Origin of the sequence: Pseudomonas syringae CC1557 (assembly GCF_000452705.1) — a bacterium.
In the GTDB taxonomy this organism is placed as follows: Bacteria; Pseudomonadota; Gammaproteobacteria; order Pseudomonadales; family Pseudomonadaceae; genus Aquipseudomonas; species Aquipseudomonas syringae_F.
Map to the genome: position 1 here is coordinate 1 of NZ_CP007014.1, position 227,651 is coordinate 227,651.

The following is a 227,651-nucleotide window of genomic DNA, read 5'->3' on the forward strand; positions in this document are numbered from 1 at the left end:
GTGTCAGTGGAACTTTGGCAGCAGTGCGTGGAGCTTTTGCGCGAAGAGCTGCCTGCCCAGCAATTCAACACCTGGATCCGTCCGCTACAGGTCGAAGCCGAAGGCGACGAGTTGCGTGTGTACGCACCCAACCGTTTTGTTCTCGATTGGGTCAATGAAAAGTACCTCGGCCGTTTGCTTGAGCTTCTTGGCGAACACGGCCAGGGCATGGCGCCTGCTCTCTCCTTATTAATAGGAAGCAAGCGCAGCTCTGCACCACGTGCCGCTCCTAACGCTCCGTTGGCAGCTGCAGCGTCTCAGGCGCTGTCTGCCAATTCTGTCAGCAGTGTGTCGTCTGCTGCTCCGGTAATGGCTGCAACTTCAGCTCCCGCAGCTGCGACTCAGGCACCTGTGCATAACGTTGTTACGCACAATGAACCTTCACGTGACAGCTTCGACCCGATGGCAGGTGCCAGCTCACAGCAAGCGCCTGCTCGTGCCGAGCAACGCACCGTCCAGGTAGAAGGTGCGCTAAAGCACACCAGCTATCTGAACCGCACGTTTACGTTCGAGAATTTTGTTGAAGGTAAATCCAACCAGCTGGCTCGCGCTGCGGCTTGGCAGGTTGCCGATAACCCGAAGCACGGTTACAACCCGCTCTTCCTTTATGGCGGTGTAGGTCTTGGTAAAACTCACTTGATGCACGCTGTGGGCAACCACCTGCTGAAAAAGAATCCGAACGCCAAGGTTGTGTACCTGCATTCGGAGCGCTTTGTCGCGGACATGGTCAAGGCTTTGCAGCTCAATGCAATCAACGAGTTCAAGCGCTTCTACCGTTCGGTCGACGCTTTGCTGATCGATGACATTCAGTTTTTCGCCCGTAAAGAACGTTCGCAGGAAGAGTTTTTCCATACGTTCAACGCGCTGCTGGAGGGCGGGCAACAGGTCATCCTGACCAGCGACCGCTATCCAAAAGAAATCGAGGGGCTTGAAGAGCGACTCAAATCCCGCTTTGGCTGGGGGCTGACAGTGGCTGTCGAGCCACCGGAGCTGGAAACCCGGGTCGCGATTCTCATGAAAAAAGCGGATCAGGCCAAGGTCGATCTGCCTCATGACGCAGCGTTTTTCATTGCCCAGCGCATTCGCTCCAACGTTCGTGAGCTGGAAGGTGCGCTCAAGCGCGTCATTGCCCACTCGCACTTCATGGGCCGCGATATCACCATCGAGCTGATTCGGGAGTCGCTGAAGGACTTACTGGCGTTGCAGGACAAGCTGGTCAGTGTGGATAACATTCAGCGTACGGTCGCCGAGTACTACAAGATCAAGATATCCGATCTGTTGTCCAAGCGTCGCTCGCGCTCGGTAGCCCGACCTCGTCAGGTGGCCATGGCGCTTTCCAAGGAACTCACCAACCATAGCCTACCGGAAATCGGCGATGTCTTTGGTGGTAGAGACCATACGACCGTTTTGCACGCGTGCCGAAAGATCAACGAACTCAAGGAATCCGATGCGGATATCCGCGAGGACTACAAGAACCTGCTGCGAACGCTGACTACGTGATGACGCCAGCGCAGCTTATTAAGGCAAGGGACTAGACCATGCATTTCACCATTCAACGCGAAGCCCTGTTGAAACCCCTGCAATTGGTCGCCGGCGTGGTTGAACGCCGCCAGACCTTGCCGGTTCTTTCCAATGTGCTCCTGGTCGTCCAGGGTCAGCAACTGTCGCTGACCGGTACGGATCTGGAAGTAGAACTCGTTGGTCGTGTCCAGCTTGAAGAACCAGCCGAACCCGGAGAAATTACAGTTCCGGCGCGCAAGCTGATGGACATCTGTAAAAGCCTGTCCAATGACGCGCTGATCGATATCAAGCTCGATGACTCCAAGCTAATCGTCAAAGCCGGCCGCAGCCGTTTCACACTGTCCACCTTGCCTGCCAATGACTTCCCTACGGTGGAAGAAGGTCCAGGTTCTCTGACCTTCAACCTGGTGCAGAGCAAGTTGCGTCGGTTGATCGAGCGCACTAGCTTTGCGATGGCGCAACAGGACGTCCGTTATTACCTCAACGGAATGCTGCTGGAAGTCAGCGCAGGCATTCTGCGTGCCGTCGCTACCGACGGTCACCGCTTGGCAATGTGCTCCATGTCTGCCGATATCGAACACGCTGATCGCCACCAGGTCATCGTGCCGCGCAAGGGTATCCTTGAGATGGCACGGCTGCTGACCGAACAGGACGGCATGGTCAGCATCGTACTGGGTCAGCATCACATTCGTGCCACCACTGGTGAGTTCACCTTCACCTCGAAACTCGTAGACGGCAAGTTCCCGGACTACGAGCGAGTTCTGCCAAAGGGTGGCGACAAGCTGGTGTTGGGTGATCGTCAGGCATTGCGTGAAGCCTTCAGCCGTACTGCGATTCTTTCCAACGAGAAGTACCGCGGTATCCGCCTGCAACTTGCCAGCGGCCAACTGAAGATTCAGGCCAACAACCCTGAGCAAGAAGAAGCAGAGGAAGAGATCAGCGTCGAGTACAACGGTGACTCGCTGGAAATCGGTTTCAACGTGAGCTATCTGCTCGACGTGCTGGGTGTCATGACTACTGAACAGGTACGCCTGATACTGTCTGACTCAAACAGCAGCGCACTGGTGCAAGAATCGGACAACGATGATTCTGCCTATGTCGTCATGCCGATGCGCCTGTAACTTCATGTCCAGCGCAACCTAGATGTCTCTTAGTCGCGTCTCGGTCACCGGGGTGCGCAATCTGCACCCGGTGACCCTCTCCCCCTCCCCGCGTATCAATATCCTGTACGGCGCCAACGGCAGCGGAAAAACCAGCGTTCTGGAGGCGATCCACTTGCTGGGCATTGCCCGCTCGTTTCGCAGCAGCCGCCTGCTCCCCGTCATTCAGTACGAACAGCCTGCCTGTACGGTCTTTGGACAAGTCGATCTTGCGCAAGGCGGTCACAGCAATCTGGGTGTTTCACGTGATCGACAAGGCGAATTCCAGATTCGCATTGATGGTCAAAACGCCCGAAGTGCAGCGCAGCTCGCCGAAATTCTGCCGATGCAACTGATTAACCCGGACAGCTTCAGGCTGCTGGAAGGCGCGCCGAAGATCCGCAGACAGTTTCTGGATTGGGGAGTGTTCCACGTGGAACCTCGTTTCATGGCCACTTGGCAGCGCCTTCAGAAGGCCCTCAAGCAGCGAAACTCGTGGCTCCGGCATGGTACACTTGACGCCGCTTCGCAGGCGGCATGGGACCGTGAGCTGTGTCTGGCAAGTGACGAAATCGATGAATTCCGTCGCGCCTATATCAAGGCACTAAAGCCAGTCTTTGAGCAGACCTTGAGCGAGCTTGTTGAGCTTGAAGGTTTGACCCTGAGCTACTACCGAGGATGGGACAAAGAAAAAGAGTTGAGCACTGTGCTCGCCTCTTCCCTGAATCGAGATCAGCAGATAGGCCATACCCAAGCGGGACCCCAACGCGCTGACTTGCGCCTTAGACTAGGCGCTCACAATGCGGCAGACATATTGTCGCGTGGTCAGCAGAAGCTGGTGGTCTGTGCATTGCGTATTGCTCAGGGACATCTGGTCAGCCAGGTCCGTCGAGGCCAATGCATTTATCTGGTCGATGACCTGCCGTCCGAACTGGACGAGCATCATCGCCAGGCGCTTTGCCGCTTGCTGGAAGAATTACGCTGCCAGGTTTTTATAACCTGTGTAGATCAAGAATTTTTGAGGGAAGGCTGGCAGACGGATACGCCAGTTGCTTTGTTCCACGTGGAACATGGCCGTATCACCCAGACCCACGACCATCGGGAGTGATTGCATGAGCGAAAACCAAACGTACGACTCGACCAGCATTAAAGTGCTGAAAGGGCTCGATGCCGTACGCAAGCGTCCCGGAATGTACATCGGTGATACAGACGATGGCAGCGGTCTGCACCACATGGTGTTCGAGGTGGTTGATAACTCGATCGACGAAGCATTGGCAGGCCATTGCGACGACATCAGCATCATCATCCACCCAGACGAATCTATTACCGTGCGCGACAACGGCCGCGGTATTCCGGTAGATGTGCATAAAGAAGAAGGCGTGTCGGCAGCCGAGGTCATCATGACCGTGCTCCACGCTGGCGGTAAGTTCGATGACAACTCCTACAAAGTATCCGGCGGTCTGCACGGTGTGGGTGTGTCAGTTGTAAACGCCCTTTCAGAGCTTCTGCTGTTGACGGTTCGCCGTAGCGGCAAGATCTGGGAGCAGACCTACGTTCATGGTGTTCCACAGGAACCGATGAAAATCGTAGGTGATAGCGACAGCACTGGCACCCAGATTCACTTCAAGCCGTCTGCTGATACTTTCAAAAACATCCACTTCAGCTGGGATATTCTCGCCAAGCGTATTCGTGAACTTTCCTTCCTGAACTCTGGCGTTGGTATCGTCCTCAAGGACGAGCGCAGCGGCAAGGAAGAGCTATTCAAATACGAGGGCGGTCTGCGTGCCTTCGTTGAATACCTGAATACCAATAAGACGCCGGTCAACGAAGTGTTCCACTTCAACGTCCAGCGTGAAGACGGTATCGGTGTAGAGATTGCCCTGCAGTGGAACGACAGCTTCAACGAGAATCTGTTGTGCTTCACCAACAACATTCCTCAGCGCGACGGCGGCACTCACCTGGTGGGTTTCCGCTCTGCCCTGACGCGTAACCTGAACAACTACATTGAGCAGGAAGGTCTGGCCAAGAAGCACAAGGTCGCGACCACCGGTGACGATGCGCGTGAAGGCCTGACCGCTATCATCTCGGTCAAAGTACCTGATCCAAAATTCAGTTCGCAGACCAAGGACAAGCTGGTTTCGTCCGAAGTCAAAACCGCAGTCGAGCAGGAGATGGGTAAATACTTCTCCGACTTCCTGCTGGAAAACCCGAACGAAGCCAAAGCAGTCGTCGGCAAGATGATCGACGCAGCGCGTGCTCGTGAAGCCGCGCGCAAGGCGCGTGAGATGACTCGTCGTAAAGGCGCGTTGGACATCGCAGGCTTGCCGGGCAAACTGGCCGACTGCCAGGAGAAGGACCCTGCCCTCTCCGAACTGTACCTGGTGGAAGGGGACTCTGCTGGCGGATCAGCCAAGCAGGGACGTAACCGCAGGACCCAGGCCATCCTGCCTCTCAAGGGCAAGATCCTGAACGTTGAAAAAGCGCGTTTCGACAAGATGATCTCTTCTCAGGAAGTGGGCACCTTGATCACCGCGCTGGGCTGTGGCATCGGCCGCGACGAGTACAACATCGACAAGCTGCGTTATCACAACATCATCATCATGACCGATGCTGACGTCGACGGCTCGCACATCCGTACCCTGCTGTTGACGTTCTTCTTCCGTCAACTGCCCGAGCTGATCGAGCGTGGCTACATCTACATCGCTCAGCCGCCGCTGTACAAGGTCAAGAAAGGCAAGCAAGAGCAGTACATCAAGGACGACGAGGCCATGGAAGAGTACATGACCCAATCGGCCCTTGAAGACGCCAGCCTGCACCTCAGCGAATCGGCACCGGGTATCTCCGGTACTGCGCTGGAGAAACTGGTCAACGACTTCCGTATGGTGATGAAGACCCTAAAGCGTCTGTCGCGTCTGTACCCACAGGAACTGACCGAGCACTTCGTCTACCTGCCGCCCATCACGCTTGAGCAGCTGTCTGACCACGAAGGCATGCAAGCCTGGCTGGCTCTGTTCGACGCGCGCCTGCGCACGGGTGAGAAGTCGGGTCTGGTCTACAAGGCCAGCCTGCGCGAAGACCGCGAGCGTAACGTCTGGCTGCCAGAGGTCGAACTGATCTCCCACGGTCTGTCTAACTACGTCACCTTCAACCGTGACTTCTTTGGCAGCAATGACTACAAGACCGTTACCGCTCTGGGCGCGCAGATCAGCACGCTTCTGGAAGAAGGTGCCTATGTACAACGTGGCGAGCGCAAAAAGCCTGTCACCGAGTTCAAGGAAGCCCTCGCCTGGTTGATGGCCGAAAGCACCAAGCGCCACACCATCCAGCGCTACAAAGGACTGGGTGAAATGAACCCGGACCAACTGTGGGAAACCACTATGGACCCAAGCGTGCGCCGCATGCTGAAAGTCACCATCGAAGACGCCATCGGCGCTGACCAGATCTTCAACACTCTGATGGGTGATGCGGTCGAGCCACGCCGTGACTTCATTGAAAGTAATGCGTTGGCTGTGTCCAACCTCGACTTCTGATGAAAGCGTGATCGAACACCAACCCCGGCGAAAGCCGGGGTTTTTGTTTGTGGGGTTTGGCCTGCTCGTCAGTCGACGGCCCCTCTCCTGCCCTGTTCCGGTAAAACTCAACCAGCTCAACCTGAGGCTGTTGAGGGCCTTTTAATCGCTATCGTCCAGAAGGTTGTTCAGGGCGATGGCGCGCAACTCACGAACTTTAGCGATGCTTTTCTCTGGCGAAGAGCGGATCACATCTCTTGGATCATTGATTCGCACCCGACCATATCCATCGATCAGGAACTGTAAGTCTTCAATGTGCAGGCTATGGGTTCTCAGTCTGGCTATGATCTCGTCACAGTCCTTCAAAACATTGTTATTGAAGGCCACATCAGTGGGAATGTGTTTGCGGTTATGGATAACGTCTTCGGAGTCCAGGGCATGATGGATGTAGTCTTTTGCTATCCCGACCTTGTTATCGTATTTGACTAAAGAATGCGCAGCAACGACCGGAAACCCGAGGTCTTTCAGGTGTTTGGTCATCTTTAGCTCTTTTGCCGCGTATTCATTTCCAGAAATAATCCCGGTTGTGCCTGGCCGGATCAGACATATGCATTGCCGTGGATCCTGCCGAGAATGATAAACATCCTTCTGACTTCCGCTTCCAAGCTTTTCGCCCACGGAAGGTATTGAGGTAAATTCAGTAGGCGCGGCGACATCCTGGATACCCGGATGTCGCTGGATGGAGGCAGCATTGGAAACAATTGGCATGATGGTCACCGCTGTGTATTCGACTTTACTGACGTTTGATTCGCGAGCCGAGTCGTCGCTATCCTGTTCAATGAGTGAAGCCTGGGGTGAGTTGGGTTCCATGCTTAACGGCTTTTTTGCACAGATTAGATACGTTGTATTGGTCTAGTAGGGTCGGCCACTCCTGGGCAAGACTACTGGCCGTCGATCGTGGTTGATGACGAGCTTTGCTTCTGTGATGCAGGCCAGCTTGCTGTCCTGATCCAGACCCATATTCCACTGCTGTTCACCGGTACTGTGCTGGCCGTGGTTAATCGCGCACCAATAAAAAACCGACCTCTAAAAGGTCGGTTTTTATACATCACTAAAACTTATGCACGTTTTTGCCGTATTAATCACGTTGGGAAATAAGCATTATAATTAGAGGCTTATCATCGTTTTCGCCCGTTTTTCCAAAATCCGTACACAGGTTATCCACAAAATCACGCGGGGACTTTTTCTGCAGTTGTTGCAGGCGTGACCGGCGTTCCCATGGCGCGTTGTGTGTCCTCGTTCCAGGTCTGTACGCGTTCATTCAAGGCCGCGATAGCGCGCGGGCCGGTGCCTTCTGCGTACATGGGTTCGCCGATGACCACGTGAATAGTGCCGGGTTTTTTCGCCCAACCATCCCGAGGCCAATATTTGCCAGCGTTGTGAGCGATAGGCAGGACCGGCAGGTCAGCGTTGACCGCCAGGGCGGTGCCGCCACGCGAGAATTTTCCGACCTGACCGTAAGGCACGCGCGTGCCCTCGGGGAAGATCAGTACCCAGACACCGTCCTTGAGCAGTTCGTCGCCCTTTTTGGCGATTTCCCTCAAGGCTGCTTTCGGGTTTTCGCGATCGATGGCAATAGGACGCAGCATGGCCATGGCCCAGCCAAAGAACGGGACGTACAGCAACTCACGTTTGAGGACCTGGCTCAACGGCTCGAAGTACGCCGAGAGAAAGAACGTCTCCCAGGTGCTCTGGTGGTTGGAGATGATCACGCAGGGCGTTTTCGGCACGTTTTCTGCGCCGGTGACTTCAACCTTGATGTTCAGGAACACTCGGGTCAGCCACAGTGCGCAGCGGCACCAGTAGACATTGATGAAGCGATAGCGGGCCTTGAACGGCAGGAACGGCGCGATGAAAAAGCTCAATGTGCACCACAGCAGCGAGCTGGTGCCCAGCAACAGGTAAAAGAAGAAAGTCCTGATTGCCTGCATGATCGACATAGTTACGTTTACCGTACGGGCAGGTGCCCGCTCCTTGAGCGTCCTGAACCTGGAGGGTCAGTTGTTCAGTGAGACGCTATTGTGGATAAGCTCTGCGGCAACCGCCGCCAGATCGTCAAAAATAAGTGTGCCTTCAGGCACGTCACCTTCAATTGTCCTGCGGCCTTTGCCGGTCATCACCAGCACAGGCTGGGAATCGACGGCCAAAGCGGCCTGCAGGTCACCTTTGCTGTCGCCTACGAACCATAGTCCCTTAAGGTCGGCCGCATAGTGGCGAGCAATGGTGTGCAGCATGCCGGGTTTGGGTTTGCGGCATTCACAACCTTCGTCTGGCCCGTGCGGGCAGTAGACGATCAAGCCAACCTCGCCGCCCTGCTCGGCCACCAGTTCGCGCAAGCGCGCATGCATGGCGTCGAGAGTAGCCCGGTCGTAATAACCGCGCGCAATGCCGGACTGGTTGGTGGCAACCGCCACCGTCCAGCCGGCCTTGCTCAGCTCTGCGATAGCCTTGATCGAGCCGGGAATGGGCAGCCATTCCTCCACCGACTTTATATAAGCGTCGGAGTCATGGTTGATCACTCCGTCCCGATCCAGTATCAGCAGTTTCACCATCGATCCCTTGTCAGCCCAGCAGCGAGATATCGGCAACGCCGAGGAACAGGCCGCGCAGGCGCGACAACAAGGCATAACGGTTGGCACGCACATTGGCATCTTCTGCGTTGACCATGACCGCTTCGAAGAACGCATCGACCGGTTCACGCAGCATGGCCAGGCGCGCCAGCGATTCGCTGTACTGACGCTCGGCAGCCATCGGCTGGATCGCGTTGTCAGCCTGCTGAATCGCAGAGTACAGCGAGAACTCGTTGGCGTTGTCGAAGTACTTGGGCTCGACGGTCTGGGCAATATTGCCCTCGGCCTTGCTCAGCAGGTTCGATACGCGCTTGTTCACGGCAGCCAGTGCAGCGGCTTGCGGCAGTTTGCGGAAGGCCTGGACCGCCTGAACGCGCTGATCGAAATCCAGCGCCGAGGCGGGTTGCAGGGCACGCACCGAGAGGTACACCGCCACGTCGACACCTTCGTCTTCGTAACGCGCACGCAGGCGGTCGAAGATGAAATCGAGTACCTGCTCCGCCAGACCGGCTGGCTTGATTTTGCTACCGAACTGCGTGACCGCGAACTTCACGGTGTCGACCAGGTTCAGGTCGAGCTTCTTCTCGATCAGGATACGCAGAATGCCCAGCGCTGCACGGCGCAAGGCATACGGGTCTTTGCTGCCGGTGGGCAGCATGCCGATACCAAAGATACCGACCAGTGTGTCCAGCTTGTCAGCGATGGCGACGGCTGCGCCGGTCAGCGTGGTCGGCAGTTCGGCGCCTGCGCCGCGCGGCATGTACTGTTCGTTGAGCGCCAGCGCGACATCTTCGGGCTCGCCGTCGGCCTTGGCATAGTAGTAACCGGCAATGCCCTGCATTTCCGGGAACTCGCCGACCATCTCGCTCGACAGGTCGCACTTGGACAACAGGCCAGCCCGCGCTGCTCGCTGCGCATCGCCGCCGATGCGTGGCGCGATGTAGGCGGCCAGTTTCGACACACGCTCGGCCTTGTCGAAGACGCTGCCCAACTGAGCCTGAAACACGACGTTCTTCAGGCGATCATTGAAGGTTTCGAGCTTCTGCTTCTTGTCCTGCTTGAAGAAGAACTCGGCATCGGTCAGGCGTGGACGAACCACTTTCTCGTTACCGGCGACGATCTGCGCGGGGTCTTTGCTTTCGATGTTGGCGACCGTGATGAAACGCGGCAGCAGCTTGCCATCGACATCCAGCAGGCAGAAATACTTCTGGTTGTCCTGCATGGTGGTAATCAGGGCTTCCTGCGGCACTTCAAGGAAACGCTCCTCGAACGAGCACACCAGCGGCACCGGCCACTCGACCAGACCGGCCACTTCATCCAGCAGGCCTGGCGGCACGATAGCGGTGCCTTCCTGTTGGGTGGCCAGCTCTTCGACGCGCTTGCTGATGAGCTGGCGACGTTCGTTGAAGTCGGCCAGTACATGAGCGGCGCGCAGGTCGCCGAGGTAACCGGCAGGCGAGGAAATACGCACGTCCTCCGGGTGGTGGAAGCGGTGGCCACGGGAATGACGACCTGCGCTCTGGGCAAGAATTGTGCAATCAACCACCTGATCGCCGAACAGCATCACCAACCACTGGGTCGGACGCACGAACTCTTCCTTGCGAGCACCCCAGCGCATGCGCTTGGCAATCGGCAGGTCGTTCAGCGAGTCTTCGACAATGGTCGGCAGCAGCGACATCGTCGGTTTGCCGAGGATGGTCTGGCTGTAACGCAGTTTCGGGCCGCTTTGATCGATTTCGCTCAGATCGACGCCGCACTTCTTGGCGAAGCCCAGTGCCGCTTGAGTCGGGTTGCCGTCGGCGTCGAACGCTGCCTGGCGCGGCGGGCCGTCCAGGTTGACGCTGCGATCCGGTTGTTGCGTGGACAGCGCGGTGATCAACACGGCCAGACGACGCGGTGCGGCGTAGACCTGTTTGGCGCTGTACGTCAGACCTGCGCCCTGCAGGCCCTTTTCAATACCGGCCAGAAACGCATCGGCCAGAGAAACGAGGGTCTTGGGTGGCAGTTCTTCGGTGCCCAGTTCGACCAGAAAATCTTGAGCACTCATTGCGCTGCCTCCAGCTTGGCCAACACTTCATCGCGTAGATCGGGCGGCGCCATCGGGAAGCCGAGACGCGCCCGGGCTTGCAGGTAGGCCTGAGCCACCGAGCGGGCAAGCGTGCGCACGCGCAGGATGTATTGCTGACGCGCAGTCACGGAAATCGCACGACGGGCATCCAGCAGGTTGAACGTGTGCGAAGCCTTGAGGACCATTTCGTAGCCCGGCAATGGCAGTTCCAGCTCGATCAGACGCGCTGCTTCGCTTTCGTAGAAATCGAACAGTTCGAACAGTTTGTCGACGTTGGCGTGTTCAAAGTTGTAGGTCGACTGCTCCACCTCGTTCTGGTGGAACACGTCGCCGTAGGTCACTTTACCGAACGGGCCGTCAGCCCAGACCAGATCGTAGACCGAGTCCACGCCCTGCTGGTACATCGCCAGACGTTCGAGGCCGTAGGTGATTTCGCCGGTCACCGGGTAGCACTCCAGGCCGCCTACTTGCTGGAAGTAGGTGAACTGCGAGACTTCCATGCCGTTGAGCCAGATTTCCCAGCCCAGACCCCAGGCGCCCAGCGTCGGCGATTCCCAGTTGTCTTCGACGAAACGCACGTCGTGCACCAGCGGATCGAGGCCGATGTGCTTGAGCGAGCCCAGGTACAGTTCCTGGAAGTTATCCGGGTTCGGCTTGAGAATGACCTGGAACTGATAATAGTGCTGCAGGCGGTTCGGGTTTTCGCCGTAGCGGCCGTCAGTCGGGCGACGGCTTGGCTGTACGTAAGCGGCATTCCAGGTTTCCGGGCCTACGGCGCGCAGAAACGTGGCAGTGTGGAACGTGCCGGCGCCTACTTCCATATCGTAGGGCTGAAGTACCACACAACCTTGTTCTGCCCAGTATTGCTGGAGGGCGAGGATCAAGTCTTGGAAGGTACGCACGGCTGGCGTAGGCTGGCTCACAAATTTCACCTGTGCTGGGCTGCGATTCAAAGAGCGGGAGTATACCCGATTCGGCTGCACGTCCACTCCTGGGAGCCCTATGACACGCTGCTTTTGGTGCAACGAAGACCCCCTTTACATCGCTTATCACGATCAGGAGTGGGGAGTGCCGCTGCGCGATGCGCAGAAGCTCTTCGAGTTGCTTTTGCTCGAAGGGTTCCAGGCGGGGCTGTCGTGGATCACGATTCTCAAGCGTCGGGCACGTTATCGCGAGGTGCTGCACGGCTTTGATGTCGAGCGCCTGGCGCAATTGAGTGATGCGGAAATCGAGGCGCTGATGCTTGATCCGAGCATCATTCGCAACCGTCTCAAGCTCAAGGCCGTGCGCACCAATGCGCGGGCCTGGCTGGCGCTGGAAGATCCGGTCGGCCTGCTCTGGTCGTTTGTCGGCGGGCAGCCGAAGGTCAATCATTTCAGGAATCGCAGCGAAGTACCGGCTATTACCGCCGAGGCCGAAGCGATGAGCAAGACGCTGAAAAAGGCCGGGTTCACCTTTGTCGGTCCGACCATCTGTTATGCCTATATGCAGGCCAGCGGCATGGTCATGGATCACACCGTCGATTGTGATCGGTACGCGGTGTTGAGCCGCTGACGTTACACTACCCGCCTCGATAATCTGGGAGTCATCTGTGGATAAGTTCAAAGGCGCCGTAATGGTCGGGGCGTTGCGATTGTTTGCCCTGCTGCCCTGGCGAGCCGTGCAGTGGGCCGGTACCGCCATAGGCTGGTTGATGTGGAAGCTGCCCAATCGCTCCCGTGAAGTGGCGCGGATCAATCTGTCCAAGTGTTTCCCTGAATTGAGCGAGCCCGAGCTGGAAAAGCTGGTCGGCCGCAGCCTGATGGATATCGGCAAGACGCTCACCGAGAGCGCCTGCGCGTGGATCTGGCCGGCACAGAAATCAATCAATCTGGTGCGTGAGGTTGAAGGGCTCGAGGTACTCAAGGACGCGCTGGCGTCTGGCAAGGGCGTGGTCGGTATCACCAGCCACCTGGGCAACTGGGAAGTGCTCAATCACTTTTATTGCAGCCAGTGCAAGCCGATCATTTTCTATCGTCCGCCCAAGTTGAAGGCCGTGGATGATCTGTTGCGCAAGCAGCGCGTGCAGTTGGGCAACCGTGTGGCGGCTTCGACCAGGGAAGGCATTCTCAGCGTCATCAAGGAAGTGCGCAAAGGCGGTTCGGTGGGTATCCCGGCCGATCCGGAGCCGGCTGAATCAGCGGGTATCTTCGTACCGTTCTGCGGCACCATGGCACTGACCAGCAAGTTTGTGCCGAACATGCTGGCCGGAGGCAAGGCAGTCGGCGTATTCCTGCACGCTATGCGCCTGCCGGATGGTTCGGGTTACAAGGTGGTACTCGAAGCCGCCCCCGAAGCGATGTACAGCACTGACACCGAAACCTCGGCAGCGGCGATGAGCAAAGTGGTCGAGAAATACGTGCGGGCTTATCCGAGCCAGTACATGTGGACCATGAAGCGCTTCAAGAAGCGCCCGCCAGGCGAAGCGCGCTGGTATTAGGAAAGACCGGACGCGCCTCAGACACCTATCCTGCGCCACGCCACAGTGCTCGGAAGTGGACGCAGAGCGTCCAGAACGGCATGCCCACGCTGGAGCATGGGCACGATAGTGTTTCTTCAGACACTGATCGTTCCTCACGCTCCAGCCCTGACACCTATCGTTTCGCAGCGCGTGAACGAGAGGTAGAGCGCTAGCTGGCCGCCGCGATCAACCCGCGCCGCTCCAGCGCCACTTGCACTCCTTCTGAGCTCATCCGTACCAGGTTCACCGGGATCGATTTGGACGCAGGTGTGTTGCTGCGTTTATCCCGATTGGCCAGTGGTACCAGGCCGTTGGTTTCCGGGTAGTAAGCCGCGCAGCAGCCCTGTGGCACGTCGTAGGGGATGACCTTGAAACCCGGTGCACGACGCGGCATGATCGGGTCGAGAGCAGTCTGGAATTCGATGTAATCGCCGGCCTTCAGCCCCAGACGTTCAATGTCCAGCGGGTTGAGCATCACCACCATGCGGTCGCCATAGATGTCCCGGTAACGATCATCGTTGGAGTACACCGTTGTGTTGAACTGATCGTGGCTGCGGATCGTCATCAACTGCAGATGCTCTGCGCCCGGAGGCGTGTCGTCCTCGTCGTAGATCCCCTCGGGAAACAGGAAGTTGGCCTTGCCGGATTCAGTGTTCCACTTACGCTCGCGGGCCTCGTTGGGCAGGTGGAAACCGCCGGGCTCGCGGATGCGCTGATTGAAGTTATGGAACTGCTCAGGCAGTACTTCTTCGATCTTGTCGCGAATCAGGGCGTAATTGTTCACGTAGCTGTCCCAGTCCACCTTGGGATTGGGCTCGAGCGTCGCTTTGGCAATACCGGCGATGATCGCCACTTCGGAAATCAGATGTTTCGACGCAGGCTCCAGCATGCCGGTCGAGCCGTGCACCATCGACATCGAGTCTTCGACCGTAATGGTTTGTGCCACGCCGTTCTGCATGTCCAGTTCAGAACGCGCCACGCACGGCAGCAAGAAGGCTTTCTGGCCATGCACCGTTGCGCTGCGGTTGAGTTTGGTGTTGACCAGCACGGTCATTCTCAAGCGGCTGACGGTCGGGCAGATCACATCGGTATCCGGAATCGCGCGGAAGAAATTGCCGCCCATTGAAATGAGCGCTTCCACTTCGCCACGCAACAAGGCTTCGCAGGTCTCGGCCACGGCGTGTCCTTTTTTTCTGGACGCCTCGAAACCGAACACCTTGCTCATGCTGGCCAGAAACGGCTCGCCGGCTTTTTCATAGATGCCCATCGTCCTGTCGCCCTGAACGTTGGAATGCCCACGTACCGGGCAGGCTCCGGCACCAAGCTTGCCGATGTTGCCGCGTAACAGCAGCAGGTTGATGATCTGCTGCATCGCGTCGCCGCCACGCATGTGCTGTGTGACGCCCATGCCCCAGCAGCAGATGACCCCCTCTGAGCGCTTATAGACCGCTGCCACCTCTTCCATGGCCTGACGCGTCAGGCCCGAATGACGCTCGATGGTTTCCCAGGGCAACTGTCGGCAATAATCGGCGTAGTGCTCAAAACCGTGGGTGTGCTCTTCAATGAACGGCACATCCAGCACGCGTGGCAGGCCTTCCCGCTGCGCCGTGTCGTCTGCTTCGATGACGGCCTTGCAGACACCCTGCAGCGCAATCATGTCGCCGCCGATCCGGACTTGATGATATTGAGAGCTGATCTCCACGCCGCCGCGACTGAGCATGTCGCGCGGGTCCTGTGGCGCCGCGAAACGTACCAGCGCCTTTTCGCGCAACGGGTTGAACGAGATGATGCTGGCGCCCCGGCGTGCCGCAGCATGCAGCTCGGACATCATGCGCGGGCTGTTGGTCCCGGGGTTCTGACCGATGATGAAAATCGCGTCGGCGTTCTCGAAGTCTTCCAGCGTCGTGGTGCCCTTGCCGACCCCGATCGACTCGGGCAGCGCCACGCTGGTGGTCTCATGGCACATGTTCGAACAATCTGGAAAATTGGCCATGCCGTACAGGCGGCCAAACAGCTGGTACAGAAACGCCGCTTCGTTTGAGGTGCGTCCGGAGGTGTACAGCTCCAGTTTCCACGGATCGCTCAGATTACGCAGCTCTTCACCGATCTCGGCGAACGCCTGATCCCAGGTGACGGGCAGGTATTTGTCGCTGGCCGCGTCATAGCGCATCGGTTCGCTGATACGGCCTTCTGCTTCCAGGTCGTGATCGCTCCAGGTGGCCAGCTCGCTGACCGTATGCCGGGCGAAAAACTCGGGGGTGACGCGCTTTTTGGTCGACTCCCAGGCGAGGGCCTTGGCACCGTTCTCACAGTATTCAAAGGTGTGCGGCTTCTTCGGGTCTGGCCAGGAGCAACTGGGGCAATCGAAGCCTCCGGGCTTGTTCATGGACAGCAGGGTGCGATTGCCTTTGATCAGTACATGCTGATGCAGCAAGTGTTTGTTGACGGCACTGAGTGCCGGCCAGCCGCCCGCAGCTGAGCCGTCGGTCTGTGAGCCTTGAAGCGGGGCCTGGGTATTTTTTGACTCGGACACTGGGTGTGTTCTCCCTCATAAAGCCCGTGAGGGCATGATGCACGTGTGTCTGAGATACACGCGCCCAGAGGGAATTCGTCCGAGTCGACGAGCGTTGCCGACCGGGCAGATCGGCAAGAGGTTCAGTCAGGATGGCGCCTGTTCAGGACCTGTTCAGAAAAAGCTCAGCCCTACCTGAAACAGCCGCTCTACTTCGCGGATGCATTTTTTATCCACAAGAAACATGATCACGTGATCACCGGATTCGATCACGGTGATGTCGTGGGCAATCAACACCTGTTCGTCGCGGATGATCGCGCCGATTGCCGTACCGGTCGGCAGGTTGATGTCCTTGATGGCGCGGCCGACCACTTTGCTGGATTTCGCATCGCCGTGGGCAACGATTTCGATGGCTTCCGCCGCGCCACGGCGTAGCGAGTGAACGCTGACAATATCGCCACGTCGCACGTGGGCCAGCAGCGTGCCAATGGTTGCCAGTTGCGGACTGACCGCAACGTCGATCTCGCCACCCTGCACCAGATCGACATAGGCCGGGTTGTTGATCAGCGTCATCACTTTGCGAGCGCCCAGCCGCTTGGCCAGCAGCGACGACATGATGTTGGCTTCGTCATCGTTGGTCAGGGCCAGGAACAGGTCAGTGTTGCCGATGTTTTCTTCCAGCAGCAGGTCTCGATCCGATGAGCTGCCTTGCAGCACCACCGTGCTGTCGAGGTTCTCCGACAGGTAACGACACCGCGCCGGATTCATTTCGATGATCTTGACCTGATAACGGCTTTCGATGGCCTCGGCCAGGCGCTCACCGATGTTGCCGCCGCCAGCAATGACAATACGTTTGTAGTTCTCGTCCAGGCGCCGCAGCTCGCCCATGACAGCGCGAATGTCAGCCTTGGCAGCGATGAAAAACACCTCGTCGTCGGCCTCGATGACCGTGTCGCCATGCGGCAGTATCGCCCGGTCGCGCCGATAGATCGCCGCGATGCGGGTATCGACATTGGGCATGTGCGCTCGTAGCTGGCGCAGCGGCTGACCCACCAACGCCCCGCCGTAATAGGCTTTGACCGCGACCAGTTGCGCCTTGCCGTCGGCAAAGTCGATCACCTGCAACGCACCGGGGTATTCGATCAGCCGCTTGATGTAGTTGGTCACCACTTGTTCCGGGCTGATCAGCACATCGACCGGGATCGCGGTCTTGTCGAACAGGCCTGCGCGCGTCAGGTACGCCGCCTCCCGTATCCGTGCGATCTTGGTGGGCGTGTGGAACAGTGTGTAGGCCACCTGGCAGGCGATCATGTTGGCTTCGTCGCTGCTGGTGACCGCCACCAGCATGTCGGCGTCGTCGGCACCTGCCTGGCGCAGCACCGCCGGATACGAACCTTTGCCCTGCACGGTACGGATGTCCAGGCGGTCGCCCAGATCGCGCAACCGGTCGCCATCGGTGTCGACCACCGTGATGTCGTTGGCTTCGCCCGCCAGATGCTCGGCCAGCGTCCCGCCCACCTGACCTGCACCCAGAATGATGATTTTCAACTGCTTACTCCCGCGCCGCCGCTATCTTGATCAGTTTGGCGTAGTAGAAACCGTCGTGGCCACCCTGCCGGGCCAGCAACTGGCGACCATGCGCCTGCTTGATGCCAGCTGCTGGCTGCCCGCCCTGCCCGGCGATGTCCAGTTCTCTGGCCCCCGAAGTACGGGCCAGGAACGCCTCGATGACGTCGGTGTTTTCGGTCGGCAGTGTCGAACAGGTTGCGTACACCAGCATGCCGCCTACCTGCAGCGTAGGCCATAAGGCGTCGAGCAGTTCACCCTGCAAGGTCGCGAGCGCAACAATGTCGTCGGCCTGGCGGGTGAGTTTGATGTCCGGGTGGCGACGAATCACGCCGGTAGCCGAACATGGCGCGTCGAGCAGGATGCGCTGGAACGGCTGGCCGTCCCACCAGGTTGCAGTATCACGGGCGTCGGCGGCGATCAGTTCAGCGTCGAGGCCCAGACGGTCGAGGTTTTCCCGCACACGCACCAGACGCTTGGCTTCCAGATCCACTGCTACCACGCCGTTCAGTTGTGGCTGTACTTCCAGCAGATGGCAGGTCTTGCCTCCCGGCGCGCAGCAAGCGTCGAGTACACGTTGGCCGGGCGCCAGTTCCAGCAGGTCGGCGGCCAGCTGTGCGGCTTCGTCCTGAACGCTGATCCAGCCTTCGGCAAAACCGGGCAACGAGCGCACGTCACACGGCTCGGCCAGCACGATGCCGTCCTGGCTGAACGTGCAGGCGCTGGCGTCCTGCCCGGCAGTCTTCAGCAGCTCAAGGTACTGATCGCGGCTGTTGTGGCGACGGTTGACGCGCAAAATCATCGGCGGATGCGCGTTGTTGGCCGCGCAAATGGCTTCCCAGTGTTCCGGCCATGCGGCTTTCAGGGCTTTTTGCAGCCAGCGCGGGTGGGCGGTGCGTACGACAGGGTCGTGTTCGAGCTCGATCAGCAGCGCTTCGCCATCGCGTTGAGCATTGCGCAGCACGGCATTGAGCAGGCCTTTGGCCCATGGTTTTTTCAGCTTGTCGGCGCAGCCAACGGTTTCACCGATGGCCGCATGCGCAGGGATGCGGCTGTAAAACAGCTGATAGAGGCCGACCAGCAGCAAGGCTTCGACGTCGGCATCGGCGGCCTTGAAGGGTTTTTGCAACAATTTGGCGGCCAGTGCCGACAGACGTGGCTGCCAGCGCGCCGTGCCGAACGCCAGATCCTGGGTCAGGCCACGATCACGCAGCTCGACCTTGTCCAGTTGGGTCGGCAGCGAGCTGTTCAGCGACGCCTTGCCGCTGAGCACGGCAGCCAGTGCCTTGGCGGCGGCCAGACGCGGGTTCATTGGCCGAGCACCGTACCGATGGCGAATTTCTCGCGGCGGCTGTTGAACAGGTCAGCGAAGTTCAACGGTTTGCCGCCCGGCAGTTGCAGGCGGGTCAAACGCAGCGCGTTCTCGCCGCACGCGACGATCAGGCCGTCCTTGCTGGCGCTGAGGATAGTCCCCGGTGCGCCCTGCCCTTCGGCGAGATCGGCCGCCAGCACTTTCAAGGTTTCTTCGTTCAGCGTGCTGTGGCAGATCGGCCACGGGTTGAAAGCACGGACCAGACGCTCCAGCTCATCCGCCGGACGGCTCCAGTCGAGGCGCGCTTCATCCTTGTTCAATTTGTGAGCGTAATTGGCAAGACTGTCGTCCTGAACCTCGCCGACCAGCGAACCGTCCGCCAGACCGGCAATAGCCTGCAACACAGCGGGTGGGCCGAGTTCGGCCAAGCGGTCATGCAGCGTGCCGCCGGTATCCTGCGCGGTGATCGGTGTTATGGCCTTGAGCAGCATCGGCCCGGTGTCCAGACCCGCTTCCATGCGCATCACGGTCACGCCACTTTCAGCATCACCGGCCTGCACGGCACGCTGAATCGGCGCTGCTCCTCGCCAGCGCGGCAGCAGCGACGCGTGGCTGTTGATGCAGCCCAGACGCGGAATATCCAGCACCACCTGCGGCAGGATCAGGCCGTAGGCGACCACCACCATCAAGTCTGGTTTGAGCGCTGCCAGTTCGGCCTGCGCAGCAGGATCACGCAGCGTTGGCGGCTGCATCACAGGTACATCATGTTGCAGCGCCAGTTGTTTGACCGGGCTGGGCATCAGCTTTTGTCCACGACCGGCCGGGCGATCAGGCTGGGTGTACACAGCCACGATCTGGTGAGGGCTGTCGAGCAGGGCCTTGAGGTGTTCGGCGGCAAATTCCGGGGTGCCGGCGAAGACGATGCGCAGTGGCTCAGTCATGGAGTTCTCGTTATGAAAAAACAAAAAGGCCTTATGCAGGCCTTTTGGGGTAACCACGGATCAGGCGTTGAGCTTGTGCTGCTTTTCGAGCTTTTTCTTGATCCGGTCACGCTTGAGGTTGGACAGGTAATCGACGAACAGCTTGCCGTTCAGGTGATCGCACTCGTGCTGAATGCAGATCGCGAGCAGGCCTTCGGCAACCAGCTCGTAAGGCTTGCCGTCGCGGTCGAGGGCTTTGACGCGAATTTTTTGCGGGCGGTCGACGTTTTCGTAGAAACCCGGCACCGACAGGCAGCCTTCCTGATACTGATCCATTTCATCGGTCAGTTTTTCGATCTCAGGATTGATGAGGACCATGGGTTCGCTGCGGTCTTCACTGAGGTCCATGACGACCACGCGCTTGTGGACGTTGACCTGCGTCGCGGCCAAGCCGATGCCTGGCGCTTCGTACATGGTTTCAAACATGTCGTCGACCAACTGGCGAATGCCGTCGTCTACCATCGCCACAGGTTTGGCGATGGTGCGCAGGCGCGAATCGGGAAATTCGAGGATGTTTAGAATGGCCATATACGTAAGAGCTGCACTGTTAAGGTAAAGTCAGGGTCGGGTGCCGGGCTCGGGATTCAAGGCAGGCAGCCCATGATGGGACTCTAGGGTTCACGCAAGGCAACATGATAAAGGGATTCACCGCATGAGGAAATCACTACTCGCCCTGCTGTTCCTGACCGCCAGCGGTCTTGCCCAGGCGCAAGTGCAACTCAGGGAAGGCTATCCGCAGAGCTACACGGTCGTCGCCGGAGACACGCTTTGGGATATTTCCGGCAAGTTTTTGCGCGAACCGTGGAAATGGCGCGAGATCTGGCGAGCCAATCCGCAAGTTCGCGATCCCGACCTGATCTACCCCGGCGACACCCTTGCGCTGACTTGGGTCGATGGTCAGCCGCGTGTGACGCTCAATCGTGGCGAGTCGCGTGGCACCATTAAATTGTCACCGCGTGTGCGTAGCACGCCGACGGTCGAGGCCATCCCGAGCATCCCGCTGGGTGCGATCAACGCATTCCTGATCAGCAACCGTATCGTCGACAGTGCAGAGCAGTTCGACCGAGCGCCGTACATCGTCGCCGGCAATGCCGAGCGCGTGCTCAGCGGTGCGGGTGATCGCGCCTATGCGCGCGGCAGGCTGGACCCGGCCCACTCCGTCTACGGTATTTTTCGTCAGGGCAAGGTTTACGTTGATCCGCAGACCAATGAGGTGCTGGGAATCAACGCCGATGATGTCGGCAGCGCTGAGGTGATTGCCGCTGAGGGCGACATTTCGACCCTGACGTTGCAGCGTACCACCCAGGAAGTGCGGCCCGGCGATCGCCTGTTCGCCAGCGAAGAGCGGGCCATCAACTCGACCTTCCTGCCCAGCGCTCCGCAGGCTCCGATAGACGGTTTGATTCTGGATGTGCCACGTGGAGTGACTCAGGTTGGTGTGATGGACGTGGTCACCTTGAACAAAGGCAAGCGTGACGGCCTGACCGAAGGCAACGTGCTGGCGATCTACAAGACCAGCGAAACAGTGCGCGACCGGGTCACGGGCGACTACGTGAAAATCCCCGACGAACCGGCTGGCCTGCTGATGGTTTTCCGCACCTACGACAAGCTTAGTTACGCCTTGGTCCTGCAAGCCAACCGATCTTTGGCCATCATGGACAAGGTTCGTAACCCGTAGACGTATGTTTCAGTTCTGGCACGGATCTGTATGCCGCGCGAGCCAGTTATCAAATTGTTGTCAACAGAGTTATCCACAGGTTTGCGCATCATTTGAGATGCGTAATGGATCAGGGACGATCTCATGCCATTGTTCGAAAAAGCCCTCTCTTCGCCAGCAGAGCTGGAAGCGCGTTTGCGCATACATCGCTTGCCTGAAGTTGGACCGAAACGCTTTTCCAGGCTTATCGATGCGTTTGGTTCTGCCTCCTCGGCACTGAACGCACCTGCCAGTGCATGGCGTGCGCTGGGCATTCCGAGTGCCTGTGCCGAGGCCCGTCGTGAGGCCTCAGTACGCGATGGCGCGAGCGCTGCCCTGGCCTGGCTTGAGCGTCCGGGCCAGTATTTGCTGATGTGGGACGACCCTTGCTACCCCGCGCTGCTGGCCGAGATTGCCGATCCGCCGCCGCTGATTTTTATCGCTGGCGACCCTTCCATTCTCGAACGTCCGCAGCTGGGTATGGTAGGCAGTCGTCGCGCCTCCCGGCCCGGACTGGATACCGCCAGGGCGTTTGCGCGCAGCCTGGCAGGTGCCGGTTTTGTGATCACCAGCGGTCTGGCCCGCGGTATTGACGGCGCCGCGCATCAGGGCGCACTGGATGTCGGTGGGCATACAATCGGCGTGCTGGGCACCGGGCTTGAAAAACTTTATCCACAGCAGCATCGCGCACTCGCAGCACAGATGGCGGCACAGGGCGGCGCAGTGATTTCCGAGTTCCCGCTGGACGCCGGACCACAGCCCAGCAACTTCCCGCGTCGCAACCGGATCATCAGCGGCCTGTCACTTGGCGTGCTGGTGGTCGAGGCCAGCGTCGCCAGCGGATCATTGATAACAGCCCGGCTGGCAGCCGAACAGGGTCGCGAGGTTTATGCGATACCAGGCTCGATTCATCACCCTGGCGCCAAGGGTTGCCACCAACTGATACGTGACGGCGCAACGCTGGTCGAGACCGTCGATCACATTCTTGAAGGCCTGCAGCACTGGAAGAGCGTAGCGCCCGGTTCTGCGCCTGAGCCTGCACAACCCAAGCCTTGTGATCATCCGCTGCTGGCGCTGTTGCACGCCGCGCCACATACCAGCGAAGGGCTGTCGGTATCCAGCGGTTGGCCGTTGCCCAAGGTATTGGCAGGCCTGACCGAGCTGGAACTGGACGGAAGAATAAGCTGTGAAGCGGGACGATGGTTCGCCAGCGCGCCCTGAGGTTAAACTGCGGCCAGGATCCAGTGGAGAGACAGAAAATGGTCAGCAGTTGGCGTGTGCAGCAAGCCGCTCAGAATATTCGAGCCGGTGCGGTGATTGCCTACCCGACCGAAGCAGTCTGGGGGCTGGGGTGCGATCCGTGGGATGAAGAAGCGGTTTATCGGCTGCTGGCGATCAAATCCCGGCCGGTGGAAAAAGGCCTGATCCTGATCGCTGACAACATTCGCCAGTTCGACTTTCTGTTCGAAGACTTCCCCGAGTTATGGCTCGACCGCATGGCCAGCACCTGGCCGGGGCCTAATACCTGGCTGGTGCCGCATCAGAACCTGTTGCCCGAGTGGATCACCGGTATTCACGAAACCGTGGCGTTGCGTGTCACCGATCACCCGACCGTACGTGAGTTGTGCGCGCTGGTCGGCCCGTTGATCTCGACATCAGCCAATCCTGCGGGACGTCCGGCGGCGCGTTCGCGGTTGCGCGTCGAGCAGTACTTTCGCGGTCAGATCGACGGCGTGCTCGGCGGCAGCCTGGGCGGCCGCCGAAACCCCAGCGTGATCCGTGACATCGCAACCGGTCAGGTCATGCGCGCTGGCTAAAGCAGATGGCTCACGGAATCAGAATGGTCGAGCCCGTCGTGCGTCGGGCTGACAGCTCGATGTGCGCTTGTGCGGCATCCTTGAGGGCGTATTGCTGAATGCCGTCGACCTTGAGTTTGCCGCTGGCGAGCATGTCAAACAGCTCGTCGGCCATGGTTTGAAGGTTCTGTGCGTTATTGGCGTAGCTGCCCAGTGTCGGACGCGTGACGTACACCGAGCCCTTCTGCGCCAGAATGCCCAGGTTCACGCCTGCAACCGGCCCTGACGCATTGCCGAAACTTACCACCAGCCCGCGCTGCGCCACGCTGTCGAGCGACGTCAGCCAGGTGTCCTGCCCCACGCCGTCGTAGACCACCGGGCATTTCTTGCCGTCGGTCAGTTCCATTACACGTTTGGCGACATCTTCATGGCTGTAATCAATCGTCTCCCAGGCACCGAGCGCCTTGGCGTGGGCCGCCTTCTCCGGCGAACTGACCGTGCCGATCAGCTTCGCACCCAGCGCCTTGGCCCATTGGCAGGCCAGCGAGCCGACACCGCCAGCCGCCGCATGAAACAGAATGATCTCGCCCGGTTTCACCTGATAGGTTTGACGCAGCAGATACTGCACGGTCAGGCCCTTGAGCATCAGCGCAGCGGCCTGCTCGAAACTCACCGAGTCGGTCAGCTTGACCAGATTCGCCTCGGGCAGCACGTGTACTTCGCTATACGCCCCCAGCGGCCCGGTGCCGTAAGCGACACGGTCACCGACTTTGAAGCGCGTCACCTCAGCGCCCACCGCCTCGATCACACCGGCACCTTCAGCGCCCAGACCGGATGGCAAAGAAGGCGCCGGATACAACCCGCTGCGGTAATAGGTATCGATGAAGTTCAGGCCGATGGCCTTGTTACGCACACCCACCGCCTGCGGCCCCGGAGCCTCTGGCTCGAAATCGACATAGTCAAGAACCTCGGGTCCTCCGACAGTGCTGAACTGGATACGCTTTGCCATGTGCTCTCTCCTTGATGGTTAAAGGGCTGCGAAAAGACCCTATCGGACTCCTTCGCCCGACCTTCGTCAACTGCCAGCCCGCTCTGCCGATGGTATGCTACGCGCCAATTTGCCTGCGCCCCCTTTGTACCGGGGACCAGCCGTTTGACGTCAGCCGTAAGGGATCGCCATGAGTACCCGCACCGAGGCCGTAAAAGCCTATTTGCTCGACCTGCAGGATCGCATCTGCACTGCGCTTGAGCAGGAAGATGGCAGCGCACATTTCGTTGAAGATGCCTGGACACGTCCAGCGGGCGGCGGTGGTCGGACGCGGGTTATCGAGAACGGCGCGGTTATCGAGAAAGGCGGCGTCAACTTTTCCCATGTGTTCGGCAACAACCTGCCTCCGTCAGCCAGTGCGCATCGTCCTGAACTGGCCGGGCGTGGTTTCGAGGCGCTGGGTGTGTCGCTGGTGATCCACCCGCATAACCCGCATGTGCCGACGTCCCACGCCAACGTGCGCTTCTTCATCGCCGAGAAAGAAGGCGAGGAGCCGGTCTGGTGGTTCGGTGGTGGTTTCGACCTGACGCCCTACTATGGCGTCGAGGAAGATTGCGTGCACTGGCACCGGGTTGCCGAGCGCGCCTGTGCGCCATTCGGTGAAGACGTCTATCCGCGTTACAAGGCGTGGTGCGATACGTACTTCCACCTCAAGCATCGCGATGAGCCGCGCGGCATCGGCGGTCTGTTCTTTGACGACGTGAACCAGTGGGATTTCGAGACCAGCTTCGCGTTCATCCGCGCCATCGGTGATGCCTTCATCAATGCCTACCTGCCGATCGTGCGACGTCGCAAGGCTGCGGCTTACACCGTGCAGCAGCGCGAGTTTCAGGAGTTCCGTCGCGGGCGTTATGTCGAGTTCAACCTGGTGTATGACCGCGGTACGCTGTTTGGCTTGCAGTCCGGTGGCCGCACCGAATCAATCCTGATGTCGCTGCCGCCGCAAGTCCGTTGGGGCTATGACTGGAAAGCCGCGCCGGGCAGCGAAGAAGCGCGCCTGACCGAGTACTTCCTGACTGATCGCGACTGGTTGGCGGAAAACTGATGGACCAGTACGTCGTCTTCGGTAACCCCATTGCTCACAGCAAGTCGCCGTTGATTCATCGTCTGTTTGCCGAGCAGACCGGGCAGCAGCTGGACTATCGGACTTCGTTGGCGCCGCTGGATGATTTCACCGCGTTCGCCCAGGCGTTTTTTCTGACCGGGCGTGGTGCCAACGTCACTGTGCCGTTCAAGGAAGAGGCGTATCGCCTGGCTGACAGCCTGACCGGGCGTGGGCAGCGTGCCGGAGCGGTCAACACCTTGAGCAAACTCGACGACGGTACGCTGCTGGGCGACAACACCGACGGTGCGGGACTGGTGCGCGACCTGACGGTTAATTGCGGGATTGCTCTGCGAGGCCGGCGGATTCTGTTGCTGGGCGCAGGCGGTGCTGTTCGCGGGGCGCTGGAGCCGTTGCTTGCGCAGCAGCCTGCGGCGTTGGTCATCGCCAATCGTACTGTCGAAAAAGCCGAACGACTGGCGCAGGAGTTTGCTGATCTGGGTCCGGTGTTCGCCAGCAGTTTCGACTGGCTTGAGGAGTCGGTGGACGTGATCATCAACGCGACCTCCGCCAGTCTGGCTGGAGAACTGCCACCGATTTCCCCGAGCCTGATCCAGCCCGGTGCGACCTTCTGCTACGACATGATGTACAGCAAAGAGCCCACCGCTTTTTGCTGCTGGGCCACGGAACACGGCGCGGCGCAATCGGTTGACGGCCTGGGCATGCTGGTGGAACAGGCGGCAGAAGCCTTCCTGCTGTGGCGCGGCGTGCGCCCGGATTCAGCGCCGGTACTGGCTGAGTTGCGCAGGTTGCTGGCGACGGGCTGAAGCCTGTCTCTCGCTCCAAAGCTCCAGCGTGGGAACGCATTTCGTGACGCTCTGCGTCACAAGCCTGCGCCGCGCTGTGCGCTGAAGATCGGACGCATAGCGTCCAGAAATGCGTTGCCCCGCAGAGCGTCGGGACGATGAGTTATGGCTCAATCCTCAAACAGAATCGGGCATTTCTCCGCACCTTCCAGTTTGTGCAACTCCTCGATCACAGGTGGTCGGGCATTGCGCAGAACCAGCACTCGCCCTTGCCGAGCCAGGCGTCTGGCTTCCTGGTGAAGCATCTCGACACCCGAGTAATCGATGAAGTTGATCTGCTGCGCGTCGATCACCACGCGTTGCGCCTGGGTGCGTTGCAGGCGGGTTTGCAGGTAGTGGCTGGCGCCGAAGAAAATCGAGCCGCCCACGCGCAGGACATCTTCATCACCTTCACGCCACTGCTGCACACGGGGTTGCGAGGTACGTTTCAGGTAGAAGAACAGCGAAGCCAGAACGCCTGCGTAGATCGCGGTTTGCAGCTCCAGCAACAGCGTCGCCAGGCAGGTCAGCGCCATCACGAAAAACTCGGCGCGGCTGACCCGGAACAGCGCGCGAATGCCACGTCTATCCACCAGCCCCCAACAAATCAGCAGGATCGAGGCGGCCATGGCCGGGATCGGAATGTGCGAGATCAGCGAGGCTCCGGCGACAGCGAACAGCGCGACCCATAGCGCCGAAAATACCCCCGCCAACGGCGAGCTGGCACCCGCTTCATAGTTCAGCGCCGCACGGGTGAACGAGCCCGCAGACAGGTAGCCGGAAAACAGCGAGCCGACCATATTCGACAGCCCCTGAGCACGGACTTCCTGATTGGCGTTGAGCATCTGTTGCGAGCGTGCCGACAGCGAGCGGGCAATCGACAGGCTGTTGACCAGCCCGAGCATGCCCACCGCTACGGCCGTCGGCAGCAGCCTGAGAATCACCTCAAGGTCCAGCGACAGCGGGCTGAATGGCGGCAGATGCCCGACGAAGGCGCTGACCACGCGCACCTGACCAAACATGGCCGGCCACAGCCAGACCAGCAGACCGCTCGATACCAGCGTGATCAGCAGCGTAGGCCAGCGTGGCACCAGCGCCTTGAGGCCGATGCCCAGCGCCAGGGTCAGCAGCCCGAGTATCAGCGAAGACGTATCGACTTCGCCGCGATGTTCAAGCACGGCGTTCAGGCTGTTGAGGGCAGTGGTCTGGCTCGGCAGGTCGAGCCCCAGCAGATTGGGCATCTGTCCGAGGGCAATCACGACGGCAGCGCCCAGGGTGAAACCGATGACAACTGAGTGGGAAACGAAATTCACCAGAGCGCCGAAACGCATCATCCCCAGTAATAACTGGAAGACTCCGGCGATGAAGGTCAGCAGCAGGATCAGCATGATGTAGTCCTGACTGGCCGGAACGGCAAGCGGACTGACACTGGCATACAGCACGATGGAAATAGCGGCGGTCGGCCCGCAGATCAGGTGCCAGGAAGAGCCCCACAGGCAGGCGATGATGACCGGAACAATCGCGGCGTACAGACCGTACTCCGGCGGCAGCCCGGCGATCAGTGCATAAGCGATTGATTGCGGCAGCGCCAGAATCGCTCCACTCAAACCCACCAGCGCGTCCCGCCCCACGCTGGCGCGAGTCTGACGCGGCAGCCAGGCGAGAAACGGCAGGAATTTATGGTGATTGAGCCAGCGCATCGGTCCCTCGGGTGAGTAAATGTAGAGGACGCAGAGCGTCCGGAACTGCATGCACGCGGAGCATGGGCTCGATCAGCGTACGTCCTGAGACGCCTATCGTTGCTCACGCTCCAGCGTGGTAATGCCCTTCGTGACGCGCCGCGTCACCAACGACAGCATTACACCTACAACTTCGCCTTCACCGCCGCCAGCCCATCCTTGCCATCAACGGTTTGTACGCCATCCAGCCACTTGTCCAGCACCGTCGGGTTGGCCTTGATCCAGGCTTTGGCCGCGTCGCTGTTGCTGACTTTCTTGTTGGTCACGTCGGCCATGATGCTGTTTTCCATGTCCAGGGTGAAGCTCAGGTTGGTCAGCAGCTTGCCGACGTTCGGGCAGGCTTGTGCATAACCTTTGCGGGTCAGGGTGAAGACCGAGCCGGTGTCGCCGAAATATTTCTCGCCACCCTTCAGGTAGTGCATGCCCTTGATCTGCACATTCATCGGGTGCGGCGTCCAGCCGAGGAAAACCACAAACGCTTTCTTCTTCACGTTGCGATTGACCTCGGCGAGCATCGCCTGCTCGCTGGACTCAACCAGCTTCCACTTGCCCAGATCGAACTCGTTCTTCTTGATGATCTCCTGCAGCGACAGGTTGGCGGGTGCGCCCGAGCCGATGCCATAGATCTTCTTGTCGAACTTGTCGGCAAATTTGCTCAGGTCGGCAAAATCGTGCACCCCTGCGTCCCAGACGTAATCCGGCACAGCCAGCGTGAACTCGGTGCCCTCAAGGTTTTTCGCCAGTTGCGTCACATCGCCAGTGGCCACGAACTTGTCGTAGAAGCCCTGCTGCGCCGGCATCCAGTTACCCAGAAACACGTCCAGCTTGCCGTCTTTCAAACCGCCGTAGGCAATCGGCACCGCCAGCGTGTCGACCTTGGCCTTGTAGCCCAGGCCTTCAAGCACCAAGCTGGTGATGGCGTTGGTGGCAGCGATGTCGCTCCAGCCAGGATCGGCCATCTTTACGGTGCTGCAACTGGCGTCCTCTGCTTGTGCCGCAAGGCTGCCGAGCGTCATGACTGCGGCTGCAACGGCTGTGGATAACTTCTTCATTGATGTACCCCTTTTTTGATTTTTTTGGTGTGGGCAGGGTCAAGGTTGCGGAAAACGTGCCTTGCGCTCCAGATCGTCGAGATCAATGTGGTTGCGCATGTACTGCTGACTGGCGTCGACCAGTGGCTGGTGATCCCAACTCTTCAGCTTGCCGGTTGCCAGCGATTTGGCGACAAAGCGCCTTCTGCGCTGGCTGGCGAGCACCTGTTGGTGTATCGCCGGGATGTCCCATTTGGCCCGAGCTTCGACCAGGAAGTCATTGAAGATCTTTTCATGAGCTGCCGATTGGCTCAGATCCTTTTGCTCTTTCGGGTCCTTCTTCACATCGAACAGCAGGCACGGGTCCTGTTCCGAGTAAATGAATTTGTAGGCGCCACGACGGATCATCATCAGCGGGCTGTTCGTGCCTTCGGCCATGTATTCACCAAAGACCTCATCGTGCCCGCCTTTGCGTTTCAGGTGCGGCATCAGCGAGCGTCCGTCCAGCGGCAAGCCGGCGTCCAGCTTGCCGTTGGCCATTTCGACAAAGGTCGGCAACAGGTCGGCCGTCGACACTGAAGCACTGACCCGGCCCGGTTTGAACTGCCCCGGTGCATACACCACCAGCGGCACGCGAGCGGCCATTTCAAACCAGTGCATTTTGTACCAGAGGCCCTTCTCGCCGAGCATGTCGCCATGATCGCCGGAGAACACCACGATGGTGTCTTCCCCCAGCCCGACTTCATCCAGCGTCTGCATCAGTTTGCCGACGTTAAGGTCAATGTAGCTGCAGGCGCCAAAGTAGGCGCGGCGCGCATCACGAATCTTGTGGGTCGGCAGTGGTTTGTCCCACAGGTCGTAGACCTTGAGCAGCCGTTGCGAATGCGGGTCCAGCGCGGCCTGATTGGCGTGCGGCGTAGGCATCGGGATTTCGTCGTTGCTGTACAGGTCCCAGAACGGCAGCGGAATGGTGTACGGGTCGTGCGGGTGAGTCATGGAAACAGTCAGGCAGAACGGCGCGTCACCGTCCTGCCGCACATGGTCGTAGAGGTACTGCTGAGCCTTGAACAGCACCTCTTCATCGAAATCCAGCTGGTTGGTGCGAATGCACGGGCCCGCCTGCAAAACCGATGACATGTTGTGGTACCAGCTCGGCCGCACATCCGGTTCGTCCCAGTTCACCGACCAGCCGTAGTCGGCGGGGTAAATATCACTGGTCAGGCGTTCTTCGTAACCGTGCAACTGATCCGGTCCGCAAAAATGCATCTTGCCCGCGAGCGCGGTCTTGTAGCCCAGTGCGCGCAGGTAATGCGCATAAGTCGGGATATCCGCCGGAAAGTCGGCCGCGTTGTCATACGCGCCGATCTTGGTGGGCAGCTGACCGCTGACCAGAGTGAAGCGCGATGGCGCACACAGCGGGCTGTTGCAATATGCCGAGTCGAACACCACGCCCCCAGCGGCGAGGCGGCTCAGATTTGGCATCAGAATTGGTGAGCGGGCGTATAACGGCAACATCGGCGCGGCCATTTGATCGGCCATGATGAACAGAATATTTTTGCGCTTCATGTAATCGCTGCATCCCATTGTGAAAAGTTATGCGAAAGTGCCGGGTACGAGGATGAAGCCCTCGTGTTTGATGGTAAAGCCCATGTGCAGCAATGCCTAGGATAAGCACCGCTTATGTTTAAAGCTTTTGGCGATATGTCCCTCGATCTGCTGCGTGCCTTTGAAGTTGCAGCCCGCCTGCGCAGCTTTACCGCTGCGGCAATCGAGCTAGGCACTACCCAGCCTGCCGTCAGCCAACAGATCAAGCGCCTCGAAGAACAGCTAAACACCCGGCTGTTTGACCGGATTTATCGTGGCATCGAGCTTACCGAAGCCGGTGAAATATTGTTCAGCCATGTGCAAGCTGGCTTGCAGTCCATCGACAGCGGGCTGATAGCTATCACCGAGCAGCACCAGCACGAGGTGCTCCAGGTCGCCACTGACTTTGCCTTCGCCGCCTACTGGCTGATGCCGCGCCTGCACCGCTTCCACAAGGTCAACCCGGACGTGGACGTCAGTCTGGTGACCAGCGAGCGTACCCACAGCATGTTACGCGCTGATATCGATGTCGCCGTACTGTTCGGCGACGGGCGTTTCAAACAAGGCGAAAGCCACTGGCTGTTCAGCGAAGAAGTCTTCCCGGTGTGCAGTCCGTTGCTGATTGCCGGCCGCCAGACGCCTTTGTCCAATGACGCCTTGCGCGACTTTCCGTTGCTGCACCTGCGCGGCGAGAGCATCAACAACTGGTTCGACTGGGCGGGTGTGTTCCGCGCACTCGATATTCCCCAGGCCCCCGCGCCCGGTCAGCTGCGCTTCGACAATTACACCTTGCTGATCCAGGCTGCGATAGGTGGACAAGGCATCGCTATCGGCTGGAAGCATCTGGTCGATGGTCTGCTCGATCAGGGCCTGCTCTGCCGCCCCATCGCCGGCGCTGCGATTTCCGGCCACGGTTACTACGTGGTTTTGCCTCAACGTAAACGACGGGTGCAGATCGTTCAGCAATTCATGGACTGGCTGGCGAGTGAACAGGCGTTGAGCGGGGTTTCATTGGCGGGTAGGCCGTTGCCGTCGATTGCGGTGTAATATTGCCCTGCTGAAAAGTGACCGTTCGGTCTGTTACAGCGCAAACTTCAAAAAAAAATGGTCATGCATACGCTTTAAGATCATCAGCCGCCTGCCATAGGCCGCTTGAAATAAATGCTGAAAAGACCAAGACAGAGGGTCATCAGAAATGCCGGATCTACTCATCGACGGTAAGACACTTCACTATTCTGACCAAGGCACTGGCCCGGTTGTCTTGCTGGGGCACAGTTACCTCTGGGACAAGGCGATGTGGAGTGCGCAGATCGACACGCTGGCCAGCCAGTATCGGGTGATTGTGCCGGACCTTTGGGGGCACGGGGACTCCAGCGGGTTTCCAGAGGGCACGCGCAATCTCGATGATCTGGCCCGCCACGCGCTGGCGCTGCTGGATCATTTGAATATCGAGCGTTGCAGCATCGTCGGGCTGTCGGTGGGTGGTATGTGGGGCGCCATTGCGGCGCTGCTGGCGCCTGAGCGCATCATCGGGCTGGTGTTGATGGACACTTATCTGGGCAAGGAGTCGGAGGCCAAGAAGGCCTACTACTTCTCGCTACTCGACAAGCTGGAAGAAACGGGTGCTTTCCCTGCGCCGCTGCTGGACATCGTGGTGCCGATCTTTTTTCGTCCTGGCATTGATCCGCAGTCGCCTGTGTATCAGGCCTTTCGAGCGGCGTTGGCGGGCATGAATGCAGAGCAGTTGCGCGAGTCCGTTGTACCGTTGGGGCGGATGATCTTTGGCCGTGATGACCGGCTCGGGTTGCTTGAGCAACTGAATGCAGATACCACACTAGTAATGTGCGGCGATGCGGACATCCCGCGCCCGCCTGAGGAAACTCGTGAGATGGCCAGTCTTATTGGCTGCTCTTATGTGCTGGTGCCTGAGGCGGGGCATATCGCCAATCTGGAAAATCCGGCGTTTGTGTCGGGGGCTTTGATGGCGTTTTTGGCGCGGGTGAATCAGAAGCAGGGTTGAGCACATCAGACGCTCAAGATCGGACGCAGAGCGTCCAGAACGGCATGCCGACGCGGAGCGTCGCACGATAGTCGAGATTATCGTTCCTCACGCTCCAGCGTGGGAACGCCCTGCGTGACGCTCCGCGTCACAAGTCTGCACGTGGTCGCGCATTCAAGGGCGTCAGCAGGCTATCAATTCAACACCCCATCCAGAATCGCGTACACAATTCCCGAACCCACGGCGATCAGCACCACGTCGGTGCCCAGGCGGCGCCATTCGTAGCCGTCATAACGTGGCAGGTATTGCAGCGAGCGGCTGTCCAGGCGTTTGCCGTAACCCGGTGGCAACGGACGGCCCTTGGCGATGTGTACGCCAGGTGGCAACGGCTGGCCTCGGCCGATGACGTCGCGGTGTTGCTGGAAAGTCTGGCGCACGTCGCCGAAATCCTGCGGTGGACGGTTGCCGCCACGGTTGTCCTGATGAGCCTGTTTACCAGGCTGATTGCCCGGGCCTTTATCCGGACCCCTGCCGTTATCATTGCCCGGACCACGGTCATTGCCAAGCTCGTTATGCCCGCCATTGTCCTGCGGCCCCGGTTGTTGGAGACCACGGTTATCGCCCGGGCCCTCGCCGCGCTGGTCTGGCGGCGCAGCTTGCAGCAGCGGGCTGGCGCTGATCATCAAGATGCCCAGGCCAGTGATAAAACGGTTTGGCAGTTTCATGGGTGCTTCCTCGGCGTCACTCAATGCAGCAAAAAAGGGGTTCATGACGATGGTCATGAACCCCTTATGTCTTGCTACATAGAACCGTTGATAGCGCTTTGATTCCTCTGTATCAGAAACTTTACCCTCAGCTGGCGCGCGCGTTACGTACACCCTCGGCCAATGCGGCGCACAGCGTCAGTACGCCATCAATCGCTTGCTCCGGCGACTCGGCGGTGGCGATCTTGTCGACGAACGCCGAGCCCACCACAACACCGTCAGCCAGACGAGCAATGGCGGCGGCCTGCTCGGGTGTGCGAATACCGAAACCAACGCTGATCGGCAGATCAGTGTGACGACGCAGACGCGCGATGGCTTCAGTGACATGCTCGGTGGTCGCCGAACCGGCACCGGTCACACCGGCAACCGACACGTAGTAGACAAACCCGGAGCTGCGCTGCAACACACGCGGCAGGCGCGCATCGTCGGTGGTCGGCGTGGTCAGGCGGATGAAGTCGATGCCGGACGTCTGCGCAGGGGTTGCCAGCTCGGCATCGTGCTCGGGCGGCAGGTCAACGATGATCAGGCCATCGACGCCCGCTTCCTTCGCCTGCGCCACGAACGCTTCAACGCCAAAACGATGAATCGGGTTGTAGTAACCCATCAGCACGATCGGCGTGGTTTGATCGTCGACACGAAACTCGCTGACCATCTGCAAGGTTTTTTGCAGGGTCTGGCCCGCGTCCAGGGCGCGCAGTGTCGCCAGCTGAATGGCTACTCCGTCTGCCATCGGATCGGTGAACGGCATGCCCAGCTCGATCACGTCAGCGCCCGCAGCCGGCAAGCCCTTGAGGACTTTAAGCGAAGTGTCGTAGCCAGGATCACCGGCAGTGATGAAGGTCACCAGCGCCGCACGGCCTTCGGTTTTCAGCTGGGCGAAACGTTGTTCCAGACGGCTCATACCAGCGTCTCCTGAGTTTTTTCAGCGGCTGCCATGTGATTCATGACGGTTTGCATGTCTTTGTCGCCGCGCCCGGACAGGCACACGACCATCAAGTGATCGTCACGCAGGTTGGTCGCCCGCTTCATGGCCTCGGCCAGAGCGTGAGCGGTTTCCAGCGCCGGGATGATGCCTTCAAGCAGGCAGCATTGATGGAACGCGTCCAGCGCTTCATCGTCGGTGATGCTGACGTATTCGACGCGCTTCACTTCGTGCAGGAAGGCGTGTTCCGGACCGATGCCTGGATAGTCCAGACCGGCAGAAATCGAGTGCGCATCGGTGATCTGCCCGTCGCCATCCTGCAGCAGGTAGGTACGGTTGCCGTGCAGCACACCCGGTACGCCGCCATTCAGGCTGGCTGCGTGCTTGTCTGTGTTGACGCCATGACCGCCTGCTTCGACGCCGATGATTTCTACGCTGGCGTCGTCAAGGAACGGGTGGAACAGGCCCATGGCGTTGGAGCCACCACCGACGCAGGCAATCAGGCTGTCCGGCAGACGGCCCTCTTTCTCCTGCATCTGCTCTTTGGTTTCCTTGCCGATGATGGACTGGAAGTCACGCACCATCGCCGGATACGGGTGGGGGCCTGCCACGGTGCCGATCAGGTAGAAGGTGTCGTCTACATTGGTCACCCAGTCGCGCAGGGCTTCGTTCATCGCATCTTTCAGGGTGCCGGTACCGGAGGTGACCGGGACGATTTCAGCGCCCAGCAGCCTCATGCGGAACACGTTCGCCTGTTGACGCTCGATGTCGGTTGCGCCCATGTAGATCACGCAAGGCAGGCCGAAACGTGCAGCAACGGTTGCAGTCGCAACGCCGTGCATACCGGCACCGGTTTCCGCGATCAGGCGTTTTTTGCCCATGCGTTTGGCCAGCAGCACCTGGCCGATGCAGTTGTTGATCTTGTGCGCGCCGGTGTGATTGAGCTCTTCACGCTTGAAGTAGATCTTCGCTCCGCCGCAGAACTCGGTCAGGCGCTCGGCGAAGTACAGCGGGTTTGGGCGACCCACGTAATCGCGCTGAAAATAGGCCATCTCTTTGATGAATTCCGGGTCAGCCTTGGCGGCTTCGTACTCGCGGTTGAGGTCTAGCACCAGCGGCATCAGGGTTTCAGCCACGTAGCGGCCGCCAAATGAGCCGAATAGGCCGTTGGCGTCAGGGCCGCTGCGGAGATTGGTCTGGGTCATGAGGTGCTCCAGTTGCAGTAATGGGCGAATTGGGTGAGCCGGATCGGCAATGGGTCCACTTTAACCAGCGCGCGCCCGGATGAAAACCGATAAGATCGCCACAACCTGTCAGGAAAACTCACATATCATGAGCCGCGACCTCCCTCCCCTGAATGCTTTGCGTGCCTTCGAAAGTACCGCCCGACTGGGTAGCGTCAGCCTCGCCGCCGGGCAATTGAGCGTTACGCACGGCGCTGTCAGTCGTCAATTGAAGGTGCTTGAAGAGCATTTGGGCGTCAGCCTGTTCAGCAAGGACGGGCGTGGCCTGAAACTCACAGATGCGGGCATTCGGTTACGCGATGCCAGCGGCGAAGCGTTCGACCGGCTGCGAGGTGTGTGCGCCGAGCTGAGCAAGGGCAGCGCCGACGCGCCGTTCGTCCTGGGTTGTTCCGGCAGCCTGCTGGCGCGCTGGTTTATCCCGCGTCTGAGCCGCTTGAACGCTGACCTGCCGGACCTGCGCCTGCACTTGTCGGCTGGTGAAGGCGATCTTGATCCACGTCGCCCCGGGCTTGATGCACTGCTGGTATTCGCCGAGCCGCCCTGGCCTGCTGACATGCAGGTCTTCGAACTGGTCAGCGAACGCATCGGGCCGGTTTTAAGTCCGCGATTCGAGCGATTTGAAAGCCTGTGTAATGCGCCCGCCGAGGCTTTGCTCGACGAATCTCTGCTGCAAACCACCTCGCGCCCGCAAGCCTGGCCAAGCTGGGCACAGCAGAACGGCATTGATGAGCAAGCGTTACGCTACGGTCAGGGTTTCGAACATTTGTATTATTTGCTGGAGGCGGCCGTGGCTGGCCTGGGTATTGCGATTGCGCCGGAGCCGTTGGTCATTGATGACCTGAAAGCCGGACGCCTGGCTGCGCCATGGGGTTTCAGTGAAACCCCGGCGCAGCTGGCGTTGTGGGTACCCAGACGTGCGGCCGATGGTCGGGCGCAACAGTTGGCTCAGTGGTTAAAAAATGAGCTTAAGCAGTCTGGGGACCCGATCAGAATCTGATCAGTTGCCGCGCTTGAACAGCATGTAGGCTGCGATCAGGCCGATGGCACCTACAGCAACGCCAGCGGTAGTCCATGGGTGTTCCTGAGCGTAGTCACGAGTAGCCAAAGCGTTTTCGCGAGTTTTTTCTTTGACGTCTTCATAGACATCGCTCAGCAGGCTGCGCGAATGGCTCAGCGCGCTTTCAGCGTTGGCTTTCAGGGTTTTCAGGGTCTTGCGCGACTCGTCGGTAGCATCGGCTTTCAGGCCTTCGAGCGACTTCAGGAGGCTCTCGATTTCAGCTTCCATGCTCTGCAACGAGGCCTTGCGTAGTGAAGTAGTAGCCATGGTGTTTCTCCTGCAATGATGAGTGAGCGTGTGTTGTTTCGGACTGCGGGCTTTTTGGAAAGTGCGATGCGATTTGTACAAAGAGCTGAACTTTTGCGCGCGTTCCCCTGACAGAAGCAGGGAGCGCGCTCTATATCGCGTCTTTTTCAGACCCTCAGGAGAACTGCCATGACCGATCACCACACGTACAAAAAAGTCGAAATCGTCGGCTCTTCCACCACCACCATCGAAGATGCCATCAATAACGCTCTGGCCGAGGCCAGCAAAAGCCTCAGCCACATGGAATGGTTTGAAGTGACTGAAACCCGTGGTCACATCGAAGACGGCAAAGTGGCGCATTTTCAGGTCACCCTGAAAGTCGGCTTCCGTATCGCCAACAGCTAGGCAGCGCTGAACCTTTCGGCTGGCCGATTGCCATAACCTGCGCTATATACCACGTGACCCGTCAACGGGCGGGTATGAGCGCGGGGATGTTCAATGGGCGCCTGTTCCGATGGCGTCTTTATCTGGCCGGACGAGAGGGATTACCCATGAAGAAGTTTATATTGGCTGTAGGCTTGTTGAGCATCGCAGGCACTGCCTTCGCGGCAGGCAAGCCATGTGAAGAGTTGAAAAGTGAACTCGACGCAAAGCTCCAGGCGAAGGGCGTAACGTCCTACACGCTGGAAGTGGTCGAGAAAGGCAGCGCGGCAGGCAAGCAAGTCGTCGGCACCTGCGAAGGCGGCAGCAAAGAAATCGTTTACCAGCGCGGTTGATTACCGGTAGAGCCTGGCCCTCGAAGCTGATTCAGGTCAGGCCGCCGGTTAATCCCGTTGCAGGTTTCACGAACAGAATCGCCCCGGACTGTCACCAGTCCGGGGCGATTCTGTTTAGGGTCGAACACTTGCTGATTTACAAGATCGCTTAGCCGTGTGCGACCTGCGCGAGGATCTCGTAGGAGCGCAGCCTGTCTTGGTGCTCGTACATGTCGCAGGTGAAGATCAGCTCATCGGCATCGGTCTGCTCCAGCAACACGTCCAGTTTGGCGCGGATCTTTTCCGGACCGCCGACCATCGCCAGCCCGAGGAAGCTTGCCACTGCTTCACGTTCGTGCGGCAGCCACAGGCCGTCCATCGAGTCCACGGGTGGCCGCTGCATCAGGCTGTGCCCGCGCATCAAGGCGAGAATGCGCTGGTAGACCGAGGTCGCCAGGTATTCGGCCTGCTCATCGGTGTCTGCCGCCGACAGCGGAACGCCAAGCATCACGTAAGGCTTGTCGAGCTCTGCCGAGGGCTGGAAGTGATTGCGATAGACGCGAATCGCTTCGTGCATGTAGCGCGGTGCGAAGTGCGACGCGAAGGCATACGGCAGTCCGCGCATGCCTGCCAGTTGAGCGCTGAACAGACTTGAGCCCAGCAGCCAGACCGGCACGTTGGTGCCCGAGCCCGGTACGGCGATCACTTTTTGATCAGGTGTGCGTGGCCCGAGGTATGCCATCAGTTCGGTCACATCATCCGGGAAATCCTCAGCGCTGCCGGAGCGTTCACGGCGCAGGGCACGAGCAGTCATCTGATCGGAGCCAGGCGCGCGACCCAGACCCAGATCAATTCGATCAGGATACAGGCTCGCCAGGGTGCCGAACTGCTCGGCCACCACCAGCGGCGCGTGGTTGGGCAGCATGATCCCGCCCGACCCGACCCGAATGGTCGACGTGCCACCAGCCAGGTACGCAAGCAGCACGGCAGTCGCCGAACTGGCGATGCCGTCCATGTTGTGGTGTTCAGCCACCCAAAAGCGGTTATAGCCCAGTTTTTCAACGTGCTGAGCCAGGTTCAGGGAATTGCGCAGGGACTCGGCGGGACCTCTGTCATGGCGCACGGGCACCAGATCAAGGGTAGAAATCTTTACATCTGCCAGACGTTTCATAGGCCGGGGTAGCTCCTCGAATTGAGATGGGCTGGCTGCTGGAGCTGCCCACGATGAAACAGCAGTGCGGGCGCAAGTCTTGCTTTTCAATGGCAGTCGGGTAAAAACCTACTTAAACAGTAGGTCTTTCCGACGGTTGAACTTTCCAGGACGGTCTATCCTCAGAACCTTGTAACAGCAATGAACCAAATTCATTCCAAAAGGAGCCACCATGAGCATCGTCAAGAAAGCATCCGCCCACTGGGAAGGTGATCTGAAAAGCGGTATCGGCAGCATCTCCACGGAAACCGGCGTGTTGCGTGAAGCACCTTACGGCTTCAAGGCACGTTTTGAAGGCGGCAAGGGCACCAACCCTGAAGAACTGATCGGCGCAGCCCACGCAGGCTGTTTCTCGATGGCATTGTCCATGATTCTGGGCGGCGCAGGCCTGACCGCTGAAAGCATCGATACGCAAGCCGATGTGACGCTGGACCAGGTCGAAGGCGGCTTTGCGATCAGTGCCGTGCATTTGACCCTCAAGGCCAAAGTGCCGGGTGCAACACAAGAGAAGTTCGACGAACTGACCAAGCAAGCCAAAGAAGGCTGCCCGGTTTCGAAAGTGTTGAACGCCAAGATCACTCTGGACGCCACATTGGTGAGCTGATCCTCGGTGGGCTTTGCGGGAGCGCCTTGTGCGCTCCTGTATCTACTGTATAAAGCTGGCTTGCTTCATCGGTCATGCGTTAATGCGCATGGTTTGATTTTGATCAGGAGTCGAGCATGAAACGTTTTATTCTGGCAGTGACCTGTACTGTGCTGGCGACCGGTGCGCTTGCAGCGCCGAAATCCTGTGAAGAACTCAAGGATGAAATCGAAGCCAAGATCCAGGCCAACAACGTAACGTCTTACACGCTGGAAATCGTCGCCAACGAAGAAGCCACCGATCCCAACATGGTCGTCGGCACCTGCGCTAACGGCACGAAAAAAATCATCTACCAGCGTAATGACCGCTGATCAGATGCAGTGCACGCCGCCCTCTTCTTCCTCTTCGGCCACCACCTTGCGCTCTGCATCGTAAAGCCAGGCGTCGACACTGTTGGCCATTGAGCGCACCTCCAGCATGTAGTGCTGCCCTGCGGCGAAGTGGTCATAACGAACACTGACGTAACAGGTGATCTCGGTGTACTCATCGCCGATCATGCCCATCCCGCCCGACCGGTATTCGTAATCATAACGCACCTGTAACTCGTGACTGCCCGGCGTCACCTGAAAATAGCGCCCGTCATAAGTGTTCTCGCCATCGAGCTTGTCGGCCATGATCAACTGGCCGGTGATGGTGCGCATGTCGACCCACGCCATGTTCGGGTCGACGGCTGGCAAAGGGCCTGCGCATCCGGCGAGCGTTACGAGGGTGAATGCGGTTATCAGAGGGACGAGGCGCATTTGGTGGTTCCGTGCCAAGTGGATTGAGGTGTTGCTTGGGGCATACCCTGCCATAAGTAATCGACGGTTTTGCCTTCAGGGTCAGCCGTTACCAAACATTTGCCACAACGAAGCCCCCACTCCCGTCATGCTCTCCCCGGCGATCAAGCCCGCCGCAACGGTAATGGCGAAGCGTTCGGTGAGGCTCGCCCAGCGACAGCTCACTGCCCACGTGAGCAGCGCACCCAGGGCCATCATCAAAGACACCGAAGCGGGCAGCACAAACGCCAGGCCCAAGGCAGCGGCGCTCGGTAAATAGCGGACGCGATGAGCGGGCAATGTGCTGTCGAGGATGCCCAGTAACGTCCCCGCCATACCGGCAATGAAAATAGCCCAGCGGATGCTCTCCGACAACGAGTCCAGCCCGTGCGTCAGGGTTTGCGCCACGGCTTTCCAGGTGGCCACTGCCGGCGCTGGCCACTCCTCGGTAAGCAGCATGGTTTGCGGGTCTGGGATCAGTGCCATGTAGGCCAGCACGCCCACGATACTGCCTACAAAAATCCCCAGCGTCTGAGCGACCAATTGCTTGCGTGGCGTGGCGCCAATCGCCTTGCCCACCTTGAAGTCGTTCATCAAGTCCGTGCATTGCCCGGCCGAACCGCCAGCGGTATTCGCGCTCATCAGATTGATCGTCACCTGGCCGGGCGCGACGATACCAAAGCTCAACTGCGACAACTGCCCGATGGCCCCAATCGGCGGAATGCCCGTCGCGCCGACCACCCGCGCAGCCACTGCCGCCAGGCAAATCGCCAGAGGGATGGTCAACAACGCCATCCACAGATTGATGCCGAACAACAACGCCTGAAGGCTTACCACGAGGATGATCGACAGCAGCAAACCAAGTGCGGGCCCCGGCTTTGGCATCGCCCAGACAGTCCCGCTGCTCGCTTTAGTGGACGCGTGCAATCCCCACAACCGAATCGCCAGCGACGCCAACGTCGAGCAGACCATCAAGCTCACTCCCGGCCACAACAACCACGCCACCAATGCCGCGAACTGCGGGCCATTGCTGCCAGCTGGCAAGGTCACCAGCCCTTGCGCCAATAACCATGGCGCCAGACCGCCCCACGCCAGCAGTGCACCGAACAACAGCGTCACACCCACACGAATCCCGATGATTGCGCCGAACCCCACCAACAACAGCGAAGGGTCAGCAGTAAACGTCAGCCGCTCCAGCTGCGCACTTGGCGACCAACGCGGAAACGCCCACACAAAGGTATCTACCCACTTCGCCAGCCCGGACAGCAACGCAGCACTGAGCAACACTTTCAACCGCGTGGCGGCCTCACGACCCTGATTGTAAATGTGCAACAGCGTCTCCAGCGTCGCCATGCCCTCCGGAAACTTCAGCGACTTGTCATTGAGCAACGAAGGCCGCAAATACCACGCAATCCAGATTCCCAGAAAACTCACCGAAAACACCCACGCCATCATCGGAACAGCGTCCAGCTGCTGCCCGGTCAACAACGTATACGCCGGAATCGGCGCCACCAACCCGCCGGAAATGATGGACGCAGCGGCCGACGCTACCGTTTGATTGATGTTGCTCTCATGCAGCGTCCACGGTGGCTGATTGGGCGAACGCCTGGCCAGGCCTTGCCAGATGGCGTAACCGATCAACAGCGCGATGATCGACATGTTGAACGACCAGCCAATCTTCAGGCCTGCGTAGACGTTGGAGGGGGTGAGCAGAATGCCCAGGATGATGCCAGTGATGACGGCACGCAGGCTGAGTTCGCGTTGGACGGGGGGGATGTCGGGAAGTGGGGTTGTAGGCATGCGGAATCCTTTCGGCTGTGGGCGTTGAGGAAGGTATAGCTACTGCATTAGAAAAGAGTGTTGGGGTGGGTGAAGGTTCAAGGGGGCTGCGTGCTGAATATTGACCAGTTACTTTACCGGATTTCTTGATTTAACACTTTGATCAAAAGGTGTTGTCATGCCAAGAGGTATAGCGGGATCAAATTATTAGTCACTTCACCTTAAATTGATTCTGTGGTATTCGTGGTTACTCATAGCTTAGCGTACACTTCGTCAAAGTTTTTAAATGATTGTTTGACGTTGTATCGCAGCATCAGTGATGCGGAAATCTTGACCATGGCCTCGAAAAGCGCGTGCCCTGACAGAATTTCACATTGTCCTACGCATTTTCCGCCGGGCTCATAAGCATAGACAGTGTAGAAAACGCCATGAGATCCTCGGTTTAAGCCTGCTGTAACTTGCGTTACAGGGCTGGTTCCTGTCGCAAAATCGTGAAGCGAAAATTCCAAGACATCATCAAAAGGGATGAACATAGCAGAAACGGACATCACGAACAGACTTGCGATATCCAAAGCTTCCTCAACTGCTTTGAGCTCAGGGGGATCGTATTCGTGCTCAAGTATATTTCGCATAGCAACTGCTTTGCGCAAAAGACTTGGTGCCAATAACCCAAGAGCTCTCAACTGCTCTATTTTTTTTGGTACGTTCCATCGAAGTGAGGGATAGCCAAGCGAAATTAGCAGTTGATCTAGCTGGCAGACAATCGCACGCTTAATATTAGTCGTCGCATTTACAAGTGCCGAGAGCCCGCCCCGTTCAAAGTCTTCCTCCGCCAAGCTCAAGAAGTCGACAGGCGAGGTCTTCAGCTCAATCATAGTGAAGCTGCCACCACCTAACGCTACTCCGCATTTGCTCATATCGAATCCATGAGCAGTGCAAAAATCTTTGATGTTCATCTCAGAGTCCGATCTTGGGCTGCCCAAATGGCTGCTATATGTGCAGTGTATCAGCACTCAGCCAAAGCACCGGTGTCGGAATCAAGGGGCATATGCGAACTTTTCGCAACCGGTTGTAGATTAGCCCGATTCACAAGCCTAAAATCTCCCACCACGATAAGGCCGGATACGCTATGCAAATCCTAAAAAACAATGTGAAGGCCGTAAGAGCTGTAGTGATTTTTTGCGCATTTATTACGATATGTATTGTCGGAATACATTTATCTTTTTTTAGTCTGTTTGATAATGCTGAGTGTCAGAAATATAGCTACACAAAAAAATTAAATGGAGGTACGAAAAAAATCGATGATAAAGTGTTTGTGATAAATATTTGCGGGGCAGGCGTAAATAATAGTCTTTTTAATGGAGATGGTATGGAAAGGGTTCGTTTGACTGTCTTCGATGATCAAGGTGAACTATTGGTCAGGAGATATTATAAGGTTTTTTGGGACGGTCAGCCCGGACATGAGCCGCTTAAAATTTCCGAAAATAGTATTATCTATCAAGATGACAAGGAGCAGAAAGATCACGCAATCACTATGCCTCCCACTCGCCTGGAATGGATTAGGGCAAGGCTTCCCCTCTAACTATGGTGATCTTTGAAGGAATGAATCTCAAGCAGGGCCGGTTCAGTGGAGCAGCTTCTTGACCTTGCCCCCGAGAAACGTATCCCTTAACCCGGCATCCGGGTTGGGTATCTAAGGTTGCAGCATTTTCCAGTTCTTCTCGTATTGCATCGGACTTACGTAAAGCAGTGTTGAGTGAAGGCGATCCTGGTTGTACCACAGCAGCCAGTTCATGACCTCGTCCTTGGCGGCGCGTCGGGTCTTGAATTTCAGGCCATGCAGGCGCTCCACTTTAAGCGAACCAAACACGGTCTCGCTGCACGCGTTATCCCAGCAGTTGCCGCGTCGACTCATGGAACTGGCGATCCCGTAGGCCAAGAGGGTATTTCGGAAGTCGAAGCTGGCGTACTGACTTCCCCGATCACTATGAAACAGTAACCCTGACTCCTTTGGTGGGTGGCGCTTGAACCAGGCCATGCGCAACGCATCGATCACCAAACTGCTTTTCATCCGCTCATCCATCGACCAACCCACGATTTGACGGCTGAACAGGTCGATAACGACGGCCAAAAATAACCAGCCCTCATCGGTCGGGATATAGGTGATGTCACCCACCCAAGCCTTGTCTGGCTCCGTCACAGTGAACTGACGATCCAGAAGATTGGGTGAAATCGGCAAGTCATGGGCGCTATCGGTCGTGACCCTGAAACGTCTTTTGCCCTTGCCGTAAATGCCGTGGAGCTGCATCAGCTTTTGCACACGCTCCTTGCCGACACGAACACCGTCAGCCAGCAACCCCCGCCAGATCCGAGGCCAACCGTAACTGCCACGGCTACGGGCATGAGCAACGCGGATGTGCACGAGCAATGCCGTGTCGCTGACACCTCGTTGAGGGCCATTGGCTGCACAGCGGACTTGGTGACCGTGAAAGCCGGTAGCACTGACGCCCAGCACCCGGCATTGCACGCCAATAGGCCAGAGACGCCGATTATCAAAGATGAACGCGTACTTCAGCTGGATGCTTTTGCGAAGTACGCCGTCGCCTTTTCCAGAATGTCGCGCTCCATCTTGACGCGCGTCAGCTCGGCTCGCAGACGGCTTATCTCCATCTGCTCGGGAGTGACAGGCTTGATGTCAGCGCCGGTCAGCCTGCCTTGTCGATGAGCCTTTACCCAGTTGAACAGGGTTTGGTCAGACATACCCAGAGAACGGGCAGCGGCAGCAAGTGTCAGGCCGGTATCAACCAGTCGCACGGCCTCAAGCTTGAACTCGAGGGTGTATTTAACGCGGTCTGTCTTGGACTTAGTCATGTCGTATCCTTGCGGCTATTGAGATGCATGGCAAGGGATACGTTTTTCAGGGGCAACGTCATCTATCTGCACACCAGATATACCACCACTGACCGCCCGCAACCTTCACAACAGTTGCACACCCTCACACCCGTCCGGCATAACATCACCACATCCAAACCACCAAAGCCCTCCCGTCCATGCCCACACTCTCCGCTTTACGCCTGCTTTCACTGATAGCCATTACGCTGCTAACCGGCTGCTCCAGCCTCTCCTATTACGGCCAGTTGGCGCAGGGGCAGTGGCAGTTGTTGCAGGCGCGTGAGCCTGTGGAAAAGATCATTGCTGATCCGACTCGGGATGCCGGTTTGCGCGAGCATCTGGCCCGGTCGCAGCTGGCGCGCAGCTTTGCCAGTGAGCATCTGCATCTTCCGGATAACCAGAGCTATCGCCTGTATGCGGATCTGGGGCGGCCTTATGTGGTGTGGAATGTGTTCGCGACGGATGAGTTTTCGCTGGAGCCGGTCACGCATTGTTTTCCGATTGCTGGCTGTGTCGCGTATCGCGGTTATTACAGCCCTGGCGGGGCGCGTGGTGAGGCGGCGTTGCAGCGTCAGGCGGGCAAGGATGTGTATTTGAGTGGTGTGGAGGCGTATTCGACGCTGGGCTGGTTCGATGATCCGATTCTCAGTTCGATGCTGGGCTGGGGTGATGAGCGTCTGGCGACGCTGATTTTCCATGAGTTGGCGCATCAGCGCTTTTATGTGAAGGACGACACTGAGTTCAACGAGTCGTACGCCAGTTTTGTCGAGCAGGAAGGTACGCGGCAATGGCGTGCGGCGCGGGGTTTGCCGCCGGAGAGTGTTTCGCAGTCGGCGCGGCGTGATCAGTTTATTCAGTTGGTGCTGGCTACTCGGGAGCGGCTCAAGGACCTTTATCGTCAGCCGCTGTCGGCTGAGGCGATGCGCGTGCGCAAGGCTGCGGAGTTTGAACGGCTGCGCCGTGATTATCGGACGTTGCGGGATGGGCAGTGGGCCGGTGACAAACGTTTTGATGGCTGGATCAACAGCCCGATGAACAACGCGAAGCTGCTGCCGTTTGGTCTTTATGATCAGTGGGTGCCAGCGTTTGCGGCCTTGTTCAGGCAGGAGAATGGGGATTGGCAGGCGTTTTATCGGGCGGTGGAGAAGTTGGGCGGGATGCCTGCTGAGTCGCGCAAGGCTGCGCTGCGAGCATTGATGCCTTGATGGATTCTCGTTACTACGCTCTGCGTGGTAATGCCTTTCGTCCCCCTCAAGGATGGGCTGTGCGGCCTATGACTTGTGACGCGGAGCATCACGGGATGCATTCCTACACTGGAGCGTAGGAATGATAGCGAGCGCGCAGGAACGATAGCCAGCCTCAACCCTTATCAAACCCCTCCGCCAGGTGCTGATCCTTGAGCTTCACGTAATTGGTGGCGCTGTACGGAAAGAAGGCGATTTCCTTTTCGGTTAATGCGCGGACCTGTTTGACCGGACGGCCGACGTACAAAAAGCCGCTTTCCAGCACTTTGCCCGGCGGCACCAGACTGCCTGCGCCGATGATGACTTCGTCTTCGACAACTGCGCCGTCCATGATAGTGGTGCCCATGCCGACCAGAATCCGGTTGCCGATTGTGCATCCGTGCAACATCGATTTGTGGCCGATGGTCACTTCGTCGCCGATCAGTAGCGGGAAACCGTCCGGGTTGAAGGGGCCTGCGTGGGTGATGTGCAGCACGCTGCCGTCCTGGACGCTGGTGCGTGCGCCGATGCGGATACGGTGCATGTCGCCGCGTACGACCGTTAACGGCCAGACAGAGCTGTCGGCGCCGATGGCAACGTCGCCGATGACTATCGCTGAATGATCGACAAAGGCCCGTTCGCCAAGGGCTGGGGTGTGGTCCTGAAACTTGCGAATGGCCACGATAGGCTCCTTCTTTGGCAGTGATAGGCGTGTGGATCGGGTTTGGTTGCTGCGGTCGGCGTCGATTGTAATTAAGATGGCTGAGTGTTTCTTCCAGGCAAGGTGCAAAACTGTGAGCGCGAACAACCCTCTTCTGCAATCGTACGACCTGCCACCCTTTTCGGCGATTCGTGCCGAACATGTCAAACCTGCTATCGAACAAATCCTGGCCGACAACCGTGCCGCGATTGCTGACATCCTCGCAAAACAGGGCTCGACGCCGACGTGGGCCGGTCTGGTGCTGACCATGGACGAATTGAATGACCGCCTCGGTGCGGCATGGAGTCCGGTCAGCCACCTGAATGCTGTGTGCAACAGCGCAGAACTGCGTGAAGCCTATGAGTCCTGCCTGCCGGCATTGAGCGCCTACTCAACCGAGATGGGTCAGAATCGCGAGCTGTTCCAGGCCTATGAAGCGTTGGCCAATGGCCCTGAAGCGGCCACCTTCGATGTGGCGCAGAAGACCATTCTGGAACAGGCGCTGCGTGACTTCCGTTTGTCCGGCATCGATCTGCCTCCCGAGCAGCAGAAGCGTTACGCCGAAGTGCAGAGCAAGCTGTCGGAGCTGGGCAGCCAGTTTTCAAACCAGTTGCTCGATGCCACTCAGGCCTGGACCAAGCTGGTCACTGACGAGTCCGCCCTCGCCGGCCTGACCGATTCTGCCAAACAGCAGATGGCCGCCGCCGCCAAGGCCAAGGACCTCGAAGGCTTTCTGATTACCCTGGAATTCCCGAGCTACTACGCGGTGATGACCTACGCCGAAGACCGCGCCCTGCGCGAAGAGCTGTATACGGCGTACTGCACTCGCGCCTCGGATCAAGGCCCGAATGCGGGCAAGAACGACAACACGCCGGTCATGGAGCAGATTCTCGATCTGCGTCAGGAGCTGGCACAACTGCTGGGCTACGCAAACTTCGCTGAATTGAGTCTCGCCACCAAGATGGCCGAGTCCAGTGATCAAGTGCTGAGCTTCCTGCGTGATCTGGCCAAGCGCAGCAAGCCGTTCGCCGCTCAGGACCTTGAGCAGCTCAAGGCGTACGCTGCTGAACAGGGCTGCCCGGATCTGCAAAGCTGGGACAGCGGTTTCTACGGCGAGAAGCTGCGCGAACAGCGTTACAGCGTTTCCCAGGAAATCCTGCGCGCCTACTTCCCTATCGATACGGTGCTGAACGGTCTGTTCTCCATCGTCCAGCGCCTGTACGGCATCGAGATCGCCGAGCAGAAAGGCTTCGATACCTGGCACCCGGATGTTCGCCTGTTCGAGATCAAGGAAAACGGCCAGCACGTCGGGCGCTTCTTCTTCGACCTGTATGCGCGCGCCAACAAGCGTGGCGGTGCCTGGATGGATGGCGCTCGTGACCGTCGTCGTACCGCTGAAGGCACTTTGCAAAGCCCGGTGGCCAATCTGGTGTGTAACTTCACACCGGCAGTGGCCGGCAAGCCTGCGTTGCTGACCCACGATGAAGTCACCACCCTGTTCCACGAGTTCGGTCACGGTCTGCATCACCTGCTGACCCGCGTCGAGCATGCCGGCGTGTCCGGTATCAATGGTGTGGCGTGGGACGCGGTCGAGTTGCCGAGCCAGTTCATGGAAAACTGGTGCTGGGAGCCTGAAGGTCTTGCGCTGATCTCCGGTCATTACGAAAGCGGTGAGCCACTGCCGCAGGACCTGCTGGAGAAAATGCTCGCGGCCAAGAACTTCCAGTCCGGCCTGATGATGGTGCGTCAGCTTGAGTTCTCGATGTTTGACTTTGAACTGCATGCGACCCATGGCGATGGGCGCAGCGTACTTGACGTGCTGGAAGGCGTTCGCGACGAAGTGTCGGTGATGCGCCCGCCCGCTTACAACCGCTTCCCGAACAGCTTTGCGCACATCTTCGCAGGCGGTTACGCAGCAGGTTATTACAGCTACAAGTGGGCCGAAGTGTTGTCTGCCGATGCGTTCTCGAAGTTCGAGGAAGACGGCGTGCTAAATGCTGAAACCGGTCGCGCCTTCCGCGAGGCCATTCTGGCGCGTGGCGGTTCACAGGCGCCGATGGTGCTGTTCGTCGATTTCCGCGGACGCGAGCCGTCGATTGACGCATTGTTGCGTCACAGTGGCTTGAGTGAGGATGCGGCAGCATGACCGATACACCGGTAGTCATTACCAAGAAGCGCTTCATCGCCGGGGCTGTCTGCCCGGCGTGCAGTGAGCCTGACAAGCTGATGATGTGGAGCGAAGACGACGTGCCGCACCGCGAATGCGTTGGCTGTGGTTATAGCGATACGCTCAACGCCCAAGGCATTTCGATTCCGAAGGAACTGGGCACGCGGGTCAACAAGGCGGCGGTCAAACCGGCCGATCCGAAGGTACAGGGCGTGCAATTCTTTCCGAATCCGAAGCTGAAGAAGCCGGTTGATCTCGACTGATGTTTCGGTGTTTCAAATAAAAAGGTTCGCTGGTTAGCGAACCTTTTTTATTGCCACCGACAGTAATGGCAGGTGGTTGTTCGTATAGGGTTTGAATACATCCTGATGGCGTGCAGCAATGGCGCACCGAAAGGTGATACAGGACAAGCCACCGACGTCGCTTGCCCTGTAAACGCAATGGCCTCAGTCGGTCGCCTGAACCCTGCGTTTCTCCGCCAGAAGGCTGCGCCCGTACAGCACTGCAATGGCGATCAGGGCGATGGCCTGCGCGCCGAGCGAGTACAGGTCGGCATGAATACCCAGCCAGTCGAACTCGAAGAACGGCACCGGCCGGGTGCCGAATATGCCTGCTTCTTGCAGCGCCTTGACGCCATGCCCAGCAAACACCACCGACAGCGCGCAGAGCAGCGCGGCGTTGATGCCGAAGAACATCGACAGCGGCAGCTTCGCCGAGCCGCGCAGGATCACCCACGCCAGCCCGACCAGCAGCACCAGCGCCGTGGCACCGCCCGCCAGCACGGCATCGTGTCCGGCCGGACCGGCCTGCAACCACAGGGTTTCGTAGAACAAAATGACTTCGAACAGTTCGCGATACACCGAGAAGAACGCCAGTACCGCGAACCCGAATCGGCCGCCGCCGCCGACCAGGCTACTCTTGACGTAATCCTGCCAGGCGGCAGCGTGGCGACGGTCATGCATCCACACGCCGAGCCAGAGCACCATCACGCTGGCGAACAGGGCCGTGGCGCCCTCCAGCAATTCACGCTGCGCGCCGCTGACGTCGATCACGTAAGCCGCCAGTGCCCAGGTCCCCAGACCGGCCAGCAGCGCCAGTCCCCAGCCGATGTTGACGCTGCGCACGGCAGACTGTTGCCCCGTGTTGCGCAGGAACGCCAGAATCGCCGCCAGCACCAGAATCGCTTCCAGACCTTCGCGCAACAAGATCAACAGGCCGGAAATGTAGCTCAACGACTGGCTTAGGCCATCGCTGCCCAATAGCCCTGCCGATTCCTTAAGCCTGGATTTCGCAGCTTCCAGTTTTTGCGCGACCTGCGGCAACGGCAGTGCGTCCTGCAACGACTGACGATAGGCCATCAGGCTCTTTTCGGTGTCCTTGCGGACATTGGCATCCACGTTATCCAGTGAGCTTTCGACCAGCTCGAAACCCTCCAGATAGGCTGCGACCGATAAGTCGTAGGCTTGCTCGCGATCGCCTGCCTTGTAAGCGGCCAGACTCTTGTCCAGCGTTACGCTGGTGTAATCCAGCAGTTGCGCCGGACCGCGCTGCACTTGCGGTGGCTGCGCGCGCTGGGCCCTGAAGGTCGCGGCGGCATCCTGGCCTTCGGCGGCCAGAATCTCGGCGGGCGTCTGACGTGCCAGATCGGCGATGTTGAAGGTCTTGGCGGGATTGGCGACCGGCTTCGCACTGAAGCTGGCGATATAGGTCGCAACGTCCCAACGCTGGCGATCGTCTAGCTGATCAGCGAACGCTGGCATGTCGGTACCGGCAATGCCGAGGCCGGTTGCGTTGTAAAGGTCGTATAGGCTCAGGCGATCAAGACGCGTCGCGTCGCGCAGGTCAGACGGTGCAGGCTCCAGGCCAATGCCCGCAGGGCCGTCACCCGCGCCGCTGTCACCGTGGCAGACCGAGCAATGCTGTGCATACAAGGGCGCACCCCGGGCCGGGTCCGGTGTGATGGCCGGTGCCTGGCTGACTTCATACGCCAGCGCCAGCTTCGCGCCCAATTGCCGTGCCTGACGCGCGACCTGCTCGCCGTCGTTGTGGCGGGTCACGGCGCTTTTCAGTTCCCCGACACCTTGCTCCAGCTCCGCGCGCTCGGCACGCTGCGGCAGCGTCAGGATCAGGGCTTGTAGCGCGGTCAGATTTTCAAGTTGCTGCTGATACTCGGCGGCTGCCACAACCTTGCCCTCCGCTACCGCAGCCGGGTAATCAGCGCTGACGTAATCCAGCAGATGCAGCGCCTGGGCTGCACCTTCGACGGGGTCGGCCAGTGCGCTGAGGCTGCACAGCGTCAATAGCGGCGTCAGCAGCCAGGCAAGCAAGTGAGGGCGGAGGAGCATTGCAGAATCTCGATAAGAATACGATTCATTGCATTGTTAACTCCGCAAGAGCGCTTCTCAATAGCCGAGATGTGTTTTTGTTACCGAATCTTACGACAAGCGCTTGAAACCCGGACCAGAAGTAGCGACAGACCCGCTGAGCGTAGGAAAGGTCTGAAAGATTTGTGAGATATCAAAATGCCATTGCTTTAGGCGTTTTGCAGCTTATACTCCCGCGCCTTCACTGTCGGCCCGCTCAACCCGGGCAGGCAGATACTCAGGCAGCCTCGCTACCTGAACACGGCTCCGCATGGCTGGCGTTCTCGCCTCAGCTATCACTAAGGGAATAGAAAGCACCATGTCCTCTCCTCGTGCCTTGACTGCGCTTGCATTGATCATTGCGACGCAACTGGCAGGCTGTTCTGCCTTCCGTAGCTATGACACCGAGCTCAAGGAAACCAGTCAGCAACTGGCCAGCGGCAATGTCGACGCCGCGTTGGGCACGCTGGAAAAAAACAACACGGGTGAAGACAAAGACCTTCTCTATTACTTCGAGAAGGGCGAGCTGCTGCGTGCCAAGGGTGACTTCATTGGCAGCCAGATCGCCTGGCGCACTGCTGATCAGGTGGTGTTCAAGTGGGAAGAGTCAGTCAGGCTCGACACCGACAAGTATTTGGCCCAGTTCGGCAGTTTTCTGGTCAACGACAAGGTGCGTCGTTATGAAGGTTATGACTACGAAAAGGTCATGCTGACCACTCAGATGGCGCTCAATCTTCTGGCTCGTAACGATTTCGACGGTGCCCGGACCGAGATCAAGAAGACGCACGAACGCGAAGCGGTGATCGCCGAGCTGCGTGACAAGGAGTACCTCAAAAGCGAGCAGGAAGCAGAAAATCGCGGCGTGAAAACCCGATTCAAGGACCTGCACGGCTACCCGGTTGCTTCGCTGGATGCGCCGGAAGTCGTCAGCCTGAAGAACAGCTATCAGAGCGCGTTCAGTCATTACCTGGCCGGCTTTGTCTATGAGGCACTTGGCGAAAAAGGCCTCGCTGCGCCGGGTTATCGCAAGGCTGCCGAACTACGCCCCAACACGCCGTTGCTTGAACAAGCCATCAAGGACCTCGACGCTGCGGCCAGCAAGGACGGTAACAGCGAGGTGCTGATTGTCGTACAGAGCGGCTTCGCCCCTGCGCGTGACTCGGTGCGCATCCCGCTGCCGCTGCCCATCAGCGGAAATCTGGTGATCACGCCACTGTCATTTCCGGTGATCAAGCCGGACACCACCACGCCGACCTTCAACCAGATCATTCTGGACGGCCAGCCACTCAACCTGACCCTGCTCAACAGTACGACCGCCATGTCGCGTCGCGCACTGCGTGACGACATGCCTGGCATCATCCTGCGCACCACGGTGCGCGCCATCACCCGTGGCGTTGCGCAAAAGCAGCTCAACGACGTCAACCCGCTGGCAGGCCTGGCTGCAGGTATTGCTTCTGCGGTAACCGAGGGTGCCGACACGCGCACCTGGCGCACGTTGCCGGACAACACGCTGGTGGCGCGTCTGCGTCTTACCCAGGGCGAACATCAGATCATCCTGCCCAATTCGCTCGGCGGGTCGCATGTGCGGGTCAAGGTGGATCAACGTTATCAGGTGGTTTCCCTGCGTGCCCTGGGTAGCCAGGTATTTGCGGGCAGTCTTGCAGCGCAGGTGATGCCCTCGAACGTTCCGCAAGCCATTGCCATCGCCAAATAACCCCGAACGGAGACTTTCCATGCGTATGAAGATTTTCGGCGTGCTGGTACTTTCCCTGCTGGCTGGCTGCGCAACCCCGCCGCCGCCCGTTGCAGGCAGTGCTGCCAGCAAGGTGGTATCGATGGGTAAAACTAAAAATATCGAAGTCGGCGCGATGCGTGTCGCACGCGAAAACGGCTTCCTCACGGTCAAGGCTCAGCTGACCAACACCGGCCGCCGCAACACGATGCTGTATTACCGTTTTGCCTGGCTGGGTAGCGACGGTTTCCCTGTCGCCGACGAAGAAAGCTGGAAAAGCATGACGCTGTATGGCTCGCAGAGCACCGTGCTGCCTGCCATCGCGCCGGTTCCGCGCGCGACTGATTTCCGCATCGAAATCAATACGCCTTGACCTGTCGCCCACTGTTTTCAGTTCCGGAGAATCAAATCATGCTGTCCAGACACTTCTGCTCCATTGCCGCCATCGCCCTTTTACTTACTGGCTGTGCCAATACCTCACCGGGTCTTGGCAGCAAGAACATCAGTTATGGCGATACCAAGGCCGTCGAAACCATCACCAACGAATTTGGCTCTACCGACCTGCAGATGATCGCGGAAAGCATGACCCGCTCGCTGGCCCAGTCCGGCACTCTGCAAGGTCGCCCGGTGGTTCAGGTGTATGACGTGAAGAACAAGACCAGCGAGTACATCGATACCCGCGAAATCACCACGTCGATCAAGACCCAACTGATGAAAAGCGGCGTTGCCCGTTTCGCCAGCGATGACAACCAGATGCAGAATCAGGTCGACCAGCTCAAGCTGCAAAATCAGAGCGGTCTGTACAAGAAAAACACCGTCGCCAAGACCGGTAACATGGTCGCCGCCAAATACCGCCTGGAAGGCTCGATCAGCTCTATCGTCAAACGCAGCAGCGACTACAAGGATGTTTTCTACAAATTCAGCCTGCAATTGATTGACGTCGAGAGCGGTCTGGCCGAATGGATGGACGAAAAAGAAATCCGCAAAACTACGGAGCGGTAATCAATGCGCGCATGGATCGGCATTATCAGCATGGTGTGCGCGATGGGGGCGCAGGCCGCCCCCAGGGTTGCGGTGACAGACATGGCGTTTCAGGAGCGTGTGGAGCAATACATCCACACCGTTTCGGCACGCAGCAACCTGCAAGCCAATCGCTACAGCGCCAGTGCGTCGTCCAGTTATGACGAGTACGAGTCGCGCACCAGCTACATCGAACAGGGCGAGCTGCGTAAATTCAGTGGTGACATCAAGGGTGAGATTCTCAAGTCCGGGATGTTCCAGTTGGTGCAGGGCACGCCTTACACCGCAGGTGCCAAGGAAGACGTCTACGACGTGATCAAGCGTATCAAGAACGGTAATTTCAAGGGTGCGGACTACGTGCTGTTCGGCACTGTTTCAGACATCGACTTTCGTCAGGACGTCGGCGAAATAGCCAATACCACCAGCCACTCGGCGATTCTGGGGCTGACCCTGGTGGCCGACTTCAGCCTGATCAACACGCGGACGTTCGAAATTACCTCGGCCTTTACCGCGATGGGCGAAGGTCAGGACACCAAACTGGTGAACGGACGGGATATCAAGGTTTCGCTCAATCGCGGCCTGGTGGTGCGCGAAGTCTCCAGATCAATTGGCGAAGACGTCGCGCGGCAGTTACGCGAACAGTTACGTGGCGAAGTCGAGCTCAACGAGCGCCGCGAACCGCAGAACAGCCTGCCCCGCGACGAAGCCCCGCACATTCTGCGCTAGGCACTGGCAGCAGGGTGCGAGCGGTCAGACTTCATACTCAGGTCGTACTGCGATGCAACGTCGCCAGAAAGCCGGCCGCGCCCACGAACAGGCTGGCAAAAGTGCGGTTCAGGCGACGTTGCTGGCGCGGTGTCTTGAGCACGCGCAGCACCTTCGATGCCAGCCCGGTGTAACCCGCCATGACGATCAGGTCGACCACCACCATGGTCGCCGCAATGATGACGTACTGGATCAGCAGTGGCGCAGCCGGATCAATGAACTGCGGCAGAATCGCCAATATGAAAATCATTGCCTTGGGGTTGCTGATGTTGACCAGAAAGCCGCGCATTACCAGCGTCATCGGTTTACCGACAGGGCGCACGGCAGACTCATCAGCAAGGTCGGTGGGCAGTGTGCGCCATTGTTTGATGCCCAGATAGACCAGGTACGCAACGCCGAACCACTTGATCAGCGTGAACGCCATCTCGGAAGCTGCCAGCACGGCACCCAGCCCCGCCGCGACAATCGCGATCTGCGCCACCAGTGCGATTTGCAGCCCCAGCGCGTTCCAGTAGCCGCGCAAGAAGCCGTATTGCAGCCCGCAGGACATCGAGGCAATGGCGCCTGCGCCGGGGGAAAGACTGATAATCCAGCAGGCCGCAAAAAAGCCCAGCCACATTTCAAACGCCATTACGCACCTCAGGCAAAGTCCAATGCTCGATAAATTAATGCGTGTTGCCTGGCAGCGCTAACTATTTCTAGTCCTGCTCATCGGGCTGCTTAGCGACCACCGTCTGTGGAAACAGATCGCTGCCGCGCCAGCGACGCACCGACTTCTGGAAAAACTGGCTGTTAGGCACCTGAACCAGTGCGCCGCCCGCTTCCGGGGTTTCGATGAGGGTGGTGAACATCAGGTTGATGTCGACCACCCGACCCTTGACTCCGGGCTTGTCCAGCGTGTCGACCAGCTCGACCATGTCGCCGATGCGGAATGGGCCGATGGTGAAGATCAGGATGGCGCAGAGCAGGTTCGACAGCACGCTCCACATCGCGAAGAACGCCACGGCGGCGACGGCGACGAAGCCGGACAATGCAGTCCACAACACCGTTGCCGAAACGCCGAGCCTGCCCAGCACGAAAACGAACGCGCTGCCCATGATCAGCCAGCGCAAACCACCACGAACCGGCACCAGCAGCTCTGGCGGCAGTGGATAGCGATCACCCAGACCGGTCAGAAAACCGCCGACGATCCGCTGCAGCACATAACCGGCCAGCAGGATCAGCAAGATCTGCACACCGATCAACAGCGGCTCAAGCCAGTACGCGGATACCGGCAAGCCCAACATTTCCATCACTCCTTTGCCTCACTCACGATAATGCTTCCAGTTCGGCCTGCATCGACTCCAGTAGCTCCAGCGCCTGCATCCAGGCGTCTTCCAGCTCGGATTCACGGGCCTTCAACCTGGCCTGATCGGCCAGCAGATCGCGCAGCTTGTCCTTGTTGGCGGCATCGTAATTGCCGCTGTCTGCCAGGGCCTCTTCGACCTTGGCGAGTTTTTCATTGACCAGCCCGAGATCGCGCTCCAGCTTGTCGGCTTCGCGCTTGTGCGGCGCCAATTGCTGACGCAACGCGGCTGCCTGCTGGCGCTGGGCTTTCTTGTCGGTCTTGTCGGCGTTGACCGGGGTATTGCTGACGGGCGCGTTGCGCAGCCGGTAGTCGGCCAGCCACCGGGTGTAGTCATCCAGATCGCCATCGAACTCCTGCACGCGGCCGTCGGCCACCAGCAGGAAGTCATCGGTGGTGCTCTTCAGCAAATGCCGATCGTGAGACACCACCAGTACCGCGCCGCCGAACTCCTGCAAGGCCATGGTCAGCGCGAGGCGCATTTCCAGGTCCAGGTGGTTGGTCGGTTCGTCAAGCAGCAACAGATTGGGTTTCTCCCAGGCAATCAGAGCCAGCGCCAGACGTGCTTTTTCGCCGCCGGAGAAATTCAGCACCGGCTCGTCGAGGCGTGCGCCCCGGAAGTCGAAACCGCCGAGAAAGTCGCGCAGCGTCTGTTCACGCTCGGTGGGTGCCAGGCGTTGCAAGTGCAGCAACGGCGTCGCCTTGGCGTCCAGTGAGTCGAGTTGATGCTGGGCAAAGTAGCCCACGGTCAGGTTTTCGCCGCGCACCAGTCGACCGCTTTGCGGCTCAAGCTCGCCCGCGAGGTTTTTGATCAGTGTCGACTTGCCTGCGCCGTTGGGGCCCAGCAAGCCGATGCGCGCGCCGGGAGTCAGTTGCAGCTTGACCTTCTCCAGGACGGTCTTGTCGCCGTAGCCCAGACGCGCATCGGACAGGTCCAGCAAAGGACTGGAGATCTTGTCGGATTCACGGAAGACGAAGTTGAACGGCGAGTCGACATGCGCAGCGGACAACTCCTCCATGCGCTCCAGCGCCTTTATGCGGCTCTGTGCCTGACGGGCCTTGGTAGCCTGGGCCTTGAAGCGCGCAATGTATTTTTCCATGTGCGCACGTTGCACCTGCTGCTTCTCGTAGGCCTGTTGCTGCTGGGCCAGACGTTCGGCGCGGGCACGTTCGAAGGCGCTGTAGCCACCGCGATAAAGGGTGATCTTGCGCTGTTCTACGTGGGCAATGTGGTCGACCACAGCGTCGAGAAAATCCCGGTCGTGGGAAATCAGCAGCAAGGTGCCGGGGTAGCTCTTGAGCCAGTCTTCAAGCCACAGAATGGCGTCCAGGTCCAAGTGGTTGGTGGGCTCATCGAGCAGCAGCAGGTCTGATGGACACATCAGCGCCTGCGCCAGGTTCAGGCGCATCCGCCAGCCACCGGAGAAGCTGCCGACCTGACGCTCCATCTGCTCGTTGGTGAAGCCCAGACCCGCCAGCAGCTTGCGAGCGCGGGCGTCGGCGGTATAACCGTCGGCGCTGTCGAGCTCCGAATGCAGACGTGCCTGAGCAGCGCCGTCCTGCGCGGCTTCGGCCTCGGCCAGTGAGCTCTGCACTTCCCGCAGGCGCTCGTCGCCATCGAGCACGTAGTCCACGGCCAGGCGTTCGAGGGTATCGACCTCCTGACGCATGTGCGCGATGCGCCAGTCGGCGGGCAAGAGGCAGTCACCGGCGTCAGGCGTCAGCTCGCCGCGCAGCAAAGCGAACAGGCTGGATTTACCGGCGCCATTGGCACCGATCAGACCGGCTTTATGGCCGGCGTGCAGGGTCAGCTCGGCGTCTTCTAGCAGACGTTGCGGACCACGCTGTAAGGTAAGGCTTTGAAGTCGAATCATAATGGCGGCGGAGTCTACCAGCTTCGTCCTGAACAGGTGGATCACTATGCCTTCAGCGCTCTGGAGTTTCACCCTCGATTTCTACGCCCGGCCGGGTGTGGAACAGGCTTGTCTTGCGCTACAAGCCAACGGGGCCAACTTGTGCATGGTGCTTTGCGGCGTCTGGCTGGAGTCGCGCGGCGTGGCCTGTAATGCGCAACGATTAATGCAAATCGGACAATTAGCGACGCCTTGGCACGATGAGGTGGTGCGCCCACTTCGGGTTTTACGCAATCAATGGCGTGATTCTGCCCATCAGGATGCCGCGCTGGATGCACTGCGAACCAGGGTCAAGGCGTTGGAACTGGAAGCCGAGCAGAGTCTGCTGCTGAGGCTTGAGACACTGACTGATGGCTGGCCGGGTGGCGAGGCAGGTAACACAGGCGACTGGCTTGAAGGACTTGCAGAGGGGGAAGCGGCAGAGAACCGCGATGCGCTACAAGTGTTGCGCATCGCGGCCGATCTCAGCGTTGACCAGGCTTAGGAAGCGCTGGTTGGCGTTACGCTGTTGCTCGGTGTTGCCGGTGCAGCGGCTGGTGCGGCGGCTGCCGGTGTAGCTTTGGCAGCAGCAGGCGCTGGCGTCGCCGACTTGGCAGCAGCCGGTTTTGCAGCGGGCTTCGCGGCCGATTTAGCGGCAGGCTTGGCCACTGCTTTCACCGGCGCTTTGGCTGGGGCCTTTACTGCTGGCTTGGCTGTGGGTTTTGCAGCACTGCTTGCAGTGGTTTTGGCAGCCGCAGGTGCTTTGCTCGCGGCAGGTTTGGCCGCCGGTTTGGCGGCAGTCGATTTGGCTGCAACTGGCTTGGCAGCCGCTGTTTTCGCAGCGGTTGGCTTGGCAGCGGCAGTCGACCGGGTAACTGGCTTGGCAGCTGGTTTAGCGGCTGGTTTTGCAGGCGTTCTGGTTGCAGCCGGTGCCTTGGTTACGGCAGTGGCGGACGCCGTTTTAGCGCTGGCAGCAGGCTTGGCAGCCGTTTTGGCGACGGGCTTGGCGGCAGCTTTCACTGGCGCTTTTGCAGCAGGTGCCTTGGCAGCGACCTTCGGTGCAGCAGGTTTGGCATTACGAGCGGTCAGAACTTTACCGACCGCCTCTTTCACTCGGCCAATACCCTGAGCCAGTTTCAGGCTCTCTTGAGCATCGCGCTTGAGGTGCAGGATGTAAGTGCGGGTCTCTGTCTGACGCTCCTTGAGCGCATCCAGCAATTCTTCCAGCTCGGACACAGCGCCTTTGGCCTTGTTCTGGGCCTTGGATTTGCCTGCGGTGGCAGCATCCTGCAATTTGATACGGGCGTTGTGCAGTTTTTCCTGCGCCTTGCCGCGTTGTTTCTCAAGCTTGGCGAGCAGTTTCTCGGCATCAGCCAAAGCTTGGGAGCAGGCGTCTTCCAGATGTTCAAGCAAGCTGCCCGATAATTGTTGGAGCAAATGCAACGGAGTATTTACTGGCTTCTTTTTGGCCGACATGACTTACCTCCTGGGTGACGAAATTGCGGCTCATACTAGGCTTCTGCGCGCATCGCCGCTAGGGCATATTGACACCACTAACGGGGCGCTGTTGCATACTGCAAAAAATGATTACGGCACGACGATGCGCAGGTATCGTGAAATTCATATCTCAAGACTGATCACTACACGTCCTGGCACTGGCATAATCGCCAACTTCCCAGGCCGGAGAGCATTAATGTCGCGCTACCTGTTAACGTCGTTGTTCTTCTTGCTACCCCTGGCCCAGGCTGCCGAAGCGCCGCCCTCCAGTGACAGTCACGACCTGGCTTACAGCCTGGGCGCAAGCCTTGGCGAGCGTCTGCATCAGGAAGTTCCGGATCTTGATCTCAAGGCGCTGGTAGACGGTTTGAGGCAGGCCTATCAAGGCAAGCCGCTGGCCCTTAAGCAGGAGCGCATCGACCAGATTCTGCGTGAGCATGACGCGGCGATCGCGCAAGCCGAAACAACAGGTACAGACGCACCCACCGAGGCAGCCCTGGGTGCCGAGCGCCGTTTCATGGACGCTGAAAAGGCCAAACCCGGCGTCAAGGTGCTGGCTGACGGCATTCTCATGACCGAACTGACGCCGGGCAGCGGCCCCAAACCTGATGCCAATGGCCGGGTGGAAGTGCGCTATGTGGGGCGTCTGCCGGACGGCACGATCTTCGACCAGAGTACCCAGCCGCAGTGGTTCAGGCTCGACAGCGTGATCAGCGGCTGGACCAGCGCCCTGCAGAACATGCCGACGGGTGCGAAATGGCGGCTGGTGATCCCTTCGGATCAGGCTTATGGTGCCGAAGGTGCCGGTGACCTGATCGACCCGTTCACGCCGCTGGTATTCGAAATCGAGCTGGTTGGCGTTTCACAATAAACGACCAAGCGCCCTGTGGCACACATGAAAAGGGGTGCAAAAAGCACCCCTGGCATATTTGTATGTTCGGCATCACAGCTGCGCGGCGAGTTCTTCCTTGTGCGACGTGTGCAGTACCTCGATCAGGCAATCTTCCAGCTCGAAACGCTCATGCAGCAAGCGACCCAACTGGTTGAACTCTTTGGCGAGCACGGCTGCGTCCGAGCAATCGCCCTTGTCGCAACGGTCATTGAACGCCAGCGCGAACTTGGTGATGACATCAAGACGCGGGTAAATGGTGTCCGCCAGCTCAAGGCCGCGCTCGTCATTGAATGCCCTGGCCTCATCGCCAAGCTGTTCGTAGACTTCGAAGTGCCCGGCTGAAACGTAATCCACCAGAATTCCGCACAGATTCTGTAAACCTTCCAGATCGGCTGCCAACGCTTCGGGTGTGTCACCCAGCGCATCGTAGGCTTCGATCAGTTCAAGACGGCTTTCCAGCCAGCGATCAATCAGCTTGTTGACCCCGCCCCAGCGTTCCTGAGCATTCTGACAACTTTCCAGCATGGTCTTCTCTCTTCCCTTCGGGGGCGTGCGGTCCTGTGCCAGCCTCGATGACGCACAAGGAGCTGGCTTGATGATGCGTCAGGACAGCATGATTCCAGTGACGCGTGCGGCCCAGACTATGCCCGCTCGGTAAGGCCATCAAGGTACGCAGGAGATAAAGTTCATACAAGCGTTTAATACGCTTGCCGATTCTGCGCCGCCAGCCAGGCAAGTAATTCGCTGGAAAGCGGATACAGAGCAGCCGCGGCCAAGCCCGCAAAAGCCAGCACGCTCCACTCCGGCAGGCTCATGCCGAGCAGGGACCAGGTGATTTCGGCGCAAAGCATTGCATCGCTGCGCACCCGGTCTATGCACATGTCCAGCGACAGAAAGCTCAATAAATGTTCGAGTCTTGCAATGAAAGGTATCAATTGATCGACCGAGGCAGTTTGCAGCCACACTTGAACACCTGCGGTGCCCATGCCTGCCAGAGTAAACAGCAGCAGCCCCAGGCTGTAGCGACGCAAACCCGCGGCACCAGGCGCGTGGCAGGCGGCGGCCAGCGCCAGAACACCGCAGGTGACAAACGCGACACGTTGCAAGATACACAGGATGCAGGGTTCAAGACCAAAGGCTTGCTGAACGTAAATGGCGGTGCCGATGATCAGTACGCAGGCCAGCGATACCAGGAAATACAGGAAGCGTGTGCGAGCCAGATACATGGCAAATCCGTAACAAAGGACGAGGCGATCACGTTAGAGGAAAGGATGCGAGGCTTTCAAGGTGGCGGCGTGCGGATGCTTCGCTGTTTAACCACGAAAACAAACACGCTGCGGTGCGGTTTTTTTACACGGTGCCGTAGGAGAATTCCCACATGCCGATGTTTGCTGGCTTTAAGGCCGAGAGAGCCCTTTTACAGGGCTCTCGGCAGATTCAGCTTTGGGTCAGTGCGGGTAGCGGGCGTGACAGGAAGCGTTCGTCGAGCAGACCGAGGCCTTCCTGAAACAACTGATTGCTGCGATCCGTCTCGCCCAGCTGCGCAAGCAGTCGCGCCAGCTCCGCGCAGGTTTCAGGATTACGTTCCAGGCGCAGGCTGCTCTCCAGGTAATCCCGCGCCTTGCCCCACAACCGACCTTGAAGACAAATGCGGCCAAGGCTCAGCAAAAGGCTTGGGTCGCTGGGGTGATGCTTGAGCCAGCCTTCCGCAGTCTGTAGCTGCTTCAACGGGTCGCTGCCGCGCACCAGCCCGTATAGGCGTGCCAGGTGGCTGTGGTAGTCGCGCTTGAGTGCTGTGCGAAGCACCTCTTCAGCTTGGGTCTCGGCACCTAGTCGACGCAGCTGATCGGCATAGGCCAGTACCAGTTGCGGTTCCTGACGCTGCGCGGAGCTCAGGCTCTGCCACGCCTGTTCCAGTGACGGCAGACCGGTCAAGGCCCCTTCGCTATTATCGCGATAACCCGCCAGCGTCAGGTTCTCACCCCAGGCACGGCGTTCCAGTTCGGCAAGCTCCCTGGAGGGCAGAACCTTGTCCTTGCGCAGCTCGGGCAGCAAACGAATCAGCTCGGACCAGTCGCCCCTTTGCTGATACAGACGCTGTAGCTGGCGAAGCACCTGAGGGTTGTGCGGATGACGTTGGTGCATGGCATGCAATGTGGTCAGCGCGCCGTCGGTGTCGCCACGGTCCTGCTGCAACTGAGCGTGGTTCAGGGCAATCGCCAGCTCGGCCTGTGGCTGACGCTCAAGTGCGCGCTCCAGCAGGCTGTCGCAGTCTTCGTAACGCCCTTGCTCATTGGCGGCGCGTGCGGCGCCGATGTAGTAAAGCAGTGGATGCGCATCGGCTTCTGCTGCCCGTTGCAGGTGACGCTGCGCGCTGGTCCAGCGGCCTTCGGCGAGGTCCATCTGGCCCTGTTCGATGGCCATTTGCACGCGACGATGGCGGTTACGGCGCGACCATGGATTGACCACTTTGCCAGAAGTGGTCAGCAAGGTAATCAACAACCTGACGAGGAAGATCACCAGCAGCACCGCGAGCAGCAGTGCGAGGGTGGCCCACAGGCTCGATTCGTAGCGGAAGTTTTTATAGGCGATCAGCACATAACCGGAGTGATCCGCTATGGCGACGCCGATCAGCGCTGCCGCAACTATAGCGATGAACAACAGCACATAGAAGCGCTTCATCGGCTGGTCCCCTGCTGCGCCTCGGCTGGCTGGCTGACGGCATGGCGGCGCTCAAGGTAGGCCTGCACGGCGCTCAGCGTTGGCGCCAGATCAGGTGTCTTGACCGACACCGGCTTGTTCGCCACGTCGTCAAGACCAACGCTCAACGCTTTGCTCTGCGGGTCTTCCTGATTGAAATTGGCCTTGAGTACGCTCTGAGCCTCGGCAACGGCCTTGGCATAAACCTGCGGCTCACCGTTGAGCGCGGCCCACTGCGCCTGTTCCAGCGCAAGGCTCAGGGCCAGACGCACTTGCGAGAGGGACTGACCTGCCAGCACCGGACGGATGTCCTTGTCGGCATTGAAGTCGATGCGGAAGTAATGGGAGATCTGATCCCACCAGCGTGACCACTGACTGTCTTCAGTCTTGTCTTCGGTCAGGCCAAGCAGCGACTGACCTTTGTCTTCGTATTCGGGAGCCAGCGTGTTGAGCTGAACGGCCTGCTCGCGAAGTGCAGCCAGTTGCAGAAACAGGCCGGTACGATCCGGCTGCTCGACGCTGCGCAGCGCGGCCAGGCTCTTGGCCAGTTGCTCGCGTGCGGCGAAAGACCCAGGATCGTCCTGTTCGCGCAGAATTTCATCGGCACCCTGAACCAGGGCCTGTGCGCTGTTAACGTCCTGTAGTGCTGACAGGCGCAGGCTGGCAAGGCGCAGCAAATGTTCGGCCTCGGCCAGACGCCAGTCCTTGCGGCTGGCACCCAGCACGGTTTCAAGGCGCTGGCTAAGGCGTTGCTGGTCGCCCTGCAACTGCGCCACCAGACGACGACTGTCTTCCAGCTGGTCGGCAGGCGGAATTTGCGCGAGACGTGCGCTCAGTTGCTGGTCGTTTTGAGCCAGCACCAGAGTCTGTTCGGCGATGTCCTGAACCTGCCCGCGTTGTTGCTGGTGTCCGGCCTGCAGCATGCGCAGTTGCCAGACTCCCCAGCCCGCCACGGCGACGCCGGCGATGCCGAGCAGCAATGCGAGGATCACCAAGCTACTGCTGCGGTTGCCGGTACGCTCGACGCGCACGGGGTCGGGCGTGGAATTCGATGTTTTCAAAACCGATTCTTCGTCTTTAGGCAAGGCTGTTTCGCTCACGTATCCCATCCTTTGCATTTTGGCGTAGTAGCGTAAACGACAAGTGTCGATCAATACGCCTTCACGGCAGGCTGAGGCTGATTCCGCAACGCTGCCAGCAATGCCGTAGCGTTGGCGCCACGGCAATCAATAACGGTTCGGGCACCGGCTGCGCGCGCAATGTCGGCAACCCTGGGGCTCGGTACAAATAACGGCAAACCGGCCAGATCCGGCCATGAATCACCTGCCATTTGCAGTAAATGTTCAAAACCCTGCCCACTGCTGACCACCAGCCCGTTCAAGCGTTCCAACCTCACGCGCTGCAACAGGGTGCCAGCAGCGTACTGCGGCAGGTAGCGCCGGTACAACGGCAGGTAGTCGACATCTGCTCCCTGCTCGCGCAATTGCTCGGCCAACAGTTCGCGTCCCTCGTCACCGCGCATGATCAATACCCGGCTTCCGGGTGTGGCAATCGCCTGCTTCAGGCGCGGCAGTTCAAGCAAGGCCTCGCTGTCGTCACCCTGTTCCGGCCAGCTTGTATCCAGGCCGTAATCGAGCAGTATCTGCCCGGTAGCTGAACCCACACTGAACCAGGGTTGCATGGGCGGCTGCGGCCACACTTCATCGATCAGCTCGATGGCCAGACGCGCAGCCGGCTTGCTGACGACGATTACTGCGCAATAATTGAGCAGCTCGAAAATGATCGAACGCTGCGCAGGCGTCAAGGGTAAAGGCTCGGTTTCAAGCAAGGGCAGACTGTTGCTGAAGATTCCGGCGTCGGCCAACAGCCTGGCCAGCGCCGCTGATTCTTCGGCAGGACGAGTCAGCAGCAGACGCCAGCCATTCATGGGTTATTGGCCTCGCCGTAAACCGCCTTGAGGATCTCGGCTGCACCCTGCGCCAACAACGCTTCTGCGACTTCCACGCCCAGTGCCTGGGCCGAAGTTTGCGGTGCGCGGGCTTCTGCACGCAGCAGCAGACTGCCGGACGGATCGCCGACCAGGCCCCGCAACCAGACGTTATCGCCCTCCAGCACGGCATAGCAGGCGATGGGAACCTGGCAGCCACCGTTAAGGTGCTTGTTCAGCGAACGCTCGGCAATCACGCGCACAGCGGTGTCTTCGTGATGCAGGGGCGCAAGCAGCGCGTGAATTTCGGCATCGACACTGCGGCATTCGATACCGACCGCGCCCTGCCCACCTGCCGGCAGGCTGTCGTCGACGCTGATCGACGAGGTGAGGCGGTCTTCGAAGCCCAGGCGAATCAGGCCGGCTGCGGCGAGGATGATTGCGTCGTACTCACCGGCATCCAGCTTGGCAAGCCGGGTATTGACGTTACCGCGCAGGAAGCGGATTTGCAGGTCCGGGCGTCGCGCCAGCAACTGGGCCTGGCGACGCAGGCTGGAGGTGCCGACCACGCTGCCGGCCGGCAGCGCTTCGAGGCTATCGAAGGTATTGGATACAAATGCATCGCGTGGGTCTTCACGTTCGCAGATACAAAACAGGCCCAGCCCCTGAGGGAAGTCCATCGGCACATCTTTCATCGAATGCACGGCGATGTCGGCGGTGTCTTCCAGAAGCGCTGTTTCCAGCTCTTTGACGAACAGGCCCTTGCCACCAATTTTCGACAGGGGCGAGTCCAACAGCTTGTCGCCACGGCTGATCATGGGCACCAGCGTGACGATAAGGCCCGGATGAGCGTGTTCCAGGCGCGCTTTTACGTATTCGGCCTGCCATAGGGCCAGCGCGCTTCTGCGGGTGGCAATGCGGATTTCGCGAGAGGACATTGAACAATCCGTACTGAATAGATGCGACGGATAATAACAGCTCAGCCGGAACGACTTCAGTGCTGCCTGAAAACTTGCGTCAGTCCACCGTTCCCGGGCAGCGAATCGGCCAGCGGTTGAGGGATCTGACAAGAAGGTTTGGCGATGCAGAAGCCGGAAAACGCACAGCCCTGAGATTTCGATCAGTTCCGTGACTCGGCCTTGGCATTCGGGGTCCCGGAGTGGATGGAAACCCTAGAGCTGCTGCATCATTTTGCGAACGCCCGCCACATGACGGCGGCTGACAGTCAGAGCATCGCTGGCCTGAAGACCTCTCACGAACAACTGAAAGTGCCCAAGCGGCGTGCGTTGCATGCGCTCGATTCGGTCGCGCGCCACCAGTGCGTTGCGGTGAATACGCACGAACCGATCACCGAACTCGTCCTCCAGTGCCTTCAATGGCTCGTCCAGCAGGACCTCTCCACCTTCATGTCGCAGGGTGACGTACTTGTGATCAGCAATGAAATAGATCACATGGTCCAGCGGAATCAGCTCGATGCCCTTACGGGTGCGGGCGCTGATATGACTGCGCGGACCTGAGCCGCTTTCGGCAGCAGGGCGAGTCATCGCTGCCAACTGAACGCGATTCGGGCGCTCGGCCTTGCGCAAGGCTTCGATCAGATGCTCGGAGCGTACGGGTTTGACCAGGTAGCCGACCGCGCTGACCTGAAAAGCTTCCAGGGCAAACTCGTCGTGTGCGGTGCAGAACACGACGGCTGGCGGCGCTTCACGCTCGCACAGCCTCGCCGCGACTTGCAGGCCATCAAGGCCCGGCATTCGGATATCGAGCAATACGATATCCGGTTTGTGGGTTTCGATCAGCGCCAAGGCTTCTTCGCCATTGGAGGCGCTGGATTCCAGTACTCGGTAACCCTCGATTTCGTTGACCATGCGGCTGAGTCGCTCGCGGGCCAAGGGTTCGTCATCAACGATCAGGACATTCATATAGCTCTGGCTTCCTGCGTGAGTCTCGCACAAGGATAGCGTAGACAGGTGTAGTGACGACCGTCACGGCGCTCCACGCTCAGACTGGCGTGCGGACCAAAAAGTGCCGCGATACGTGCACCGATATTTGTCAGGGCTTGCTGAGTACCATTGGAAGTCTGCCGAGTGGCAGCTTCTTCATAGGGATTGCTGACGCTCAATATGAACTCTCCCTCTTCATAGTCTGCTTCGACTGTCACTACGCCCCCTTCGATTCGCGGAGCAATGCCATAGATCAAAGCGTTTTCAAGTAATGGCTGCAAGGTTAGCTGGGGAATCGGCAAATCATCGGGAATTGTGCTTACCCTCCAGTCCAACTGTAGACGCTCGCCGAGGCGATATTGCTCAATCGATAAATATCGTTTTGCCAACGCCAGCTCTTCGGCCCATGTCACCAGGCTCCCGGGCTTGGCCAGGCTGGCACGAAACAGGTCAGACAAATCCAGTACCGCCTGCTCCGCCTTGACCGGGTCGCTGGCGACCAGGCTCGCAATACTGTTGAGGGTGTTGAACAGAAAATGCGGGCGGATACGTGCCTGCAATGATTCGATTCTTGCTCGCAGTTCGCCCTGTTGCTGCTTGCGCCATTGGCTCTGGAGATAGAAGTAACGCAGCATCAGGGCTGACATGATCAAGGCGATAGTCGAGTAACGCAGGTAACGCTCGACCATCCCGCTGATCGAGATTCTCCCGGTAAGCTGACACACATCGGTGACGGCCGTGCACAATAACGTCAAACCGACCACCAGCAGGCAGCTGAGCATGCCGGCCAGCCCTGGCGTCAGGCGCGCCAGCCAAGGCCGCAGCCCGCAGAGCAGCGCCGCCGAGAGCAGTACGATCCACTGCACGAACAGTGACATCAGCGCCAGGCGCACCCAGTCGAACCCGCTGCGCATCGGTTCTACCAGCACCAGAATCAACACCAGCAGCTCGGCCAGCACCACGAGCACCAGCAATGCCTGCGGCAGGCACAGTTCGGGGAGGAAAAAGTCTTTGCCGGGAACGGGCCTGGCGGGGTGTTTCAACGGTTTGGTCTGCATGGCTTCAGTCTCTGCCCTGGCCTCGTCGGCAGCAAGCCATCCGGGAATAAAAAAGCATCAACCCTGTTATCATCGCTACCGCCCTTGTGCCAGGTATCGGGCACGCCACTTACTGTTGAGCAACGAGCGAATCCATGAGCACCGACAAGACCAACCAGTCCTGGGGCGGCCGCTTCAGTGAACCCGTCGACGCATTCGTCGCACGTTTCACTGCCTCCGTCACCTTCGATCAACGCCTGTATCGCCACGACATCATGGGCTCCATCGCCCACGCCACGATGCTGGCCAAGGTGGGCGTTCTGACCGACGCCGAGCGCGATACCATCGTTGAAGGCCTGCACACCATCCAGGCGGAAATCGAGGCCGGCAGCTTCGAGTGGCGCGTCGATCTGGAAGACGTGCACATGAACATTGAAGCACGCCTGACCGACCGCATCGGCATCACCGGCAAGAAGCTGCACACCGGTCGCAGCCGCAACGATCAGGTGGCCACTGATATTCGCCTGTGGTTGCGTGACGAAATCGACCTGATCCTGAGTGAGATCACGCGTCTGCAGCAAGGTTTGCTGGGGCAGGCCGAGCGCGAAGCTGAAACCATCATGCCCGGCTTCACGCATTTGCAGACGGCCCAGCCAGTAACATTTGGTCACCATATGCTGGCCTGGTTTGAAATGCTCAGCCGCGACTACGAGCGTCTGGTGGACTGTCGCAAGCGTCTGAACCGCATGCCGCTGGGCAGCGCTGCGCTGGCGGGCACCACTTACCCGATCGACCGCGAACTGACCTGCAAACTGCTCGGCTTCGACGTGGTGGGTGGCAACTCGCTGGACGGCGTGTCGGATCGCGATTTCGCCATCGAATTCTGCTCGGCCGCTTCCATTGCCATGATGCACCTGTCGCGCTTCTCGGAAGAGCTGGTGCTCTGGACCAGTGCGCAATTTCAGTTCATCGACTTGCCGGATCGCTTCTGCACGGGCAGCTCGATCATGCCGCAGAAGAAAAACCCTGACGTCCCTGAACTGGTACGCGGCAAGAGCGGCCGTGTATTCGGCGCATTGATGGGCCTGCTGACCTTGATGAAAGGCCAGCCGCTGGCCTACAACAAGGACAACCAGGAAGACAAGGAACCTTTGTTCGACGCTGCCGACACCCTGCGTGATTCGCTGCGTGCTTTCGCCGACATGATCCCGGCGATCAAACCGAAGCACGCGATCATGCGCGAAGCGGCGCTGCGCGGGTTCTCCACGGCGACCGATCTGGCTGACTACCTCGTGCGCCGTGGCCTGCCGTTCCGTGACTGCCATGAAATTGTGGGTCATGCCGTGAAATACGGCGTGGAAACCGGCAAGGACCTGGCGGAAATGAGCCTGGAAGAGCTGCGTCAGTTCAGCAACCAGATCGAGCAGGATGTGTTCGCGGTGCTGACCCTGGAAGGCTCTGTGAATGCCCGTAACCACATCGGTGGCACCGCTCCCGAGCAAGTCCGCGCCGCCGTGGTTCGCGGCCAGGAGCTGCTGGCCGGGCGCTGAACATACCCCGCACCCACGCCGGAGCCTCTGATCATCGTTCCCACTCCGCGTGGGAACGCCCTCCTGGAGGCTCTGCGTCCGATCCTGAAGGCGCACCGCGGCACAGATGTGTGACTCAGAGCGTCACGAATTGCATGCCGACGCGGAGCATTGGCACGACAGTGCTCTCCCGGGCACTTATCGTTCCTACGAGTCTTTCAACACCTGCCGATTTCCCTCCAGCGCACCCCGCCGTTATCATCCCCCGCATCTTGTGAAGGACTTATCCGATGCTTAATGGCCTGTGGCTTGGTTTTTTTGTCGTGGCGACGATTTCAGCGCTGGTGCAGTGGCTGGTGGGCGGCAATGCGGGCATTTTTGCGGCGATGGTCGAAAGCATCTTTGCCATGGCCAAGCTGTCGGTCGAGGTGATGGTGCTGTTGTTCGGCACGCTGACCCTGTGGCTGGGTTTTCTGCGTATCGCGGAAAAGGCCGGGATTGTCGACTGGCTGGCCAAAGTCCTCGGGCCACTGTTCCTGCGCCTGATGCCGGAAGTCCCGCCAGGCCATCCGGCGCTGGGTCTTATTACCCTCAACTTTGCCGCCAACGCCCTGGGTCTCGACAACGCGGCGACGCCTATCGGCCTGAAAGCCATGCGTTCGTTGCAGGAGCTCAATCCCAGCAAGACCGCTGCCAGTAACGCGCAGATCCTGTTTCTAGTACTTAATGCCTCGTCTCTGACCCTGCTGCCGGTGACGATCTTCATGTACCGCGCTCAGCAAGGTGCGCCCGATCCGACGCTGGTGTTCCTGCCGATCCTGCTGGCGACCAGCGTTTCGACTATCGTCGGCCTGCTGTCGGTAGCCTTCATGCAGCGGCTGCGCTTGTGGGACCCGGTGGTGCTCGCCTATCTGATCCCCGGCGCTTTGCTGCTGGGGGCGTTCATGGCCTTTCTCGGCACCCTTTCGGCGGCTGCGCTGGCGGGCCTGTCGTCGATTCTGGGCAACCTCACGCTGTTCGGCCTGATCATGATGTTCCTGATCATCGGCACGCTGCGCAAAGTGCTGGTTTACGAGGCCTTCGTCGAAGGCGCGAAAGAAGGCTTCGACGTCGCCAAGAGTCTGCTGCCTTATCTGGTCGCGATGCTCTGCGCGGTGGGCGTGCTGCGTGCCTCAGGAGCGCTGGACTTCGGCCTCGAAGGCATTCGGCATGTGGTGCAGTGGCTGGGGTTGGATACCCGCTTTGTCGATGCGCTGCCGACGGCGATGGTCAAACCCTTTTCCGGCAGCGCTGCCCGTGCCTTGCTGATAGAAACCATGCAGACCCAGGGCGTGGACAGCTTCGCCGCACTGGCGGCTGCGACGATTCAGGGTAGCACCGAAACCACTTTCTATGTACTGGCGGTGTACTTCGGTGCGGTAGGCATTCAGCGCGCCCGTCATGCAGTGGGTTGCGCGCTGCTGGCTGAATTTTCCGGCGTTGTGGCAGCAATCTTCGTCTGCTATTGGTTTTTCGGCGCGACTGCCAGCTAGGACGCTATTGCGCTGGCGCTGCGGGTGCTGACTCGGCCGGAGCAGCCTCCTGCTTCTGCTCGCTGGCCTCAGGTTCCGCAGGTGCCGATTCAGGCGTTGCTTCTTCGGTTGGGTCGCCGCCCGGCTTGAGCTTGATCAGCCTGCCAGTCGGTCGTTTCACGGCTGGCTGGTCGTTGTCGGTTACCACGAAACGCAACACGCCGATCATCTGCCCATCCTCGGTCAGCACTCGCACCTGCCAGCGGCCGGTGACGTCCTGCGGGAAGTTCTGCTTGCGCGTCCAGGCGCGATAGCCTTCCTTGCGCCCGCCGTGGATGTCCAGGGCGATGCGGTCCATCTCCTGACCTTCGTGCCACCACACATGGTAAATGCGCTCATCAAGGCCGCGTGGCGCGTTGATGGCGGTGTAGGCGTACAGACCACCGTTGCGCAACTGTTTGACGCTGATCAGCGAGATGCTGTCCCCTGGCGTGCGATTCTTGTTATCGAAATCCGGGCTGACCGCCACCTCGGTCAACCAGAGTGTCGCCGGTGGCACCCAGGAGCGCAGCAGCCAGCCCGCCGCGCCGATGGCCAGGATCATCGTGATAACGGTCGCCGCGCTGCGCCAGGTGTTGAGCGGGAAGTTCGACATCAGGCTGGGTGCCGACAACAGCATCGCCACGCCCAGTGCCAGCTTGTAACTCTCGGCGGTGGTCAGGTGCAGGATGATTGGCAGCGCGGTGAGCAGCGCGGCAAATAGCGTCAGGGTGTGCAGCGTCATGAACAGCCAGCGCCTTGGTGCCAGCCATTTGTAGTAGAGCGGGTCAATGATCGAGATCAGTCCAGCGGCCCCAAGCGCTGCGGTGAAGACGGCCTGACCGCTGTTCCAGGTGGTGGTGATGAAAAAGAACGGCAGCACGAAAAACAGGCTTTCCTGGTGGATCATCTGCGTGCCATAGCGCAGCAGGCCTTGCGGAATTTCGCGCCCCAGTGCCTTGTTGAGCAGCCCGACCATGGTGTTCTCGATCATCAGCCACAGCCAACTGATCAACATGACCACTGCGATCCAGGTGGCCAGGCTTTCCTGGCGGTCAACCAGAATGAAACTGGCGATCCCGGAAACGAAACCAAACGCCGCAATGAGCCCCGGATAGCGCTGCATCAAGTTGAGCACGGGTGTCACATAGCGGTTCAGATCAAGCATCGGGGTCGTTCACTCAGGTTGATTCATACAAAAACCGCGCAGCGTACCAAACGCTGCGCGGTGCCTGCACCAGACGTGCAGTCAGGTATCAGGATTCTATTTTTTTCGGGTCCGCCAGCGCCACAAGGCCAGCAGCACAATCAGGGCCAGTGCTCCCGCCAGCAATCCATACAGGCCGTCGTAGCTGAGCAGCGGTTTTTCGATTCGCATGTAGCCAGGCTGGGCGAGTAACTGACGCATGGCTTGATTGGCAGTATCGAGGCTCACCGCCTTGATACGTTTTGCAGGGTCGCCAAAGCGCCCGTTTTCATAGTCGTTGAGCGCGCTCCAATAGTAGTCGGCCAGCGCACTGTTGCCCTGAGTGGCCCACGATTGCCGGTCAATAGCGAGCTGTTGCAGTCGCGCAAACGTGGCGGGCTGCATGCCCTCTTTCTGCAAACGCTCGACCAGCGTCCGGATATCCTGCTCGGTTTCGGTGACATCTTCACGCTCGACGTCGGCGTTCAGGCTCAGGAAGCCGACATCGCCGAACACTTCGCGCTCTGCCGACGGCCCGTAGGACAGCCCGTGCTTCAGGCGCAGCTCAGTGTAGAGCGCCCAGTCGAGATACGCTTTGACCAGATCCCAGGTCTCATCGTGCTGGTCGTCGAGTTGCGGCTCAGGATAGATCAGATGCAACCTGGCGTTGGCCCCCAGACCACCCCGTTGCAGCTCGCGACGCGGCTCGGCAGCGCCGTTGCTTTGCGCCAGCGGCGGGTGGTCGATCGGATCGGTCGGTGCCAGCTTGCCGAACGTTCGCTCCAGATAGGCAGGCAGCAGCTTGTCCAGATCGCCCACCACGATCAGCGTCATGTTGTTGGGTGCGTACCAGTTGGCAAACACGTCCTCGACATGCTCCAGCTTGATGCCGTCGACCTCGGGGCGTTCGGCGCACTTCAAGCCCAGCTCCACGGCCAGCCGGCTGCTGGCGCTGCGTCCCGAGTCGTGTTGCTCAAGCAGGTGCTGTAAATGCGAGAAGTGTCCGCCGTCTTCGCGCTCCACCACACGCTTGACGCCGTCCAGACGCGCCTGGCTCAGCTCGGTTCGGGTCATGATCTCCAGCAGCAGGTCCAGCACCTTGCGCTGGTTGCGCGCGGGTGCTTCGATCACAAAGGTGGTGTCGGCATTGCTGGTAAACGCATTCCATTCGCCACCAAGTGCCTGCATGCGCTCTTCGAGCCCGCCTTCGCCACTGTCATCAACTCCGCTGAACAAAAGGTGTTCCAGCAGGTGTGGCAATTCCTTGTCCGCACAGGGAAAGTCATCGAAACCGATGCCCACGACCAGCCGGATGGCCACATGGCCCTTTTCATAACCGGGCTTGAGAAGGATTTGCAAACCATTGGGCAGCAGATAGCCCTCGACCTGAAGACGGTCAAGGGCAAACGAAGGGAGTGAACCGAGGAGCAGACAAGCGAACAGCAGGCAACGCATAAAACAGCTTTCCTGACGGGCCGGTATGTTTAACAGACTTCACCTCTGCCCTTACGTTCACCGTGATCGTTCGGGTTCGTCCTCGCTCGACAAGGCGCCTGTGTCAGCGGTTTCCAGTACTGCGTAGGCGCTGCTGCAGAACAGCGAATTGAGGCGTTTCATGTCGGCGATCAGCTCCAGGTGCAGCGAGCTGGTCTCTATACTCTGCACCACCTTGTTGCGCAGGCGGCTGACGTGAGCGTGGGCCAGGCGACGTTCCTCGGCCCTGAAGCGGCGTTTCTCACGCAATAATTGACGCGCACTTTCGTGATCGCCGCTGAGGAAAACCGAAAGCCCCAGGCGCAGGTTTGACTGGAGCTGAATATGCAGATCGGCCAGCTCTTCGAGCCCGACTTCGGAGAAGGAGCGACGATGCGCGGTCTTCTGCTGCTGGATCTTGCGCAGCATGCGTTCAATCAGGCCGCTGGCCAGTTCCAGGTTGATGGTCAGCTCGATGATCTCGGCCCAGCGCCGGTTATCGTGCTCGCCGAGGTCTTCACGGGGCATCTGCGCCAGATACAGCTTGATCGCGCTATACAGTGCTTCAACGTCGTCGTTCAGACGGCGCACTTCCTGCGTGACGGCTGTTTGCGTACCGCGCAGCACCGCCAGCATCGAACCGAGCATGCTTTCGATCAGGTCGCCCATGCGCAAGGTTTCGCGCACTGCGTTGGCCAGTGCGAGGCTGGGCGTCGACAGCGCGGTCAGGTCCAGATGCCGAGGTTTGGCCAGCCCGCCGGTTTCATTCTGCTGTGGCAGCAAGTACGAGCACAGCCGCGCCATCGGGGCCACGGTGGGCAGCATGATCAGGCAGCGCACGGTGTTGTAGATCAGATGAAAGCCGATGACCAGTTCCTGTGGACGAAAGCCCAGCGTGTCGATCCATTCGACTAGCGGATCGAGCACCGGAATGATCAGCAGCAAGCCAAGCAGTTTGTACAGCAGGCTGCCGAGCGCCACTTGCCGACCGGCAACGTTCTGCATGCTGGTGCTGAGGAACGCTAGCAGCCCACTGCCGATGTTGGCGCCGATCACTAGCCCGATCGCGACCGGCAAACCGATGACTTCGGTGCCTGCCAGCGTGGCAGTCAACAGCACCGCTGCCAGGCTGGAGTAGGAAATCAGCGCGAACATGGCGCCTACCAGCGCATCCAGCAACAGGTCGCCGGTCAGCGATGCAAACAGCACCTTCACACCGGCCGCCTGCGTGATCGGCGCGGCAGCCGCGACGATCAATTGCAGCGCCAGTACGATCAAGCCCAGACCGATACCGACCCGGCCCATTTGGCCGGCGCGGGTCTGTTTGCGCGACAGGAAGAACACCACGCCGAGGAAAATCAGCAGCGGCGACAGCCATGACAAGTCAAATGTCAGCACGCGGGACATCAGTGCCGTGCCGACATCGGCCCCCAGCATGATCACCAGCGCAGGCGTCAGCGTCATCAGGCCCTGGCCGACGAAGGAGGTCACCAGCATGGCGGTAGCGTTACTGCTCTGCACGGTGGCGGTCACCAGAATGCCGGCGATGAACGCCAGCGGCCGTTTGGACATGTTCTGGCTGAGCAAGCGGCGCAGTTGCGCTCCGTAAACACGAAGGATGCCGGTGCGCACGATATGTGTGCCCCAGATCAGCAGGGCGACAGCAGACAGCAAATCGAGCAGGGTCAGCATGCAGAAAGCCCCTGAGGTTTGCCCGTTCAGGCGATGAATTGAAAGATGTAGCGTGTAGCGAGCGAGGACGGGTTTATAGCGCTCTACTAAGCTTTAGTCGGCCTTTGGCCTTGGCGCCAGCATCGCACAGGGCGAGAGTCATTGAAATAAAAGTGTCATAAATCAGTATTTTGATGTCGCTTACGGGCACATGCCATGGACATGCCGCAGACAGTTCATGCGCTGGCGCCAACTTGCCGCCCGAAGACGGCAAGTGGATTACCCGGTCAATCCATGGTGAATGCGACGTTGGGTTCGAGTTTCATCCCGACGGCTTTTGCGACCTTCATGCCCTTTTCATACGAAAACGATTTATCCGCAGTGGGCTGGAAAAACTCCACGAAATCCAGACTGCGACGGCTGAATACGAACCCGCCGATCAGTGGCCGATTGACTGCATACAGGTGCGGACACAGCGCCATCATCGAGGATGCGGGCACGCCGATCAGGTGTTCCTCAAGATCACCTTCTTGCTGAGCGTCCTGCGGGTAGAACCACAGCGGGGTGCTGATAAACAGGTAGGAGTCCGGCCCCAGACTGGAAAGCAGCGTCCGTACCAGCCATCGTGCAGTGTCTGCCGTCAGGTGCTCGACAACGTCCAGCAGGCAGATTATCCGGTACTGAGCGAGCCGCTCGGATGACAACTCCTGAGCCAGACCATGCCAGATGTTGCGGTAGGTGGCGTTTTCATACAGCTGCGAATTCTGGCAGTTGGCCTCCCAGCCATCGATGCCATCTACCGACCAGTGCGCAGTGTCCGGATTCGATTTGATCAAGGCCCCCATTGTTCCGGAGCCAAAGCCGATATCCAGAACTTCTACATCAGCGCTGAGATCCTTGAGGATATGGAAAATCATCGCTTTTGGGGACACCGAATCACCTTCCACGTGGCCAGATGCAGGTGGGCAACCTTCGATGGGCTGATAGTTTTCAACATACTGCTTCATGGTCGAGATCCTTGACGGGGTCGGTAGGGGATGTGCCGGCTATCTTGCTGAAGCATCCGTGTCGGGCTTTGGCGTCAGTGCAAGTAGTGTAGGGGGTTTCGAATGCCAGGCCCTCAATCCTGCGAAATGATCAGAGTTGCCTGTTCACAAGGCTGTCTATCGGCCGACAGCTGTACTTTCTGAAATAGGCCCGAATTGACTGGTACCGATGCTCCGCGCCGCATCCAGGTCCCGACGTGCACTCAAGGCTGGATGCAGAGCGTTCAGAACGGCATGCCAATGCGGAGCATTGGCACGATATTCGACGGGTGATAACGGCATTGGGAACTCAACGAAACCGGTCAACCTCTTTGCGCAATTCGGTCGCCAGGCCGTTCAGCTCCTGGGCGGTGATTGCGAGGTTTGACATGACCTGGCGTTGTTCGCTGTTGGCCATGGCGATGCTTTGCAGGTTGCTGCTGAGCATGGTTGCGGTGCTGCTTTGTTCTTGGGTCGCCGTGGTGATGGCTGCGAACTGATGCCCGGCCGAACGGCTCTGCTCGTCGATCTGCGTCAGTGCGGACGCCACTTTCGAGTTAAGCGACAGACCTTCCTGCATCAGGGTGTTGCCCTGCTGCATGGTGCTGATGGCGTTGCCGGTTTCCTGCTGGATGCTGGCGATCATGCCGGAAATTTCGTCGGTGGCTTCGCGTGTACGTGACGCCAGGCTGCGAACTTCATCCGCTACCACGGCAAAGCCACGGCCTTGCTCGCCGGCGCGTGCAGCCTCGATGGCGGCGTTGAGGGCGAGCAGGTTGGTCTGGTCGGCGATCGACGTGATCACCCCGACAATGCTGCCGATTTCCTGCGAACGCTGGCCCAGCGTGTCGATGACTTTCGCGGTGCTGCTCAACGACGTTGCGATCTGTTGCAGCGACGAAGACGCTTCGTCCATGGACGTGCGCCCAATGCGGGTCTGTTGCGCGTTCTCCTGCGCCAGACGCTCGGTATTGCCCATGTTGTCAGCGATGTTCATCGACGTGGCGCTGAATTCCTCAACGGCACCGGCCATGCTGGTGATCTCGCCGGACTGTTGCTCCATGCCCTCGTAAGCACCGCCGGACAGGCCGGACAACACATTGGCGCGGCTGCTGACTTCCTGCGCGGCGGTACGGATGTGCGAAACCATGGACGACAGCGCTTCACTCATCTTGTTGAAGCTGCCGGACAACTGGCCGATTTCGTCGTTGCTGGTCACATTGAGACGCACGCTCAGGTCGCCAGCGCCCAGTGCATCGGCCTGACGAACCAGCTCAGAGAGTGGACGCAGCTTGCTGCGCAGCAGCCAGATGGCGCTGACCACCGCAATGATCATGGCCAGCAGGCTACCGATGGCCAGTTGCGTGCCCACGTTCCAGGTTACTTCGCTGATTTCACTGCGCGGCATGCTGGCGATGACTGTCCAGGGGCCTCCTGCGAATGGTTGGCCGACGCTGTAATAATCATCGTCGCCTTCACTCCAGAACTGCGCCTTGCCCGGTTTGCTGGCGAGGTCTGCAACGGCTTTCGCAGCACCTTCCGAGGATTTGACGCCCGCAGGCGCGACCAGCCAAGTGCCCTTGTCGTCCAGCAGGGCCAGCGAACCGGTAGAGCCGATACGGAAGCTCTTCAGGTTATCGAACTGAGTTTTTTGCGCGTCGGTGTAATCGAACCCTACGAACAGTGCCGCAATGATTTTGCCGCTGCTGTCACGTACCGGGCTGTATTGGGTCATGTAATAACGATCAAACAATACCGCTTTCCCGACATAGCTCTGACCCGCCATCAAGCGCTCATAGGCGGCGCCTTTGCGATCCAGCACGGTGCCGATGGCGCGCGTGCCATCCTGCTTGCTCAATGAGGTGCTGATGCGGACAAAGTCATCGCCACTGCGCACGAAAATCGTCGCCACGCCTGCAGTCATCGAGCGGAATTCATCGACTTCGGTAAAGTCGTTGTTCAGTGCTGTATCACGCAGATACAGGCCCGGCGTAGAAGTGCCCGCTACGGTTACCGGCTTGTCTGCTTGCAGGGTCAGGCCTTCGGCGAAGCGCTTCTCGAACAGGCCGCTCAGGCGCTGGGTACTGTCGCGCAACGTGCTGTGGAAGGTGTTGAGCTGGTCGGCGAGCAGTCTGGCTTCGCTCGACATGTGTTCTTCGCGAATGACCAGGTTGGACGCGTCCAGGGATCTCAAGGCGAACAGCGTACTGCCGCTGATAACGACGGCGAGGATTACTGCCAGGGCAATACCAAGTTGCGAGGCGATTCTAGTACGGGGCTTGGACATAGAGACTCCACGCCAAATGACTGGAGTCGCCACATCCCTGGCTTACCATTCAGCGAATAATTAGTTGGTATTTCTTGCCGCCTGAATAGGCGAGATTCTCAAGCAGTGCTTCGGCCATCGACTTCGTTACTTGAGCGCTTCGCGCGACATTTATGAATGATGGCAGTTCAATACTAAGCTAAATATTAATGAAGTACTTCAACTAGTGGCAACTCCATGGCTTTCACTTCTGCCAGAAGAAAATCACTGAGGCGTCTTAGCCGCTCTGCGCCGGGCCTTGTGCGCGGCCAGACCAGATAATAATTTTCTCCGCTGAACACTGCCGTACGCCACGGCAGGCTTAAGCGCGCCTGCGCCACATCTTCGGCAACCATCAGCAAGTCGCCCATCGAGACCCCGTAGCCGCGTGCTGCCGCAATCATTCCGAGCTCAAGCGTGTCGAATACCTGCCCGCCTTTCAGTGAGACCTTGTCAGCCAGACCCATGCGCTTCAGCCAGGTGCCCCAGTCGCGGCGATCCGGTGTCGGGTGCAACAGTTCTGCCCTCGCCAGCCGTTCGACATTCCACGGCGGATCCTGCAACAAGGTAGGCGCCCCCACCGGTATCAGTAACTCCGGAAACAGCAGCGTGGCCTCCCAGTCCGCCGGAAAATGCCCTTGGCTGAGCAGAATCGCGCAATCAAAAGGCTCTTGGGTGAAATCCACGGCGTCGATGTCCATCCAGGCGCTGGTCAGCTGCACTTCATTGCCGGGTTGCAGATGACGAAAACGGCTGAGCCGCGCCAACAACCAGCGCATGGTCAGGGTCGAAGGCGCCTTCATGCGCAGGATGCCTTCCTCGGCCTGCAAGGTGCTGCAGGCCCGCTCCAGCGCCAGAAAGCCATCGCGCACGCCGGGTAAAAGCGTGCGTGCCGACTCGGTCAGTTGCAGGTTGCGCCCGTTACGCTGAAACAAACGGCAGGCGAAGTGTTCCTCCAGCGTACGGATATGCCGACTGACCGCACTTTGGGTGATTGACAGTTCTTCTGCTGCACGCGTGAACGAGGTATGCCGCGCGGCGGCTTCAAATGCTCTCAGTGCATAAAGTGGCGGGAGATTGCGAGGCATGCGGAGCTTCCTGCTGGCGATGAACCGTTACTCTACTGCAAATCGCTTCAGATGAGTTTTAGTCATGCTGAGCATCGGATTTATCGTTTTGTGCTTCGCCGTTTAAATGTCCAGAATACGTTGCTCCAAAGTCCCTTCGCCTTAGAGCACCGCCACCATGCAGCAGCCCGCCTTCAAAGAACTCTGGATTATCCTGCGCCTGGCCGGGCCGCTGATCGCGTCGCAGATGGCGCACATGCTGATGGTCTTCACCGACACGGTCATGATGGGCAAGATCGGTCCCGAAGCGCTGGCGGGCGGCGGGTTGGGCGCTGCGACTTACAGCTTCATCTCGTTTTTCTGCGTCGGTGTGATGGCGGCGGTCGGTACGCTGGTTTCGATCCGCCACGGTGCGGGTGATACAGAAGGTGCCACGCGCCTGACGCAGGCCGGGTTATGGCTGGCGTGGGGCATGGCGCTGGTGGCCGCACTGCTGTTGTGGAACCTGGAGCCGGTGCTGTTGCAGTTCGGTCAGGCCGAAGCCAACGTGCACATGGCTGCGCAATTTCTGATCACTCTGCCGTTGGCCCTGCCCGGCCTGCTCAGTTTCATGGCGCTGCGTGGCTTCACCAGCGCGCTGGGCCGTGCGGGCCCGGTGATGGCCATCAGTGTGGCCGGTGCCGTTGCCAACTTTGCGCTCAATTACGCGATGATTCATCAATGGCTCGGCTTGCCAAACCTCGGGCTGATGGGCATCGGTCTGGTCACCGCTGTTGTGACCAACTGCATGGCACTGGCGCTGGCATTGCACATCAAGCGCCATCCGGCCTATGCGGCGTATCCGATCGGCAAGGGGTTGTCGAAACTGTCGCGCAGCCATTTGAAAGAACTGTGGCGTCTCGGCTTGCCGATTGGCGGGACCTACGCGGTGGAGGTCGGGCTGTTCACCTTCGCGGCGTTCTGCATGGGGGCGATGGGCAGTACGCAGATGGCGGCGCACCAGATCGCCCTGCAAACCGTGTCCATGGCGTTCATGATCCCGGTGGGCATTTCCTACGCGGTGACCATGCGTATCGGTCAGCACTATGGCGCTGGCAACATGCTTATGGCGCGCACCGCCGGGCGTGTCGGGATCGGTTTTGGCGGCAGTGTGATGCTGATGTTCGGGATTCTGTTCTGGCTGGTCCCGCATTGGGTCATTGGCCTGTTTCTGGACATCAATGACCCGGCATTTGCCGAGATTGTCGTGCTGGCCACGAAGTTGCTGGCCATTGCTGCCTGGTTCGAGTTCTTCGACGGTACCCAGACCATCGCCATGGGCGCGATTCGCGGGCTCAAGGATGCGCGCACCACGTTCCTCATCGGCCTGGGCTGTTACTGGTTGATCGCTGCGCCTGCTGCGTGGCTGCTCGGGTTTTATGCCGACGCTGGCGCACCAGGCGTGTGGTGGGGGCTGGCCTTGGGCCTGCTCTGCTCGGCGCTGGCGCTGACCTACGCATTCGAGTGGAAGACGGCGCGCCTGTTACGTCGGGAGGCATCGGGCGTGGCGGTGCCGGGTCAGGCCGGCACATCGTTATCCTGACTTCGACACGTCCGGGTAGCGGGCTTCCGACCGCAGATACGTCACCAGCGCCGTCATCGGCAGCGGCCTGCTGATCAGATAGCCCTGCACCTGATCACAGCCGAAGCTGCGCAGTAACGCCAGTTGCCCGGCCGTTTCAACGCCTTCTGCCACCACTTCCAGATTCAGGTTGTGCGCCAGGTTGATCATCGCGTGGACCAGCTTGCGGTTCTCTTCGCGTGACTCCATCTGCCCGACGAAGCTCATGTCGATCTTGAGCAGCGCGATGGGCAGGCTGTTGAGGTGCATGAATGACGAATAGCCGGTGCCGAAGTCATCCAGCGAAAACCGCACACCCAGCCGTTTCAGCGCTTCCATGGTCTGCCTGACCTGATCAGTGCGTCGCATGACGGCGGTTTCGGTCAATTCAAATTCCAGCCAGCGTGCATCGACGTCCTGCTCTTCGATCAGGCGAGTGAGCGTCGGCAACAGCTGGCTGTCCTGAAACTGCCGGAACGACAGGTTGATCGCCATGTGCAGCGGCGCAAAACCCTGTTCGCGCAGGACCTGCATGTCGCGCAAGGCCCGGAAGATGACCCAGTAACCCAGCGGCACGATCAGGCCGCTTTGCTCGGCCAGTGGCACAAATTCGCTGGGTGGCAACAGGCCGCGTTCGTGATGACGCCAGCGCACCAGCGCTTCCAGACCGACGATACGGCCGCTTTGCAGGCACAGTCGCGGCTGGTAATGCAGTTCCATCTCGTCCCGGCGTAAGGCGTGGCGTAGTTCGCCTTCAAGGTCAGCGAGGCTGCGCGCTTTTCGGTTGATGCGCTCGTCAAACAGGTGGAAGGTGCAGCCTTGGGTACTCTTGGCCTGACGCATGGCAATGTGCGCGTGCCACATCAGCGGGTCGACATCGAGCTCGGTTTGCGAATGAGCGATCCCCAGGCTGCAGCCGAGTAACAGACTTTCACCGTCGACCCAGTAAGGCTCGGAAAGCACGTCGGTGATCCGTTCGGCCAGTTGCATGGCGCGGGCTGGCGTTTTCCGAGTGTCGATCAGCAATGCGAATTCGTCGCCACCCAGGCGGGCGATCTGGTCGCCAGCGTCGAGCTGGTTTTTCAGTCGGGCCACGACCTGCATGATCAGCCGGTCGCCGGCCTGATGGCCCAGCGAGTCATTGGCGCGTCGAAAGTTGTCGAGGTCCAGATGGCCCAGCGCCAGACTGCCGCCTTCGGCCAGGCGAGCGGCCAGCAGCACCTGAAAACCCTGGCGGTTGGCGATACCGGTCAACGGGTCCTGGCCAGCCAGGCGGCGCAAGCTGTCTTCGAGACGGCCGCGTTCATGAACATAGCGCAGGCATCTGCGCAAGGCGTCACCGGTCAGCGCGTTCCGCACCAGCCAGTCACTGACGCCACTCGGTTTGACCAGCGGTTCCTCTTCGAGCAGTACCACCGTGGGCAAAAGACAGCTGCCGGTCCTGGGCTGCAGCTCGGGTGTGGTCAACAGGACGGTATTGCGTTCATTGGCATAGCGCGCACTGAACGCCTCCCAACTGGCACCTGGCACAAGCGTTATGTTGCTGCCTGGCGTTGTAATGCAGTCGCTCAAGAGCGCCTGCCAGAGCGGCTCTTGCGCCAACAAAAGCAATTGCAAGGGTTCGACAGGTGTAGGCAATCTAACTTCCTAAGTACAAAGGAAAAATCGGTGGCCGCACTCTTCGGGGAGCGTGACAGATACACGTATCGTCGCGTCGCGGCGCAAATGTAACAAAACCAGAAAAATTAGATAGCGGTCACTGCCTGTGACGATGATCGCTACACAAACCCGTGGGCCTGTTAAAATGCCCGACCTTTTTTGCAGACGACCCTTCTTACCGCCATGTCCCGACTCAATCCCCGGCAGCAGGAAGCCGTGAACTACGTCGGCGGCCCTCTTTTGGTGCTCGCCGGTGCCGGTTCCGGCAAGACCAGCGTGATCACCCGCAAGATTGCGCACCTGATCCAGAACTGTGGCATCCGCGCCCAGTACATCGTCGCCATGACCTTTACCAACAAGGCGGCTCGCGAGATGAAAGAGCGCGTCGGTACCTTGCTCAGAGGCGGCGAAGGTCGTGGGCTGACGGTGTCGACGTTCCATAACCTGGGCCTGAATATCATCCGTAAGGAGCACACCCGGCTAGGTTACAAACCGGGGTTTTCGATCTTTGACGAGACGGACGTCAAAGCCCTGATGACCGACATCATGCAGAAAGAGTATTCGGGCGACGATGGCGTCGACGAAATCAAGAACATGATCGGCTCGTGGAAAAATGATCTGATCCTGCCCGCCGAAGCGCTGGAAAACGCCCGCAACCCCAAGGAACAGACCGCTGCCATCGTCTACACCCACTATCAACGCACGCTCAAGGCGTACAACGCGGTGGACTTCGATGACCTCATCCTGGTGCCGGTCAAGCTGTTCCAGGAACACCCTGACGTTCTGGAGAAATGGCAGAACAAGGTGCGTTACCTGTTGGTAGACGAGTATCAGGACACCAACGCCAGCCAGTACCTGCTGGTGAAACTGCTGATCGGCTCGCGCAACCAGTTCACCGTGGTGGGCGACGACGATCAGTCGATCTATGCCTGGCGCGGCGCGCGGCCGGAAAACCTGATGCTGCTCAAGGACGATTACCCATCGCTGAAAGTGGTCATGCTGGAGCAGAACTACCGCTCGACCAGCCGCATTCTGCGCTGCGCCAACGTGCTGATCTCGAACAACCCGCACGCTTTCGAAAAACAACTGTGGTCCGACATGGGCCATGGCGACGAGATCCGGGTGATTCGCTGCCGTAACGAAGATGCCGAAGCCGAGCGGGTGGCGATGGAAATCCTCACTCTGCACCTGCGCACCGACCGGCCTTACAGTGACTTCGCCATCCTCTATCGCGGTAACTACCAGGCCAAACTGATCGAGCTGAAATTGCAGCACCATCAGGTGCCCTATCGCCTGTCGGGCGGCAACAGCTTCTTCGGCCGCCAGGAAGTGAAAGACCTGATGGCCTATTTCCGCCTGCTGGTAAACCCGGATGACGACAACGCCTTCCTGCGGGTGATCAACGTTCCGCGCCGCGAAATCGGCTCGACCACGCTGGAAAAACTCGGCAACTACGCCACCGAGCGCAAAGTGTCGATGTATGCCGCCACCGACGAGATCGGCCTTGGCGAGCATCTGGACAGCCGCTATACCGACCGCTTGCAGCGCTTCAAACGCTGGATGGATGGCGTGCGCCAGCAATGCGCGCAGAACGACCCCATCGCCGCGCTGCGCAGCATGGTCATGGACATCGATTACGAGAACTGGCTGCGCCAGAACAGCTCCAGCGAAAAGGCCGCCGACTACCGGATGAGCAACGTCTGGTTCCTCATTGAGGCGCTGAAAAATACGCTGGAGAAAGACGAAGAAGGCGGCATGACCATCGAGGAAGCCATCGGCAAGCTGGTCTTGCGTGACATGCTCGAACGTCAGCAGGAAGAGGAAGATGGTGCCGAGGGCGTACAGATGATGACCCTGCACGCTTCCAAGGGGCTGGAATTTCCGTACGTGTTCATCATGGGCATGGAAGAAGAGATCCTTCCGCATCGCTCCAGCATCGAAGCCGACACCATCGAAGAAGAACGCCGTCTGGCCTACGTGGGCATCACCCGCGCTCGGCAGACCCTGGCGTTTACCTTCGCGGCCAAGCGCAAGCAGTACGGGGAAATCATCGACTGTGCGCCCAGCCGTTTTCTGGATGAGCTGCCCCCGGACGATCTGGCCTGGGAAGGTAACGACGACACGCCGACAGAAGTCAAAGCGGTGCGCGGCAATACCGCGCTGGCCGACATTCGCGCCATGCTGAAACGCTAGCCGACCCACGAAATTGATCATTTATTGCGCAATGGCGCAGCCAAGGAATTGAAGTGGAAGCACTGCACAAGAAGATTCGCGAAGAAGGTATCGTCCTGTCTGATCAGGTGTTGAAGGTCGATGCGTTTCTCAATCACCAGATTGACCCGGTGTTGATGAAGCAAATCGGCGACGAATTCGCCCGACGGTTTGCCGATGCTGGCGTGACCAAGATCGTGACCATCGAAGCGTCGGGTATTGCACCGGCAGTGATGGCAGGCCTGAACATGGGCGTACCGGTAATCTTCGCCCGCAAGCACCAGTCACTGACCCTGACCGAGAACCTGTTGTCGGCCAGCGTGTACTCGTTCACCAAGCAGGTGGAAAGCACCGTAGCCATTTCGCCGCGCCATCTGAGCAGCAGCGACAAGGTGCTGATCATCGACGACTTCCTGGCCAACGGCAAAGCTGCGCAGGCGCTGATCTCGATCATCAAACAGGCTGGTGCCACCGTTGCCGGGCTGGGGATCGTGATCGAGAAGTCCTTCCAGGGCGGCCGTGCCGAACTGGATGCGCAGGGCTATCACGTTGAATCGCTGGCCCGCGTCGAGTCACTGGCCGGTGGCGTAGTGACGTTCAAGTAAGGCACTCAAGAGCGAACGCGGAGCCTCCGGAAATGCATGCCCACGGAGCATGGGCACGATAGCGTTTTCCCGGACACACCTCTCGTTCGTCACACTACGCTCCAGCGTCGGAATGCCGTTCGTGACGCTTTGCTCTCTACGCCGCGCTGCTTGCGTTAGTGTGGAATACCCAGCGTGCGCAAACGCCGATACAGGGTGCGCTCGCTCAACCCCAGCTCTTTGGCAAGCTCACTGCGCGAGCCTTTGAACACGCGCAACGCGTGGGCGAGCTTCTCAAGGCCCTCATCCGCACGCCGGTAAGACACGCCGCCTGCCTCGTCATGCCCGCGTACTTCAGCGGGCAAATCCTGCACGCGAATCACGCCGTCGTCGGTAAACAGCCGTGCGCGTTCGAGGATGTTGCGCAGTTCGCGGATGTTGCCGGGGTAGCTGTAAAAACTCAGCAGTTTCATGGCGTCGGGATCGACACGCGGCGCGGCAACGGGTGCGATGCGTTGCAGCAGGCTATCAATCAGCAGCGGCAGGTCTTCGCTGCGTTCGCGCAGGGCTGGCAGGCGAATCGGGAAGGCGCTGATGCGGTAAAACAAATCCTGTCGAAAGCTGCCCTCGGCGACCATTTCCTTGAGCGGCTTGTGAGTGGCCACCACCAGCCGAAAGTCGGAATGCACGGTTCTCAGGCTGCCCACCGGACGAAAGCTGCCCGACTCGATCAGCCTCAGCAGCTTGACCTGCATGGCCAGCGGCACCTCGCCGATCTCATCAAGAAACAGCGTACCGCCATGTGCGGCTTCAGCCAGGCCGGTCTTGCGTTGCACTGCGCCGGTGAATGCGCCCTTTTCGTAGCCAAATAGCTCGCTTTCCAGCAGGGTTTCGGTCAGCCCGGTGCAGTCCACCACCACCAGCGGTCCTGCCGATCTTGAGCTGCTGGCATGCAGCGCGCGCGCAAACAACTCCTTGCCGGTGCCGGATTCACCCTGCAACAACACCGGAATCTGCGCGGGCGCAGCACGTTGCAGGGCGCCCAGCACTTCCTTGAAGGCTGCCGAACGTCCCACCAGCCCGTGTTGCTGAGGCTGCACCGATGCAACCGCCACTGAACTCAGCCGCTCGACGTAAGCGATCACGTCACCCTGATCGTCGAGAATCGGTCGCAGCTCGACATCGACATGCTCAGGGCCGCGTGGGGTGTGGTGGATGTGCAGCAGGCGCTCTGGCAGCCGGGTTTCATGAGCCTTGCGCATCGGGCACTGCTCACCGGCCTGATCGCAGGGCACCGCGAACTGGTGCGACACCCGATAACACTTCTCGCCCACATGGGGCGTGCCTTCGACGCCAAACTGCCGCTGGTAGGCGGTGTTGGCGGCGATGATGTTGTAGTCAGTGTCCAGCACGATGGTCGGGCGCAGGTCATGTTCCAGGTACGACACCAGCGACTGCATGCGGCTGCCGGGAAAATCGGTGGCGATGATTGACATGATTGCTCCTGAAAACGGGATGCCCGCTGACCCGGCGGGCTGCCAGTTTATGCCATTGGCTGCCAGTCGGCTGCCAAAAAATGGCAGTTACGCCGATCTGACCGTCGGCGGGATAAACCAGCGAACGGAGCTTACCCTTGCAGTTACTAAGCTGTAGCCGTTTCAGAGCGTTTGGCATGCTTATTGAGACTGCAAGACAACGACTGCCAACCGTCCCGCCTGCCGAAACGGCCTCCGGGCGATTACAGCCATGGGAAATGCACATGATTATTGCTGAACAGCTTTACGTCGAAGCGTTATACGACGGCGATACCGGGACCATCAGTTATCTGGTGATGGACATGGAGAGCAAGCAGTGCGCGCTGATCGACAGCGTGCTGGATTACGACCCCAAATCCGGGCGCACACGGACCGAGTCTGCCGACCGGATGATCGGCCGGGTGCATGCCTTGCAGGCCTCTGTGCAATGGATTTTCGAAACCCATGTACACGCGGATCACCTGTCGGCAGCGCCTTATCTGAAGCAAAAACTGGGCGGGCAGACGGTGATAGGCAGCCACATCACGGTCGTGCAGAAAACCTTTGGCGCGCTGTTCAATGCGCCGTCCGATTTTGCGCGCAACGGCAGCCAGTTCGACGTGCTGCTGGACGATGAGGCGTCGTTCGCCATCGGCACTCTGCAGGTTAAAGCCATGCACACGCCCGGACATACCCCGGCCTGCATGAGCTATCTGGTACAGGTTGGCGAGCAGACCGTCGCGTTCGTCGGCGATACGTTGTTCATGCCCGATTACGGCACCGCCCGCTGCGACTTTCCGGGAGCCGATGCGCGCGTGCTGTATCGTTCGATCCGCAAGCTGCTGGCCTTGCAGGCGCAGACCATTTTGTTCATGTGTCACGACTACCTGCCCAACGGCCGGGCGCTGAAATACATGACCACCGTCGCCGAGCAGCGCGCCAGCAATATTCATGTGCATGACGGGGTTGATGAAGACGCGTTCGTCGACATGCGCGAAGCGCGCGACATTACGCTGGAGATGCCGGTATTGATGCTGCCTTCGGTGCAGGTCAACATGCGTTGCGGGCACTTTCCGGAGCCGGAAGACAACGGCGTCGTGTATCTGAAGATCCCGCTCAATGCGCTCTGAGCCCTGCCCGCTATTGGAAATTTTGCAATGAATGCCTCGACTATTAACTGTCAGATCCTGATCGTCGGCGCCGGTGCTGCCGGTATTTCCACCGCTGCAAGTCTGCTCGCCCGCGATGCTTCGCTACAGATCACGCTCGTCGATCCTGCCGACACCCATTACTACCAGCCAGGCTGGACGATGGTCGGCGCGGGCATCTTTGAAGCGCAATCGACGGCGCGCAGCATGATCTCGTTGATCCCCAAGGGTGTGCAGTGGATCAAGGCTGCGGTGGCGACGTTCGAGCCGCAGGACAATGCGCTGACGCTGGAAGACGGACGTACGATCGGCTATCAGCAGCTGGTGGTCTGCCCCGGCCTGAAACTGGACTGGGCTGCCATCGACGGTCTGGTCGAGACTCTTGGTGCCAATGGTGTGACGTCCAATTACCGCTTTGACCTGGCGCCGTACACCTGGCAACTGGTGCAGGACTTGAAACAGGGCCGCGCCCTGTTCACCCAGCCGCCCATGCCGATCAAGTGCGCGGGTGCGCCGCAGAAGGCCATGTATCTGTCCTGCGATCACTGGCTGAAAGCCGGTCGGCTCGCGCAGATCAACACGCAGTTCTACAACGCAGGTGGCGTGCTGTTTGGCGTCGCGGACTATGTACCTGCGCTGATGAGCTACGTGGATCGCTACGCCATCGACCTCAAGTTCAGTCATCGGCTGGTGGCAGTCGACGGGCCGGGTAAACGCGCCACGTTCATTCGCACCCAGCCGGACGGCAGCAGCGAAACCGTCGAGCAAGGCTTTGACATGCTGCACGTGGTGCCACCGCAGACTGCGCCCGATTTCATTCGCAGCAGCCCGCTCGCCGATGCTGCTGGCTGGGTCGATGTGGACCCTGCCACGCTGCGGCATCGGCAGTTCGCCAATGTTCACGGGCTGGGCGACGCCACCAATACCAGCAACGCCAAAACCGCAGCTGCAGCACGCAAGCAGGCACCGGTGGTGGCCAATAATGTGCTGGTCGCGTTGGGTCGCCAAAGTGAATCGGCCGAATATGACGGCTATGGCTCCTGCCCGCTGACCGTCGAGAAAGGCAGGATCGTGCTCGCCGAGTTCACGTACGGCGGCAAGGTCGCACCGAGTTTCCCGAGTTGGTTGCTGGATGGGCGCAAACCCACCCGGCTGGCGTGGTGGTTGAAGGAGCGCGCGTTGCCTGCGATTTACTGGCACGGCATGCTCAAGGGCCGCGAGTGGCTTGCGAGACCGAAGAAGGCTGATGCTCCACATGGTTGAGCATCAACTGTTGGGTGCAGGTCTGGGCGCAATCATTGGTGTGGTGCTGGCCTTGACCGGTGCAGGCGGCGGCATTCTCGCGGTGCCGTTGCTGGTGTTCGGGCTGGGTTTAACGATTGTCGAAGCCGCGCCTGTCGGCCTGCTGGCAGTGGGGCTGGCGGCCGGGGTCGGTGCCGTGCTGGGGTTGCGTCAGGGCATCGTCCGCTATCGGGCCGCAGGTTACATCGCCGGTATCGGCGTGCTTGTGGCGCCGCTCGGCCTGTGGCTTGCCCATCGTCTGCCCAATGCGCCACTGGCGCTGATTTTTTCCGGTGTGTTGCTGTATGCCTGCGGGCGCATGTTCATGCGCGCCAGTCGCGAGCTGCGCGACGGCCAACCTGCACCACGGGCGGAAATACTGCCCTGTGTGCTCAACCCGCTGCAAGGGCGGCTGCGCTGGACCATGCCGTGTCTGCGTGCTCTGACGCTGACCGGCCTGGGCTCCGGCTTGCTCTCCGGCCTGCTTGGCGTCGGCGGCGGCTTCGTGATCATTCCGGCACTGACCCGCTACAGCGACCTGAACATGAAAAGCGTTGTGGCGACCTCACTGGCAGTGATCGCACTGGTCTCGACCGGCAGTGTGATCACCGCATCGTTGACTGGCGTGATGCATTGGGCCGTGGGCGCTCCGTTCGCGTGCGGCGCGGTGCTCGGCCTGATCGGTGGCCGGCAGATCGCCCGCTACCTGGCCGGTCCGCGTTTGCAGCAGTTGTTTGCTGCATGCGGGATCGTTGCTGCGGCTATGTTGGTGCTTTCAGTGGTGTAGCCAGCGACGACCCTCCTGCCAATGTCGTAAGAATCCCCAAACTGTAGGAGCGAACCTGTTCGCGAAGAGGCCGGTGCAGGCGCTGAAAACCTGTTGATCCGTTAATCCGCCTTCGCGAGCAAGCAAGCGTCGCCTGGCTCGCTTCCACTGGAGTCAGGCATGACTCAGCCCGTCAGCCCGGCTGTGTTCTGCAATCCGGCCAGCAGCAAGCGTTGATACAACTCCTCGCGCAGGCCTTGCGGGTTGTCCAGTTGCATGCGCTGCAGGTGCTGCTGGAAGGCTTCCGGATCGGGTGCGTCGAGGGTGGCTTTGCCCAGATCAAGAATCTCGCTCAGCTTGAGTTTGCTCTTCAGCCAGTTCAGCGCGCGCAGCAGGTCGCGTTCTTCGGGACTGAAGTCGCAGCCCAGCGGGTATTCGGTAAACAGTGACGGGTAATCCGCTGCGACGTCCCGCAGGCGCTCCGGAGTGTTTTGCGTGAAGCGCGGGTCGAGCTGGAAATCCTTGGGCAGCTTGCCCGCCTTCTGCGCCTGCTCGATCAGGCCGGACTGAAAGCGTGAATCGCTGATGTTCAGAATGCGCTCGATCACCGTCGCGTCAGTCTGACCACGCAGGTCCGCGATGCCGTACTCGGTGACGACAATATCGCGCAGGTGCCGGGGGATGGTCGTATGGCCGTACTGCCAGACGATATTGGAATTCACCTCGCCACCTGATTCACGCCAGCTGCGCAGCATCAGAATTGAACGAGCGCCTTCCAGGGCATGGGCCTGAGCGACAAAGTTGTACTGGCCGCCGACACCGCTGAGCACCCTGCCGTCTTCCAGTTGATCCGCCACTGCTGCGCCCATCAGGGTAACGGTGAAGGCGCTGTTGATGAAGCGGGCGTCGCGGCGTTGCAGGCGCTTGAGGTCTTCCTGACCGTACAGCTCGTTGATGTAGCTGATGGCGGTCATGTTGAACTGCGCCAGTCGCTCGGCCGGCAGCTCGCGCAGGCGCTCGTAGAAACTTGATGGCCCAAGGAAGAACCCACCATGCACGACTACGCCGTCGGGATGCGCGTCTTCGTCCAGGGTGCCCATATTGGCCAGCCGTTGCAGTTCTACATCGGCATACACCTTGCGCCGTACGATTCCGGCGTCGGCCAGTACCAGCAGGCCGTTGACGAACATTTCGCTGCACCCGTAAAGCCCGCTGGCGAACGGCTGTGTACCGCCTTCGCGGTCGATCAGGGTCTGCCAGTTGCTCATGTTCAGCTCGGCCAGCAGGCTGCGCCATGTTTCGTTGTCGGCCTGCCGCGCCAGCAAGGCGCCGGTCAACGCATCACCCATCGAGCCAATGCCGATCTGCAACGTCCCGCCGTCGCGTACCAGCGTGCTGGCATGCAGACCGATCAGGTGATCCTGATAACCCACAGGCATGTTGGGTGTGGAGAACAGTGTGCTGCGCTCGTCTTCGTCCAGAAGCAGGTCGAAGGCCTCGACGTCGAGTTCCGAATCGCCCGGCATATACGGAAGGTCGACGTGGACCTGGCCGAGCATCAGGATGGTTTCCCCGGCGGCCCGTCGTTTGGCGATCATCGGCAGCAGGTCCAGGGTCACGTCCGGATTGCAGCTCAGGCTCAGCTTGCCCGGTCGTTGATCATCACGCGCCACCAGTTGCGCGACCAGGTTCAGGCCGTTGGCGTTGATGTCGCGCGCGGCATGGCTGTAATTGCTGCTGACGTAGTCCTGCTGGGCAGGCGGGCTGTCGAGCAGGCTACCCGGCTGCATGAAGAACTGCTGGACGTGAATGTTGGGCGGCAGTTTGTCGCGACGTAGCGCGGCGAGGTAGTCGAGTTCCGGGTAATCACCGAAAGTCCGTTCCAGGAACGGTTCCAGAAACCGCGCCTGTAAACCTTCACCTGGCGTGGGTCGGCCGAGCGTCAACGCGGTGTAGATCGTCAGGCGTCGTTCGGGCAATTGACTGATGCGCTGATACAGCGCGTTGACGAACCGATTGGGCTTGCCGAGGCCCAGCGGCATGCCGAGATGAATGTGCTCGGGTAACTGCGCCAGAACGTGATCGACGGCTTGCTGGATGGAACAGGAATACGGCATCCAAGCTCTCCTGAATTATTATTGGGTGCAGGTTGGACCGGTGATGAAGCGAAAGCGTTGCATGCTCGCCATGCATGGTTCAAGCGCCCTACTTCTGGCGGCTGTACCGGCCTCTTCGCGAGCAAGCGAAGCGTCGTCCGGCTCGCTCCCACGAGACGTATGTATAGCGATGGGCGCGGAGCGTGGAAACGAGAATCTACGCTTACTTCAGCCCGGACATGCTCTGGATGGCGCTCTTCAGTTCGTCGTCTGTGCAATCGCCGCAGGTGCCTTTCGGAGGCATGATGCCAATGCCTTTTATAGTGCTGGCCAGCAGGCCATCGAGGCCGCCGGTTTTTTGCGCTCGTGCTTCCCAGGCTTCGGTATCGCCGATTTTCGGCGCGTTGAGCAGACCTACGCTGTGACAGGCGACGCAATGGGCGGCGATGATGTCGTCAGGGGCTCGGGCGGTGTCGGCGGCTTGCACATTGAAGACCCACAGCGTCAAAACGCCTGCGATGCTCAGAATCTTCCGGTTCGGTTTCACACTGCACTCATCGCGAAGGCACTCAGAAATTGGCCGGTGTCGCGGCGCTGATCAAGCGCGCCGGGACGTCGAACGGGTTGCGAAAGCGATGCGGCCGGGTGCTTTCGAAATAGTAGCTGTCACCCGCTTCGAGCACGTAGGTATCGAGTCCGACCACCAGCTCAAGCCGCCCCTCCACGAGGATGCCGGTTTCTTCGCCCTCGTGAACCAGCATTTCTTCACCGGTATCAGCGCCCGGCGGATAGGTTTCCGTGAGAAAGGCGATGGCGCGACCCTGATGCGACTTGCCGACCAGCTTCATGGTCACGGCACCGTCCGAGATATCGATCAAATCACTGGCCTTGTAGACCACTTGAGCCGAATTCTCCGGGACGGTTTCTTCCGAGAAGAACTCGACCATGGACATGGGGATGCCGCTCAGTACCTTGCGCAGGGAGCTGATCGAAGGGCTTACGCTGTTTTTCTCGATCATGGAAATGGTGCTGTTGGTCACGCCTGCCCGCTTGGCGAGTTCGCGCTGGGACAGGCCCTTGAGCTTGCGGATCGATTGCAGCCGTTCACCCACGTCCAATGCGGTATTCCCTCAGTCTTTGTCAGGTCAAGTCGGTATGAACGCCATCATGGCAACAGCGTTCAATATTTACAACAGTTCGACAGGCACCGGCGCAGCAAGGGAGCCGCTGGAATGATCAGCAATCAATGTTCGGAATAGGTCCGCGGGACTCGCCGCAGGTTGCAGAATATCTGGTAAGGAATTGTGTCTGCCTGCGCGGCGACTTCGCTGGCCAGCACCTCTTTGCCCCATAGCTCGACCCGACTGCCGATACCGGCCTGCGGCAGGTGGGTCAGGTCTACGGAGAGCATGTCCATGGACACCCGGCCGACCAGTCTGGAGCGTTGGCCGTCGATCTGCACCGGTGTCCCGCTCGGCGCATGGCGTGGATAGCCGTCGGCATAACCTATCGCAACCGCGCCGATACGCGAAGGCTTGTCGGTGACGAACGTCGCGCCGTAGCCCACGGCTTCGCCGGCCGGCAGCTCGCGGACGCTGATGATCTTCGATTCCAGGGTCATGACCGGTTGCAGGCGGTCGGCAAGAGGCTGCGCCTGATCAAACGGTGTCGCTCCGTAGAGCATGATGCCGGTGCGCGACCAGTCACTGGGGATCTTCGGCCAGCCCATCACGGCAGGAGAGTTCTTCAGGCTGGTCTCCGCCGCCAGCCCTTGGCAGGTGGTTTCGAAAACGGCGCACTGTGCCGCGCTCGATGAGCTGTTCAGCTCGTCCGCGCAGGCGAAGTGGGTCATCAATACGATCTTCGCCACCTTGCCGGTTGCCAGCAGGCGTTGATACGCCGCGCGATACTCGAACGGATGCAGCCCGACACGGTGCATGCCGGTGTCGAGCTTGAGCCAGACCGTCAGCGGCTTGCCTGGATGCGCCCGTTCGATGGCTTCCAGTTGCCAGGGCGAATGCACAACCGTCCAGAAATCATGCTCGACAATCAGGGCCAGCTCGTCGGCCTCAAAAAAACCTTCCAGCAGCAGAATCGGCGCGCGGATACCCGCCGCACGCAATTCGAGCGCCTCTTCGATGCAGGCCACTGCAAAACCGTCGGCCTGCGCTTCGAGGGTTTGGGCCACACGCACTGCGCCGTGGCCATAGGCGTCGGCCTTGATCACCGCGAGGGCTTTGCCGCCGCTGCTTTCACGGGCCAGTTGATAGTTGTGGCGCAGTGCCTGGAGATCGATAAGGGCGCGGGCTGGACGCATGGTGACGTTGATTGCCTGAAGAAAGTAAGCAGAGGAAATTGCCCAACGTCGAGAGTTGCGTCGCCGGGCAGGTGTGCAACGTTATGGCAGTGCAGCAACCACCGACAGTTCGACCAGGATTTCTGGTTCGCACAGTTTGGCCTCGACCGTTGCGCGCGCAGGGGCGAAGCCTTTGGGCAGCCACTTGTCCCACACGCTGTTCATGCCAGCGAAGTGGGCATCGATGTCTTTCAGGTAAATGGTGACCGATAGAATGCGCGTCTTGTCGGTGCCGGCCAGATCCAGCAAGCGCTCGATGCTGTTGAGGACCTCTTTGGTCTGCTGTTCGACACCCGCAGTCATGTCATTGCCTACCTGGCCCGACAGATACACGGTGCCATTGTGGACAACGACCTGACTCATGCGCTCATTGGTGAGCTGGCGCTGGATTGACATGCTTTGCATTCTCCTGGGTGTTGCCATAGCGAGAGATATCGAGACCTTCGGCACTGATTCGAGGCGTCTTGCAGGCAATCAGATCGGCCAGCAGGCGGCCGGAACCGCACGCCATCGTCCAGCCCAGCGTGCCGTGACCGGTATTGAGGAACAGGTTACGGAACGCTGTGGCACCTACGATCGGCGTGCCGTCGGGCGTTGTCGGACGCAACCCGGTCCAGAAACTGGCCTGGGTCAGGTCGCCGCCCTGAGGATAGAGGTCACCGACGATCATCTCCAGTGTTTCGCGTCGACGTGGATTGAGCGACAGGTCAAAACCGGCGATTTCTGCCATGCCGCCGACCCGGATACGGTTGTCGAAGCGGGTGATGGCGACCTTGTAGGTTTCATCGAGAATGGTCGACGTCGGCGCCATCTCAGGGTTGGTGATCGGCACGGTCAGCGAATAGCCCTTGAGCGGGTACACCGGGGCTTTAATGCCCAGTGGCTTGAGCAGCTGTGGTGAATAACTGCCGAGCGCCAGCACGTAGCGGTCGGCCGTTTCCAGCTGGCCATCGATCCACACGCCGTTGATGCGGTCGCCGGCGTGGTCGAGGCGCTCGATGTTCTGCCCATAACGGAACTCGACGCCCAGCGCTATCGCCATCTCGGCCAGCCGGGTCGTGAATAACTGGCAATCGCCGGTTTGGTCATTGGGCAGGCGCAGCGCGCCGCTGAGGATACCGGTGACACCGGCCAGCGCAGGTTCGACCCGGGCGATGCCTTCGCGATCGAGCAATTCATAAGGAACACCTGACTGCTCCAGCACGGAAATGTCCTTGGCGGCATTGTCCAGTTGCGCCTGGGTGCGGAACAGTTGAGTGGTGCCCAGGCTGCGCCCTTCATAGGCGATGCCGGTCTCGATGCGCAGTTCGTCGAGGCAATCGCGACTGTATTCGGACAGCCGCACCATGCGTTCTTTGTTGACGGCATACCGGCTGGCGGTGCAGTTGCGCAGCATTTGCGCCATCCACAGGTACTGATCGATATCCGCGGTTGCTTTGATGGCCAGCGGGGAATGGCGCTGCAACAGCCATTTGATGGCTTTCAGCGGAACGCCCGGCGCAGCCCAGGGCGAGGCATAGCCCGGCGAGACCTGACCGGCGTTGGCGAAGCTGGTTTCCATGCCCGCTGCAGGCTGACGGTCAACCACTGTCACCTGGAAGCCGGCACGCGCCAGATAGTAGGCACTGGTGGTACCGATCACACCACTACCAAGGACCAGAACACGCATGTCGATAACCTCATCGCGGATATCCGCTGATATTTCGAAGTTTTAAGCAAGAATGTGGGCAGTATATTGAGCAATAGGCAGTGCTTCTCACTGTATAAACATTTATATTCAGCGTTTATTCACGGCCAAAAACGCTTTGCCAGAGGGGAATGTACCCGTGCGCACTCAACACCAGTCAAACCGCGAGCTGGACAAGATCGACCGCAATATCCTGCGCATCCTGCAAGCGGACGGGCGCATCTCGTTCACCGAGCTGGGCGAGCGGGTCGGCCTCTCGACCACACCCTGTACGGAACGGGTCCGCAGGCTGGAACGCGAAGGGATCATCATGGGCTACAACGCCCGCCTGAACCCGCAAAGCCTCAAGGCCAGTCTGCTGGTATTCGTGGAGATCAGTCTGGATTACAAGTCCGGCGATACGTTCGAAGAGTTCCGCCGCGCGGTGCTGAAGCTGCCGCATGTGCTGGAGTGCCATCTGGTGTCCGGTGACTTCGACTATCTGGTCAAGGCGCGTATTTCCGAGATGGCGTCCTACCGCAAACTGCTGGGCGACATCCTGCTCAAGTTGCCCCACGTGCGCGAGTCGAAGAGCTATATCGTGATGGAAGAAGTGAAGGAGAGCCTGAACCTGCCGATTGCCGACTGATGTCGCGGGCCCGCTTTACACCAGTACTTGCCGGGTCGAGGCCATGAACTGGTGAATCTGTTTCTCGACCCGTGGATGGATCAGTTCGACCGGGCGCCGGCCGTTGGGGCATGGCAGGCTTGCGGTAGTACCGAACAGACGGCAGATCAGCGGGCGTTCTTCATAGACTGTGCAGCCTTGTGGCCCGAGGTGCACACAGTTGAGTTCGTCCAGCGCGGCTTCCTGCTCGGCGGCAGTCTTGCGTGGCAGGCGTGACATTTCTTCGGAGGACGTCGTGACCGGGCCGCAGCAGTCATGACAGCCAGGCACGCACTCGAACGAGGGGATCTGACGTCGTAAATCGAGGACTTTCTGACGGTTGCAGCTCATTGAATTGACCACCTGGAAGCAATGCCGGGAGTTTGCCTCAGTTGGCAGGCGCATGACAGCGGCTTATCCTCCCGACCACCCAGACGCCGCCAACAGGACAAATCCATGAGCGCCCGCGTTCAGCATCCAGCCGCTCACGACCGGCACACCGTCTCCTATTACGCCGCCAGCAGCCATCCGCAACCGGATTATCCTGCGCTGCAAGGCGACTTGAAGGTGGATGTGTGCGTAGTGGGCGGCGGATTTTCCGGCCTCAACACTGCCATTGAACTGGCTGAACGAGGTTTCAGCGTTGCCCTGCTGGAAGCCCGCAAGATCGGTTGGGGCGCCAGCGGGCGCAATGGCGGTCAGTTGATTCGCGGCGTCGGGCATGGCGTCGAGCAATTTGCCAACGTTATCGGCAGCGACGGCGTGCGTCAGCTCAAGATGCTGGGCATCGAGGCGGTCGAGATTGTCCGCCAGCGCATTGCAAGGCATGGCATCGATTGCGACCTGAAATGGGGTTATTGCGACCTGGCTAACAAACCGCGTGACCTGATCAGTCTCGCCGAGGATGCGGATGAGCTGCGCGGCCTGGGTTACCGTCACGAGCTGAAACTGGTGCAACCCGATCAGATGCACAGTGTGGTGGGGTCCGCGCGCTATGTCGGCGGGCTGATCGACATGGGCTCGGGGCATCTGCATCCGTTGAATCTGGCGCTGGGCGAAGCGGCTGTTGCGCAGTCGCTGGGCGTGCAGGTGTTCGAGCATTCCGCTGTGACCCGCATCGACTACGGCTCGCAGGTCAAGGTGCACACGGCGCAAGGTGCGGTATCGGCGACAACCCTGGTGCTGGGCTGCAACGCGTATCTCAACGATCTGAACCCGGAAATCAGCGGCAAGGTGTTACCTGCGGGCAGTTACATTATTGCGACCGAGCCTCTGAGCGAGGCGCAGGCCTGCGAATTGCTGCCGCAGGACATGGCGGTCTGCGACCAGCGCGTGACGGTGGATTATTACCGGTTGTCCGCCGACCGCCGCTTGTTGTTCGGCGGTGCCTGCCATTATTCCGGGCGTGACCCGAGCGATATTGCGGCTTACATGCGACCTAAGATGCTGGACGTGTTTCCGCAACTGGCCAGTGTGAAGATTGATTACCAGTGGGGGGGGATGATCGGCATCGGTGCCAATCGCCTGCCGCAGATCGGTCGACTCAAGCAGCATCCGAATGTGTTCTATGCCCAGGCTTACTCAGGGCATGGCCTGAACGCCACGCACTTGGCGGGTCGTCTACTGGCCGAAGCCATCGCCGGGCAACACAGCGATGGCTTCGAGTTGTTCGCCAGCGTGCCGCACATGACCTTCCCCGGCGGCAAGCACCTGCGCTCGCCGTTGCTGGCGCTGGGGATGCTCTGGCATCGACTCAAAGAGCTGCGCTGAACGCTCACGTTCTCCAGAACGGCTTCAGAGCCTCGGCTCTGGCCTGCTGGAAATCAAGGCCGATATCGCGCAATTGATCGTCGCTCAGCTCCAGCAGGGCGCGGCGTGATGCCCAGCGGTGTCGATACAGCGCCCAGCGGCCCATGTCCGTCGGCAGCTCAGTCTTCTCGGAACGGACCGTCCTGATCAGGTTTGGCCGATATTCATTCAGTTCCTGACTGTGAAGCGCTAGGCGTACATCGCTGAACCCGTTCATTTACGGTTCCCTCATCCTGGGTGGGTGTGAGCCCATGATGAAACGAACAGCCAAACCATTACAGATTCAAAAACTATTTATATTTTCCATACAGAAAGTTTGAACTCCGCACTGAATGCTATATTTTGGCTTCATCTGTATCGTTCAGTAGTCCAGAAAACTCAAGAGTACGCCATGACGCTTTACGTCAATCTTGCCGAGCTGCTCGGCTCGCGCATCGAAAACGGCTTTTATCGTCCTGGCGACCGCCTGCCTTCCGTGCGTGCATTGAGCGCCGAGCATGGCGTCAGCCTCAGTACCGTGCAGCAAGCCTATAGGGTGCTGGAAGACAATGGGCTGGCCTCGCCGAAACCCAAGTCCGGGTATTTCGTGTCGGTCAGCAAACGAGCCCCCGCGTTGCCTGCTGTGGGGCGACCGGTCCAGCGGCCTGTGGATATCTCGCAATGGGATCAGGTACTGGATCTGATTCGGGTCGCACCCCACGAGGCCGTCACCCAGTTGGGGCGCGGCATGCCTGACGTCACCAGCCCTACCCTGAAGCCTTTGATGCGCGCTTTGGGCCAATTGAGTCGCCATCAGGACATGCCGGGCCTGTATTACGACAACATCTACGGCGTGCCGAGACTGCGCGAGCAGATCGCCCGTCTGATGCTTGATTCGGGCTGCAACCTGACCGCCAACGACCTGATCATTACCACCGGCTGTCACGAAGCGCTGTCGGCCAGTATTCGCGCCCTCTGCCAGCCGGGTGACATCGTGGCGGTGGATTCGCCGAGCTTCTTTGGTGCCATGCAGACCCTCAAGGGCGTCGGCATGAAAGCCATGGAGATTCCGACCGACCCCTTGACCGGCATCAGCCTGGAAGCGCTGGAGCTGGCCCTTGAGCAATGGCCGATCAAGGTCATCCAGCTCACACCCAATTGCAATAACCCGCTGGGTTACATCATGCCCGAAGCCCGCAAGCGCGCCTTGTTGAGCTTGGCGCAACGCTTTGACGTGGCGATCATCGAGGACGATGTGTATGGCGATCTGGCCTACAATTACCCTCGCCCGCGCACCATCAAGTCCTTCGACGAAGACGGCCGCGTGCTGTTGTGCAGTTCGTTTTCCAAGACGCTCGCGCCCGGTTTGCGGGTGGGTTGGGTTGCACCGGGCCGTTATCTGGAACAGGTGCTGCACATGAAGTACATCGGCACCGGCTCGACGGCTCCGCAACCGCAACTGGCGATTGCCGATTTTCTTGAGGGCGGCCATTACGAGCCACACGTCAGGCGTATGCGCACGCAATATCAGCGCAGCCGCGATCAGATCATCGACTGGGTGATGCGCTACTTTCCCGAAGGCACGCGTGCCAGTCGCCCGCAAGGCGCTTTCCTGCTGTGGGTGGAGCTGCCTGAAAACTTCGATAGCCAGCGCTTGAACCGCGTCTTGCTGGACAAGGGCGTACAGGTCGCGGTGGGCAGTATTTTTTCGGCGTCGGGCAAGTACCGCAACTGCCTGCGCATGAACTACGCGTCCAAACCTACGCGGGAAATAGAGAGTGCTGTGCGGATCGTAGGCGAGACAATTACGTCACTGATTGCGCAAACTGACTAAGTGCGGCAAATCTTTCCCGGTTTTGCGGGTCATATCGCCAAGTCGAGCCATGTCCAGACGCGGAAATCAATTTGAACAATTCATGGGCCTTGCCCTTTTGCTTGCTGGTTGCAATGTGCGTCAGCGGTTGCGCACATCAGCAGATCACCGGCGAGCCGAGCCAGGCCATGCCGCCCTCGGGCTCTGCGTTTGGCCGCTCCATCCAGGCCATGGCGATGCCCCACGAAGGGCGCTCGGGCTTTCGCTTGCTGCCTGACAGCAGTGATGCGTTCAAGGCGCGCGCCGAACTGATCCGTAATGCCAAGAGCAGCCTCGACCTGCAGTACTACATCGTCCATGACGGCCTGAGCACGCGCGCGCTGATCGACGAGCTGCTCAAGGCAGCTGACCGTGGCGTTCGCGTGCGCGTCCTGCTGGACGACACCACCAGCGACGGGGTGGATCAGGCGATAGCTACGCTGGCGGCACATCCGAACATACAGATTCGTTTGTTCAATCCGCAAAACCTGGGGCGTGAGACGGGTATAACGCGCAGCCTCGGCCGTTTGATGAATCTGTCGCGCCAGCACCGGCGCATGCACAACAAGCTGTGGCTGGCCGACAGCAGTGTCGCGATTGTCGGCGGCCGCAATCTGGGCGATGAATATTTCGACGCCGAGCCGAACCTGAATTTCACCGATATCGACATGCTGAGCGTCGGCCCGGTCGCCGAGCAACTGGGGCATAGTTTCGATCAGTACTGGAACAGCACGCTCAGCAAACCCATCGATGACTTCATGTATTTCCTGCCGGACGGCCAGGACTTGGCCGAAGCCCGCAAGAAGCTGGACGATTCGCTGGAGCAGGCGCACCAGCAGCACAAGGCGCTTTATGAGCGGCTGATGGCCTACAAGACTCAGCCGCGCATGAAAACCTGGCTCAATGAGCTGGTTTGGGCCTACAACCAGGCCTTGTGGGATGCACCGACCAAAGTGCTGGCGCAGGGCGAGCCGGACCCGCACTTGTTACTGACTACGCAACTGGCGCCGGAGCTGCTGAACACCCGCAAGGAGTTGATGCTGATTTCCGCCTACTTCGTGCCGGGGCAGGAAGGCTTGCTGTACCTGACTGGCCGCGCCGATGCAGGTGTCAAGGTCAGCCTGTTGACCAACTCGCTGGAAGCTACCGACGTGCCCGCCGTGCATGGTGGATACGCACCGTATCGCAAGGCGCTGCTGGAGCATGGTGTGAAGCTGTTCGAACTGCGCCGTCAGCCTGGCGATACCGAAACCATGCGCAGCAGTGGTCCTCATTTGTTCAAGAAAAGTCATTCGCTGGTCAGTTCTGAATCGAGCCTGCACAGCAAGGCAATGATTTTTGATCGGCAGAAGGTGTTCGTCGGCTCGTTCAACTTCGACCCGCGTTCGGTGCTGTGGAACACCGAAGTCGGGGTGCTGGTCGACAGTCCGCAACTGGCCGAAGAGCTGCGTGAGTTGACCTTGCAAGGTATGGCGCCAGCGCTCACTTACGAGGCGCGACTTGAGGATGGCAAGGTGGTGTGGGTGACCGAGGACAACGGCCGGATCCACACCTTGCACACCGAGCCGGGCGACTTGTGGCGGCGTTTCAATGCGTGGATGAGCCGCGCCATCGGTCTTGAAAGAATGCTTTAGGCGGGCGCAGCCTGTGTGCCGAAAGCGCCACGCCGCCTGATCAGAATCAACAGCCCGAACGCGCCTGCCGCCATCAGCAGCGGCAAGGCTTCTCCGCTGACCCACTGGCTGCCTGCACCTGCTGCCAGAGGGCCGATCAGGCAACCGATGCCCCACAGCTGAGCGACGTGCGCGTTGGCACGCACCAGCGCGTCGTCGCGATAACGCTCACCGATCAGGATCAGCGACAACGTGAACAGCCCGCCAGCGCTGGCACCGAACACGGCCCACAGCGGCCAAATCAAGACGGTGTCGATCAGCAACGGCACCAGCAGGCTGGACGCCAGCAGCAACGACGCACAGCCGGTGAACATCGCACGTCGCGAGATACGGTCTGCGAGCATGCCGATCGGCAGTTGCAGCAGCGCATCGCCGACCACTACGACGCTGACCATGATCAGGGCGATTTCCGGGGTGAAGCCATGGCGTATGCAGTAGAGCGGCAGCAGCGTCAAAATCAACGCTTCAAACGCGGCGAACAGCGCCACCGCCCAGGCAATGGCGGGCATGCCGCGACAGAAGCCGAGCAGGTCCGTGAACGTGACGTTGCAGGACTCGGTCGATGGTGCGCCGGTTCGTCCCAGGAGCAGAAAAGGTGAGCCGACCAGCAACAGCACGCCGATCCAGAAGCCGTAGTCTGCCTGCGTACCGATAACGCCCAGCAGCAACGGGCCTGCCAGTTGGCTCAGTGCATAAGCGCTGCCATACAGAGCGACCAGTCGCCCGCGCAGGCGCTCGATCACCAACTGGTTGATCCAGCTTTCGCCGAGCACGAAAACGATGGTCAGGATCACCCCGAGCGTCAGACGCAGGAACAGCCAGATCCAGTAGTACGGCAATAACGCCAACGCGCCGACCGACACAGCTCCGGCCCACAGGCACAGACGCATCAGATTGGCTGTGCCGAAGCGTGCGGCCAGACGACTGGCCAGTGCCGCCCCCACCAGCACACCTATTGCGGGCATCGCCGCCATGATGCCGATGGCGAACGAGCCGTAGCCCCAGCCAGCCAGACGCAATGAAACCAGCGGCATGCTGACGCCCATTGCCAGACCGACGCCCAATACCGACGCCAGCACGGCAAAGTAAGTACCCCAACGCATTTTGAAGCTCCTGCAACCCTTTGCTTATCTGTTCGGTATCGGACGCAGAGCGTCCAGAACGGCATGCCCACGCGGAGCATGGGCACGATAGGCGTTCGCTCGGATGCCTATCTTTCCTTGCGCTCCGGCGTGGGAATGCACTGGGTGACGCTCTGCGTCACCTATTCAACGTGGGACCCAGAGCGTCCCGAACGGCCTTACAACTTGATCCAGGTGGATTTCAGTTCGGTGTATTTATCAAACGCATGCAGTGATTTGTCACGACCGTTACCCGACTGTTTGAAACCGCCGAATGGTGCGGTCATGTCGCCGCCGTCGTACTGGTTGACCCATACGCTGCCCGCACGCAATGCCTTGGCGGTCAGGTGTGCCTTGGAAATGTTCGAAGTCCACACCGCTGCGGCCAGGCCGTATTGGGTGTCGTTGGCGATCTGGATCGCTTCTTCGGCGCTGTCGAAGGTGATCACCGAAAGTACCGGGCCGAAGATCTCTTCCTGGGCGATTCTCATCGCGTTGTTCACACCGTCGAAGATCGTTGGCTCAACGTAAGTGCCGCCAGTCTCCTGCAGGATGCGCTTGCCGCCTGCAACCAGTTTGGCGCCGTCAGTGTGGCCGGCCTCAATGTAGGACAGTACCGTGTCCATCTGCTGGGTATCGACCAGCGCACCGACGTTGGTCGCCGGGTCCAGTGGGTTACCGGGCTTCCAGGTGCTCAGCGCTTCGATCACCATCGGCAGAAAGCGATCCTTGATGGAGCGCTCGACCAGCAGGCGCGAACCTGCCGTACAGACTTCGCCCTGATTGAACGCAATCGCGCTGGCAGCGGAGTCGGCGGCGGCCTGCAAGTCCGGTGCATCGGCAAATACGATGTTCGGGCTCTTGCCGCCAGCTTCCAGCCAGACGCGCTTCATGTTCGATTCGCCCGCATAGATCATCAACTGCTTGGCGATTTTGGTCGAGCCGGTGAACACCACAGTGTCGACATCCATATGCAAGGCCAGCGCCTTGCCAACCGTGTGGCCATAGCCCGGCAATACGTTGAGCACGCCTGCCGGAATACCGGCCTCGATAGCCAGTTGCGCAATACGGATTGCGGTCAGCGGAGATTTTTCCGACGGCTTGAGGATCACCGAGTTGCCGGTGGACAACGCAGGGCCGAGTTTCCAGCAGGCCATCATCAGCGGGAAGTTCCACGGCACGATGGCGGCAACCACGCCGACGGGCTCGCGTGTCACCAGACCCAGTTGATCGTGAGGGGTTGCGGCCACTTCGTCATACAGCTTGTCGATGGCCTCGCCACTCCAGCTCAAGGCTCTGGCGCCGCCAGGGATGTCGACACCCAGCGAGTCGCTGATCGGCTTGCCCATGTCCAGCGTTTCAAGCAGGGCAAGCTCTTCAGCATTTTGCTCAAGCAACCCCGCGAAACGGATCATGGTGGCCTTGCGTTTGGCCGGGGCCAGGCGTGACCAGGCACCTGATTCGAAAGCGCTGCGAGCGCTGTCTACGGCGCGCTGGGCATCGGCAGAGTCGCAACTGGCGACCTTGGCGAGCAGCCGGCCATCGACCGGGCTGATGCAGTCGAATGTTTCGCCGGAGGCGGCAGCGGTGTACTCACCTTGAATGAAAGCGCGGCCTTCAATCTTCAAATTCCGGGCGCGGTTTTCCCAGTCAGTACGAGTCAGGGTGGTCATCGGCATGTCCTCCTTTTGAGTGTTGGCGTGTCATGATGGATTGCAGACACAATCTGAAGTTTCAGGACAGGCAACACCCTAAACCAGCCGGCGGGTCAAAACCAATATATTTGACAGAAATGGCCATTAGAGCGCTTTTCTGTTGATTTTATTAAACAGTCGAGATTCGTAGCCAAGGCACTATTGCTGCGTTTGTTCGTCAAATCGTCAACGTGTTCAAGACAAGGGGGCATCATGGGTATCGCAAGCATTGTCGACTTCAGCGAGGCCAGCACCAGCGCCGAACATTACCGTCCTGCGCCGGAAAAGGTCTTCAAGGGCGATCCGGCTCAGACTATCTATAACCACTACAACAGCCCTTGCGGCCAGATGAGCGCGGGCGTCTGGAATGGCGAGCCTGGTCAGTGGCAGGTGAATTACACCGAGCATGAATACTGCGAAATCGTCCAGGGCGTCAGTGTGTTGCGCGACGAGCAAGGCAATGCCAAAACCCTGCGCTTGGGTGACCGCTTCGTGATTCCTGCGGGCTTCAAGGGCACATGGGAAGTGCTGGAGGCGTGCCGCAAGATTTATGTGGTGTTCGAGGCCAAAACAGGCTGAGTCAGTGGCGTTCTGGTTTCAGGGCAGGCACAAAAAAACCCACCAGAAGGTGGGTTTTTTTGTAGCCGACATAATCAATTACTTGATTTTGCCTTCTTTGTAGATCACGTGCTTGCGTACAACCGGATCGAATTTTTTGATTTCGATTTTATCCGGGGTAGTACGTTTGTTCTTGTCGGTGGTGTAGAAATGGCCTGTACCAGCGCTCGACACCAAACGGATCAATTCACGCATGATTCTCTCCCTTAAATTTTGCCGTCGCGACGCAGTTCAGCGAGCACAACTTCAATGCCACGCTTGTCGATGATACGCATGCCTTTAGCAGATACGCGCAGACGAACAAAACGCTTCTCGCCTTCAACCCAGAAGCGGTGATGCTGCAGGTTTGGCAGGAAACGACGACGGGTTTTGTTGTTTGCGTGGGAAATGTTATTCCCAGTCACCGGACCCTTACCGGTAACTTGACATACTCTCGACATGCCTCAGCCCTCTAAAACCACATGCCCAACCCGGCATGGGTTGGCCGCTTAATCTCTCAGTCATTTGGCGCCAGGCGCCGCGTTTCTTTAAGGGTCTTACCGGCTACACCTACAGTGAAGGAACCGGGCCCCTAGAAAAGAGCGCTGCTTTATACCAGAAACCCTGTGGCTCAACAACAGGCAAAGCACTTTAGTGCAGACAAGCAGGCCTCGTATGCCAGCGCACTCAAGCGCCTGCGGGGGTGCCGGCAAGCCGACCGCTCGTCGCACCATGACGATTGTTCTGTGCCAGAACATAGTCTAGGGTAAGTCCCTCACCAGACTGCACCGGCAGATGGGCCCCTTTCTGAACAGGAAATATCGCCATGCGTCTAGCTGCACTCCCGTTTTTGCTGGTCCCGCTGTTGCTTCCGATTGCCGCTCAGGCGTCCAGTCTCGCTGTTTGCACCGAGGCCAGCCCTGAAGGTTTTGACGTAGTGCAGTATAACTCGCTGACGACCACCAACGCGTCGGCAGATGTATTGATGAATCGTCTCGTGGACTTCGACGCCAAGAGCGGCAAGCTGGTGCCGAGCCTGGCAGAAAGCTGGACCGTGTCTGCCGATGGCCTGACCTACGATTTCAAATTGCGTTCCGGGGTGAAATTTCATACCACCGACTACTTCACGCCGACTCGCGAACTGACGGCGGACGATGTGCTGTTCAGCTTCCAGCGCATGCTCGACCCGCAGAACCCGTGGCACAAGATTGCCCAGAGTGGTTTCCCGCACGCGCAGTCCATGCAGCTGCCTGCGCTGATCAAGCGTATTGAAGCGCCCGACCCGCACTCTGTGCGCTTTACGCTCAACCACGCCGACTCTACTTTTCTCGCCACGCTGAGCATGGGCTTCGCCTCGATCTACTCGGCTGAGTACACCGCGCAACTGCTCAAAGCGGGCACTCCGGAAAAGCTCAACAGCCAGCCGATAGGCACCGGGCCGTTTGTCTTCAAGCGTTTCCAGAAAGACGCCGTGGTGCGCTATGAAGCGTTCAAGGACTACTTCGCTGGCAAGTCTGATGTTGACACGCTGGTGTATGCCATCACGCCGGACGCCAATGTGCGTTTGCAGAAGCTCCGTCAGAATGAATGCCAGATCGCCCTCTCTCCCAAGCCTCTGGATATTCAGGCCGCCAGCAAGATCGACTCGCTCAAGGTCGAGAAGACCGAAGCATTCATGACCGCGTTCGTCGCGATCAACAGCCAGCACCCTCCGTTCGACAAGCCGGAAGTGCGCCAGGCGCTTAACCTGGCGTTCGATAAGGACAATTACCTGAAAGCAGTTTTCGAAGGCACCGCCGAAGCCGCCAACGGCCCTTACCCGCCGAATACCTGGAGCTACGCCAAGGACCTGCCGGGTTACCAGCATGATGTCGCGAAGGCCAAAGCGTTGCTGGCCAAGGCCGGTGTCAAGGACGGTTTCAAAACCACTATCTGGACGCGGCCTTCCGGCAGCCTGCTGAATCCGAACCCTACTCAGGGCGCCCAACTGCTGCAGGCTGATCTGAAACAGGTCGGGATTGATGCTGAAATCAAGGTCATTGAGTGGGGCGAGCTGATTCGACGCGCCAAGGCCGGTGAGCATGATCTGTTGTTCATGGGCTGGGCGGGCGACAACGGTGATCCGGATAACTTCCTGACGCCGCAGTTCTCGTGCGCTGCCGTGCAATCGGGCACCAACTTCGCTCGCTATTGCGACAAGACGCTGGACAAGCTGATCACCGACGGCAAATCCACCAGCGATCAGGCCGCGCGCAGCAAACTTTATCACCAGGCCCAGAAGCAGATTCAGCAGCAGGCACTGTGGATCCCGCTGGCCCACCCGACGGCATCAGCGTTGGTCAGCAAGGACGTGACGGGGTATCAGGTCAGCCCGTTCGGTCGGCAGGATTTCTACAAGGTGCAGGTGAAGTAAGTCGCCGACGACCTCGCTCTGCGCCACCTCGAAAGCTGACGCAGAGTGTCCACAACGCACTGAAACCGTGGGATCTTGCTCGCGAAGGCAATGGTTCAAACGCTTCATTTTCGGGGGCTGCACCGGCCTCTTCGCGAACAAGTTCGCTCCTACGGTTCGGGGGCTTTGACGACGATCTGCGGCAATGCGGGTCGTCGCTCCGGGTCATGTTTCCCTTTTCGGGTTCGTCTGAATTCGCTACATCAACCCCTTCTCCACCATCGACAGCGGCTCGCCGTCGCCGATGATCACGTGGTCCAGCACCTGAACGTCGATGAGCAGCAGTGCTTCCTTGAGGCGCTTGGTCAGGTCGATGTCCGAACGGCTGGGCGTGGTGATACCCGAAGGATGGTTGTGGCAGAGAATCAGGCTGGCGGCGTTGTGAGCCATGGCGCGCTTCACCACCTGGCGAGGATGCACGTAGGACGCGTTGATCGTCCCGCGAAACAGTATCTCGAAGGTCATGACCCGGTGCTTGGTGTCCAGAAAAAGGCAGCCGAACACTTCATGGGGTTCATGACGAAGCAGCGCCTTGAGGTAACTGCGCACCTGAGCCGGATTTTCCAGTGCTGAATCCCGGCGCAGCGACTCGGCCATGTGCCGCCGGGCCATTTCCATTACGGCTTGTAACTGAGCGAACTTCGCAGGGCCCAGACCGAGCTGAGAGGTAAAGGCAGGCAGGTCTGCATCCAATAATGGCCGGACCCCGCCGAATTGATTCAGAAGATGACGCGCCAGGTCTACAGCGCTTTTTCCGGCCACCCCGGTACGTAAAAAGATAGCCAGCAACTCGGCGTCGGATAGAGCCTCTGCTCCCAGCTCCAACAAGCGCTCCCGCGGGCGTTCGGCCGCGGGCCAACTGCGAATACTCATAGCACCTCCATGTGATTGAGCGCCGCTGTCCCGCTGCGGTCGCTGTGCTATCTTAGCCCATCTTTTTTGCGCGACGATCTGGCCTGGGGAGGCGTCATGGCTGTCGCGTAATTCACTCGATCAAAAAGGCAGGTCTATGCAGCGGCTGTATCGAAAACGCATCGTTCTGGGCGTCGGCGGCGGCATCGCGGCCTACAAGAGCGCCGAGCTGGTCCGTCGTCTGCGCGATCAGGGCGCTGAGGTGCGTGTGGTGATGACCAAGGGTGGAGCGGAGTTCATCACGCCTTTGACCATGCAGGCCTTGTCCGGGCATCCGGTGCATCTGGACCTTCTCGACCCGGCTGCCGAAGCCGCGATGGGCCATATCGAACTGGCCAAATGGGCCGACCTGATCCTGATTGCACCCGCCACCGCCGACCTGATCGCCCGACTTGCTCAAGGCATCGCCAATGACCTGCTGACCACCATCGTGCTGGCCACTGATGCGACCGTCGCCATCGCTCCGGCGATGAACCAGGCCATGTGGCGTGATGCGTCTGTGCAGGCCAATACCCGCCTGCTCGAAGCGCGTGACTTTCGGGTATTCGGCCCGGCCTCCGGCAGTCAGGCCTGTGGTGATGTCGGTTTCGGACGCATGCTCGAAGCCGACGACCTGGCCCAGTGCGCCGCCGATTGCTTCAAGCGCCAGAGCCTGACCGGCAAGCACGTTCTGATTACTGCTGGCCCGACTCAGGAAAACATCGACCCGGTCCGCTACATCACCAACCACAGCTCCGGCAAGATGGGTTTTGCTCTGGCCGAAGCTGCCGTGGAAGCCGGTGCCCGCGTCACGCTGATCACCGGCCCGGTCAACCTGCCCACGCCGGATCGCGTCTCGCGTATCGATGTGGTCAGTGCTCGCGACATGCTGGCGGCCTGTGAAGCGGCGATTCCGTGCGACCTGTTCATTGCCTCGGCGGCGGTGGCTGACTACCGCCCGGAAGTAGTCGCCCCGCACAAACTGAAGAAAGATCCTGCAAAGGGTGATGGCTTGCTACTGCAGATGGTCCGTAACCCGGATATTCTGGCCACCATTGCAACGCGCCCGGATCGCCCGTTCAGCGTCGGCTTTGCTGCCGAGACTGAACACCTGCTGGACTACGCTGCGCGCAAGCTCAAGGACAAGAACCTCGACCTGATCGTCGCCAATGATGTGGCCAACCCCAGCATCGGCTTCAACAGCGAGGAGAACGCTTGCAGCGTAATTGACCGGGCGTTGCACGCAACGCTTTTTGCCCAGACCAGCAAGGCCAAGATTGCTCGCCAGCTGATCACTTTTATCGCCGACCGCATGACTCAGGTTTAATTACGAATGCACGCTCTACAAGCCAAGATCCTCGACCCTCGCATTGGCAACGAATTTCCGCTCCCGGCTTACGCCACCGTCGGTTCGGCCGGCCTGGACCTGCGCGCCATGCTCAAGGAAGACACTGTTCTCGAGCCGGGCCAGACCCTGCTGATCCCTACCGGCCTGTCGATCTACATCGGCGATCCAGGCCTGGCCGCGTTGATCCTGCCGCGCTCCGGTCTGGGTCACAAACACGGCATCGTGCTGGGTAACCTGGTGGGCTTGATTGACTCGGATTATCAGGGCGAATTGATGGTGTCTTGCTGGAACCGTGGCCAGACCGCATTCAACATCGCCGTTGGCGAGCGCCTCGCCCAACTGGTGCTGGTGCCGGTGGTGCAGGCGCACTTCGAACTGGTCGAAACGTTCGACGAAAGTCAGCGTGGCGCTGGTGGCTTCGGTCATTCCGGAAGTCATTGATCGTCGGTCGACAAATATAGTCCGGTTTCGGGTCAGGCTCAGGGAGAGGTCGGTGAAAGGCAGTCAGCGCAGTGCTTCAAAGCAAGCTACACCGGCCGATCACTCGCTTCCGGCCGCGAACCTTGGCGCCCTCGCTCCGGGCCTTGTGCCTGCGGCGATTGGGCTGGTAATTGCTGCGGTGATCGTCTGGATCGCGCTGATGACCGGTCCGCAGCAGCAGAATCAACTTGCCCAGGCATGGGGCGGCAGCCAGGCCGCCGCTGTCAGTGTGGCGTTGCGTCAGATCAACGCCAACACTCAGGTTGCCGCCTCCGGCCCGGCGCTTGTTCAGGCGTTGCAGGACAATAGCGTAGCGGCATTGGTGGCAGCACAAACGGGGCTTACTCAGTGGAGTGGTGTGGCGGGTGCGCGGCTTTTCCCCAAGGGGCTGGCTGATGTCGACCAACAAGGCGCGCTGCCGGTCAGCTTCGCCACGCTGGATATGCTCAACAAGGCCGCGCAAGGTGAGAACGTTGCCCCCGAGGCTCGCAAGGTTGGCGAGCGCTGGCTGATCTACAGCGTTGCGCCAGTGCGAGCGGATGCAACCCGGCCAGTTGCAGGCACATTGTTGCTGGCATTCGACATGCAACGCCTGCTCAGTGCCGTGCCCGCACTTCCAGCCGACGCCGGGCAGATTACCCTCAGTCAACAGTTCGGCAGCGCGCCCGCTCAGGTTTTCCTGCAGCGTGGGCAGGCTGGAGATGGAAAACCGCAGAGCTTTGACACTGGCTATTCCGGCTGGAAACTCGAGTTTACGCCGGGGCCGGCGCTACAAACTTCACCGCCCGTTCTGCTCCTGTTGCTGGCATTTTTTAGCGCTGCAGCAGGCGTGTTACTTGGCCTTCACCTTCATGAGCGGGCGTTGCAGCGGCGGATTTGTGCCGATGCGCGGCAACTGGATCAGCTGCTTCAAGAACTCTCACGCGGAAAAGCCGTCAAACCCTTCGGTTTGAGCCTCCCGGCACTTAATGGTCTGGCTCAGGCTTTGGCTCGTGTTTCGCTCCGCAGCCAGCCGCAGGCGGTTTCTGTCATGGCCACGGGCGATCAGCACGCTGCAGAGATTAGCAAAGGCAGTGCTTCGTCCACAGTCGCTGCGTCGCGCACTGACTGGACTGATCCGCTGTTTCAAGATACCGATATTCTAGATATCGACCTTCTCGATGAAAATCAGGACTTCCTGAGATCGGAGCATCCCCTCGTTATGAATAGCCCAGCATCCGTTGCACCCCAACTCCCAGAGACTATTTTCCGCGCTTACGACATTCGTGGCGTCGTCGGGGATACGCTCAACGCCGAAACAGCTTACTGGATCGGCCGTGCGATTGGCTCTGAAAGCCTGGCGCAGAACGAGCCCAACGTCAGCGTTGGCCGTGATGGTCGTCTGTCCGGTCCGGAGCTGGTGCAGCAGCTGATTCAAGGCCTCCACGACAGTGGCTGCCATGTCAGCGACGTTGGCCTGGTGCCGACGCCTGCCCTGTATTACGCCGCTAATGTGCTGGCGGGCAAGACTGGTGTCATGTTGACCGGTAGCCACAACCCCAAGGACTACAACGGCTTCAAGATCGTCATCGCGGGCGACACCCTCGCCAACGAGCAGATCCAGGCGCTGCATGAGCGTATCAAGACCAACAACCTGACCTCGCAGAAAGGCAGCATCACCAAAGTCGACATCCTTGATCGCTACTTCAAGCAGATCAAGGACGATATCGTCATGGCGCGCAAGCTCAAGGTTGTGGTCGATTGTGGCAACGGCGCAGCTGGCGTGATTGCCCCGCAACTGATCGAAGCGCTGGGTTGCGAAGTGATTTCCCTGTTCGCAGAAGTGGACGGCAACTTCCCCAACCATCACCCGGACCCGGGCAAGCTGGAAAACCTGCAAGACCTGATCGCCAAGGTCAAGGAAACCGGCGCCGATCTGGGCTTGGCGTTCGACGGTGACGGCGACCGCGTCGGTGTGGTGACCAACGCCGGTAACGTGGTTTACCCGGATCGCCTGTTGATGCTGTTCGCGCTGGATGTGCTCAAGCGCAATCCTGGCGCTGACATCATTTTCGACGTCAAATGCACCCGTCGCCTGACCCCGCTGATCAGTGAGCACGGTGGCCGTCCGGTCATGTGGAAAACCGGTCACTCGCTGATCAAGAAAGAAATGAAGAAAAGCGGTGCTCTGCTGGCCGGTGAAATGAGCGGCCACATTTTCTTCAAGGAGCGCTGGTTCGGTTTCGACGACGGCATCTACAGCGCTGCACGCCTGCTGGAGATCCTCAGCCAGGAATCGGCCAACGCCGAAGACCTGTTCGAGACCTTCCCGAACGATATTTCGACGCCTGAAATCAACATCAAGGTGACGGATGTCACCAAGTTCAGCATCATCGAGGCCCTTGAGAAAGACGCGCAGTGGGGCGATGCCAAACTGACCACCATCGACGGTGTCCGTGTGGATTATCCGAAGGGCTGGGGTCTGGTTCGCGCCTCTAATACCACGCCGGTACTGGTGCTGCGTTTCGAAGCCGAAACCGAGGCCGAGCTGCAGCGCATCAAGGATGTGTTCCACGCTGAGTTGAAGAAAGTTGCACCGGATCTCGACCTGCCATTTTGATTGCTTTTCCTTTTGACTGGAGCCCTGAATGACCCTCGAACGTGATGCCGCCTCTAATGTAGCCAAGGTCCTTTCCGAAGCGCTGCCGTACATTCGCCGCTTTGTCGGCAAGACGCTGGTTATCAAGTACGGCGGCAACGCCATGGAGAGCGAAGAGCTGAAAACCGGCTTTGCGCGCGATATCGTGTTGATGAAAGCAGTTGGCATCAACCCGGTAGTGGTTCATGGCGGCGGGCCGCAGATCGGTGATCTGCTCAAGCGCCTGTCCATCGAGAGCCACTTCATCGATGGCATGCGTGTGACTGACGCGCAGACCATGGATGTCGTGGAAATGGTGCTGGGTGGCCAGGTCAACAAGGACATCGTCAATCTGATCAACCGCCATGGCGGCAGCGCCATCGGCCTGACCGGCAAGGACGCTGAGCTGATTCGTGCGAAAAAGCTCATTGTCACGCGCCAAACGCCGGAGATGACCAAGCCTGAAATCATCGACATCGGTCAGGTGGGCGAAGTGGTTGGCGTCAATACCGGCCTGCTCAACATGCTGGTCAAAGGGGATTTTATTCCGGTCATCGCACCTATCGGTGTAGGTCCGGACGGCGAGTCTTACAACATCAACGCCGACCTGGTGGCAGGCAAGGTTGCCGAGGCCCTCAAGGCCGAGAAACTGATCCTGCTGACCAATATTGCCGGCCTGATGAATAAGCAGGGCGAAGTCCTGACCGGCTTGACCACCGAGCAGGTCGACGTGCTGATCGCCGACGGCACCATCTACGGCGGCATGCTGCCGAAGATCCGTTGCGCGCTGGAGGCTGTGCAGGGCGGGGTCAACAGCTCGCACATCATCGACGGTCGAGTGCCCAATGCGGTCTTGCTGGAGATCTTCACCGACAGCGGTGTCGGCACCCAGATCACCAATCGCAAGCGGCATTGATTCCGGCGTAACACCCAAAGCCCCGTGAGCTAATGCTGACGGGGCTTTTTTGTGGGCGATTGCTAGAGCTTAAGCTCGTAGCGCGGCGCAGATATTTAAGGCGGAGCGTGCGGAACGAGAGGTGTCCGGGCTTTTGATTCTCGTGCCCATGCTCGCGTGGGCATGCAGTTGTGGACGCTCCGCGTCCGATCCAGAAGGTGCAGCGGCTACTGCGTCAGCCGCTGCACCTGAACGCGGGCGGTGGCGAAGTCTGTTTCGGCTTTCGCGCGTGCAGCCTGATACCCGGTGATATCGGCTTGCAGCTTCTGCTGTTGGTCACGCAGGTCATTCAGTTGATCGACGAGCGTCTGCGGAACGGGGCGTCCTGCACGTTCCAGGTCGGCTGCCTGGCCTTGCAGGTTGCGCTGCTGTGCGGCGAGCCCCTGGATGTTGCCTTGGGCCACGCCGACCAGTGCGTCCAGTTCAGCCAGTTTGCGAGCCTTGACGCGGTCTACCTCGGCAACGCTGCTATACAGGCTCAGCAACTGAGCATCGGCGCTGGCCTGGCGCTTGTCTGCGTCGGCCTGGCGAATCTGCTCGGCCGTCGGGGCGGGCGGCACGACCTGTATCACCCGCCCACGCCCGTTGAGCACTTCGTAACCTTTGGCGACGTAGTCGGGCGGCACGCCTTGCGTATCAATCACCGTCACACCGCGACTGTCGACATAACGATAAAGGCGAACCTCAGGCGCGTCGGCGGCCTGGGCGACGATGGGCACGAGAATACCCAGCGAAAGCCAGAGCCCCGCAGCGCTCAGCTTGCCTGAAACCAGACCCAGTACTCTGCCGACGACTGCCATAGGCCTTCCTCAGATCCCGTATTGCGCGCGATAAGCCTCGACAGCCGGCAGATGCTGCTTGAGCTGCGGATCGTCAGCGAGGAATTCGAGCACCTGGTTCAGCGATACGATGCTCACTACCGGAATACCGAAGTCGCGCTCGACTTCCTGAATCGCCGACAGCTCACCATTGCCGCGTTCCTGGCGATTGAGGGCGATGAGTACACCGGCCGCCGTCGCGTTCTGATCCTTGATGATCTGCATGACTTCGCGAATCGCAGTACCCGCAGTGATCACGTCGTCGATGATCAGCACATTGCCCGCCAGTGGAGAGCCGACCAGGCTGCCACCTTCGCCGTGCGCCTTGGCTTCCTTGCGGTTGAAGCACCAAGGCAGATCCCGGCCATGATGTTCAGCCAGCGCCACGGCTGTCGCTGACGCCAGCGGTATGCCCTTGTAGGCCGGGCCGAACAGCACGTCGAAGCCAATACCGCTCTCCACGACTGCGGCTGCGTAGAAACGCCCCAGTTGAGCCAGCGCCGAACCGGTGTTGAAGAGCCCGGCATTGAAAAAGTACGGGCTGGTGCGCCCGGACTTGAGGGTGAACTCACCGAACCGCAGAACACCGCGATCGATGGCAAAACGAATGAAATCGCGTTGATACGCTTGCATGAAAAAAGCCCCGAATACCACGGATTTAGCTAATTGGTTTGAGCTCGGGTATCATACACGCACGTGATTTTTGGGGCCATTTATGCGGATCATCAGTGTGAACGTAAATGGCATTCAGGCGGCAGTCGAGCGCGGTTTGCTCAGTTGGCTGCAAGCTCAGAATGCCGACGTCATCTGCTTACAGGACACCCGCGCCTCCACCTTTGAACTGGATGATCCAGCCTTTCAGCTGGATGGCTACTTCCTCTATGCCTGCGAAGCCGAGGTTCCCGCTCAGGGTGGTGTCGCGCTTTATTCGCGGTTGCAGCCGAAGGCGGTAATCAGCGGGCTGGGCTTCGAGACAGCCGATCGGTACGGGCGTTACCTGCAAGCGGATTTCGACAAGGTCAGTATTGCCACCCTGCTCTTTCCCTCGGGGATGAACGGCGATGAAGACCTGAATCAGAAATTCAAGCTTATGGACGATTTCGGCAAGTATATGGACAAGCAGCGCCGCAAGCGTCGCGAGTACATCTACTGCGGGTCGCTCTACGTGGCGCAGCAGAAGCTCGACATCAAGAACTGGCGCGACAGCCAGCAGTCTCCTGGTTTCCTGGCGCCTGAACGTGCCTGGATGGACGAGATTGTCGGCACCATGGGCTATGTCGATGCCCTGCGTGAAGTCAGTCGCGAAGGCGATCAGTACAGCTGGTGGCCGGATAACGAGCAGGCCGAGATGCTGAATCTGGGCTGGCGCTTTGACTACCAGATCCTGACACCGGGCTTGCGCCGCTTCGTACGCAGCGCCCGTCTGCCGCGTCAACCGCGCTTCTCGCAGCATGCGCCGCTGATTGTGGACTACGACTGGACCCTGACTATCTGACAGTCAGGTAACAGCGCATACGAAAAAGCCGACTTGATGTCGGCTTTTCGCGTTGCTCGCAATGATCGCTACTTAATCAGGCGCCAAGTAAACGGGTAGCGATAATCCACCCCGTCGTTGGCCTTGATCCCGGCGATGATGGCCAGCACTGCGGCGCCAATCCCTACCAGCGTCAAGAGCGCAAAACCGATCACCAGCAGTATCAGCAGCATACTGACGGTCGCCGCAATGGCCACCGTGATCTGAAAATTCAGCGCTTCCTTGCCCTGCGCATCGATAAACGGGTCAGAGTCCTTCTTCAACTGCCAGATAATCAGCGGTCCCAGCAGGTTGCCGAATGGAAACATCAACCCGGCAAATGCTGACAAGTGACAGAACATCGCCCACTGACGAGCGCTTTGCGGCGGTTTGCTCAACGGTTGCAAGCTGTCACTCATTTTCAGACTCCAGGGGTATCAGTCGGCCAACGCGGCGCGCTGCAATTCGAACAGTTCGGTCATGCCTTTCTGTGCCAGTGCCAGCATCGCGTTCAACTCTTCAGGCTGGAATGGCGCGCCTTCGGCAGTGCCTTGTACCTCGATGAAGCCGCCGGCACTGGTCATCACCACGTTCAGATCGGTTTCGGCAGCGGAATCTTCAAGGTAGTCCAGATCAAGCACCGGCTCACCTTGATACATGCCGACGGAAACCGCCGCAATCATCTGCTTGAGCGGGTCGCCGCCTTTCAGGCCGCCGCGCTTCTTGATCACTTTCAGCGCATCGGCCAGTGCAACCATCGCGCCGGTGATGGACGCGGTACGCGTGCCGCCATCGGCCTGAATGACATCGCAATCGACATACAGGGTGACGTCGCCCAGCTTGGACATGTCCAGCGCTGCACGCAGCGAACGACCGATCAGGCGCTGGATTTCCAGGGTACGGCCACCCTGTTTGCCACGGCTGGCTTCACGCTGGTTACGCTCGCCGGTGGCGCGCGGCAACATGCCGTACTCGGCGGTCAGCCAGCCTTGGCCCTGGCCCTTGAGGAAGCGTGGTACGCCGTTTTCGACGCTGACGGTGCAGATCACCTTGGTGTCACCAAACTCGACCAGTACAGAACCCTCGGCGTGTTTGGTGTAGTTGCGGGTGATGCGAATCGAGCGGAGCTGATCGGCGGCGCGACCACTTGGACGTTTCATCTGGGATACCTGTACTGAGACGGAAAACTGCTGACCATTATAGGGGCCACAACTGCCGCTGGGCATCTCTAAAACTCGCGGCGGCCGAACCCGCATGATTCGCACGCTCCAAAAAGAGCTCTGGATGCCAGGATCGGGCGATTTGCAGCGCTTTGCATTTCCTGTCTCATTGCCGGATTGGGAGCGGGCGTCGCACTGCGCTACAATCCTGCGCCTCTGCAGCCAGTCGGCTTTCACGACATCCATGACAGCCGACTCATCGCGTTCATGGACTGAATCAAGAGGTACTTCGCATGGTGCACAGTATGACCGCCTTCGCCCGGGTAGAGCGGGCTGGCGCCCAGGGCACGCTGAGTTGGGAATTGCGCTCGGTCAACCACCGTTACCTTGAGCCGCACCTGCGTCTGCCCGAATCGTTTCGTGATCTGGAGGGTGCGATTCGTGAAGCCCTGCGTCAGGGGCTTTCGCGCGGCAAGGTCGAATGCACCCTGCGCTTTGTCGAAGAGACCGCCGGCAAGCCGCTGCAAGTGAACCGCGAGCGTGCCGCTCAATTGATCGCAGCGGCCGAGTCGGTTGCCGGCCTGATCAAGCAGCCGGCTGCGCTGAACCCGCTTGAGGTGCTGGCGTGGCCTGGTGTCCTGGTCGCTGACGCCAACGATCCGCAGGCGCTGAACTCCGCCGCGTTGACCCTTTTCAATGAGGGCCTGGCCGAGCTGAAAAGCGGTCGCGGCCGCGAAGGCGCCGACCTTGCCAGACTTCTCGACGAACGGTTGACTGTCATCGTTCAGGAAGTGGCCACTTTGCGTACTCTGGTGCCGCAGATGCTGGCCGCTCAGCGGCAGAAGGTGCTGGATCGCTTTGCCGACATAAAGGCCGAGCTGGACCCACAGCGTCTGGAGCAGGAAATGGTCCTGCTGGCGCAGAAGAGCGATGTCGCAGAAGAGCTGGACCGTCTCAGCACGCACGTTACCGAAGTACGCCGCGTGCTCAAGGCTGGCGGTCAGGCGGGTCGCCGTCTCGACTTCCTGATGCAAGAGCTTAATCGCGAAGCCAACACACTGGGCTCCAAGGCCTTTGATCCCCGCAGCACGCAAGCTGCCGTCAACCTCAAGGTGTTGATCGAGCAGATGCGTGAGCAAGTGCAGAATATTGAGTAAGGCTAAACCTGACATGACCCACATCACTGGCACCCTGTACATCATTTCCGCCCCATCCGGCGCGGGCAAGACCAGTCTGGTCAAGGCGTTGATGGACGCTCAGCAAGAGCCCCAGCACGGCGCGCAGGCAAAGATCCGCGTGTCGGTTTCGCACACTACGCGCGCAATGCGTCCGGGTGAAGTGGATGGCGTGAACTACAACTTCGTCGATCGTGCCGAGTTCCTGCGCATGATCGAGCATGGCGACTTTCTTGAGCAGGCCGAGGTCTTCGGCAATCTGTATGGCACCTCGCAAAGCCACTTGCAGCAGACGCTGGATGAGGGCCACGACCTGATTCTGGAAATCGACTGGCAAGGCGCCCGTCAGGTTCGCGCGCAAATGCCGCAGGCCCGATCGATCTTCATTTTGCCGCCGACTCAGCAGGCTCTGCGTCAACGCCTGACCAATCGCGGCCAGGACAGCGATGAAATCATCGAAGCGCGGATGCGTGAAGCGGTCAGCGAGATGAGTCACTACAACGAATACGAGTACATCGTGGTCAATGACGATTTTGCTGGTGCGCTGGAAGACCTCAAGGCTATTTTCCGCGCCAATCGCCTGACCCAGCAGTACCAGCAGGAACAGTACAGCGAGCTTTTTCAGGAGTTGCTGGCCTGATCGAACTGTTTTCGGGCATTGGGTTACAGTTTAAAACCTTACCGTTTGTGGCTTGCCGCTTGATGCTTGACCTTGTCCGCTTGTAAACTACCGAGTCCGCTCGCCCATCCGGGCATCGCGCATCCGCATTTGCTACGAGGAATACCCATGGCCCGCGTAACCGTTGAAGACTGCCTAGAACACGTGGATAACCGCTTTGAGCTGGTCATGCTCTCCACAAAGCGTGCCCGTCAACTGGCAACCGGCGGCAAAGAGCCAAAGCTGGCGTGGGAAAATGACAAGCCTACGGTTATGGCCCTGCGCGAAATCGCTGCTGGCGTGATGAGCTACGATGTAATCGCAGAAGCCGAAATCGTTGAAGATGAGCCATTGTTTGCAGCGTTCGAGGACGAGTCAAACGAGGCCGTCTAAGCCTATGCCGGGTCGACGTAGTACGGCGCAGGGTAAAAGCCATTGGCAGGGGGTAGCGCCTTGCCGAGCATAGACGCCCTCGCCGACAGACTGTCGGCTTACCTCGGCAAGGACCAGGTCAATCTGGTTCGCCGAGCGTACTTCTACGCCGAACAAGCCCACGACGGCCAGCGCCGTCGCAGCGGCGAAGCGTATGTTACCCACCCGCTCGCGGTGGCCAATATTCTTGCCGACATGCACATGGACCATCAGAGCCTGATGGCTGCGATGCTGCATGACGTGATCGAAGACACCGGTATTGCCAAGGAAGCGCTCAGCGCGCAGTTCGGCGAGACCGTTGCGGAACTGGTCGACGGGGTCAGCAAACTGACCCAGATGAACTTCGAGACCAAGGCCGAAGCCCAGGCGGAAAACTTCCAGAAGATGGCCATGGCCATGGCGCGCGACATTCGCGTGATCCTGGTCAAGCTCGCTGATCGCCTGCACAACATGCGCACGCTTGAAGTCCTGTCTGGCGAGAAGCGTCGACGTATTGCCAAGGAAACCCTCGAAATCTATGCGCCCATCGCCAATCGGCTGGGCATGCACAACGTGCGCATCGAATTCGAGGATCTGGGCTTCAAGGCCATGTACCCGATGCGTTCCTCGCGAATCAACCAGGCGGTCAAGCGCGCCAGGGGCAATCGCAAGGAACTGGTCAACAAGATCGAAGAATCCCTGAGCCATTGCCTGGCCGTTGATGGCATCGAAGGTGATGTCAGCGGGCGGCAGAAGCATCTTTACGGTATCTACAAGAAGATGCGCGGCAAGCGCCGTGCCTTCAACGAGATCATGGACGTTTACGCGTTCCGTATCATCGTCGACAAGGTCGATACCTGCTATCGCGTGTTGGGCGCTGTACATAATTTGTACAAGCCATTGCCTGGCCGTTTCAAGGATTACATCGCGATTCCCAAAGCCAACGGCTATCAGTCGCTACATACCACTTTGTTCGGTATGCATGGCGTGCCCATTGAAATCCAGATTCGCACCCGCGAAATGGAAGAAATGGCCAATAACGGAATCGCCGCGCACTGGCTGTACAAGTCCAGTGACGACGAGCAGCCCAAGGGCACTCATGCTCGTGCCCGGCAGTGGGTCAAAGGCGTGCTGGAAATGCAGCAGCGCGCGGGCAACTCGCTGGAGTTCATCGAAAGCGTCAAAATCGACCTGTTCCCGGACGAGGTCTACGTGTTCACGCCGAAAGGCCGGATCATGGAGCTGCCCAAAGGCTCCACCGCCGTGGACTTTGCTTACGCGGTACACACCGACGTCGGCAACAGCTGCATCGCCTGCCGTATCAACCGCCGACTGGCGCCGCTGTCCGAACCGCTGCAAAGCGGCTCCACCGTCGAAATTGTCAGTGCTCCCGGCGCACGTCCAAATCCGGCATGGCTGAACTTCGTCGTCACCGGCAAGGCGCGCACGCACATTCGTCACGCGCTCAAGCTGCAGCGCCGTTCCGAGTCGATCAATCTCGGCGAGCGTCTGCTGAACAAGGTCCTCAACGGTTTCGAATGCAGCCTGGACAAGGTCTCTGCGGAGCGTGTCCAGTTGGTGCTGACCGAATACCGTGTCGAAGTGCTGGAAGACCTGCTCGAAGACATCGGGCTCGGCAATCGCATGGCCTATGTCGTCGCCCGTCGCCTGCTGGGCGAAGGCGATCAGCTGCCGAGTCCGGAAGGTCCGCTGGCGATTCGCGGCACCGAAGGTCTGGTACTCAGCTACGCCAAGTGCTGTACGCCGATTCCGGGCGATCCTATTGTCGGTCACCTGTCTGCGGGCAAGGGCATGGTCGTGCACCTGGATAACTGCCGCAACATCAGCGAAATTCGTCACAACCCGGAAAAATGCATCCAGCTTTCCTGGGCCAAGGACGTCACCGGCGAATTCAACGTCGAATTGCGTGTCGAACTGGAGCACCAGCGTGGCCTGATCGCCCTGCTGGCCAGCAGCGTCAACGCCGCCGACGGCAATATCGAAAAAATCAGCATGGACGAGCGCGATGGCCGCATCAGCGTGGTCCAACTTGTGGTCAGCGTACACGACCGGGTGCACCTGGCCCGCGTGATCAGGAAATTGCGCGCCCTTGCCGGGGTGACTCGTATCACCCGGATGCGCGCGTAACTCATTCAATAATCAGGAGTTATTCATGACCAAGACTGTCATCACCAGCGAAAAAGCCCCGGTGGCCATCGGCCCTTATTCTCAGGCGATCAAAGCTGGCAATACCGTCTACATGTCCGGACAGATTCCGCTGGATCCAGCGACCATGGAGCTGGTCGAGGGCATTGAGGCACAAATCATTCAGGTTTTCGAAAATCTTAAGTCGGTTGCAGAAGCCGCAGGCGGCTCCTTCAAGGACATCGTCAAGCTGAACATCTTTCTGACTGACCTGTCTCACTTTGCCAAGGTCAACGAAATCATGGGCACTTACTTCTCGCAGCCTTACCCAGCGCGCGCTGCCATTGGCGTTGCTGCACTGCCGCGTGGTGCTCAGGTCGAAATGGACGCGATTCTCGTCATCGAATAAATCCCCCGACGGAGCGTGCCTTGCGCTCCGTTTTCCCTGAAGGAAGGAATCCGTTATGCGCTCCGCGCTCGTCATCTCGCTGCTCGCCGTCATTCTAGGCGGCTGCGCCAGCCACGCCGACCGCAATCCGGACGGCACCTGGATCAACCAGACAGCCATTGATGCTGCCGTCAAACAAGGCAACTTGCGTCAGGCGCTGCTCGCCAATGGCCCCAACCTGGAATGGAAGGTCAACACCAAGGCCAATCAGGCTATCTACTCCAATGGTTTCGAATTGGGCGAAGGCAAGATTGTCAGTGCTGCCGAAGGCAAGCTGCACATCGACTTCTACGGTAACTTCTTCGAAGACCTGAGCGTGAAGGGTGATGAGCTGGTTCAGGCCGCCAGCGAGTCGGGTCCTGAGCAGCATTTCCAGAAGCCCGAGAAACCGGCTCCTGACGGTGCCCAGCCAGGCAGCAGCTTTGAGCAAGCCTTGTACAGCGCCTACATGGGTGGCAAGTGGACGATTGCCGAAGGTGATGGCCAAGGCAGTACCGTGCAGTTCATGCCGGACGGCAGTGTGCAAGGGCTTCCGGAAAATGATCGTTTTGCACTTTGCCTTGCTGGTGACTGTGCCGCGATGAGCGGCGAATACGACAGCATGTGGCTGGAAAAGGCCGAGAAAGGCAACCCGTGGATCTTTGCCCGCAAGGGCAAGCAACTGGAAATCTTCCAGGCGGTGAACAATGCCGGTGCCGACCAGATGCCTGAATTGCGTCCCGGCCCACGTCGCTGGTTGCTGGAACAGCAGTAACCGCTTGCTGAATCAGGAGCGCCGTTCGAGGCGTTCCTGATTTGCGCTTGCTCCACCCTTGAAGTGCTACCCCAGCAGGGCCGCATAGCCAGCCCGGTAATCCGGGTACACCGGTGCCCATCCCAAAGCACGCGCCTTGGCATTGCTGCAGCGTTTGCTGCCGACACGCTGCACGCTGACCTCCTCCGACCACTCGGTGACACCCAGGTACTCACGTATCCACGCCACCACATCGGCTAGCGCGGCAGGGTCGTCGTCGACTCCCAGATAACAGCTTTCCAGCGCCACGCCGCGCTGATCCGCTTGCAGCAGATAGGACAGCAGGCTGGCTGCATCATCGGCATGAATGCGATTGGCGTAGACCGGCGGATCGACCCTGACGCTATGCCCCTGACGTACACGATTCGACAGGTCGCTGCGGCCGGGGCCGTAAATGCCCGTTAGCCTCACAGCGGTGGCCGGCAGCCCGCTGTTCAGCGCCAGCTCTTCGGCTTCCAGCATCACAGTGCCGGTGTAGCTGCCGGGTTCGGTGGCCGAATTCTCATCGACCCACTCGCCATTCTGCTGACCATAAACACCGCTGCTGGAGACGAAGATCAATCGTTTGGGCTGCTGTCCGGTTTGCTTCAGCCAGCCCAACACGTTTCTCAGCCCTTCGACGTAGGCCATTCGATAGCCGGCTTCATCACGCTGTGATGGGGTGGCGCAATACACCACGTAGTCGAGTGGTGCGGTTGGCCAGTTATCCGGCTTTTCACCCTTGAACAAATCAGCTTCAACGCCGATCACCCCGTCCGGGAGCTCGGAAACCGTACGTCGCAGCCCATGCACAGCCCAGCCATCCGACATCAGCCGGATGGCGAGCCGAGAGCCGATATCGCCGCAACCGGCGATCAGGAGGGAAGGTGCAGTCATTCGGAATCTCCAGGTGAAGGTGCTATCAGCACCGTAAAACTCTTCGTAAAAACAGGACCATTTACGCTGATATGTAAAAAAGCTACCACATTGCTTTTGTTAACAAGAACGATTTGCAATAATGGCAGCCCATTTGTTCCCTGCAGGCGTCGAAAGCACCACGCGACGTACAGGAACCATTCCCTATTTCTCTCTCAGGTCCGGCCAGCATGACACGCAATCAATCAATCGCTTCGCCAACCAGACTGCCCCGCATGCCTCGCGCATGGCGCGGTATCGCGGCCCTAGTCTTGAGCCTGATGCTCGCGCCAATGGCGCTTGCGGATCAATCGGCACCGACCTCCGCGCCTGCCACTCCTCCGGCAGCGACTGCGCCAGCTGCAACCGATGCTGCCGCACCTGACGCCGTTCCTGCGCAGGCGCTTGAGCCGGTCGCCGAAAACAACAGCCTGGGCATGGCGCACGATCTGTCGCCATGGGGCATGTACCAGAACGCTGACGTGGTCGTCAAAGCGGTCATGATCGGCCTCGCCATTGCTTCGATTATCACGTGGACCATCTGGATCTCCAAAGGCTTCGAGCTGCTGGGTGCCAAGCGCCGCTTGCGTGGCGAGATCGTCAACCTCAAGAAGGCCCGCTCCCTCAACGAAGCGAGCGCCACCGCCAGCAAGGAAGGCACTCTTGCTCACCTGCTGGTGCAAGACGCCCTCGAAGAGATGCGCCTCTCGGCCAACAGCCGTGAGCGTGAGGGCATCAAAGAGCGTGTCAGCTTCCGCCTTGAGCGTCTGGTAGCTGCCTGCGGCCGCAACATGAGCATGGGCACCGGCGTGCTGGCGACCATCGGTTCGACCGCGCCCTTCGTCGGCCTGTTCGGTACGGTATGGGGCATCATGAACAGCTTCATCGGCATCGCCAAGACCCAGACCACCAACCTCGCTGTAGTTGCGCCCGGCATTGCCGAAGCGCTGCTGGCAACCGCACTCGGTCTGGTTGCCGCGATTCCGGCGGTGGTCATCTACAACGTGTTCGCCCGCTCCATCGCCGGTTACAAGGCTCAGGTTTCCGATGCCTCGGCGCACGTTCTGCTGTTGGTCAGCCGCGATCTGGATCACCTGCCAGAGCCGACCGAACGCAATCAACAACAACCGCACATGGTCAAGGTGGGCTAACACGTGGGCCTGCATCTTAACGAAGGCGGCGACGATCTCGCCGAGAACCACGAAATCAATGTGACGCCGTTCATCGACGTCATGCTGGTGCTGTTGATCATCTTCATGGTGGCGGCTCCGCTGGCGACCGTGGACATCAAGGTCGACCTGCCAGCCTCCACGGCCAAGCCGCAACCCAGACCTGAAAAACCGGTCTTCCTCAGCGTCAAGACTGACAAGAGCCTGTACTTGGGTGACGAGAAGGTGGCGCGCGAGCAGATCGGTCAGATACTGGATGCCCGCACCAAGGGCAAGAAGGACACCACGATCTTCTTCCAGGCCGACAAGGGCGTGGATTACGGCGATCTGATGGAAGTCATGAACACGCTTCGGGGTGCGGGTTACCTGAAGGTCGGTCTGGTGGGTCTTGAGACGGCTGGTAAGAAATGATCAGTACGCGCCAAAAACTGACGCGCTATAGCGGTAGTCTGTTGTTGGTGCTGGCCGTGCACGCGATTGCGATCATTGTTGCTCTTCGGTGGCCCGCCCCTCAGGCGATCGAACTGCCACCTGCTGCCATGATGGTTGAACTCGCACCTGTGCCACAGCTTGCACCGCCGCCACCTCCCCAGGTTGTTCAGCCACCACAGCCGCCTGCACCGGAAGAGCAGGCGCCGATGCCTGAGGTCGCCGAGGCGCCGAAGCCGGAAATCGTGGTGCCGAAAAAAGTCGAGAAGCCCAAACCGAAGCCGCAACCTCCCAAGCCGCAGAAGAAGCCTGAGCCGCCTCAGGAAAAACCTGCCGCAGAGAAGCCGGTCGATGCTCCGCCAACGCCGGCCAAGCCCGAGAAATCGGCTGCCCCGACGCCGCCTGCTGCTGCGCCTTCGCCACCCAGCAACGCGTTGCCGAACTGGCAGGGCGATTTGCTGAGCCATCTCGGCAAGTACAAAAAATACCCTGAGGATGCACGCCGTCGTGGCATGCAAGGTGTGGCTCGGCTGCGCTTCGTGGTGGACGCTGATGGCAACGTGTTGTCCTACTCGATCGCCAATACTTCAGGCAGTCCGGCGCTGGATCGGGCGACCATGGAAATGATTCGTCGCGCTCAGCCGCTGCCCAAGCCGCCCAAGGAAATTCTCAACAACGGCACCATTGAAATCCTCGCACCGTTCGTTTATTCGCTGGATAAACGCTGAATCGCACTTTTGTTACGCATGAGTGCTTCTGATAACGTGCGTCTATCGATTGCACCCGCTATGCTGGGCCCGCAACTTCATGGACGCCCGTTATGACCCTTACAGAATTGCGCTACATCGTTACGCTCGCCCAAGAGCAACACTTTGGCCACGCTGCCGAACGCTGCCACGTCAGCCAGCCAACGCTGTCGGTGGGCGTCAAGAAACTGGAAGACGAACTTGGTGTGCTGATTTTCGAGCGCAGCAAGAGCGCCGTGCGTCTAACCCCGGTCGGTGAAGGGATCGTGGCCCAGGCGCAGAAGGTACTGGAGCAGGCTCAAGGTATTCGCGAACTGGCCCAGGCCGGCAAGAATCAACTGACCGCTCCGCTGAAAGTCGGTGCGATCTACACGGTCGGCCCTTATCTGTTTCCGCACCTGATCCCGCAACTGCACCGGGTTGCCCCGCAGATGCCGTTGTACATCGAAGAAAACTTCACGCACGTCCTGCGCGACAAGCTGCGTAACGGCGAGCTGGATGCCGTTATCATCGCCTTGCCGTTCAACGAAGCGGACGTACTGACCCTGCCGCTCTACGACGAGCCGTTCTCGGTGTTGATGCCGGCCGGCCATCCGTGGACTCAGAAAGAGACCATCGATGCAGCAGCGCTCAATGACAAGAGCCTGCTGTTGCTGGGTGAAGGCCACTGCTTCCGTGATCAGGTTCTGGAAGCCTGCCCGACGCTAGGCAAGGGCAACGAAGGCGCGAAGCACACGACGGTCGAGTCCAGCTCGCTGGAAACCATCCGCCACATGGTCGCATCAGGATTGGGTATTTCGATCCTGCCGCTGTCGGCGGTCGACAGCCATCACTACGCCCCCGGTGTGATCGAAGTCCGCCCACTGACGCCTCCCGTGCCATTTCGCACGGTCGCCATCGCGTGGCGTGCAAGCTTCCCGCGGCCGAAAGCCATCGAGATTCTTGCTGACTCTGCACGTCTGTGCTCAGTGGCTCGTCCGAAAACAGAAGCGAGCTAGGCAGAAAAACAATGAGCGAGCTTTCCAGAGTCTCGGTCACTGCGCTCAAGGGCGTCGGTGAGGCGATGGCAGAAAAGCTGGCCAGGGTCGGTCTGGAAAACCTGCAGGACGTGCTGTTCCATCTGCCGTTGCGTTATCAGGACCGGACCCGCATCGTGCCTATCGGTGCGTTGCGTCCCGGTCAGGATGCGGTGATCGAAGGCGTCGTCAGCGGCGCCGATGTGGTGATGGGCAAGCGTCGCAGTCTGCTGGTACGCCTTGGTGACGGTACGGGCGTGGTCAGTCTGCGTTTCTATCACTTCAGCAACGCCCAGAAAGAAAGCATGAAGCGTGGCACGCACCTGCGTTGCTTCGGTGAAGCTCGCCCCGGCGCCTCCGGCCTGGAAATCTATCACCCGGAATACCGGGCAATTACCGGCGATGAGCCTGCGCCTGTCGAGCAGACACTGACGCCGATCTATCCCACCACCGAAGGCCTGACTCAGCAGCGTCTGCGCCAGTTATGCCAGCAAAGCCTGGCAATGCTTGGCCCTAAAAGCCTGCCAGACTGGCTGCCTGAAGAGCTGGCCCGCGATTATCAGTTGGCACCGCTGGATGACGCGATCCGCTACCTGCATCATCCGCCCGCCGATGCTGACGTCGACGAACTGGCTTTGGGGCATCATTGGGCACAGCATCGTCTGGCGTTCGAAGAGCTCCTGACCCATCAGCTTTCTCAACAACGCCTGCGTGAAAGCCTGCGTTCACAGCGCGCTCCGGCACTGCCCGTGGCAAAAAAACTGCCGAAGCAATTTCTGGCCAACCTCGGTTTTGCGCCCACGGGTGCTCAGCAACGAGTCGGCAAGGAAGTGGCCTACGATCTCAGCCAGCCAGAGCCGATGCTGCGCCTGATTCAGGGTGACGTGGGTTCGGGCAAGACGGTAGTCGCGGCGCTGGCTGCCTTGCAGGCGCTGGAAGCCGGTTATCAGGTGGCACTGATGGCGCCTACCGAGATTCTGGCGGAGCAGCATTACATCAACTTCCAGCGCTGGCTTGAGCCCCTGGGTGTTGGTGTGGCCTGGCTGGCGGGCAAGCTGAAGGGCAAGGCGCGCTTCACGTCGCTGGAACAGATCGCCACTGGCACTCCGATGGTGGTGGGCACTCATGCGCTGTTTCAGGACGAAGTGCAGTTCAAGAACCTGGCCCTGGTGATCATCGACGAGCAGCACCGTTTCGGTGTTCAGCAGCGGCTGGCGCTGCGCAAAAAGGGCGTCGGCGGGCTGATGTGTCCGCACCAGTTGATCATGACCGCCACACCGATCCCGCGCACGCTGGCCATGAGTGCATACGCTGATCTGGACACCTCGATCCTCGACGAACTGCCGCCTGGCCGGACGCCGGTCAATACCGTGCTGGTCGCCGATAGCCGCCGTCTTGAGGTCGTCGAGCGCGTGCGTGCAGCCTGTGCCGAGGGTCGTCAGGCTTACTGGGTCTGTACGCTGATTGAAGAGTCCGAAGAGCTGACCTGCAAGGCCGCTGAAACAACGTATGAAGAACTGAGCAGTGCGCTGGGTGAAGTGCGCGTCGGGCTTATTCACGGGCGCATGAAGCCCGCAGAAAAAGCCGCGATCATGGCTGAGTTCAAGCAGGGCGCTCTGCAGTTGCTGGTGGCTACTACGGTGATCGAAGTCGGCGTCGACGTGCCGAATTCAAGCCTGATGATCATTGAAAACCCGGAACGCCTCGGGTTGGCGCAACTGCATCAGTTGCGCGGTCGTGTCGGACGCGGCAGTGCTGTCAGCCATTGCGTGCTGCTGTATCACCCGCCACTTTCCCAGATTGGCCGACAGCGGCTCGGCATCATGCGCGAAACCAATGACGGTTTTATCATCGCCGAGAAGGATCTGGAGTTGCGCGGACCGGGCGAAATGCTCGGCACGCGACAAACGGGCCTGCTGCAATTCAAGGTCGCTGACCTGATGCGCGACGCAGACCTGCTGCCGGCCGTTCGCGACGCGGCTCAGGCCCTGCTTGAGCGCTGGCCGCAACACGTCAGCCCATTGCTGGATCGATGGTTACGTCATGGTCAGCAGTATGGCCAGGTGTGATACAGGCTACGCTTTGGAAACCGCGTGAGACCCAAAACGGATAACGTGGTTATACTTCAAAAAATGTAGGAATTTGGACAAAGACCATGACAGAAGTTGCCCACGTCAACGATCCGCACCACGCGCCGCCTGTTATCCGGCAGTTGCTTGAAAAGTTGGCGATCAGCTATCACGAAGTCCTGGACGACAAAGACCTGCAACCCGCTCGCAAGGTCCAGGCCGTACTGGTCGAGGATGCTGTGGGCGCCCTGCTGATTCTGTTTCCGCAAAGTCAGTTGCTGGACCTCAGCCGGATCACCGAGCTGACCGGGCGCCAACTGACCGCCGTGCCGCACGAGCGACTGGCGCGCATGCTGACCAAGCACAGTCTGCAAGTGTTGCCGGGGCTTCCGGCACTGACCAGTTCGCCGTGCCTCTACGACGAACGCTTGTTGCAGGAGCCATTGCTGCTTGTAGGTTCGGGGGAGCCCGGCTTGTGGCTGGAGATCAGCAGTGACGATTTCAAGTCCATGCTGAGCAAGGCCAGTGCCGCACATTTCGGCCAATCCATTGCAGGGATTCACCCCAATCTGGACCGGCCCGACGATGATCGGGCAGAAATCACCCAGGCCATGCATGCGTTCACGGCCCGTCGTATCCAGCAGCGTCTGGAAGCGACCCTGGAAATTCCACCGCTGGCGGGCACCGCACAGAAAATCATCAAGCTTCGGGTCGATCCCGATGCAACCATCGATGACATCACCGGCGTGGTCGAAACCGACCCGGCGCTGGCGGCTCAGGTTGTCAGTTGGGCGGCGTCGCCTTATTACGCGTCGACCGGCAAGATTCGTTCGGTCGAAGATGCAATCGTTCGGGTTCTGGGCTTCGACCTGGTGATCAATCTGGCGCTGGGCCTGGCGCTGGGCAAGACCCTGAGTCTGCCCAAGGATCAACCGCAACAGACCACGCCCTACTGGCAGCAGTCGATCTACACCGCGGCAGTCATCGAAGGCCTGACCCGTGCCATCCCGCGTGCCAAGCGCCCTGAAGGCGGCCTGACCTACCTCGCCGGTTTGCTGCATAACTTCGGTTATCTGTTGCTGGCCCATGTGTTCCCGCCACACTTCTCGTTGATCTGTCGCCAGCTGGAGGTCAACCCGCACCTGCATCACAGCTACATCGAGCACCACCTGCTGGGCATCAGCCGCGAGCAGATCGGTGCCTGGCTGATGCGCTACTGGGACATGCCGGACGAGCTCGCTACCGCGCTGCGCTTCCAGCACGATCCAGACTACGCGGGCGAGCATCACGCTTACGCCAACCTGGTTTTCCTGGCTGTGCGCCTGTTGCGCGCCAATGGCGTAGGGTCAGGGCCTCAGCAAGAGATTCCTGACGAGCTCTTCGAACGCCTGGGCCTTACCCGTGACAAGGCCAATGAATCGGTCAGGAAAGTGCTGGAAGCCGAAGTACTGCTACGCGAACTGGCTTCGCAGTTCAGTCAGTGATCGACATCTGACCCGCTTTCCATGAAGGAGCGAGCCTGGCAGTGACTTGCTTTGCTCGCACCGGCCTGTTTGTGAACAAGTGAAGCGTCGCCCGGCTCGCTAAGGCTCACCTTCATCCCCCGGCAAATCCTCATCCAGATGCAGCCACGGCAGTTTGTTTTCTATCCATATGTGGCGAGATGGCGTGGCCAGTTCGGGTTGATCGAGCGTTGCGATGGTGACGTCTATCTCGTTCGGGCTGTTGCGAGTAAACAGTGCCAGGTGGGCTCCGCAGTTGCCGCAGAAATAGCGGACGCAGGTCGAGGCAGAATCGTAAGCGGATGGGCTGCCTGTAAGCCACTGGAAAGAAGTGAGCGGCACGCTTATCCAGGTCATCACGGTTGCGCCCGAGGTGCGCCGGCAGATGGAGCAGTGGCAGTGCGCAATGTCCCGCAACGGGGCATCGAACTGATAGCGAAGGCTGCCGCAATGGCAGCCACCTGTCTGGCTCTGGCTCATCGGCGCGTCTCCCTGTTGTGCGCTATTACTCCTGTGACAATAAAAATCTGACAACCACCGATTGAAAGGTCGGTGAAAGCTTGGGCAATTAGCATCAGCCCACTTCCGGCACAAAGACCGGTTAGCCAGGAACGGACTCCGAGGTGTTTCAGGCCCAATTAACAACAATAATGGTGATTCCGATGCTTGCTGATTTCTCGATCCATACCCTTCTAGCGCCAACACTCCACGTACCGCTCCTACTGAGCTGAATCGTTCATTTAAACGTTCTGTAGCCGTATTACGTCTGGAGTATTCCCATGCTGACTTTCCTTGGCTTCGCCATGGTTATTGCGTTCATGTACCTGATCATGAGCAAGCGCCTGACTGCGCTGATCGCCCTGATCCTGGTTCCGATCATCTTCGCCCTGTTCGGTGGCTTCGCGTCGCAGATCGGCCCGATGATGCTGGCAGGTATCACCAAGCTCGCGCCGACCGGCGTGATGCTGATGTTCGCCATTCTGTACTTTGCGCTGATGATCGACTCCGGTCTGTTCGACCCGGCCGTGCGCAAGATCCTGAAAATGGTCAAAGGCGACCCGATGCGCATCTCGGTCGGTACTGCGGTACTGGCGTTGGTGGTGTCTCTCGACGGTGACGGTGCAACCACTTACATGATCTGCGTTGCCGCCATGCTGCCGCTGTACAGCCGCATCGGTATGAGCCCGCGCATCATGGCAGGCCTGATCATTCTGGCCGGCGGCGTGATGAACATGACTCCCTGGGGCGGCCCGACCGCTCGTGCGGCCAGTGCCCTGCACGTCGATGCCTCCGACATCTTCGTACCGATGATCCCGGCCATGCTGGCAGGTGTCGTTGCAATCCTGGCGATTGCCTACTTCTACGGCAAGCGTGAACGCGCCCGTCTGGGTGAACTGCACCTGCAAGGTGATGAAGTCGACCACAGCGAAATCAGCGTCTCGCAATTCCCTGACGCGCGCCGTCCAAAGCTGATCTGGTTCAACGCAGCCCTGACCCTGGCACTGATGGTCGCCCTGATCATGGGCCTGCTGCCCCTGCCGGTCCTGTTCATGATCGCGTTCAGTATCGCGATGATCATCAACTACCCGAACCTGCAAGATCAGAAGGACCGCGTCTCGGCCCACGCTGGTAGCGTGCTGGCGGTGGTCGGCCTGATCTTCGCGGCCGGTATCTTCACTGGCATCCTGTCCGGTACCGGCATGGTCGACGCGATGTCGAAAAGCCTGCTGGCGGTGATTCCGGATGCGCTGGGCCCTTACCTCGCGGTCATCACCGCGCTGGTCAGCATGCCGTTCACCTTCTTCATGTCCAACGACGCGTTCTACTACGGCGTACTGCCAGTGTTGTCCGAAGCCGCTGCCCACTACGGCATCAGCCCGGTGGAAATGGCCCGCGCTTCGATTGTCGGTCAACCGGTTCACTTGCTCAGCCCACTGGTGCCATCGACTTACCTGCTGGTTGCTCTGGCCGGTATCGAGTTCGGTGACCATCAGCGCTTCACCCTGAAATGGGCGATTCTGGTGTGCATGTGCATCCTGGTTGCCGCGCTGCTGATGGGGATCTTCCCGTTCTATAGCAGCATGTAAGCTTCTTTAGCTGCCCCCAAGGCTCGCCGTGACTTGATCGTTGACGGCGAGTTTTTGCGTTTTGGGGGCGTCAGTTGGTTGATGGTCGATACAGCAACACCTCGGCCATATGACTGCGATTAATCGCGTCCACTTGCTCCACATTCGCCAAGCCGCGCGCCACTTTCAGCAGCCTGTGTTGCCGGGGTCCGATCACAGGTAATTAATGCCCTTGGCATTCTTTTCGGTGGCGCTGATCTTCTTGTTGAAGGAGTCTTCACGGCCAGACTGGATGGCATCGAGCACGTCCATGAGCTGTTTACGCGCAGCGTTCCGGGCTTGCAAGGCAGATTTTGCTTTGAGAAGGGCTTGGGCGCGTTGCATCTCATTTTGATGCTCTCGCATGCTGTTTATGCTCTGAGCAACGCGTTGAGCTGCATCTTTTGGCCTGGTGAGATCAGGATTATGTGTCTGATGATCACCACAAGCGTTCGCCGCTGTAGGCTCTGTTTGCTGTGCATTGATCCTTGCCCCGTTCCGTTCTGCTCGGCCAAGCAGCCTCCCGCCGGACTTATCCACACGAGGACTGTCGCGTTGCGCTTGATTCAACGCGACGCCTAACGAGCTAAGCACCGAGCTTGCAGGTGGCCGCCGAGGTAACGAAGACGAAGCAGAATGGGCTTGCGCCTCTGGCCCAGGCAGCGGTGTAGAGACTGCGTCGGCTGGCGGCTCCCAAGGATTGAGCTTGCCAGCGCTGTCTTGCATATAAACCCTGACAAGGTTCAAGTCGTGATTAGGGTCGGGCTCAAACCTCAAAACAGGATGGTGCGTCGAGTTGCGCCCTGAAATGGCCGGGACACCGAACATGTTGTCACCCAGGGAAGCCAACTCGAACAGTTTCCCTTCCTCGATACTGGCGCGGATGTGGTTACCAATGGAGCAACGCCCCTTATTTAACCATCTCATCGAACCTGCGTTGATCATGCGCGTGGAGTTGGGAATGGCAATTTTGCGTGCGTCTTGAGCGGCCAATCCCTTGCTGGTGGTTGATGTGAGCGGCGTTATATTCAATGGGTAATCTCCGTTTACTGCCCGCTAAGTGGCGATCCGCGATAAGGAGTTCCCATAAAACGCATGCTCATAGCCCAACGGGTTCTCCTTTGGCTTGACCGTTGACGTGGGAGAACCGTTTGCGGTCGTCAGTTGGTGGAGGGTCGATACTGCAACGCCTCGGCCAGATGGCTACGATTGATCGCATCCAACTGCTCCAGATCTGCCAGGGTTCGTGCTACTTTCAACAGCCGATGCGCGGCACGCAGCGACAGGGTCAGACGCTCGCACGCCGTTTCCAGCCAGCTTTCGTCGGTGCTCGACAGCGCGCAGTATTCACGCAGCCCCGGTAGATCGAGAAACGCATTCGCGCAGCCCTGTCGGCGTTGTTGGCGTTCGCGTGCCTTAGCCACTACGGCCGCGGCGCTTGCTGTGTTTTCACTGGTGGTCGGGTCGGGGTTGAGGGCTGTGGCTTCACGGGCGACGGTCAGGTGCAGGTCAATACGGTCCAGCAACGGTCCGGACAGTTTGTTGCGATAGCGCTGCACCTGCTCGGTTGAGCAACGGCAGCGCCCCGTCGGTTCGCCGAGATATCCACAGGGGCACGGGTTCATCGCTGCCACCAACTGAAACCGCGCCGGAAAGCGCACACGATCCCTCGCACGGGAAATCACGATATGCCCGGACTCCAGCGGCTCGCGCAGAACCTCCAGCACACGACGATCAAACTCCGGCAACTCATCAAGGAATAGAACGCCGTGATGCGCCAGTGTGATCTCGCCAGGTTGCGGACGACTGCCGCCGCCCACCAATGCAGGCCCCGAAGCCGAGTGATGCGGCTGCCGAAACGGCCGCTGCGGCCAACTGGTCAACGGTATCTGACTGGCGACCGACTGAATCGCCGCCACCTCCAGCGCTTCGTGCTCATCCAGCGGCGGCAACAAACCCGGCAGGCGGCTGGCGAGCAGCGTCTTGCCGGTGCCGGGTGGCCCGCTGAACAACAGGTTATGCGCCCCTGCAGCGGCAATCACCAGCGCACGCTTCGCAGCGGTCTGGCCCTGCACCTCACTTAAATCCGGGTACGGTTTTGGCTGGTGCAGCAGACCGCTGGACTGATAAGGCGCAATCACTGTGCGCCCGTTGAAATGCCCGACCAGCTCCAGCAGGTGATTCACCGCGATCACTCGCAACCCGGACGCCAGACAGGCCTCCTCGGCATTCACTGCCGGAATAATCAACGTCCGCTCCGCTGCACGCGCCGCCAGCGCAGCAGGCAGCACCCCCTGAATAGGTCGAAGAGCCCCCGACAGCGCCAGCTCGCCGAGACACTCGACATCCTGCAACGCAACCAACGGGATCTGCCCGCTGGCGGCCAGCAAACCCAGCGCAATGGCCAGATCGAAGCGACCACCATCCTTGGGCAAATCAGCCGGCGCAAGGTTGAGCGTGATACGCCGCGCTGGAAAATCCAGCCCGGAATTGAGAATCGCACTGCGCACCCGGTCCTTGCTCTCCTTGACCGCGCCCTCAGGTAAACCCACCAGCGTCAGGGCGGGCAGGCCATTGGTCAAATGCGCTTCAACCGTAACCGCCGGGGCTTCCACCCCGACTTGGGCACGACTATGGACGATAGCCAGCGACATGGATCATTCCTTGATATGAGCGATGGGCGGGTATGGTGCTTTATTTGTGGGGAGAGGGTGGGTGGGGAATGGATACAGGGTGTGAGTTGAGATCCGAACAGCCCGCAGGCGCAACGCACGTATATGTCCATGCTGTCTCGCTGCGTGGGGCACTTGTCAACACGCAGCATTGAGCGGTGGCTGTCAGGCGATTGGAAGGCCCATCCGATAAGCACTCAAACCTTCACAAGACGTGTGTCCAAACCAAAGCGTTCCTGATGGATCACACGATACTTGCCTTTGGCCAGCTCGCAGCTGATCAGCAAATTCCAGGAGTGGCGTGTGACAGCAGACGGGATCAGTACAAATGGATGCCTGGCCAAAAGGGCGTCTGTAAACTTCTGTTGGTTCGGTGACGCAGATGCGCTCGTCAGCCAGACAGGATTGGGAACGTCCTCGGGCTGTACCGTCTTGATGAGGCTCTGATCAAGTACTTCAAAACAGGTGAGTACGTGCGGCACGGTATCCAGCGCGTCAAAGCCGGCGTGCACCGCTACTTCCAGAATGGCAGTCGAGGGATCAGCCGAGGCGTAAACAACATATCGACCCGGAGGGTTCCAGCGCCCCCCCAGCTTGTGAGCACCAATGCCGCTGTCCCAACTGTCCTTGTAGACCTCGCGATCAAGGCGCCATGCGCGCCACGAATCAGTCCAGGGCAATGGATTCACTGATAGACCCCATACTCGATGCGCTCCAGGTAGTCTTCGACGGCCTGAAACCCGATGGGGTTATCGATAACGTCCAGCGGTACGTCGCCGTCCAGGTATTTGCAGGGGCGCCCGAGCCACTCCTCTGCAAGCTTCTGAGTACCGAAGACATTGATGGCGTGTTCCAGAACCTTTGCATACTGAAACGCTACGGCGCTCTGTTGGGAGTTGAGGTGTGCAGGCTGCTTGCTGCTGCCCTGACGCTGGATCGTCCTTATGGACTTGCCCACGATGCGGCTCATGACCTTATTCGTCGAATAAAGATCAGAGATCGACAGCATGTCCTGTACGTCTTTCAGTTCGAAACCCTTGACCGTCAGCCTGTAGACCATGACCTGACTGAGCTGGCCAGCATCAGCCCTGAGCAGGTATTCCGTTGGCCTGCGGGATGTCGGTGCAGGCTTGACGCCAGGTGTGGTGGCGGAAACCATCATGTGTTCCTCCAGGTGCGACATTTGACGCAAGTATAGCGCCGTTTGGCGCAGATGGCGCGTAGCATTGATACGCTGTAGCAGAGCGCCTTATTCTGGAGGAGTCGATAGAGGGCGTGAACTCGTTATCTGTATGGAATATTGTCCAGATAGGGAAGAGCGGTCTCTTCCTGTCGTATTACCTCAGTAAGGACTCCCCGTCGGCCGCACGACAATCTCACTGACATCCACCCCGTCCGGCTGCTCAATCGCATACACAAGCGCCCGCGCAATCGCATCCGGACTCAACGCCACCCTCCGAAACCCTTTCATCGCCTCCCGCGCTGTTTCGTCTGAAATCGAGTCCGCAAGTTCTGACTCGACCACGCCGGGGCAGACGACGGTGACGCGGATCTTGTCGGTTTCTTGCCGAAGGCCATCGGAGATGGCGCGAACAGCAAACTTGGTGGCGCAGTACACCGCTGCGGTCGGGGAAACAGCGAGGCCGCCGATGGATGAGATGTTGATGACCTGGCCATGCCCCTGCGCTTCCATGCTCGGCAACACAGCGGCAATGCCGTGCAGCACGCCGCGCACGTTGACGTCGAGCATCTGGTTCCACTCCGCGATTTTCAGCGCGGCGAGCGGCGACAGGGGCATGACGCCGGCGTTGTTGATGATGACGTCGATCTTGCCGAACTCATGTTTGGCGAAGTCTGCAAAGGCTTGCATGTCGAGCGCATCGGTCACGTCCAGCGCGCGGAAGCATGCCGAGCCGCCCTGCGCTTCGATGTCTGCCGCAAGCGTCTCCAGACGCTCGATGCGCCGAGCGCCCAGTACTACGTGTGCACCCTTGGCGGCGATGAGTCGGGCGGCAGCTTCGCCAATGCCGCTGCTGGCGCCTGTGATCAGTACAACCTTGCCTTGAATGTTCGACATGACGGGCTTTCCTCGTGAAGTCATCGTTGGCTCAGTTTCAGCGCGCGGCTCAAACTGATTGCGATGGTCATGCTACGAGGCGCTCATCACTGCGTGCATGCCGATACCTGCGCGACACTTGCCTATTCCTGTCTGTGGCTCTGCCGAACGCGGAATCACTGCACAATGGCCGCTATGATGGAGTTCGATGCAAAGGAACGGCGTGCAGCAACACTGACTTGGGACGGGGTTCTTCATGGATACACACAAGGCTGCGAGCACTCCGGGCATCGATGTTTGCCGGGCCGAAATCATCCAGTTGCTGACGCAGCGTTTTGCGGCACCCGGTGTCTATGAAACCGCCATTGCGCCGCTGCACGTTATCCGCTGCGATGCACCGTCCGAGTTGATTCATGTGCTGCATCGGCCAGCCCTTTGCGTGATCGTTCAGGGACGCAAGGAGGTTGCGCTGGGCGATGAGCAGTATGTGTACGACCCGTTCAGCTACTTGGTCGTCGCGCTGACTGTGCCGGTCGCCGGGCGCGTGCTTGAAGCAAGTGGCGAGGCGCCCTATCTGTGTATTCGTCTGGATTTCGAACCTGCGAACATTGCCCAACTGATTGCGGAAGCACCCTTGAACGGCGTTCCGGACGAGCCGCAGCGGGGGCTTTTTCTTGAGCAGATGGATCAGCCATTGCTTGAGACGGTGTTGAGGTTGGTGCGCCTGCTCGACACGCCGCGCGATATCGGCATGCTCGCGCCCCTTGCACTTCGGGAGCTGTATTACAGGCTGCTACGCGGCAACAATGGGCGGCGACTCTACGAAATTGCGGTTGGGGATTCACAGACGCATCGCGTTGCGAGGGCGGTTGATTGGCTGAACAGTCATTACACCGAGCCGCTGCGTATCGACGAACTGGCGCGTCTGGCCAATCTGGGTAATTCGACGCTGCATCACCGTTTCAAGGCGCTGACCGCCATAAGTCCGTTGCAGTATCAAAAAAAGCTGCGCCTGCAAGAAGCTCGGCGGCTGATCATCAATGAAGGCCTGGATGCCTCCAGTGCCTGCTATCGCGTCGGCTATGAAAGCCCTTCGCAATTCAGCCGGGAGTACAGCCGCCAGTTCGGTTGCTCACCTTCGGCGGACTTGAGCCGGGTTCGCCAAGCATTCTGATGCGGCGTGACAAAGGGCTTATGAGCGGGATACAAATCCCAGCACCCGCTTCAGCATCTCGTCACAGGCCTCAAGCTGTTCGACGCTAATGAACTCGTCCGGTTTGTGTCCCTGCTCCATGCTGCCCGGCCCGCAGACCACGGCAGGAATGCCCGATTGGTCGAACAATCCGCCTTCGGTTCCGAAGGCAACCGTGCCGAATGCCCGCGAGCCGCAGAAGCTGGCAATCAGTTCCGCCGCGTGGTTGTGCAGGGGAATATCCAGCCCCGGATAGCTCGACAGTTCCGTGAAGCGAATCTCGCTCCGAGCACTGACCGCCTGCATGACCGGCAACAGTTTTTGCTCGGCGTAGGCGTGCATGGCAGTGACGATCTGTTGCGGGTCCAGGGTGGGGAGCGCACGCACTTCGAAATCGAAACGGCACTGCTCGGGCACGATGTTCAAGGCCGTACCGCCGCTGATCACGCCGGTCTGAATGGTCGAAAACGGCGGATCAAAGCGCTCGTCAAGGGCGTCAGCTGCCCGTAACGCCTCGCCCAGGCGACCCAGTTCACCGATCAACTGCGCCGCATATTCAATGGCGTTGACGCCACTGGGCGCGTGGGCCGAGTGGCATGCAGCACCGTGTACATCGCAGCGCACCGCGATCTTGCCCTTGTGACCGAGCACTGGCTTCAGCTCCGTCGGCTCGCCGATCACACACAGCATCGGCTTCACTGGCCGCGACCGAAGCGAAGCCAGTAGCGAGCGCACGCCCAGGCAACCCACCTCCTCGTCGTAGGACAGCGCGATATGCACCGGCATGTGCAGCGATGCCCGGGTCAACGCCGGAACCAGCGCCAGCACACAGGCGATGTAGCCTTTCATGTCCGCGGTACCACGGCCGTAGAGTTTGCCATCCGCTTCGCTCAGTTCGAACGGCGGGAACGTCCATGGCTGTCCGTCGACCGGCACCACGTCAGTGTGGCCGGACAATGCGATGCCTGGCACGTCAGCCGGGCCGATGGTGGCGAACAGATTGGCCTTGGTCTTCTGCGCGTTGTAGATCAGCTCGCAGGAGACGCCAAAGCGTCCGAGGTAATCCCTCACGAAGTCGATCAAGGCCAGATTCGATTCGCGACTTGTGGTGTCGAAGGCCACCAGCCTTGCCAGCAGCTCGCGGCTGGCACTCATCGCTCGTCTCCCGGCACACCGTAACCGGGTGCGCCGGCGGGGTTCAGGGCGCGGTCGAGGTAATCCTGCATTTGCGGCTGATAGGCCTGCCAAAGACTTTTCAGCTCGCCTATAGGGTCATGCTCGGCCCAGTCGACGCGCAGATCGACGATGGGCCAGGACTGCTCGCCCACGATTTTCAGCGCTGCCGAATGGACTGGCCCTGCTTCCCCGCCTGCTGCCAGACCGGCCTGCATCGCCTGTAACAGGCGCTCGCCGAGAGGCCCGGTTGCCTGCTCGAAGGACTGAATCATCGCGTCGATGACCGCCGGGCTAGCCAGCATGTTGCCGGCCACCACGCATTGATCGCCGCTGCCCGCGTTGTGGATACCCAGTGTTTCACTGCCGCTGAAATGCGCAGCTCGCCCCTGATGATCAATCGCCGTGATTTGCCGATACTCGCTGAACGGGCTGGCGTTGATGACCTGATCCAGCGCTTGAGAGGCTGTCGTGCCCTGCTCCATCAGGTCCAGCGTCTGTGGTCCCAGGGCCGGGAGTGTGATGTTCTGCGACGAAACCGCGCCTACACCTGCGCGCAGCCAGGGGCAACGCGCGCCTACGGCAATGCTCGACGAGCTGATGGCAATGCCCAGTTGGCCGGTTTTGACACAGCGGGCGGCAATGGAAAAAGTCATGGGCAACAGTCCTTATTCAGGGATCACGGCGATCACGTCGATTTCCATCAACCATTGCGGCTGACCCAGTGCCGATACCACCAGCCCGGTGGAAATCGGGAACACGCCTTTCAGCCATTTGCCCACTTCGTGATAGACCGGCTCGCGGTAGCGCGGATCGGTTATGTAAGTGGTTGTCTTGACGATGTGCGACAGGTCGCTGCCCGCCTCTTCGAGCAATTGTTTGACGTTTTTCATCGCCTGCTGCGCCTGTGCTGCCGGGTCACCGAGGCCGACCAGATGGCCGTCGAAGTCGGTGCCGACCTGGCCCCTTACGTACACGGTATTACCCGCGCGCACCGCCTGACACAGGTCGTTGTTCAGGCTTTGATTGGGGTAGGTGTCCTTGGTGTTGAACATGCGGATACGAGTATGAGTCGGCGTAGTCATGGGTAACTCCTGTGAGCATTGAGCGCGATGATCAACCGTTGACGTTGCGCAACGGCACGACGGGGGCCGCACGTTTGCCTGCGTCATACGAACGGTATTTGTGCTGCGTGGCGATCTGATCGGCGACGTGTTTGGCGTCGTGCCATACGCCCCAGATGAACGCGGAGCCGCGTCGTGACAGCCATGGCAGGCCGACGAAATACAGGCCTTGCTCGCAGGACACGCCACGCTGGTGACGAGGTTTGCCTTTGCTGTCGAAGGCGTCGACCTGCAGCCAGCTGTAATCCAGGGCATAGCCGGTGGCCCAGATGATCGACGTGACGCCTGACTCGATCAGGTCCAGTTCGCTGAGCGGATGGGTGATGCAAGGCGCATCTGCAACGCGCTCACGGGCCGACGGCTCCAGCGGCAGGTTCAGGCCATTACGCGCGGCGTAGGCATCGGCGGCATCGAGCAGCGACAGGTAGTTCGCGTCGCCACTGTCGAGGTTGCTCACCAGATCGTTCTGAAAGCGCACCTTGTTGCCGAGGAAGCTTTCGGTCAGGCCCACGAGGTTCATTCCGGCCTGTGCCAGACGGCGGAAGTCGACCGTGTAGCCTCCCCTTGCACCGCTGACCGCAATGGTCACGTGCTCCTTGCCGGGCTGCATGGTTTCACTGTCCCACAGCCCCAGCACGCCCATCCACCAGCAGAAATCCCTGCCGCGATAGGCGCGTGGCGGGCGGTCGTGAGGGCCGACCGACAAGTACACCTGGCGTCCCGAGAGCAGCAGCTCTTCGGCGATCTGCACACCCGAGGAGCCAGCGCCAACGACCAGCACGCCGCCCTCAGGCAGTTGTTGCGGATTGAAATAATGCGCCGAGTGGATCTGATGAAGCGCCTCGTTAACGGGCGCAATCGGTGGGATGACCGGCTTCTGGAACGGCCCTGTCGCCGAGACCAGATGATTGACCACATAGGTGCCGGCACTGGTCTCGACGGTAAAACCTGCGCGCCCGGTGTTGCGGGTGACGCGTTTGACCTCGACGCCGGTCTTGATCGGCGCGTTGAATTTGCGTGCATAGCGTTCGAAGTACTCAGCCACTTGTTCCTTGCCCGCGAACCCGTCCTGATCCATGGCAAATTCAAGGCCGGGAAACCGGTCATGCCAGGCCGGACCGTTGGCCACCAGCGAGTCCCAGCGACCACTGCGCCATGCCTCGGCAACGCGGTGCTTTTCAAGCACCTGGTGCTCAATGCCAAGACGGCTCAAGTGTTCGCTGGTGGCCACTCCGGCCTGTCCTGCACCTACGACGAGCGTATCGATTTCTATGATTTTATCTGTCATCTCGGCATCCCTCGACAGGTGATTTACGGCGTGTTGACGTAAGAAAAATGGATGAAACCTCGATGCGCAGGCGCAAGAAGTCCTACGCCATCCGCAGACGCGCATCCAGTCAGTAACAGGGTTGATCAGTCGACCAAAGAGGGGTCAGCCTGAATCATCAGCAGTTTCATTTCCTCGAAATGCTGACGAGAGAAATCCGTAATTTTCTGCCAGTCGCGGGCGGTTTTCTCGGCGACATCATCCGCCAGCACCTTGAGCGGCTGGCCGGTTGACCAGGCCGTCACGAGAATCTGGCAGGCTCGCTCCAGGGTCCAGATATCATCAAAGGCTTCGCCGACGCTCGGCGCGGTCACGATCACGCCGTGGTTGCCCATCAACAGACGGCTCTTGTCCTCAAGCAAGCCGGCCAGTCGAGCGCCCTCGGCGGTCGTGTCGGCCATGCCGCCGTAAAGCTCGTCCACCGCGATGCGGTTGAAGTAGCGCGCGGTGTTCTGATCGATGGGCGGAACATGCGGCTTGGCCAGGCAGGCCACTGCGGTGGTGTAGACCGGGTGCAAGTGCAGCACCACACGCGCATCGGGCAGACGCTGGTGGACCTGTCCATGAATGGACCAGGCCGTCGCATCGACATCGGGGCGATGCGCCGCGTCGGCATCATCGGCATCGAGCAGCAACAGGTCGCTGGCGCGCAGGCGCGAGAAGTGCTTCCACTTGGGGTTGAGCAGAAACTGTTTACCATCCGCAGAGATGGCCGCACTGAAGTGGTTGGCGACCGCTTCATGCATACCCAGATGGGCGATGATGCGAAACGTCGCAGCCAGGTCGACTCGCGTCTGCTCTTCGAAATTAAGGGCCATGCTAATTGCTCTCCGGTCGGAGGTGCCTGCCGAAACTGCCAGGCACACTCTTGGGTTATCAGGGCTTGGGCATCAGGGCGGCGATGTCATCGGCTGTGGGTGCCTGGAACTTGTATTTCTCCAACAGCACGGCGTATTCCGGGGTCTTGCTGTACTTCTCAAGACCGTCTTCCAGGGCCTTGCGGACCTCGTCGTTGCCCTTCTTCACGCCAAAGCCGTTGAGCACCGGGTAGATCAGGGTTTCGGAAGAAATCACCACCCGGTTGCCCAGCTTTTCGACCACGCCGCGCGCAACGGCTGCATCAGTGATCTGTGCTTCGACGGCATGCGCCAGCATGGCCTGGGTGGTCTGTGGGTCGGTGCCGTATTCACTGATGGCGATCGGTTGCAGGCCCTTCTTTACGCAGTAGTCGGTCGAGAGTTTCTGCAGTTGTTGCAGCCAGGAAGTCGCCGCCATGGAACCGATCTTGTGGCCACAGAAGTCTTCCGGAGTCTTGGGCTGATAGGCGCTGCCCTTGACCGACAGAATCGCCTCACCGCTTTTCAGGTAAGGAATCATGTCGATGACTTTCAGGCGGTCGGCGGTGATGTACATCGACGAGTTGGTGATGTCGAAACGTCCGCCCTGCAGCCCGCCGATCAGGTTGGGAAAGCGCGTATCGATGTTCTCGGCCTTGAGCCCCATGACCTTTGCCAGGCCGTCGAGAAACTCAATGTCGAAACCGGCGGGACGGTTCTTGTCCATGTACTCATAGGGGAAGAACGTCATGTCCGAGCCGGCAATGATCTTGCCGGGCTGCTGGAAGGCCGAAGCGGCAGACGAGGACATGGCGACCACCGCACCCACTAAAGCCAGGGCTACGGGACGAACAATCAGAGCTGACAGCTTCATAGGTATTCCTCGTGGAGTCATGGAGATCAGGCAACGGCGGCGTCTTTTCCGGCTTGCTGCACGAAAAATGAAGCACCCTTGGGTTTCTGCGGCAGGCGTATGTGGTTCTCGGTGCTGCGTACCAGACCGCTCTCGTGGCCTGCGACCATCAACCCGGAATGCTCGCTGGGCAGCGGATTCTCACCGAACGGCAATGCGTCTTCGGCGGCATAAACGCTGATGAACAGCGTGCGCGGGAACTCGGTTTCATTGGGGCTTGAAGCATGTAACAGGCGTGTGTGCATGAAGCACACCGAGCCTGACGGGCCATAGCAGGCAACCGGTTGCTGACAATGCTGTTCAACCACCGCGTCTTCCACGGCACCGGTGAAACGCTCGTTCTGCCAATGCGACCACAGCGCCTGCTTATGGCTGCCCGGCGCCACGTTCAGCGGTCCGTTTTCAGGGGTTACATCGCTGATCATCAGTAGCGCCGTAACCAGGTCGTCATTGCTGTGCGGCGTGAAGAGGAAGTCCTGATGCCACTTCACCTGAGTAGCGGTGTGCGGCAGCTTGGAGTTGATCTTGCTGTGATGAAAACGGGTGCCCTTGCCGCCGATTAGTTGCGCCGCTATGGCTGCCATTCGTGACTGGAATGCCGCGTGCCGGTAGGCAGGTGAGATCTCCGTGGGCGAAGCCACGCGGCGCAGCGATGGATGATCCGGCCGATGATCGCTTTCAATGTCGAAGCGCGGACGCCCGTCCTGAGTCTGCCCCCAGGCCTGATTCTGAATGCGGCTGTCGTCGACCCACTGGTCGAAATCCTGTTGAAGCGCTGCCACTTCATCGGCTGCCAGCACGCCTTCCACTACCAGAAAACCCTGCTCGTGAAACTGGTCAATCTGCCATTGCTCGATCATGTTCTTATCCTCTTCAACAAGGCCTCAGGCCAGTGAGACATCTTTAAGAAAGGCTTCAACGCGCGGGTGCCGGCCGTCACGTAGCGCCTGGGGTTTGTCATCGCAGATCACGCGTCCCTTCTCCATAAAGACGATGCGGTCGGAGACCTTGAAGGCGAAGTTCATTTCATGGGTCACGATGACCATCGTGATGCCTTCTTGGGCCAGGTTTTCAATGACCTGCAACACCTCGTTGACCTTCTCCGGGTCGAGCGCCGAAGTGGGCTCGTCGAACAGCATGATTTGCGGGCGCATCATCAGGGCGCGGGCGATGGCAACACGTTGCTGCTGGCCACCCGACAACTGATGCGGGTATTTCCAGGCGTGCTCCAGCATCCCGACCTTGTTCAGCAACTCGTAGGCCTGCTGCTTGAGCTCGGATACCGGTGCCAAACGGTGATAACGCGGGGCCAGCAGCAGGTTGTTCAACACCGTCAGGTGCGGAAACAGGTTGAAGCTCTGAAACACCATGCCGATGTTCAGGCGGTAGGCGGCGTTCTCCACATAACGCGGTTTTTGCGCGCCCTGGCGGACAAGGTGAATGAACGGCTGGCCGTTGATCTTGATGTCGCCGTTGTCGATCTGCTCAAGGCCGTTGAGCAGCCGTATCAACGTGGTTTTGCCAGACCCCGAGGGGCCGATCACCGACACCACTTCGCCGGAATTGATCTGCAGACTGACCGCACCAAGCACCTCGATGTCGTTGTACGCCTTGTGCAGCCGGGTCGCTTGCAATGCCGGCCCTTCGAAGTCGATGACAGGACGAGCGACACCTGCCGATTTTCGGCTGGCCAGCTCGAGTATTTCGGCGTCCGGTGTGCGGGTGACCTTGTGCTGCGTGACGTCCAGGTAGCGTTCCAGGCGTTTGAGCAGGAAGTCGAATACCGTCACGATAAGCACGTAATAGAACGCCACTGCCGCCATGGTTTCCATTACCAGAAAGTTCTGCGAATACAGGCGCTGACCGACCATCAGGATCTCGGTCAGCGAGATCACTGAAACCAGTGAACTGAGTTTGACGATGGAGATGTATTCGTTGGTCAGCGACGGCAGTGCCACACGCAGCGCTTGCGGAATCACGATGCGCCATTGCGTGCCCACGAAGCGCAGGCCAAGTGCCCGGGCTGCTTCTGTCTGACCTTTGGCAATGGACAGCAGGCCGCCGCGATGAATTTCCGCGACATAGGCCGTTTCGCACATCACCATGGCAATCAGGCCGGCCCAGAACGGGTTGGCCAGCACCGCCGAGGTGGCGGGCACTGCCTGCGGCAAGTTATAGACAAAAATCAGCAGTACCAGTAACGGCAAACTGCGAAATAACCAGATATAGGCTTTGGCCGGTAAGTTTACCAGCGGCAAAGATGATTGTTTGGCCAGCGCAAGAACAAAACCCAGAATAATACTGATGACCCAGGTCAGTACACTGAGTTGAATGACCGTCCAGGTGGCCATCCAGAACTCCGTATCGCTGAACAGGCCAAACATGTATTTCCAATCAAACGTCATTGTCGGCTCGCTCGGCAAATTGAATAGTGATGGGCGACGTCCTGTTGAAGTTGAAACGGGACGTTGTCCGTTTGCCCTTCTGAAGCCATCATGATTGATGCCAGGTCCTGCAGCCAAATAGTAAGTTTTGGCCCGCAGCATAGGAAAATCCTAAGCAGATACGCCTGTCTTCATGTTCAGAGCCGTGACGCGTTAAAAAGAGTTAGTGATGTTTTAGTGTTACGTTGAGCTGACTGCACACTTTTAGGGCGATTGAATAAAGACGCAGCGATAATCGCTCGTAATAGGTGCGCTGCCCGCGTTTGCTGGTTCGTCGAGCAAAAGTTGATTATGTGCTGGCGCTGCGGAATCACCATGGCCAGCGGCGGTTATCATGAGAACCCGCGAATCCGGCAAGGCGTGAGCGGCTGGCACGCTCCTCGCTAAGCATAGGTAAAAGCTATTCAAGTGCAGCCGTCCAGCGTCGGCTCATCACGAGGTATCACGTGGCTCACTTCACATTGAAACAGCTCAAGTATTTCGTGACAGCCGTCGAAATGGACAGCATTGCCGAGGCCTCGCGGCAGTTGCATATTTCACAGCCGTCTATTTCCGTCGCCATCAAAAACCTCGAAGAAGCCTTCAATCAACCACTGTTTGTGCGCCACCATGCTCAAGGTGTTTCCCTAACTTCCGGTGGCGGGAAAGTGTATGAAAAAGCCAAAGAGTTACTGCGACTTTCCGAAGAGCTTGAACAAAACTCCCGGGCCGAAAACAAACACGTCTCCGGTACTATCGCTATTGGCTGTTTTGAATCGGCCGCACCGCTTTACATGCCCAGGCTGGTGGCCGGCTTCAAGCGTTTGTACCCGGACGTCACCATTCAGCTCTACGACGGCGAGCAACATGAACTGATGCACGGGCTGCACCGTGGGCGCTTCGATCTGGCGTTTCTGTACGACTTGGAACTGGGAACCACGATCAACAAAGAGGAATTGAATGCACCGCACAAGCCCTATGCGCTGCTGCCGGCGGCACACCCTCTGGCGACGAAAAAAAACGTAACCTTGCTGGAGCTGAGCCGCGAGCCGATGATCCTGCTCGACGCCGTGCCGAGCAGGACCTACTTCATCGATATCTTCACGGAAAAGGGCTATACACCGGTGGTTGCGTACAGCTCACCGTCAATCGAAATGGTGCGCTGCATGGTCGGTCAGGGCTTGGGATTTTCGGTACTGGTCACGCGCCCCAGAACCAACATGACTTATGACGGTGAGTTGCTGGTACAGCTCGATATCGAAGACGACATGCCCGCCTCCACCCTGGTCATGGCCTACCTGCGCAACAACCAGCCAACCCGCGCGACGCGCCTGTTCATGGACTACTGCCGGACTATCGAACTGGCTCCGCCTTCAGCCTGAAGGCGCTTCTGGCTGAACCTGCCTCTCGCTCACGACCTGCGCAATACAGAAATGTAAAAGGGCGCTCTGATTCGCGAGCAGGTCAGGTTTCTGGCCCGCTGTGCATGGCGCTGCTCAGCGCTATTGCGCATTGAGAGCAAAGCAGGGAAACGCCTTATTCGGCTTTTTCGGTCCCTGCGGCCCCGGAGGCCTTTTCTTCCAGCTCGGCCATCTTGGCCTCCAGCGCTTCCAGGCGCGCGCGGGTGCGCGCGAGGACGGCCATCTGGCTGTCGAACTCTTCACGGCTGACCAGATCCAGTTTGCTGAAGCCGCTTTGCAGCAGGGCCTTGAACTGGGTTTCGAATTCGCTACGCGGTACAGGCGTTTCGCCATTGAACAGGCGAGAGGCGTGGCCGCTGAGAGCGTCAAGAAAGGCTTTGGGCGCGAGCATGGTTATTTTCCTGAATCAGAGGGCGGCAGTGTAACACGCAGTGTCTATAGTCACTTCCAGGTGCGCGATGCACGCTTATGGAGCGCGGCAACGGGCACATGAGCACCATTGCTGTGCATTAGCTCTGTGATGGATCCTGCAAGGTCATGCAAAACAAGCCCAAGGGCCTGTATTCCATGAATATTCACGAGCTGGCAAGCTTTCTGCTTAGTGGCTTATGACCCATGCACTGATGCAGTCGCTGTGACGAATGCAGTGCGGCAGGCGGAGCGGGGATGTGTTTCGTCAGAAGCGGTTTTCTGGGGGTTGGTCTGGCCTGATCAGGAGGCCGACACGTTACAAAGCCAGACACTGCGCTTAGACTTGAGTCGGGTTTGTTTTCCTGGGGCAAGTCCACCAATTCGGGAGAAAGTTTTCATGAAGCTAGTCACTGCCATCATCAAGCCGTTCAAATTGGATGACGTGCGCGAGTCGTTGTCTGAAATCGGCGTGCAGGGCATCACCGTTACCGAGGTCAAAGGCTTCGGGCGTCAGAAGGGTCACACTGAGCTGTATCGCGGTGCTGAATACGTTGTCGACTTTCTTCCAAAGGTGAAGATCGACGTCGCCATTGATGACAAGGATCTGGATCGCGTCATCGAGGCCATAACCAAAGCCGCCAACACCGGCAAGATCGGTGACGGCAAGATTTTTGTGGTCAATCTGGAACAGGCCATTCGCATCCGTACCGGCGAGACCGATACAGACGCTATTTAAGCCGCCAAACCCCAACGCCCCAGGAGAAAACAATATGACTCTGCGTCAATTCGCAGGGCTCGGTGCCCTGTTGTCCCTAGCAATACCTGGTCTTGCCCTGGCGGCTGATCCAGTGGCCGAGCCGGTGCTGAACTCTGGCGACACCGCATGGATGCTGACGGCGACCGCTCTGGTCCTGTTCATGACCATTCCCGGCCTCGCGCTGTTCTACGGCGGCATGGTCCGCTCGAAAAATATTCTTTCCGTGATGATGCAGTGTTTCGCTATTACCGGTCTGATCAGCATTCTGTGGGTCGTCTACGGCTACAGCATCGCGTTCGACACCACCGGTATGGAAGCGGGCGTCGTCAACTTCAATTCCTTCTTTGGTGGTATGGGTAAAGCGTTTCTGGCGGGTATCACGCCGGCAAGCATTACCGGTCCTGCTGCATTGTTCCCTGAGGCGGTGTTCGTCACCTTCCAGATGACCTTTGCGATCATCACGCCTGCTCTGATCGTCGGTGCTTTTGCAGAACGCATGAAGTTCTCCGCGATGCTGATCTTCATGGCCATCTGGTTCACGCTGGTCTACGCGCCGATTGCCCACATGGTCTGGGGCGGCGTCGGTGGTCTGTTGTGGGACTGGGGTGTTCTGGACTTCGCTGGCGGCACCGTGGTGCATATCAACGCTGGTGTAGCCGGTCTGGTAGCCTGCCTGGTACTCGGCAAGCGCAAAGGCTTCCCAACCACGCCGATGGCTCCGCACAATCTGGGTTACACCCTGATTGGCGCCGCAATGCTCTGGGTTGGCTGGTTTGGTTTCAACGCCGGTTCCGCTGCTGCAGCCAACGGCACTGCCGGTATGGCGATGCTGGTCACTCAGATCGCGACGGCTGCTGCTGCGCTGGGCTGGATGTTCGCCGAGTGGCTGACGCACGGTAAGCCAAGTGCGCTGGGCATCGCGTCGGGTGTGGTTGCCGGTCTGGTTGCCATCACCCCGGCTGCCGGTACTGTCGGCCCGATGGGTTCTCTGATCATCGGTCTGGCTGCAGGCGTGATCTGCTTCTTCTGCGCCACCAGCCTGAAACGCAAGCTTGGCTACGACGATTCCCTGGACGCCTTCGGTGTACACGGTATCGGCGGTATCGTCGGCGCGATCCTGACCGGCGTGTTTGCAGCCCCGGCCCTGGGCGGCTTCGGCACCGTGACTGACATCGGCGCTCAAGTCTGGATTCAGTTCAAGGGCGTCGCGTTCACCGTCGTTTACACCGCTATCGTGACCTTCATCATCCTCAAGGTGCTGGATGCCGTGATGGGTCTGCGTGTCACAGACGAGGAAGAGTCTGTCGGTCTGGACCTTGCGCAACACAACGAGCGTGGCTACAACTTGTAAGCAGCAGCCCGCAAAAAAGAAATGCCCGGTATCCGGGCATTTTTTTTGTCTGGCGATTTGTGGATAAACTCTGTGTTTTTGCTGTCATTGATCTTGCCCGCGTCAATGATCCCGGCTCCTGACGCAGCGCAGGTGACGTGGTTGCGGACGGTGATGTGAGCGTCGTTGAAAGAAGTGTGACGAGCATTGCCACGAAGGTCTTCGTCAGCTTGCAGGGAAGCCGGTTTATTGCGCGCTTTGCTTTTTTCTCAGTCGAGTTAGAATGCGCGCCGAAGGTGCGGAGAACGGTATGTGGCATCAGTCCAGAATCGCCTTGCGGGCCAGGCCTCGAGGGTTTCATCTGGTTTCCGACGAAATACAGACAGGTCTGCCCCCGTTGCGGAATTGTCGTGTCGGATTGCTACACTTGTGGCTGCAACATACCTCGGCGTCGTTGACCGTCAACGAAAATGCCGACCCGGCGGTGCGTCGTGACTTCGAGCGTTTCTTCAACCGTCTGGTGCCTCAGGGCGTGGACGGCTACGAACATGACGACGAAGGCCCTGATGACTTGCCAGCACATTTCAAGGCCAGCCTGCTGGGCTGTCAGTTGGTTCTACCGGTGACGGAAGGCCGGCTGGCGCTGGGCACCTGGCAAGGTATTTATCTAGGCGAACATCGAGACGCTGCTGGATCTCGTAACGTCCTTGCCACCCTCCAGGGTGAATGGATATAACCGCTGGAGTCAGCGGTTGTTGAATTTTTCCGGCCGCCTTAGTAATTCCGGGTGGTTGGGCTATAACTAATCAGCTTTCGCAAGTCATGAGGTAGAACATGAGCGACGACGACACTAACGACGATCTGGTAGACGACCTGGAAGGCGAGGATGACGGTGAAGAGCTTGCAGCTGCTTCCCCGGAAGACGATGCCGTTGAGGTAGACGACTCCGACGTACCGGCGGCACCCGCCAAAGGCAAGGCCAAGGCCGCAGTTTCGGTCGAAGAATTGCCCAGCGTAGAAGCCAAGAACAAAGAGCGTGATGCGCTGGCGCGTGCCATGGAAGAGTTCCTGGCGCGTGGCGGCAAGGTGCAGGAGGTGGAGGCCAATGTGGTCGCCGATCCGCCCAAGAAGCCTGAAAACAAGTATGGCAGCCGTCCTATCTGAAGTTGTAACTGCCTTGTGAGAAAAGAAAGCCCGCCGTCGCTGCGGGCTTTTTCTTGGGCGCGTTTCACCGTCGCAGAGATCAAGCCCAGCGGGCGAGCACTTCCGGCAGCTGCGACAGGTTGTGAATTTCGGCGTCCGGCAACCGGTCGGCATCCCAGGCTTTGCCTTGCGGGTTGTACCAGATGGCGCGCATGCCAGCCTGTTGTGCACCTGCGATATCGTCGCTGGGGTGGTCGCCGACGTGGACAGCCACGCTGGCGTCCGCGTTGCCGCGCCTGAGCGCCTCCAGAAACAGTGCCGGGTCGGGTTTGCCTATGCCCAGGTCCTCGGCGCACAGGGCAAAGGCAAAGTAATCCGCCAGGCCCAGCCGCCGCACATCGGCATTGCCGTTGGTGATGACGCCCAGGGTGAAGGTTTTGGCAAGAATTTCCAGAGTCGGCTGCACATCGGGGAAAATCTGCACCTTATGGCGACCCTGCAGAAACACCTCAAAGGCCTGATCCGCCAGATCCTGCGCTTCGTCGGGTTCGTAACCAGCGTCCTCAAGGGCATGAAACAGCACCCGCCGACGCAACGCGCTGATTCGGTGCTTCAAGGAGGGATCAGCGGCCACCAGGCGTGAGCGGATTTCCCAGAGATGCTCGACGGGAACGGGGCCGAGCTTTGGCGCGTGCTCGGCCAGCCAGTCACGCAGCGAGGCTTCTGCGCCGACAATGGCAGGCGCGGTATCCCAAAGCGTGTCATCAAGGTCGAACGTCACCAGCTTAATCATCTGCAGATCCTTTACGTTTGGCTCGTGGATGAGCACTGTCATAGACAGTTGCCAGATGCTGAAAGTCCAGATGAGTGTAGATCTGCGTGGTTTTGATATCGGCGTGACCGAGCAGCTCCTGCACGGCGCGCAGGTCTTGCGATGACTCCAGCAGATGGCTGGCAAATGAATGACGCAGCATGTGCGGGTGCAGGTTCTGGCCAAGCTCGCGCTCCCCGGCGGCCTTCACCCGATTCTGCACTGCACGTGGGCCGAGCCGTTTGCCGTGCTGACTGACGAACACCGCATCGTCCTGCGGGTTGGTCAGGGCGCGCAACGGTAGCCAGGACTCCAGCGCCTTGCGAGCCTTGCTGCCTACCGGCAAAACGCGAGTCTTGCTGCCTTTGCCGAGCACTTGCACCAGCCCGGCGCGCAGGTCCAGCTGATCAAGGTTCAGGCCGGTCAGTTCGGACAGCCGCAACCCTGATGAGTAAAGCAGTTCCAGGATGGCCTGGTCGCGCTGGGCCAGAAAGTCTTCCTCGATGCCGCCGTCGAGCAGTTGCGCTGCACGGTCGGTGTCCAGCGTCTTGGGCAGGCGTCGCTCGCCTTTGGGCGGCGACAGACCATTCGCGGGGTCGTGCTGGCAGAGGCCTTCCCGGTTCAGGTATTTGTAGAAACCCCGCACGGCCGAGAGCATGCGGGCCAGGCTGCGCGAGGACTGGCCCTGTTGATGTTGACGAGCCGTGAAGCTGCGCAGGTGCTGGATGTCCAGAGCGGTCCAACTGGACAGCCCGGCTTTCTGACAGAACGCGAGCACCTTGCCCAGATCGCGTCGGTAGGCTTCAAGCGTGTGCGGCGACACCTGGCGCTCACTGCGCAGGTGCATGCAGTAGGCGTCCAGATGCTGTTCCATAGCTAGCGCACCGAACGTAGCGAGTGCGCGAAGTGGGGCAGCAGGCGGCTCAGTACATCGGCGATGTAACTGAGGAACAGGGTGCCGACCGAGCTTTTGTAGTGTTGAGGATCACGGCTGCCGATGGCCAGCACACCGTGCAGGCCCAGATGGTTGAGGCTGGCAATTGCGGTGGAACCGACTTCCTTGGCTTGATCTTCGCCAAACAGAAAGGCCAGCTCATGTTCACGCAGGGCGCCGCAAACGATTTTCTCGCCAATCAGACCACCAATGGCTTTCTGGGCTTCGGCATTGCTGACCCAGCGGCCGACTTGCATCGGGGTATCGCTGAACAGGATCAGGCTGACGAAAGGCACCTGAAAGTCCTGGCGCAGGCTGTCTTCTACTGCAATGACGAGCTCGTCCAGGCTGGTGGCATCCATCAGCGCGAGGTTCAGGCGGCGGGTCTTTTCGAACAGTCGATCGTTGTCGCGTGCGACGTCCATCAGTTGTGAGAGGCGATGGCGCATTTCGATATTGCGTTCGCGCAGCAGTTTGAGCTGGCGCTCGACCAGCGAAACAGTGTCGCCACGCTGGTGAGGAATTCGCATCGAGACGAGCAGTTCATCGTGCTCGGCGAAGAATTCGGGATGCTCAAGCAGGAAGGCGATAACCGCCTCTGCTTCGAGGTCTGGCGCTGCGCTATCGACAGGCGATTCGCTGGGGGTGCCGGTGGAAGCTGGAGGCTGGTCGGTCATCGTATGTACTCGCTTAAAGACGAACTTGGCCTTCGTAGACCCGAGTCGCAGGGCCGGTCATCATCACGGAGTGTCCCGGGCCGGCCCATTCGATGGACAGGCGACCTCCGGGCAGGTCGATCAACAGGGGCGAGTCCATCCAGCCTTGGCTGATGGCGGCCACTGCTGCTGCACAGGCACCGGTGCCACAGGCCTGGGTTTCCCCGGCACCGCGTTCCCAGACACGCAACTGCGCACGCTGGCGGTCCACCACGTGGAGGAAGCCGACGTTGACCCGCGCCGGAAAGCGCGGGTGGTGTTCAAGTTTCGGCCCCAGTTCATGCACCGGCGCATTGTTAATGTCATCGACCCGTAGCACGGCGTGAGGATTGCCCATCGATACCGCGGCCAGCTCGACGTTCTGTCCGTCGACTTCGACCGAGTAACGTGTTGCCTGCTCGGGTGCCTGAAAGGGGATGTCTGCCGGAACGAAGCGCGGCGGGCCCATGTCGACACTGATCTGCCCGTCGCTGCGGATATCCAGTTCGATGATGCCGCCTTTGGTCTCGACCCGTATCTGTTTTTTGGCAGTCAGGCGCTTGTCGAGCACGAAGCGCGCGAAACAGCGTGCGCCATTGCCGCACTGTTCGACCTCGGAACCGTCCGAGTTGAAGATGCGATAGCGAAAGTCCACATCCGGGTTGTTCGGAGCCTCGACCAGCAATAGCTGGTCAAAACCGATACCCGTGTGGCGGTCGCCCCACTGTTTGGCGTGCTTGGGCAGGATATGCGCGTGCTGACTCACCAGGTCCAGGACCATGAAGTCGTTACCCAGCCCGTGCATCTTGGTAAAACGCAGCAGCATGGGGTTACTCCGGCAGCAGGCTTTCGCCAGCGAACAGCTCGGCCACGGTTTCGCGACGACGCACTTCAAACGCCTGGGAACCGTCGACCAGTACCTCAGCGGCGCGGCCACGTGTGTTGTAGTTCGAGCTCATGACAAAACCGTAAGCGCCAGCCGAGTGCACCGCCAGCAGATCGCCTTCGGCCAGTGCCAGTTCGCGGCCTTTGGCAAGGAAGTCGCCGGTTTCGCAGATCGGCCCTACGATGTCGTAGGCACGCGGTTCGCTGTCACGCGGGCGTACCGCTGTGACGTCCATCCAGGCTTGATACAGGGCTGGTCGGATCAGGTCGTTCATCGCCGCATCGACGATGGCGAAATCCTTGTGCTCGGTGTGCTTGAGGTACTCGATTCGGGTGAGCAGCACGCCCGCATTGGCTACAATAAAGCGCCCCGGTTCGAACAGCAGGCCCAGATCGCGACCGGCAAGACGCTCGCGCACGGCCTTGATGTAGTCAGCCGCCAACGGCGGCTCTTCATCGCGGTAACGCACGCCAAGACCGCCACCCAGGTCGATGTGGTGCAGATGAATGCCGCAATCGCCCAGACGGTCGACCAGATCCAGCAGGCGATCCAGTGCATCGATAAAGGGTTCAAGGGTGGTCAGTTGTGAACCGATATGGCAATCGACACCGATGATTTCCAGATTCGGCAACTGCGAGGCGCGAATGTAAACGTCTTCGGCAGCAGCAATGGCAATGCCGAACTTGTTTTCTTTCAGACCTGTGGAAATGTACGGGTGGGTGCCGGCATCCACGTCCGGATTGACGCGTAGCGAAATCGGCGCACGAACATTGAGTTCGGCAGCCACTTCCTGCAAGCGCTCAAGCTCGTCGGTGGACTCGACATTGAAGCAATGCACGCCGACTTCAAGCGCACGGCGCATGTCTTCGCGGGTCTTGCCGACGCCGGAAAACACGATTTTTTCCGCCTTGCCGCCAGCCGCCAGCACGCGCTCCAGCTCACCACGCGAAACGATGTCAAAACCGGCGCCAAGACGCGCCAGGACATTGAGTACACCCAGGTTGGAGTTGGCCTTGACCGCAAAGCAGACCAGATGCGGCATGCCGCTCAGCGCATCGGCGTAGGCTCGGTATTGCGCTTCGATGTGAGCGCGCGAGTAGACATAGGTCGGCGTACCGAAGCGCTCGGCAATGCCAGACAAGGCTACCCCTTCCGCGAACAGCTCACCGTCGCGGTAGTTGAAGGCGTCCATGGAGTTCCCTTAAAGGTGCTTGTGCGATTGCGATTTGGCTTGTTCTTCCGGGGTTTTGGTGTCATCCGGCAGATACAGCGGGCCTTTCTGGCCGCAGGCTGTAACAAGACACGCGACCGCGACAAGCGCAGCAAGCGAAGAGATCAGGCGCTTCATGGCGAAATCCTTTGTAAAAGCATTAATTGCGCCCGAGTATACCGACCACCCGGCAGCTTGCCTATGCGAGGGGCCTCCCGTCTGGCGGGCCTCGGGCATTAAAACGTTCATGAAACACAAACTGACGGGTAAGCTTTGCATTTGCCTGGCAGCGTCCGTATCTTGCCCGTCTGCGCCATCAGCAGACAATTATCGAGGTTTCCGTAATGAGTTTGACCGAAGCGCGCTTTCACGATCTGGTCGATGCGACTCAGCAGAATATCGAAGACGTATTCGACGAGAGTGGTCTGGATGTGGACCTGGAAAACTCGGCCGGTGTACTGACCGTCAAGTTTGAAGGCGGCACGCAGCTTATTTTCAGCCGTCAGGAGCCGCTGCGTCAGCTCTGGCTGGCCGCCAAATCGGGTGGTTTTCACTTCGACTACAACGAAGAGAACCAGTGCTGGGCCTGTGATTCCAGTGATGAGCTGCTGAGCGAGATGCTGGAACGCTTTACCGTCGAGCAGGCTGGCGTCGAGCTTGATTTTTCCGAGATCTGATTGTGAGCCAGACACCCGCTCGACCGCCCAAACCGCTTTTCAGCAACGTCAGCCCGGCGGTGGCATCGCCTTGTATCAGCCTGTGTCGGCTTGATGAACAGAAGGTATGCCTGGGATGCTTTCGCCACGTTGAAGACATCCGCGAATGGCGTTCTGCCGATGATGATCGGCGTCGGCAGATTCGCCGTGACGCATATGAACGGCGCGCTGGCTTCGAGGCCGGCCAGACTGCCGGCTGAGACCTTGCCGGGTTGTGTATTTGTTGCGCTGTGTTAGTGTCGAAGGCTGCTTCTCCAGGTAGAGAAGCTCGTAAACCCCGCCCGCACCGGCGGGGTTTTGTTTTATTCATGGAGAATAAAGGAGTCTGCCCAGACCATGACCACAGCACCTTCTATCATCCTCACCCGGCTCGACGTACAGCGTCTCGAGACTCTCATCGACAGCCAGGACGAAGACACGCCGGGCCTCCAGGCGCTACAGGCCGAACTGGACCGCGCCGAACAAGTGGTTGGCCACGATGAAGTGCCTGCGGGCGTGGTGACCATGAACTCACGTGTGCACTGCCGTGAAGAAGTCAGTGGCAAGGACTACCACCTGAAACTGGTCTATCCGCAGGATGCAGGCGTAGACGGCACCGTCTCGGTCCTCGCGCCCATGGGCTCGGCCCTGCTTGGCCTGCAAGTCGGCCAGCATATCGACTGGCCCGCCCCGGGTGGCAAGACCCTCAAACTGACGTTGCTGGCGGTCGAGTATCAGCCGGAAGCTGCGGGTGAGTACGAGTAAGCGAAATCGTTACATCTCGTTTCCGCCCCTGCCTGATAAAATCTGACGCTCGTGCCAATGCTCCGCGTTGGCATGCCGTTCGTGACGCTCTGCGTCACAAATCTTCAGTCCGACGAAAACGGTGCCCTTAAACGAAACTCAGGCTTTAACAGCGCCTGTATCTCGTACGGCCTGAAGCAGGCGTCAACGCTTCAATGTGTGAGCGCGGCACAGATACTCAGGCCTGATCCATGGCTTCATTCAGCAGCTTTTCCAGCTCGGCCTTGTGCCGCAGGAAGAGGATGCTTTGCCCGTGTTTGCCATCCAGCAGGCCGGAAAGGTCGAGGTCGGTGATGTAGGAGCGGTAGCGTTGCGGCTCCTGGCGCTTGCCGAGGATTTGCTGCGCAACGGCGGCATACAGCTGATCACCATATTCCAGCTCGGAAAACTCGCTGTTGTCGCAATACAGGGTGACGTTGATCTGCCCCGGCGAGGTTTCTTCGATGATCGCCTGCACGTCGTAGTACGACTTGTCCGCAGCGGTCGGCGCCTGGCGATGTTCTATACGCCGCGCCACTGCCGCACCGGAAGGCAAGACCTGGTAGTAAAGCGTTTCCAGCAATACTGGCTCGAACGGATTATCCAGCGGCAGCGATGCACCACGGCGATAGACCAGTGAGTGGAAAAAGCGCTGCAGCGGTATCAGCAGGCTGGGTTCGTCGTGATACGGCACGCGCTGGTGCCAGAGCGAATTGTGCTCGTCCAGTACGTACAGATCGGCATCCGGCTCGTTGATCCGGTAGAACACCTGAATACACTCCGGTTGCCCGAATGGCAGGATCAGGGCCAGGTCGTGGTCGTCCAGTGCCTGGGGGTCAAGATGCAGCGGGCTGTATCTCGGCAGTTCTTCACCCAGGTATTTGAACAGGCCGGGCAGACTGTTGACGACGATATGACCGACCCTGCCTGGCTCGATCTCCAGGACGTGGTACTGCTGCTGCACCTGAATCAGATAGCGATGATTCAGCTTTCTGGCGAGCAGCAACTGCGCCGTGCTGATCAGTTCTTCGACCCGCTGGGCGATGGCAGGTGCCCGGTTATGGCAGAAACACCGCACGCGAATCTGCGGCTGTTGGCCGTGCTCCGGCAGGCTGGCGAGCAGTTCGCTCATGCAGTCGAGCAGCGCGTGTGGGCCGTCATAGCGGCTGACCAGTGTTTCGTTCCAGGTGTTGAGCGTGATCTGGTCCAGCGTCAGCACCAGGTTTTCCCGAACGCCTGCATAACTGAGCGAGTCGGTGCGGTGGGTGGTCATCAGAATATTGAGATCGCGATGGTGCCTGAGCGGGTCGACGCCGACATTCACCAGCAAGAGTATTTCCTTGGGCACGCTGGGCTGAAGCAACGCTTCGTCACTGACGTCAGACATTGGCAGCTCGATGCTTTGCTGCAAGGCAGCGAGCAGATTGAACAGCTCGAACTCCGTCAGGTCGCTGATGCCCGGATGCAGCGCCATGCGGGTCGTGGCGTCGATCACGCTGTTGCGATGGCACCAGGTCAATATATCGAGTAGTTCCCGGCTGCGTTTGATAGGCAAAAAGTTTGCCCACTCATGAATGCCGAGGTTGCCGTTGTACAGCGCCCATTGGTGTTTGCCCGGTTCACGTTTGTTGGGTGAATGCACCAGCGTCAGCGTGTCTTCTGCGAGGTCCGGGGCGATGCCCGGATTAATGAATTCGATTTTGCCGGCCTTGCGCTCGAAGGCGGCATAAAGACGACGCCCGAGGATGGTCAGGTCGCGAGCGTCGAGTGCATCTGCGCTGCTTTGAGTGCGAGCGAACTGTGTCTGGAAGCGATAGCTGTAATTCAGCTCGTTGACCAGTGCACGTCGTTCATTGACCACCTGGCGGACTTTCCACTGGCTGCGGCTGTCGAGCAGGGTCAGGTTGCGATCATCCCATCCCCATTCCAAGGTCAGACGCTCCAGCAGCAAGCGTTGCCAGCCATTGCTGCGCAGGCGGGGCGAGCCGGTCAGTTTCTTGTTGACCTTCAGGTACAGACTGCGCCGTACCAGCTCCAGACGCTCTGATTCTTTACGGGCTTGCAGATGCTCTTCGATGCGCCGGTAGACGACCACATAAGGGTCGAGTTCATCCAGGTCAAGCTGGTTGGCGAACACCGCTTGCTTGAAGCGCAGGCTCAGGCACTGCACGCGCGGATGTTCGCTTGAATACACCTCGATCAGCAGCAGCTTGAGGACTGACTTGTAAGGCGACTCGATGCCTTTGAACAATTGCCACAACCCGGCACCGACAAACTCTGCGGGCGGAATAGCCGACATCGGCCCCAGATCAAGGACTTCGCTGGCACGGATGAAGCGCTTGCTAAGCAGCGTATGCGTGTAATCCTGATAATTCTGCTCTTCATAGACCGGCACCAGCCACCACATCGGCGTGCGGCCCGCGAGCCAGATCGCGGTGCGGTAAAACTCATCGAGCAACAGATAATGCTGAGTGGTGCCGCAATCGTCGGAGCTAAGCTGTGAATCGCGGTCTCCACGCCTGAATCGCTCTGGATCAATCAGAAAAAAATGCGCCTCAGCGCCCATGGTTGCCGCCCACGTCTCAAGCGCTTTGCACTTCTTGCGCAGTTCGGCGATGGCCTCCGGTTCCAGCGTGCTGTCGTAACAGACCCACACGTCCATATCGCTCTGTTCAGCCTGGGCCAGTGTGCCGAGGCTGCCCATCAGGAACAGGCCATGGATTGGCTGCGGCGGATTGCCGTGCCGTGCCTTGTACGAAAAAGAGCGGGTCAGCCGCTGGGCTTCGCTCAGTACCTGCGCGCCGGGTTCGTAATGCGAAACGCCCGCAGGCGTAGCGCCGGAAACGTAGCCAGGCAATAGCGGATGATTGACGTGAAAGAACAGCGGCAATAGCGTCATCACGCTTTGCTGGCGGGTCGACATGCCTTCCAGGGCACGCGCATATCTCCCGTCATTGACCGACAGGAAGCGGTTACGCAACTGGCTGAGCACCTTGCGGTCGATGCCCTCATCCAGATCGGGGCGAATTTCAGGATTACGCGTCATCGCAACTCAAGGCATCTGGCCCGGGCAGGCGTGGATTTACTGAGCAAGAGGGCGAAGAAGGTTTGCAGCCGAGAGAAGCGGGTTCGGTCGGGTGGTCATTCAGGCGCCAACGGCTGTTATCGGCCGATGTTCCTGAAAATGAAGGGCCTGCGAAGCTTTTTGCTGGGCAGGCCCGGTGCGGTTCAGGCTGCCTGTTTCGAGACGCTGAGGATGGTCAATATCGACTGCGCATGCTGTGCAGCCTCAAGTCCGAGGCTGGTCAGATAACCGCCATCGACCTGGGTCGTGAGGCCTTTTTCGAAAAGTCTTTTTGCTGCTGCGACGGCAGTGGGGGCCGCGACGTGATGAACTTTGAGGCCTTCCTGGGTGTTTCCCAGATTGAACAGTGCAAGGATTTCCAGTTCGGCAACCAACTGAGGGGTATACGACATAGGTACTCCAGACTTTTTATAGTAGTACGACCTCGCCGGCTGGCGGGTGTGTCTGGAATCGACGTGTCGGTTTCTATGCTCGTCGGTTCTGGAGACCGTTGAAGCCGGCTTGGCGTGATAGCCCAGCAGGCTCAAGCGGCAGCGGGGCATCTGCAGTGTAGACAGCGTCTGAAAGCTTTGCAGCATATATCTCACCGGCATTAGGGCGGTGGGAGGTTATTTATCTGGCGGCAGCTCAGGCAGTGCGCGCAGCGCGGTTTCGTACCATTGCGCGTCGAATGGGCGGTCTTCTTCGAGCAGGCTGTGAACCTCGAAGGCCAGCACATGAGCCATCATTTCCAGAATCTCTTCGCGCTCGTAGCCCACCAGCGTCAGCTTGTTGAACACGGCCTTGGCAGCGGGCGGTTCGTTGGCTTCGATCTGGTTCTCGATGGCTTCGATCAGTTTTTGGCCGGCGAAATCGTCATCTTCGTCGTTGTCGAGTGTGTCGGTCATGTTCAATCCTCATGTCAGAAAGGCAGTTTAACCGGATTCTTTTCAGTCGGGCATGCCTGTGCGGTGGAATGATTATGCGTAGGACAATTCCTCAAATTATAGGCAATTGATGTAAGTCACTGATAAGTATGGTCATGTTGATAGCGTCCTCACCACTGAACTGAAGGTACAGGGCTGAGGAGGCCATCGATGCTGAAGCTTTATGGATTTGCTGCGAGCAACTATTTCAATATGGTCAAACTGGCACTGCTGGAGAAACAGCTGCCTTTCGAAGTGGTACCGCTGCATGGCTGCCAGAGCCCGGAGGTCCTGGCCGTCAGCGCCCGAGGTAAAGTGCCTGTGCTGGGCACTGCTGACGGTTTCATCAGTGAAACAGATGTCATTTTGCGTTATGTCGAGGACATTTCACCTGGCCGACCATTGCTGCCCTTGAGCCCGTTTGCACGGGCTCAGGTCTGGACAATCGCCAAGGAAATCGAGCTGTACATCGAGCTGCCTGCGCGCCTGTGCTACGCGGAAGTGATTTTTGGTGGACGACCGACGCCGCCGGAGCTCAAAGCCAAGGCGCGCCGCGACCTCATCAAGGGCTTCGCCGCCCTGGCGCAGCGCGGCCTGTTTGCCCCTTATGTGGCTGGCGAGCAATTCACCGTGGCAGATCTTTATTTTCTATACAGCGTCGACCTGGCGCAGCAAGTGGGAGAGCGACTGTTCGATCTGGATCTGCTGGAGAGCATGCCCGCAGCGCGTGCCTTGCAGGAGCGTCTTGCGCTGAACCCGAACGTCCAGCGCGTAGCGGTCGACAGGGAGGCGGACTGGCCAGCTTTCCTGGCGCGAGTGCAGGGCACAGGCCGAGCTGGCTAGGCGTTTCATGAGCTGATTTGCGCGCCAATGCTGGCACGCAAATCCGGGGCGCTCCGCGTCGGCTCTTGAGCGGTCGGCGCGGAGTGGGGGAGCGGTCAATCAGCCGTCGGCTGACCCAGCGGCACTGGCTGCTTGCTGCGCCAGTGAGGCAGGGAGTTCCAGTAGCGCTCGCCCTTGGCATCGTCATACATGCCTTCCCAACGCGAGATGACCAGCACTGCCAGCGCATTGCCGATCACGTTCAGGGCGGTACGCGCCATGTCCATGATCCGGTCGACACCGGCGATGAACGCCAGGCCTTCCAGCGGAATGCCCGCGCTACCCAGGGTTGCCAACAGCACCACGAAGGAAACACCCGGCACGCCCGCGATGCCTTTCGAGGTGACCATCAAGGTCAGCACCAGCATCAACTGTGCGCCAATCGACAGGTCGATACCGTACAGTTGGGCAATGAAAATCGCCGCGATGCTCTGATACAGCGTCGAGCCGTCGAGGTTGAACGAATAACCGGTCGGCACCACGAAGCTGCAGATCGCTTTCGGCGCGCCGTAGGCTTCCATTTTCTGGATCACGCGTGGCAGGACGGTTTCGGAACTGGCGGTGGAGTAGGACAGAATCAGCTCGTCCTTGAAGATGCGCATCAGCTTGATGACCGAGAAGCCGAAGGCGCGAGCAATCAGCCCGAGGACCACGAAAGCGAAGAAGGCGATGGCCACATAAACCAGGATCACCAGCTTGGCCAGCGGCAGCAGCGAGGCGAAACCGAAGTTGGCGACCGTCACCGCGATCAGTGCGAATACGCCGATCGGTGCGTAGTTCATGATCATGTGAGTGACCTTGAACATGGCTTCCGATACGCCCTGAAAAAGCTTCACCAGCGGCTCGCGGACTTCGGCCTGCAGGCTGGAAAGGCCAAGCCCGAACAGCACCGAGAAGAAGATGATCGGCAGCATTTCGCCGCGCGCCATGGCCGCAAAGATGTTGGACGGAATCAGGTTGAGGATCGTAGCGATGAACGCGTGATCGTGCTGAACCTCGGCAGTGGTCTGTTGATACTTGGAGATATCGACGGTGCCCAGGGTGCTCATGTCGATGCCTGTGCCCGGATGGAACACGTTTGCCAGCACCAGACCGACCAAAATGGCAATAGTAGTCACGACTTCAAAATACAGAATGGTCTTGAGGCCGATGCGCCCCAGTTTCTTCGCATCGCCTACGCCTGCAATGCCCACAATCAGCGATGCGACAACGATAGGGATAACGATCATCTTGATCAGACGAATGAAGATGTCACCTGCCGGTTGCAGGAGATTGGTGATCCACCAGGCCTTTTCAGCACTGAAATGATTGAGCAGGGCGCCGACGGCGATACCCAGTACCAGTCCGATAAGAATCTGCCATGCCAGACTCAACTTTGCCTTCTTCATATTTTTACCCTTGTTTGAAGTAGCTTGGATCGTTCCGGAACCGCCTCACTTACAGGGCTTTGCCGCAGCAATTTCAGGGCACGGATACGTTGGAAAATCTCCAGAGAGGGCCACTGCAGAGGAGCCTATCGGCTCAGTCGCAGGCGAAAAAAGTCGCAACTATTCCCATGGCGTGCGCATTCGTCTAATGCCGTAAACGACTACCTCATGCGTAATCGGCATACAAAAGCGGGGAAAGTGTTGATTTGTGTTGGCAGGGAAGGGGGTGAATCGGCGCAAAGGCGGCTAAAACGTCGTCTTTGGCTTGGCAGGCACAGGCAGCGGGGGTGACGGAATATGATCGTGCTGAATCGATTACTTAGCGTTTTTACCGGATATACGGTAAGGCGTGCTCAGGCCAATGCGCAGAAACGGGCAATTGGCCTGGACATCTGAACCGGTTTCTATCCCTTGCCCTTGGTACGCGTCATATGCGGGCCGCTATTCTTTTCCAGATACTCGATGATCATCCCGGCGACATCCTTGCTGGTGGTCACTTCGATGCCTTCAAGACCCGGTGAAGAATTGACTTCCATCACCAGCGGGCCGTGATTGGAGCGCAGGATATCCACGCCCGCCACACTCAGGCCCATTACCTTGGCTGCGCGCAATGCAGTCATGCGTTCTTCCGGCGTGATCTTGATCAGGCTGGCGCTGCCGCCACGGTGCAGGTTGGAGCGGAACTCACCAGGTTTGGCCTGGCGTTTCATGGAGGCGATGACCTTGTCGCCGACCACGAAGCAGCGAATGTCGGCACCACCGGCTTCCTTGATGTACTCCTGCACCATGATGTCCTGCTTGAGACCCATAAACGCTTCGATCACCGATTCCGCCGCGGTGGCGGTTTCGCACAGCACCACTCCGATGCCTTGGGTGCCTTCCAGCACCTTGATGACCAGCGGCGCGCCGTTGACCATCTGGATCAGATCGGGAATATCATCCGGTGAGTGAGCAAAGCCGGTCACCGGCAAGCCGATGCCGCGACGCGAGAGCAATTGCAGTGAGCGCAGTTTGTCCCGCGAGCGGGCAATGGCGACTGATTCATTGAGCGGAAACACGCCCATCATTTCAAACTGACGCAACACCGCACAGCCATAGAAAGTCACCGAAGCCCCGATACGCGGAATGACCGCATCGAAGCCTTCCAGCGGTTTGCCGCGATAGTGGATCTGCGGCTTGTGGCTGGCGATGTTCATATAGGCGCGCAGGGTGTCGATCACCACCATCTCATGGCCTCGCTCGATACCGGCTTCGACCAGACGACGGGTGGAATACAGACGCGGATTACGCGAAAGCACAGCGATCTTCATGCAACACCTGAGGAAGTAGAGGCCGGGAACACCGGCTTGTCTTGTACGTAAGTAATACCCGGATTGACCACCAGTTGGCCATCGATCAGAGCTTTGGAACCCAGCAGCAGTCGATAGCGCATCGACTTGCGGCAAGCCAGCGTGAATTCAACCGGCCATATACGATCACCCAAGGCCAGCGTGGTACGAATTACGTAACGCACCTGCGCATGGCCGTTGGAGCTTTTAATGGTCTTCATGGCAACCAGTTGCGCCTCGCAGCGTCGATGGCGCAACTGCACCACGGTGCCCAGATGCGCGTTGAAACGCACCCACTTCTGACCATCACGTTCAAAAGGTTCGATTTCAGTGGCGTGCAGGCTTGAGGTGCTCGCGCCGGTATCGATTTTCGCCCGCAGGCCTGCAACCCCCAGGTCGGGAAGCGCCACCCACTCGCGCAGGCCTATAACCGTCAGGTGATCAAATGTCTTCAATGTGATTCCGTACTTCTCAAGACGTCTTCAAGGCCTCAGCGTCTACCTGAGCCAGGGCTTTGAAGGCAGGTTTGGCAAACAGATAACCCTGCATCAGAAAAATGCCGCAATCGGCGAGAAAGTCCCGCTCTTCGGTCTGCTCTATGCCTTCTGCAATGACTTTAATCCCCAAGTCCGAACACATTGTGACAACGCTACGAACAATCGCCTGACGCACGCGATTTCGATGAACGTCGCGGATCAGGTTCATGTCGAGTTTTATAAGGTCGGGTTGAAAATCTGCGAGCAGCGTCAGGCCTGAATACCCGGCGCCGAAGTCATCGATAGCGGTCATGAAGCCAAACTCTCGATACTCACGCAGGATGTTGCTCAAATGACCATTGCTGCAAACATGTTCGCTTTCGATGGTCTCGAAAATCAACCTCTCGATAGGGAAGTCATGCTTTTTGGCCGCTTCCAGCGTGCTGCGGATGCACAGTTCGGGACGATACACGGCATTGGGCAAAAAGTTGATCGATAAACGCTCGGTCATCCCCAGTCTTGCCGCGCCGGCAATCGCGGTCGTGCGGCACATCTGGTCAAAGCGATAGCGGTTCTGGTCAGTGACCTGACTCAGTACCGAATAGGCGCTCTCTCCATTGGGGCCGCGCACCAGCGCTTCATGAGCGAAAGTCGACTGGTCACGCAGGTCCACAATCGGCTGATAGGCGTAGTCAAACGAGAAGCCCAGTTCGGGGCTGCCCGTGCATCCCTCACACCTTTTCCCAGGGGAGGTTAACGAAGTTGGAAATTCTGTCACGTCGCACTCCATGTGAGGTCGGGGCAATGAAATGATTACTGTCTGATTTTGACAAACAAGGTTCGGTTACTACATGTTCCCGGGAGATTCTCCGGCCTGACAATTTGGCCGCTCGATTCCGTCGAGACTGATAACGTTCAGACTGCCACACTGATGAGGAATTCAAATGGCACAAAAGTTGGAAGAAGAAGACAAGGTTCGTCTGGATAAATGGCTGTGGGCGGCGCGATTCTTCAAAACGCGTGCGCTGGCCAAAGCAGCCATCGAAAGTGGCAAGGTGCACTGTCGCGGCGAACGTTGCAAGCCCGGCAAGGAGCCTCGTGTCGGCGACGAGTTGCAGATTCGTATGGGCTTCGATGAGCGCACGGTCGTTGTTGAGGCGCTATCGGTTGTCCGACGCGGCGCACCGGAAGCGCAGACGCTGTATCGCGAGACCCCGGAGAGCCTTGCGAAACGGGAAAACGCTGCTGCACAACGCAAGGCCGGCAACCTGGGCGTTACCACCGATGGGCGGCCGACCAAGAAGCAGCGTCGACAGATTTTTGATTTTCGGGGCAATCAGCACAGCGACTGAAATCGAGTGGATGGCAGGCCCGGTGATCGGACCGAAAAGCCATCCAGCTTGGAAGCGCGCCGGATAGCTCCTAAAATGCCGGTCAAAACCTACGGTGCACAGCATTTTCAGGTGCCGAATGGCGCGTGCTGCCGATGGCCATCCATTGTCATTACCTCAGATACCCTCTTCTTATGCATGATTTCCCCGACATCGATTTCACCCAGCGCTTCATTTTCGACGAAAGCGACGTTCGTGGAGAGCTGGTTGCCCTGGAGCGCAGCTACGCCGAAGTGCTCGCCAAACATGCCTACCCGGAGCCGGTCGCGCAATTGCTTGGCGAACTGATGGCGGCGGCTGCGCTGTTGGTCGGCACGCTCAAGTTCGACGGCTTGCTGATCCTTCAGGCGCGCTCCAGCGGCGCCGTCCCGTTGTTGATGGTCGAGTGTTCAAGCGAGCGTGAGCTGCGGGGTATCGCCCGTTACGAAGAATCGCTGATCAGTCCAGGCGCGGGCCTTCAGGACCTTATGCCCGAGGGTTCTTTGGCGCTGACCATCGACCCGCGCAAGGGTAAGCGCTACCAGGGCATCGTTGCGCTGGACGGTGTCGACCTGTCGGAAAGCCTCTCCAACTATTTTGTAATGTCCGAGCAGTTGGGTACGCGTTTCTGGCTCAAGGCCGACGGTCATCGCGCCCGTGGTCTGCTGTTGCAGCAACTGCCCGCCGCAGAGATCACCGACCCGGAGGAGCGCGATGCCAACTGGGAGCATGTCATCACCCTGGCCAACACCCTGACGGCCGAAGAAATGCTCAGCCTGGACAATCAGACGATTCTGCATCGCCTGTATCACGAAGACCCGGTTCGCCTGTTCGATATTCAGCCGATCTGCTTCCGTTGCAGCTGCTCTCGTGAGCGATCCGCCAATGCGCTGGTCAGCCTCGGGCTGGAGGACGCGCAGCAACTGGTCATCGAGCACAACGGCTCGATTGAAATCGACTGTCAGTTCTGCAACGAGCGCTACCTGTTCGATGCCACTGACGTCGCGCAGCTGTTTGCTGGCGGCGGTGTCGATTCTCCGTCTGACACGCGCCATTAATCACAGCGCAAATAGCCTCAGAATACGGTGTGGGCTCCTGTAATGCTGTTCTGACAGGAGGGTCCTACCATTTCTGGGCATTTCTGGCATAATCCGGCCCACTTTTACGCTGTAGTAGTGGTAGTTTTTTTACTACAAAACCGTTTGAAGCACTCGGCCAACGGCCGACGGGGAACCTCATGACGCAAACCAACAACGCTGTGTACACCGATTTGAGCACCGACGAACTGGTCAAGGAAGCCCTTGCCCGTAACGAAGGCGAACTTTCCGACACTGGCGCACTGGTTGTGCAAACGGGCCATCGTACTGGCCGTTCGCCGGTCGATCGTTTCATTGTCGAAGAGCCGAGCACTCAGGACGCCATCGCCTGGGGCCCGATCAACCGCAAGTTCCCGGCCGAAAAATTCGACGCTTTGTGGAACCGTGTAGGCGCTTACCTGGCCGAGCGCGAGCGTTTCGTTTCCCACGTTCATGTAGGCTCCGACCCGGCTCACTACCTGCCGGTCAAGATGACCACCGAAACTGCGTGGCACAACCTGTTCGGCCGTTGCCTGTTCATCAATCCTGAACAGTACAACCCGGCTGGCAAGGACGAGTGGGAAATTCAGAACGCGCCATGGTTCGTTTGCGAACCTGAGCGTGACGGCACCAATTCCGACGGCACCGTCATCATCAACTTTGCTGCCCGCAAAGTGCTGATCGCAGGCATGCGTTACGCCGGCGAAATGAAGAAAGCCATGTTTTCGGTGCAGAACTTCCTGCTGCCGGCCGTTGACGTGCTGCCGATGCACTGCGCCGCCAACATGGGCGAAGAGGGCGATGTAACGCTGTTCTTCGGCCTGTCCGGAACGGGTAAAACCACCCTGTCTGCTGATGAAAGCCGTTATCTGATCGGTGATGACGAACACGGCTGGGGCAAAGGCGTGGTGTTCAACATCGAAGGCGGTTGCTATGCCAAATGCATCGACCTGTCCGAGAAGAACGAGCCCGTCATCTGGAAAGCCATCCAGCACGGCGCGGTACTGGAAAACGTCGTACTCGACCCGGTCACCAAGAAAGCCGATTACGCCGACAGCAGCCTGACCCAGAACAGCCGGGCCGCCTACCCGCGTGAGCTGATCGAAAAGCGCGCGCCAAAAAACCTCGGTGGCGAGCCGAACGCAGTGATCTTCCTGACCTGCGACCTGACCGGCGTATTGCCGCCAGTGTCGATCCTCAGCGAAGAGCAGGCGGCTTATCACTTCCTGTCGGGTTACACCGCGCTCGTCGGTTCGACTGAAATGGGTTCAGGGTCGGGCATCAAGTCCACTTTCTCCACCTGCTTCGGCGCTCCGTTCTTCCCGCGTCCGGCTGGCGAATACGCAGAGCTGCTGATCAAACGTATCCGCGGCTTCGGCTCCAAGGTCTATCTGGTCAACACCGGCTGGACCGGCGGCGGCTATGGCGTCGGCAAGCGCTTTAACATCCCGACCACCCGTGGCGTGATTGCAGCGATCCAGAGCGGCGCGTTGATCGGTGCAGAAACCGAACACCTCGACACCATCAACCTCGACGTACCGAAACTGGTACCCGGCGTAGACACCGGCCTGCTCAACCCGCGCAACACCTGGGCTGACCAGGCTGCCTACGACGAAGCTGCAAAAGCACTGGCTGGCCTGTTCGTGGAGAACTTCAAGAAGTTCGACGTGAGCGACGCCATCAGGGCTGCGGGTCCGAAGTTGTAATTGACCGCATCTAAAAAAACCGCCCTCAGAGGCGGTTTTTTTGCTCTTGAATATCTGATATAGAGCTTGTTTCAGAGTCTCTTGAATTCCGAGTCGATGATTGAAGGTCGTCCGTATAATCTACGTAAAAATATGACCGATCCGAGCGGTCGCTCCGCGTCTGTCATTTATTATCTTGAATATAGGTATGATTAGGTTTTATCACAACCTCCGTTGTAAGCGCATCGAGCTCTTTACTATGGTAAAGGTCGACGCACTTCAATAAGTCAAATTTTACTCCCTTTGTCTCGGATTCAACCAAAGGGTTTGTGTAATCTTTGGCTAAATACTTTTCAACGAGCGCTTTTACCGCATCGGGACTTTTCTCAAAAACATAGAAGGCCCAGTCGCGTAAAGCACTCACACTGCTGCCCGCATCCATTGCAGTGTTTTTTTCGCCCTTGTAAGCATTCGCTATGCAGGTGGCGAGAACCATGTCCCTGTAGTTTTGTTCATAGGTTCTCTTCATTCCCTTAGGGGAAGAAGTCGAGGAAGATGCGAAGCTCATGGGCGCTAGAAAAAGAAGCAGTATTCCGACACTAGAAATAAAACTCATCAACTTAGGCTTCAGGATTTCTTTTTCTGTTTGATCGCTAACGGTCCGCTCTTTGAAATAGCAATAACCATAATAAGTGTGGTTATCGACTACGTGACATGACTAGCCGCATCAGACCATACGGATACTATGGCAGCTCTCGTGTCGGCTAACGTTCTGCCGCCAGAGGGCGGATACGAGGCCTCTCGCAATTTCTTTGAGACAAGCATTCCTGCTACAGGACTATGCAACATATTTCTCGGCTAGGCTCAACGCGATCAGAAAGACAAACAGTACACAGCAAGTAATCATCGGTATCGTGAGAATATATCTGTATCGCTTCGGAAGATTGCTTACCTCTTGCGCGTCGATCAGGCCTCGTTTAGCATGCATACTGGGCATTATTAATATCATCGCAATTATGCTCCCTCTCATAACTTTGCCAAGTAATCCAGCATTTCCCCATGTGCGCTTGTTGTCTTTTATGTAAGAGCAATTAGGAAGGTTACTCTCGATAGTTTCGATATATTTATGGGCAATCAGCATTACTGCAAATAATACCATCCCCATGAGTGCTAGTACAAATCCTGCGGACAAACCAATTTGTTCGCTAGTCATTTATCATTTTCCCGTAAATAATTTCCCCAAACTGTTCACCTTTGGACTGGCCTAGCTCTCCTCCTCCCCACCCACCTACAGCACCTCCAATTACGCCACATGCCAGTGCTCCCGCACCGCCAGTAGGGATACCGATTGCGACGCAGGCAGTGGTAACAACTGCACTTCCTACAAATCCACCAGCGCCAGCTCCAAATACGCTACCTAGCAGCGAACTGCCTTCGACATATTTCGCTTTACGACACTGTTCCTCGCGACCCAGCGCGCAAGCTTTATGAATGGCGAGTCCGGTGGAACCAATTTCAAGTGCTGTCCCGATATAAGCGCCCCTTTTGATCCACTTGGACGCTTTGGCCACACCAGATACCTTGTCAGCGTATCCCGCTATCTCTCCAGTATGCATATAGCGGCTGGTTGAAAGTCCCAGCAGCCTTTTTATCGAGCCTTCGTTGCGCAGCCCGGACCCATATGCCAGAAAATTATTCAGCAACTTCTCAAGCCTCATGAACAATTCTGTGCGCTTGGCATAGAAAGCGTCTCGTTGGGTCATGGTGCCGGAGCCCATGTGCGCTTGGTAGAGTTTTTCGATGTCTTGAAGCGATTTTTTGATCTCCTCCATATGCTTGGACCAGCCATCACTTGCAGCGCCTACCCCCATAGAAGTGTAAGAGATCGCTTGCTTGAGCAGCTCAAAATTATCAAGAAAGAAATCATCCGCCCCCACGCCGTTAGCCAGCAACGCGGTATGCACCTCGGCTGCCTTGGCCATCAGGAAGGCTTCCTGAGCGGTAGACGAGGTGGTGGAGGCGTCACCGACGATGACCAGTTCGCCCGCGAGGACGACGCTGCCTGAAATGTGAGAGTTCAGCGCTACGAACTTGGCCTCGGTGTTCTTTGGCAGTGCAAGATTTGCTTTTAGAGAGTCAAAGGTCTGTGTTCTGACATTGATGAAGGATCTTGCTTCAGCCATGGTCGTGCCTCACGAGTACTTTTTGTTATTAATCCGGTCCCATCCGCCAGCCACGTTACCGCCCGCGGTACCATCGACACGTTTTTGCAGGGTGTAGGTGGTTTTTATCCGGCCGTAGTTGAGCTGAACGATTTCGGTGGGGACGCCGGAACTTGCGCTCTGTGTGTAGTCGGCGATGATGACTTCTTCAAGTACCACTTCGTAGTACTTGAGTTTGTCGGTGCCTGCGCGGCACAGCACTAGTTTCACTTCCTTGAGATGCTGGCCTGCGCAGCTGGCTTCCATCAGCTTGCAGCTGGCGCTGTCGAGGTATTTGGTGAAGGTGAAATTAGTCATGGTGGTGCGACCGGATGAAGCGCCGCCCGAGGAACTGGCGGTGGCTGAGGTGCTTTGGCTGACGCCGAAGTTATAGCCGGTGATTTCAATCCATTTGCTGTACTTCTCGTCCAGCGCCTCGCCAGGGCTGTCAGCGATCTGAATGAAAGCGTCGAAAGCCATGCTTACCTCTCCTTGGTAATCAGTGGTGTCGCATAGAAAATTTGCGATGAACGGCTATGACAACAAATTTTTTGGCTGGTTACAAGGCGCGAAGGCACGTTTGAAACGCAACGTTTAAAGGTCTAATTGTGTGTTTAATGCTCTAGGAATGTCTGAAATAGGCCCCGATTTTTGATGCCCTTGGCCTGAGGTTCAAAAAATTCCCCCGCTCAGATAATCTCAGTGGACAGACGCGTGATCTAGTATCAATCGTCATCTATCTGCTCGATATGGCTCAGGCATTGGTCGGGCGCCCATTGGCAAGCGTGGAAATCCAGCCTCAGCTTGAATTGCAAGAACAGGACTCCTCAAGTGATCATTCGCACCAAAGGCAAGAGAGCGACGTTTTTGTCTCATGTTGTAATTAAACATCTTCGAGGTATCACGCCTGTGTGACCCTCGGAAATGCTCATGCAAACGCCTCGACTTGTCGGGGCGTTTGCTTGTCTGGGATACTGATTTTCTGTTTCTGGTGATGACATGGAGGTGTGTGGTGAGTGCCAACGATATTCAGGTACGACGTTTTATACCGAGTGATGAATCAGGTGTGTCGGCGTTGATCCTGCCGATCCAGCGTGAAGAGTTCGACATCGCCATTACCGCCGAAGATCAGCCTGATCTGAAAGCGATCCCGGAGTTTTACCAGACCGGCACGGGCGATTTCTGGGTCGCTGTGCAGGGTGATCAAGTGGTCGGAAGCATTGCGCTCAAGGACATTGGTTCAGGGCAGGCCGCGTTGCGCAAAATGTTTGTTGCCGCGCCGTTTCGGGGGCGCGAGTTCTCGGTTGCGGCAAGGTTGTTGAATCGTCTGGTCGAAGAGTCCACAGCAAAGGGCGTAACCGAAGTATTTCTGGGTACGACTGACAAGTTTCTCGCCGCGCACCGGTTCTATGAAAAGCACGGTTTCAGAGAGATCACGAAGGAGGAGCTGCCTGCGAGCTTTCCGTTGATCGCAGTGGATAGCAAGTTCTACGTGCTGGGTCTGAACCCTGATTGATGCCGTGGCTACGGTCGCTCAGCCCAACGGACTAAACCCGCTCGCCGCACTGCAATAGCGTTGGCGGGTGCCTGATTCCGGGAGGCGCTTGCACTGTTCTTTGAAATACACCTTGGCGCCCTTGCGGCATTCCCGGTATTCGATCGAGCCTCTGCGCCAGTTATGGCATACGCTGGTGTCGTCAATTTGATTGCCTGTCACGACCCATTCAGCGACATAGGTGCGCTTCCGGTCCCATTGCCACACGACTGCCGACTCAACAAATTGTGCTGTTGCGAGTCGTGACTGTTGCGTCTGCTGTTGCGCTTTGTATTGGCTCATGTAGCGTGCAGACACCATGCCCTGCGCGGTTGAGCTGTGAACTACCTTTTGGCTTTTCCCGAATCGACAGGCAGCGACTGCCTCGTCGATGAGATTATCAGCACCCATGCACTCCGGCAGCGTCAGGGGTCGTCTCGACGTCTCGGTAGTCGGTGGTTGCGCAAAGTCGGTAACGTCGGCAATAACCGCAGGAGGCATTGCCTGGACGGTCCCCCTTGTTTTTGGAAAATGGCTGTAATGAAACACCCCGTAGCCGCACAGTCCGACGAGTGCCAGCAGCATCAGCAGATTGCGCTGGAACGTAGGTGGCTTCCTTGATGTGTATAGGGGAGCACGCGTGAGCGCGTCCTCCTCGTCGACACTCAAGTCCTCGTACGCGTGACGGTCGCTTTTGTTACCGGGCACTCATGCCTCCTGGGGAGCATACTGAGGTTTCAGGGTGTTGAAGATATCCATGGCCGAGCTGTCCCCCGATGTAATATTGGCCACATAGCTGGCAGGGTATTGGGCTTTTTCTATGGGTGGCAGTTGGTCATAGTGAGCGAGAAGCTCAACCAGCGTTTGCGTGCTTTTGCCGGTTTCGTTGTATTCGTCGACATATCTTTGACAGATGGCCCTTTTCCATACTTGCTCTTGAGCGTAGTTTTCGGAGTACGCAGCATTTCTTTCGTTAATTGTGAAGTCGCTATCTTCGTCGTATATGATCAGCCTCAGTTGATCTTGAGATAACCCCGCGAACGGATTTGCTCCTGACCCGTTTTTGAACGAAGTCGCTTGCCTGGCCCTTTCGAGCAGTGCAGGGTCGTCCGTATCCGGTATCTCTGCATCGTGCAGTTTTCTATTGGAGTAATAACCGTTGCCTGCAATTTTATCACTGATGCTTTTTGCTAGAGAGCCCAAGCTTTTGAAATCAAGACTGCTGTCGCGAGCCTGGGCGCGTGCGGCACTATTGCTCAATTGACTGGACAGTCTCGAGAGGGTGGCGCTGTCAATGGCAGGCTCAGAAGTGAGCTCTTTTAGGCGGGAACTTGTATTCGTGACAGAGGTGCTTTTCGCGACAGTCGTTATTGTGGTGTTATGGGCGAAGTGGGCGACGGATGTCGTATCAATCATGCTGCGTCCTCGCTGCTGAGGCCAATCCATGGCTTTATATTCACTCCCTGTATCGGCCAAGCCAGAGTCAGCTTTAACTTTCCGTTAAAAACGTGCGTGTCAAAATGCGACACGCACGCTCCGGCGCTTATTTCATTGTGAATTCAGCAGCCCACGCGTAAGTGGAAAGATTGGTGGCACGAGACGTCGCGGTGCAGACAGCGCCACCTTCGGAGTTTGCGGTCCGGTTCCACTTTGGCAGCTTGACACCACCCGCACCGGGAAGCTTTATGAAGGTGGTCGAGAATACGCAAACTTTGGAGCCCATGACGTAGCGAACACTGGCGTAGTTTGTATCCGGTGATAGAGTGCTTTGTGTGGAGTAACTATCTGAATCCCCAGGTTGGACGTTTGGTGCAATAGTCGTTCTGGTATTACGCTGAGTCGATAGTTCATTGCGAGTGACGACTTTATACTCTGCCATGTCTGAGCCCAGATTTTTAAATGTTACAGTCACCGGTGGCCCCGCATGCGCAGCAACAGCGGCGCATAGTGTGGCGAGAGCGAAAGAAGTCAGTAAGATTTTTTTGGCTTTCATTGTTGGTAGTTCCTGAATCAAGTAATTAATTTCATATTTTTAAGTAAGGTCAGCGCAAGACGGCACTGCACTATTAATTCGTGGCCGCAGCCTGTCGTCCAGATAAAAACCACTGGTGTGTGAGTGCGGAGGTGTGAGCGCCGTTCTCGTAAAGCATTTTTGATGTAGAAGGTATACAGAGGAAAACCCTGTGGTGAAACACGGGCAGTTCCGCTGGGCGGGTCAGACGAAAAGATTAACTTTTCGCAGTCCGTGATGATGGTTTAGCACGATGGGCGGGAAAGAAAAGTAGGAAACTTCTGATTTTTTGCAAATCAGTTAACTATGATGATTATTCTTGTCTTTTAGTATCCAGCTGGATTAACTGCACGGGCGGAAGTTATGCATGTGCGAATTGGAGCGCCCCACAGAGCTGAAGGGCGCCGCTCTCTACTTCACGTCACTGCATAAAACTTGCGCACATACCTCGTGCTCGTCCATTTACAGGGAGCGCCCTGCGCAACAAATACGGTGTCGCCGGTGTTCACGGTCAGGCTCGGGCCGTTTTCCAGGGTCAATTCGACGCTGCCTTCGATCAGGTTCATCAGTTCGTGGATTTTGTGCGGGCGTGAGATGCGCTCGTAGGGGGTGGAATCCCAGACGCCGATGCGCAGAGTGCTGGCCGTGTCTTCGAACAGGTTATTGCTGCGGCACTGCGGCAGCGCGCTGATCATGATGCTCGGGTCGGGCGGTGAGGACGGTGTGAGCACGGCGAGGCGGTCGAGCGGGACGATGCCGGGCTTATCGGGCCCGCTGGCTTGAGTGGATACGCAGAACGCCCAGAGGCTGTCCGGTTGTGCGTCGATGCGCAGTTGAGTGCCGCGACCGATCACTGCGCTTTCGCCGGTGCTTATGGTGATGCTGTCGGCGCCGGAGGTCAGGGTGACTGCACCGCGATGCATCACCAGCATTTCGGTATAAGGATAGGCTTCCACTGACAGCGACGTGCCTAAATGAACCACTCCGGCAGCGACGCCCTGTTCATCAATGAACGCCGTGCTGCGGCCTTCGTCGAATGGGTCGTGGGCATCGAGTGGGCCGCTGGTGAATGTGGTGTCTACCGGGCTGAGGTCAGCGCGGGCCAATAGCAGGGCTGTGGGTTGGGGCATTGGGGCGGGCTCCTGAAGTTGAAGAGTTGATGATCGTTTCCACGCTCCGCGTGGTAATGCCTCTCGTGACGCTCTGCGTCACATGTTCAAGACCGGACGCAGAGCGTCCAGTACTGCATGCCAACTTCAGAGCATTGGCACGATGATGTTCTTCCGCTATCAACCAATCGCCTGGCTAATCAGCGCAAACTGACGCACGCCCTGGCTAGGTTGCGGGACTGCGCCCATGCTCATGCAGGTCACGCTGTCCACGCGCTTGAGGCCTGCTTCCTCCAGCCAGTCCGCAAGGCCGCAATCGGTGGGGATGTCGATGCGTACAAAGGCGTAAGGCACCTTGGCCAGCAGATGTTCGATCATGTGTCGCGCTTGCTCGACCGACTGCGCAACCACCGGACCGATGCACAGGCCTCGTCCGAATGGGCGCAGCAGCGCAAATGCCTGCAACTGACCGTCGTGCTCAATGCCCACCGCGTATTCGATATTGTTCAACACATCGCCCAGCGTGACCAAGCGATCCATGCCCGAACCGGCGTTGGCCAGTTCCAGCACACGAGGATGGTCGGCTTCGATGAGGACGCGGCAGCTTTCATCGGCCTTCAGTTCGGTTGGTGTCGGTTGTTGCGCCTGGCCCTGACGTTGCTGTATCTCGCCAAAGCTTACAAAACCCATTTTTTCGTACAGCGGCGCGCCGGCCAGCGTCGCGTTGAGCACCGCAGTACGCGGCGCAACGCTGCCGATGGCCAGCTCCATCAACTTGCGGCCAATGCCCTTGCCTTGATAATCGTCGCTGACTATTACCAGGCCGATGGTGGAGAACTCGCCCTGATGGCAGGCGAACGCGCTGCCGATCAAGCGACCATTGTGTAGCGCGACGAAACCCTGAGCGACACGTTGCAGCATGGCCCAGTCTTCAAGCCGGTGCGGCCACTTCAGGGCGATGGACAGTTCATGGGCGTTGCCGACATCGGCTGCGGTCATGGGGCGGTATTCAAAGTCGAGGCGTTGCTGAGCGAGCATGACGTGTCTCCGTCCAGAAGGATGCACAGGCAATAAAAGGTTGCTGCAGATGTTCTGTATCCCACCTGCAGCAATAGGAGACAAGAGGTTGGCGAGCATTCGGCAGATTCCACAAACCGCCGTTCGCCAGACCACAGTTACTGCTTAAAACGGTCGAAGGCCCGGCAGCAAATGCTTATGGTTTTTCGTGCGGATAACGCTCTTTATATAGCAGCGGGTTTTTGCTTCTTGCCGATCATCGATAGCGGCGCAGTTTCTGCGGCGCAAACGCCCGCGTTTGAGCCTGAGCGCCCTGAAAAGGGTCAAAAAAGCGCCAGAAACCGGGGGCTGCCCAAGGCTGGAGCGCCCCGCAAAGTCTGCTGAGCGCACGCCTCAAAACGGTGGTTTCTATCAAGCAGCCATCACTTTTAACGCCATATGCTGATTTCACGGTGTTGTAATGAGGGTGTGCTGCAGCGTGCATCACCGCCCTTCAGACGAGGCCGGACTGTGCGTCATGCCATGCCCTCAACGAACTTTCAGGACCGCACACAATGAGCTTTCTTCGACCAAAATTCATTACGTTCGACTGCTACGGCACGTTGACCAATTTCCACATGGGCACCATGACGCGCGAGCTGTTCGCCGACCGCGTTCCGGCTGAACAGATGGACCAGTTCGTCAAAGACTTCTCGGCGTATCGCCTGGATCAGGTCATGGGTGACTGGATGCCTTACGACGAAATTCTGAAAGAGGCTCTGGCGCGCACCTGCAAGCGTTGGAACGTTGAGTACCGTGAAGAGGGCCAGTTGTACTACGACGCAGTGCCAACCTGGGGGCCGCATGCCGATGTCCCGGCCGGCCTGTCGAAAATCGCCGACAAGATCCCTCTGGTGATTTTCTCCAACGCCAGCGACAGCCAGATCATGTCCAACGTCGAAAAGCTCGGCGCGCCGTTCCACAAGGTGTTTACCGCTGAACAGGCCAAGGCCTACAAGCCGCGTCTGGCGGCTTTCGAGTTCATGCTCGACAACCTGGGTTGCGGCCCGGAAGACATCTTGCATGTCTCTTCCAGCTTCCGTTACGACCTGTTCTCGGCACATGACATGAAAATCAGGAACAAGGCGTTTGTGGCACGCGGTCACGAACAACCTGCCAACAGCTCCTTTGAGTACCACCAGATCCCGGACATCGGCGGTCTGGCCGGTCTGGTCGGCCTCTGACCGAACAGGCTGAGCCAACAGCAATACCGGCATTTTTCAAGGTGCTCATCCATGAGTGACAAGGGGAACAAAATGCGCAGTGAGTCCTACTGGCTCGATACAGCTCCAGATTTTACCGGCGCGCAGGATGGCGCGGTGGAGGGGCAGGCTGACGTGGTGGTGGTCGGTGGCGGTTTTACCGGTCTTGCGGCAGCGCGTGCATTGGCCTTGAAAGGTGCCAGCGTGGTGGTTCTGGAATCAGGTCGAGTGATCGGCGAAGCCTCTGGCCGCAATGGCGGGCAGTGCAACACCGGTGTGGCTCAGGACTATGCTTCGCTGAGCGCCAGCCTGGGTGCCGAGCAGGCGCGCGATTATTACAAGGCTTACGAAAGTGCAGTGCAGAGCGTCGTTAATGTGATCGAGCAGGAAAGTATCGCCTGCGACATCAAGCGCAACGGCAAGCTCAAGTTGGCGGCCAAGCCAGGACATTACGAAGGACTGGCCCGTACTTGCGAGTTGATTCGTCGTGAGGTCGATGCCGACGTCGAACTGCTGTCGGCTCAGGACGTACGCAGCGAAATTGGTTCAAATGAGTTTCACGGTGGCCTGTTGCAACGCAACGGCGTGCAGATCCACGTCGGACGTTTTGGCCTGGGGCTGGCGGATGCTGCGGTGCGGCATGGCGCTCGGGTGTATCAGGACGCGACGGTCAAGGACTGGAAAGCCAACCGCGGTGGTTTCGTGGTCAACACATCGAAGGGCTCTATTCAGGCCGGCCAAGTGCTGCTCGCCACGGGTGCCTGCCAGCATGGCGGCCTGGGCTGGTATCGCCGCCGTATCGTACCGGTGGGCAGTTTCGTGATTGTCACCGAAGTATTGCCGCAGGCGCTGATCAACCAATTGTTCCCCAACCAGCGCGCTTACGTGACCAGCCGTCTGATCGGCAACTACTTTCGGCTCACCCCGGATAACCGGTTGCTGTTCGGCGGGCGGGCACGCTTTGCGATGTCCAACAGCAGCTCCGACGCCAAGAGTGGCAAGGTGCTGCAAGCGGCGATGGTGCAGATGTTTCCGCAACTGGCCCACGTCAAGGTCGACTACTGCTGGGGTGGTCTGGTGGACATGACGTCCGACCGTTTGCCGCGTGCAGGCGAGCACGGCGGAGTCTTCTACTCGATGGGTTACAGCGGTCATGGCGTGCAGATGTCAGTACACATGGGCCAGGTGATGGCCGAGGTCATGGAAGGCAAGGCCCAGGCTAACCCCTGGAAGGACCTGAGCTGGCCAGCGATCCCCGGCCACTTCGGCAAGCCCTGGTTTCTTCCTCTGGTCGGCGCCTACTATCGCTATCAGGACAGTCGCCACTGAGTTTTTGTTTAACCGTCGTCGTGTGCGCATGAAGGATGCTCCGGCCCGCCGTGAGCAACTCGGAATTTCCCCTTTTCGACAGGTAGAACTGATATGGCTGACAAAAAAAACGACTCCCCGTTGATCTCAGGTGAAGACAGCCTGCGTGTTTTCGAGGGGCTCAATCGTGGTCTGTCGCGTCGTGACGCACTGCGTATGCTGGGTGTTGCCGGTGTGGTCGCGGCTGGCTCCAGCAGCCTGTTCGGCGCGGCGGGCAAGGTTTTTGCCGAAGACGCGGATGCGCCGGTCAAAGGCAAGCCAGGCGGCCGCATTCGTGTGGCGGGCATGTCCAGCTCCACGGCCGATACGCTTGACCCGGCCAAAGGTGCGCTGTCCACCGACTACGTTCGCCATTTCATGTTCTACAACGGCCTGACCCGCTTCGACAGCCATCTGGTTCCGCACATGGAACTGGCCGAGAAGATCGAAAGCGACAACGCCACCGTCTGGACGGTGACCCTGCGTCAAGGCGTGACCTTTCATAACGGCAAGGCCCTGACCGCTGGCGACGTGGTGTTCTCGTTGTCGCGTCACAAGGACCCGGCCACCGGCTCGAAAGTGTTGCCGCTGATGGCGCAGTTCTCCGAGATCAAGGCCACCGGCCCGATGGAAGTGCAGATCACCCTCAGCTCGCCAAACGCCGAGCTGCCCTCGATCCTCGCGGTCTCGCACCTGCTGATCGTGCCCGAAGGCACCACCGACTTCAGCAAGGGCATAGGCACCGGTCCGTTTACCGTCAAGGAGTTCAACCCAGGCGTGCGTTCGGTCAGCGCGCGCAACCCCAACTACTGGAAGCCGGGCCTGCCGTACCTGGACGAGATCGAATTCATCGCCATTGCCGACGAGCCATCGCGTGTCAACGCGCTGTTGTCCGGCGATGTGCACATGATCAACGAGGTCAACCCGCGTTCCACCACGCGCATTGCCGCCAGCACTACGCACCGCGTAGTGGATGCGCCGTCCGGCAACTACACCGATCTGATCATTCGTCAGGACCAGATGCCCGGCAAAAGCCCGGAATTCACCGAGGCCATGAAATACTTGCTGGACCGTGAACAGGTCAAATCGGCAGTGTTCCGTGGCTATGCCCGCGTGGGGAACGACCATCCGATCTCGCCCGGCTCGCGCTACTTCAACGCTGACCTGCCGCAGCGTGCTTACGATCCGGAGAAGGCCAAATTCCTCCTCAAGAAAGCCGGCATGGAAAAGATCACCATGGCGGTGGCGGCATCGCCTGCCGCCACTGGATCGGTAGACATCGCCGTGCTGCTGCAACAGTCGGCCAAGCAGGCTGGCCTGACCCTCAACGTCAACCGGCTGCCGAGCGATGGCTACTGGTCCAACCACTGGATGAAGCACCCGCTGAGCTTCGGCAACATCAACCCGCGTCCGAATGCCGACGTGATCTTCTCGCAATTCTTCCAGTCCACTGCACCGTGGAACGAATCTGGCTGGAAGAATGATCAGTTCGATCAGTTGCTGATGCTGGCCCGTGGCGAAACCGACGATGCCAAGCGCGCCAAGATGTACGGCGACATGCAAACGCTGGTCAGTCAGAACTGCGGCATCGGCATTCCCGTGTTCATCAGCAACATCGATGGCGTGGACAAGCGTATCCAGGGCTATTCCAGCAACCCGCTGGGCGGCTTCATGGGCTACATGTTCAGCGAGCAGGTGTGGCTGGACGCGTAACTGAAACGCTGAACCGAGCGGGAGGAAGCAGATGAATAGCAACACAATCTGGTTGATCGTGCAGCGCTTCGGCGCGGCGATCGTGACGTTGTTGATCGTTTCCATCGTGGTCTTCGCCATTACGGCGGTGCTGCCTGGAGACGCAGCACAACAGGCTCTTGGGCAATTCGCGACGCCTGAACAGGTCGCGGCATTGCGTACAAAACTGGGCCTGGATCAGCCAGGTGTGGTGCGTTACCTGCTTTGGTTGAGCAACCTGCTCGGTGGCGACCTCGGTGAGTCGGTGTCCAACGCGATGCCGGTTTCCGAGCTGATTGCCGGACGCTTCCCAAAGACCCTGATGCTGTCGGCAACGACTGCGCTGGTTTCGGTTCCGGTCGCGCTGGCACTGGGCATTGGTGCCGCGATGTATCGCGGCAGTCGCCTGGATGGTGCGCTGAATTTCATCACGCTGACCCTGGTGGCAGTGCCCGAATTTCTGGTGGCAACGCTGGCGGTGCTGATTTTTGCCGTCAACCTGGGCTGGCTGTCGGCTTTGTCGTATGGCGGGGATGTCAGTTCGCCTTGGCAGTTCATGCGCACCTATGCCTTGCCGGTGATGACGCTGTGCTGCGTGATCGTCGCGCAGATGGCGCGCATGACACGCGCCGCGGTCATCGACCAGTTGGACAGTCCTTATGTGGAAATGGCCCGGCTCAAGGGTGTCAGTCCGGTCCGAATCGTGTTGCGTCACGCCTTGCCCAACGCTATCGGGCCGATTGCCAACGCCGTGGCGCTGAGTCTTTCCTATCTGCTGGGCGGGGTGGTCATCGTTGAAACCATCTTCAACTATCCCGGCATCGCCAGCCTGATGGTTGATGCCGTGACCAACCGCGACATGGCGCTGGTGCAGGGCTGCACCATGCTGTTCTGCGCCGCTTACCTGGGTCTGGTGCTGATGGCCGACCTGTGTGCAATTCTTTCCAACCCGAGGCTGAGAACCCAATGACTGAATTCATTGCGAAATCGACGCCCGTTGCGCCGCAACCGGTGCCTCGCAAAAAAACCGTCCGCCCGACGTCGTGGCTGGGCCTGCTGGGCGCAACGGTGTGCTTCATCTGGCTGATGGTCGCGGTGTTCGGACCCGGGCTCGCACCACATCCGGTGGGTGAAGTAGTCTCCGACAACATGTTTGAAAACATCAGCGCGGCCTTTCCGTTCGGCACGGATTACCTGGGCCGCGACATGCTCAGCCGGGTGCTGGTCGGCGCGCGCTTCACAGTCGGGCTGGCATTGATCTCTGCCGTGCTGGCCAGCGGCATAGGCACTTTGTGTGCGCTGCTGTCAGTCGTCGCGCCCAGATGGCTGGACGAAATTATCAGCCGCCTGATGGACGCCTTCATTTCGATCCCGAGCAAGATGTTGGCGCTGATCATGGTGTCGGCGTTCGGCTCGTCCGAAGTGTTGCTGATCTGCACGGCAGTACTCAGTTACACGCCGGGGGCATTTCGTATTGCGCGGAGCCTGGCAGTGAACATCGAGGCGCTGGAATACGTGCAAGTGGCGCGTACGCGCGGTGAAGGTCGCGTGTACATCGCCTGCCGGGAGATCCTGCCGAACATGCTCAACCCGGTTTTGACCGACCTGGGGCTGCGTTTCGGTTTCATCGTGTTACTGCTCAGCGGCATGAGCTTTCTAGGCCTCGGTGTGCAACCGCCTGACGCCGATCTGGGTTCGCTGGTACGCGAGAACATCGGTGGGCTCAGTCAAGGCGCTCCCGCCATCGTGATTCCGGCGCTGGCGATCGGCACGCTGACCATCGGTGTGAACCTGTTCATCGACCGGCTGGCCTCACGGCGCGGTCGCCGTTCGGGAGGGCATTGATATGAGCCAGTTGATTCGTGTGCAAGACCTGCGTGTGGTCGCCGACAGCGACCATGGCGAACTGGAGATCGTCAAAGGCGTCAGCTTCGCGCTGGAAAAAGGCGAAGTGCTGGCGTTGATCGGCGAGTCCGGCTCCGGCAAGACCACCATCGCGTTGGCGCTGTTGGGTTACGCCCGGCGCGGCTGCAAACTGGCAGGCGGCGTGGTTCAAGTCGGCGAGCACGACATGCTCAGCCTTCCCGAGAGCCAGTTGCAGGGCTTGCGTGGCAACCGCGTTTCCTACATCGCACAGAGCGCCGCAGCGGCTTTCAACCCGGCGAAAAAGCTGATTGATCAAGTGATCGAGGGCGCTCTGATTCATGGCTTGGGCAGCCGTGCAGCATTGGAAACCAAGGCCATCGAACTGTTCCGCGACCTGGCGCTGCCCAACCCGGACACTATTGGCCAGCGTTACCCGCATCAAGTCTCGGGTGGTCAGTTGCAACGGGTGATGGCGGCGATGGCGCTGATCAGCGATCCGTTGCTGGTGATCCTCGACGAGCCGACGACTGCGCTGGACGTCACCACACAGATCGATGTGCTGCGCGCCTTCAAGCGTGTGGTGCGCGAGCGCGGTGCGACCGCGGTTTATGTCTCCCATGACCTGGCCGTCGTGGCGCAGATGGCCGACCAGATCGTGGTGCTCAACGGCGGGCAGATTATCGAAACCAGCAGCACCGCAACGCTGCTCACGGGGCCGGAACAGGAATACACCCGCAGCCTGCTGGCGGCGGCGCGCCCAGACAAAGTGTTGACTCCGGCCAGCGACGTGGTCAAGGACAGCACACTGTTGACCATCAAAGGCCTGACCGCAGGCTACGGCAAAAAGAACGTTCAAGGCATGCCGATGATTCGCGTGCTGGAGGACATCGACCTGACCATTCGTCGTGGCCAGGCTATCGGTATTATCGGTGAGTCAGGTTCGGGCAAATCGACGCTGGCCCGTGTGGTCGCCGGTTTGCTGGACCCGGCGCTGGGCAGCCTGACGTTCGACGGTGCGGAGTTGTCCGGCACTCTGGCAGGCCGTACCGAAGAGCAGTTCCGGCGCATTCAGATGGTGTTCCAGAATGCCGACACCGCACTCAACCCGATGCACAGCATCAGCGCGATTCTTGCCCGGCCGCTGAAGATGTACTTCGGCCTCAAGGGCAAGGCGTTGAATGAGCGCATCGGCGAACTGATGGATCTGGTGCGGCTGCCTCGCGAACTCGCCGAGCGGCGTCCCAACGAACTCTCTGGCGGCCAGAAACAGCGCGTCAACCTGGCCCGCGCGCTGGCGGCCAAGCCGGACCTGATCCTGTGCGATGAAGTGACCTCGGCGCTGGATACCGTGGTCGGCGCGTGCATCCTCGAACTGCTCGGCGAACTGCGCCGCAAGCTGGGTGTTTCCTACCTGTTCATCAGCCACGATATATCCACTGTCCGTGCGCTGTGCGACGACATCGTGGTGATGTACAGCGGCCACAAGGTCGAAGAGGGCAGCCGCGAAGCCTTCAGCCGCGTGCCATTCCATCCGTATACCGACTTGCTGGTGCATTCGGTGCCGGAATTGCGTCAGGGCTGGCTGGAAAGCTGCGGCGTGGCCAGCGGCAAGCTGCCGCCGATCAGCGCGCCTGCTGATAATCCTGAGCTGTGTACCTTCCTCAACCGCTGCCCGGCGCGGGTTGAAGGCTTGTGCAACAAGAACGCTCCGAGCCGTCGCCGGATCGCAGGTGGCAGTGAAATCCTTTGCCATCGCGACAGCGACGAGCTGCAAGCCGTACAGGAGAACGTTAATCCTGTGACCGTGGGAGCCTACGCATGAGTGGCCGGTTTGTGAGGCTGGGCGAACGTGATCGCCCGGTTGTGAGCCTGATGGTCGATGGTGCGCCCATCGAAGCCCTGCAGGGCGACACCCTCATGGTGGCGCTGCTGACCCGCAAAGCGACGCTGCGCCAGTCCGAATTCGATTCGGGGCGACGTGCGGGGTTTTGCCTGATGGGCGCCTGCCAGGATTGCTGGGTCTGGACCCGCAGCGGCGAGCGCCTGCGCGCCTGTTCCAACGAAGTTCGCGACGGGCTCGATATCGTCACCACCCAGCCGGAGGCGAAATGGCCACTTCTTCACGGTTAGACGTTCAGAACCCCGCCGGCCCGCGAGTCGTCATCATTGGCGCCGGTCCGGCGGGCACCCGTTGTGCGGAAACCCTGCTGGCTGCGGGCATCAAGCCGATCCTGATCGATGAAAACCGCCGCGACGGCGGGCAGATCTATCGCCGCCAGCCGCAAGGCTTCAAGCGTGATTATTCGGCGCTGTACGGCACCGAAGCGGCCAAGGCGCGTGACCTGCACGAAAGCTTCGACCGCTTGCGCAAACAGATCGACTATCGCCCCGATACCCTGGCCTGGAACCTGACACAGGGTGAGCTGTGCTGCGCCAGCCAAGGCGTGCATACGGTGGTCGAATACGACGCATTGATACTGTGCGCCGGTGCCACCGACCGGCTGATGCCGATCAAGGGCTGGCAACTGGCAGGTACCTACAGCCTCGGCGGCGCGCAGATTGCGCTCAAATCGCAGTCGGTCTCCATTGGCAGCCGCGTGGTGTTCATGGGCAGCGGCCCGTTGCTTTATCTGGTCGCCAGTCAGTACGTCAAAGCCGGTGCCGACGTGGCTGCGGTGCTCGACACTTCACCGTTCAGCAAACGCATTGGCGCGATGCCCAAATTGCTTGCGCGTCCCGGTCTGCTGTTCAACGGCATGAAACTGCTGGCTCAGCTGTACAGCGCCAAAGTGCCGGTTCACCTGGGCGTGCAGCCCGAGGAAATCATTGGCAGCGAACAGGACGGCGTGACCGGTGTTCGGGTGAAGCTTGCCAATGGCAACTCGCTGACCATTGATTGCGATGCATTGGCGCTGGGTTATCACCTGCGTCCCGAAACCCAACTGGCTGATCTGGCCGGATGCGGGCTGCGCTTCGACGACGCATCCGGGCAATGGGTGCTGGCGGTCGACGAAGAGGGCCGCACCTCCGTCAAAGGCGTTTATGCCGCTGGCGATGGCGCGAAAATTCGCGGCGCCGATGCTGCCGAGCAGGCCGGTCGGTTGGTGGCGATGGCATTGCTGGACGATCTCGGCCGACCTGTGGATAACTCACGCCGCGAAGAAGTGCGCAAGAATCTGCTGGTCATGGACCGCTTCCGCGTCGGCCTGGCCGAAGCGTTTCCCTGGCCTGCCGCTCAGGCGGCGGCGCTGCCCGATGAGGCGATTGTCTGCCGCTGTGAAATGATCAGCGCGGGCGAGCTACGCGGTGTGGTGCGGGAAAAGGGCGCCTGCGAAGTCAACCGTGCCAAGGCGTTCAGCCGCGTCGGCATGGGCCGTTGCCAGGGACGTTACTGCTCGCAGGCCGGTGCCGAAGTGATCGCCGCCGAAGCCGGCGTGCCGGTCGAACAGGTCGGTCGCCAGCGTGGTCAGGCTCCAGTCAAACCGTTGTCGATGCTGGTGGACGAGGTGGTGTCATGAGACAGCCGAAAGTTGATGTGCTGATTGTCGGTGGCGGCTTCATGGGCTCGGCGTCGGCGTTCTTTCTGCGCCAGCGTGGCCAGTCGGTGACGTTGCTGGAGCGCGATGTGATAGGCCAGTACGCCAGCGGCGTGAACTTCGGCAATGTGCGGCGCCAGGGCCGTCACCTGGGCCAGTTGGAGCTGGCCAATCGCTCAAGAGCGTTATGGCAGAAGCTGCCGGAGCTGATCGGGGAAGACCTGGAATTCCTGCCCAGTGGCCATATGCGCGTCTGCTACCGGGAGGATGAAATTCCTGAGCTGGAGGCCTACGCAGCCGCCCCCGAAGCGCAGGCGCTGGACCTGAAAATCTATCGTGGCAAGGAACTGCACGAGCGCTTCCCGTTTCTCGGGCCGGACGTGAAGGGTGGCTCCTACGCGCCACACGATGGTCACGCCAACCCGCGTCTGGCCGCACCTGCCTTTGCCCGCGCCGCCATTCGTGCCGGTGCGCGGATCGAAGAGCGTACTGAAGTTGCGCATGTCGATAAGGTCGGTAACGAATTTGAAGTCACGACAACTGATGGGCGTATCTTCACCGCTGATCAATTGCTTATCACCGCTGGCGCCTGGGGGCAGAAACTTTCTGCACAGTTCGGCGAGCCAGTGCCGCTGGACACTCACGGCCCGCAGATGGCGGTGACCGAACCGGTGCCTTACGCGCTGCCGACAGTGATCGGTGTGTTCACTAAAATCCCTCACGAAGTGATTTATTTCCGGCAGATCGCACGCGGCAATATCGTCATCGGCGGTGGCTTTCGCAGCAAGCCGGACATGGCCAATCGCCGAGCGTATGTCGAGCCACGCAGCATCATCAATCAGTTGCAGCAGATGCGTCGCTTGCTGCCTGGTGTCGGCAACCTGAACATCATCCGCGTGTGGAGCGGTATCGAAGGATACACGCCGGATTCCCTGCCGGTGATGGGTCGCAGTGGCAAGGTCGACGGGCTGTTCTATGCGTTCGGCTTCTGCGGTCACGGCTTCCAGCTCGGTCCTGGCGTGGGTGATGTGATGGCTGAACTGATCAGCACCGGTAGCACCAGCACCTCGATCAGCCCATTTGACATTCGCCGTTTTGATGTCTTCACCGAACAAGCGAGTAAAGCCTCATGAGCCCACGCGCACTGGAAATCCTCAAGCGTCTGATTGCCTTCGACACCGTGTCATCAGAGCCGAACATGGCGTTGATCGAATACGTTCGCGAGCTACTGGCGAGCAAGGGTATCGAGTCTTTGATCGTCAAGGACGAAACCGGCAAGAAGGCCAATCTGTTCGCCAGCACCGGGCCCAGAGACGTGCCGGGAGTGCTGCTTTCCGGTCATACCGATGTAGTGCCGGCTGCCGGTCAGGCGTGGACGATGCCCCCGTTTCAGGCGACCCTGCGCGACGGGCGTATTTATGGTCGTGGCACCTGCGACATGAAGGGGTTTATCGCGCTGGCGATCGACGCGATGCTCAATGCGGCGGACATGAACCTGCTAAGGCCATTGCAACTGGCTTTGTCCCACGATGAAGAAATCGGCTGTGTCGGCGTACGGCGCCTGCTGGATGTACTGCACCTCGCACCGGTACGTCCGTTCTTGTGCGTAGTGGGCGAACCCACGCTGATGCAGTTTGCCGTCGGGCACAAAGGCAAGGCGTCCTATCGTACTTTCTGCCGCGGTCAGGAAGCGCATTCTTCACTGGCACCCCGTGCGGTCAATGCAATTCATCTGGCCAGCGATTTCATCACCGAGCTGCGCAACAGCCAGAAGCAGATCGAGCGGCAGGGTGCACGTGACGAGGGCTACGACATCCCTTACAGCACCGTGCACATCGGGCGTATCGATGGCGGCAAGGCGCTGAATATTGTGCCCAATCTTTGCACCCTGGAATTCGAGTACCGCAACCTGCCGGGGGACAATCCCGAGCTGTTGCTGGAGCAACTGCGCGAGCGTGCCGAGGTGCTGGTACGCGAAGCGCGGCAGCTGTCGGGCGTGGCCGCCATCGAGATCGAAGTCATGAATGAGTATCCGGCGCTGGAGACCCATCCGAGCGTCGAAGCGGTGCGCATGCTGCACGCGTTTGCCGAACCGGGTACGCAGCACATCAAGGTTTCCTACGGCACCGAAGGCGGGCTGTTTGCCGGGCGGCTCAACGTGCCGGTGGTGGTGTGCGGGCCGGGTTCCATCGAGCAGGCGCACAAGCCGGATGAGTTCATCGACGAGAGTCAGATGGACGCGGGCGAGCGCTTTTTGCAGAGTTTGCTGGGCTCGCTGAAGCAGTAGAGGCTGCCGTCCGGGCGCGAATTTCAGCATCGGACGCTGCCGTTATTCTGCTTTCAGCATCCTCGACTGTGGCGTCTGCCTAGACTGGCAGTCATCCCGCAACAGGACTCGATCACCATGCTCAAGAATCAGTTGAAAGACCCCAGCCTGCTGGTGGACCGCGCCTATGTCGATGGGCAATGGATCAGCGCTGACGATGGTGCAACGCTGACCATCAGCGACCCGGCGACCGGCGAAATGATTGCGCAGGTCCCGGCCCTGCAAGGCGTCGAAACCCGGCGTGCCATCGAAGCGGCTGATCGGGCCTGGCCTGCCTGGCGTGCCCGTCCTGCCGCCGAACGTGCGGCCCTGCTGGAGCGCTGGCATCAGGCGATGCTCGACAACGTCGAAGACCTGGCGCTGATCATGACCCTGGAGCAGGGCAAGCCGCTGAACGAGTCGCGTGGCGAGATTCGCTATGGCGCGAGCTTCGTCAAATGGTTCGCCGAAGAGGCGCGTCGTTCCTACGGCGAAACCATCCCGACGCCCAGTGCAGATCGTCGTTTGATGACGCTCAAGCAGCCTGTCGGGGTCTGCGCCGCGATCACACCGTGGAACTTCCCCAACGCGATGATCACCCGCAAGTGCGCGCCAGCCCTGGCCGCAGGTTGCCCGATCATCGTCAAGCCTTCGGACCTCACGCCACTGTCGGCACTGGCGCTGGCAGTGCTGGCCGAGCGTGTGGGCATTCCTGCCGGGGTGTTCAACGTGGTCACCGGCATGCCGACCGGCATCGGTGAAGAACTGACCGGCAACCCGGTGGTGCGCAAGATTTCCTTCACCGGTTCGACTCAGGTCGGCCGCTTGCTGATGCGTCAGAGCGCAGAGCACATCAAGCGCCTGAGCCTTGAGCTGGGTGGCAACGCGCCTTTTATCGTTTTCGATGATGCCGATCTGGAGCAGGCGGTAGCAGGCATCATGCTCAGCAAATTCCGCAACGCCGGGCAGACCTGCGTGTGCGCCAACCGGATTCTGGTGCAGAATGGGATCTACGATCGTTTCGCTGCGCGGCTGGTGGAAGAGGTCGCCAGACTCAAGGTTGGCAACGGTCTGGAAGAGGGCGTGACCATCGGCCCGCTGATTAACCCGGCAGCGGTCAGCAAGGTTGCCCGGCACATCGACGACGCGCTGAGTCAGGGCGCGAAGTTGTTGTACGGCGAACGTCCCGGTGGCGATAACCAGTTCGTTCAGCCAACCGTGTTGGGCGATACCCATGCGGGCATGCTGCTGGCCAACGAAGAAACCTTCGGCCCTGTCGCCCCGCTGATGCGCTTCACCGATGAAGCCGAGGCGCTGGCATTGGCCAACGCTACGCCTTATGGCCTGGGCGCGTACTACTTCACCCAGGACCTGCGCCGCTCATGGCGTTTCGGCGAAGCGCTGGAGTTCGGCATGGTCGGCCTCAACACCGGCATCATCTCCATGGAAGTTGCCCCGTTCGGTGGCATCAAACAGTCCGGCCTGGGCCGTGAAGGCTCAAGTTACGGGCTGGATGAGTACCTGGAAGTGAAGGCGTTTCATGTCGGCGGTCTGTAAGCCGGGATGAGTGCGCGTAGCGCCAAAGGTCGCCTCTACTCGTTAGTAGGGGCGATCTACCTGCTGTGCAGCCCTGCTGTCTCTCTGGGTCAATAGATCCGATGCAAGGGTGTAATCCTTCTGGAAGGCCGGGCTTTCGATCCACTCGATGGCGGTGTCTTCGTCCTCATCGTGATACATGGCGCGATACACGATCAGCAAGCCCATCATGAAGTCCGTGGCGGGGTCTTCTTCCTCTTCGGAAATCACCAGTGCCAACACCGGGTACTGCAGGAAAACCACGCACAGCGCCAACTGACTGATGGCTTCGGCAGCATTCATGGCCACGAACAGGTCATCGTAGTCAGCAGGGTCGAAGCCGTTCTCGACGATGTCCGGGAAGTCGAAGGTATTGAGGTCGAGCTCTACATCATCAAACGGCTGATTGACCAGCGCAGAGGCGAATACCGGATGGACCAGGCGAGTCGGGGAGTTGCCCGAACGGTTCTGCTTGGCTTTGATCTTCGCGCGTTTGGCACGTTTCTGCTGCTTGTCTGGCGAGGCCATGAGCGGTCCTTTGGCGGGCGGTGTGGGGCAATGGCGACTATTGAAACGCAGAAGCAGGCAATAACCAAGGTCTGGCCGCAAATAGCGCAATGCCGGGCAATAAAAAACCCGCATTGCGCGGGTTTGATTATTTCCGGGTTATCAACGCGTCAACGTTTACCCGGCTTCGAAAACGCCTCGGCTTCATCCATGCGATTGGCAAACATACTGACCGCCTCGACAGCATCGCTCGCGCCGTCCCGAATTTGCACGATCACCTGCCCGGCCTGATCCGCCAGCGTCACGCCCCGGTTGGCACCCTCCTGGGTGGCGCTCATGCTGGCTACGGCTTCGCGCGTTTCGGCGAGGATCTTGCCGATCATCTCGGCAATTTCCGTGGTCGAGCCGCTGGTGCGGCCTGCAAGCTGACGAACTTCATCGGCCACCACCGCAAACCCGCGACCCTGATCACCCGCCCGGGCAGCCTCGATGGCGGCGTTGAGTGCCAACAGGTTGGTCTGATCCGCGATGCCACGAATGGTGTTGACGATAGCGGTGATCTGCTCGGACCGATCACCCAACTGACTCACCAGCCTTGCCGAAGCACCGATGTTTTCGGCAATCTGGCGCATCTCCCGCGCAGTGTCCTGAATGACCAGGGTGCCCTGCTCGGCCACTTTCTCGGTTTCTGCCGAAATATGGTAAGCCCGCGAGGCGCCGTGCGCGTCAGCATCCTGCTTTTCAACCCGTGCGCTAATGTCGCTGGCGAACTTCACCACTTTGTAGAGCTTGCCCTCGACATCAAATACCGGGTTGTAGGTCGCCTCCAGCCACACCACCCGGCCGTTCTTGCCGATCCGCTTGAACTGCCCGCCGACAAACTCGCCATGGTTCAGCTTGCGCCAGAAGTCGGTGTACTCAGGGCTGTTGACCAGCGACGGTTCGCAGAACGATCGGTGGTGTTTGCCTTTGATTTCATTCAGCACATAACCCATGACGCTGAGGAAGTTGCTGTTGGCGGCGATCACATTGCCAGCAGGGTCGAACTCACAAATAGCCATGGCGCGATCAACCGCGGCCAGCTTGCTGCGGGTCTCGTTTTCGAGCATGACCTGCGAGGTGACATCCAGCGCGTATTTGACGACTTTGAACACTTTGCCCTGCGCATCGCTGACCGGGTTGTAACTGGCCTCCAGCCAGACGTTGTTGCCGCTCTTGTTAAGGCGCTTGAATTTTCCGGAGATGAATGTGCCCGCCCGCAAAGAAGCCCAGAGATCTGTGTATTCACGGCTGCGGAGCAGTTCGGGTTCGCACAAGTCCCGGTGTGTCTTGCCTGCAAGTTCTTCTGACCGGTAGCCCATCGTCGCGAGAAAGTTATCGTTGGCGCGAAGGATCTTGCCATCAACGTCCATCTCGACGACAGCCATCGATCTTTCCAGCGCGTTTGTCAGTCCTTTGAGCGTATCTACCTCAGCCTTCATGGCGGTCAGTTCAGCCTTGCTCTTATTTCCGAACATAACGTACCCCTGGTGTTTTTACGGACGGATTGCTATCAGGCTATCGACATAAATTGTCGCGACATTAATTTGTCAGGAGGCAAAGCAGACAGGCGGGTCAAGGTCTTTTCTACGTCAAAAAACTGTACGTTCGTGAAACGCATCGTATTTGAGAGGTGAGTTTGTTGAACACTTTACAGCGGGGGTGGCAGCTGATCTCCGTTTGCCAAATGGCAGACAAAGAAAAGCCCGCGATGGGGGAGCGGGCTTAAGGATTCACACTTGGGAGCAGCTCTACAATGACGTGTTGGCTGTGAAAAGTTTGTGAAGGGTTTTCACTGTTTTCACTTTTTTTCCGGCTGAATGGTATTGGTCACTTCAGACGTTGGCACGAAGGTCTTCGACTCTTCGGCAGCCGCTTCCTTGGACGCCGCTTTATCCTTCGCTGCTTCGGTGTTCTCTTTGGCAGCCTCGTTCACCTTGTCCTGAGCAGATTCCATCTTCTCCTGGGATTTTTCCTGGTGAGCCTGAGCATCCTGCGCTTTCTGTTCGGACTTGCTGTCGCAGGCAGCCAGACCCAGAGTGGCGGCGATGATGAGGGCAGAGGCAGTTAACTTGAGCACGGAATGTTCCTTCAGATGGCAAATGTAGGGCTTCGAGGGCGAGCGAGAGGAGTTAGTTCAATGGGATGGGGCGGCTGCGGCTCTAGCCGGGGGGGCTTGATGCCGAATGCGGCTTCGATCAGAGGTTCAAGGGCAGTTTATAAAACGTGTGGATTCAAACAACGATGGTGTGGGGGTAGGCGTGCATGGCGCTGTAGTGCGTGACCAGGCTAATGCCTTCTGCAAGCGCTTGAGCAACCATAATTCGGTCAAATGGATCACGATGATGATTTGGCAGGGTGGCAACAGCCAGTCCGTGAGCAGACGTGATGGGTAGCTCCAGATAACCTGCGTCGATCAGTTCCTTGCGCAGTAGTGCAGGATTCACGCCTGTGCGCTCTGCACCTTTTATCGTCAGTTCCCATATGCTCGCGGCACTGAAATACAGGGTGTTGGCCTCATTGTCTATAAGTTGGGCGGCAGCCTCGGAGAGCTTGGTATCACCGGTTGCAGCCCATATCAGAATGTGTGTATCGAGCAGCAGCTTCATTCCTTGCCCTCAAAAAGCTCTGCAATTTCGGTATCCATGGCATCCGAGGCTTCGGCATCGAATGTCACGTGGCTCAACATTCCTCTCCGCTTGGGTGCAGAGATGGGAACGAGCTTGGCCACAGGTATGCCTGCCTTGGCGATAATGATGGTTTCGCCACCGGCAGCTGCATCGACAAGTTGCGAGAAGTGGGTTTTGGCTGCGTGGATGTTATGGGTTTGCATGACTGAGCCTCCGGTTTACGTAGTGCCCTAGCTTGGTCCAGCTGGTGGACTAAGTAAAGAGCGTTACGTCCGATGAATGCGTGAGACATGATTTTTTGACTCGGAACCCAGTCGAGTCAAAAAGATCAGGCCAAAAACCCCAGACAACAAAAAGCCCGCACGAGGCGGGCTTCTTGTGTGTTTTCAGGTGTGCTTGGCATCACCTGAAAACGAAAGGTGGTGCCCAGAGACGGAATCGAACCGCCGACACGGGGATTTTCAATCCCCTGCTCTACCGACTGAGCTATCTGGGCAACGGGGCGCATTAAACGTGTTTTTCAGGAGGTCGTCAAGCGTGTTTTTTCAAAAAATTGAATTATTACCGACGCTTACGACCTTCACCGCGTGAAAGGCTTTATTTTTCGGGGGGAACGTAGCCTTCGGCCTGGGCGTATTCTTCGCCTGAGAGGAACTTGTCCATCTCGGTCTGGAGGAATTTGCGGTCCTCGGCGTTCATCATGTTCAGGCGACGCTCGTTGATCAGCAGGGTCTGGTGTTTCTGCCAGTCGGCCCAGGCTTTCTGCGAAACGTGGTTGAAGATGTCTTCACCCTTGGCGCCAGGGTATGGGGCGCGTTCCAGGCCAGGCAGTTCTTCTTTGTATTTGCGGCACATTACGGTGCGGGTCATGACGACTCTCCTGCGTTCAATACGTCGGCTGCGCGTTTGAGCAGCTTTTTCACCGGGGCCGCAAGGCCCAGGCGTGGCGGGGTGGCGAGGTTATACCAGAGCCAGTCGGCCTCGGCCACGTGATCGGCTGACTCCTGGACTTCGATCAGCCAGGGCTCGATGCTCAACTGGAAGTGGCTGAAGGTGTGGATCAGGCCCGGCAGTTCGTGGTGTTCGCCCAGTTCCAATGCGTGTTGTGCTGCCAGGTGCTTCAGGTCTGCAAAGTCGTCCAGCTCCGGCAGGCTCCACAGTCCGCCCCACAAGCCGCTGGAAGGACGACGGTAGAGCAGAATCGCGCCATCGCGGTTGGCGAGCATTGGCATGAGCGTGCGCTTCTGCGGGACGGTCTTGCGTGGCTTGGGGATCGGGTAGCGGGTTTCCAGGCCCAGCATGTGCGCCTGACAGCCGCGCTCCAGCGGGCAAAGCAGGCAGCTGGGTTTACTGCGGGTGCAGAGCGTGGCGCCGAGGTCCATCATTGCCTGTGTGTAGTTGTTGACCCGGCTGTGCGGTGTGAAGCGCTCGGCGGTGGCCCACAGTTGTTTGGCGACCTTGGGTTCGCCGGGATAGCCCTCTTGCGCGGTAAAGCGCGCCAGCACCCGTTTGACGTTGCCATCCAGGATGGGCGCACGAATACCCATGCTCAGGCTGGCGATTGCGCCTGCGGTGGACAGGCCGATACCGGGCAGCAGAATCAGTTTTTCGACGTCGCGGGGAAACTCGCCGTCGTGATCGGCGACGACGATTTTTGCGGTCTTTTGCAGGTTACGGGCGCGGGTGTAGTAACCCAGCCCGGTCCACAGGTGCAGCACTTCGTCTTCAGGCGCGTCAGCCAGCGCCTGCACGGTCGGCAGGGCCTCCATGAAGCGCTCGAAGTAGTTCAGGACGGTGCTTACCTGGGTCTGTTGCAGCATGATTTCCGATACCCAGACCCGATAGGGCGTGATGCCTTGTTGCCAGGGCAAGTCGTGTCGGCCATGACGGTCGTACCAGTCCAGCACGGCGCTGGAGAATTGTTCAGGTTGCATGGCCTGGAGGGCTCTCGTCGTCGGAATGTGAAAGTCTTTTATTGCCAAGCGTCAGTGGCTCAGGAGCGCCGTGATCGGCGCTCCTGGGCAATCCGCCATCGGCTAGCGTTTGAACAGCCCTTTCAGGGCGTCCTTGAACTCGGGACTCACCTTGTCGCCCAGTTTCTCGTTCAGCTTGTCCTCAAGCTTCTCGCCGATTCGGTCGCCCGCCAGTTTTGCGGCGATCTGACCGACGCCTTCCTTGTCCAGGCGGCAGGCTTTGGCACCCAGCTCCAGCGGGCCACGGCACTGCACCGGCCACTCGATACCGACGAAGCGCGGGTTGATCTCGCAGGCCGGGTCCGGCATGTCGCTCTTGTCGCCCTCGACGATGATGCCGACGCGGTAGTTCATGCCCAGTACGCGCAGGTCGACGTCACCGTTACCGTTGACTGCCATGCCCGGCGTACGCACCTTGAGGTCCGGGTTGCTGGCCACGCCGTTGCGCACCACCAGAGTGCCGTTGAGTTGCTGGAACGGTGTGTCCTTGGCGCGTGGTTCGCCGCTCAGGGTTTTGCGGTTCAGGATCGAAATGCCCCTGCACAGTTGCTGTTCAAGGTTGGCGTTGACCAGCACGCCATTGTCCAGGGCGAAGCTGGCAGTGCCGTTCAGGCCGTCGATCAGGGCTTTTTCGCTGTTGCCTGTGCCGGACAGGTCGCTGTTGAGCGTCAACACGCCACGCACCGGAGGTTTCTGGCCCTGGCTTTCCAGAATGCGCTCGATGGGCACCCTGGCGATACGCGTCTGCACGCTCACAACCGGTACGTCAGGGCGGACGTCCAGATTGCCCTTGACCTCGAAGTTGCCGTTGTACAGGTCGCCGCTCAATGTCTCGAGCCTGATCACGCCAGCGTTGGCCTGAGTCTTGAACGCCGCGTTGTTGATCGGCAGTTTTTCCAGTGTCAGCTTGCCGAAGCTGAGGTCAGCCTCGACGTCCAGCGTACGCAGACGCTCCAGTGGCAGCAGCCTGGTGGTGCTCCAGGCCGCTTTGGTCGGTTGCTCGGGCAGCGGCGAGTCACCTGCGACGGCCGCAGCTTCACCACTCTGCACTTCGGACTGACGCGCAGCCTTGGCGCCTTTGCTGTCTTCACTTTCGGCAGGGTGGTAGCGGTCGGCGTCGAAGGTATCGCCCTTGAGCTGCACACGCAGCGCCTGTCGGGCGAAATCATCTACGGCGATGCGCCCGGTGAAGGTGCTCTCATCGACTTTCAGGTTGAGGTTTTCAAGTACTACGCTGGTGGGCGTACCGCTGAGACGAGTGACCATCTCAACTTTGCTCAGCGCGCCCTCGGCCATGGCGGGCAGCGGGTGGCCGATGTTTTCCATGAACGTGCGCAGGTCGAGCTGCGCAATCGACAGGCCGCCAGTGATTTGCGGTGTTTTATCCAGATCGCGGGCGCGCAGTTCGCCCAGCGCACGCAACTGGTTGGCGGAAAACTTCAGGCTGTTCCATTCGGCGATATTGGCGGCCAGGTCGACCAGTAACTGGCCTTGAGCCGAGTAGGTCACCGTCTTGCCTTGCAACGGCTCGCCTGCGATTTCACCGGACAGGCGCATGTCTTCAAACTGATAGCGTTTGAGCGCTCGGTCCATACGCAACTGCCCGACCAGCTCGGTCTTGGCGCGCACCACTGGCTGGTTGGTGCTGAGGAAGGCGGTCAGCTTGATTGGGATGTCCGACGCCTCGCGAATCGGGCCGGTGCTCAACTGTATGCTTTCGGCCATGAAGGTCTGGCCTTTTCTGGCGTCGCTGTAGTCCACGCGAGCGTTATTGACCGTGAGGCTGTCGATGTCCAGTCGGAGAGGCTGCGAGGCACGCTCCGGTTTTGGCGCTTCGGCAGCCGGCGCCGGAGTGGTTTCAGGTGTTGCTGTTGATGAAACGGCGGGCTTGCCGATGTCTTCCCAGTTGCCGTGACCATTTTCGTCACGGTGCAGGGTCAGATTCAGGCCTTCGACGCGGATGTCGCTCATCTGTACCTGGCGGCGCAGCAGCGGAAGGACGCGAACGGACAAGCCGAGCATCTGCACGTCGGCGAACGGCTGATCAGGGGCGGTCAGGGTAGCGACGTGGGTGTCGTGCAGTTCCAGGCCAAGCCATGGGAACAGACTCCAGCCGATATCGCCATTGAGCGTCAGTTCGACGTTGGCCTTTTCACGCGCCAGTTGTCGAATCTCGTCTTTATAGTCGTTGGGATCAAACAGGTGAGTCAGGGCAAAGCCGAGAGCCACGATGATCAGCAACAACCCGAGAATAAACAGCCCCAGGATTTTGCCGAACGCTTTCATGGGCGAGTCCTTGTGTCGATGTTCAAAAATAGCCCACGAGTATACCGCCCCTGCGTGCTTCTCGGGCTGTCGATGCCGTTATTGCCGAGCGGAATCCTCTTTCCGAGGGGCTGGCCTTTTTCGAATGGCTCGACAGCTGACGCTCGGTGATGCTGTTCCGGCAGATTTTTCTGATCATCTACGCAGCGTTGACGGCAGACGAAAGTACACGGTTTGGTGCTTCACGATATGCCTTGCGGGCTTATTTCAGCGCATGGCCAAGTGCAAGTTGGTTGGCTGGATATAGAGATCAAGTGCTCTTCTATTGGTCTGTTAATTGGTTGCCTCTATGGGTCAATAGATGGCGTGGATTGACCGGTGTATCTTGATAATAAAAACGACACAGCAAGATGCTTATTTGCCATCAGACAGTGGTAGTCTCCGTTTTTGCTGGCTAAAGGTGCGTCTTTTTGTCACGTATCTGAATAACCTGCCGATAAAACAGACATGGCCGCATGGCATCGAGTCTGTGGCGGGCCAGTGGACCATCTGCGAGCTTCACACATTGGGGTAATTATAATGAGCACAAGCACAGCCTTGGGCGGCGAAGCCGTTCAGCCTGCGTTCTTGTCCAAAGAGCGCATTATCGCCAAGCCCGGTTTCAACCGTTGGCTTGTTCCACCTGCAGCATTGGCAATTCATCTTTGCATCGGTATGGCTTATGGCTTTTCGGTGTTCTGGTTGCCACTGTCGAAGGCTATTGGTGTTAGTGCACCTGTCGCGTGTACACCGGACATGGGTTTCTTCGCGCAGATGTTCGCGTCGACCTGTGACTGGCAGATATCCATGTTGGGCTGGATCTATACGCTGTTCTTCATCTTTCTGGGTTGCTCGGCTGCCACTTGGGGTGGCTGGCTGGAACACGCAGGTCCACGCAAGGCCGGTGTCGTTTCGGCACTGTGCTGGTGTGGTGGTCTGCTGATTTCTGCGCTGGGTATCTACACGCACCAGATCTGGCTGATGTGGCTGGGTTCTGGGGTGATCGGCGGTATCGGCCTGGGGTTGGGTTATATCTCTCCGGTATCGACCCTGATCAAGTGGTTCCCGGACAAGCGCGGCATGGCGACCGGCATGGCGATCATGGGTTTTGGTGGCGGCGCGATGGTGGGCGCACCGCTGGCCACTGCGCTGATGGGGCATTTCGCTTCGGCTGAAAGCGTGGGCGTCTGGCAGAGCTTCGTGGTGATGGCGGCGATCTACTTCGTGTTCATGATCGGTGGCGCTCTGGGCTACCGTGTTCCGCCAACCGGCTGGAAACCTGAAGGCTGGACCGCTCCGGCTGCCAAGGCCAAGAACTCGATGATCACCAACCGTCACGTGCATGTCAGCGTGGCCTGGAAGACTCCGCAGTTCCGTCTGGTCTGGCTGGTGCTGTGCCTGAACGTATCGGCCGGTATCGGCATCCTGGGCATGGCTTCGCCGCTGCTGCAGGAAGTGTTCGCTGGCAAGCTGCTGGGTAACACTCTGACGTTCGGCGAGCTGAATGCCGATCAACTGAAAGCCATTGCTGCCATTGCAGCCGGGTTTACGGGGCTGTTGAGCCTGTTCAACATCGGTGGTCGATTCTTCTGGGCTTCGTGCTCGGACTTCATCGGTCGCAAGGCAACCTACTTTGTGTTCTTCGCACTGGGCTTCCTGCTTTATGCGTCGGTTCCGACACTGAGCCACATGGGCAGCATCGCGCTGTTTGTTGCCGCGTTCTGCATCGTGTTGTCGATGTACGGTGGCGGTTTCGCAACGGTTCCGGCTTATCTGGCAGACCTGTTCGGTACGCAGATGGTCGGTGCGATCCACGGTCGCCTGTTGACCGCCTGGGCAGCGGCAGGTGTGTTGGGTCCGGTATTGGTCAACTACCTGCGTGAGTACCAGCTCAGCCACGGTGTTGCGCGTGCGGATGCCTACGACATCACCCTGTACATCCTGTCGGGTCTGCTGGTGCTGGGCTTTATCTGCAACCTGCTGATTCGTCCGGTTGCCGACAAGTACTTCATGACCGATGCCGAACTGGCGGTTGAACAAGCCATCGGTCACGACAAGGGCGCCAATGCCACCACTTCGTTGGAGTGGAAAGCATCCGATAGCAGCAAGCCGCTGGTCATCGCGGCCTGGTTGGCCGTCGGCATCCCGCTGGCGTGGGGCGTCTGGGTCACCCTGCAAAAGACCGCAGTGCTGTTTCACTAAGAGCCTGTAGGTCACAGAAAAGCGCTTGCACCTCGGTGCAGGCGCTTTTTTTTGCCCGTATACCTCTCGCCGCGCTGAGTACTCAAGATCGGACGCAGAGCGTCCAGAAATGCATGCCAACGCGGAGCATGGGTACGAGAGGTGTTCTCTCGGCCACCTCTCGTTCCGCACGCTCCGTGGGAATGCCTTTCGTAACGCTCTGCGTCACACGTCTACGCCCCAATGTGCGCGATGCACTGCCCGTTCTGTTGCAGACGCTGCTACATTAGCAACCCCTGATTTTATTGTTTGAAGGAGTTGTTCGCATGCTTGCCCACGTGGAGTCATACGCCGGTGATCCGATCCTTTCGCTGATGGAAACCTTTGGCAAGGATTCGCGTGCGGACAAGGTCAATCTGAGCATCGGCTTGTATTACGACGCAGTGGGTCGTATTCCGCAGTTGGCATGCGTAGCAACAGCGCAGCAACAATTGGCCGAAGGCGAGCAGGCTGCTTCGGTGTATCTGCCGATGGAAGGTCTGGCGCCTTATCGACAGGCGCTGCAGACCCTGCTGTTCGGGGCGGACCATCCGCTGGTGCAGGCCGGTCGTGTAGCGACTATCCAGACCGTTGGCGGCTCGGGTGCGCTGAAAATCGGTGCCGACTTCCTCAAGTATGCATTCCCGGACTCTCAGGTGTGGGTCAGTGATCCGACCTGGGAAAACCACCTCGCGCTGTTCGGCGGAGCGGGTTTCAAGGTCAATACCTACCCGTACTTCGATGCCCGGACCGGTGGCGTCAGGTTCGACGCGATGCTCGACACCGTACAGAGCCTGCCCGCGCAGAGCATTCTGTTGCTGCACCCGTGCTGCCATAACCCGACCGGCGCCGACCTGTCGGTTGAGCAGTGGGATCAGTTGATCGAGGTGATCAAGAAGCGTCAGCTCATCGCGTTTCTGGATATCGCCTACCAGGGCTTTGGCAAGGGCATGGACGAAGACGCCTACGCGATTCGTGCGATGGCCGATGCAGGTGTCACCACCCTGGTCAGCAACTCGTTCTCGAAAATCTTCTCTTTATACGGCGAGCGGGTCGGCGGGCTGTCGGTGGTCTGCGAAGACACCGCGTCGGCGGCCAACGTCTTCGGTCAGCTGAAAGCCACTGTGCGCCGCAACTATTCAAGCCCGCCTGCGCATGGCGCGTTTCTGGTCTCCAAAGTCCTCAATACGCCGCAATTACGTGAACAATGGCTGAGCGAAGTCGAGGCCATGCGCCTGCGCATCATCGACATGCGTACCCGCCTGGTTGAGGTGCTGGCGCAGAAAGTCGCCGGGCGTGATTTCAGCTTCATCCTCAGGCAGAACGGCATGTTCAGCTATACCGGGCTGACCCCGCAGCAGGTTGACGAGTTGAAAGATGTTCACGGCATCTACATGCTGCGCAGTGGCCGGGTATGCATGGCGGGCCTGAATGAAGAGAATATCGACAAGGTATGTGACGCAATCGCGAGCCTCTTCACTCACTAATTACCCTGCTGGTCGTCTGTTTGCTTCATGGCGAGCGCTTCTGAGCCTATAATGCTCGCCTTTTTTCGCCCAATGATTTTGCGGAGCTGGTGATGGCCGAACGTAAGGCGTACGTCGAGCGCAATACTCTGGAAACCCAGATCAAAGCCTCGATCAACCTGGATGGCACCGGAAAGGCCCGATTCGATATCGGCGTGCCGTTCCTTGAGCACATGCTTGACCAGATCGCCCGGCACGGGCTGATCGACCTGGACATCGAGTGCAAAGGTGACCTGGCAATCGACGATCACCACACGGTCGAAGATGTCGGAATCACCGTTGGCCAGGCGTTCAGCCAGGCCATCGGCGACAAGAAAGGCATTCGTCGTTACGGCCACGCTTATGTGCCGCTCGATGAAGCACTGTCGCGCGTGGTCATCGATTTCTCGGGTCGTCCGGGCTTGCAGATGCATGTGCCGTACACCCGCGCCACGGTTGGCGGCTTCGATGTGGACCTGTTCCAGGAGTTCTTTCAGGGCTTCGTCAACCACGCCAATGTGACGCTGCACATCGACAACCTGCGTGGCACCAACACTCATCACCAGATCGAGACCGTGTTCAAGGCCTTCGGTCGTGCGCTGCGCATGGCGGTCGAGTTGGATGAGCGCATGGCTGGTCAGATGCCTTCCACCAAGGGTGTGCTCTGATGCAGACGGTTGCGGTCATCGACTACGGCATGGGCAATCTGCACTCGGTCGCCAAGGCGCTGGAGCATGTGGGCGCAGGCCGTGTGCTGATTACCAGCGACGCCAAGGTCATTCGTGAAGCCGACCGTGTGGTGTTTCCGGGTGTTGGCGCGATCCGCGACTGCATGGCCGAGATCCGCCGCCTGGAGTTTGATTCGCTGGTTCAGGAAGTGAGCCAGGACCGCCCCTTTCTCGGCATCTGCGTCGGCATGCAGGCGTTGCTCGACAGCAGCGAAGAGAATGGCGGCGTGGACTGCATCGGCATGTTTCCCGGCCAGGTGAAGTTCTTCGGCAAGGACCTGCACGAAGATGGCGAGCACCTGAAAGTGCCGCACATGGGCTGGAATCAGGTTTCCCAGGCGGTGGATCACCCGTTGTGGCACGACATTCCTGACCTTGCGCGCTTCTACTTCGTGCACAGTTTCTACATTGATGCTGCCAACCAGCGTCAGGTGGTCGGGCGTGGTCACTACGGGCTCGATTTCGCTGCAGCGCTGGCCGATGGTTCGCGTTTCGCCGTGCAGTTCCACCCCGAGAAGAGTCATACCCACGGCCTGCAATTGCTGCAGAACTTCGCCGCCTGGGATGGTCGCTGGTAAGCGCATGAGCAAAGCCAAGGGCAAGCCGCCCATTCTGACCCTCTCGCCTGAGCATGAGCAGCAGGCGATCGACAAGCTCAAGCGCCTGTTTGCAGACCGCTTCGAGCTGGAGCTGGGGACGTTCGAAGTGGCGGAAGTGCTGGAGCTGTTCACGCGCGAGATTGCCCCGCATTACTACAATCGCGCCATCTTCGATGTTCAGCAGCATCTTAAAGAGCGGTTCGAGAGCATCGAAAGTGATCTCTGGGCACTCGAAAAGAATTGAATAGAAGCAGCTTTGAACTTCAAGTTTCAAGCCGCAAGAATCAGTGAGTACGCATACTTGCAGCCAATCGCTTGCAGCTTGCCGCTCTTTCAGACCAAGGAATAAGCATGCTGATTATCCCCGCTATCGATCTCAAGGACGGCGCCTGCGTACGTCTGCGTCAGGGCCGGATGGAAGATTCCACTGTGTTCTCCGATGACCCGGTGGCCATGGCCGCCAAGTGGGTCGAAGGTGGTTGCCGGCGTCTGCATCTGGTAGACCTGAACGGTGCGTTCGAAGGTCAGCCGGTCAACGGTGATGTGGTCACGGCCATTGCCAGGCGTTATCCGAACCTGCCGATCCAGATCGGTGGCGGTATTCGTTCGCTGGAAACCATCGAGCACTACGTCAAGGCGGGCGTGAGCTACGTCATCATCGGCACCAAGGCCGTCAAAGAGCCAGAGTTCGTGGCCGAAGCCTGCCGTGCGTTCCCCGGCAAGGTGATTGTTGGCCTGGATGCCAAGGATGGCTTCGTCGCCACCGACGGCTGGGCTGAAGTGAGCACCGTGCAGGTCATTGACCTGGCCAAGCGCTTTGAAGCCGATGGCGTGTCGGCCATTGTCTACACCGACATCGCCAAAGACGGCATGATGCAGGGCTGCAATATCCCGTTCACCGCTGCGCTGGCGGCTGCAACGCGGATACCGGTGATCGCTTCGGGCGGCATTCACAACCTGGGCGACATCCAGGCGCTGTTGAACGCCAGGGCGCCGGGTATTATCGGTGCAATCACCGGTCGTGCCATTTATGAAGGCACGCTGGATGTGGCTGAAGCGCAGGCGCTCTGCGATCGCGAACAACGCTGAATAGCTGGAGATTGACTCTGTGGCCCTAGCCAAACGCATCATTCCTTGCCTCGACGTCGACAACGGTCGAGTGGTCAAGGGCGTCAAGTTCGAGAACATCCGCGATGCAGGCGATCCGGTCGAAATCGCGCGTCGGTACGATGAACAGGGTGCTGATGAAATCACTTTTCTCGACATCACCGCCAGCGTCGATGGCCGCGACACCACGCTGCATACCGTTGAGCGCATGGCCAGTCAGGTGTTCATTCCGCTGACGGTGGGCGGTGGCGTGCGCACCGTGCAGGACATCCGCAACCTGCTCAATGCCGGTGCTGACAAAGTTTCGATCAACACCGCCGCCGTGTTCAATCCTGAGTTTGTCGGCGAGGCGGCTGCCCGTTTCGGTTCGCAGTGCATCGTAGTGGCTATCGACGCCAAAAAGGTCTCCGGCCCGGGCGAAACCCCGCGCTGGGAAATCTTCACCCATGGCGGGCGCAAGCCTACCGGGCTTGATGCGGTGCTCTGGGCGAAGAAAATGGAAGACTTGGGCGCGGGCGAAATCCTCCTGACCAGCATGGATCAGGACGGCATGAAGAACGGCTTTGATCTGGGTGTTACTCGCGCCATCAGCGATGCGCTGGGCATTCCAGTGATTGCTTCGGGTGGCGTTGGCAACCTGGAGCACCTGGCTGCCGGTGTCATCGAAGGGCATGCCAGTGCTGTGCTGGCCGCGAGCATCTTCCACTTTGGCGAATACACCGTTCCTGAGGCCAAGGCCTATATGGCCAGCCGCGGGATCGTGGTGCGTTAAGCTCTTGCGCATGCAGGGCGAGTGTCGTTTGTGTCCAGCCCCTGAGCTTGCAACACCCGGCGCTCGTTTCATTTCAGGTTGTTCCGGTTCGAGTTATTGCTTGTAAGCGACATCGCAGAGTACCGGGCTAGACAGTACATCGGGTTACCGGCACTCTGCATGCGTCGTCCACGATCGAGTGCCTGAACAATGTTCAAACGTCTATTTCTTGCCCTGATCGGGGTCGGCGTCCTGTTGAGTGAAGGTGCTCATGCCAGCGACACACGGCCTTATTCCATGGTGTTGCTGACCGAGAATTTTCCGCCGTTCAACATGGCGGTCGATGGCAAGAATTTCGCTCAGGAAAACAACATCGACGGCATCGCCGCTGAAGTCGTGCGCGAGATGTTCAAGCGCGCCAACATCGGCTACAGCATGACCCTGCGCTTTCCGTGGGATCGCGTTTACAAACTCGCGCTTGAGAAGCCCGGCTACGGGGTGTTCTCCACCACACGTCTGCCCGAGCGCGAGAGCCTTTTCAAATGGGTAGGCCCGGTCGGTTCCTATGACTGGATCATGCTCGCGCGTGGCGACAGTCCCATCACTCTGACTTCGCTGGAGCAAGCCCGGGATTACAAGATCGGCGCCTACAAAGGCGATGCCATCGGCGAGCGTCTGAACACCATGGGTTTGAATCCGATCCTGATGCTGCGTGACCGGGACAACGTTAAAAAGCTGGCCAATGGGCAGATCGATTTGTGGGCTGTGGGTGATCCTGTCGGGCGCTATCTGGCGAAGCTCGAAGGCGTTACCGGGTTCAAGACGGCGCTGCGCTTCAACAGCGCCGAGTTGTATCTGGCGGTGAACAAAAACACGCCTGACGAGATCGTCACTCGCCTGCAAAAGGCGCTTGATCAGATGCGCGCCGAAGGTTGGGTAGACGCCGTCAAAGCGCGTTATCAGTAGTCAATCAAACCTGCCACGAGGGCAATTTCTTCTCGTACCGCGGAAGGCTGCCCGTTGATGTCGTGGGCGTAGCAACAGATCTTCAGCGGTAGCGACCTTGCGCGCTATGTCAGCTTGCGGATCAGCGATACACCCCATTTTTGCCATGTGCCGCACTCGCCTGATTGCCGCGCTCGCTGATCATGCTGCGCAGGTCGATCCATTCGACGCCCTGCGCCTTTAGGGTGGGCAACTCGCGCTCCAGCACGTCCAGCGTGACTGGGTAGGGGTGACCGATCACTACGGCCGAGCCATATTTGCGGGCGATTTTGATGGCGGTCTGCAATTGGCGGGTGATGGCTTCGGCCGTGCGCTCGTCGTCCAGAAACACGTCGCGGGAGACGCTGGCCAGACCGATACGCTGCGCCTCGGCGGCAGCCACGGTTTTGGCGCTGGTGCGGCTGTCGACGAAAAACAGATGACGCCGCTGCAACTCGGCCATCAGCCAGGTCATGGCCACAGGCTCGGCCGTCATTCTGCTGCCCATGTGATTGTTGATACCGGCGGCATACGGCACCTTCAGCAGAGCAGCATTGAGTCGGCTTTCCAGTTCAGGCAGGGGCAGTTCGGGGTGCCAGGCATACGGACCGGTCGCGGGGTCCATCGGCATGTGCAGCATCACCGTTTTACCTGCGCGGTGAGCCTGGCGGGCAAAATCGGTGGCATGCGGGGTGTCAGGCATGATCGCCAGCGTGACCGGGCCGGGCAGCGCCAGCGTGCGGCTGTCGCGGTCAGGGTTCTGTCCCAGATCGTCGATGATCAGGCTGAGGTACGCTTTCGAGGGTTTGTCAGCATGCTCGGCTGGCGCTGCATGGGCAGCGCCAGTGATCGAGAGTGCCAACAGCAACGAGCCGAGAAGACGCATCGGTCAGTTGCCGCGGGTGATGCTCAGCCCCTTCAGCAGGCTGAGCGCCTGACTGAGCTGGAAGTCGTCATCCTGCGGACGCGCCTTGGCCGCTGCACCACCTTTGAGCGTCGGTTTGTCCGCGCCACCATTGCCGTTGCCGAGGTGACCCAGCAGATCGGCTTCCTTGTAGTTCTCGCCGTCCGCTTCACTGGTGACCTTGGCCCGACGTACCACGATGTCCGGGTTGATGCCCTGCGCCTGAATGGATCGGCCATTAGGCGTGTAATACAGCGCCGTGGTGATCTTCAGCGCGCGGTCGTTGTTCAGCGGCAGAACGGTTTGTACCGAGCCTTTGCCGAAGGTGTCGGTGCCCATCAGAATGCCGCGCTTCTGGTCTTGCAGAGCGCCGGCGACGATCTCCGAAGCAGAGGCGCTGCCGCCGTTGATCAGTACGACCAGAGGCACGCCTTCGCTGGCGTCTGCCGGGTCTGCCGAGAAGCGCAGCTCGGAGTTGGCGATGCGGCCTTTGGTATAGACGATCAAGCCTTTGGTCAGGAAGTGATCCGCCACCTGTACCGCCGATTGCAGCACGCCGCCCGGGTTGTTGCGCAGATCGAGAATCAGGCCGCTCATCTTCTTGCCGTTGTCCTTGCGGAATTTGGCCAGGGCCTTGCCGACTTCGTCACCGGTCTTGACCTGGAACTGAGTGATACGGATATAGCCGTAGCCGTTCTCCAGCATCTGCGCCTTGACGCTCTTGACCTGAATGGTCGCCCGCGCCAGTGTCACGTCAAACGGAGTGCCTCCGTCGCGCACCAGCGTCAGGGTGATCTTCTCGCCGATCTTGCCACGCATCTTGTCGACGGCTTCCTGCATGTTCTGGCCCTGGGTCGGCGTGCCGTTGATCTTCACGATCAGGTCGCCTGCCTCGATGCCAGCCTTGGAAGCCGGGGTGTCGTCGATGGGCGAAACCACTTTGACGAAACCGTCTTCGACACCCACTTCGATGCCCAGCCCGCCAAACTCGCCGCTGGTGCTTTCCTGCAACTCCTGGAAATCTTCCGGGCCGAGGTAAGCAGAGTGCGGGTCGAGGTTGCTGAGCATGCCCTTGATGGCGTTCTCCAGCAGAGTCTTGTCATCCACCGGCTCTACGTACGCGGCCTTGACCCGATCCATGACCTCGGCAAAGGTGCGCAGCTCGTCCAGAGGCAGCGGAGGCTTGGCATTGGCGTTGGCGGGCGCAACGGCTGCAGGAGCGGCTGGCGTGGTCTTTTCGGCAGCTTGCGCCAGCGGCGCGCCGATAACGATGGCAATCGCCAGAGCCAGCGAGGTGAGGCGGGACAAATGCAGCATGTCTAACGAACTCCTACAGATATTGGCGCCGACTTATCCTTGAGTGCGGCACCATTGGGCCGGATCGCTGGGGCGACCCTGCTGACGAATAGCAAAGTACAACGCTGCCGTGTCCTGACCGCCACTATTGCCGACCGTGGAGATCGCTTCACCGGCTTTTACAATGTCACCTGCCGACTTGAGCAGACTCTGATTGTGCCCATAGAGGGTCAAATAGCCATTGCCATGGTCGAGAATGACCAGAAGCCCGGCACCGCGCAACCAGTCAGCGAACACCACTCGTCCGCCGTGCACCGCATGTACCTGGCTTCCGGCTGCCGCACTGATCATGACGCCGTCCCATTTGGTCCGCTCATCATCACCGCGCGCTTCACCGAAACGTGCAAGCAGTCGACCATCGATAGGCCATGGAAGTTTTCCCTTGGCCTCGGCAAAAGGTCCGCCGTAGGAAACACCGGCACTGGAAACGACTGCGCCGGGGGCTTTGACCGGGCGACGCGGTGCGGGTTCAGCATCGGCCTTGCTGCTGTTGCTATTGTTGTTGCGAGCCACGGCTTCAGCTTCGCGCTGACGTTTCTCCTCAGCTTCGCGGGCTGCAACCAGCGCCTTCTGACGCGCTTCTTCGGCTTCGCGTGCCTGACGGGCCAGGGTTTCCTCGATGGTCTTGAGCACCTTGGCCAGGTCAGCCTGATCCTGCTGGCGTGCCTGCAATTTCTGATCGCGCGCCTTGTAGTCCTGATTCAGCTTGGCCAACGCCTGCTGGCGTTCCTGGCGAACCTTGGCCAGTTCTTCGGTCTGGCTTTCCAGGTTGCTCTTCTGCACCAGCAATTGTGCCTGTTGCAGATCGATGTCTTTTTCGACTCCGGCCAGCTGGCGCAAGGTTTCATTGAAATTGTGCAGCTGCGCCAGACGCGCCTGGCTCAGGTAATCGTAATAGGTGAGGGTTCGGGCAAACTTCTCGGGGTGCTGCTGATTGAGCAACAGCTTGAGGTATTCCTGGCGGCCACTCTGATAGGCGGCGCGGGCCTGGATGGCAATCAGACGTTGCTGTTCAACGCGAGCGGTGTTGAGTTTTTTTTTCTCACTGTCGAGCTTTTGCAGCTCGGCTTCGGTCTTTTTTAGTTCCTTTTGCAGGACCTCGACCTGCTTCTCCAACTTGCCCATGTCGGTTTCAGTGGTGCGCAGATCCTTCTGGACGCCTGCACGTTCTTCCTGAAGCTTGCCCAGGACTTTTTGCAGCTCCGTCACGTCCTGGCGCGCAGCATCTATCTGTTTTTGGGTTTGCACACGCTCGTCTTCGGCAAACGCCGGATTGAGCAGGCAGATCAGAGCAAGGGCAATCAAGGCGCGGAGCATGTGGGTGGGCGATACCGAGGAATTGTGAGAAAAAATGTCAGGCCTAGTATGCCCGCCATGCGTTGCAAAAAAAACGCCTCGCAGCCACTGCTTTGAGGCCTGGAACATAAAAAACCGGCCTTGCCTAATGGCTAAAGGCCGGTTTTCAGCGGTTTACTCGGTCACCAGGATCGAATGACCAGTCATTTCCGCTGGCTTCTCCATGCCCAGCAGTTGCAGCATGGTGGGCGCGACATCAGCCAGAACCCCGCCTTCGCGAACTTTCAGCGGTCGTTTGCCGACATAGACGAACGGCACCGGTTCTGACGTGTGTGCAGTATGCGCCTGTCCGGTGGAGTCATCGGTCATCTGTTCAACGTTGCCGTGGTCTGCCGTGATCAACGCTTCGCCGCCGACTTTTTCCAGCGCTTCGGTAATCCGCCCAACGCAGACGTCCAGGCATTCAACCGCCTTGATCGCGGCCTCCATGATCCCGCTATGGCCGACCATGTCGCCGTTGGCATAGTTGACGATGATCACGTCGTAACGCTGATGTTCGATGGCATCGACGATTCTGTCGGTCACTTCCGGCGCGCTCATTTCCGGTTGCAGGTCATAGGTGGCAACTTTCGGTGACGGAATCAGGATGCGCTCTTCGCCGGGGAACGGTTCTTCACGTCCGCCAGAGAAGAAGAAGGTGACGTGCGCATATTTTTCAGTCTCGGCAATACGCAGCTGGGTCTTGCCGTTGGCAGCCAGGTATTCGCCCAGTACGTTTTTCAGGCTGCCCGCCGCAAACGCGGAGGGTGCCGGGATACTCGCCGCGTACTGGGTCAGCATCACGTAGTTGATCTTTGGCTGGCGGGCGCGCTCGAAGTCCTTGAAATCGTCTTCGACGAATACGCGGGTCAGTTCGCGGGCGCGGTCGGCGCGGAAGTTCATGAACACCACCGCGTCGCCATCTTCCACTCTGGCGGGCTCGCCAATGCGTGTGGCTTTGACGAACTCGTCGTTCTCGTCGCGGGCATAGGCGGCTTCAAGCCCGGCTACGCCAGTCTCCGCGTGAAACTCTGCCGTGCTGTCGACGATCAGGTTATAGGCAGAAGAAACCCGGTCCCACCGGTTGTCACGGTCCATGGCGAAGTAGCGGCCAATGATCGTGGCGACTCGACCCTTGCCCAGGCGAGCGAAGGTCTGGTCCATCAGCTCAAGGGACTTCTTTGCGCTGCGCGGTGGTGTGTCGCGACCGTCGAGGAACGCGTGAAGATAGATGTTCTCGGCGCCGCGTTTGACGGCCAGTTCGGCCATGGCGACCAGGTGATCCTGATGGCTGTGAACGCCGCCATCGGACAGCAGGCCCATGATGTGCACGGCCTTGCCTGCACTGACTGCTTTATCCACTGCAGCGCAGATGGTCGGGTTTTCGAAAAACTCGCCGTCACGAATGGCCTTGGTCACCCGGGTGAAGTCCTGATACACCACCCGACCTGCACCGAGGTTCATGTGACCGACTTCAGAGTTGCCCATCTGCCCGTCCGGCAGGCCGACGTCCATACCCGACCCGGAAATCAGGCCGTTGGGCATGGTTTCGTAGAGACGATCCATGACTGGCATCTTGGCGGCCAGAATGGCATTGCCCTTGTGGCTTTCGCTGTGTCCGAAGCCATCCAGGATAATAAGGACCAGAGGTTTTGGCGTGGCAGTCATAGAACCCACTCGATGCTGGTTGGATTAAAGTACAAGGGAACGGCATTTTAAGGACAAGTTCAAACGGCGTCACTGCCGTACGGACTTTGGCCGACCTTGGCTGCTGTGTATACTGGCCGACATTTTAACGCCCTGGAACCTACTGATGGTTGCTCACCTGCTTGAATTCGCCACTAACCACTATTTGATCACCGGTGCCTTCGTCATTCTGCTGGGACTGCTGATCGCTTACGAAATGAGCAAAGGCGGCGCCAGCCTTAGCACCCGCGAGCTGACAGCGCTGGTCAACAGCGATCAGGGCGTGGTCATCGATGTGCGCTCCAAAAAGGATTTCACGGCGGGTCACATTGTCGGCTCCCTGAACTTTCCGCAGGACAAGGTGCTGACCCGCACCGATGAACTGCAGAAATACAAGGACAAGACGTTGATCATAGTCGATGCAATGGGGCAGCATGCGGGCAGCACCGCCCGGGAGCTGCTCAAGTCCGGCTTCAAGGCGGCCAAGCTGTCCGGCGGGATTTCCAGCTGGCGCGGCGATAATCTTCCTCTGGTGAAGTGAAAATGGCTCAAGTCATCGTCTATTCCAGCGACTATTGCCCGTATTGCATACGTGCCAAACAGTTATTGCAGAGCAAAAGCGTGGCTTTCGAGGAAATTCGGGTGGACGGCAAGCCGCAGCTCCGCGCCGAGATGACCAAGAAAGCCGGTCGCACGTCTGTACCGCAGATCTGGATCGGCTCGACCCACGTGGGCGGCTGTGACGACCTTTTCGCTCTGGAGCGTGCCGGCAAGCTTGATGCGCTGCTGGCCTGATTCCCTTTAATCTTTCAGCCCTATCTGACAAGGATCCGAGATGACCGATCAACCGAACAACGGCGCTGTTGAAAACGAAGAAAACGGCCCGCAATTTTCCCTGCAGCGTATCTACGTTCGCGACCTGTCGTTCGAAGCGCCAAAAAGCCCGGCAATCTTCCGCCAGGAATGGACGCCAACCGTCAGTCTTGACCTCAACACCCGCCAGAAACAACTGGAAGGTGATTTTTACGAAGTCGTGCTGACCTTGTCGGTGACCGTCAACAACGGCGACGAAGTGGCTTTCATCGTTGAAGTGCAACAGGCCGGTATCTTCCTGATCAAGGGTCTGGAAGACGGCGCAATGAGCCACACCCTCGGCGCGTTCTGCCCGAACATCCTGTTCCCTTACGCTCGCGAAGCCATCGACAACCTGGTCGTTCGCGGCTCGTTCCCTGCGCTGATGCTGGCTCCGGTGAACTTCGACGCTCTGTACGCGCAAGAACTGCAACGCATGCAGGAAGCTGGCGAAACGCCGACTGTTCAGTAAGCGTTACCGCTGCAAGCAAAAAGCGCCTTTCGGGGCGCTTTTTTGTGCATCGCGCATCGGTCTAGGCAAATCCGTGCTGACGCCATGCTTCATAGACCGCCACGGCGACGGTGTTGGACAGGTTCAGGCTACGGCAGCCTTCGCGCATGGGCAGTCGCAGGCGATGCTCGCTGCTCAGCGAGTCGAGGATATCGGCGGGCAGGCCGCGGCTTTCCGGGCCGAACAGAAATGCATCGCCTGGCTCGAAGCTCGCATCATGAAAAGGTCGCGAGCCTTTGGTGGTGAAAGCGAACAACCTGGGGTTGCCGATTTTCTCCAGGCAGCTGGCCAGATCAGCATGAGTCTGCAGCGTGGCATACTCGTGATAGTCGAGACCGGCACGGCGCAGGCGCTTGTCGTCCAGCTCGAAACCCAATGGTTCGATCAAATGCAGGGTGCAGCCACTGTTGGCGCACAGCCTGATGACGTTGCCGGTATTCGGCGGAATTTCTGGTTGAAAAAGGATGACGTGAAACATGCACGGCTCCGAACGAAAGGACGGGATGCATTCTACCCCTGAAGAGGACCCGAGACCGAAGCTATGGCCGCGTGTTCTTGGTTCGATGGCAATTGTCGGCTTCACCGTGGGCACCATTATCGGTCGTCTGTTGCAGCCTGATCCTGTCGAGCTTGAGCAGATCGAGGAGTTGCCCACGGGGCTGGCGCTCTGGTTCAACGAAGAACCGAAGTATCAGGGCGCGACGGTAGACGGTGCAGTGGTGCTCAATGTCGACGCTTCAGGGCGGCCATGGACGGGGCAGCTGAGATTCGACAACAAGGTAGCGCGCTGGAAGGTAGAACAAGGGGAGAAGGGGTTGGTGCTTACGCTCCTGGCAGCCCGCCCACTTCATGGCGACTGGCGCACTGAGAAGGTGGACGGGCGCTGGAGACTGGAGGTCAGTCTCCGGGAGGAATAAAAGAGGGGAATCCCCGGCCTGCCTGTACCAAGGTCCCCAAAACTGGTGATGTATAAGCTAATGCAGAGGGCGTGCCAGTTTTCATTAGAGGGCCCTGAAAAACTTCCCTAGATCTGAATTCATGTAGCGCCTTTCAAACTATGTGATCTCTATTCATCTCATAACCGTTTGATTTTTAAATATTTTATATGTCAGGCGGAAGTCTGTATCACGACCGCAATTCTGGGTCGATCATATTGCTGTGCCGCGCACTTTTGATAACGCACTGCTTACCGACGCCTGTGCTTGTCCCCAGGCGCACTCAATTTGCGCACCACGCATGCGCAGAAACCCATACTGATGCACTCGTTCGCTGGAAGACGACCGTCGAACCGTATGTCCCCCGCGTATAAACGCCTCTTCGCGCTTCTGCCAAATGGCCGAGTGGAGCTGCGCGTGACACCAAAATTGCCTTTTTGTTCATCTGGTCTACAGTGAGGAACGGGTTTTCATCATAAAAAGACCTTGAAAATGGCCCAAAAAAGCCAAGTGAAGAAATTTTCTTGTGCTCGAAGAGGGTGCATCATCAAAGTGATGACAACTGTCACATTAACTGACTAGTCTCCCCGAAGTGCCCGAACCGCAAGGCTTTCATCGGTTGGCCACTATTGTGCCTACCATGATGACCGAGACCGGAACGGCCGCATTTCTGCGGCTGGGTGCGTGAAAACGAGAGATCTGACGAACGGTACCAAAATATATTTTGGGAATTGGGTAATTAGGTCGATACACTCCGTGACGTTGCTGCTGACACGAGCTGTGACATATGACTGGATGTTCTCAGGACTCTTGAAAAAGTTTCTTTAGCGCATAAAGGCATTTGGTCAACGTGTTGCCATCGACAAACGCGGTCTAGTCAAAAGTCAGGGCGAACAGAATCCATTGATCTCGGATCGGGACTGTCGCCTATCGCTAATCCGTGGGTCAGGGCAAAGCCCGGCACCATGGATATAAAAAATTAGATTCACGAGGAGCGTAGCAATGAAGAAGTCCACCCTGGCCTTGGCCGTAACCGTCGGTGTATTGGCCCAGCAGGCCGGTGCAGCTGGTTTCCTTGAAGACAGCAAAGCGTCCGTTAGCTCTCGTACTCTGTATTTTGACAACGACCAGCGTGAGCCTGGCTCGGCCAACAATCGTGAGACTGCTACTGGTTTGAAGTTTGACTACCTGTCGGGCTTTACTCAGGGCACTGTTGGTTTTGGTCTTGACCTGCAAGGTCTGGTGGGAGTTCACCTTGATGGTGGCCGTGGCCATCACGCAGTGAACGGTGCCATCTCGCCTTCTGACACTGATGGTTCTTCAGTTGACGAGTGGAGCCGTCTGGGCGCCAACGGCAAGGTACGCTTCTCGAAAACCGAGCTGAAAGTCGGTAACGCATTGGCACCTAACCTGCCAATTCTGGTCAGCAACGATGGTCGTCTTCTGCCTCAGGCTTTCCAGGGCGGTATCCTGACGTCCAAGGATCTGGACAACGTGACCTTCACCGCTGGTCAACTGAGCAAGTCCATTGGTCGTGCTTCGAGCAACTGGACGGACCTGTCCGTTGCTGGCGCTACTGAGGGCAGCGACCAGTTCCGTTTCGCTGGCGCAGACTGGAAAGTCACCAAAGACCTGACCCTGCAGTACTACTACGCCAACCTTGAAGACTTCTACAAGCAACATTTCTTGGGTCTGGTTCATGTCTACCAGATCAGCGACAACCAGTCCTTCAAGACTGACCTGCGTTACTTCAATAGCAGCTCTGACGGCAAAAACAGCAGCGGCGCAACTGGCTACAGTTTCAACAACAATGGCGGTTATGCCAAAAAAGCTGGTGAAGTAGACAACACCACCTGGTCCGCCATGTTTACCTACTCCTTGGGTGGCCATGCGTTGATGCTTGGTCGTCAGCAGGTTGGTGATGACGGCGGTATGGTTTATCTGGGCCAGGGTAATGTCACCAAAAACGGCACCAGCCGCTCCAGTTCCGAAGGCAACGGCGGTTCGAGTTTCTACCTGTTCACTGACTCGATGATCAATGGCTTCAACCGTGCGGGTGAAAACACCACGTTCGGTCAGTACTCGTATGACTTCGCCAAGGTTGGCGTTCCAGGCCTTAAAGCAGCCGTTGCCTACCTCTACGGCGATGACATCAAAGGCGCACGTAATACCACTTCGTTCGGCAACGAGTATTCTGAGTGGGAGCGCGATGTGCGCCTTGACTATGTGGTACAGAGCGGTCCATTGAAAGGCTTGGGCACTTCATTGCGTCGCGGGAACTACCGTGCTGATGGTGGCCTCAACGGCGCTGTTGATGCTGACCAAACCCGTCTGATCTTCAACTACACCTACAACTTCATGTAAGTGTATTGATGTTCAAAGGAACCCCGCCTTGCGCGGGGTTTCTTTTGTCTTGTTTTTGATATTTCTTATGGCTATATGAAAGTGATTATTTATTCTTTTTGATTTTCCTGCATCGGGCGCACAGTGAGGTCAGACCAAGACATCCCGAACATTACCAGGAGCACCATCATGACACTGCGACTTGGCGACATCGCCCCGGACTTCGAGCAGGAATCCAGCGAAGGTCGTATCCGTTTCCATGAGTGGCTCGGCGATAGCTGGGGTGTGTTGTTTTCCCATCCGGCCGACTTCACGCCTGTCTGCACCACCGAGCTGGGTTTCACCGCCAAATTGAAAGACGAGTTTGCCAGGCGGGGCGTCAAGGCGATTGCGCTGTCGGTAGACCCGGTCGACTCGCACATCAAGTGGATCGACGACATCAACACCACGCAAAATACCCAGGTCAACTTCCCCATCCTGGCCGATGCCGATCGCAAGGTTTCCGACCTGTACGACCTGATTCATCCCAATGCCAGCGACACACTGACGGTGCGTTCGCTGTTCGTGATCGATCCGAACAAGAAAGTGCGCCTGACCATTACCTATCCAGCCAGTACCGGGCGCAACTTCCACGAGATATTGCGGGTTATCGACTCCTTGCAGCTGACCGATAACTACAAAGTTGCCACGCCTGCCAACTGGGTGGATGGCGATGATGTTGTGATTGTGCCGTCGATCAAGGACGAAGCCGAGATCAAGCAACGCTTTCCCAAGGGCTATAAGGCCGTCACGCCTTACCTGCGCTTGACGCCACAGCCAAACCGCTGATTTTCGATCAACCAGGCGTGGGGTTATTCGGGCCGATTTATCGGCCCTTTTTTATTGTGCCCAGGCTTCGTGTGCACTCCAGCGTAGAACTGCCAAAAGCGGACGCAGAGCTTCAAGAACGGTGCTCCCACGCGGAGCGTGGGAGCGATACAGCATGCCGGACACCGATTGATCGTTCCTCACTCCAACGTGTGAATGCCGTGGGTGACGCTCTGCGTCACCTATCTTCGCCGCACCGCACCGCACAGTCAGGATCGGACGCAGAGCATCCAGAACAGCATGCAGACTCTGAGCGGGGCGCGATGGTTGAGGGTTCTTATATTCATTTATGGAATAACCAAATGAATAAATAAGATTTATAGATATAAAAAATGACTGTTAATGTCTCCTCATTCCCGTTTTGTCCATCGGCATCTGTCGAGCAGGGACCCACCCATATCGGTATAGGAGCGCAGCATGCGCACTGTCATTTTGCGTCGAGGCCTTGTTGCGCTGTTTGCTGCTGCGGTTGCTCTTGGTGTCGTTACTCAGGCTCAGGCAGAAGACCTGCGCATCGGTTATCAGAAATACGGCACGCTGGTCCTGCTCAAAGCCAAGGGCTCGCTGGAAAAGCGTTTGGCCGAGCAGGGCGTGAAAGTGCAATGGACCGAATTTCCCGGTGGCCCGCAGTTGCTTGAGGGGCTGAACGTGGGCTCTATCGACTTCGGCGTAACCGGTGAAACACCGCCGGTCTTCGCTCAGGCTGCGGGTGCCGATCTGCTGTACGTTGCTTACGAGCCACCCGCTCCCACCAGCGAGGCCATCCTGGTGCCCAAGGACTCACCGATCACCTCGGTGAAGGACCTGAAAGGCAAGAAAGTCGTGCTCAATAAAGGCTCGAACGTTCATTACCTGCTGGTTAAAGCGCTGGAAGACGCTGGTCTCAAGTACACCGATATCCAGACTGTGTTCCTGCCGCCAGCTGATGCGCGCGCCGCTTTCGAGCGCGGCAGCGTGGACGCCTGGGTCATTTGGGACCCGTACCAGGCCGCAGCTGAACAACAACTGCAGGCGCGCACATTGAAAGACGGCACTGGCATCGTCGACAACCACCAGTTCTATCTGGCAACCAAACCTTACGCGCAGAAGAATCCGAAAGTAATCCAGGCCCTGATCGAGGAAGTCCGTGCCGTGGGCGAGTGGTCCAAGGCTCACCCGGAAGAAGTGACCAAACAGGTCGCACCGTTGCTGGGGCTGCCTGCCGATATCACCCTGACCTCGGTGAAGCGCCAGGGCTACGGCGCGCAGTTCTTGTCTCCGTCGGTGGTCGCTGCGCAGCAGAAAATCGCTGACACCTTCTACCAGCTCAAACTGATTCCCAAGCCGCTCAGCATCGCTGACGTGGTCTGGACGCCACCTGCTGCTGTGGCTCAGGCGCAGTGATCAACAGGCCCTTCGAGGAGAAAACTCCATGAGCCTCAGTGCTTCGCAACGCATCGTTCACCGACTGGCGCCCTGGGCACTTCCGGTTTTGCTGCTGGCGATCTGGCAACTGTCGGTCAGCGCTGGCTGGCTGTCCACGCGCATCCTGCCAGCGCCCAGCGCCGTCATTGAGGCGGGCGTCAACCTGGTCGCCAGTGGCGAAATCTGGACTCACCTCGCAATCAGTGGCTGGCGCGCCGGGATCGGCTTTGCCATCGGCGGCGGCATCGGCCTGGCGCTGGGCTTTATCACCGGCCTGAGCACGTGGGGCGAGCGTCTGCTGGACAGCTCGGTGCAGATGATCCGCAACGTACCGCACCTGGCACTGATTCCGCTGGTCATCCTGTGGTTCGGCATCGACGAAACCGCCAAGATATTTCTGGTCGCGCTGGGCACCCTGTTTCCGATTTACCTGAATACCTATCACGGCATCCGCAACATTGATCCGGCGCTGGTAGAGATGTCTCGTAGTTATGGCTTGTCAGGTTTCAGCTTGTTTCGCCATGTCATCCTGCCGGGGGCCATGCCCTCAATTTTGGTCGGCGTGCGCTTTGCGTTGGGTTTCATGTGGCTGACGCTGATTGTCGCTGAAACCATTTCGGCCAGTTCCGGCATCGGCTATCTGGCGATGAACGCACGGGAATTTCTGCAAACCGACATCGTGGTGCTGGCCATCGTGCTGTACGCCGTACTCGGTAAACTGGCCGATCTAGCCGCGCGAGGCCTGGAACGTGTCTGCTTGCGCTGGCATCCGGCCTATCAAGCGAGCAAAGGCGGTGCCGCATGACCAGTCTGAAACAGCAACCACCGCATCTGTTGCGCGGCATCCCGCTGGCAGTGCAAAACCTGAAAAAAACCTTTGGCTCCCGCGAAGTGCTCAAGGACATCGACCTGCACATTCCGGCCGGTCAGTTCGTCGCCATTGTCGGCCGAAGCGGGTGCGGCAAAAGTACCTTGCTGCGCCTGCTCGCCGGTCTGGATAAACCGACCGAGGGCCGCTTGCTGGCGGGCTCTGCGCCGCTGGACGATGCTCGCGAAGACACGCGGCTGATGTTTCAGGAAGCGCGCTTGCTGCCCTGGAAGAAAATCATCGACAACGTCGGCCTGGGTCTCAGCGGCGACTGGCGCACGCAGGCCCTTGAAGCGCTTGAGGCTGTCGGCCTTGCCGAGCGGGCCAACGAATGGCCTGCAGCATTGTCCGGTGGCCAGAAGCAGCGTGTTGCACTGGCCCGCGCGCTGATTCACAAACCACGCCTGCTGTTACTCGACGAGCCGCTGGGTGCGCTGGATGCCCTGACCCGGATCGAGATGCAGCAACTGATCGAAAAGCTCTGGGGCCAGTACGGCTTCACCGTGCTGCTGGTCACTCACGATGTCAGCGAGGCCGTCGCGATTGCCGACCGGGTGATCCTGATCGAGGAAGGACAGATCGGCCTCGACCTGCTGGTCGATCTGCCTCGTCCACGCGTTCGCGGCTCGCATCGCCTTGCGGCACTGGAAGCCGAAGTACTCAACCGCGTGCTGGCACTCCCAGGCTCGCCGCCCGACCCGGAACCTTTTTCGCCACTGCCCACGCAATTGCGCTGGGCAAATTAACCCTGATCCCCCAAAGGAAGACATGCCATGACTATCAAAGCCATCAACGTTCGCAACCAGTTCAAAGGCACCATCAAGGAAATCGTCCACGGCGACGTACTGTCTGAAATCGACGTGCAAACCGCTTCGGGCGTCGTGACGTCGGTCATTACCACTCGCTCGGTCAAAGAGCTGGAGCTGGTCGTTGGCAGTGAAGTGATTGCCTTCGTGAAGTCGACTGAAGTCTCCATCGCCAAGTTGTAATCGATGGGCAAAAAAATACCCCGGACGGTCCTGACCCTCCGGGGTTTTTTGCTTTATCTCAGGTGTTCTGGATGCGTTTCGGCAAGAACACCGGCAAATACAAACCCAGATAAGCATCAAACACCCGCATGCCTTCTTCGGCCATGCGTGGTGTGATTTCGTCATGCAATTGCACTGAACGCGCATATACCCGATCCCCCAGTTCCATCGCCAGCGCAAACACGTCTACATCGTCCGGCAGCGCAGGTAACTGGAAGTGGCGATCAAACACCTCAAGCATCAAATGCCCCAGCTCAATGTCGTGCTGTCGATCGGCCTGGTTGATTTCGGTCAGGCCGTGCTGCGCGAGAATCAACTGCCGGGCGGCGGCGTCGGCGTTGTAGATCGCCAGCATGCGCAGTTCGACGATACGTGACAGGTCGCGCCAGGTATGGAGTTGGTCGGTGTCGATGGGGTCCTGCAGCGATGCGCGGAAAGCGGCGTGGATATCCGCGGTCAGTGCTTCAAGCAGCGCGGGGACGCTGGCGAAGAAGTGGTACACCGAAGAGGGTGGAATGCCGGCTCGCTCGGCAACGCTGTAGATCGACAGGCTGGCCACCCCTTGTTCGGCAAGCAGCGTGCGGGCAGCGTCGAGAATCGAATCGATTCTGGCCTGGCTGCGTGCTTGAGGCTTGCGGGGGGCGGCGGCGCGTGTCATGTGCATGGCTCTTGATTGGGCTGGCGGTATTGTAAGGCATTCTGTCGGAACGAATCTCGATCGTTCCCGCGCAGCGTGTCTCGACGCGGCAAGCGCCCGGCAGACACACCTTGCGTCTTCAGGTGAGCATTATGTGTCGTGGTTGCAAAGCGGAGCCCCTCTGGTATTGCACGCAACTCCATGAATAACCAGCGATAAAATATTCAACCCTGAATTTTTCCCCTTATTTAGTGGGCAATATTACTGCGGACTGGCGGGCGATTGTTAATGTGATGAGATACAGTGAGTGGCGTCTATCAAGGCCCGATGGGCTATTGTGCTCAAGCTTCGCTTTAGTTCGCCGATAACTTTTTTTATAACCAGATTAACACTAGGGATTTGTGGCGATGAGAAACCTGAAAGTATCGTTACGCGCAACAATCAGCTTTATGTTTATCGCCTTGTTACTGGTTGCCCTGGGTGGTATTTCCGTTTGGAAAATGGGAGAAATTCGCGAGACGGCCCGAGACCTTGAAGACGACGCACTGGCCAGCGTGGTGGTGGCCGACCGGATCAATGCCTCAATGTTGCGCCTGAGGCTGGAAGTCCGCAGAATGCTGTCCCAGACCAATCCGCAAGACATGGCCACGACGACCAGTACGATAGCCACGCTTAGCGATGAATTAAAGAAACAAATCAAGCTCTATGTTCCTTTTGTTACGGGCGAAGATGCGAACCCAAAAGAAGTGCAACTGTTCGCGGTCGTCTCTGATAACGCCGACAAAATGCTGGCTGCATTTGACGGAGTGACCTCACTTATTCGGCAAAATGCGCCGACTGAAGCTCTGGCCTATCTAAGTGCCAATGTGACCCCTGTTACCCGTCTTCTTGACGGCGCCGTGACTGGACTTGTTCAACTTAATATTGACGAGGCCGCGAACTCAGGAAAAGAATCCGAGGATTCGTACCAAAGTGGTCTGAAGTTTGTGATTTTCATTATTGTGGCTGCGACGCTGGCGACGATTGTACTGGCCGTGCTGTTTACCAAAAGTATCGTTACACCGTTGCGCGACATGCTGCGTGTCAACGACACCATCGCCAAAGGTGATCTGCGCAGCGTGATTACTGTCACGGGCAAAGACGAATTTTCCGACCTGATGCGTTCTACCCAGGTGATGCAAAACAATCTGCGCGATACGATCAAGCTGATCGGCGATTCATCCACTCAGCTGGCGTCCGCTGCCGAGGAAATGAATGCCGTCACCGAAGAGTCCAGCAGAGGTTTGCTGCGCCAGAATAATGAAATCGATCAGGCAGCCACCGCAGTCAATCAAATGACCGCCGCGGTCGATGAAGTGGCGCGTAATGCTGCCGCTGCATCAGATGCTGCTAAAGCCTCTGATCAATCAACACGTACCGGCGCCGCGCGGGTAAGCAGCACGGTCAGCGCCATCGAGAAACTGAGTAATACGGTGCAGAGCACCAGTGTCGATGTAGAGCGTCTGGCAGTGCAGTCCAAGGACATCAGCAAGGTGCTGGAAGTCATTCGCACGATTGCGGAGCAAACCAACCTTCTGGCATTAAATGCTGCAATCGAAGCGGCGCGGGCCGGTGAGCAGGGGCGTGGTTTTGCAGTGGTGGCCGATGAAGTGAGAGCTTTGGCACATCGCACCCAGACCTCGACTCAGGAAATCGAGAAAATGATCGGCGACATACTCACGGGTACTGCGCAGGCCACCAAGGCCATGAGTGAAAGTTGCGAGCAGGCCGATGGCACCCTCACTATCGCTCATGAAGCAGGTGCCGCGTTGACTCTGATCGCGAAAGCAATCAATGAAATCAACGAAATGAACATGATGATTGCTACTGCGTCGGAACAGCAGGCGCAGGTTGCCCGTTCGGTCGACGGCAACCTCATGAGTATTCGCGATCTTTCCATCCAGAGCGCAGCGGGCGCTCATCAGACGGCTGCAGCGAGTTCCGAGCTCTCACGTCTTGCTGTGGACATGCACAAACTGGTGGGAAGGTTCTCACTGTAGGGTCAGCGTTAGCCAATTCTTCGGCCTTCCAGGTAATCACTCTGGCCGAGCCAGCGCTGGCGACTTTGGCGCTGGTCATTGGTACCTGGCGTTGGCACGCGTTCAGCGTAAAGTGAGCCCGCGGCAGGCACTCCCCCCCACCGTTGTAGTGTGAGGAACGAGGGCAAATGCACCGGATGCAAAAACGCCGCAAAGCTCAAGGCTTGCGGCGTTTTTTGTTGCTCGGCCTTAATCAGACCGTATGCAGATACCAGTTGTACTCAAGGTCGGAGATGGAGTGTTCGAACTCCTCCAGCTCGCTCTCTTTACAGGCCACGAAGATATCGATGTATTTCGGATCGATGTACTTGGCCATGACCGGGTTGTCGTCCAACTCGCGAAGTGCGTCGCGCAGGTTGTTCGGCAGGCTTTGTTCGTGCTGTTCGTACGAGTTGCCTTCCACTGGGGCGCCTGGCTCGATCTTGTTGACCAGGCCGTGATGCACGCCCGCCAGCACCGAAGCCATCACCAGATACGGGTTGGCATCGGCACCGGCAACGCGGTGTTCGATACGCACGGCATCAGCCGAACCCGTGGGTACACGAACCGCGACCGTACGATTGTCCAGGCCCCAGGTGGGTGAGTTCGGCACATAGAACTGCGCACCGAACCGGCGGTACGAGTTGACGTTCGGGCACAGGAACGCCATTTGCGCCGGCAGGGTCTCGAGCACACCGCCGATTGCGTGACGCAATGCGGCGTTCTGCTCGGGATCCTCGCTGGTGAAGATGTTCTTGCCATCGCGATCCAGAATCGAGATGTGGACGTGCAAACCGTTCCCTGCCTGACCCGGATAAGGCTTGGCCATGAAGGTGGTGTCCATTTCATGGTCGTAGGCGATGTTCTTGATCAGGCGCTTGAGCAGCACAGCGTAATCGCACGCCTTGATCGCATCGGCGACGTGGTGCAGGTTCACTTCGAACTGGGCCGGGGCGCTTTCCTTGACGATGGCGTCGGCAGGAATGCCTTGCTCCTTCGCACCTTCGAGAATGTCCTGTAGACAATCGACGTACTCGTCGAGATCGTCGATCAGGTAGACCTGTGTCGAGTGCGGGCGCTTGCCCGAGATCGGCGAGCGCGGTGGCTGCGGACGACCGTTTACGTTCTCCTGATCGATCAGGTAGAACTCCAGCTCGAACGCGGCGCAGATGGTCAGGCCCATTTCATCGAATTTGGCGACTACCTGACGCAGTACCTCACGCGGGTCGGCAAAAAACGGATCGCCTTCGAGTTCGTGCATGGTCATCAGCAATTGCGCGGTAGGGCGCTTTTGCCAAGGTTCGTTGCACAGGGTGTCGGGGATGGGGTAACAGATTCGGTCAGCATCACCGATGTCCAGGCCCAGGCCGGTGCTTTCCACCGTGGAGCCATTGATATCCAGAGCAAATAAAGAGGCAGGCAGGTTGATGCCCTTCTCGTAAACCTTATGGAGGCTGGTGCGTTCAATGCGTTTGCCACGCACCACACCATTCATATCTGCAATCAGAAGGTCAACGTACAGAACCTCAGGATGTTCCTTAAGGAACGCGTTCGCTTCGTTAAGCTGAACGGCACGCGGGGGTACCGACATGATGCAACACCTTTGTTGTTAAAAATATCAATCATCAATGATTGCGGATCTCAGTCAATCCGAAAGCCATGATGAAGTCAATAGAGCCTTTTTTGCCCTAAAACTGCGCCATTTGGCCTTTTTTGCTGCTATTTAGGGCGTTTTATCGTGTTTTTGGCCGGCGTTAAATACCAGCCACAGCAGCCTGTCTTCTATCGTTAACGGGCTGTTGTATAAAAAAATGAACGAGGCTAAGCTCGATCGCAACCCATGGCGCAACAACAGCGGGTGTTCGATGCTTCACCGTCCGCCGACCGGCACGCAGATATCCAGCCCGCACAGCGCTCATCATGCCTGTGATATCAGTGGTCGTGGTGTTTTGACGCACATTGCGCCAACTTCCGAGCGGCCTTCCGGGCTTACCTGCTCTACTCTCAATACCGGACACTACCACTATAACGGCCACGTCGGTGTGACGGTGACTGCCTGGTATTGCGCCCCGGCAAGTGCCACCTTACCCCTAATCGGCTTCTGCCGAAACGAGTTGCACACCATGACGCCGATGCGTCTAGAACGCCTGATCGCGATCAGGACATGAAAACCCTGAGGTATTTATGAGTACCAACCTCGACCAGCTCACCGATTGGTTGAAAGAACACAAGATTACCGAAGTCGAATGCATGATGTCCGACCTCACCGGAATCACGCGTGGCAAGATCTCGCCGACCAACAAATTCATTGCTGAAAAAGGTATGCGTCTACCGGAAAGCGTTTTGTTGCAAACGGTTACCGGCGACTACGTGGAAGACGAGATCTACTACGAGTTGCTGGACCCGGCGGACATCGACATGATCTGCCGCCCCGATCAGAACGCGGTGTACCTGGTGCCCTGGGCCGTCGAGCCCACCGCACAGGTGATCCACGACACCTACGACAAGCACGGCAACCCCATCGAGCTGTCGCCGCGCAACGTATTGAAGAAGGTTCTCAAACTCTACGCCGATCAGGGCTGGCAGCCCATCGTGGCGCCGGAGATGGAGTTTTACCTGACCAAGCGCAGCGACGACCCGGATTACCCGCTACAGCCGCCAATTGGTCGTTCCGGGCGTCCGGAGACCGGACGTCAGTCGTTCTCGATCGAGGCCGCCAACGAATTCGATCCGCTGTTCGAAGACGTTTATGACTGGTGCGAACTGCAGAATCTGGATCTCGACACGCTGATCCATGAAGACGGTACGGCGCAGATGGAAATCAACTTCCGTCATGGCGACGCCCTGTCGCTGGCGGATCAGATTCTGGTGTTCAAGCGCACCATGCGTGAAGCCGCGCTCAAGCACAACGTTGCGGCGACCTTTATGGCCAAGCCGATGACCGGTGAGCCGGGCAGCGCCATGCACTTGCACCAGAGCATCATCGACATCGAGACCGGCAAGAACATCTTCTCCAATGAAGACGGGACCATGAGCGAGCTGTTTCTCAACCACGTCGGCGGTTTGCAGAAATTCATTCCCGAGCTGTTGCCGCTGTTCGCCCCCAACGTCAACTCGTTC

The 227,651-nt window shown here is 58.9% G+C and carries 221 protein-coding genes, 1 tRNA gene and 2 pseudogenes (1 of these 224 running past the window's edge); 106 read left to right on the top strand and 118 right to left on the bottom strand.

Annotated elements, in window-relative coordinates; all coding sequences use genetic code 11:
- Genes dnaA through gyrB form a run of 4 tightly spaced genes read left to right on the top strand, consistent with a single transcriptional unit; the run spans position 1 to position 6,229 of the window.
- Complete coding sequence (gene dnaA / locus N018_RS00005) at positions 1-1,539, top strand: chromosomal replication initiator protein DnaA (protein ID WP_024647542.1); 1,539 nt, start codon at positions 1-3, stop codon at positions 1,537-1,539.
- A 38-nt stretch (positions 1,540-1,577) separates the two neighbouring features.
- A complete protein-coding gene (gene dnaN, locus N018_RS00010) occupies positions 1,578-2,681 on the top strand; it encodes a DNA polymerase III subunit beta (protein WP_024647543.1) in 1,104 nt (367 codons plus the stop codon).
- A 22-nt stretch (positions 2,682-2,703) separates the two neighbouring features.
- Entirely contained in the window at positions 2,704-3,807 is a 1,104-nt protein-coding gene (recF, locus tag N018_RS00015) for a DNA replication/repair protein RecF (protein WP_024647544.1), read from the top strand.
- A gap of 4 nt (positions 3,808-3,811) precedes the next feature.
- Entirely contained in the window at positions 3,812-6,229 is a 2,418-nt protein-coding gene (gene gyrB / locus N018_RS00020) for a DNA topoisomerase (ATP-hydrolyzing) subunit B (RefSeq protein ID WP_025388529.1), read from the top strand.
- Positions 6,230-6,370: 141 nt separating this feature from the next.
- Here gyrB and hopBF1 read toward each other — a convergent pair whose 3' ends face one another.
- The 5 genes from hopBF1 to glyQ all read right to left on the bottom strand — a co-directional run bounded on the left by hopBF1 (position 6,371) and on the right by glyQ (position 11,829).
- The gene (gene hopBF1 / locus N018_RS00025) at positions 6,371-7,078 is read right to left on the bottom strand and encodes a T3SS effector protein kinase HopBF1 (protein WP_229631235.1); all 708 of its coding nucleotides are present in this window, start codon (positions 7,076-7,078) and stop codon (positions 6,371-6,373) included.
- 359 nt (positions 7,079-7,437) lie between these two features.
- Positions 7,438-8,208 (bottom strand): lysophospholipid acyltransferase family protein, encoded by a 771-nt coding sequence (locus N018_RS00030; RefSeq protein ID WP_024647547.1) that lies wholly within the window; start codon positions 8,206-8,208, stop codon positions 7,438-7,440.
- A gap of 57 nt (positions 8,209-8,265) precedes the next feature.
- Entirely contained in the window at positions 8,266-8,820 is a 555-nt protein-coding gene (gene gmhB / locus N018_RS00035; protein ID WP_195757159.1) for a D-glycero-beta-D-manno-heptose 1,7-bisphosphate 7-phosphatase, read from the bottom strand.
- 10 nt (positions 8,821-8,830) lie between these two features.
- Complete coding sequence (gene glyS, locus N018_RS00040) at positions 8,831-10,885, bottom strand: glycine--tRNA ligase subunit beta (protein ID WP_025388530.1); 2,055 nt, start codon at positions 10,883-10,885, stop codon at positions 8,831-8,833.
- The gene (gene glyQ, locus N018_RS00045; protein WP_002551326.1) at positions 10,882-11,829 is read right to left on the bottom strand and encodes a glycine--tRNA ligase subunit alpha; all 948 of its coding nucleotides are present in this window, start codon (positions 11,827-11,829) and stop codon (positions 10,882-10,884) included. Before glyQ ends, glyS begins: the two co-directional genes overlap by 4 nt.
- Positions 11,830-11,908: 79 nt before the next feature.
- Here glyQ and N018_RS00050 point away from each other — a divergent pair, with 79 nt between their 5' ends.
- On the top strand, positions 11,909-12,460 hold the full coding sequence (locus N018_RS00050; RefSeq protein WP_025388531.1) for a DNA-3-methyladenine glycosylase I: 552 nt from the start codon (positions 11,909-11,911) through the stop codon (positions 12,458-12,460).
- Between the two features lie 37 nt (positions 12,461-12,497).
- On the top strand, positions 12,498-13,385 hold the full coding sequence (locus tag N018_RS00055) for a lysophospholipid acyltransferase (RefSeq protein WP_025388532.1): 888 nt from the start codon (positions 12,498-12,500) through the stop codon (positions 13,383-13,385).
- Between the two features lie 190 nt (positions 13,386-13,575).
- Here N018_RS00055 and N018_RS00060 read toward each other — a convergent pair whose 3' ends face one another.
- The 5 genes from N018_RS00060 to def form a co-directional block, all read right to left on the bottom strand.
- A complete protein-coding gene (locus N018_RS00060) occupies positions 13,576-15,939 on the bottom strand; it encodes an FdhF/YdeP family oxidoreductase (protein WP_025388533.1) in 2,364 nt (787 codons plus the stop codon).
- A gap of 153 nt (positions 15,940-16,092) precedes the next feature.
- Positions 16,093-17,466 carry a Trk system potassium transporter TrkA gene (trkA, locus tag N018_RS00065; RefSeq protein ID WP_024647553.1) on the bottom strand — a complete coding sequence of 458 codons (1,374 nt, stop codon included), beginning with the start codon at positions 17,464-17,466 and terminating at the stop codon, positions 16,093-16,095.
- Between the two features lie 4 nt (positions 17,467-17,470).
- Positions 17,471-18,796 (bottom strand): 16S rRNA (cytosine(967)-C(5))-methyltransferase RsmB, encoded by a 1,326-nt coding sequence (gene rsmB, locus N018_RS00070; RefSeq protein WP_025388534.1) that lies wholly within the window; start codon positions 18,794-18,796, stop codon positions 17,471-17,473.
- Complete coding sequence (gene fmt / locus N018_RS00075; RefSeq protein ID WP_025388535.1) at positions 18,793-19,737, bottom strand: methionyl-tRNA formyltransferase; 945 nt, start codon at positions 19,735-19,737, stop codon at positions 18,793-18,795. The genes rsmB and fmt overlap by 4 nt, the downstream gene beginning before the upstream one ends.
- Before the next feature lie 60 nt (positions 19,738-19,797).
- Entirely contained in the window at positions 19,798-20,304 is a 507-nt protein-coding gene (gene def / locus N018_RS00080; RefSeq protein WP_025388536.1) for a peptide deformylase, read from the bottom strand.
- Positions 20,305-20,428: 124 nt separating this feature from the next.
- On the opposite strand from def, the gene N018_RS00085 reads away from it, so the two are divergent.
- The 3 genes from N018_RS00085 (at position 20,429) to N018_RS00095 (ending at position 23,289) form a co-directional block, all read left to right on the top strand.
- The gene (locus tag N018_RS00085; RefSeq protein WP_025388537.1) at positions 20,429-21,454 is read left to right on the top strand and encodes a LysM peptidoglycan-binding domain-containing protein; all 1,026 of its coding nucleotides are present in this window, start codon (positions 20,429-20,431) and stop codon (positions 21,452-21,454) included.
- A 123-nt stretch (positions 21,455-21,577) separates the two neighbouring features.
- A complete protein-coding gene (dprA, locus tag N018_RS00090; protein ID WP_024647558.1) occupies positions 21,578-22,693 on the top strand; it encodes a DNA-processing protein DprA in 1,116 nt (371 codons plus the stop codon).
- Positions 22,694-22,731: 38 nt separating this feature from the next.
- Positions 22,732-23,289: an L-threonylcarbamoyladenylate synthase gene (locus N018_RS00095; protein ID WP_003379455.1), complete on the top strand. Its 558-nt coding sequence runs from the start codon at positions 22,732-22,734 to the stop codon at positions 23,287-23,289.
- A gap of 10 nt (positions 23,290-23,299) precedes the next feature.
- On the opposite strand, the gene N018_RS00100 is transcribed toward N018_RS00095, so the two are convergent.
- Positions 23,300-24,277, bottom strand: coding sequence for an NADPH:quinone reductase (locus N018_RS00100; RefSeq protein WP_025388538.1), 978 nt, complete (start codon positions 24,275-24,277; stop codon positions 23,300-23,302).
- 169 nt (positions 24,278-24,446) lie between these two features.
- On the opposite strand from N018_RS00100, the gene hemF reads away from it, so the two are divergent.
- Complete coding sequence (gene hemF, locus N018_RS00105; RefSeq protein WP_024647560.1) at positions 24,447-25,361, top strand: oxygen-dependent coproporphyrinogen oxidase; 915 nt, start codon at positions 24,447-24,449, stop codon at positions 25,359-25,361.
- Complete coding sequence (gene aroE / locus N018_RS00110) at positions 25,361-26,185, top strand: shikimate dehydrogenase (protein WP_024647561.1); 825 nt, start codon at positions 25,361-25,363, stop codon at positions 26,183-26,185. The genes hemF and aroE overlap by 1 nt, the downstream gene beginning before the upstream one ends.
- Before the next feature lie 149 nt (positions 26,186-26,334).
- On the opposite strand, the gene N018_RS00115 is transcribed toward aroE, so the two are convergent.
- The 3 genes from N018_RS00115 to betC form a co-directional block, all read right to left on the bottom strand.
- Entirely contained in the window at positions 26,335-27,903 is a 1,569-nt protein-coding gene (locus tag N018_RS00115; protein WP_024647562.1) for a SulP family inorganic anion transporter, read from the bottom strand.
- A 164-nt stretch (positions 27,904-28,067) separates the two neighbouring features.
- Entirely contained in the window at positions 28,068-28,994 is a 927-nt protein-coding gene (locus N018_RS00120) for a choline ABC transporter substrate-binding protein (RefSeq protein WP_024647563.1), read from the bottom strand.
- Between the two features lie 39 nt (positions 28,995-29,033).
- The gene (gene betC, locus N018_RS00125) at positions 29,034-30,539 is read right to left on the bottom strand and encodes a choline-sulfatase (protein ID WP_025388539.1); all 1,506 of its coding nucleotides are present in this window, start codon (positions 30,537-30,539) and stop codon (positions 29,034-29,036) included.
- Between the two features lie 114 nt (positions 30,540-30,653).
- Between betC and N018_RS00130 the strand changes: the two genes are divergently transcribed.
- Complete coding sequence (locus N018_RS00130) at positions 30,654-31,604, top strand: choline sulfate utilization transcriptional regulator (protein ID WP_025388540.1); 951 nt, start codon at positions 30,654-30,656, stop codon at positions 31,602-31,604.
- A gap of 148 nt (positions 31,605-31,752) precedes the next feature.
- A complete protein-coding gene (locus N018_RS00135; RefSeq protein ID WP_025388541.1) occupies positions 31,753-32,577 on the top strand; it encodes an alpha/beta fold hydrolase in 825 nt (274 codons plus the stop codon).
- Positions 32,578-32,750: 173 nt separating this feature from the next.
- Here the strand turns inward: N018_RS00135 and N018_RS00140 are convergent, their stop codons facing one another.
- From N018_RS00140 to trpB, 3 genes are all read right to left on the bottom strand, one after another.
- Positions 32,751-33,281, bottom strand: a complete 531-nt coding sequence (locus N018_RS00140) for an anti-virulence regulator CigR family protein (protein WP_025388542.1) — start codon at positions 33,279-33,281, stop codon at positions 32,751-32,753.
- A 127-nt stretch (positions 33,282-33,408) separates the two neighbouring features.
- On the bottom strand, positions 33,409-34,221 hold the full coding sequence (trpA, locus tag N018_RS00145) for a tryptophan synthase subunit alpha (protein WP_024647571.1): 813 nt from the start codon (positions 34,219-34,221) through the stop codon (positions 33,409-33,411).
- The gene (gene trpB / locus N018_RS00150; protein ID WP_024647572.1) at positions 34,218-35,447 is read right to left on the bottom strand and encodes a tryptophan synthase subunit beta; all 1,230 of its coding nucleotides are present in this window, start codon (positions 35,445-35,447) and stop codon (positions 34,218-34,220) included. The genes trpA and trpB overlap by 4 nt, the downstream gene beginning before the upstream one ends.
- 79 nt (positions 35,448-35,526) lie before the next feature.
- Between trpB and N018_RS00155 the strand changes: the two genes are divergently transcribed.
- Complete coding sequence (locus N018_RS00155; protein ID WP_024647573.1) at positions 35,527-36,483, top strand: LysR family transcriptional regulator; 957 nt, start codon at positions 35,527-35,529, stop codon at positions 36,481-36,483.
- Here N018_RS00155 and N018_RS00160 read toward each other — a convergent pair whose 3' ends face one another.
- Positions 36,484-36,810, bottom strand: coding sequence for a DUF883 family protein (locus tag N018_RS00160; RefSeq protein ID WP_005894735.1), 327 nt, complete (start codon positions 36,808-36,810; stop codon positions 36,484-36,486).
- Between the two features lie 168 nt (positions 36,811-36,978).
- On the opposite strand from N018_RS00160, the gene N018_RS00165 reads away from it, so the two are divergent.
- Complete coding sequence (locus tag N018_RS00165; protein ID WP_024647574.1) at positions 36,979-37,194, top strand: dodecin; 216 nt, start codon at positions 36,979-36,981, stop codon at positions 37,192-37,194.
- 146 nt (positions 37,195-37,340) lie between these two features.
- Positions 37,341-37,565: a DUF1161 domain-containing protein gene (locus N018_RS00170; RefSeq protein WP_024647575.1), complete on the top strand. Its 225-nt coding sequence runs from the start codon at positions 37,341-37,343 to the stop codon at positions 37,563-37,565.
- Between the two features lie 148 nt (positions 37,566-37,713).
- On the opposite strand, the gene N018_RS00175 is transcribed toward N018_RS00170, so the two are convergent.
- The gene (locus N018_RS00175; protein ID WP_024647576.1) at positions 37,714-38,715 is read right to left on the bottom strand and encodes an LLM class flavin-dependent oxidoreductase; all 1,002 of its coding nucleotides are present in this window, start codon (positions 38,713-38,715) and stop codon (positions 37,714-37,716) included.
- A 211-nt stretch (positions 38,716-38,926) separates the two neighbouring features.
- On the opposite strand from N018_RS00175, the gene N018_RS00180 reads away from it, so the two are divergent.
- The gene (locus N018_RS00180) at positions 38,927-39,358 is read left to right on the top strand and encodes an OsmC family protein (protein WP_024647577.1); all 432 of its coding nucleotides are present in this window, start codon (positions 38,927-38,929) and stop codon (positions 39,356-39,358) included.
- Positions 39,359-39,474: 116 nt separating this feature from the next.
- Entirely contained in the window at positions 39,475-39,708 is a 234-nt protein-coding gene (locus tag N018_RS00185) for a DUF1161 domain-containing protein (RefSeq protein ID WP_024647578.1), read from the top strand.
- Here N018_RS00185 and N018_RS00190 read toward each other — a convergent pair whose 3' ends face one another.
- The 3 genes from N018_RS00190 to N018_RS00200 form a co-directional block, all read right to left on the bottom strand.
- Complete coding sequence (locus N018_RS00190; RefSeq protein WP_032606457.1) at positions 39,709-40,053, bottom strand: hypothetical protein; 345 nt, start codon at positions 40,051-40,053, stop codon at positions 39,709-39,711.
- Between the two features lie 165 nt (positions 40,054-40,218).
- On the bottom strand, positions 40,219-41,955 hold the full coding sequence (locus tag N018_RS00195; protein ID WP_025388543.1) for an OPT family oligopeptide transporter: 1,737 nt from the start codon (positions 41,953-41,955) through the stop codon (positions 40,219-40,221).
- A gap of 230 nt (positions 41,956-42,185) precedes the next feature.
- Complete coding sequence (locus N018_RS00200) at positions 42,186-42,890, bottom strand: hypothetical protein (RefSeq protein ID WP_025388544.1); 705 nt, start codon at positions 42,888-42,890, stop codon at positions 42,186-42,188.
- A gap of 173 nt (positions 42,891-43,063) precedes the next feature.
- Between N018_RS00200 and N018_RS00205 the strand changes: the two genes are divergently transcribed.
- Entirely contained in the window at positions 43,064-43,516 is a 453-nt protein-coding gene (locus N018_RS00205) for a hypothetical protein (RefSeq protein ID WP_025388545.1), read from the top strand.
- A gap of 111 nt (positions 43,517-43,627) precedes the next feature.
- Here N018_RS00205 and N018_RS25850 read toward each other — a convergent pair.
- Positions 43,628-44,805, bottom strand: a protein-coding gene (locus tag N018_RS25850) for an IS3 family transposase (RefSeq protein ID WP_195757160.1) whose coding sequence is annotated in 2 segments (ribosomal slippage) — positions 43,628-44,532 and positions 44,532-44,805 — 1,179 coding nt in all. Because the reading frame shifts where the segments join, the coding sequence is not laid out codon by codon here.
- 179 nt (positions 44,806-44,984) lie between these two features.
- Here N018_RS25850 and N018_RS00220 point away from each other — a divergent pair.
- On the top strand, positions 44,985-46,031 hold the full coding sequence (locus N018_RS00220) for an aminopeptidase (RefSeq protein WP_025388546.1): 1,047 nt from the start codon (positions 44,985-44,987) through the stop codon (positions 46,029-46,031).
- A 154-nt stretch (positions 46,032-46,185) separates the two neighbouring features.
- Here N018_RS00220 and N018_RS00225 read toward each other — a convergent pair whose 3' ends face one another.
- Entirely contained in the window at positions 46,186-46,731 is a 546-nt protein-coding gene (locus N018_RS00225; RefSeq protein WP_025388547.1) for a gamma carbonic anhydrase family protein, read from the bottom strand.
- A gap of 76 nt (positions 46,732-46,807) precedes the next feature.
- On the opposite strand from N018_RS00225, the gene prlC reads away from it, so the two are divergent.
- A complete protein-coding gene (gene prlC, locus N018_RS00230) occupies positions 46,808-48,895 on the top strand; it encodes an oligopeptidase A (RefSeq protein ID WP_195757161.1) in 2,088 nt (695 codons plus the stop codon).
- On the top strand, positions 48,892-49,179 hold the full coding sequence (locus tag N018_RS00235) for a YheV family putative zinc ribbon protein (RefSeq protein ID WP_024646745.1): 288 nt from the start codon (positions 48,892-48,894) through the stop codon (positions 49,177-49,179). Before prlC ends, N018_RS00235 begins: the two co-directional genes overlap by 4 nt.
- A 183-nt stretch (positions 49,180-49,362) precedes the next feature.
- On the opposite strand, the gene N018_RS00240 is transcribed toward N018_RS00235, so the two are convergent.
- A complete protein-coding gene (locus N018_RS00240) occupies positions 49,363-51,261 on the bottom strand; it encodes a cytochrome c/FTR1 family iron permease (protein ID WP_025388549.1) in 1,899 nt (632 codons plus the stop codon).
- Positions 51,262-51,598: 337 nt separating this feature from the next.
- On the opposite strand from N018_RS00240, the gene N018_RS00245 reads away from it, so the two are divergent.
- The 4 genes from N018_RS00245 to N018_RS00260 are packed head-to-tail and all read left to right on the top strand — an operon-like array spanning position 51,599 to position 54,757.
- Complete coding sequence (locus tag N018_RS00245) at positions 51,599-52,993, top strand: COG3014 family protein (RefSeq protein ID WP_025388550.1); 1,395 nt, start codon at positions 51,599-51,601, stop codon at positions 52,991-52,993.
- A 19-nt stretch (positions 52,994-53,012) separates the two neighbouring features.
- Positions 53,013-53,384, top strand: a complete 372-nt coding sequence (locus N018_RS00250; RefSeq protein WP_025388551.1) for a YcfL family protein — start codon at positions 53,013-53,015, stop codon at positions 53,382-53,384.
- A 38-nt stretch (positions 53,385-53,422) separates the two neighbouring features.
- Positions 53,423-54,013, top strand: coding sequence for a penicillin-binding protein activator LpoB (gene lpoB, locus N018_RS00255; RefSeq protein ID WP_024646741.1), 591 nt, complete (start codon positions 53,423-53,425; stop codon positions 54,011-54,013).
- Between the two features lie 3 nt (positions 54,014-54,016).
- Entirely contained in the window at positions 54,017-54,757 is a 741-nt protein-coding gene (locus N018_RS00260) for a hypothetical protein (RefSeq protein WP_025388552.1), read from the top strand.
- A gap of 37 nt (positions 54,758-54,794) precedes the next feature.
- Here the strand turns inward: N018_RS00260 and N018_RS00265 are convergent, their stop codons facing one another.
- The 3 genes from N018_RS00265 to N018_RS00275 all read right to left on the bottom strand — a co-directional run bounded on the left by N018_RS00265 (position 54,795) and on the right by N018_RS00275 (position 58,015).
- A complete protein-coding gene (locus N018_RS00265; protein WP_025388553.1) occupies positions 54,795-55,427 on the bottom strand; it encodes a LysE family transporter in 633 nt (210 codons plus the stop codon).
- A gap of 67 nt (positions 55,428-55,494) precedes the next feature.
- Positions 55,495-56,088 carry a mechanosensitive ion channel family protein gene (locus N018_RS00270; protein ID WP_025388554.1) on the bottom strand — a complete coding sequence of 198 codons (594 nt, stop codon included), beginning with the start codon at positions 56,086-56,088 and terminating at the stop codon, positions 55,495-55,497.
- A 16-nt stretch (positions 56,089-56,104) separates the two neighbouring features.
- Positions 56,105-58,015, bottom strand: a complete 1,911-nt coding sequence (locus tag N018_RS00275) for an ATP-binding cassette domain-containing protein (RefSeq protein ID WP_024646737.1) — start codon at positions 58,013-58,015, stop codon at positions 56,105-56,107.
- A gap of 46 nt (positions 58,016-58,061) precedes the next feature.
- On the opposite strand from N018_RS00275, the gene N018_RS00280 reads away from it, so the two are divergent.
- Complete coding sequence (locus N018_RS00280) at positions 58,062-58,538, top strand: TIGR02444 family protein (RefSeq protein WP_025388555.1); 477 nt, start codon at positions 58,062-58,064, stop codon at positions 58,536-58,538.
- Here N018_RS00280 and N018_RS00285 read toward each other — a convergent pair.
- Positions 58,535-59,509 carry an AlgP family protein gene (locus N018_RS00285; protein WP_025388556.1) on the bottom strand — a complete coding sequence of 325 codons (975 nt, stop codon included), beginning with the start codon at positions 59,507-59,509 and terminating at the stop codon, positions 58,535-58,537. The two genes, N018_RS00280 and N018_RS00285, sit on opposite strands and share 4 nt — an antisense overlap.
- A 217-nt stretch (positions 59,510-59,726) precedes the next feature.
- On the opposite strand from N018_RS00285, the gene N018_RS00290 reads away from it, so the two are divergent.
- Positions 59,727-60,401, top strand: coding sequence for an FKBP-type peptidyl-prolyl cis-trans isomerase (locus N018_RS00290; RefSeq protein ID WP_024646734.1), 675 nt, complete (start codon positions 59,727-59,729; stop codon positions 60,399-60,401).
- A 72-nt stretch (positions 60,402-60,473) separates the two neighbouring features.
- Here N018_RS00290 and N018_RS00295 read toward each other — a convergent pair whose 3' ends face one another.
- The 8 genes from N018_RS00295 to N018_RS00330 all read right to left on the bottom strand — a co-directional run bounded on the left by N018_RS00295 (position 60,474) and on the right by N018_RS00330 (position 68,050).
- Positions 60,474-60,947: an Rsd/AlgQ family anti-sigma factor gene (locus N018_RS00295; protein ID WP_024646733.1), complete on the bottom strand. Its 474-nt coding sequence runs from the start codon at positions 60,945-60,947 to the stop codon at positions 60,474-60,476.
- 173 nt (positions 60,948-61,120) lie between these two features.
- On the bottom strand, positions 61,121-61,648 hold the full coding sequence (locus N018_RS00300; protein WP_024646732.1) for a disulfide bond formation protein B: 528 nt from the start codon (positions 61,646-61,648) through the stop codon (positions 61,121-61,123).
- A gap of 211 nt (positions 61,649-61,859) precedes the next feature.
- A complete protein-coding gene (locus N018_RS00305; protein ID WP_025388557.1) occupies positions 61,860-63,104 on the bottom strand; it encodes a heme biosynthesis protein HemY in 1,245 nt (414 codons plus the stop codon).
- Positions 63,101-64,222 (bottom strand): uroporphyrinogen-III C-methyltransferase, encoded by a 1,122-nt coding sequence (locus N018_RS00310; protein ID WP_024646730.1) that lies wholly within the window; start codon positions 64,220-64,222, stop codon positions 63,101-63,103. Before N018_RS00310 ends, N018_RS00305 begins: the two co-directional genes overlap by 4 nt.
- Positions 64,223-64,272: 50 nt before the next feature.
- The gene (locus tag N018_RS00315; protein WP_025388558.1) at positions 64,273-65,049 is read right to left on the bottom strand and encodes a uroporphyrinogen-III synthase; all 777 of its coding nucleotides are present in this window, start codon (positions 65,047-65,049) and stop codon (positions 64,273-64,275) included.
- Positions 65,046-65,987, bottom strand: a complete 942-nt coding sequence (hemC, locus tag N018_RS00320) for a hydroxymethylbilane synthase (RefSeq protein WP_025388559.1) — start codon at positions 65,985-65,987, stop codon at positions 65,046-65,048. The genes N018_RS00315 and hemC overlap by 4 nt, the downstream gene beginning before the upstream one ends.
- Positions 65,988-66,221: 234 nt before the next feature.
- Positions 66,222-66,971: a LytR/AlgR family response regulator transcription factor gene (locus N018_RS00325; RefSeq protein WP_024646727.1), complete on the bottom strand. Its 750-nt coding sequence runs from the start codon at positions 66,969-66,971 to the stop codon at positions 66,222-66,224.
- Positions 66,968-68,050: a sensor histidine kinase gene (locus N018_RS00330; RefSeq protein ID WP_024646726.1), complete on the bottom strand. Its 1,083-nt coding sequence runs from the start codon at positions 68,048-68,050 to the stop codon at positions 66,968-66,970. The genes N018_RS00325 and N018_RS00330 overlap by 4 nt, the downstream gene beginning before the upstream one ends.
- Positions 68,051-68,184: 134 nt before the next feature.
- On the opposite strand from N018_RS00330, the gene argH reads away from it, so the two are divergent.
- Positions 68,185-69,579, top strand: a complete 1,395-nt coding sequence (gene argH / locus N018_RS00335) for an argininosuccinate lyase (protein ID WP_025388560.1) — start codon at positions 68,185-68,187, stop codon at positions 69,577-69,579.
- Between the two features lie 269 nt (positions 69,580-69,848).
- The gene (locus tag N018_RS00340) at positions 69,849-71,090 is read left to right on the top strand and encodes a nucleoside recognition domain-containing protein (RefSeq protein ID WP_024646724.1); all 1,242 of its coding nucleotides are present in this window, start codon (positions 69,849-69,851) and stop codon (positions 71,088-71,090) included.
- 4 nt (positions 71,091-71,094) lie between these two features.
- On the opposite strand, the gene N018_RS00345 is transcribed toward N018_RS00340, so the two are convergent.
- The 7 genes and pseudogenes from N018_RS00345 to N018_RS00370 form a co-directional block, all read right to left on the bottom strand.
- Entirely contained in the window at positions 71,095-72,276 is a 1,182-nt protein-coding gene (locus N018_RS00345) for a DUF5924 family protein (protein ID WP_025388561.1), read from the bottom strand.
- Between the two features lie 96 nt (positions 72,277-72,372).
- Positions 72,373-73,749, bottom strand: coding sequence for a M16 family metallopeptidase (locus N018_RS00350; RefSeq protein WP_025388562.1), 1,377 nt, complete (start codon positions 73,747-73,749; stop codon positions 72,373-72,375).
- 57 nt (positions 73,750-73,806) lie between these two features.
- A complete protein-coding gene (locus N018_RS00355; RefSeq protein WP_024646721.1) occupies positions 73,807-75,459 on the bottom strand; it encodes a Na/Pi cotransporter family protein in 1,653 nt (550 codons plus the stop codon).
- Between the two features lie 266 nt (positions 75,460-75,725).
- Positions 75,726-76,445, bottom strand: a complete 720-nt coding sequence (locus N018_RS00360; protein ID WP_024646720.1) for a class I SAM-dependent methyltransferase — start codon at positions 76,443-76,445, stop codon at positions 75,726-75,728.
- A gap of 328 nt (positions 76,446-76,773) precedes the next feature.
- Positions 76,774-77,634 (bottom strand): methyl-accepting chemotaxis protein, encoded by an 861-nt coding sequence (locus tag N018_RS28460; protein WP_418903498.1) that lies wholly within the window; start codon positions 77,632-77,634, stop codon positions 76,774-76,776.
- Positions 77,629-78,750: pseudogene (locus N018_RS28465) on the bottom strand (Cache 3/Cache 2 fusion domain-containing protein); the annotation flags it as partial. The pseudogene N018_RS28465 and the gene N018_RS28460, both read right to left, overlap by 6 nt.
- 185 nt (positions 78,751-78,935) lie before the next feature.
- Positions 78,936-79,856: a LysR substrate-binding domain-containing protein gene (locus N018_RS00370; RefSeq protein ID WP_025388564.1), complete on the bottom strand. Its 921-nt coding sequence runs from the start codon at positions 79,854-79,856 to the stop codon at positions 78,936-78,938.
- Between the two features lie 157 nt (positions 79,857-80,013).
- On the opposite strand from N018_RS00370, the gene N018_RS00375 reads away from it, so the two are divergent.
- Positions 80,014-81,417 carry a NorM family multidrug efflux MATE transporter gene (locus tag N018_RS00375; protein WP_025388565.1) on the top strand — a complete coding sequence of 468 codons (1,404 nt, stop codon included), beginning with the start codon at positions 80,014-80,016 and terminating at the stop codon, positions 81,415-81,417.
- Here N018_RS00375 and N018_RS00380 read toward each other — a convergent pair.
- Positions 81,409-83,073, bottom strand: a complete 1,665-nt coding sequence (locus N018_RS00380; protein WP_025388566.1) for a putative bifunctional diguanylate cyclase/phosphodiesterase — start codon at positions 83,071-83,073, stop codon at positions 81,409-81,411. The genes N018_RS00375 and N018_RS00380 overlap by 9 nt on opposite strands.
- Before the next feature lie 204 nt (positions 83,074-83,277).
- On the opposite strand from N018_RS00380, the gene rep reads away from it, so the two are divergent.
- On the top strand, positions 83,278-85,287 hold the full coding sequence (rep, locus tag N018_RS00385) for a DNA helicase Rep (protein ID WP_024643604.1): 2,010 nt from the start codon (positions 83,278-83,280) through the stop codon (positions 85,285-85,287).
- A gap of 53 nt (positions 85,288-85,340) precedes the next feature.
- Entirely contained in the window at positions 85,341-85,910 is a 570-nt protein-coding gene (locus N018_RS00390; RefSeq protein WP_025388567.1) for a xanthine phosphoribosyltransferase, read from the top strand.
- A gap of 155 nt (positions 85,911-86,065) precedes the next feature.
- On the opposite strand, the gene N018_RS00395 is transcribed toward N018_RS00390, so the two are convergent.
- Entirely contained in the window at positions 86,066-87,385 is a 1,320-nt protein-coding gene (locus N018_RS00395; RefSeq protein ID WP_025388568.1) for a sigma-54 interaction domain-containing protein, read from the bottom strand.
- A 263-nt stretch (positions 87,386-87,648) separates the two neighbouring features.
- On the opposite strand from N018_RS00395, the gene N018_RS00400 reads away from it, so the two are divergent.
- From N018_RS00400 to N018_RS00410, 3 genes are read left to right on the top strand one after another with little or no spacing between them, the layout of a single operon-like run.
- Complete coding sequence (locus N018_RS00400; RefSeq protein WP_025388569.1) at positions 87,649-88,533, top strand: MBL fold metallo-hydrolase; 885 nt, start codon at positions 87,649-87,651, stop codon at positions 88,531-88,533.
- Between the two features lie 27 nt (positions 88,534-88,560).
- On the top strand, positions 88,561-89,814 hold the full coding sequence (locus tag N018_RS00405; RefSeq protein WP_025388570.1) for an NAD(P)/FAD-dependent oxidoreductase: 1,254 nt from the start codon (positions 88,561-88,563) through the stop codon (positions 89,812-89,814).
- The gene (locus N018_RS00410) at positions 89,807-90,619 is read left to right on the top strand and encodes a sulfite exporter TauE/SafE family protein (protein ID WP_024643599.1); all 813 of its coding nucleotides are present in this window, start codon (positions 89,807-89,809) and stop codon (positions 90,617-90,619) included. The genes N018_RS00405 and N018_RS00410 overlap by 8 nt, the downstream gene beginning before the upstream one ends.
- 164 nt (positions 90,620-90,783) lie before the next feature.
- Here the strand turns inward: N018_RS00410 and N018_RS00415 are convergent, their stop codons facing one another.
- From N018_RS00415 to dadA, 6 genes are all read right to left on the bottom strand, one after another.
- Positions 90,784-92,715 (bottom strand): acetyl-CoA hydrolase/transferase C-terminal domain-containing protein, encoded by a 1,932-nt coding sequence (locus tag N018_RS00415; RefSeq protein ID WP_025388571.1) that lies wholly within the window; start codon positions 92,713-92,715, stop codon positions 90,784-90,786.
- 202 nt (positions 92,716-92,917) lie between these two features.
- Positions 92,918-93,241 carry a c-type cytochrome gene (locus N018_RS00420; protein WP_024643597.1) on the bottom strand — a complete coding sequence of 108 codons (324 nt, stop codon included), beginning with the start codon at positions 93,239-93,241 and terminating at the stop codon, positions 92,918-92,920.
- 22 nt (positions 93,242-93,263) lie between these two features.
- On the bottom strand, positions 93,264-93,812 hold the full coding sequence (locus N018_RS00425; RefSeq protein WP_025388572.1) for a cupin domain-containing protein: 549 nt from the start codon (positions 93,810-93,812) through the stop codon (positions 93,264-93,266).
- Positions 93,813-93,937: 125 nt separating this feature from the next.
- Entirely contained in the window at positions 93,938-95,011 is a 1,074-nt protein-coding gene (gene alr, locus N018_RS00430) for an alanine racemase (RefSeq protein ID WP_025388573.1), read from the bottom strand.
- 81 nt (positions 95,012-95,092) lie between these two features.
- On the bottom strand, positions 95,093-95,446 hold the full coding sequence (locus N018_RS00435) for a RidA family protein (RefSeq protein ID WP_024643594.1): 354 nt from the start codon (positions 95,444-95,446) through the stop codon (positions 95,093-95,095).
- Positions 95,418-96,719: a D-amino acid dehydrogenase gene (dadA, locus tag N018_RS00440; RefSeq protein WP_024643593.1), complete on the bottom strand. Its 1,302-nt coding sequence runs from the start codon at positions 96,717-96,719 to the stop codon at positions 95,418-95,420. Before dadA ends, N018_RS00435 begins: the two co-directional genes overlap by 29 nt.
- Positions 96,720-96,876: 157 nt before the next feature.
- Here dadA and N018_RS00445 point away from each other — a divergent pair, with 157 nt between their 5' ends.
- Entirely contained in the window at positions 96,877-97,365 is a 489-nt protein-coding gene (locus N018_RS00445; RefSeq protein ID WP_004655323.1) for an Lrp/AsnC ligand binding domain-containing protein, read from the top strand.
- Positions 97,366-97,380: 15 nt separating this feature from the next.
- Here the strand turns inward: N018_RS00445 and N018_RS00450 are convergent, their stop codons facing one another.
- Positions 97,381-97,734 carry a YkgJ family cysteine cluster protein gene (locus tag N018_RS00450; protein WP_024643592.1) on the bottom strand — a complete coding sequence of 118 codons (354 nt, stop codon included), beginning with the start codon at positions 97,732-97,734 and terminating at the stop codon, positions 97,381-97,383.
- Positions 97,735-97,839: 105 nt separating this feature from the next.
- Here N018_RS00450 and N018_RS00455 point away from each other — a divergent pair, with 105 nt between their 5' ends.
- Positions 97,840-99,153 carry an NAD(P)/FAD-dependent oxidoreductase gene (locus N018_RS00455; protein WP_025388574.1) on the top strand — a complete coding sequence of 438 codons (1,314 nt, stop codon included), beginning with the start codon at positions 97,840-97,842 and terminating at the stop codon, positions 99,151-99,153.
- 4 nt (positions 99,154-99,157) lie between these two features.
- Here N018_RS00455 and N018_RS00460 read toward each other — a convergent pair whose 3' ends face one another.
- Positions 99,158-99,409: a DUF1127 domain-containing protein gene (locus N018_RS00460; protein WP_025388575.1), complete on the bottom strand. Its 252-nt coding sequence runs from the start codon at positions 99,407-99,409 to the stop codon at positions 99,158-99,160.
- Positions 99,410-99,583: 174 nt separating this feature from the next.
- Here N018_RS00460 and N018_RS00465 point away from each other — a divergent pair, with 174 nt between their 5' ends.
- Both N018_RS00465 and N018_RS00470 read left to right on the top strand, forming a co-directional pair.
- On the top strand, positions 99,584-101,005 hold the full coding sequence (locus N018_RS00465; RefSeq protein ID WP_024643589.1) for a PLP-dependent aminotransferase family protein: 1,422 nt from the start codon (positions 99,584-99,586) through the stop codon (positions 101,003-101,005).
- Between the two features lie 71 nt (positions 101,006-101,076).
- The gene (locus N018_RS00470) at positions 101,077-102,657 is read left to right on the top strand and encodes a phospholipase D family protein (RefSeq protein ID WP_024643588.1); all 1,581 of its coding nucleotides are present in this window, start codon (positions 101,077-101,079) and stop codon (positions 102,655-102,657) included.
- On the opposite strand, the gene N018_RS00475 is transcribed toward N018_RS00470, so the two are convergent.
- Both N018_RS00475 and N018_RS00480 read right to left on the bottom strand, forming a co-directional pair.
- Positions 102,654-103,799, bottom strand: a complete 1,146-nt coding sequence (locus tag N018_RS00475) for an MFS transporter (RefSeq protein WP_025388576.1) — start codon at positions 103,797-103,799, stop codon at positions 102,654-102,656. The genes N018_RS00470 and N018_RS00475 overlap by 4 nt on opposite strands.
- Before the next feature lie 197 nt (positions 103,800-103,996).
- The gene (locus N018_RS00480) at positions 103,997-105,490 is read right to left on the bottom strand and encodes an aldehyde dehydrogenase (protein WP_025388577.1); all 1,494 of its coding nucleotides are present in this window, start codon (positions 105,488-105,490) and stop codon (positions 103,997-103,999) included.
- 234 nt (positions 105,491-105,724) lie between these two features.
- Between N018_RS00480 and N018_RS00485 the strand changes: the two genes are divergently transcribed.
- On the top strand, positions 105,725-106,090 hold the full coding sequence (locus N018_RS00485; RefSeq protein WP_025388578.1) for a cupin domain-containing protein: 366 nt from the start codon (positions 105,725-105,727) through the stop codon (positions 106,088-106,090).
- 78 nt (positions 106,091-106,168) lie between these two features.
- Here N018_RS00485 and rpmG read toward each other — a convergent pair whose 3' ends face one another.
- Both rpmG and rpmB read right to left on the bottom strand, forming a co-directional pair.
- Positions 106,169-106,324 carry a 50S ribosomal protein L33 gene (gene rpmG / locus N018_RS00490; RefSeq protein WP_002551515.1) on the bottom strand — a complete coding sequence of 52 codons (156 nt, stop codon included), beginning with the start codon at positions 106,322-106,324 and terminating at the stop codon, positions 106,169-106,171.
- Between the two features lie 11 nt (positions 106,325-106,335).
- Positions 106,336-106,569, bottom strand: a complete 234-nt coding sequence (rpmB, locus tag N018_RS00495) for a 50S ribosomal protein L28 (protein WP_002551514.1) — start codon at positions 106,567-106,569, stop codon at positions 106,336-106,338.
- Between the two features lie 365 nt (positions 106,570-106,934).
- Here rpmB and N018_RS00500 point away from each other — a divergent pair, with 365 nt between their 5' ends.
- Positions 106,935-108,521 (top strand): ABC transporter substrate-binding protein, encoded by a 1,587-nt coding sequence (locus N018_RS00500; RefSeq protein WP_025388579.1) that lies wholly within the window; start codon positions 106,935-106,937, stop codon positions 108,519-108,521.
- 237 nt (positions 108,522-108,758) lie between these two features.
- On the opposite strand, the gene radC is transcribed toward N018_RS00500, so the two are convergent.
- Positions 108,759-109,433 carry a RadC family protein gene (radC, locus tag N018_RS00505; protein ID WP_024643583.1) on the bottom strand — a complete coding sequence of 225 codons (675 nt, stop codon included), beginning with the start codon at positions 109,431-109,433 and terminating at the stop codon, positions 108,759-108,761.
- Between the two features lie 136 nt (positions 109,434-109,569).
- Here radC and coaBC point away from each other — a divergent pair, with 136 nt between their 5' ends.
- Genes coaBC through argB form a run of 4 tightly spaced genes read left to right on the top strand, consistent with a single transcriptional unit; the run spans position 109,570 to position 114,812 of the window.
- Positions 109,570-110,778, top strand: coding sequence for a bifunctional phosphopantothenoylcysteine decarboxylase/phosphopantothenate--cysteine ligase CoaBC (gene coaBC, locus N018_RS00510; RefSeq protein WP_025388580.1), 1,209 nt, complete (start codon positions 109,570-109,572; stop codon positions 110,776-110,778).
- 6 nt (positions 110,779-110,784) lie between these two features.
- Positions 110,785-111,240 carry a dUTP diphosphatase gene (dut, locus tag N018_RS00515; RefSeq protein ID WP_024643581.1) on the top strand — a complete coding sequence of 152 codons (456 nt, stop codon included), beginning with the start codon at positions 110,785-110,787 and terminating at the stop codon, positions 111,238-111,240.
- A 52-nt stretch (positions 111,241-111,292) separates the two neighbouring features.
- On the top strand, positions 111,293-113,878 hold the full coding sequence (locus N018_RS28325) for a phosphomannomutase/phosphoglucomutase (protein ID WP_025388581.1): 2,586 nt from the start codon (positions 111,293-111,295) through the stop codon (positions 113,876-113,878).
- Positions 113,879-113,906: 28 nt separating this feature from the next.
- Positions 113,907-114,812, top strand: coding sequence for an acetylglutamate kinase (gene argB / locus N018_RS00525; protein WP_024643579.1), 906 nt, complete (start codon positions 113,907-113,909; stop codon positions 114,810-114,812).
- A gap of 206 nt (positions 114,813-115,018) precedes the next feature.
- Here the strand turns inward: argB and N018_RS00530 are convergent, their stop codons facing one another.
- Positions 115,019-115,651: a hypothetical protein gene (locus N018_RS00530; RefSeq protein WP_025388582.1), complete on the bottom strand. Its 633-nt coding sequence runs from the start codon at positions 115,649-115,651 to the stop codon at positions 115,019-115,021.
- 9 nt (positions 115,652-115,660) lie between these two features.
- Positions 115,661-116,302: an orotate phosphoribosyltransferase gene (gene pyrE, locus N018_RS00535; protein WP_024643577.1), complete on the bottom strand. Its 642-nt coding sequence runs from the start codon at positions 116,300-116,302 to the stop codon at positions 115,661-115,663.
- Between the two features lie 82 nt (positions 116,303-116,384).
- Between pyrE and N018_RS00540 the strand changes: the two genes are divergently transcribed.
- Complete coding sequence (locus N018_RS00540; protein ID WP_002551505.1) at positions 116,385-117,164, top strand: exodeoxyribonuclease III; 780 nt, start codon at positions 116,385-116,387, stop codon at positions 117,162-117,164.
- A gap of 68 nt (positions 117,165-117,232) precedes the next feature.
- Here N018_RS00540 and N018_RS00545 read toward each other — a convergent pair whose 3' ends face one another.
- Both N018_RS00545 and rph read right to left on the bottom strand, forming a co-directional pair.
- Entirely contained in the window at positions 117,233-117,601 is a 369-nt protein-coding gene (locus tag N018_RS00545; protein ID WP_024643576.1) for a DUF4870 domain-containing protein, read from the bottom strand.
- Between the two features lie 18 nt (positions 117,602-117,619).
- Positions 117,620-118,342, bottom strand: coding sequence for a ribonuclease PH (gene rph, locus N018_RS00550; RefSeq protein WP_003313989.1), 723 nt, complete (start codon positions 118,340-118,342; stop codon positions 117,620-117,622).
- Between the two features lie 293 nt (positions 118,343-118,635).
- On the opposite strand from rph, the gene N018_RS00555 reads away from it, so the two are divergent.
- The 6 genes from N018_RS00555 to N018_RS00580 all read left to right on the top strand — a co-directional run bounded on the left by N018_RS00555 (position 118,636) and on the right by N018_RS00580 (position 123,933).
- On the top strand, positions 118,636-119,499 hold the full coding sequence (locus N018_RS00555; RefSeq protein ID WP_025388583.1) for a YicC/YloC family endoribonuclease: 864 nt from the start codon (positions 118,636-118,638) through the stop codon (positions 119,497-119,499).
- Between the two features lie 13 nt (positions 119,500-119,512).
- On the top strand, positions 119,513-120,157 hold the full coding sequence (gene gmk / locus N018_RS00560; protein WP_025388584.1) for a guanylate kinase: 645 nt from the start codon (positions 119,513-119,515) through the stop codon (positions 120,155-120,157).
- Between the two features lie 147 nt (positions 120,158-120,304).
- Positions 120,305-120,568, top strand: a complete 264-nt coding sequence (rpoZ, locus tag N018_RS00565) for a DNA-directed RNA polymerase subunit omega (protein ID WP_024643574.1) — start codon at positions 120,305-120,307, stop codon at positions 120,566-120,568.
- A 60-nt stretch (positions 120,569-120,628) separates the two neighbouring features.
- The gene (gene spoT / locus N018_RS00570) at positions 120,629-122,734 is read left to right on the top strand and encodes a bifunctional GTP diphosphokinase/guanosine-3',5'-bis pyrophosphate 3'-pyrophosphohydrolase (RefSeq protein ID WP_024643573.1); all 2,106 of its coding nucleotides are present in this window, start codon (positions 120,629-120,631) and stop codon (positions 122,732-122,734) included.
- A gap of 25 nt (positions 122,735-122,759) precedes the next feature.
- Positions 122,760-123,140, top strand: a complete 381-nt coding sequence (locus N018_RS00575) for a RidA family protein (protein WP_024643572.1) — start codon at positions 122,760-122,762, stop codon at positions 123,138-123,140.
- A gap of 55 nt (positions 123,141-123,195) precedes the next feature.
- The gene (locus N018_RS00580; protein ID WP_024643571.1) at positions 123,196-123,933 is read left to right on the top strand and encodes a hypothetical protein; all 738 of its coding nucleotides are present in this window, start codon (positions 123,196-123,198) and stop codon (positions 123,931-123,933) included.
- A 66-nt stretch (positions 123,934-123,999) separates the two neighbouring features.
- On the opposite strand, the gene N018_RS00585 is transcribed toward N018_RS00580, so the two are convergent.
- On the bottom strand, positions 124,000-124,848 hold the full coding sequence (locus N018_RS00585) for an NAD-dependent epimerase/dehydratase family protein (RefSeq protein ID WP_025388585.1): 849 nt from the start codon (positions 124,846-124,848) through the stop codon (positions 124,000-124,002).
- A 209-nt stretch (positions 124,849-125,057) separates the two neighbouring features.
- Here N018_RS00585 and exbB point away from each other — a divergent pair, with 209 nt between their 5' ends.
- From exbB to N018_RS00615, 6 genes are all read left to right on the top strand, one after another.
- Positions 125,058-126,017, top strand: coding sequence for a tonB-system energizer ExbB (exbB, locus tag N018_RS00590; protein ID WP_025388586.1), 960 nt, complete (start codon positions 125,058-125,060; stop codon positions 126,015-126,017).
- Between the two features lie 3 nt (positions 126,018-126,020).
- Positions 126,021-126,446 carry a TonB system transport protein ExbD gene (exbD, locus tag N018_RS00595; RefSeq protein WP_007248288.1) on the top strand — a complete coding sequence of 142 codons (426 nt, stop codon included), beginning with the start codon at positions 126,021-126,023 and terminating at the stop codon, positions 126,444-126,446.
- Positions 126,443-127,192: an energy transducer TonB gene (locus N018_RS00600; RefSeq protein WP_024643568.1), complete on the top strand. Its 750-nt coding sequence runs from the start codon at positions 126,443-126,445 to the stop codon at positions 127,190-127,192. The genes exbD and N018_RS00600 overlap by 4 nt, the downstream gene beginning before the upstream one ends.
- Before the next feature lie 92 nt (positions 127,193-127,284).
- On the top strand, positions 127,285-128,208 hold the full coding sequence (locus tag N018_RS00605; RefSeq protein WP_024643567.1) for a hydrogen peroxide-inducible genes activator: 924 nt from the start codon (positions 127,285-127,287) through the stop codon (positions 128,206-128,208).
- 11 nt (positions 128,209-128,219) lie between these two features.
- Complete coding sequence (gene recG / locus N018_RS00610; protein WP_025388587.1) at positions 128,220-130,295, top strand: ATP-dependent DNA helicase RecG; 2,076 nt, start codon at positions 128,220-128,222, stop codon at positions 130,293-130,295.
- An 86-nt stretch (positions 130,296-130,381) separates the two neighbouring features.
- Complete coding sequence (locus N018_RS00615) at positions 130,382-131,779, top strand: aminoacyl-tRNA deacylase and HDOD domain-containing protein (protein WP_024643565.1); 1,398 nt, start codon at positions 130,382-130,384, stop codon at positions 131,777-131,779.
- A 99-nt stretch (positions 131,780-131,878) separates the two neighbouring features.
- Here the strand turns inward: N018_RS00615 and N018_RS00620 are convergent, their stop codons facing one another.
- Positions 131,879-132,277, bottom strand: a complete 399-nt coding sequence (locus N018_RS00620) for a GFA family protein (protein ID WP_024643564.1) — start codon at positions 132,275-132,277, stop codon at positions 131,879-131,881.
- 299 nt (positions 132,278-132,576) lie between these two features.
- On the opposite strand from N018_RS00620, the gene N018_RS00625 reads away from it, so the two are divergent.
- A complete protein-coding gene (locus N018_RS00625) occupies positions 132,577-133,884 on the top strand; it encodes a CitMHS family transporter (RefSeq protein WP_024643563.1) in 1,308 nt (435 codons plus the stop codon).
- A 192-nt stretch (positions 133,885-134,076) separates the two neighbouring features.
- Here N018_RS00625 and N018_RS28330 read toward each other — a convergent pair whose 3' ends face one another.
- The 5 genes from N018_RS28330 to N018_RS00650 all read right to left on the bottom strand — a co-directional run bounded on the left by N018_RS28330 (position 134,077) and on the right by N018_RS00650 (position 138,651).
- The gene (locus N018_RS28330; RefSeq protein WP_195757178.1) at positions 134,077-134,847 is read right to left on the bottom strand and encodes a type III effector; all 771 of its coding nucleotides are present in this window, start codon (positions 134,845-134,847) and stop codon (positions 134,077-134,079) included.
- 215 nt (positions 134,848-135,062) lie between these two features.
- Complete coding sequence (locus N018_RS00635; protein ID WP_024643561.1) at positions 135,063-136,556, bottom strand: YifB family Mg chelatase-like AAA ATPase; 1,494 nt, start codon at positions 136,554-136,556, stop codon at positions 135,063-135,065.
- A gap of 215 nt (positions 136,557-136,771) precedes the next feature.
- A complete protein-coding gene (locus N018_RS00640; protein ID WP_025388588.1) occupies positions 136,772-137,263 on the bottom strand; it encodes an RES family NAD+ phosphorylase in 492 nt (163 codons plus the stop codon).
- On the bottom strand, positions 137,260-137,736 hold the full coding sequence (locus N018_RS00645) for an antitoxin Xre/MbcA/ParS toxin-binding domain-containing protein (protein ID WP_025388589.1): 477 nt from the start codon (positions 137,734-137,736) through the stop codon (positions 137,260-137,262). Before N018_RS00645 ends, N018_RS00640 begins: the two co-directional genes overlap by 4 nt.
- Positions 137,737-137,916: 180 nt before the next feature.
- Positions 137,917-138,651: an SDR family oxidoreductase gene (locus N018_RS00650; protein WP_024643558.1), complete on the bottom strand. Its 735-nt coding sequence runs from the start codon at positions 138,649-138,651 to the stop codon at positions 137,917-137,919.
- 235 nt (positions 138,652-138,886) lie between these two features.
- Here N018_RS00650 and N018_RS00655 point away from each other — a divergent pair, with 235 nt between their 5' ends.
- Positions 138,887-139,804 carry an AraC family transcriptional regulator gene (locus tag N018_RS00655; RefSeq protein WP_025388590.1) on the top strand — a complete coding sequence of 306 codons (918 nt, stop codon included), beginning with the start codon at positions 138,887-138,889 and terminating at the stop codon, positions 139,802-139,804.
- An 18-nt stretch (positions 139,805-139,822) separates the two neighbouring features.
- On the opposite strand, the gene argE (N018_RS00660) is transcribed toward N018_RS00655, so the two are convergent.
- The 8 genes from argE (N018_RS00660) to N018_RS00695 form a co-directional block, all read right to left on the bottom strand.
- The gene (argE, locus tag N018_RS00660; RefSeq protein ID WP_025388591.1) at positions 139,823-140,977 is read right to left on the bottom strand and encodes an acetylornithine deacetylase; all 1,155 of its coding nucleotides are present in this window, start codon (positions 140,975-140,977) and stop codon (positions 139,823-139,825) included.
- Positions 140,974-141,651 (bottom strand): DUF1028 domain-containing protein, encoded by a 678-nt coding sequence (locus tag N018_RS00665; protein WP_025388592.1) that lies wholly within the window; start codon positions 141,649-141,651, stop codon positions 140,974-140,976. The genes argE (N018_RS00660) and N018_RS00665 overlap by 4 nt, the downstream gene beginning before the upstream one ends.
- A 12-nt stretch (positions 141,652-141,663) precedes the next feature.
- Complete coding sequence (locus N018_RS00670; protein ID WP_024643554.1) at positions 141,664-142,080, bottom strand: RidA family protein; 417 nt, start codon at positions 142,078-142,080, stop codon at positions 141,664-141,666.
- 31 nt (positions 142,081-142,111) lie between these two features.
- Entirely contained in the window at positions 142,112-143,407 is a 1,296-nt protein-coding gene (locus N018_RS00675) for a flavin-containing monooxygenase (protein ID WP_025388593.1), read from the bottom strand.
- 125 nt (positions 143,408-143,532) lie between these two features.
- Positions 143,533-144,264 carry a class II aldolase and adducin N-terminal domain-containing protein gene (locus tag N018_RS00680; protein ID WP_024643552.1) on the bottom strand — a complete coding sequence of 244 codons (732 nt, stop codon included), beginning with the start codon at positions 144,262-144,264 and terminating at the stop codon, positions 143,533-143,535.
- Between the two features lie 58 nt (positions 144,265-144,322).
- Positions 144,323-145,156 carry a transporter substrate-binding domain-containing protein gene (locus tag N018_RS00685; protein WP_025388594.1) on the bottom strand — a complete coding sequence of 278 codons (834 nt, stop codon included), beginning with the start codon at positions 145,154-145,156 and terminating at the stop codon, positions 144,323-144,325.
- Between the two features lie 26 nt (positions 145,157-145,182).
- Positions 145,183-146,055 (bottom strand): phytanoyl-CoA dioxygenase family protein, encoded by an 873-nt coding sequence (locus N018_RS00690; RefSeq protein ID WP_024643550.1) that lies wholly within the window; start codon positions 146,053-146,055, stop codon positions 145,183-145,185.
- 24 nt (positions 146,056-146,079) lie between these two features.
- Positions 146,080-147,600, bottom strand: coding sequence for an amino acid ABC transporter permease/ATP-binding protein (locus N018_RS00695; protein ID WP_025388595.1), 1,521 nt, complete (start codon positions 147,598-147,600; stop codon positions 146,080-146,082).
- A gap of 485 nt (positions 147,601-148,085) precedes the next feature.
- Here N018_RS00695 and N018_RS00700 point away from each other — a divergent pair, with 485 nt between their 5' ends.
- Positions 148,086-149,000 carry a LysR family transcriptional regulator gene (locus tag N018_RS00700; RefSeq protein WP_024643548.1) on the top strand — a complete coding sequence of 305 codons (915 nt, stop codon included), beginning with the start codon at positions 148,086-148,088 and terminating at the stop codon, positions 148,998-149,000.
- A 154-nt stretch (positions 149,001-149,154) separates the two neighbouring features.
- On the opposite strand, the gene N018_RS00705 is transcribed toward N018_RS00700, so the two are convergent.
- The gene (locus tag N018_RS00705) at positions 149,155-149,430 is read right to left on the bottom strand and encodes an accessory factor UbiK family protein (RefSeq protein WP_024643547.1); all 276 of its coding nucleotides are present in this window, start codon (positions 149,428-149,430) and stop codon (positions 149,155-149,157) included.
- A 417-nt stretch (positions 149,431-149,847) separates the two neighbouring features.
- Between N018_RS00705 and glnK the strand changes: the two genes are divergently transcribed.
- From glnK to sutA, 4 genes are all read left to right on the top strand, one after another.
- The gene (glnK, locus tag N018_RS00710; RefSeq protein ID WP_002555808.1) at positions 149,848-150,186 is read left to right on the top strand and encodes a P-II family nitrogen regulator; all 339 of its coding nucleotides are present in this window, start codon (positions 149,848-149,850) and stop codon (positions 150,184-150,186) included.
- A 34-nt stretch (positions 150,187-150,220) separates the two neighbouring features.
- Positions 150,221-151,558 (top strand): ammonium transporter, encoded by a 1,338-nt coding sequence (locus N018_RS00715; protein WP_024643546.1) that lies wholly within the window; start codon positions 150,221-150,223, stop codon positions 151,556-151,558.
- Positions 151,559-151,847: 289 nt separating this feature from the next.
- Positions 151,848-152,273 (top strand): secondary thiamine-phosphate synthase enzyme YjbQ, encoded by a 426-nt coding sequence (locus N018_RS00720; RefSeq protein WP_024643545.1) that lies wholly within the window; start codon positions 151,848-151,850, stop codon positions 152,271-152,273.
- Between the two features lie 98 nt (positions 152,274-152,371).
- The gene (gene sutA / locus N018_RS00725) at positions 152,372-152,701 is read left to right on the top strand and encodes a transcriptional regulator SutA (protein ID WP_024643544.1); all 330 of its coding nucleotides are present in this window, start codon (positions 152,372-152,374) and stop codon (positions 152,699-152,701) included.
- 79 nt (positions 152,702-152,780) lie between these two features.
- Here the strand turns inward: sutA and N018_RS00730 are convergent, their stop codons facing one another.
- From N018_RS00730 to lptM, 6 genes are read right to left on the bottom strand one after another with little or no spacing between them, the layout of a single operon-like run.
- A complete protein-coding gene (locus N018_RS00730; RefSeq protein WP_024643543.1) occupies positions 152,781-153,473 on the bottom strand; it encodes an HAD family hydrolase in 693 nt (230 codons plus the stop codon).
- Positions 153,466-154,365 (bottom strand): tyrosine recombinase XerC, encoded by a 900-nt coding sequence (gene xerC / locus N018_RS00735; protein WP_024643542.1) that lies wholly within the window; start codon positions 154,363-154,365, stop codon positions 153,466-153,468. The genes N018_RS00730 and xerC overlap by 8 nt, the downstream gene beginning before the upstream one ends.
- A gap of 2 nt (positions 154,366-154,367) precedes the next feature.
- Positions 154,368-155,102 (bottom strand): DUF484 family protein, encoded by a 735-nt coding sequence (locus tag N018_RS00740; RefSeq protein WP_024643541.1) that lies wholly within the window; start codon positions 155,100-155,102, stop codon positions 154,368-154,370.
- A 13-nt stretch (positions 155,103-155,115) separates the two neighbouring features.
- Complete coding sequence (gene dapF / locus N018_RS00745) at positions 155,116-155,946, bottom strand: diaminopimelate epimerase (RefSeq protein WP_025388596.1); 831 nt, start codon at positions 155,944-155,946, stop codon at positions 155,116-155,118.
- A 4-nt stretch (positions 155,947-155,950) separates the two neighbouring features.
- Positions 155,951-157,198, bottom strand: coding sequence for a diaminopimelate decarboxylase (gene lysA, locus N018_RS00750; protein WP_025388597.1), 1,248 nt, complete (start codon positions 157,196-157,198; stop codon positions 155,951-155,953).
- 9 nt (positions 157,199-157,207) lie between these two features.
- Positions 157,208-157,354, bottom strand: coding sequence for an LPS translocon maturation chaperone LptM (lptM, locus tag N018_RS00755; RefSeq protein WP_003377923.1), 147 nt, complete (start codon positions 157,352-157,354; stop codon positions 157,208-157,210).
- Between the two features lie 206 nt (positions 157,355-157,560).
- Here lptM and cyaY point away from each other — a divergent pair, with 206 nt between their 5' ends.
- The 3 genes from cyaY to rnk all read left to right on the top strand — a co-directional run bounded on the left by cyaY (position 157,561) and on the right by rnk (position 158,676).
- Positions 157,561-157,893: an iron donor protein CyaY gene (cyaY, locus tag N018_RS00760; protein WP_025388598.1), complete on the top strand. Its 333-nt coding sequence runs from the start codon at positions 157,561-157,563 to the stop codon at positions 157,891-157,893.
- 2 nt (positions 157,894-157,895) lie between these two features.
- A complete protein-coding gene (locus N018_RS00765) occupies positions 157,896-158,132 on the top strand; it encodes a DUF1289 domain-containing protein (protein WP_025388599.1) in 237 nt (78 codons plus the stop codon).
- Positions 158,133-158,268: 136 nt separating this feature from the next.
- Positions 158,269-158,676 (top strand): nucleoside diphosphate kinase regulator, encoded by a 408-nt coding sequence (gene rnk / locus N018_RS00770; protein WP_025388600.1) that lies wholly within the window; start codon positions 158,269-158,271, stop codon positions 158,674-158,676.
- A gap of 217 nt (positions 158,677-158,893) precedes the next feature.
- Here rnk and N018_RS00775 read toward each other — a convergent pair whose 3' ends face one another.
- From N018_RS00775 to N018_RS00785, 3 genes are all read right to left on the bottom strand, one after another.
- Entirely contained in the window at positions 158,894-161,740 is a 2,847-nt protein-coding gene (locus N018_RS00775) for a class I adenylate cyclase (protein WP_025388601.1), read from the bottom strand.
- 182 nt (positions 161,741-161,922) lie between these two features.
- Positions 161,923-162,171 (bottom strand): TIGR02647 family protein, encoded by a 249-nt coding sequence (locus N018_RS00780; RefSeq protein ID WP_025388602.1) that lies wholly within the window; start codon positions 162,169-162,171, stop codon positions 161,923-161,925.
- A 216-nt stretch (positions 162,172-162,387) separates the two neighbouring features.
- Positions 162,388-162,666: a hypothetical protein gene (locus N018_RS00785; RefSeq protein WP_025388603.1), complete on the bottom strand. Its 279-nt coding sequence runs from the start codon at positions 162,664-162,666 to the stop codon at positions 162,388-162,390.
- A gap of 189 nt (positions 162,667-162,855) precedes the next feature.
- Between N018_RS00785 and N018_RS00790 the strand changes: the two genes are divergently transcribed.
- On the top strand, positions 162,856-163,527 hold the full coding sequence (locus tag N018_RS00790) for a glutathione S-transferase family protein (RefSeq protein ID WP_025388604.1): 672 nt from the start codon (positions 162,856-162,858) through the stop codon (positions 163,525-163,527).
- Between the two features lie 95 nt (positions 163,528-163,622).
- Here N018_RS00790 and gltP read toward each other — a convergent pair whose 3' ends face one another.
- From gltP to N018_RS00810, 4 genes are all read right to left on the bottom strand, one after another.
- Positions 163,623-164,954: a glutamate/aspartate:proton symporter GltP gene (gene gltP / locus N018_RS00795; protein WP_024643531.1), complete on the bottom strand. Its 1,332-nt coding sequence runs from the start codon at positions 164,952-164,954 to the stop codon at positions 163,623-163,625.
- A gap of 443 nt (positions 164,955-165,397) precedes the next feature.
- Complete coding sequence (gene rimK / locus N018_RS00800; protein ID WP_003318100.1) at positions 165,398-166,303, bottom strand: 30S ribosomal protein S6--L-glutamate ligase; 906 nt, start codon at positions 166,301-166,303, stop codon at positions 165,398-165,400.
- Positions 166,300-166,743 carry an ATP-dependent zinc protease family protein gene (locus N018_RS00805; protein WP_170947379.1) on the bottom strand — a complete coding sequence of 148 codons (444 nt, stop codon included), beginning with the start codon at positions 166,741-166,743 and terminating at the stop codon, positions 166,300-166,302. The genes rimK and N018_RS00805 overlap by 4 nt, the downstream gene beginning before the upstream one ends.
- A 49-nt stretch (positions 166,744-166,792) precedes the next feature.
- Complete coding sequence (locus N018_RS00810; RefSeq protein ID WP_024643530.1) at positions 166,793-167,575, bottom strand: EAL domain-containing protein; 783 nt, start codon at positions 167,573-167,575, stop codon at positions 166,793-166,795.
- A gap of 166 nt (positions 167,576-167,741) precedes the next feature.
- Between N018_RS00810 and N018_RS00815 the strand changes: the two genes are divergently transcribed.
- From N018_RS00815 to N018_RS00825, 3 genes are all read left to right on the top strand, one after another.
- Positions 167,742-168,149: an RNA-binding S4 domain-containing protein gene (locus N018_RS00815; RefSeq protein ID WP_024643529.1), complete on the top strand. Its 408-nt coding sequence runs from the start codon at positions 167,742-167,744 to the stop codon at positions 168,147-168,149.
- 173 nt (positions 168,150-168,322) lie between these two features.
- Entirely contained in the window at positions 168,323-169,225 is a 903-nt protein-coding gene (gene hslO, locus N018_RS00820) for an Hsp33 family molecular chaperone HslO (RefSeq protein ID WP_024643528.1), read from the top strand.
- Positions 169,226-169,404: 179 nt separating this feature from the next.
- Positions 169,405-170,949 (top strand): phosphoenolpyruvate carboxykinase, encoded by a 1,545-nt coding sequence (locus N018_RS00825; protein ID WP_025388605.1) that lies wholly within the window; start codon positions 169,405-169,407, stop codon positions 170,947-170,949.
- 163 nt (positions 170,950-171,112) lie between these two features.
- Here the strand turns inward: N018_RS00825 and N018_RS00830 are convergent, their stop codons facing one another.
- The 4 genes from N018_RS00830 to N018_RS00845 form a co-directional block, all read right to left on the bottom strand.
- Positions 171,113-171,544: a type VI secretion system amidase immunity protein Tai4 gene (locus tag N018_RS00830; RefSeq protein ID WP_025388606.1), complete on the bottom strand. Its 432-nt coding sequence runs from the start codon at positions 171,542-171,544 to the stop codon at positions 171,113-171,115.
- A gap of 222 nt (positions 171,545-171,766) precedes the next feature.
- Entirely contained in the window at positions 171,767-172,141 is a 375-nt protein-coding gene (locus N018_RS00835) for a hypothetical protein (RefSeq protein ID WP_025388607.1), read from the bottom strand.
- A complete protein-coding gene (locus N018_RS00840) occupies positions 172,134-173,111 on the bottom strand; it encodes a hypothetical protein (RefSeq protein ID WP_025388608.1) in 978 nt (325 codons plus the stop codon). Before N018_RS00840 ends, N018_RS00835 begins: the two co-directional genes overlap by 8 nt.
- A 9-nt stretch (positions 173,112-173,120) precedes the next feature.
- The gene (locus tag N018_RS00845) at positions 173,121-173,609 is read right to left on the bottom strand and encodes an Hcp family type VI secretion system effector (RefSeq protein ID WP_025388609.1); all 489 of its coding nucleotides are present in this window, start codon (positions 173,607-173,609) and stop codon (positions 173,121-173,123) included.
- 532 nt (positions 173,610-174,141) lie between these two features.
- Here N018_RS00845 and N018_RS00850 point away from each other — a divergent pair.
- Positions 174,142-174,645, top strand: coding sequence for a GNAT family N-acetyltransferase (locus N018_RS00850; RefSeq protein WP_025388610.1), 504 nt, complete (start codon positions 174,142-174,144; stop codon positions 174,643-174,645).
- Positions 174,646-174,663: 18 nt separating this feature from the next.
- Here the strand turns inward: N018_RS00850 and N018_RS00855 are convergent, their stop codons facing one another.
- The 5 genes from N018_RS00855 to N018_RS00870 form a co-directional block, all read right to left on the bottom strand.
- Positions 174,664-175,248 (bottom strand): hypothetical protein, encoded by a 585-nt coding sequence (locus N018_RS00855; RefSeq protein ID WP_038401649.1) that lies wholly within the window; start codon positions 175,246-175,248, stop codon positions 174,664-174,666.
- A 123-nt stretch (positions 175,249-175,371) separates the two neighbouring features.
- A complete protein-coding gene (locus tag N018_RS00860; protein WP_025388612.1) occupies positions 175,372-176,079 on the bottom strand; it encodes a hypothetical protein in 708 nt (235 codons plus the stop codon).
- A gap of 127 nt (positions 176,080-176,206) precedes the next feature.
- Positions 176,207-176,656 carry a hypothetical protein gene (locus tag N018_RS25900; RefSeq protein ID WP_080274774.1) on the bottom strand — a complete coding sequence of 150 codons (450 nt, stop codon included), beginning with the start codon at positions 176,654-176,656 and terminating at the stop codon, positions 176,207-176,209.
- A gap of 434 nt (positions 176,657-177,090) precedes the next feature.
- Positions 177,091-177,804: a cupin domain-containing protein gene (locus tag N018_RS00865; RefSeq protein WP_024643523.1), complete on the bottom strand. Its 714-nt coding sequence runs from the start codon at positions 177,802-177,804 to the stop codon at positions 177,091-177,093.
- A gap of 159 nt (positions 177,805-177,963) precedes the next feature.
- Entirely contained in the window at positions 177,964-178,821 is an 858-nt protein-coding gene (locus N018_RS00870; RefSeq protein WP_025388613.1) for a GNAT family N-acetyltransferase, read from the bottom strand.
- A 533-nt stretch (positions 178,822-179,354) separates the two neighbouring features.
- On the opposite strand from N018_RS00870, the gene N018_RS00875 reads away from it, so the two are divergent.
- From N018_RS00875 to N018_RS00925, 11 genes are all read left to right on the top strand, one after another.
- Complete coding sequence (locus N018_RS00875) at positions 179,355-180,023, top strand: haloacid dehalogenase type II (RefSeq protein WP_024643740.1); 669 nt, start codon at positions 179,355-179,357, stop codon at positions 180,021-180,023.
- A gap of 72 nt (positions 180,024-180,095) precedes the next feature.
- Entirely contained in the window at positions 180,096-181,370 is a 1,275-nt protein-coding gene (locus tag N018_RS00880; RefSeq protein WP_025388614.1) for an NAD(P)/FAD-dependent oxidoreductase, read from the top strand.
- Between the two features lie 93 nt (positions 181,371-181,463).
- The gene (locus N018_RS00885; protein WP_025388615.1) at positions 181,464-183,101 is read left to right on the top strand and encodes an ABC transporter substrate-binding protein; all 1,638 of its coding nucleotides are present in this window, start codon (positions 181,464-181,466) and stop codon (positions 183,099-183,101) included.
- 31 nt (positions 183,102-183,132) lie between these two features.
- Complete coding sequence (locus N018_RS00890) at positions 183,133-184,089, top strand: ABC transporter permease (RefSeq protein WP_024646339.1); 957 nt, start codon at positions 183,133-183,135, stop codon at positions 184,087-184,089.
- Positions 184,086-184,964 carry an ABC transporter permease gene (locus N018_RS00895; protein WP_025388616.1) on the top strand — a complete coding sequence of 293 codons (879 nt, stop codon included), beginning with the start codon at positions 184,086-184,088 and terminating at the stop codon, positions 184,962-184,964. The genes N018_RS00890 and N018_RS00895 overlap by 4 nt, the downstream gene beginning before the upstream one ends.
- 1 nt (position 184,965) lies before the next feature.
- Entirely contained in the window at positions 184,966-186,807 is a 1,842-nt protein-coding gene (locus N018_RS00900) for an ABC transporter ATP-binding protein (RefSeq protein WP_025388617.1), read from the top strand.
- Entirely contained in the window at positions 186,804-187,115 is a 312-nt protein-coding gene (locus N018_RS00905; RefSeq protein WP_024646342.1) for a (2Fe-2S)-binding protein, read from the top strand. The genes N018_RS00900 and N018_RS00905 overlap by 4 nt, the downstream gene beginning before the upstream one ends.
- On the top strand, positions 187,094-188,503 hold the full coding sequence (locus N018_RS00910) for an NAD(P)/FAD-dependent oxidoreductase (RefSeq protein ID WP_025388618.1): 1,410 nt from the start codon (positions 187,094-187,096) through the stop codon (positions 188,501-188,503). The genes N018_RS00905 and N018_RS00910 overlap by 22 nt, the downstream gene beginning before the upstream one ends.
- Positions 188,500-189,654 carry an NAD(P)/FAD-dependent oxidoreductase gene (locus tag N018_RS00915; RefSeq protein WP_025388619.1) on the top strand — a complete coding sequence of 385 codons (1,155 nt, stop codon included), beginning with the start codon at positions 188,500-188,502 and terminating at the stop codon, positions 189,652-189,654. The genes N018_RS00910 and N018_RS00915 overlap by 4 nt, the downstream gene beginning before the upstream one ends.
- On the top strand, positions 189,651-190,808 hold the full coding sequence (gene argE / locus N018_RS00920) for an acetylornithine deacetylase (RefSeq protein ID WP_025388620.1): 1,158 nt from the start codon (positions 189,651-189,653) through the stop codon (positions 190,806-190,808). Before N018_RS00915 ends, argE (N018_RS00920) begins: the two co-directional genes overlap by 4 nt.
- 117 nt (positions 190,809-190,925) lie before the next feature.
- Positions 190,926-192,383: an NAD-dependent succinate-semialdehyde dehydrogenase gene (locus N018_RS00925; protein WP_025388621.1), complete on the top strand. Its 1,458-nt coding sequence runs from the start codon at positions 190,926-190,928 to the stop codon at positions 192,381-192,383.
- A gap of 42 nt (positions 192,384-192,425) precedes the next feature.
- Here N018_RS00925 and N018_RS00930 read toward each other — a convergent pair whose 3' ends face one another.
- The 10 genes and pseudogenes from N018_RS00930 to N018_RS00970 form a co-directional block, all read right to left on the bottom strand.
- Positions 192,426-192,929 carry a hypothetical protein gene (locus N018_RS00930; RefSeq protein ID WP_025388622.1) on the bottom strand — a complete coding sequence of 168 codons (504 nt, stop codon included), beginning with the start codon at positions 192,927-192,929 and terminating at the stop codon, positions 192,426-192,428.
- Between the two features lie 149 nt (positions 192,930-193,078).
- The gene (locus N018_RS28470; RefSeq protein WP_418903499.1) at positions 193,079-193,585 is read right to left on the bottom strand and encodes a methyl-accepting chemotaxis protein; all 507 of its coding nucleotides are present in this window, start codon (positions 193,583-193,585) and stop codon (positions 193,079-193,081) included.
- Between the two features lie 69 nt (positions 193,586-193,654).
- Positions 193,655-194,425, bottom strand: a pseudogene (locus N018_RS28475) (PAS domain-containing protein); the annotation flags it as partial.
- Positions 194,426-194,748: 323 nt separating this feature from the next.
- Positions 194,749-195,027, bottom strand: a complete 279-nt coding sequence (locus N018_RS00940) for a hypothetical protein (protein WP_010433117.1) — start codon at positions 195,025-195,027, stop codon at positions 194,749-194,751.
- 154 nt (positions 195,028-195,181) lie between these two features.
- Positions 195,182-195,556 carry a type II toxin-antitoxin system VapC family toxin gene (locus N018_RS00945; protein WP_025388624.1) on the bottom strand — a complete coding sequence of 125 codons (375 nt, stop codon included), beginning with the start codon at positions 195,554-195,556 and terminating at the stop codon, positions 195,182-195,184.
- Positions 195,553-195,780, bottom strand: coding sequence for a type II toxin-antitoxin system Phd/YefM family antitoxin (locus N018_RS00950; protein ID WP_024672620.1), 228 nt, complete (start codon positions 195,778-195,780; stop codon positions 195,553-195,555). Before N018_RS00950 ends, N018_RS00945 begins: the two co-directional genes overlap by 4 nt.
- A gap of 217 nt (positions 195,781-195,997) precedes the next feature.
- Positions 195,998-196,073 (bottom strand) — tRNA-Phe (locus tag N018_RS00955).
- Between the two features lie 101 nt (positions 196,074-196,174).
- The gene (locus N018_RS00960) at positions 196,175-196,447 is read right to left on the bottom strand and encodes an oxidative damage protection protein (RefSeq protein WP_002555777.1); all 273 of its coding nucleotides are present in this window, start codon (positions 196,445-196,447) and stop codon (positions 196,175-196,177) included.
- A complete protein-coding gene (gene mutY, locus N018_RS00965; protein WP_024646351.1) occupies positions 196,444-197,511 on the bottom strand; it encodes an A/G-specific adenine glycosylase in 1,068 nt (355 codons plus the stop codon). Before mutY ends, N018_RS00960 begins: the two co-directional genes overlap by 4 nt.
- Positions 197,512-197,613: 102 nt before the next feature.
- A complete protein-coding gene (locus tag N018_RS00970) occupies positions 197,614-199,836 on the bottom strand; it encodes an AsmA family protein (RefSeq protein ID WP_025388625.1) in 2,223 nt (740 codons plus the stop codon).
- A gap of 558 nt (positions 199,837-200,394) precedes the next feature.
- Between N018_RS00970 and N018_RS00975 the strand changes: the two genes are divergently transcribed.
- The 8 genes from N018_RS00975 to N018_RS01010 all read left to right on the top strand — a co-directional run bounded on the left by N018_RS00975 (position 200,395) and on the right by N018_RS01010 (position 207,730).
- Positions 200,395-202,056 carry an OFA family MFS transporter gene (locus N018_RS00975; protein WP_038400858.1) on the top strand — a complete coding sequence of 554 codons (1,662 nt, stop codon included), beginning with the start codon at positions 200,395-200,397 and terminating at the stop codon, positions 202,054-202,056.
- Between the two features lie 305 nt (positions 202,057-202,361).
- Positions 202,362-203,561 carry an aromatic amino acid transaminase gene (locus tag N018_RS00980; RefSeq protein WP_025388627.1) on the top strand — a complete coding sequence of 400 codons (1,200 nt, stop codon included), beginning with the start codon at positions 202,362-202,364 and terminating at the stop codon, positions 203,559-203,561.
- 92 nt (positions 203,562-203,653) lie between these two features.
- The gene (hisB, locus tag N018_RS00985) at positions 203,654-204,247 is read left to right on the top strand and encodes an imidazoleglycerol-phosphate dehydratase HisB (protein WP_002551454.1); all 594 of its coding nucleotides are present in this window, start codon (positions 203,654-203,656) and stop codon (positions 204,245-204,247) included.
- Positions 204,247-204,885, top strand: coding sequence for an imidazole glycerol phosphate synthase subunit HisH (gene hisH / locus N018_RS00990; RefSeq protein ID WP_024646355.1), 639 nt, complete (start codon positions 204,247-204,249; stop codon positions 204,883-204,885). Before hisB ends, hisH begins: the two co-directional genes overlap by 1 nt.
- Positions 204,886-204,889: 4 nt before the next feature.
- Positions 204,890-205,150: a DUF2164 domain-containing protein gene (locus N018_RS00995; protein WP_024646356.1), complete on the top strand. Its 261-nt coding sequence runs from the start codon at positions 204,890-204,892 to the stop codon at positions 205,148-205,150.
- 107 nt (positions 205,151-205,257) lie between these two features.
- Positions 205,258-205,995, top strand: coding sequence for a 1-(5-phosphoribosyl)-5-[(5-phosphoribosylamino)methylideneamino]imidazole-4-carboxamide isomerase (gene hisA, locus N018_RS01000; RefSeq protein WP_024646357.1), 738 nt, complete (start codon positions 205,258-205,260; stop codon positions 205,993-205,995).
- Between the two features lie 19 nt (positions 205,996-206,014).
- Complete coding sequence (hisF, locus tag N018_RS01005) at positions 206,015-206,785, top strand: imidazole glycerol phosphate synthase subunit HisF (protein WP_002551458.1); 771 nt, start codon at positions 206,015-206,017, stop codon at positions 206,783-206,785.
- Between the two features lie 189 nt (positions 206,786-206,974).
- Positions 206,975-207,730, top strand: a complete 756-nt coding sequence (locus tag N018_RS01010; protein WP_024646358.1) for a substrate-binding periplasmic protein — start codon at positions 206,975-206,977, stop codon at positions 207,728-207,730.
- A gap of 121 nt (positions 207,731-207,851) precedes the next feature.
- Here N018_RS01010 and N018_RS01015 read toward each other — a convergent pair whose 3' ends face one another.
- The 4 genes from N018_RS01015 to gpmI form a co-directional block, all read right to left on the bottom strand.
- Entirely contained in the window at positions 207,852-208,634 is a 783-nt protein-coding gene (locus tag N018_RS01015) for a divergent polysaccharide deacetylase family protein (RefSeq protein ID WP_025388628.1), read from the bottom strand.
- Between the two features lie 3 nt (positions 208,635-208,637).
- Positions 208,638-209,969 carry a S41 family peptidase gene (locus N018_RS01020; RefSeq protein WP_024646360.1) on the bottom strand — a complete coding sequence of 444 codons (1,332 nt, stop codon included), beginning with the start codon at positions 209,967-209,969 and terminating at the stop codon, positions 208,638-208,640.
- Positions 209,970-210,002: 33 nt separating this feature from the next.
- Positions 210,003-211,325: a murein hydrolase activator EnvC family protein gene (locus tag N018_RS01025; protein ID WP_024646361.1), complete on the bottom strand. Its 1,323-nt coding sequence runs from the start codon at positions 211,323-211,325 to the stop codon at positions 210,003-210,005.
- A gap of 153 nt (positions 211,326-211,478) precedes the next feature.
- Complete coding sequence (gene gpmI / locus N018_RS01030; protein ID WP_025388629.1) at positions 211,479-213,011, bottom strand: 2,3-bisphosphoglycerate-independent phosphoglycerate mutase; 1,533 nt, start codon at positions 213,009-213,011, stop codon at positions 211,479-211,481.
- A gap of 145 nt (positions 213,012-213,156) precedes the next feature.
- Between gpmI and N018_RS01035 the strand changes: the two genes are divergently transcribed.
- Genes N018_RS01035 through secB form a run of 3 tightly spaced genes read left to right on the top strand, consistent with a single transcriptional unit; the run spans position 213,157 to position 214,353 of the window.
- Positions 213,157-213,570: a rhodanese-like domain-containing protein gene (locus N018_RS01035; protein ID WP_024646363.1), complete on the top strand. Its 414-nt coding sequence runs from the start codon at positions 213,157-213,159 to the stop codon at positions 213,568-213,570.
- Between the two features lie 2 nt (positions 213,571-213,572).
- The gene (gene grxC, locus N018_RS01040) at positions 213,573-213,824 is read left to right on the top strand and encodes a glutaredoxin 3 (protein ID WP_002551467.1); all 252 of its coding nucleotides are present in this window, start codon (positions 213,573-213,575) and stop codon (positions 213,822-213,824) included.
- 40 nt (positions 213,825-213,864) lie between these two features.
- The gene (secB, locus tag N018_RS01045; protein WP_024646364.1) at positions 213,865-214,353 is read left to right on the top strand and encodes a protein-export chaperone SecB; all 489 of its coding nucleotides are present in this window, start codon (positions 213,865-213,867) and stop codon (positions 214,351-214,353) included.
- Between the two features lie 61 nt (positions 214,354-214,414).
- Here secB and trmL read toward each other — a convergent pair whose 3' ends face one another.
- The gene (gene trmL, locus N018_RS01050; protein ID WP_002551469.1) at positions 214,415-214,870 is read right to left on the bottom strand and encodes a tRNA (uridine(34)/cytosine(34)/5-carboxymethylaminomethyluridine(34)-2'-O)-methyltransferase TrmL; all 456 of its coding nucleotides are present in this window, start codon (positions 214,868-214,870) and stop codon (positions 214,415-214,417) included.
- On the opposite strand from trmL, the gene N018_RS01055 reads away from it, so the two are divergent.
- The 7 genes from N018_RS01055 to N018_RS01085 all read left to right on the top strand — a co-directional run bounded on the left by N018_RS01055 (position 214,869) and on the right by N018_RS01085 (position 221,798).
- Complete coding sequence (locus N018_RS01055; protein ID WP_025388630.1) at positions 214,869-215,309, top strand: hypothetical protein; 441 nt, start codon at positions 214,869-214,871, stop codon at positions 215,307-215,309. The two genes, trmL and N018_RS01055, sit on opposite strands and share 2 nt — an antisense overlap.
- Positions 215,310-216,329: 1,020 nt before the next feature.
- The gene (locus N018_RS01060) at positions 216,330-217,691 is read left to right on the top strand and encodes an OprD family porin (protein ID WP_025388631.1); all 1,362 of its coding nucleotides are present in this window, start codon (positions 216,330-216,332) and stop codon (positions 217,689-217,691) included.
- 168 nt (positions 217,692-217,859) lie between these two features.
- On the top strand, positions 217,860-218,498 hold the full coding sequence (locus tag N018_RS01065; RefSeq protein ID WP_025388632.1) for a peroxiredoxin: 639 nt from the start codon (positions 217,860-217,862) through the stop codon (positions 218,496-218,498).
- 456 nt (positions 218,499-218,954) lie between these two features.
- Positions 218,955-219,920 carry a sulfonate ABC transporter substrate-binding protein gene (locus N018_RS01070; protein ID WP_025388633.1) on the top strand — a complete coding sequence of 322 codons (966 nt, stop codon included), beginning with the start codon at positions 218,955-218,957 and terminating at the stop codon, positions 219,918-219,920.
- 28 nt (positions 219,921-219,948) lie between these two features.
- The gene (gene ssuC, locus N018_RS01075) at positions 219,949-220,746 is read left to right on the top strand and encodes an aliphatic sulfonate ABC transporter permease SsuC (RefSeq protein WP_024647219.1); all 798 of its coding nucleotides are present in this window, start codon (positions 219,949-219,951) and stop codon (positions 220,744-220,746) included.
- The gene (ssuB, locus tag N018_RS01080; protein WP_024647218.1) at positions 220,743-221,555 is read left to right on the top strand and encodes an aliphatic sulfonates ABC transporter ATP-binding protein; all 813 of its coding nucleotides are present in this window, start codon (positions 220,743-220,745) and stop codon (positions 221,553-221,555) included. Before ssuC ends, ssuB begins: the two co-directional genes overlap by 4 nt.
- Positions 221,556-221,582: 27 nt before the next feature.
- Positions 221,583-221,798: a TOBE domain-containing protein gene (locus N018_RS01085; protein WP_002555770.1), complete on the top strand. Its 216-nt coding sequence runs from the start codon at positions 221,583-221,585 to the stop codon at positions 221,796-221,798.
- A 58-nt stretch (positions 221,799-221,856) separates the two neighbouring features.
- Here the strand turns inward: N018_RS01085 and N018_RS01090 are convergent, their stop codons facing one another.
- Positions 221,857-222,495 (bottom strand): TetR/AcrR family transcriptional regulator, encoded by a 639-nt coding sequence (locus tag N018_RS01090; RefSeq protein WP_024647217.1) that lies wholly within the window; start codon positions 222,493-222,495, stop codon positions 221,857-221,859.
- Positions 222,496-222,881: 386 nt separating this feature from the next.
- Between N018_RS01090 and N018_RS01095 the strand changes: the two genes are divergently transcribed.
- Positions 222,882-224,513 (top strand): methyl-accepting chemotaxis protein, encoded by a 1,632-nt coding sequence (locus N018_RS01095; RefSeq protein ID WP_038400862.1) that lies wholly within the window; start codon positions 222,882-222,884, stop codon positions 224,511-224,513.
- 232 nt (positions 224,514-224,745) lie between these two features.
- Here the strand turns inward: N018_RS01095 and N018_RS01100 are convergent, their stop codons facing one another.
- A complete protein-coding gene (locus N018_RS01100; RefSeq protein WP_007252721.1) occupies positions 224,746-226,122 on the bottom strand; it encodes a glutamine synthetase family protein in 1,377 nt (458 codons plus the stop codon).
- 220 nt (positions 226,123-226,342) lie between these two features.
- Here N018_RS01100 and N018_RS27140 point away from each other — a divergent pair, with 220 nt between their 5' ends.
- Complete coding sequence (locus tag N018_RS27140) at positions 226,343-226,699, top strand: hypothetical protein (protein WP_154219924.1); 357 nt, start codon at positions 226,343-226,345, stop codon at positions 226,697-226,699.
- A 16-nt stretch (positions 226,700-226,715) separates the two neighbouring features.
- On the top strand, positions 226,716-227,651 hold the 5' portion of the coding sequence (locus N018_RS01105) for a glutamine synthetase family protein (RefSeq protein WP_024647215.1). It continues 423 nt past the right edge of the window; only the first 936 of its 1,359 coding nucleotides appear in the window; its start codon is at positions 226,716-226,718; its stop codon lies beyond the right edge, outside the window.

Bases quoted from the DNA above. Each gene is read 5' to 3' on its own strand.
- alr (WP_025388573.1), bottom strand. From the start codon at position 95,011: ATGCGTCCAGCCCGCGCCCTTATCGATCTCCAGGCACTGCGCCACAAC.
- dut (WP_024643581.1), top strand. From the start codon at position 110,785: ATGCACGCTCTACAAGCCAAGATCCTCGACCCTCGCATTGGCAACGAA.
- N018_RS00625 (WP_024643563.1), top strand. From the start codon at position 132,577: ATGCTGACTTTCCTTGGCTTCGCCATGGTTATTGCGTTCATGTACCTG.
- def (WP_025388536.1), bottom strand. From the start codon at position 20,304: ATGGCCATTCTAAACATCCTCGAATTTCCCGATTCGCGCCTGCGCACC.
- N018_RS00855 (WP_038401649.1), bottom strand. From the start codon at position 175,248: ATGCTGCTGGCACTCGTCGGACTGTGCGGCTACGGGGTGTTTCATTAC.
- N018_RS00680 (WP_024643552.1), bottom strand. From the start codon at position 144,264: ATGGCCCTTAATTTCGAAGAGCAGACGCGAGTCGACCTGGCTGCGACG.
- N018_RS00450 (WP_024643592.1), bottom strand. From the start codon at position 97,734: ATGAGCTGCAACCGTCAGAAAGTCCTCGATTTACGACGTCAGATCCCC.
- N018_RS01010 (WP_024646358.1), top strand. From the start codon at position 206,975: ATGTTCAAACGTCTATTTCTTGCCCTGATCGGGGTCGGCGTCCTGTTG.
- N018_RS00650 (WP_024643558.1), bottom strand. From the start codon at position 138,651: ATGTCGAACATTCAAGGCAAGGTTGTACTGATCACAGGCGCCAGCAGC.
- N018_RS00865 (WP_024643523.1), bottom strand. From the start codon at position 177,804: ATGCCCCAACCCACAGCCCTGCTATTGGCCCGCGCTGACCTCAGCCCG.
- N018_RS00620 (WP_024643564.1), bottom strand. From the start codon at position 132,277: ATGAGCCAGAGCCAGACAGGTGGCTGCCATTGCGGCAGCCTTCGCTAT.
- N018_RS00270 (WP_025388554.1), bottom strand. From the start codon at position 56,088: ATGGAAATGTTGGGCTTGCCGGTATCCGCGTACTGGCTTGAGCCGCTG.
- fmt (WP_025388535.1), bottom strand. From the start codon at position 19,737: ATGACTGAGCCACTGCGCATCGTCTTCGCCGGCACCCCGGAATTTGCC.
- radC (WP_024643583.1), bottom strand. From the start codon at position 109,433: ATGAGTATTCGCAGTTGGCCCGCGGCCGAACGCCCGCGGGAGCGCTTG.
- N018_RS00140 (WP_025388542.1), bottom strand. From the start codon at position 33,281: ATGAAACTGCCAAACCGTTTTATCACTGGCCTGGGCATCTTGATGATC.
- N018_RS00345 (WP_025388561.1), bottom strand. From the start codon at position 72,276: ATGCTTGATCTGAACCGCTATGTGACACCCGTGCTCAACTTGATGCAG.
- gltP (WP_024643531.1), bottom strand. From the start codon at position 164,954: ATGAAGAAGGCAAAGTTGAGTCTGGCATGGCAGATTCTTATCGGACTG.
- hisB (WP_002551454.1), top strand. From the start codon at position 203,654: ATGGCCGAACGTAAGGCGTACGTCGAGCGCAATACTCTGGAAACCCAG.
- N018_RS00870 (WP_025388613.1), bottom strand. From the start codon at position 178,821: ATGCTCGCTCAGCAACGCCTCGACTTTGAATACCGCCCCATGACCGCA.
- N018_RS01090 (WP_024647217.1), bottom strand. From the start codon at position 222,495: ATGACACGCGCCGCCGCCCCCCGCAAGCCTCAAGCACGCAGCCAGGCC.
- N018_RS00300 (WP_024646732.1), bottom strand. From the start codon at position 61,648: ATGTATCTGGCTCGCACACGCTTCCTGTATTTCCTGGTATCGCTGGCC.
- trpB (WP_024647572.1), bottom strand. From the start codon at position 35,447: ATGACCCAGACCAATCTCCGCAGCGGCCCTGACGCCAACGGCCTATTC.
- hopBF1 (WP_229631235.1), bottom strand. From the start codon at position 7,078: ATGGAACCCAACTCACCCCAGGCTTCACTCATTGAACAGGATAGCGAC.
- N018_RS01065 (WP_025388632.1), top strand. From the start codon at position 217,860: ATGACACTGCGACTTGGCGACATCGCCCCGGACTTCGAGCAGGAATCC.
- N018_RS00540 (WP_002551505.1), top strand. From the start codon at position 116,385: ATGCGGATCATCAGTGTGAACGTAAATGGCATTCAGGCGGCAGTCGAG.
- argH (WP_025388560.1), top strand. From the start codon at position 68,185: ATGAGCACCGACAAGACCAACCAGTCCTGGGGCGGCCGCTTCAGTGAA.
- N018_RS00355 (WP_024646721.1), bottom strand. From the start codon at position 75,459: ATGCTGACCCTGCTCGATTTGCTGTCTGCTGTCGCCCTGCTGATCTGG.
- N018_RS00860 (WP_025388612.1), bottom strand. From the start codon at position 176,079: ATGATTGATACGACATCCGTCGCCCACTTCGCCCATAACACCACAATA.
- N018_RS00330 (WP_024646726.1), bottom strand. From the start codon at position 68,050: ATGCAGACCAAACCGTTGAAACACCCCGCCAGGCCCGTTCCCGGCAAA.
- glnK (WP_002555808.1), top strand. From the start codon at position 149,848: ATGAAGCTAGTCACTGCCATCATCAAGCCGTTCAAATTGGATGACGTG.
- N018_RS00135 (WP_025388541.1), top strand. From the start codon at position 31,753: ATGCCGGATCTACTCATCGACGGTAAGACACTTCACTATTCTGACCAA.
- N018_RS00930 (WP_025388622.1), bottom strand. From the start codon at position 192,929: ATGGCCTCGCCAGACAAGCAGCAGAAACGTGCCAAACGCGCGAAGATC.
- recG (WP_025388587.1), top strand. From the start codon at position 128,220: ATGAGCGAGCTTTCCAGAGTCTCGGTCACTGCGCTCAAGGGCGTCGGT.
- N018_RS00160 (WP_005894735.1), bottom strand. From the start codon at position 36,810: ATGGCTACTACTTCACTACGCAAGGCCTCGTTGCAGAGCATGGAAGCT.
- rep (WP_024643604.1), top strand. From the start codon at position 83,278: ATGTCCCGACTCAATCCCCGGCAGCAGGAAGCCGTGAACTACGTCGGC.
- N018_RS00280 (WP_025388555.1), top strand. From the start codon at position 58,062: ATGCCTTCAGCGCTCTGGAGTTTCACCCTCGATTTCTACGCCCGGCCG.
- N018_RS00455 (WP_025388574.1), top strand. From the start codon at position 97,840: ATGAGCGCCCGCGTTCAGCATCCAGCCGCTCACGACCGGCACACCGTC.
- N018_RS00415 (WP_025388571.1), bottom strand. From the start codon at position 92,715: ATGCCGTATTCCTGTTCCATCCAGCAAGCCGTCGATCACGTTCTGGCG.
- N018_RS00825 (WP_025388605.1), top strand. From the start codon at position 169,405: ATGACGCAAACCAACAACGCTGTGTACACCGATTTGAGCACCGACGAA.
- N018_RS00175 (WP_024647576.1), bottom strand. From the start codon at position 38,715: ATGAAACGTCTGGCAGATGTAAAGATTTCTACCCTTGATCTGGTGCCC.
- trpA (WP_024647571.1), bottom strand. From the start codon at position 34,221: ATGAGCCGTCTGGAACAACGTTTCGCCCAGCTGAAAACCGAAGGCCGT.
- N018_RS00910 (WP_025388618.1), top strand. From the start codon at position 187,094: ATGGCCACTTCTTCACGGTTAGACGTTCAGAACCCCGCCGGCCCGCGA.
- dadA (WP_024643593.1), bottom strand. From the start codon at position 96,719: ATGCGTGTTCTGGTCCTTGGTAGTGGTGTGATCGGTACCACCAGTGCC.
- N018_RS01070 (WP_025388633.1), top strand. From the start codon at position 218,955: ATGCGCACTGTCATTTTGCGTCGAGGCCTTGTTGCGCTGTTTGCTGCT.
- N018_RS00475 (WP_025388576.1), bottom strand. From the start codon at position 103,799: ATGCGTTGGGGTACTTACTTTGCCGTGCTGGCGTCGGTATTGGGCGTC.
- N018_RS00780 (WP_025388602.1), bottom strand. From the start codon at position 162,171: ATGTCGTATACCCCTCAGTTGGTTGCCGAACTGGAAATCCTTGCACTG.
- N018_RS00115 (WP_024647562.1), bottom strand. From the start codon at position 27,903: ATGCGCTGGCTCAATCACCATAAATTCCTGCCGTTTCTCGCCTGGCTG.
- N018_RS00085 (WP_025388537.1), top strand. From the start codon at position 20,429: ATGAGGAAATCACTACTCGCCCTGCTGTTCCTGACCGCCAGCGGTCTT.
- dapF (WP_025388596.1), bottom strand. From the start codon at position 155,946: ATGCTGCTGCGTTTTACCAAGATGCACGGGCTGGGTAACGACTTCATG.
- gmhB (WP_195757159.1), bottom strand. From the start codon at position 8,820: ATGGTGAAACTGCTGATACTGGATCGGGACGGAGTGATCAACCATGAC.
- N018_RS00840 (WP_025388608.1), bottom strand. From the start codon at position 173,111: ATGGCTGAAGCAAGATCCTTCATCAATGTCAGAACACAGACCTTTGAC.
- N018_RS00885 (WP_025388615.1), top strand. From the start codon at position 181,464: ATGGCTGACAAAAAAAACGACTCCCCGTTGATCTCAGGTGAAGACAGC.
- N018_RS28330 (WP_195757178.1), bottom strand. From the start codon at position 134,847: ATGATCAACGCAGGTTCGATGAGATGGTTAAATAAGGGGCGTTGCTCC.
- N018_RS00880 (WP_025388614.1), top strand. From the start codon at position 180,096: ATGCGCAGTGAGTCCTACTGGCTCGATACAGCTCCAGATTTTACCGGC.
- N018_RS00665 (WP_025388592.1), bottom strand. From the start codon at position 141,651: ATGACTTTTTCCATTGCCGCCCGCTGTGTCAAAACCGGCCAACTGGGC.
- N018_RS00730 (WP_024643543.1), bottom strand. From the start codon at position 153,473: ATGATTAAGCTGGTGACGTTCGACCTTGATGACACGCTTTGGGATACC.
- coaBC (WP_025388580.1), top strand. From the start codon at position 109,570: ATGCAGCGGCTGTATCGAAAACGCATCGTTCTGGGCGTCGGCGGCGGC.
- N018_RS00130 (WP_025388540.1), top strand. From the start codon at position 30,654: ATGTTTAAAGCTTTTGGCGATATGTCCCTCGATCTGCTGCGTGCCTTT.
- N018_RS00200 (WP_025388544.1), bottom strand. From the start codon at position 42,890: ATGAACATCAAAGATTTTTGCACTGCTCATGGATTCGATATGAGCAAA.
- N018_RS00285 (WP_025388556.1), bottom strand. From the start codon at position 59,509: ATGTCGGCCAAAAAGAAGCCAGTAAATACTCCGTTGCATTTGCTCCAA.
- N018_RS00350 (WP_025388562.1), bottom strand. From the start codon at position 73,749: ATGCGTTGCCTGCTGTTCGCTTGTCTGCTCCTCGGTTCACTCCCTTCG.
- N018_RS00615 (WP_024643565.1), top strand. From the start codon at position 130,382: ATGACAGAAGTTGCCCACGTCAACGATCCGCACCACGCGCCGCCTGTT.
- N018_RS00775 (WP_025388601.1), bottom strand. From the start codon at position 161,740: ATGACGCGTAATCCTGAAATTCGCCCCGATCTGGATGAGGGCATCGAC.
- N018_RS00815 (WP_024643529.1), top strand. From the start codon at position 167,742: ATGGCACAAAAGTTGGAAGAAGAAGACAAGGTTCGTCTGGATAAATGG.
- N018_RS00325 (WP_024646727.1), bottom strand. From the start codon at position 66,971: ATGAATGTCCTGATCGTTGATGACGAACCCTTGGCCCGCGAGCGACTC.
- N018_RS01085 (WP_002555770.1), top strand. From the start codon at position 221,583: ATGACTATCAAAGCCATCAACGTTCGCAACCAGTTCAAAGGCACCATC.
- N018_RS28460 (WP_418903498.1), bottom strand. From the start codon at position 77,634: ATGAGTGAAGCGCTGTCGTCCATGGTTTCGCACATCCGTACCGCCGCG.
- N018_RS00875 (WP_024643740.1), top strand. From the start codon at position 179,355: ATGAGCTTTCTTCGACCAAAATTCATTACGTTCGACTGCTACGGCACG.
- pyrE (WP_024643577.1), bottom strand. From the start codon at position 116,302: ATGCAAGCGTATCAACGCGATTTCATTCGTTTTGCCATCGATCGCGGT.
- N018_RS00695 (WP_025388595.1), bottom strand. From the start codon at position 147,600: ATGACGTTTGATTGGAAATACATGTTTGGCCTGTTCAGCGATACGGAG.
- N018_RS00370 (WP_025388564.1), bottom strand. From the start codon at position 79,856: ATGCCTCGCAATCTCCCGCCACTTTATGCACTGAGAGCATTTGAAGCC.
- N018_RS00400 (WP_025388569.1), top strand. From the start codon at position 87,649: ATGATTATTGCTGAACAGCTTTACGTCGAAGCGTTATACGACGGCGAT.
- N018_RS00645 (WP_025388589.1), bottom strand. From the start codon at position 137,736: ATGATGGTTTCCGCCACCACACCTGGCGTCAAGCCTGCACCGACATCC.
- N018_RS00205 (WP_025388545.1), top strand. From the start codon at position 43,064: ATGCAAATCCTAAAAAACAATGTGAAGGCCGTAAGAGCTGTAGTGATT.
- N018_RS00155 (WP_024647573.1), top strand. From the start codon at position 35,527: ATGAAAACCGATAAGATCGCCACAACCTGTCAGGAAAACTCACATATC.
- N018_RS00790 (WP_025388604.1), top strand. From the start codon at position 162,856: ATGCTGAAGCTTTATGGATTTGCTGCGAGCAACTATTTCAATATGGTC.
- N018_RS25900 (WP_080274774.1), bottom strand. From the start codon at position 176,656: ATGAAAGCCAAAAAAATCTTACTGACTTCTTTCGCTCTCGCCACACTA.
- N018_RS27140 (WP_154219924.1), top strand. From the start codon at position 226,343: ATGAACGAGGCTAAGCTCGATCGCAACCCATGGCGCAACAACAGCGGG.
- N018_RS00295 (WP_024646733.1), bottom strand. From the start codon at position 60,947: ATGCTGGAAAGTTGTCAGAATGCTCAGGAACGCTGGGGCGGGGTCAAC.
- N018_RS00435 (WP_024643594.1), bottom strand. From the start codon at position 95,446: ATGTCAATCCAGCGCCAGCTCACCAATGAGCGCATGAGTCAGGTCGTT.
- N018_RS00675 (WP_025388593.1), bottom strand. From the start codon at position 143,407: ATGACAGATAAAATCATAGAAATCGATACGCTCGTCGTAGGTGCAGGA.
- N018_RS00410 (WP_024643599.1), top strand. From the start codon at position 89,807: ATGGTTGAGCATCAACTGTTGGGTGCAGGTCTGGGCGCAATCATTGGT.
- N018_RS00460 (WP_025388575.1), bottom strand. From the start codon at position 99,409: ATGAACGGGTTCAGCGATGTACGCCTAGCGCTTCACAGTCAGGAACTG.
- dprA (WP_024647558.1), top strand. From the start codon at position 21,578: ATGCCATTGTTCGAAAAAGCCCTCTCTTCGCCAGCAGAGCTGGAAGCG.
- N018_RS00600 (WP_024643568.1), top strand. From the start codon at position 126,443: ATGATCAGTACGCGCCAAAAACTGACGCGCTATAGCGGTAGTCTGTTG.
- N018_RS00900 (WP_025388617.1), top strand. From the start codon at position 184,966: ATGAGCCAGTTGATTCGTGTGCAAGACCTGCGTGTGGTCGCCGACAGC.
- N018_RS00180 (WP_024647577.1), top strand. From the start codon at position 38,927: ATGAGCATCGTCAAGAAAGCATCCGCCCACTGGGAAGGTGATCTGAAA.
- N018_RS00120 (WP_024647563.1), bottom strand. From the start codon at position 28,994: ATGAAGAAGTTATCCACAGCCGTTGCAGCCGCAGTCATGACGCTCGGC.
- N018_RS00165 (WP_024647574.1), top strand. From the start codon at position 36,979: ATGACCGATCACCACACGTACAAAAAAGTCGAAATCGTCGGCTCTTCC.
- sutA (WP_024643544.1), top strand. From the start codon at position 152,372: ATGAGCGACGACGACACTAACGACGATCTGGTAGACGACCTGGAAGGC.
- N018_RS00605 (WP_024643567.1), top strand. From the start codon at position 127,285: ATGACCCTTACAGAATTGCGCTACATCGTTACGCTCGCCCAAGAGCAA.
- N018_RS00890 (WP_024646339.1), top strand. From the start codon at position 183,133: ATGAATAGCAACACAATCTGGTTGATCGTGCAGCGCTTCGGCGCGGCG.
- N018_RS00545 (WP_024643576.1), bottom strand. From the start codon at position 117,601: ATGAGTGACAGCTTGCAACCGTTGAGCAAACCGCCGCAAAGCGCTCGT.
- lysA (WP_025388597.1), bottom strand. From the start codon at position 157,198: ATGGACGCCTTCAACTACCGCGACGGTGAGCTGTTCGCGGAAGGGGTA.
- N018_RS00555 (WP_025388583.1), top strand. From the start codon at position 118,636: ATGGTGCACAGTATGACCGCCTTCGCCCGGGTAGAGCGGGCTGGCGCC.
- N018_RS01035 (WP_024646363.1), top strand. From the start codon at position 213,157: ATGGTTGCTCACCTGCTTGAATTCGCCACTAACCACTATTTGATCACC.
- N018_RS01095 (WP_038400862.1), top strand. From the start codon at position 222,882: ATGAGAAACCTGAAAGTATCGTTACGCGCAACAATCAGCTTTATGTTT.
- N018_RS00895 (WP_025388616.1), top strand. From the start codon at position 184,086: ATGACTGAATTCATTGCGAAATCGACGCCCGTTGCGCCGCAACCGGTG.
- N018_RS00095 (WP_003379455.1), top strand. From the start codon at position 22,732: ATGGTCAGCAGTTGGCGTGTGCAGCAAGCCGCTCAGAATATTCGAGCC.
- N018_RS01055 (WP_025388630.1), top strand. From the start codon at position 214,869: ATGCACGGCTCCGAACGAAAGGACGGGATGCATTCTACCCCTGAAGAG.
- N018_RS00785 (WP_025388603.1), bottom strand. From the start codon at position 162,666: ATGACCGACACACTCGACAACGACGAAGATGACGATTTCGCCGGCCAA.
- N018_RS00740 (WP_024643541.1), bottom strand. From the start codon at position 155,102: ATGACCGACCAGCCTCCAGCTTCCACCGGCACCCCCAGCGAATCGCCT.
- hemC (WP_025388559.1), bottom strand. From the start codon at position 65,987: ATGTCCTCTCGCGAAATCCGCATTGCCACCCGCAGAAGCGCGCTGGCC.
- N018_RS00465 (WP_024643589.1), top strand. From the start codon at position 99,584: ATGACGCTTTACGTCAATCTTGCCGAGCTGCTCGGCTCGCGCATCGAA.
- rsmB (WP_025388534.1), bottom strand. From the start codon at position 18,796: ATGAACCCGCGTCTGGCCGCCGCCAAGGCACTGGCTGCCGTGCTCAGC.
- mutY (WP_024646351.1), bottom strand. From the start codon at position 197,511: ATGCAACCTGAACAATTCTCCAGCGCCGTGCTGGACTGGTACGACCGT.
- N018_RS00260 (WP_025388552.1), top strand. From the start codon at position 54,017: ATGCGCGCATGGATCGGCATTATCAGCATGGTGTGCGCGATGGGGGCG.
- rpoZ (WP_024643574.1), top strand. From the start codon at position 120,305: ATGGCCCGCGTAACCGTTGAAGACTGCCTAGAACACGTGGATAACCGC.
- aroE (WP_024647561.1), top strand. From the start codon at position 25,361: ATGGACCAGTACGTCGTCTTCGGTAACCCCATTGCTCACAGCAAGTCG.
- N018_RS00185 (WP_024647578.1), top strand. From the start codon at position 39,475: ATGAAACGTTTTATTCTGGCAGTGACCTGTACTGTGCTGGCGACCGGT.
- N018_RS00845 (WP_025388609.1), bottom strand. From the start codon at position 173,609: ATGGCTTTCGACGCTTTCATTCAGATCGCTGACAGCCCTGGCGAGGCG.
- N018_RS00585 (WP_025388585.1), bottom strand. From the start codon at position 124,848: ATGACTGCACCTTCCCTCCTGATCGCCGGTTGCGGCGATATCGGCTCT.
- N018_RS00240 (WP_025388549.1), bottom strand. From the start codon at position 51,261: ATGCTCCTCCGCCCTCACTTGCTTGCCTGGCTGCTGACGCCGCTATTG.
- N018_RS00220 (WP_025388546.1), top strand. From the start codon at position 44,985: ATGCCCACACTCTCCGCTTTACGCCTGCTTTCACTGATAGCCATTACG.
- xerC (WP_024643542.1), bottom strand. From the start codon at position 154,365: ATGGAACAGCATCTGGACGCCTACTGCATGCACCTGCGCAGTGAGCGC.
- argE (WP_025388620.1), top strand. From the start codon at position 189,651: ATGAGCCCACGCGCACTGGAAATCCTCAAGCGTCTGATTGCCTTCGAC.
- N018_RS00235 (WP_024646745.1), top strand. From the start codon at position 48,892: ATGACCGATACACCGGTAGTCATTACCAAGAAGCGCTTCATCGCCGGG.
- N018_RS00950 (WP_024672620.1), bottom strand. From the start codon at position 195,780: ATGCAAACCCATAACATCCACGCAGCCAAAACCCACTTCTCGCAACTT.
- gpmI (WP_025388629.1), bottom strand. From the start codon at position 213,011: ATGACTGCCACGCCAAAACCTCTGGTCCTTATTATCCTGGATGGCTTC.
- N018_RS00635 (WP_024643561.1), bottom strand. From the start codon at position 136,556: ATGTCGCTGGCTATCGTCCATAGTCGTGCCCAAGTCGGGGTGGAAGCC.
- glyS (WP_025388530.1), bottom strand. From the start codon at position 10,885: ATGAGTGCTCAAGATTTTCTGGTCGAACTGGGCACCGAAGAACTGCCA.
- N018_RS00195 (WP_025388543.1), bottom strand. From the start codon at position 41,955: ATGCCTACAACCCCACTTCCCGACATCCCCCCCGTCCAACGCGAACTC.
- N018_RS00655 (WP_025388590.1), top strand. From the start codon at position 138,887: ATGGATACACACAAGGCTGCGAGCACTCCGGGCATCGATGTTTGCCGG.
- exbB (WP_025388586.1), top strand. From the start codon at position 125,058: ATGACACGCAATCAATCAATCGCTTCGCCAACCAGACTGCCCCGCATG.
- rph (WP_003313989.1), bottom strand. From the start codon at position 118,342: ATGAAACGTCCAAGTGGTCGCGCCGCCGATCAGCTCCGCTCGATTCGC.
- lptM (WP_003377923.1), bottom strand. From the start codon at position 157,354: ATGAAGCGCCTGATCTCTTCGCTTGCTGCGCTTGTCGCGGTCGCGTGT.
- ssuB (WP_024647218.1), top strand. From the start codon at position 220,743: ATGACCAGTCTGAAACAGCAACCACCGCATCTGTTGCGCGGCATCCCG.
- ssuC (WP_024647219.1), top strand. From the start codon at position 219,949: ATGAGCCTCAGTGCTTCGCAACGCATCGTTCACCGACTGGCGCCCTGG.
- N018_RS01020 (WP_024646360.1), bottom strand. From the start codon at position 209,969: ATGCTGCATTTGTCCCGCCTCACCTCGCTGGCTCTGGCGATTGCCATC.
- secB (WP_024646364.1), top strand. From the start codon at position 213,865: ATGACCGATCAACCGAACAACGGCGCTGTTGAAAACGAAGAAAACGGC.
- trmL (WP_002551469.1), bottom strand. From the start codon at position 214,870: ATGTTTCACGTCATCCTTTTTCAACCAGAAATTCCGCCGAATACCGGC.
- N018_RS00245 (WP_025388550.1), top strand. From the start codon at position 51,599: ATGTCCTCTCCTCGTGCCTTGACTGCGCTTGCATTGATCATTGCGACG.
- recF (WP_024647544.1), top strand. From the start codon at position 2,704: ATGTCTCTTAGTCGCGTCTCGGTCACCGGGGTGCGCAATCTGCACCCG.
- N018_RS00690 (WP_024643550.1), bottom strand. From the start codon at position 146,055: ATGATCGAGCAATGGCAGATTGACCAGTTTCACGAGCAGGGTTTTCTG.
- N018_RS00945 (WP_025388624.1), bottom strand. From the start codon at position 195,556: ATGAAGCTGCTGCTCGATACACACATTCTGATATGGGCTGCAACCGGT.
- N018_RS00340 (WP_024646724.1), top strand. From the start codon at position 69,849: ATGCTTAATGGCCTGTGGCTTGGTTTTTTTGTCGTGGCGACGATTTCA.
- grxC (WP_002551467.1), top strand. From the start codon at position 213,573: ATGGCTCAAGTCATCGTCTATTCCAGCGACTATTGCCCGTATTGCATA.
- N018_RS00575 (WP_024643572.1), top strand. From the start codon at position 122,760: ATGACCAAGACTGTCATCACCAGCGAAAAAGCCCCGGTGGCCATCGGC.
- N018_RS00830 (WP_025388606.1), bottom strand. From the start codon at position 171,544: ATGAGTTTTATTTCTAGTGTCGGAATACTGCTTCTTTTTCTAGCGCCC.
- rimK (WP_003318100.1), bottom strand. From the start codon at position 166,303: ATGAAGATCGCTGTGCTTTCGCGTAATCCGCGTCTGTATTCCACCCGT.
- betC (WP_025388539.1), bottom strand. From the start codon at position 30,539: ATGAAGCGCAAAAATATTCTGTTCATCATGGCCGATCAAATGGCCGCG.
- cyaY (WP_025388598.1), top strand. From the start codon at position 157,561: ATGAGTTTGACCGAAGCGCGCTTTCACGATCTGGTCGATGCGACTCAG.
- N018_RS00960 (WP_002555777.1), bottom strand. From the start codon at position 196,447: ATGACCCGCACCGTAATGTGCCGCAAATACAAAGAAGAACTGCCTGGC.
- N018_RS00915 (WP_025388619.1), top strand. From the start codon at position 188,500: ATGAGACAGCCGAAAGTTGATGTGCTGATTGTCGGTGGCGGCTTCATG.
- rpmG (WP_002551515.1), bottom strand. From the start codon at position 106,324: ATGCGTGAATTGATCCGTTTGGTGTCGAGCGCTGGTACAGGCCATTTC.
- N018_RS00925 (WP_025388621.1), top strand. From the start codon at position 190,926: ATGCTCAAGAATCAGTTGAAAGACCCCAGCCTGCTGGTGGACCGCGCC.
- N018_RS00670 (WP_024643554.1), bottom strand. From the start codon at position 142,080: ATGACTACGCCGACTCATACTCGTATCCGCATGTTCAACACCAAGGAC.
- N018_RS00190 (WP_032606457.1), bottom strand. From the start codon at position 40,053: ATGGCGTGGGTCGACATGCGCACCATCACCGGCCAGTTGATCATGGCC.
- N018_RS00100 (WP_025388538.1), bottom strand. From the start codon at position 24,277: ATGGCAAAGCGTATCCAGTTCAGCACTGTCGGAGGACCCGAGGTTCTT.
- N018_RS00980 (WP_025388627.1), top strand. From the start codon at position 202,362: ATGCTTGCCCACGTGGAGTCATACGCCGGTGATCCGATCCTTTCGCTG.
- argE (WP_025388591.1), bottom strand. From the start codon at position 140,977: ATGAGTGCCAGCCGCGAGCTGCTGGCAAGGCTGGTGGCCTTCGACACC.
- hisA (WP_024646357.1), top strand. From the start codon at position 205,258: ATGCTGATTATCCCCGCTATCGATCTCAAGGACGGCGCCTGCGTACGT.
- N018_RS00835 (WP_025388607.1), bottom strand. From the start codon at position 172,141: ATGACTAGCGAACAAATTGGTTTGTCCGCAGGATTTGTACTAGCACTC.
- N018_RS00405 (WP_025388570.1), top strand. From the start codon at position 88,561: ATGAATGCCTCGACTATTAACTGTCAGATCCTGATCGTCGGCGCCGGT.
- N018_RS01060 (WP_025388631.1), top strand. From the start codon at position 216,330: ATGAAGAAGTCCACCCTGGCCTTGGCCGTAACCGTCGGTGTATTGGCC.
- N018_RS00970 (WP_025388625.1), bottom strand. From the start codon at position 199,836: ATGAAAGCGTTCGGCAAAATCCTGGGGCTGTTTATTCTCGGGTTGTTG.
- N018_RS00480 (WP_025388577.1), bottom strand. From the start codon at position 105,490: ATGACCACCCTGACTCGTACTGACTGGGAAAACCGCGCCCGGAATTTG.
- N018_RS00315 (WP_025388558.1), bottom strand. From the start codon at position 65,049: ATGAATGGCTGGCGTCTGCTGCTGACTCGTCCTGCCGAAGAATCAGCG.
- gmk (WP_025388584.1), top strand. From the start codon at position 119,513: ATGACCCACATCACTGGCACCCTGTACATCATTTCCGCCCCATCCGGC.
- N018_RS00275 (WP_024646737.1), bottom strand. From the start codon at position 58,015: ATGATTCGACTTCAAAGCCTTACCTTACAGCGTGGTCCGCAACGTCTG.
- hisH (WP_024646355.1), top strand. From the start codon at position 204,247: ATGCAGACGGTTGCGGTCATCGACTACGGCATGGGCAATCTGCACTCG.
- N018_RS00995 (WP_024646356.1), top strand. From the start codon at position 204,890: ATGAGCAAAGCCAAGGGCAAGCCGCCCATTCTGACCCTCTCGCCTGAG.
- N018_RS00500 (WP_025388579.1), top strand. From the start codon at position 106,935: ATGCGTCTAGCTGCACTCCCGTTTTTGCTGGTCCCGCTGTTGCTTCCG.
- dnaN (WP_024647543.1), top strand. From the start codon at position 1,578: ATGCATTTCACCATTCAACGCGAAGCCCTGTTGAAACCCCTGCAATTG.
- argB (WP_024643579.1), top strand. From the start codon at position 113,907: ATGACCCTCGAACGTGATGCCGCCTCTAATGTAGCCAAGGTCCTTTCC.
- N018_RS00530 (WP_025388582.1), bottom strand. From the start codon at position 115,651: ATGGCAGTCGTCGGCAGAGTACTGGGTCTGGTTTCAGGCAAGCTGAGC.
- N018_RS01015 (WP_025388628.1), bottom strand. From the start codon at position 208,634: ATGCGTCTTCTCGGCTCGTTGCTGTTGGCACTCTCGATCACTGGCGCT.
- N018_RS00375 (WP_025388565.1), top strand. From the start codon at position 80,014: ATGCAGCAGCCCGCCTTCAAAGAACTCTGGATTATCCTGCGCCTGGCC.
- N018_RS00975 (WP_038400858.1), top strand. From the start codon at position 200,395: ATGAGCACAAGCACAGCCTTGGGCGGCGAAGCCGTTCAGCCTGCGTTC.
- N018_RS00720 (WP_024643545.1), top strand. From the start codon at position 151,848: ATGTGGCATCAGTCCAGAATCGCCTTGCGGGCCAGGCCTCGAGGGTTT.
- gyrB (WP_025388529.1), top strand. From the start codon at position 3,812: ATGAGCGAAAACCAAACGTACGACTCGACCAGCATTAAAGTGCTGAAA.
- N018_RS00905 (WP_024646342.1), top strand. From the start codon at position 186,804: ATGAGTGGCCGGTTTGTGAGGCTGGGCGAACGTGATCGCCCGGTTGTG.
- N018_RS01025 (WP_024646361.1), bottom strand. From the start codon at position 211,325: ATGCTCCGCGCCTTGATTGCCCTTGCTCTGATCTGCCTGCTCAATCCG.
- N018_RS00290 (WP_024646734.1), top strand. From the start codon at position 59,727: ATGTCGCGCTACCTGTTAACGTCGTTGTTCTTCTTGCTACCCCTGGCC.
- N018_RS00395 (WP_025388568.1), bottom strand. From the start codon at position 87,385: ATGTCAATCATCGCCACCGATTTTCCCGGCAGCCGCATGCAGTCGCTG.
- N018_RS00305 (WP_025388557.1), bottom strand. From the start codon at position 63,104: ATGAAGCGCTTCTATGTGCTGTTGTTCATCGCTATAGTTGCGGCAGCG.
- N018_RS00715 (WP_024643546.1), top strand. From the start codon at position 150,221: ATGACTCTGCGTCAATTCGCAGGGCTCGGTGCCCTGTTGTCCCTAGCA.
- N018_RS01100 (WP_007252721.1), bottom strand. From the start codon at position 226,122: ATGTCGGTACCCCCGCGTGCCGTTCAGCTTAACGAAGCGAACGCGTTC.
- N018_RS00265 (WP_025388553.1), bottom strand. From the start codon at position 55,427: ATGGCGTTTGAAATGTGGCTGGGCTTTTTTGCGGCCTGCTGGATTATC.
- N018_RS00705 (WP_024643547.1), bottom strand. From the start codon at position 149,430: ATGCTCGCGCCCAAAGCCTTTCTTGACGCTCTCAGCGGCCACGCCTCT.
- N018_RS00030 (WP_024647547.1), bottom strand. From the start codon at position 8,208: ATGTCGATCATGCAGGCAATCAGGACTTTCTTCTTTTACCTGTTGCTG.
- N018_RS00250 (WP_025388551.1), top strand. From the start codon at position 53,013: ATGCGTATGAAGATTTTCGGCGTGCTGGTACTTTCCCTGCTGGCTGGC.
- N018_RS00580 (WP_024643571.1), top strand. From the start codon at position 123,196: ATGCGCTCCGCGCTCGTCATCTCGCTGCTCGCCGTCATTCTAGGCGGC.
- rpmB (WP_002551514.1), bottom strand. From the start codon at position 106,569: ATGTCGAGAGTATGTCAAGTTACCGGTAAGGGTCCGGTGACTGGGAAT.
- prlC (WP_195757161.1), top strand. From the start codon at position 46,808: ATGGCTGAGTGTTTCTTCCAGGCAAGGTGCAAAACTGTGAGCGCGAAC.
- hemF (WP_024647560.1), top strand. From the start codon at position 24,447: ATGAGTACCCGCACCGAGGCCGTAAAAGCCTATTTGCTCGACCTGCAG.
- N018_RS00360 (WP_024646720.1), bottom strand. From the start codon at position 76,445: ATGAAGCAGTATGTTGAAAACTATCAGCCCATCGAAGGTTGCCCACCT.
- N018_RS00485 (WP_025388578.1), top strand. From the start codon at position 105,725: ATGGGTATCGCAAGCATTGTCGACTTCAGCGAGGCCAGCACCAGCGCC.
- N018_RS00050 (WP_025388531.1), top strand. From the start codon at position 11,909: ATGACACGCTGCTTTTGGTGCAACGAAGACCCCCTTTACATCGCTTAT.
- N018_RS00170 (WP_024647575.1), top strand. From the start codon at position 37,341: ATGAAGAAGTTTATATTGGCTGTAGGCTTGTTGAGCATCGCAGGCACT.
- hslO (WP_024643528.1), top strand. From the start codon at position 168,323: ATGCATGATTTCCCCGACATCGATTTCACCCAGCGCTTCATTTTCGAC.
- N018_RS00685 (WP_025388594.1), bottom strand. From the start codon at position 145,156: ATGAAGCTGTCAGCTCTGATTGTTCGTCCCGTAGCCCTGGCTTTAGTG.
- lpoB (WP_024646741.1), top strand. From the start codon at position 53,423: ATGCTGTCCAGACACTTCTGCTCCATTGCCGCCATCGCCCTTTTACTT.
- rnk (WP_025388600.1), top strand. From the start codon at position 158,269: ATGACCACAGCACCTTCTATCATCCTCACCCGGCTCGACGTACAGCGT.